At 67.1% G+C, this 230,686-nt stretch carries 172 protein-coding genes, 3 tRNA genes, 1 pseudogene and 2 riboswitches (2 of these 178 only partly in view); of the genes and pseudogenes, 110 read left to right on the forward strand and 66 right to left on the reverse strand.

Annotation, left to right across the window (positions count from 1 at the left end; translation table 11 throughout):
• The 3 genes and pseudogenes from AC1AYN_RS00835 to AC1AYN_RS00845 form a co-directional block, all read left to right on the forward strand.
• On the forward strand, window positions 1-1,260 hold the 3' portion of the coding sequence (locus tag AC1AYN_RS00835; RefSeq protein WP_476531499.1) for a nucleotidyltransferase family protein. 45 nt of this gene lie to the left of the window's left edge; the window shows 1,260 of its 1,305 coding nt (coding positions 46-1,305); its start codon lies beyond the left edge, outside the window; its stop codon occupies window positions 1,258-1,260.
• A gap of 216 nt (window positions 1,261-1,476) precedes the next feature.
• Window positions 1,477-1,767: pseudogene (locus tag AC1AYN_RS00840) on the forward strand (Wzz/FepE/Etk N-terminal domain-containing protein); the annotation flags it as partial.
• A gap of 339 nt (window positions 1,768-2,106) precedes the next feature.
• The gene (locus AC1AYN_RS00845; protein ID WP_476532290.1) at window positions 2,107-3,090 is read left to right on the forward strand and encodes a CpsD/CapB family tyrosine-protein kinase; all 984 of its coding nucleotides are present in this window, start codon (window positions 2,107-2,109) and stop codon (window positions 3,088-3,090) included.
• Window positions 3,091-3,208: 118 nt separating this feature from the next.
• Here AC1AYN_RS00845 and AC1AYN_RS00850 read toward each other — a convergent pair whose 3' ends face one another.
• Complete coding sequence (locus tag AC1AYN_RS00850; RefSeq protein ID WP_476531501.1) at window positions 3,209-3,757, reverse strand: arsenate reductase/protein-tyrosine-phosphatase family protein; 549 nt, start codon at window positions 3,755-3,757, stop codon at window positions 3,209-3,211.
• Window positions 3,758-3,844: 87 nt separating this feature from the next.
• Between AC1AYN_RS00850 and AC1AYN_RS00855 the strand changes: the two genes are divergently transcribed.
• Window positions 3,845-5,740 carry a DUF4012 domain-containing protein gene (locus tag AC1AYN_RS00855; RefSeq protein ID WP_476531503.1) on the forward strand — a complete coding sequence of 632 codons (1,896 nt, stop codon included), beginning with the start codon at window positions 3,845-3,847 and terminating at the stop codon, window positions 5,738-5,740.
• Window positions 5,741-5,764: 24 nt separating this feature from the next.
• Here the strand turns inward: AC1AYN_RS00855 and AC1AYN_RS00860 are convergent, their stop codons facing one another.
• Complete coding sequence (locus tag AC1AYN_RS00860) at window positions 5,765-6,055, reverse strand: hypothetical protein (protein ID WP_476531505.1); 291 nt, start codon at window positions 6,053-6,055, stop codon at window positions 5,765-5,767.
• A 292-nt stretch (window positions 6,056-6,347) separates the two neighbouring features.
• Between AC1AYN_RS00860 and AC1AYN_RS00865 the strand changes: the two genes are divergently transcribed.
• The 3 genes from AC1AYN_RS00865 to AC1AYN_RS00875 all read left to right on the forward strand — a co-directional run bounded on the left by AC1AYN_RS00865 (window position 6,348) and on the right by AC1AYN_RS00875 (window position 7,813).
• Window positions 6,348-6,929 (forward strand): hypothetical protein, encoded by a 582-nt coding sequence (locus AC1AYN_RS00865; RefSeq protein ID WP_476531507.1) that lies wholly within the window; start codon window positions 6,348-6,350, stop codon window positions 6,927-6,929.
• A gap of 129 nt (window positions 6,930-7,058) precedes the next feature.
• Window positions 7,059-7,325, forward strand: coding sequence for a PqqD family protein (locus tag AC1AYN_RS00870; RefSeq protein ID WP_476502450.1), 267 nt, complete (start codon window positions 7,059-7,061; stop codon window positions 7,323-7,325).
• 5 nt (window positions 7,326-7,330) lie between these two features.
• Entirely contained in the window at window positions 7,331-7,813 is a 483-nt protein-coding gene (locus AC1AYN_RS00875; RefSeq protein WP_476531509.1) for a S24/S26 family peptidase, read from the forward strand.
• A 44-nt stretch (window positions 7,814-7,857) separates the two neighbouring features.
• Here AC1AYN_RS00875 and AC1AYN_RS00880 read toward each other — a convergent pair whose 3' ends face one another.
• Window positions 7,858-8,865 (reverse strand): aggregation-promoting factor C-terminal-like domain-containing protein, encoded by a 1,008-nt coding sequence (locus tag AC1AYN_RS00880; protein ID WP_476531511.1) that lies wholly within the window; start codon window positions 8,863-8,865, stop codon window positions 7,858-7,860.
• Window positions 8,866-9,085: 220 nt separating this feature from the next.
• Between AC1AYN_RS00880 and AC1AYN_RS00885 the strand changes: the two genes are divergently transcribed.
• Window positions 9,086-9,856 carry an HdeD family acid-resistance protein gene (locus AC1AYN_RS00885; protein WP_476531513.1) on the forward strand — a complete coding sequence of 257 codons (771 nt, stop codon included), beginning with the start codon at window positions 9,086-9,088 and terminating at the stop codon, window positions 9,854-9,856.
• Between the two features lie 52 nt (window positions 9,857-9,908).
• Here the strand turns inward: AC1AYN_RS00885 and AC1AYN_RS00890 are convergent, their stop codons facing one another.
• From AC1AYN_RS00890 to AC1AYN_RS00900, 3 genes are read right to left on the reverse strand one after another with little or no spacing between them, the layout of a single operon-like run.
• Window positions 9,909-10,142 carry a hypothetical protein gene (locus tag AC1AYN_RS00890; RefSeq protein WP_476531515.1) on the reverse strand — a complete coding sequence of 78 codons (234 nt, stop codon included), beginning with the start codon at window positions 10,140-10,142 and terminating at the stop codon, window positions 9,909-9,911.
• Window positions 10,123-10,395, reverse strand: a complete 273-nt coding sequence (locus tag AC1AYN_RS00895) for a DUF4160 domain-containing protein (protein WP_476502445.1) — start codon at window positions 10,393-10,395, stop codon at window positions 10,123-10,125. Before AC1AYN_RS00895 ends, AC1AYN_RS00890 begins: the two co-directional genes overlap by 20 nt.
• Window positions 10,379-10,639: a hypothetical protein gene (locus AC1AYN_RS00900; RefSeq protein WP_476502444.1), complete on the reverse strand. Its 261-nt coding sequence runs from the start codon at window positions 10,637-10,639 to the stop codon at window positions 10,379-10,381. The genes AC1AYN_RS00895 and AC1AYN_RS00900 overlap by 17 nt, the downstream gene beginning before the upstream one ends.
• A 250-nt stretch (window positions 10,640-10,889) precedes the next feature.
• Here AC1AYN_RS00900 and map point away from each other — a divergent pair, with 250 nt between their 5' ends.
• Complete coding sequence (gene map, locus AC1AYN_RS00905) at window positions 10,890-11,666, forward strand: type I methionyl aminopeptidase (RefSeq protein WP_476531517.1); 777 nt, start codon at window positions 10,890-10,892, stop codon at window positions 11,664-11,666.
• Between the two features lie 263 nt (window positions 11,667-11,929).
• A complete protein-coding gene (locus tag AC1AYN_RS00910; protein ID WP_476531519.1) occupies window positions 11,930-13,222 on the forward strand; it encodes a citrate synthase in 1,293 nt (430 codons plus the stop codon).
• Between the two features lie 395 nt (window positions 13,223-13,617).
• On the opposite strand, the gene dapD is transcribed toward AC1AYN_RS00910, so the two are convergent.
• Window positions 13,618-14,637, reverse strand: a complete 1,020-nt coding sequence (gene dapD, locus AC1AYN_RS00915; RefSeq protein ID WP_476502441.1) for a 2,3,4,5-tetrahydropyridine-2,6-dicarboxylate N-succinyltransferase — start codon at window positions 14,635-14,637, stop codon at window positions 13,618-13,620.
• Between the two features lie 188 nt (window positions 14,638-14,825).
• On the opposite strand from dapD, the gene AC1AYN_RS00920 reads away from it, so the two are divergent.
• From AC1AYN_RS00920 to garR, 14 genes are all read left to right on the forward strand, one after another.
• Window positions 14,826-14,960: a hypothetical protein gene (locus tag AC1AYN_RS00920; RefSeq protein WP_476502440.1), complete on the forward strand. Its 135-nt coding sequence runs from the start codon at window positions 14,826-14,828 to the stop codon at window positions 14,958-14,960.
• A gap of 183 nt (window positions 14,961-15,143) precedes the next feature.
• A complete protein-coding gene (prfB, locus tag AC1AYN_RS00925) occupies window positions 15,144-16,274 on the forward strand; it encodes a peptide chain release factor 2 (RefSeq protein WP_476531521.1) in 1,131 nt (376 codons plus the stop codon).
• Between the two features lie 79 nt (window positions 16,275-16,353).
• Window positions 16,354-17,808: a cell division ATP-binding protein FtsE gene (ftsE, locus tag AC1AYN_RS00930; RefSeq protein ID WP_476531523.1), complete on the forward strand. Its 1,455-nt coding sequence runs from the start codon at window positions 16,354-16,356 to the stop codon at window positions 17,806-17,808.
• Entirely contained in the window at window positions 17,805-18,728 is a 924-nt protein-coding gene (ftsX, locus tag AC1AYN_RS00935; protein WP_476531525.1) for a permease-like cell division protein FtsX, read from the forward strand. Before ftsE ends, ftsX begins: the two co-directional genes overlap by 4 nt.
• Window positions 18,729-18,871: 143 nt before the next feature.
• A complete protein-coding gene (locus tag AC1AYN_RS00940) occupies window positions 18,872-20,254 on the forward strand; it encodes a CHAP domain-containing protein (protein ID WP_476532291.1) in 1,383 nt (460 codons plus the stop codon).
• Window positions 20,255-20,406: 152 nt separating this feature from the next.
• Window positions 20,407-20,886 (forward strand): SsrA-binding protein SmpB, encoded by a 480-nt coding sequence (smpB, locus tag AC1AYN_RS00945; protein ID WP_476531527.1) that lies wholly within the window; start codon window positions 20,407-20,409, stop codon window positions 20,884-20,886.
• Window positions 20,887-21,012: 126 nt separating this feature from the next.
• Entirely contained in the window at window positions 21,013-21,960 is a 948-nt protein-coding gene (locus tag AC1AYN_RS00950) for an ABC transporter substrate-binding protein (protein ID WP_476531529.1), read from the forward strand.
• 228 nt (window positions 21,961-22,188) lie between these two features.
• Complete coding sequence (locus tag AC1AYN_RS00955) at window positions 22,189-23,127, forward strand: ABC transporter substrate-binding protein (RefSeq protein ID WP_476502434.1); 939 nt, start codon at window positions 22,189-22,191, stop codon at window positions 23,125-23,127.
• A gap of 25 nt (window positions 23,128-23,152) precedes the next feature.
• Complete coding sequence (locus tag AC1AYN_RS00960) at window positions 23,153-24,136, forward strand: amino acid ABC transporter permease (RefSeq protein ID WP_476502433.1); 984 nt, start codon at window positions 23,153-23,155, stop codon at window positions 24,134-24,136.
• Between the two features lie 19 nt (window positions 24,137-24,155).
• Entirely contained in the window at window positions 24,156-24,974 is an 819-nt protein-coding gene (locus AC1AYN_RS00965) for an amino acid ABC transporter ATP-binding protein (protein ID WP_476502432.1), read from the forward strand.
• Between the two features lie 195 nt (window positions 24,975-25,169).
• Entirely contained in the window at window positions 25,170-27,062 is a 1,893-nt protein-coding gene (gene glmS, locus AC1AYN_RS00970) for a glutamine--fructose-6-phosphate transaminase (isomerizing) (RefSeq protein ID WP_476502431.1), read from the forward strand.
• Window positions 27,062-27,811, forward strand: coding sequence for a pseudouridine synthase (locus AC1AYN_RS00975; protein WP_476531531.1), 750 nt, complete (start codon window positions 27,062-27,064; stop codon window positions 27,809-27,811). Before glmS ends, AC1AYN_RS00975 begins: the two co-directional genes overlap by 1 nt.
• A 20-nt stretch (window positions 27,812-27,831) precedes the next feature.
• Window positions 27,832-28,974: a glycerate kinase gene (locus tag AC1AYN_RS00980; protein WP_476531533.1), complete on the forward strand. Its 1,143-nt coding sequence runs from the start codon at window positions 27,832-27,834 to the stop codon at window positions 28,972-28,974.
• Between the two features lie 66 nt (window positions 28,975-29,040).
• Window positions 29,041-29,934: a 2-hydroxy-3-oxopropionate reductase gene (gene garR / locus AC1AYN_RS00985; protein WP_476532292.1), complete on the forward strand. Its 894-nt coding sequence runs from the start codon at window positions 29,041-29,043 to the stop codon at window positions 29,932-29,934.
• Window positions 29,935-30,132: 198 nt separating this feature from the next.
• On the opposite strand, the gene AC1AYN_RS00990 is transcribed toward garR, so the two are convergent.
• Window positions 30,133-31,122: a LacI family DNA-binding transcriptional regulator gene (locus AC1AYN_RS00990; RefSeq protein WP_476502535.1), complete on the reverse strand. Its 990-nt coding sequence runs from the start codon at window positions 31,120-31,122 to the stop codon at window positions 30,133-30,135.
• A gap of 213 nt (window positions 31,123-31,335) precedes the next feature.
• On the opposite strand from AC1AYN_RS00990, the gene AC1AYN_RS00995 reads away from it, so the two are divergent.
• From AC1AYN_RS00995 to AC1AYN_RS01015, 5 genes are all read left to right on the forward strand, one after another.
• Window positions 31,336-32,268 (forward strand): carbohydrate ABC transporter permease, encoded by a 933-nt coding sequence (locus tag AC1AYN_RS00995; RefSeq protein ID WP_476531535.1) that lies wholly within the window; start codon window positions 31,336-31,338, stop codon window positions 32,266-32,268.
• The gene (locus AC1AYN_RS01000) at window positions 32,265-33,266 is read left to right on the forward strand and encodes a carbohydrate ABC transporter permease (RefSeq protein WP_476531537.1); all 1,002 of its coding nucleotides are present in this window, start codon (window positions 32,265-32,267) and stop codon (window positions 33,264-33,266) included. The genes AC1AYN_RS00995 and AC1AYN_RS01000 overlap by 4 nt, the downstream gene beginning before the upstream one ends.
• Before the next feature lie 472 nt (window positions 33,267-33,738).
• Window positions 33,739-35,817: a beta-galactosidase gene (locus AC1AYN_RS01005; RefSeq protein WP_476502541.1), complete on the forward strand. Its 2,079-nt coding sequence runs from the start codon at window positions 33,739-33,741 to the stop codon at window positions 35,815-35,817.
• Window positions 35,818-36,093: 276 nt separating this feature from the next.
• Window positions 36,094-37,434 carry an ABC transporter substrate-binding protein gene (locus tag AC1AYN_RS01010; RefSeq protein WP_476531539.1) on the forward strand — a complete coding sequence of 447 codons (1,341 nt, stop codon included), beginning with the start codon at window positions 36,094-36,096 and terminating at the stop codon, window positions 37,432-37,434.
• A gap of 133 nt (window positions 37,435-37,567) precedes the next feature.
• On the forward strand, window positions 37,568-38,995 hold the full coding sequence (locus tag AC1AYN_RS01015; RefSeq protein ID WP_476531540.1) for an ABC transporter substrate-binding protein: 1,428 nt from the start codon (window positions 37,568-37,570) through the stop codon (window positions 38,993-38,995).
• A gap of 55 nt (window positions 38,996-39,050) precedes the next feature.
• Here AC1AYN_RS01015 and AC1AYN_RS01020 read toward each other — a convergent pair whose 3' ends face one another.
• On the reverse strand, window positions 39,051-39,815 hold the full coding sequence (locus AC1AYN_RS01020) for a type III pantothenate kinase (protein ID WP_476502544.1): 765 nt from the start codon (window positions 39,813-39,815) through the stop codon (window positions 39,051-39,053).
• 68 nt (window positions 39,816-39,883) lie between these two features.
• On the reverse strand, window positions 39,884-41,242 hold the full coding sequence (locus tag AC1AYN_RS01025; RefSeq protein WP_476531542.1) for a bifunctional phosphopantothenoylcysteine decarboxylase/phosphopantothenate synthase: 1,359 nt from the start codon (window positions 41,240-41,242) through the stop codon (window positions 39,884-39,886).
• A 158-nt stretch (window positions 41,243-41,400) separates the two neighbouring features.
• Here AC1AYN_RS01025 and AC1AYN_RS01030 point away from each other — a divergent pair, with 158 nt between their 5' ends.
• The 8 genes from AC1AYN_RS01030 to AC1AYN_RS01065 all read left to right on the forward strand — a co-directional run bounded on the left by AC1AYN_RS01030 (window position 41,401) and on the right by AC1AYN_RS01065 (window position 55,304).
• Window positions 41,401-45,297, forward strand: coding sequence for an SNF2-related protein (locus AC1AYN_RS01030; RefSeq protein WP_476531543.1), 3,897 nt, complete (start codon window positions 41,401-41,403; stop codon window positions 45,295-45,297).
• A gap of 185 nt (window positions 45,298-45,482) precedes the next feature.
• Window positions 45,483-46,238 (forward strand): 4-hydroxy-tetrahydrodipicolinate reductase, encoded by a 756-nt coding sequence (gene dapB, locus AC1AYN_RS01035; RefSeq protein WP_476502547.1) that lies wholly within the window; start codon window positions 45,483-45,485, stop codon window positions 46,236-46,238.
• 58 nt (window positions 46,239-46,296) lie between these two features.
• Complete coding sequence (dapA, locus tag AC1AYN_RS01040; RefSeq protein WP_476531545.1) at window positions 46,297-47,202, forward strand: 4-hydroxy-tetrahydrodipicolinate synthase; 906 nt, start codon at window positions 46,297-46,299, stop codon at window positions 47,200-47,202.
• A 193-nt stretch (window positions 47,203-47,395) separates the two neighbouring features.
• Window positions 47,396-49,261, forward strand: a complete 1,866-nt coding sequence (locus tag AC1AYN_RS01045) for a ribonuclease J (protein ID WP_476502549.1) — start codon at window positions 47,396-47,398, stop codon at window positions 49,259-49,261.
• 103 nt (window positions 49,262-49,364) lie between these two features.
• Window positions 49,365-51,974: an aminopeptidase N gene (gene pepN / locus AC1AYN_RS01050; RefSeq protein ID WP_476531546.1), complete on the forward strand. Its 2,610-nt coding sequence runs from the start codon at window positions 49,365-49,367 to the stop codon at window positions 51,972-51,974.
• A gap of 109 nt (window positions 51,975-52,083) precedes the next feature.
• The gene (locus AC1AYN_RS01055; protein ID WP_476532293.1) at window positions 52,084-52,953 is read left to right on the forward strand and encodes a sulfite exporter TauE/SafE family protein; all 870 of its coding nucleotides are present in this window, start codon (window positions 52,084-52,086) and stop codon (window positions 52,951-52,953) included.
• Between the two features lie 265 nt (window positions 52,954-53,218).
• Window positions 53,219-54,607, forward strand: coding sequence for a phosphoglucosamine mutase (gene glmM, locus AC1AYN_RS01060; protein WP_476502551.1), 1,389 nt, complete (start codon window positions 53,219-53,221; stop codon window positions 54,605-54,607).
• A gap of 43 nt (window positions 54,608-54,650) precedes the next feature.
• Entirely contained in the window at window positions 54,651-55,304 is a 654-nt protein-coding gene (locus AC1AYN_RS01065) for a peptide deformylase (protein WP_476531548.1), read from the forward strand.
• 111 nt (window positions 55,305-55,415) lie between these two features.
• Here AC1AYN_RS01065 and AC1AYN_RS01070 read toward each other — a convergent pair whose 3' ends face one another.
• Complete coding sequence (locus tag AC1AYN_RS01070; protein ID WP_476531550.1) at window positions 55,416-56,951, reverse strand: hypothetical protein; 1,536 nt, start codon at window positions 56,949-56,951, stop codon at window positions 55,416-55,418.
• 135 nt (window positions 56,952-57,086) lie between these two features.
• Window positions 57,087-57,449, reverse strand: a complete 363-nt coding sequence (trxA, locus tag AC1AYN_RS01075) for a thioredoxin (RefSeq protein ID WP_476502554.1) — start codon at window positions 57,447-57,449, stop codon at window positions 57,087-57,089.
• A gap of 220 nt (window positions 57,450-57,669) precedes the next feature.
• On the opposite strand from trxA, the gene AC1AYN_RS01080 reads away from it, so the two are divergent.
• From AC1AYN_RS01080 to AC1AYN_RS01110, 7 genes are all read left to right on the forward strand, one after another.
• Window positions 57,670-58,296 (forward strand): NUDIX hydrolase family protein, encoded by a 627-nt coding sequence (locus tag AC1AYN_RS01080; RefSeq protein ID WP_476502555.1) that lies wholly within the window; start codon window positions 57,670-57,672, stop codon window positions 58,294-58,296.
• Window positions 58,297-58,313: 17 nt separating this feature from the next.
• Window positions 58,314-59,159: an alpha/beta fold hydrolase gene (locus tag AC1AYN_RS01085; protein ID WP_476531552.1), complete on the forward strand. Its 846-nt coding sequence runs from the start codon at window positions 58,314-58,316 to the stop codon at window positions 59,157-59,159.
• Window positions 59,156-60,286, forward strand: a complete 1,131-nt coding sequence (gene nudC / locus AC1AYN_RS01090; protein ID WP_476531554.1) for an NAD(+) diphosphatase — start codon at window positions 59,156-59,158, stop codon at window positions 60,284-60,286. Before AC1AYN_RS01085 ends, nudC begins: the two co-directional genes overlap by 4 nt.
• A 198-nt stretch (window positions 60,287-60,484) precedes the next feature.
• Window positions 60,485-62,122 carry a L,D-transpeptidase gene (locus AC1AYN_RS01095; protein ID WP_476531556.1) on the forward strand — a complete coding sequence of 546 codons (1,638 nt, stop codon included), beginning with the start codon at window positions 60,485-60,487 and terminating at the stop codon, window positions 62,120-62,122.
• Window positions 62,123-62,233: 111 nt separating this feature from the next.
• Entirely contained in the window at window positions 62,234-62,638 is a 405-nt protein-coding gene (gene gcvH / locus AC1AYN_RS01100) for a glycine cleavage system protein GcvH (protein WP_476502559.1), read from the forward strand.
• Between the two features lie 68 nt (window positions 62,639-62,706).
• Complete coding sequence (locus tag AC1AYN_RS01105; RefSeq protein ID WP_476532294.1) at window positions 62,707-63,957, forward strand: App1 family protein; 1,251 nt, start codon at window positions 62,707-62,709, stop codon at window positions 63,955-63,957.
• 108 nt (window positions 63,958-64,065) lie between these two features.
• A complete protein-coding gene (locus tag AC1AYN_RS01110; protein ID WP_476531557.1) occupies window positions 64,066-66,588 on the forward strand; it encodes a S9 family peptidase in 2,523 nt (840 codons plus the stop codon).
• Between the two features lie 102 nt (window positions 66,589-66,690).
• Here AC1AYN_RS01110 and AC1AYN_RS01115 read toward each other — a convergent pair whose 3' ends face one another.
• The 8 genes from AC1AYN_RS01115 to AC1AYN_RS01150 form a co-directional block, all read right to left on the reverse strand.
• Window positions 66,691-67,233 carry an FHA domain-containing protein gene (locus AC1AYN_RS01115; RefSeq protein ID WP_476531559.1) on the reverse strand — a complete coding sequence of 181 codons (543 nt, stop codon included), beginning with the start codon at window positions 67,231-67,233 and terminating at the stop codon, window positions 66,691-66,693.
• A 14-nt stretch (window positions 67,234-67,247) separates the two neighbouring features.
• Entirely contained in the window at window positions 67,248-67,826 is a 579-nt protein-coding gene (locus tag AC1AYN_RS01120; protein ID WP_476532295.1) for a variant leucine-rich repeat-containing protein, read from the reverse strand.
• Window positions 67,819-68,745 carry a PP2C family protein-serine/threonine phosphatase gene (locus AC1AYN_RS01125; protein WP_476532327.1) on the reverse strand — a complete coding sequence of 309 codons (927 nt, stop codon included), beginning with the start codon at window positions 68,743-68,745 and terminating at the stop codon, window positions 67,819-67,821. The genes AC1AYN_RS01120 and AC1AYN_RS01125 overlap by 8 nt, the downstream gene beginning before the upstream one ends.
• Window positions 68,742-71,180 (reverse strand): transglutaminase TgpA family protein, encoded by a 2,439-nt coding sequence (locus tag AC1AYN_RS01130; protein ID WP_476531561.1) that lies wholly within the window; start codon window positions 71,178-71,180, stop codon window positions 68,742-68,744. The genes AC1AYN_RS01125 and AC1AYN_RS01130 overlap by 4 nt, the downstream gene beginning before the upstream one ends.
• Entirely contained in the window at window positions 71,177-72,388 is a 1,212-nt protein-coding gene (locus AC1AYN_RS01135) for a DUF58 domain-containing protein (protein ID WP_476531562.1), read from the reverse strand. The genes AC1AYN_RS01130 and AC1AYN_RS01135 overlap by 4 nt, the downstream gene beginning before the upstream one ends.
• 91 nt (window positions 72,389-72,479) lie before the next feature.
• Entirely contained in the window at window positions 72,480-73,622 is a 1,143-nt protein-coding gene (locus tag AC1AYN_RS01140) for an AAA family ATPase (RefSeq protein WP_476531564.1), read from the reverse strand.
• Complete coding sequence (locus AC1AYN_RS01145) at window positions 73,619-79,552, reverse strand: Ig-like domain-containing protein (protein WP_476531566.1); 5,934 nt, start codon at window positions 79,550-79,552, stop codon at window positions 73,619-73,621. Before AC1AYN_RS01145 ends, AC1AYN_RS01140 begins: the two co-directional genes overlap by 4 nt.
• Before the next feature lie 119 nt (window positions 79,553-79,671).
• On the reverse strand, window positions 79,672-81,093 hold the full coding sequence (locus AC1AYN_RS01150) for a serine/threonine-protein kinase (protein WP_476531568.1): 1,422 nt from the start codon (window positions 81,091-81,093) through the stop codon (window positions 79,672-79,674).
• Between the two features lie 233 nt (window positions 81,094-81,326).
• Here AC1AYN_RS01150 and AC1AYN_RS01155 point away from each other — a divergent pair, with 233 nt between their 5' ends.
• The 6 genes from AC1AYN_RS01155 (at window position 81,327) to AC1AYN_RS01180 (ending at window position 94,305) form a co-directional block, all read left to right on the forward strand.
• Window positions 81,327-85,565, forward strand: coding sequence for a PD-(D/E)XK nuclease family protein (locus AC1AYN_RS01155; protein WP_476532296.1), 4,239 nt, complete (start codon window positions 81,327-81,329; stop codon window positions 85,563-85,565).
• The gene (locus tag AC1AYN_RS01160; RefSeq protein WP_476531570.1) at window positions 85,562-89,677 is read left to right on the forward strand and encodes an ATP-dependent DNA helicase; all 4,116 of its coding nucleotides are present in this window, start codon (window positions 85,562-85,564) and stop codon (window positions 89,675-89,677) included. The genes AC1AYN_RS01155 and AC1AYN_RS01160 overlap by 4 nt, the downstream gene beginning before the upstream one ends.
• 201 nt (window positions 89,678-89,878) lie before the next feature.
• Window positions 89,879-90,607: a GNAT family N-acetyltransferase gene (locus AC1AYN_RS01165; protein WP_476531572.1), complete on the forward strand. Its 729-nt coding sequence runs from the start codon at window positions 89,879-89,881 to the stop codon at window positions 90,605-90,607.
• 107 nt (window positions 90,608-90,714) lie between these two features.
• The gene (locus AC1AYN_RS01170; RefSeq protein ID WP_476532297.1) at window positions 90,715-91,950 is read left to right on the forward strand and encodes an MFS transporter; all 1,236 of its coding nucleotides are present in this window, start codon (window positions 90,715-90,717) and stop codon (window positions 91,948-91,950) included.
• 70 nt (window positions 91,951-92,020) lie between these two features.
• Window positions 92,021-93,250 (forward strand): aminotransferase class I/II-fold pyridoxal phosphate-dependent enzyme, encoded by a 1,230-nt coding sequence (locus AC1AYN_RS01175; protein WP_476531574.1) that lies wholly within the window; start codon window positions 92,021-92,023, stop codon window positions 93,248-93,250.
• Window positions 93,251-93,336: 86 nt separating this feature from the next.
• Window positions 93,337-94,305 carry a Ppx/GppA phosphatase family protein gene (locus AC1AYN_RS01180; RefSeq protein ID WP_476531576.1) on the forward strand — a complete coding sequence of 323 codons (969 nt, stop codon included), beginning with the start codon at window positions 93,337-93,339 and terminating at the stop codon, window positions 94,303-94,305.
• Between the two features lie 138 nt (window positions 94,306-94,443).
• Here the strand turns inward: AC1AYN_RS01180 and AC1AYN_RS01185 are convergent, their stop codons facing one another.
• Window positions 94,444-95,232 carry a DUF4391 domain-containing protein gene (locus AC1AYN_RS01185; RefSeq protein ID WP_476531577.1) on the reverse strand — a complete coding sequence of 263 codons (789 nt, stop codon included), beginning with the start codon at window positions 95,230-95,232 and terminating at the stop codon, window positions 94,444-94,446.
• A 221-nt stretch (window positions 95,233-95,453) separates the two neighbouring features.
• Here AC1AYN_RS01185 and AC1AYN_RS01190 point away from each other — a divergent pair, with 221 nt between their 5' ends.
• The gene (locus tag AC1AYN_RS01190) at window positions 95,454-95,624 is read left to right on the forward strand and encodes a hypothetical protein (RefSeq protein ID WP_476502572.1); all 171 of its coding nucleotides are present in this window, start codon (window positions 95,454-95,456) and stop codon (window positions 95,622-95,624) included.
• Between the two features lie 76 nt (window positions 95,625-95,700).
• Here AC1AYN_RS01190 and AC1AYN_RS01195 read toward each other — a convergent pair.
• A tRNA-Arg gene (locus AC1AYN_RS01195) sits at window positions 95,701-95,773 on the reverse strand.
• Window positions 95,774-96,220: 447 nt separating this feature from the next.
• Here AC1AYN_RS01195 and AC1AYN_RS01200 point away from each other — a divergent pair.
• From AC1AYN_RS01200 to AC1AYN_RS01235, 8 genes are all read left to right on the forward strand, one after another.
• Window positions 96,221-97,339, forward strand: coding sequence for an endonuclease/exonuclease/phosphatase family protein (locus AC1AYN_RS01200; protein WP_476532298.1), 1,119 nt, complete (start codon window positions 96,221-96,223; stop codon window positions 97,337-97,339).
• A gap of 49 nt (window positions 97,340-97,388) precedes the next feature.
• Window positions 97,389-98,747, forward strand: coding sequence for an exodeoxyribonuclease VII large subunit (gene xseA / locus AC1AYN_RS01205; RefSeq protein ID WP_476531579.1), 1,359 nt, complete (start codon window positions 97,389-97,391; stop codon window positions 98,745-98,747).
• Window positions 98,748-98,921: 174 nt separating this feature from the next.
• Window positions 98,922-99,230, forward strand: coding sequence for an exodeoxyribonuclease VII small subunit (locus AC1AYN_RS01210; protein WP_476532299.1), 309 nt, complete (start codon window positions 98,922-98,924; stop codon window positions 99,228-99,230).
• Between the two features lie 428 nt (window positions 99,231-99,658).
• On the forward strand, window positions 99,659-102,058 hold the full coding sequence (gene nrdD / locus AC1AYN_RS01215) for an anaerobic ribonucleoside-triphosphate reductase (protein WP_476502575.1): 2,400 nt from the start codon (window positions 99,659-99,661) through the stop codon (window positions 102,056-102,058).
• Window positions 102,058-102,789: an anaerobic ribonucleoside-triphosphate reductase activating protein gene (nrdG, locus tag AC1AYN_RS01220; RefSeq protein ID WP_476502576.1), complete on the forward strand. Its 732-nt coding sequence runs from the start codon at window positions 102,058-102,060 to the stop codon at window positions 102,787-102,789. The genes nrdD and nrdG overlap by 1 nt, the downstream gene beginning before the upstream one ends.
• A gap of 352 nt (window positions 102,790-103,141) precedes the next feature.
• Window positions 103,142-108,139: an acyl-CoA dehydratase activase-related protein gene (locus AC1AYN_RS01225; RefSeq protein WP_476531581.1), complete on the forward strand. Its 4,998-nt coding sequence runs from the start codon at window positions 103,142-103,144 to the stop codon at window positions 108,137-108,139.
• A 129-nt stretch (window positions 108,140-108,268) separates the two neighbouring features.
• Window positions 108,269-109,546: a glutamate-cysteine ligase family protein gene (locus AC1AYN_RS01230; protein ID WP_476502578.1), complete on the forward strand. Its 1,278-nt coding sequence runs from the start codon at window positions 108,269-108,271 to the stop codon at window positions 109,544-109,546.
• A gap of 103 nt (window positions 109,547-109,649) precedes the next feature.
• Entirely contained in the window at window positions 109,650-110,885 is a 1,236-nt protein-coding gene (locus AC1AYN_RS01235) for a glycoside hydrolase family 5 protein (RefSeq protein WP_476531583.1), read from the forward strand.
• A gap of 43 nt (window positions 110,886-110,928) precedes the next feature.
• On the opposite strand, the gene AC1AYN_RS01240 is transcribed toward AC1AYN_RS01235, so the two are convergent.
• Entirely contained in the window at window positions 110,929-111,519 is a 591-nt protein-coding gene (locus AC1AYN_RS01240) for a TetR/AcrR family transcriptional regulator (protein WP_476531585.1), read from the reverse strand.
• A 204-nt stretch (window positions 111,520-111,723) separates the two neighbouring features.
• Here AC1AYN_RS01240 and AC1AYN_RS01245 point away from each other — a divergent pair, with 204 nt between their 5' ends.
• The 4 genes from AC1AYN_RS01245 to AC1AYN_RS01260 all read left to right on the forward strand — a co-directional run bounded on the left by AC1AYN_RS01245 (window position 111,724) and on the right by AC1AYN_RS01260 (window position 118,850).
• The gene (locus AC1AYN_RS01245) at window positions 111,724-113,970 is read left to right on the forward strand and encodes an exo-alpha-(1->6)-L-arabinopyranosidase (RefSeq protein WP_476531587.1); all 2,247 of its coding nucleotides are present in this window, start codon (window positions 111,724-111,726) and stop codon (window positions 113,968-113,970) included.
• 358 nt (window positions 113,971-114,328) lie between these two features.
• A complete protein-coding gene (locus AC1AYN_RS01250; RefSeq protein ID WP_476531589.1) occupies window positions 114,329-114,913 on the forward strand; it encodes a MarR family winged helix-turn-helix transcriptional regulator in 585 nt (194 codons plus the stop codon).
• Window positions 114,914-114,972: 59 nt separating this feature from the next.
• Complete coding sequence (locus AC1AYN_RS01255) at window positions 114,973-116,838, forward strand: ABC transporter ATP-binding protein (protein WP_476532300.1); 1,866 nt, start codon at window positions 114,973-114,975, stop codon at window positions 116,836-116,838.
• Window positions 116,835-118,850, forward strand: coding sequence for an ABC transporter ATP-binding protein (locus AC1AYN_RS01260; RefSeq protein WP_476502583.1), 2,016 nt, complete (start codon window positions 116,835-116,837; stop codon window positions 118,848-118,850). The genes AC1AYN_RS01255 and AC1AYN_RS01260 overlap by 4 nt, the downstream gene beginning before the upstream one ends.
• A gap of 301 nt (window positions 118,851-119,151) precedes the next feature.
• On the opposite strand, the gene AC1AYN_RS01265 is transcribed toward AC1AYN_RS01260, so the two are convergent.
• Entirely contained in the window at window positions 119,152-119,880 is a 729-nt protein-coding gene (locus tag AC1AYN_RS01265) for a vitamin K epoxide reductase family protein (protein WP_476532301.1), read from the reverse strand.
• Window positions 119,881-120,010: 130 nt separating this feature from the next.
• Window positions 120,011-120,907, reverse strand: a complete 897-nt coding sequence (dapF, locus tag AC1AYN_RS01270; protein WP_476502584.1) for a diaminopimelate epimerase — start codon at window positions 120,905-120,907, stop codon at window positions 120,011-120,013.
• 165 nt (window positions 120,908-121,072) lie between these two features.
• Between dapF and murI the strand changes: the two genes are divergently transcribed.
• Both murI and AC1AYN_RS01280 read left to right on the forward strand, forming a co-directional pair.
• Complete coding sequence (gene murI / locus AC1AYN_RS01275; RefSeq protein WP_476531591.1) at window positions 121,073-121,867, forward strand: glutamate racemase; 795 nt, start codon at window positions 121,073-121,075, stop codon at window positions 121,865-121,867.
• A gap of 158 nt (window positions 121,868-122,025) precedes the next feature.
• Entirely contained in the window at window positions 122,026-122,877 is an 852-nt protein-coding gene (locus AC1AYN_RS01280; RefSeq protein ID WP_476531592.1) for a patatin-like phospholipase family protein, read from the forward strand.
• 108 nt (window positions 122,878-122,985) lie between these two features.
• On the opposite strand, the gene AC1AYN_RS01285 is transcribed toward AC1AYN_RS01280, so the two are convergent.
• Both AC1AYN_RS01285 and AC1AYN_RS01290 read right to left on the reverse strand, forming a co-directional pair.
• Entirely contained in the window at window positions 122,986-123,972 is a 987-nt protein-coding gene (locus AC1AYN_RS01285) for a D-2-hydroxyacid dehydrogenase (RefSeq protein ID WP_476531594.1), read from the reverse strand.
• A 35-nt stretch (window positions 123,973-124,007) separates the two neighbouring features.
• Entirely contained in the window at window positions 124,008-124,919 is a 912-nt protein-coding gene (locus tag AC1AYN_RS01290; protein ID WP_476502588.1) for an SPFH domain-containing protein, read from the reverse strand.
• A gap of 128 nt (window positions 124,920-125,047) precedes the next feature.
• Between AC1AYN_RS01290 and AC1AYN_RS01295 the strand changes: the two genes are divergently transcribed.
• A complete protein-coding gene (locus tag AC1AYN_RS01295; RefSeq protein WP_476502589.1) occupies window positions 125,048-125,932 on the forward strand; it encodes a PHP domain-containing protein in 885 nt (294 codons plus the stop codon).
• An 18-nt stretch (window positions 125,933-125,950) separates the two neighbouring features.
• Here the strand turns inward: AC1AYN_RS01295 and AC1AYN_RS01300 are convergent, their stop codons facing one another.
• Together AC1AYN_RS01300 and AC1AYN_RS01305 are read right to left on the reverse strand one after the other, a co-directional pair.
• Window positions 125,951-126,175: a DUF3107 domain-containing protein gene (locus AC1AYN_RS01300; protein ID WP_034530082.1), complete on the reverse strand. Its 225-nt coding sequence runs from the start codon at window positions 126,173-126,175 to the stop codon at window positions 125,951-125,953.
• A gap of 92 nt (window positions 126,176-126,267) precedes the next feature.
• Complete coding sequence (locus AC1AYN_RS01305) at window positions 126,268-128,277, reverse strand: phosphotransferase (protein ID WP_476532302.1); 2,010 nt, start codon at window positions 128,275-128,277, stop codon at window positions 126,268-126,270.
• Between the two features lie 87 nt (window positions 128,278-128,364).
• Between AC1AYN_RS01305 and AC1AYN_RS01310 the strand changes: the two genes are divergently transcribed.
• Complete coding sequence (locus tag AC1AYN_RS01310) at window positions 128,365-129,888, forward strand: ATP-dependent helicase (RefSeq protein WP_476531596.1); 1,524 nt, start codon at window positions 128,365-128,367, stop codon at window positions 129,886-129,888.
• Here AC1AYN_RS01310 and AC1AYN_RS01315 read toward each other — a convergent pair whose 3' ends face one another.
• On the reverse strand, window positions 129,889-131,559 hold the full coding sequence (locus tag AC1AYN_RS01315; RefSeq protein WP_476531598.1) for a zinc-dependent metalloprotease: 1,671 nt from the start codon (window positions 131,557-131,559) through the stop codon (window positions 129,889-129,891).
• A 110-nt stretch (window positions 131,560-131,669) separates the two neighbouring features.
• Here AC1AYN_RS01315 and AC1AYN_RS01320 point away from each other — a divergent pair, with 110 nt between their 5' ends.
• Together AC1AYN_RS01320 and AC1AYN_RS01325 are read left to right on the forward strand one after the other, a co-directional pair.
• A complete protein-coding gene (locus tag AC1AYN_RS01320; protein WP_476532303.1) occupies window positions 131,670-132,557 on the forward strand; it encodes a YlbL family protein in 888 nt (295 codons plus the stop codon).
• Between the two features lie 124 nt (window positions 132,558-132,681).
• Entirely contained in the window at window positions 132,682-133,098 is a 417-nt protein-coding gene (locus tag AC1AYN_RS01325; RefSeq protein ID WP_476502592.1) for a DUF3052 domain-containing protein, read from the forward strand.
• Window positions 133,099-133,158: 60 nt separating this feature from the next.
• On the opposite strand, the gene AC1AYN_RS01330 is transcribed toward AC1AYN_RS01325, so the two are convergent.
• Window positions 133,159-133,232, reverse strand: a tRNA-Val gene (locus AC1AYN_RS01330).
• A 139-nt stretch (window positions 133,233-133,371) separates the two neighbouring features.
• On the opposite strand from AC1AYN_RS01330, the gene AC1AYN_RS01335 reads away from it, so the two are divergent.
• From AC1AYN_RS01335 to AC1AYN_RS01360, 6 genes are all read left to right on the forward strand, one after another.
• Window positions 133,372-135,243 carry a DivIVA domain-containing protein gene (locus tag AC1AYN_RS01335; protein WP_476531600.1) on the forward strand — a complete coding sequence of 624 codons (1,872 nt, stop codon included), beginning with the start codon at window positions 133,372-133,374 and terminating at the stop codon, window positions 135,241-135,243.
• The gene (dxr, locus tag AC1AYN_RS01340) at window positions 135,243-136,424 is read left to right on the forward strand and encodes a 1-deoxy-D-xylulose-5-phosphate reductoisomerase (protein WP_476502628.1); all 1,182 of its coding nucleotides are present in this window, start codon (window positions 135,243-135,245) and stop codon (window positions 136,422-136,424) included. Before AC1AYN_RS01335 ends, dxr begins: the two co-directional genes overlap by 1 nt.
• Window positions 136,424-137,644 (forward strand): flavodoxin-dependent (E)-4-hydroxy-3-methylbut-2-enyl-diphosphate synthase, encoded by a 1,221-nt coding sequence (gene ispG, locus AC1AYN_RS01345; protein ID WP_476502594.1) that lies wholly within the window; start codon window positions 136,424-136,426, stop codon window positions 137,642-137,644. The genes dxr and ispG overlap by 1 nt, the downstream gene beginning before the upstream one ends.
• Window positions 137,645-137,712: 68 nt before the next feature.
• Window positions 137,713-139,473, forward strand: coding sequence for an alpha/beta hydrolase family protein (locus AC1AYN_RS01350; protein ID WP_476532304.1), 1,761 nt, complete (start codon window positions 137,713-137,715; stop codon window positions 139,471-139,473).
• A gap of 120 nt (window positions 139,474-139,593) precedes the next feature.
• Complete coding sequence (gene recO / locus AC1AYN_RS01355; protein WP_476531602.1) at window positions 139,594-140,409, forward strand: DNA repair protein RecO; 816 nt, start codon at window positions 139,594-139,596, stop codon at window positions 140,407-140,409.
• Between the two features lie 5 nt (window positions 140,410-140,414).
• Window positions 140,415-141,206, forward strand: coding sequence for an isoprenyl transferase (locus tag AC1AYN_RS01360; protein WP_476502596.1), 792 nt, complete (start codon window positions 140,415-140,417; stop codon window positions 141,204-141,206).
• A 12-nt stretch (window positions 141,207-141,218) separates the two neighbouring features.
• Here AC1AYN_RS01360 and AC1AYN_RS01365 read toward each other — a convergent pair whose 3' ends face one another.
• The 5 genes from AC1AYN_RS01365 to AC1AYN_RS01385 form a co-directional block, all read right to left on the reverse strand.
• Complete coding sequence (locus AC1AYN_RS01365) at window positions 141,219-142,415, reverse strand: nucleoside hydrolase (protein WP_476531604.1); 1,197 nt, start codon at window positions 142,413-142,415, stop codon at window positions 141,219-141,221.
• 187 nt (window positions 142,416-142,602) lie between these two features.
• Complete coding sequence (locus tag AC1AYN_RS01370; RefSeq protein WP_476531606.1) at window positions 142,603-143,661, reverse strand: ABC transporter substrate-binding protein; 1,059 nt, start codon at window positions 143,659-143,661, stop codon at window positions 142,603-142,605.
• 276 nt (window positions 143,662-143,937) lie between these two features.
• Complete coding sequence (locus AC1AYN_RS01375) at window positions 143,938-144,648, reverse strand: PaeR7I family type II restriction endonuclease (protein ID WP_476502599.1); 711 nt, start codon at window positions 144,646-144,648, stop codon at window positions 143,938-143,940.
• Window positions 144,645-146,246, reverse strand: coding sequence for an Eco57I restriction-modification methylase domain-containing protein (locus AC1AYN_RS01380; RefSeq protein WP_476531608.1), 1,602 nt, complete (start codon window positions 146,244-146,246; stop codon window positions 144,645-144,647). Before AC1AYN_RS01380 ends, AC1AYN_RS01375 begins: the two co-directional genes overlap by 4 nt.
• Before the next feature lie 84 nt (window positions 146,247-146,330).
• A complete protein-coding gene (locus AC1AYN_RS01385; RefSeq protein ID WP_476502601.1) occupies window positions 146,331-147,170 on the reverse strand; it encodes an ABC transporter permease in 840 nt (279 codons plus the stop codon).
• 377 nt (window positions 147,171-147,547) lie between these two features.
• Between AC1AYN_RS01385 and AC1AYN_RS01390 the strand changes: the two genes are divergently transcribed.
• Together AC1AYN_RS01390 and AC1AYN_RS01395 are read left to right on the forward strand one after the other, a co-directional pair.
• Window positions 147,548-151,642: a bacterial Ig-like domain-containing protein gene (locus AC1AYN_RS01390; protein WP_476531610.1), complete on the forward strand. Its 4,095-nt coding sequence runs from the start codon at window positions 147,548-147,550 to the stop codon at window positions 151,640-151,642.
• 118 nt (window positions 151,643-151,760) lie between these two features.
• Window positions 151,761-155,507: a glycoside hydrolase family protein gene (locus tag AC1AYN_RS01395; protein ID WP_476531612.1), complete on the forward strand. Its 3,747-nt coding sequence runs from the start codon at window positions 151,761-151,763 to the stop codon at window positions 155,505-155,507.
• A 95-nt stretch (window positions 155,508-155,602) separates the two neighbouring features.
• Here the strand turns inward: AC1AYN_RS01395 and AC1AYN_RS01400 are convergent, their stop codons facing one another.
• The 6 genes from AC1AYN_RS01400 to AC1AYN_RS01425 all read right to left on the reverse strand — a co-directional run bounded on the left by AC1AYN_RS01400 (window position 155,603) and on the right by AC1AYN_RS01425 (window position 162,722).
• Entirely contained in the window at window positions 155,603-157,225 is a 1,623-nt protein-coding gene (locus AC1AYN_RS01400) for a glycoside hydrolase family 32 protein (RefSeq protein ID WP_476531614.1), read from the reverse strand.
• Window positions 157,226-157,403: 178 nt separating this feature from the next.
• Entirely contained in the window at window positions 157,404-158,717 is a 1,314-nt protein-coding gene (locus tag AC1AYN_RS01405) for an oligosaccharide MFS transporter (protein ID WP_476502605.1), read from the reverse strand.
• A 646-nt stretch (window positions 158,718-159,363) separates the two neighbouring features.
• Window positions 159,364-160,410 carry a LacI family DNA-binding transcriptional regulator gene (locus AC1AYN_RS01410; protein WP_476531616.1) on the reverse strand — a complete coding sequence of 349 codons (1,047 nt, stop codon included), beginning with the start codon at window positions 160,408-160,410 and terminating at the stop codon, window positions 159,364-159,366.
• 36 nt (window positions 160,411-160,446) lie between these two features.
• On the reverse strand, window positions 160,447-162,018 hold the full coding sequence (locus AC1AYN_RS01415; protein WP_476531618.1) for a pentapeptide repeat-containing protein: 1,572 nt from the start codon (window positions 162,016-162,018) through the stop codon (window positions 160,447-160,449).
• Window positions 162,019-162,150: 132 nt separating this feature from the next.
• Window positions 162,151-162,405: a Txe/YoeB family addiction module toxin gene (locus AC1AYN_RS01420; protein ID WP_476532305.1), complete on the reverse strand. Its 255-nt coding sequence runs from the start codon at window positions 162,403-162,405 to the stop codon at window positions 162,151-162,153.
• Window positions 162,406-162,407: 2 nt separating this feature from the next.
• Window positions 162,408-162,722 (reverse strand): type II toxin-antitoxin system Phd/YefM family antitoxin, encoded by a 315-nt coding sequence (locus tag AC1AYN_RS01425; RefSeq protein WP_476531619.1) that lies wholly within the window; start codon window positions 162,720-162,722, stop codon window positions 162,408-162,410.
• A gap of 486 nt (window positions 162,723-163,208) precedes the next feature.
• On the opposite strand from AC1AYN_RS01425, the gene AC1AYN_RS01430 reads away from it, so the two are divergent.
• The 5 genes from AC1AYN_RS01430 (at window position 163,209) to AC1AYN_RS01450 (ending at window position 168,573) form a co-directional block, all read left to right on the forward strand.
• Window positions 163,209-163,574, forward strand: a complete 366-nt coding sequence (locus AC1AYN_RS01430; protein ID WP_476531621.1) for a phage holin family protein — start codon at window positions 163,209-163,211, stop codon at window positions 163,572-163,574.
• Between the two features lie 131 nt (window positions 163,575-163,705).
• Window positions 163,706-164,794, forward strand: a complete 1,089-nt coding sequence (locus tag AC1AYN_RS01435; protein WP_476531623.1) for a substrate-binding domain-containing protein — start codon at window positions 163,706-163,708, stop codon at window positions 164,792-164,794.
• A gap of 211 nt (window positions 164,795-165,005) precedes the next feature.
• Window positions 165,006-165,962 carry a nucleoside hydrolase gene (locus tag AC1AYN_RS01440; protein WP_476531625.1) on the forward strand — a complete coding sequence of 319 codons (957 nt, stop codon included), beginning with the start codon at window positions 165,006-165,008 and terminating at the stop codon, window positions 165,960-165,962.
• 114 nt (window positions 165,963-166,076) lie between these two features.
• Window positions 166,077-167,483, forward strand: coding sequence for an MFS transporter (locus AC1AYN_RS01445; protein ID WP_476531627.1), 1,407 nt, complete (start codon window positions 166,077-166,079; stop codon window positions 167,481-167,483).
• A gap of 94 nt (window positions 167,484-167,577) precedes the next feature.
• Entirely contained in the window at window positions 167,578-168,573 is a 996-nt protein-coding gene (locus tag AC1AYN_RS01450; protein ID WP_476531629.1) for a ribokinase, read from the forward strand.
• 56 nt (window positions 168,574-168,629) lie between these two features.
• On the opposite strand, the gene ribH is transcribed toward AC1AYN_RS01450, so the two are convergent.
• The 7 genes from ribH to AC1AYN_RS01485 all read right to left on the reverse strand — a co-directional run bounded on the left by ribH (window position 168,630) and on the right by AC1AYN_RS01485 (window position 175,271).
• Window positions 168,630-169,139 carry a 6,7-dimethyl-8-ribityllumazine synthase gene (gene ribH, locus AC1AYN_RS01455; RefSeq protein WP_476531631.1) on the reverse strand — a complete coding sequence of 170 codons (510 nt, stop codon included), beginning with the start codon at window positions 169,137-169,139 and terminating at the stop codon, window positions 168,630-168,632.
• 1 nt (window position 169,140) lies between these two features.
• Window positions 169,141-170,463: a bifunctional 3,4-dihydroxy-2-butanone-4-phosphate synthase/GTP cyclohydrolase II gene (locus tag AC1AYN_RS01460; protein ID WP_476531633.1), complete on the reverse strand. Its 1,323-nt coding sequence runs from the start codon at window positions 170,461-170,463 to the stop codon at window positions 169,141-169,143.
• A gap of 28 nt (window positions 170,464-170,491) precedes the next feature.
• A complete protein-coding gene (locus tag AC1AYN_RS01465) occupies window positions 170,492-171,178 on the reverse strand; it encodes a riboflavin synthase (RefSeq protein WP_476531634.1) in 687 nt (228 codons plus the stop codon).
• Window positions 171,159-172,274, reverse strand: coding sequence for a bifunctional diaminohydroxyphosphoribosylaminopyrimidine deaminase/5-amino-6-(5-phosphoribosylamino)uracil reductase RibD (ribD, locus tag AC1AYN_RS01470; protein WP_476531636.1), 1,116 nt, complete (start codon window positions 172,272-172,274; stop codon window positions 171,159-171,161). Before ribD ends, AC1AYN_RS01465 begins: the two co-directional genes overlap by 20 nt.
• Window positions 172,275-172,520: 246 nt before the next feature.
• A riboswitch (FMN riboswitch) is annotated at window positions 172,521-172,658 on the reverse strand.
• 97 nt (window positions 172,659-172,755) lie between these two features.
• Window positions 172,756-174,621, reverse strand: a complete 1,866-nt coding sequence (gene ilvD, locus AC1AYN_RS01475; protein ID WP_476531638.1) for a dihydroxy-acid dehydratase — start codon at window positions 174,619-174,621, stop codon at window positions 172,756-172,758.
• A 261-nt stretch (window positions 174,622-174,882) separates the two neighbouring features.
• Entirely contained in the window at window positions 174,883-175,011 is a 129-nt protein-coding gene (locus AC1AYN_RS01480; RefSeq protein ID WP_476502615.1) for a hypothetical protein, read from the reverse strand.
• A gap of 134 nt (window positions 175,012-175,145) precedes the next feature.
• Window positions 175,146-175,271 (reverse strand): hypothetical protein, encoded by a 126-nt coding sequence (locus AC1AYN_RS01485; protein ID WP_476502616.1) that lies wholly within the window; start codon window positions 175,269-175,271, stop codon window positions 175,146-175,148.
• A gap of 413 nt (window positions 175,272-175,684) precedes the next feature.
• On the opposite strand from AC1AYN_RS01485, the gene rpoZ reads away from it, so the two are divergent.
• From rpoZ to fmt, 5 genes are all read left to right on the forward strand, one after another.
• Window positions 175,685-176,014, forward strand: coding sequence for a DNA-directed RNA polymerase subunit omega (gene rpoZ / locus AC1AYN_RS01490; RefSeq protein ID WP_101622037.1), 330 nt, complete (start codon window positions 175,685-175,687; stop codon window positions 176,012-176,014).
• A gap of 181 nt (window positions 176,015-176,195) precedes the next feature.
• Window positions 176,196-176,265, forward strand: a riboswitch (SAM riboswitch).
• Window positions 176,261-177,487, forward strand: a complete 1,227-nt coding sequence (gene metK, locus AC1AYN_RS01495; RefSeq protein WP_476502617.1) for a methionine adenosyltransferase — start codon at window positions 176,261-176,263, stop codon at window positions 177,485-177,487. It overlaps the preceding riboswitch by 5 nt.
• Window positions 177,488-177,713: 226 nt before the next feature.
• Entirely contained in the window at window positions 177,714-180,116 is a 2,403-nt protein-coding gene (locus tag AC1AYN_RS01500; protein WP_476503199.1) for a primosomal protein N', read from the forward strand.
• A 120-nt stretch (window positions 180,117-180,236) separates the two neighbouring features.
• Window positions 180,237-180,941: an HAD family hydrolase gene (locus AC1AYN_RS01505; RefSeq protein WP_476531640.1), complete on the forward strand. Its 705-nt coding sequence runs from the start codon at window positions 180,237-180,239 to the stop codon at window positions 180,939-180,941.
• 134 nt (window positions 180,942-181,075) lie between these two features.
• Window positions 181,076-182,047 (forward strand): methionyl-tRNA formyltransferase, encoded by a 972-nt coding sequence (gene fmt, locus AC1AYN_RS01510; protein WP_476531642.1) that lies wholly within the window; start codon window positions 181,076-181,078, stop codon window positions 182,045-182,047.
• Window positions 182,048-182,199: 152 nt separating this feature from the next.
• Here fmt and serB read toward each other — a convergent pair whose 3' ends face one another.
• The gene (gene serB, locus AC1AYN_RS01515; protein ID WP_476531644.1) at window positions 182,200-182,943 is read right to left on the reverse strand and encodes a phosphoserine phosphatase SerB; all 744 of its coding nucleotides are present in this window, start codon (window positions 182,941-182,943) and stop codon (window positions 182,200-182,202) included.
• A gap of 71 nt (window positions 182,944-183,014) precedes the next feature.
• Here serB and AC1AYN_RS01520 point away from each other — a divergent pair, with 71 nt between their 5' ends.
• The 6 genes from AC1AYN_RS01520 (at window position 183,015) to pafA (ending at window position 189,984) form a co-directional block, all read left to right on the forward strand.
• Complete coding sequence (locus AC1AYN_RS01520; RefSeq protein WP_476532306.1) at window positions 183,015-183,725, forward strand: DedA family protein; 711 nt, start codon at window positions 183,015-183,017, stop codon at window positions 183,723-183,725.
• Window positions 183,726-183,992: 267 nt separating this feature from the next.
• Window positions 183,993-185,552 carry a proteasome ATPase gene (gene arc / locus AC1AYN_RS01525; protein WP_476531646.1) on the forward strand — a complete coding sequence of 520 codons (1,560 nt, stop codon included), beginning with the start codon at window positions 183,993-183,995 and terminating at the stop codon, window positions 185,550-185,552.
• A gap of 16 nt (window positions 185,553-185,568) precedes the next feature.
• Complete coding sequence (gene dop / locus AC1AYN_RS01530; RefSeq protein WP_476531648.1) at window positions 185,569-187,278, forward strand: depupylase/deamidase Dop; 1,710 nt, start codon at window positions 185,569-185,571, stop codon at window positions 187,276-187,278.
• Between the two features lie 97 nt (window positions 187,279-187,375).
• Complete coding sequence (locus AC1AYN_RS01535) at window positions 187,376-188,233, forward strand: inositol monophosphatase family protein (RefSeq protein WP_476503205.1); 858 nt, start codon at window positions 187,376-187,378, stop codon at window positions 188,231-188,233.
• 45 nt (window positions 188,234-188,278) lie between these two features.
• Window positions 188,279-188,482, forward strand: a complete 204-nt coding sequence (locus AC1AYN_RS01540; RefSeq protein WP_476531650.1) for a ubiquitin-like protein Pup — start codon at window positions 188,279-188,281, stop codon at window positions 188,480-188,482.
• Window positions 188,482-189,984 (forward strand): Pup--protein ligase, encoded by a 1,503-nt coding sequence (gene pafA, locus AC1AYN_RS01545; RefSeq protein WP_476531652.1) that lies wholly within the window; start codon window positions 188,482-188,484, stop codon window positions 189,982-189,984. Before AC1AYN_RS01540 ends, pafA begins: the two co-directional genes overlap by 1 nt.
• Window positions 189,985-190,216: 232 nt before the next feature.
• Here pafA and AC1AYN_RS01550 read toward each other — a convergent pair whose 3' ends face one another.
• The 3 genes from AC1AYN_RS01550 to purB all read right to left on the reverse strand — a co-directional run bounded on the left by AC1AYN_RS01550 (window position 190,217) and on the right by purB (window position 194,550).
• Entirely contained in the window at window positions 190,217-190,501 is a 285-nt protein-coding gene (locus tag AC1AYN_RS01550) for an HU family DNA-binding protein (RefSeq protein ID WP_055426949.1), read from the reverse strand.
• Between the two features lie 157 nt (window positions 190,502-190,658).
• On the reverse strand, window positions 190,659-193,073 hold the full coding sequence (locus AC1AYN_RS01555; protein WP_476531654.1) for a lysylphosphatidylglycerol synthase transmembrane domain-containing protein: 2,415 nt from the start codon (window positions 193,071-193,073) through the stop codon (window positions 190,659-190,661).
• A gap of 4 nt (window positions 193,074-193,077) precedes the next feature.
• Window positions 193,078-194,550 carry an adenylosuccinate lyase gene (gene purB, locus AC1AYN_RS01560; protein WP_476531655.1) on the reverse strand — a complete coding sequence of 491 codons (1,473 nt, stop codon included), beginning with the start codon at window positions 194,548-194,550 and terminating at the stop codon, window positions 193,078-193,080.
• A 267-nt stretch (window positions 194,551-194,817) separates the two neighbouring features.
• Here purB and AC1AYN_RS01565 point away from each other — a divergent pair, with 267 nt between their 5' ends.
• Window positions 194,818-195,489 (forward strand): ECF transporter S component, encoded by a 672-nt coding sequence (locus AC1AYN_RS01565; RefSeq protein ID WP_476531657.1) that lies wholly within the window; start codon window positions 194,818-194,820, stop codon window positions 195,487-195,489.
• A 218-nt stretch (window positions 195,490-195,707) separates the two neighbouring features.
• On the opposite strand, the gene AC1AYN_RS01570 is transcribed toward AC1AYN_RS01565, so the two are convergent.
• Entirely contained in the window at window positions 195,708-195,920 is a 213-nt protein-coding gene (locus tag AC1AYN_RS01570; RefSeq protein ID WP_034526930.1) for a Nif11-like leader peptide family natural product precursor, read from the reverse strand.
• Between the two features lie 353 nt (window positions 195,921-196,273).
• Here AC1AYN_RS01570 and AC1AYN_RS01575 point away from each other — a divergent pair, with 353 nt between their 5' ends.
• Window positions 196,274-196,675, forward strand: coding sequence for a DUF4186 domain-containing protein (locus AC1AYN_RS01575; protein ID WP_476531659.1), 402 nt, complete (start codon window positions 196,274-196,276; stop codon window positions 196,673-196,675).
• 102 nt (window positions 196,676-196,777) lie between these two features.
• On the opposite strand, the gene AC1AYN_RS01580 is transcribed toward AC1AYN_RS01575, so the two are convergent.
• Window positions 196,778-196,851 (reverse strand) — tRNA-Arg (locus AC1AYN_RS01580).
• A gap of 361 nt (window positions 196,852-197,212) precedes the next feature.
• Between AC1AYN_RS01580 and AC1AYN_RS01585 the strand changes: the two genes are divergently transcribed.
• The 3 genes from AC1AYN_RS01585 to AC1AYN_RS01595 are packed head-to-tail and all read left to right on the forward strand — an operon-like array spanning window position 197,213 to window position 200,618.
• Entirely contained in the window at window positions 197,213-197,929 is a 717-nt protein-coding gene (locus AC1AYN_RS01585; protein WP_476531661.1) for an ABC transporter ATP-binding protein, read from the forward strand.
• On the forward strand, window positions 197,926-199,089 hold the full coding sequence (locus AC1AYN_RS01590; RefSeq protein ID WP_476531663.1) for a COG1361 S-layer family protein: 1,164 nt from the start codon (window positions 197,926-197,928) through the stop codon (window positions 199,087-199,089). Before AC1AYN_RS01585 ends, AC1AYN_RS01590 begins: the two co-directional genes overlap by 4 nt.
• Window positions 199,086-200,618 (forward strand): ABC transporter permease, encoded by a 1,533-nt coding sequence (locus AC1AYN_RS01595; protein WP_476531665.1) that lies wholly within the window; start codon window positions 199,086-199,088, stop codon window positions 200,616-200,618. The genes AC1AYN_RS01590 and AC1AYN_RS01595 overlap by 4 nt, the downstream gene beginning before the upstream one ends.
• Window positions 200,619-200,673: 55 nt before the next feature.
• On the opposite strand, the gene AC1AYN_RS01600 is transcribed toward AC1AYN_RS01595, so the two are convergent.
• Window positions 200,674-202,830, reverse strand: coding sequence for a 1-deoxy-D-xylulose-5-phosphate synthase (locus AC1AYN_RS01600; protein ID WP_476531667.1), 2,157 nt, complete (start codon window positions 202,828-202,830; stop codon window positions 200,674-200,676).
• A 214-nt stretch (window positions 202,831-203,044) separates the two neighbouring features.
• On the opposite strand from AC1AYN_RS01600, the gene AC1AYN_RS01605 reads away from it, so the two are divergent.
• From AC1AYN_RS01605 to AC1AYN_RS01635, 7 genes are all read left to right on the forward strand, one after another.
• Complete coding sequence (locus AC1AYN_RS01605) at window positions 203,045-204,037, forward strand: zinc-binding dehydrogenase (protein WP_476532307.1); 993 nt, start codon at window positions 203,045-203,047, stop codon at window positions 204,035-204,037.
• Window positions 204,038-204,107: 70 nt separating this feature from the next.
• Window positions 204,108-204,605 (forward strand): 5-(carboxyamino)imidazole ribonucleotide mutase, encoded by a 498-nt coding sequence (gene purE / locus AC1AYN_RS01610; protein WP_034526948.1) that lies wholly within the window; start codon window positions 204,108-204,110, stop codon window positions 204,603-204,605.
• Window positions 204,589-205,818, forward strand: coding sequence for a 5-(carboxyamino)imidazole ribonucleotide synthase (gene purK / locus AC1AYN_RS01615; protein ID WP_476531669.1), 1,230 nt, complete (start codon window positions 204,589-204,591; stop codon window positions 205,816-205,818). Before purE ends, purK begins: the two co-directional genes overlap by 17 nt.
• Before the next feature lie 9 nt (window positions 205,819-205,827).
• Complete coding sequence (locus AC1AYN_RS01620) at window positions 205,828-206,238, forward strand: Fur family transcriptional regulator (RefSeq protein ID WP_476503215.1); 411 nt, start codon at window positions 205,828-205,830, stop codon at window positions 206,236-206,238.
• Between the two features lie 235 nt (window positions 206,239-206,473).
• Window positions 206,474-207,403: a metal ABC transporter solute-binding protein, Zn/Mn family gene (locus AC1AYN_RS01625; RefSeq protein ID WP_476531670.1), complete on the forward strand. Its 930-nt coding sequence runs from the start codon at window positions 206,474-206,476 to the stop codon at window positions 207,401-207,403.
• A 185-nt stretch (window positions 207,404-207,588) separates the two neighbouring features.
• Window positions 207,589-209,679, forward strand: coding sequence for a sulfatase-like hydrolase/transferase (locus AC1AYN_RS01630; protein WP_476531672.1), 2,091 nt, complete (start codon window positions 207,589-207,591; stop codon window positions 209,677-209,679).
• A gap of 10 nt (window positions 209,680-209,689) precedes the next feature.
• Window positions 209,690-211,231 (forward strand): aldehyde dehydrogenase family protein, encoded by a 1,542-nt coding sequence (locus tag AC1AYN_RS01635; RefSeq protein WP_476531673.1) that lies wholly within the window; start codon window positions 209,690-209,692, stop codon window positions 211,229-211,231.
• 173 nt (window positions 211,232-211,404) lie between these two features.
• Here the strand turns inward: AC1AYN_RS01635 and purD are convergent, their stop codons facing one another.
• The 6 genes from purD to AC1AYN_RS01665 form a co-directional block, all read right to left on the reverse strand.
• Window positions 211,405-212,676: a phosphoribosylamine--glycine ligase gene (purD, locus tag AC1AYN_RS01640; protein ID WP_476531675.1), complete on the reverse strand. Its 1,272-nt coding sequence runs from the start codon at window positions 212,674-212,676 to the stop codon at window positions 211,405-211,407.
• Between the two features lie 59 nt (window positions 212,677-212,735).
• On the reverse strand, window positions 212,736-213,773 hold the full coding sequence (gene purM / locus AC1AYN_RS01645; protein ID WP_476503220.1) for a phosphoribosylformylglycinamidine cyclo-ligase: 1,038 nt from the start codon (window positions 213,771-213,773) through the stop codon (window positions 212,736-212,738).
• Between the two features lie 59 nt (window positions 213,774-213,832).
• Complete coding sequence (gene purF / locus AC1AYN_RS01650; protein ID WP_101622061.1) at window positions 213,833-215,356, reverse strand: amidophosphoribosyltransferase; 1,524 nt, start codon at window positions 215,354-215,356, stop codon at window positions 213,833-213,835.
• A 204-nt stretch (window positions 215,357-215,560) separates the two neighbouring features.
• Window positions 215,561-216,094, reverse strand: coding sequence for a hypothetical protein (locus tag AC1AYN_RS01655; RefSeq protein ID WP_476531677.1), 534 nt, complete (start codon window positions 216,092-216,094; stop codon window positions 215,561-215,563).
• A gap of 55 nt (window positions 216,095-216,149) precedes the next feature.
• On the reverse strand, window positions 216,150-217,292 hold the full coding sequence (locus tag AC1AYN_RS01660) for a histidine kinase (RefSeq protein WP_476531678.1): 1,143 nt from the start codon (window positions 217,290-217,292) through the stop codon (window positions 216,150-216,152).
• Between the two features lie 148 nt (window positions 217,293-217,440).
• Entirely contained in the window at window positions 217,441-218,136 is a 696-nt protein-coding gene (locus AC1AYN_RS01665) for a response regulator transcription factor (RefSeq protein WP_165784850.1), read from the reverse strand.
• A 171-nt stretch (window positions 218,137-218,307) separates the two neighbouring features.
• On the opposite strand from AC1AYN_RS01665, the gene AC1AYN_RS01670 reads away from it, so the two are divergent.
• The 4 genes from AC1AYN_RS01670 (at window position 218,308) to AC1AYN_RS01685 (ending at window position 222,403) form a co-directional block, all read left to right on the forward strand.
• The gene (locus AC1AYN_RS01670) at window positions 218,308-219,927 is read left to right on the forward strand and encodes a Y-family DNA polymerase (protein ID WP_101622121.1); all 1,620 of its coding nucleotides are present in this window, start codon (window positions 218,308-218,310) and stop codon (window positions 219,925-219,927) included.
• A gap of 100 nt (window positions 219,928-220,027) precedes the next feature.
• On the forward strand, window positions 220,028-220,246 hold the full coding sequence (locus AC1AYN_RS01675) for a hypothetical protein (protein ID WP_101622064.1): 219 nt from the start codon (window positions 220,028-220,030) through the stop codon (window positions 220,244-220,246).
• 119 nt (window positions 220,247-220,365) lie between these two features.
• Window positions 220,366-221,772: a Na+/H+ antiporter NhaC family protein gene (locus AC1AYN_RS01680; protein ID WP_476531680.1), complete on the forward strand. Its 1,407-nt coding sequence runs from the start codon at window positions 220,366-220,368 to the stop codon at window positions 221,770-221,772.
• 40 nt (window positions 221,773-221,812) lie between these two features.
• Window positions 221,813-222,403 (forward strand): hypothetical protein, encoded by a 591-nt coding sequence (locus AC1AYN_RS01685; RefSeq protein ID WP_476531682.1) that lies wholly within the window; start codon window positions 221,813-221,815, stop codon window positions 222,401-222,403.
• 40 nt (window positions 222,404-222,443) lie between these two features.
• Here the strand turns inward: AC1AYN_RS01685 and AC1AYN_RS01690 are convergent, their stop codons facing one another.
• The 4 genes from AC1AYN_RS01690 to purT form a co-directional block, all read right to left on the reverse strand.
• Window positions 222,444-222,980, reverse strand: coding sequence for a DNA-deoxyinosine glycosylase (locus AC1AYN_RS01690; RefSeq protein WP_476531684.1), 537 nt, complete (start codon window positions 222,978-222,980; stop codon window positions 222,444-222,446).
• Between the two features lie 133 nt (window positions 222,981-223,113).
• The gene (locus tag AC1AYN_RS01695; protein ID WP_476531686.1) at window positions 223,114-226,866 is read right to left on the reverse strand and encodes a phosphoribosylformylglycinamidine synthase; all 3,753 of its coding nucleotides are present in this window, start codon (window positions 226,864-226,866) and stop codon (window positions 223,114-223,116) included.
• Between the two features lie 249 nt (window positions 226,867-227,115).
• Window positions 227,116-227,868, reverse strand: a complete 753-nt coding sequence (gene purC, locus AC1AYN_RS01700; RefSeq protein ID WP_476531687.1) for a phosphoribosylaminoimidazolesuccinocarboxamide synthase — start codon at window positions 227,866-227,868, stop codon at window positions 227,116-227,118.
• 108 nt (window positions 227,869-227,976) lie between these two features.
• Window positions 227,977-229,296: a formate-dependent phosphoribosylglycinamide formyltransferase gene (gene purT, locus AC1AYN_RS01705; protein ID WP_476531689.1), complete on the reverse strand. Its 1,320-nt coding sequence runs from the start codon at window positions 229,294-229,296 to the stop codon at window positions 227,977-227,979.
• Window positions 229,297-229,488: 192 nt separating this feature from the next.
• Here purT and AC1AYN_RS01710 point away from each other — a divergent pair, with 192 nt between their 5' ends.
• Window positions 229,489-230,686, forward strand: the 5' portion of a protein-coding gene (locus AC1AYN_RS01710) for a pyridoxal phosphate-dependent aminotransferase (protein ID WP_476531691.1). Its footprint extends 20 nt past the window's final position; 1,198 of the gene's 1,218 nt are visible here — the first part of the coding sequence; it begins with the start codon at window positions 229,489-229,491; the stop codon falls past the right edge of the window.

The raw sequence follows: 230,686 nt of genomic DNA on the forward strand, positions 1-230,686 counted from the left end.
AATCCACGGCTGAATCTTGTCGCAGATTACCTAATCGATCTTATGGCAGCGGCACTGCATGCGGAACAGGGGGATGCCAAGCCCGAAGATATTTCCTGGGAACAGGTATACAGGCTCGCTGCCAACCACTCAATCCAATCGATGATTTTTCCCGCGCTACCTGAAGGGGTATTGAAGGACATGCCTGCATCGTTATCTTCGCAATGGAAGCATGATGCAGATATGACGTTATTCCAGCAGGTGAGCTATGACATGGAGCGGGAGACGATTCTCGCCGATTTCCGTGAGGCGGGATTGTCTTGGATGCCATTGAAGGGAATTCTGGTCGCCGGATATTATCCCCGGCCGGGCATGCGATCGATGAGCGATCAGGATCTCGTTATCGGATTCGTCGATCGTGACGGCAAAGGCAAGTGGAATAATAGTGGCAGCGATGAAAGCGAGCGTCGGCAGCGAAGCAAGGAGGCCAATGCAAAGTCGCGTTCCATCATGGCCGCGCATGGTTACAAGGAATTGACCGTGGGCAGGCGGGAATTGTCTTTCGGCAAAGCGCCGCTGCATTTCGAGCTGCATCCGAAGCTGATGTCCGTGGCGGACGAGATTGAAGAGCGAGTATCGAGTCGGGAAACGGAGTATTACTCGAATCCATGGCGTCTTGCAGAACCAATGGAGAAACCTCCTTGCGAGTTCCGCATGACCAGCGAGGAGGAGTACATATTCCATGTCCATCATATGGCCAAGCATTATCGTGCAGGTGGCTTCGGACTCCGGTTCCTGGCCGATGAACATCTGTATCTGACGAAGTTTCCCGATATGATTCAATCAGAACGGGTTCTCGATAAACTGAAGCAGCTCGGACTAAGCCGTTTCGAGCAGGCTGTCCGCGGTCTGTCCGAGCTGTTGTTCACGTCGCCGCATGATTGGCGTTCCCGTGCCGATGAACGGATTACAGCCTTGTTCGAGGAGATTCTCGTCAGTGGCACCTATGGATCCGTGGAACGCTTCGTCGACCGGCGTATGGAGCATCATTCGTCCGATGCGGCGGAGGCGTTCTTCGAGAATCATCAGGCTGGGATGACGTCTTGGCGGTATATAAGGAATCGACTGTTTCCTCCGGCGGCGTGGATACGGGATCGCTATCCCGATTTGCCCGACAACCGGCTTGCACGGCTTGGCGTGAGATTCGCCCGTCTGTTCAGGTCGCTACGGAAACCGTCTGACCTGTGGCGTGAGCTGATGTTGGTATGGAGGCGGCGTTAGACGGGTGCGGTTGTGGCCTGTGGCTATACTGCCAAGCAAGGTCCATATGAATGTGATGCCAGTCCGCGTGATTCGCGGTCTGAGCAGTCCTCTGGAAGAGAAGTAGGAGAGACCGTGACATCGGATACCCTCGAACAGAATAAAGTGGCCGGGGCGGACCCTCGTATGGGGTCGGAAGATACTACCGGTCGTGGGAATGCGACTCAGAATTCCGGTATGACCGTCCTTGACTTGCTTTTGGTGATTCGTAAGCACTGGTTCACAGCGGTCGTCATGTTCGTCGTGGTGTTTGCAGCTATGGCTGGATACACCTTCACACAGACAAAAATGTATACCGCGACCGCACAGTTGTTTGCAAGCTATAACGCGATGAGCGACAGTGAGTCGGTCGAGGGGTCGACGGTCAGCAACTATACCCAGGTGGGTACGCAGAGCGTGGCCGGTACGTATATCGCGAACCAGCTCAAGAGCTATCCGAACTTGGTGAAAACCAGTGCGGTACTGGAACCAGTTGTAAAGGCGCAGCATGATGATTCGCTGACTACGGGGAGCCTGTCGGGCATGGTCTCGGCTGAGAATCCGGAGAATACCTACATGCTGAACGTGTCTGTCGTCAGTGCTGATCCTAAGCAGTCCGCTGACTTGGCTAATGGCGTGGCCAAGTCTTTGTCCGAGGTGGTCGCTTCCGAATTGTATTCCTCCGGTGACCGATCCATCGTCAAATTGTCGGTCGTTCAACGCGCCAGTGTACCGGGTACGCCGAGTTCCCCGAATACCAAACGAAATCTTGCGGCCGGTGCGGCATTGGGACTTATTTTTGCGTTTATCGGTGCCGTACTGCGTGATATGCTCTCCCGCCGCATCCAGGACATCGCCGATCTTCAGGCCGTCGCGCAGAACGCGACCATCGTCGGCGTCATCCCGAAGGATGATTCTCTCGACGATACCAAGCCGATCGTTGTGACCAAGCCTGACGGCGCAATCGCCGAGGAATTCCGTCGCATCCGCACCAACCTCTCGTTCACCACGTCCAAGGATGGCGACAAAGGCCGCCTCATCGTCGTCACCTCGTCGATGCCGGCCGAAGGCAAGACGACCGTCTCCTGCAACCTCGCCGCCACGCTCGCCGAGAACGGAGCCGCCGTGCTGCTCATCGACGCCGACCTGCGCCGTCCGACCGTCGCCAAGCGACTCGGCCTCGAAGGCAACGTGGGCCTTGCGCACGTGCTCTCCAACCAGGCGACCGTCAAGGACGTGGTGCAGCGCTACTGGAAGCCGAACCTGCACGTCCTGCCCGCCGGCCCGCGTATCCAGAACGCCTCCGTGCTGCTCAACTCCGTCATCATGCACAACCTCATCAAGCAGGCCGTGCAGCAGTACGATTACGTGATCATCGACACCTCGCCGATGAGCGTCGCCAACGACGCCGCCGTGTTCGGCCAGCAGGGCAACGGCGTCGTGCTCGTCTCCGGCAAGGGCGTCGCCGTCAAGCGCGCCCTGCGAGGCACCATCACCGAGCTCGGCGAGCTCGACGTGCCGATCCTCGGCTTCGTCTTCAACCTCGCCGACCGCAAGAAGAACGGCGGCTACGGCACGTACTACTACTACGGCTCCTACTACCGCTACGGCCAGTACGGCTACGGCTACGGCGACGACGGGAAGAAGGGCCGGAAGCACAGGAAGGGCAAGAAGGAATCGGCCGAATCCAAGCCGATTCTCGTGCAGCCGCTGTCCGAGCCGCTCGCCGACCAGCAGCCGGAAGCCAAGCCCGCCGCCTCGGCCGACAAGCAGGGCCACGACAGGCAGGCGCGCCAGCCGAAGCGCAAGTGAGCGGTTCGAGCCGATAAAGGCTGATAACGACTGAGGGGTTGGAATCCAAATCAGGATTCCAACCCCTCAGTCATATTGATATTTGAATCGCACGGCCGCGTGAGATGGCCGGATGATATCAGTCCAACGCGGCGGCGATACGCTTCAACAGGCGCACGATCATGTTGTGCGCCTCCACGAACGCCGCAAGGCCCTGCCCCTGCGGATCGGCGACATCGCCGGCCTTCGGCAGCTGCGGGCGCAGCAGGCCCGCGTTGGAGACCACTGAATCGACGCGCTCCTCGAACGTGTCGCCCTCGATCCAGCCCTCTTTCCGGGCCGCCTCGCACAGGTTCGCGAAATCGGTGATCAGGAACGTGCGGCGCGCCTTCACCGGCGCCTCCAGCGCGATGTCGCCGCGTTGGCGCTCCTCGAAGCACAGGATCAGGTCGGCAGCACCCGCGATCTGCGGCGAGATGCGGCGGGAACGGAACGCGGCGATTCGATCCTCGTCGATATGGTCGCGACGCATCAGGTCGGCCGCGTCACGCGACAACACGTGATCGTGCAGACCACGCGTGCCGGCCGATGCGAACTCGAGCGAAGGGTCGGTGAGGAAATGCGGCGCGAGCAGTTCGGCCATCGCCGAACGCGAGACATTGCCGGTGCAGACGAACAGAATACGCATGGAATCCATCGTAGGAGCGTAGTCGGGACAATGCCGTGGCAATGAGTACGTACCCGCCACGGGTGAGCCTCACGATACAGTGGCGTTGTGACTGAAATCGACGAACTGAGCATCGACCCGGAGCATGGGCGCGACGATGAGGCGCGCGACGCCGAACACCATAATCCCCGCTATCTGAAGCACCGCGAGAAGCGCATCCTGCGTGACACACTGCTCGTCGTCGTGGCGGTGGTGCTGTCCGCGATCATTCTCGTCGGCGCGTATTTCGCCGTCTCCGCGGCCATCGTCGCCAAGGAAGTGAAGTCGGCCGCCGCCAGCGTGTCCGACGTGCGCGGCCTGAACATCGCCGAGGACGGCGCTGCGTCGAAGCTCGACGGCGCCGTCGACGGACTGCAACGGCACGTGGACGCCGCCTACGCGCACACGTCGAACCCGATCTGGGCGATGATGGCACACCTGCCGCGGTACGGCGGCGACGTCCAGGCCATCCGCTCCACCGTGGACGCGCTGCACACCGTCGCCGACGACGCGCTGCCGCTCCTCGCCGATGCGGCGGACGACATGAACCCGGACACGATCAGCGTGGCCGACGGCAAGATCAGCGTGCCCGGACTCGGCACGGCCGCGCCGAAGCTCGCCAAGGCGAACGGCTACATGCTCAAAGCGAACAGCGAGCTCCAGTCCATCGACGGCGTGACGCTAGGCGCGCTGCAGCGCCAGCTGGACCCGGCGCGCGAGTCGTTCCTCTCGTTCGCGAAGATCAGTGATTCCCTGGCTCGCGGCGCGCAGGTCCTGTCCGGCATGCTGGGCTCCGGCTCCGGTTCCGGCGATGGCGGCTCGCACAACTATCTGATTCTCGCCCAGAACAACGCGGAGATCCGCGCCACCGGCGGCATCGCAGGCTCGTTGGGCCTCGTGACCGTGCATGACGGCACCATCACGATGCATGACTTCGTGCCCGCCTCCGAATTCGATTCGCGTGACGACCCGATCGCGAGCCTCACCGACGACGAGAAGAAGATCTACGGCGACCGTCTCGGCGAATTCATGCAGGACGTGAACTTCACCCCCGACTTCGCGCGCGTGGGCGAACTCTCGGCCGCCATGTGGACGGACAAGTACGGCGACCAGGTGGACGGCGTCATCGCCGTAGACCCGGTGCTCCTGCAGAAGCTGCTCTCCGTCACCGGCTCGGTGGAGGTCTCGCATGGCGACTACAAGGCCACGCTTGACGGGACGCACACCGTGTCCACCCTTCTGAATGACGTCTACCGTGACCTGCCCGACAACGCCGACCAGGACGTGTTCTTCTCCGACGCCGCCAAGGCCGCGTTCGACAAGGTGATGCACTCGTCCGGTACGAACGCCCTCGCCCTCGCCAAGCAGGCCGTCACGGCGGCGAGCGACGGGCATCTGTACGTGTGGAGCGCGGACAAGGACGAACAGAAGCTGCTCGCCGGGACCACGGTGGGCGGCACGCTCGTCACCAAGGACTCCGGTTCGTACCTCGGCATCGAGGGCGCGGCGCCGAAACAGGTGATCGGCGTGTACTACAACGACGCGATGGCCTCGAAGATGGACTGGTATCTCCGCCGCGACGTGAAGGACAAGCTCGTGAAGACCTACGAGGACGGCAGCGAGGAGCATGAGATCACAATCACGATGACCAACACGCTCGACGCCTCGCAGGTGGATTCGCTGCCCTCCTACGTGATCGGCTCGCTGGAGAATGGCGCCGAGAAGGGGCACATCCAGTTCATCACCTACCTGTACGCGCCGGCCGGCGGCGGCATCCCGTCCTATGCGGCCGGTTCCGACAAGGCCAAGGGCGACGTCTACGCGCTGCACGACGGGCTCACCGTGATCGGCAAGCAGGTGAGCCTCGCGCCGGGGGAGAGCACCACGATCACGGCGACCGTGGTCACCGCGCCGGGGTCGGTTCCGGGCCAGACCGTGGTGCGGCAGACGCCGCTGGTGAAGTAGCGGCGTCTGCCGGCGCGGGGCCGCTTACTGGAGCGCCTGCAGGGCGAGGAGCGTGCCCGCGCCGCCGAGGCAGACGATGATGAGCAGGATCATGTCCAGACGGAACAGGAACCGTTCGCGACGGTGACGGCGCTTGATCCGCTGGATATGCTCCTTGCTCATGCGCTTGCCGTGGTGGTGCTCCTTCGGGGCTTCGACGGCCGTCAGCGGCACGCTTTCGTCGATGGCCTCGAGGTCGATGATGCTGGATGTCTGGGGTGTCGTGGTGCCTGTAGGGCTTGTCGCATTCGCGGAGGATTTCGTTTCGTCGGACATCGATGCTCCTTGCCGAATTATCGGTGGTTCCGGTCTCCGTTTCGGCATCGGCTGAAACCGGTATCAAAAATCTCATTATTCGGAAACCCTGTGCAGACGTTGTGCTGACGCGCCTGCGGGGCTCGCTTCCATCATGTTACCCGGTTGTTAACCTGAACCCATACCGTTTTGTCAACCCGCGTGCTAGGGTGGCAACCAGTGGGAGAAGGAACGAGACGATCTCCCATCCGATAACAGAAGACTTGAAGATGTAATGCGCAAAGGGGATTTGCGCACTGGAAGGAAAACAGAGATGAAGAAGATTACCGCCATCGTCGCGGCGTTCGCCGCAATGCTGCTCTCCGTGTTCGCCCTCGCACCGACCGCCATGGCCGCCGACTACTCCGCGACCATCACCCCGGGCACCTCCGAAGGCGTCGCCACCATCACCGTGGCCATCGACGAGGCCACCGCCGAGGAGTACCCGTACGTCGCCATCGCCTACGACGATACGCAGATTTCCTCCGTGACCGCCGCCGCCTACGTGCACACGCCGTGGGAGCAGGTCACGTCCACGTTCTCCAAGGACGGCTCCAACTTCGTCAAGACCTACAAGGTCGCCACGCTGAACTGCAAGGACGCCAAGATTTCCGTGCTCGGCTTCAAGGATGCCCAGGACGGCGATGATGTGACGCTCCAGACCAAGACCGTGTCCTTCGCGAACACCTGCACCACCGGCTCCAACGAGAACGTCGCCGTCTCCGGTACCGCCGGCTCCTCCCGTCGCACCACCGCCCAGACCGGCACCGTCGTCATGCCGTACGTCATCGCCCTCGGCCTGATGGTCGCCGCCGGCGTCGCCCTGTTCGCCGTGCGCAAGGGCAACGCCCGCTGAATCGGGTAGATGGACGGGCTGCGGCCCGCCGCAATCATTGAGAATCCTCCGCTCCTCACGGGGCGGGGGATTTTTCGTATAATGAGGGCGTTGCACTACGGGTGTCAGGCGTCGAAAGGAACAAATCATATGCGCATCAAACAAGGATTCGTCATGCGTGACGTGGCCGGACAGACCGTCATCATCGCGACGGGGGAGGCCTCGAAGACGTTCCAGGGCATGATTCGCGTGAACGGGACCGGCAAGACCGTCTGGCAGGGGCTCGCGGACGGACTCGACGTCGCCGGCATCGTCGACAAGGTGACGGGCGAATACGCAATTGACCGCGAGACCGCCACCGCCGACGTGAATGCGTTCGTCGACCAGATGCGCGCCAACGGCTTCCTCGACGAGTGATGCGGATGACGGATATGGCGGGCGTGGCCGTCGATACGGACATCGAGGGTGTACTGCGGCGCGAGGGCGTGTTCGTGAGTACCACGGTGGGCGTGAGCATGCTGCCGATGCTGCGCAACCGGCGCGACACCATCGTCGTGCGGCCCTTGGCGGCCGGTGAGCGGCTGCGCGTCGGCGACGTGCCGCTCTACCGGGCGGGCGGACGGTACGTGCTGCACCGCGTGGTCGGCGTGCACGACGGCTGGTACGCGATTCGCGGCGACAACTGCATCACCACCGAACACGTGCGCGACGAGCAGGTGCTCGGGCGGCTGGAGGAGTTCTACAGGGGCGCATGGCACGTGGTGTGCGATGGAGCTCGCGAGTCGCGCTGGTATGGCGTGTATTGGCGCACGTGGCTGGCCCTGTGGCCGCTACGGCACTGCTGGAAGGCGCTGCGCTGGCGCGCAGGACGCGTGGCGCGTGCGCTCGGGTGGAAGAAGGCGTAACGTAATAGGCCCCCTCGTCAGAGGGGGCCAAGGCGCTTGCGCGATCAGTAGCTGTGGTGGGACTGCCAGTAGGTGTAGGCGCCGGTGATGCCGCCGTAGCGGCCGTTGCAGTAGCTCACGAACCACTTGAACTGGGTCTGGTAGTTGTCGGCCCAGTCGGAGCCGGCGGAGGCCATCTTCGAGCCGGGCAGGGCCTGCGGCAGGCCGTACGCGCCGGAGGAGGCGTTCGTGGCGTGCGGGTTCCAGCCGGACTCGTGGTTGATGATGTACACGGCGGCCGTGAAGTCGGCCTCGGTGTAGCCGTTCGACAGCAGCCAGTCATGCGCCCAAGTCTGCATCTCCGAAGCGGGCACGGTGGTGCCGAGCGAGTTGGAGGAGGAATCGCCGGAGCTCGACGAGGAGCCGGTGCTGGTGGAGCCGGTGCCGACGAGCACGATCTTGTCGGTCGGGGCCTCCTTCACATAGGAGGCGAACACGTTCGAGGAGACGATCTTGCCGCCCGCGCGGGTGACGAGGCTTGTGGTCTCCATCGTGCCGACCTTGCCTTCCTGCTGGACCTTCTCCTGGCCCTTCGGCAGCGCGTCGGTCTCCTTCTTCACCGTGTTGAACGCAATGTCGCTGTCGCTGGTCTCCAGCGTGGCGCCCGCGCGTTCGATGGTGATGACGGTGGATTCGGTGACCTTCGTGTTCAGCGAGGGGGAGACCGTGTCATCCGGGTCGAGCACGATGTCGCCAGCTTCGAGCACGGACTTCACGTCGGTGAAATCGTCGCCGAGGACGGTGCGCGACTTGCCGTTGATCTTGACGGTCACATAGGACGTGTTGCCGTTGAGGTCGCCACGTGCGCCTCCACGGGACACGCCGAGCGCGTTGTTGTCCGTGGCGGAGAATTCGGTGACGGCGGCGGGCTTGTTCGCCTGCTGGTAGAAGTTCCTGGACACGACGCCGGCACCCGCAAGCATGCCCACCGCCGCGACGATGGCCGCGATACGCGTCCACTGGCGCTTGCTCAGGGACTTCAGGGTGGGCGTCTTCTTGCGATGATTCGCCATATTGCTCCTTAAATATTCGAGGCGCCACGCGGTGGTCGGCACAGCGTGCGCGGCGCTCACTAATCCACCAGTCTAGCGTCCAATCCGAACATTGGACAGTGGTCGGGTGAACGGCCGGTGGCGTCGTGGCGTTTTATTGGACAACATGACCAATTGTGATGGTGGTGGGAATTAGACAGATTGTCTAGCATGAAGTCAGCGTCATCGCAAGGAGGTCATCATGACGAACGACAACCGGAATCCGGATCCGAACGCGAATGTGAACGCGGGCGACGGCCCCTACGGCGCGCCGCGCGCGGGACAGGGCGGCGACCCGTACGCCAATCCGTATGCGGACCAGTCGAACAATCCCTACGCGGGGCAGGGTGGGCCCGCCGGCGGCACAGGCTCGGCTGGCGGCTGGAACGGGCGGCCGGTCGATCCGTTCAAACTCATCGAAACCATGCTGCCGCAGCACGCGAAGAACTGGGTGCGCGGATTCTACGGCGTGATCGGCGTGGCCGCCATCGTGCTCGGCGCGGCCCTGCTGCTCTGGCCCGGCATCACGCTGAAAGTCGCGGCCGTCCTGCTCGGCGTCTACCTCGTGGTCTCCGGACTCGTGCGCGTCGTCGTCGCCATCGTCGAACTCGGACTGCCGAGCGGATGGCGCGTGCTCGACATCCTCGTCGGCGTGCTGCTCACCATCGGCGGCCTGCTCATGCTCAAGAACGCGGCCGTCTCCGGGCAGGCGCTCGCCCTGCTCGCCACGATGACCGTCGGCATCGGCTGGATGCTCGAAGGCTTCATGGCGCTCGTCGAATCGTGGAGGCTCCCCAGCTCCGGATGGGCCGTGCTCTACGCGATCGTCTCCATCATCGCCGGCTTCGTCGTGCTCATGTCCCCGGTGAGCTCCACCGTCTGGCTCGTCGTCTTCGCCGGCTGCGCCTTGGTGGTCATGGGCGTCTCCGCCCTGGTGCGTGCCTTCACCTTCGGCCGCCTCCCGAAGCGGTGAGGTGATAGTTCGATGACTCCCGTAGTCTTGGCCATGCTTTGTACGGCCAAGACTACGCGATCGCGAGTTGCTTGTGGGCGATTGTTTCCAGATGGTCCGTCAACGCCCGGACGTCATCGGCGGAGCACCCCCATTGATGGACCAAGGCAAATGGTTCGCAGTCGAACAACACTGTGGCGAGGTCCGTTTTCCTTTCGGCGATGATTCTGCGGTTGCATGGATTGAACAGCAGTGTATAGCCGCGATAGTCGCCGATATTTCGCAATTCAGTCATGGAATCGGACATATCCGAACATCTCCTGCCAAGCCACGATGATTTCCGGAGCGACCGATTCAAGGAACTCGATGATTCCCTGCTGCTCCTTCGTCGTCATATCAGGACTTTGCTTGGCGATTCGTACCGTGCCGTCCTGCAGAATCCAGAATTTCGCGGATGATGGCGACTGCTTGCCTCTGGCGACGTGGACGTGAATCGGCTCGTTGCTTTCATTCGCCCAGAAGTAGACAAGGAATCCTCGGATTCTATACAGCCCAGGCATGTTGGATACCGCCTTCGCGTGCATAGCGCATGATTGATTTCATGCCGCGGACGGTGCTGACGAGAAATCCGTTGGTCTCCCGCTGACTGAATCCCGTATTGGCTGGAATCGTGCCGTCCGGAATCTTGATTTCGGCGTGCTTGTCCCCGTTGTCGAAGAATACGAGCACGCTGCCGTCGGGCTGGACATCGGAATGTGTGACGCGCGTGCCATCGCCCGTCTCATAATAATCGTATATCCGCATGATGAGCTCCCGTCTTTCTTCATTGTAAATCGTGTGCTGGGTAATGGGGAGGCGCGTGAACCCCCTCAGTCGCGCTTTGCGCGACAGCTCCCCCTGAAGGGGGAGCAGAGGGAGAGGGGTGTGAACAGCTCCCCTGAAGGGGGCGCAAGGGGAAGGGTTGTGGATTGACGAGGCGGCGCACTATCGTGAGAGCCATTGACGACAGGGCGTTCCGCCCATCGGACATAGGTAGAAAGATTCTGGAAGTCTCATGATCGAACTGAAGACCCCTCGCGAAATCGAGGAGATGAAGCCCGCCGGCCGCTTCGTCGGCTCCATCCTGCGCGAACTCAAGGAATACACGAAGGTCGGCACCAACCTGCTCGACATCGACGAATTCGTGCACAAGAAGATCGTCGACCGCAAGGGCGCCGAATCCTGCTACGTGGACTACGCGCCCGACTTCGGCACCGGCCCGTTCGCCCACTACATCTGCACCTCCGTCAACGACGCGGTGCTCCACGGCGTGCCCTACGACTACAACCTCAAGGACGGCGACCTCGTCTCCCTCGACCTCGCGATCAGCGTCGACGGCTGGGTGGGCGACTCGGCCATCAGCTTCGTGGTCGGCAAGGACAAGGACCCGGAGGACCTGCGCCTCATCAAGTGCACCGAGGAGGCGCTCGCCGCCGGCATCGAAGCGGCCCAGCCGGGCAACCGACTCGGCGACGTGTCCAGCACGATCGGCGACATCGCGCGCGAATACGGCTACCCGATCAACCTCGAGTTCGGCGGCCACGGCGTCGGGCACATCATGCACGGCGATCCGCACGTGCCGAACGACGGCAAGGCGCGCCACGGCTACAAGCTGCGTCCGGGCCTCGTCATCGCCATCGAGCCGTGGTTCCTCAAGAGCACCGACGAGATCTACCAGGACCCGAAGGACGGCTGGACCCTGCGCTCCGAGGACGGCTCCCGCGGCGCCCACAGCGAGCACACCATCGCCATCACCGAGAACGGCCCGGTGATCCTCACCACGAGGGAGTAGGGCGATACGGGTCTTCCGCGGTACGCGCCCCCTTTAGGGGGAGCTGGTCCGCGGAGCGGGCCTGAGGGGGTGCTGCGTCTGGTTGTGGACGGGGTACCCCCCTCAGTCGGCTTTTGGCCGACAGCTCCCCCTGAGGGGGGGCAAAGAAAGTGGTATGCGCCGGCAGGTGCATTCCTTTTGTGTTCCGGGTATTGGGCAATGGGGCCTTGTGGAAACATGGGGCGGCTATGGTGGCCGGCAACATCGAACAGGAAGGGTCACCCATGGCAACAGCACAGCTGAACGTCGACGATAGCAAGTACACGCTGCCGGTCGTCGAGGCCACCGCCGGGCCGGACGGCATCGTCGTGTCCAAACTGCGCAACGACGGCTGGGTGACGCTCGACCCCGGCTTCCTCACCACCGCGCAATGCGAATCGAAGATCACGTACATCGACGGGCAGCACTCGATTCTGCGCTACCGCGGCTACCCGATCGAGCAACTGTGCGAGAACTCCGACTTCCTCGAGGTCGCGTGGCTGCTGCGCCACGGCGAGCTGCCCAACAAGGAGCAGTACGAGAAGTTCGTCTCCGCGATCAACCATCGCACGATGGTGGGGGAGGACTTCCGCACGTTCATGGGCTCGTTCCCGCGCACCGCGCATCCGATGAGCGTGCTCGCCTCCGCGATCAACGCGCTCGCCACGTTCTACCCGGACACGACCGACATCACCGACTCCGACCAGCTCGACGAGTCGGCGATCATCATCATGGCGAAGGTGCGCACCATCGTGTCGTACATCTTCCGCCGCCGCCGTGACGAGCCGATGCTGTACCCGGACTACGCGCGCGGCTACGTGGACGACTTCCTGCGCATGTGCTTCGCCGTGCCGTACGAGCCGTTCGAATCCGACCCGCTGTACGTGCACGCGCTCGGCCGCCTGCTCATCATCCACGCCGACCACGAGCAGAACTGCTCCACGTCGGTCGTGCGCATCGCCGGCAGCGCGCACGCCAACCTGTATTCGGCGGTCGCGGCCGGCGTCAACGCGCTGTCCGGACCGTTGCACGGCGGCGCGAACGAGGCCGTCCTGCGTCAGTTGAAGGCGATCCGCGATTCCGGTAAGTCGGTGCGCGAGTTCGTCGAGGACGCCAAGCGCGACGGCCACCGCATCTCCGGACTCGGCCACCGCGTCTACAAGTCGTACGATCCGCGTGCGGCCATCGCCAAGACGTATCTCGAGAAGATCATGGACCGCGAGGACACGTCGAAGCTGCCGGCCGACGAACGCGCCCTGTTCGACGTGGCCACCGAGCTCGAGGACATCGCGCTGCACGACGACTACTTCGTCTCGCGCCACCTCTACCCGAACGTCGACTTCTACACGGGACTGATCTACCGGGCGATCGGATTCGACCCGGCCATGTTCACCACGCTGTTCGCGCTGGGCCGCATCCCCGGATGGATCGCCCAGTACCGCGAGATGCTCGCCGACCCGGCCACCAAGATCGGCCGCCCGCGCCAGGTGTACACCGGCGCCGTCAAGCGTGATTACATTCCGCTGGAAGAGCGGTAGGCGACGCGGTTTGCCTCCCTCTGACGGGACATCGTCGTGAAGCAAACGCCGGAGGCGTTTGTAGGCGATGTACGAGCCGGCAGGCGAGCCGATGTGAGGTCGGCGGTATTGCCTCCCTCTGCGAGGGAGGTGTCATCGCGAAGCGATGACGGAGGGAGAGAAGAGGAGCGGCCGCAGGCCGCGGGAACATTGCATCGGCCGAAGGCCGATTCCTTTCCTCGCGGCCTGCGGCCGCTGTCTCTCCCCCAGTCCGCTGACGCGGACAGCCCGACCGCAATCAAGGACAGCCTTCGGCTGACCTCACATAAGCTCGCTGTCGCTCGCCTTCGCCTACGGAGAGCCCACCGGGCTCTCCGCTTCACGGCTCAGCCCGTCAGAGGGGGCCGAGCAAGGCGTCAGTTCTTGTGGAGTTTGGCGTTGAGTTCGATGCCGGTCTTGCGGTAGCGGGCTTCGATGCGGCCGTTCACCGAGTTGCGGATGAACAGGATGTTGTCCTTGCCGGACAGGTCCGCGCCCTTGACGACCTCAAGCGGTTCGCCGGCGGCGGCCTTCGCCTTGTCCCAGATGGTGACTTTGGTGCCGGCGGTCACGTACAGGCCCGCCTCGACGACGCAGTTGTCACCCAGGGAGATGCCGATGCCCGCGTTCGCGCCGAGCAGCGAGTGTTCGCCGATCGAATTGCGCAGCTTGCCGCCGCCGGACAGGGTGCCCATGATCGAGGCACCGCCGCCGATGTCGGAGCCGTTTCCGACGACCACGCCCTGCGAGACGCGTCCCTCGACCATCGAGACGCCGAGCGTGCCGGCGTTGAAGTTCACGAAGCCGGCGTGCATGACGGTGGTGCCCTCGGACAGGTGGGCGCCCAGGCGCACGCGGTCGGCGTCGCCGATGCGCACGCCGGACGGCACGACGTAGTCGATCATGCGCGGGAACTTGTCGACGCCCAGCACGTTGACCGAGGCGGCCGGGGCGGCGGCCGGCAGACCGGCGTTCGCGGCGAACGACTGGGCGGCCGCGGTGGCGGCGGCCTCGACGTCGGCCTTGCGGGCGTTGAAGTCCTCGACGGCGAACGGGCCGTAGTTGGTCCACACGACGTTGTTGAGCGCGCCGAAGATGCCGTCCAGGTTGAGCGTGTTCGGCTTGGCGAGGCGCATGCTCAGCAGGTGCAGCTTCAGGTAGGCGTCCTCGGCGTTGGCGATCGGGGCGTCCAGGTCGCTCACGGTGAACACCGGCACGCGGCGCACGCCGCGCGCGTCGGCCTCGTCGTGGGCGAGCACGCCGAAATCATGGTTCGGACGGTCCGCCTCGGCGGGGGCGGCGCCGAGCGCGAGGCTCGGATACCACACGTCCAGGGTGTTGCCGGCGGCGTCGATGCTCGCCAGGCCCCAGCCGTACGCGGTGCGTTCATCAGTCATCTGCAATGCTCCTTACATACATCGGGATACAGGTTGCTTCCATGTCCACCTTAGCCTGCGCGCTCGTCGGGCGCGTGCCGTGCCCACGTGATGTTCCACGGGGTGTTTCACGCGCGCGCCGCATCCCGTTACGCCCGCGGCCGAGAGCGCCGGGCCGTTGACCAAGCGATGGGGTACAATCGCGCACCGTGAATGACTATCGGCAGGATGAACGCGGCGATCGCGAGCGTCGCCGCCGCACCATGGTGCGCGCGGTGTGCATCGTCATAGCCGCCGCCATGCTGATCTCCTTGGTGGTTCCCGCCATCTACGCCGGTCTTTGACGTCCCGTCACGCGTGTTCCCCGCGTGACGTCCAGCCTCGCACACCCTCGGCAGGTTCGCGGCCGCGGGGCATGCGGCGAAAGGCGCGTCGCGCATCCGACGGACGGGGGAGGGGAGCACGAGGCCCGAGGACGGGCGGCACCCCAAGGTTTTTCAAAGGTACGAAACATAAGGTAGACAACGATGGCTGAATTTGACTATTCCCAGGCGATCGCCGACGTGCGCGCCAAGTACGACTCCATCGCCAAGGCGCTGGACGTGGACCGCATGAAGGCGGACATCGCTGAGCTCGAGCAGCAGGCGGCCGCCCCCGGTCTGTGGGACGATCCCGAGAACGCGCAGAAGGTGACGAGCAAGCTCTCCGCCGCCGAATCGCAGCTGAAGCGCCTCACCTCCGCGGCCTCGCGCATCGACGACGTCGAGACGCTCGTCGAGCTCGGCCGCGAGGAGGAGGACCAGGAGTCGCTCGACGAGGCGAAGACCGAGCTCGGCTCGATCGCCGACGACCTCGCCGCGATGGAGATCCAGACCCTGCTCGACGGCGAATACGACGAGCGTTCCGCCGTGGTGACGATCCGCTCCGGCGCGGGCGGCGTGGACGCGGCCGACTTCGCGCAGATGCTGCTGCGCATGTACCTGCGCTACTGCGAGCGCATGGGCTTCAAGGCGAAGGTGATGGACACCTCGTACGCCGAGGAGGCGGGCATCAAGTCCGCGACCTTCCAGGTGGACGCGCCGTACGCGTACGGCCGTCTGAGCGTCGAGGGCGGCACGCACCGCCTCGTGCGCATCTCTCCGTTCGACAACCAGGGCCGCCGTCAGACCAGCTTCGCCGCCGTCGAGGTGGTGCCGCTCGTCGAGGCGACCGACCACATCGACATCCCGGACACCGACATTCGCGTCGACACGTACTGCTCCTCCGGCCCCGGCGGCCAGGGCGTGAACACGACCTACTCGGCCGTGCGCATCACCCACCTTCCCACCGGTCTCGTCGTGACGATGCAGGACGAGCGCTCGCAGATCCAGAACCGCGCCGCCGCCATGGCCGTGCTCCAGTCCCGACTGCTCGTGCTGCGCCACGAGGAGGAGGCGAAGAAGAAGAAGGAGCTCGCCGGCGACATCAAGGCCAGCTGGGGCGACCAGATGCGCTCCTACGTGCTGCACCCGTACCAGATGGTCAAGGACCTGCGCACCGGCTACGAGACCAGCCAGACCCAGGCCGTCTTCGACGGCGACCTCGACGGCTTCATCCAGGCGGGCATCCGCTGGCGCCACGAGCAGCGCCGCGCCGCCAAGGAGGAGGCCGAGGCCTAACCCGGCCCCGGCCCCGCAGGGCCGCACCGGCCATACAGGCCGTACAAGGCTTACCAGGCTTCACAAGGAAAGCGAATCAATGGCACTCATCTCATTGGAGCATGTCAGCAAGATCTACCCGAAGGGCACCCGTCCCGCGCTCGACGACATCAACCTCGACATCGACCGCGGCGACTTCGTGTTCCTCGTGGGCGCGTCCGGCTCCGGCAAGACCACGCTGCTGAGCCTGCTGCTGCGCGAGGAGGAGGCCACGGACGGCGAGATCCGCGTGGCCGGAAACGACCTGCGCCGCATCTCCGACCGTCAGGTTCCGCAGTACCGTCGTTCGATCGGCTTCGTGTTCCAGGACTACAAGCTGCTCAACAACAAGACCGTGTGGCAGAACGTGGCGTTCGCGCTCGAGGTGATCGGCACGCGTCGGTCCGCCATCAAGTCGATGGTGCCGAAGGTGCTGGAGACGGTCGGCCTCACCGGCAAGGAGGACAGCTACCCGCACGAGCTGTCCGGCGGCGAGCAGCAGCGTGTGGCCATCGCCCGCGCCTACGTGAACCATCCGCAGATCCTGCTCGCCGACGAGCCGACCGGCAACCTCGATCCGACCACGTCGCTCGGCATCATGGAGGTGCTCGATGCGATCAACCGCACCGGCACCACCGTCGTCATGGCGACGCACAACGAGGAGATCGTCAATTCGATGCGCAAACGCGTCGTCGAACTGCATACCGGCCGCATCGTGCGCGACGAGGAACACGGATCATACGATTCGTCCACCTACTTCCCGGACGCGGAAGTCACGTCGAAGGCGCATCGCGCCATCGGCGCGGACGAACGGTTCCGTGCGGACAGCGCGGACGCGACCGAACGCATGGACGCGCACGCCGCCATCGAGGCGGGCGCGCTCGCGGCCGGCGCGATGGACGGCGACGAGGGCATCGCCCGTCTCGCCCAGTCCGTGCATTCCGGCCGCACCGGACGTTACGGCGAGGCGTTCGCCCCCGTCGAGACGACGCTCACGTGGGGCAAGGGACTGAATCTCGAGGAGGAGGCCGAGCGGGAACGCCGCGAGCGGGAGGCGGCGAAACCCGCCCCCGCCGCGCAGGCCGCCGCGGCCGCGCCGGCGGACGACGCGGCGACCGCGGTGGTCGCGCCCGTCGACGCGACCGACGACGTGACGGACGATCCGGACGCGAAGTTCAAACCCAAGGCGGCCGCGGCGCAGGCCGGCGGCAGCCTGCTGACGCCGCCCGCGCCGCCCGCCGCGAAGGCCGGGCACGGGCGGACAGAACAGGCGGAGGCGACGGACCGGACCGGACAGACCGGACAGACCGGACAGACCGAACCGCCGGCGCCGCCCGCCGGATCCGCGCCGCTGACGCCGCCCGCGCCGCCGGTCCCGCCGACGGCGCAGGCCGCGGCGGACGCAACGGCGGAGAACGGCGACGACGCGACCGGTGACGTGACCGACGACGCCGGAACCGCGGCCGACGGCCGAAACGATGACGACGAGAAGACGAACGAGGAGGAGACCCGATGAGGGCGCGATTCATCCTTTCCGAGACCTGGACGAGCCTCAAGCGCAACGTGCCGATGATCGTCTCGGTCATGCTCGTCACCTTCATCTCCTTCGTGTTCATCGGCGCGTCCGCGCTCATGCAGGCGCAGGTGACGCGCGCGAAGGGCGAATGGTACGACAAGGTCGAGGTGATCGTGTGGCTCTGCCCGGACGGGACCAGCCAGGCGGCCAGCTGCGCGACCGGCAAGGCCCCCACGCAGCAGGAGATCGTCGAACTGGAGGACTTCATCCACCAGGAGCTGCGCGACAACGTCTCGAAGATCTCCTACGTGAGCCGTGAGGACTTCTTCAAGAACACGTTCCTCAAGCAGTACCCGAACGGCGAATACCAGGGCCGCACGCTCACCGCCGCCGACATGCAGGACTCGCTGCAGCTGAAGCTCAAGGATCCGACCAAGTACAAGATGGTCGCCGAAGTGCTCAACGGCAAGACCGGCGTGGAGGAGGTCGTCGACCAGAAGCAGATCTTCGACCCCGTCTTCGCCGTGCTCAACCGCGCGACCGTCGTCACCGTGGTGCTTGCCGTCGTGATGGTCGTCGTCGCGATCCTCCTGACCGGCACGACGATCCGCATGTCCGCCGCGTCGCGCAAGAACGAGACGGAGATCATGCGACTGGTCGGCGCGTCCAACTGGACGATCCGGCTGCCGTTCATCCTCGAAGGCGTGGTTGCCTCGCTCGTCGGCTCGCTGCTCGCCGCCGGCGCGCTCGCCGCGATCGTGCAGGTGTTCATCACCGACGGCGTCGCCAAGTCCGTCAGCTGGATGCCGTTCGTCACGCAGGGCACCGTGTGGCTCGTCGCGCCCGCGCTCGTCGCCGGCGCCGTGCTGCTGTCCGTCGTGGCCTCGGCGATCTCGCTGAGCCGCTATCTCAAGGCGTAGCCGGGCATAGCTCAAGGCGTAGGCGGGTTGCCGTCTCAGCAACCTCCGTTACAATGTGCGGAAGCAATCCGGAAGGAAGGACCGAAGTGTCGAAGCGTTCCAAGACGTTGCAAGCAGGACTCGGACTCATCGTGTCGGCCGCGATGACCGCGGTGTGCGGCATCGCCATGACCGCGGCGTACGCGCCCGAGGCGAAGGCCGTTTCCGTCCAGGAGTACCAGCAGAAGGTCGCCAGCCACGCGGACATCAAGTCCAAGCTCGCCGGCGTGAACGCCGACCTCGCCAACCAGATCCTCGAACTGGACTCGCTCGCCAACGAGCAGATCCCGGCCGCCCAGGAGGCGGCCACGAAGGCGCAGCAGGCCGCGCAGCAGGCGCAGGACCTCGCCGACGCCACCACCGAGCGCCTCAACGCGGCCAAGAAGGACAAGGCCGACCTCGAGCAGAAGATCAAGGACACCGGCATCGAATACGACGACGCGAAAGACTCCGTCGCCGAATCGGCGCGCGACAGCTTCCACGGCTCGCAGGCCTCCACGGTGATGAGCGTCGTCACCAACGCGACCACCACCGACGATTTCGTCAACCAGATGCAGTCCGACGCTGCGGCCACGCGTTCCGCGGCCAACGCCGCCAACGACGCCGCCGTCTCGATGAACACGTCGATGAACCGCAAGGAGCGTCTGGCCGCCATCGAGGACCAGATCAGCCAGCTCAAGGACCAGGCCGACAAGCAGGCCGCCAGCGCCCAATCCGCCGCCAAGGACGCCGCCGCCAAGCAGGCGTCGCTCGAGGCGCTGCAGGAGAAGGGCACGGCCGCCCGCAAGTCGCTTGAGGAGCAGAAGAGCAGCCTGACCACGCAGGAATCCAAGGAGGCGGCCGAGATCGTCTCCATGCAGGCCGACCTGGCGGCGCAGGCCGCGGCCAACGCCGCAGCCAGCAACAACAACAGCAACGCCGGCTATACGCCGGGCACCGGCTCGCAGCAGCAGACCGGCGGCTCGACCGGTGGCACCACGACCGGCGGCACCACCAACAACGGCGGCGGCTCGAGCAACAGCGGCTCCAACTCAGGCGGCAGCACCGCCAACGGCATGGACTACGCCGTGCCCGGCAACTGCCCTGAAGGCTCCAGCTACTGCTACGGCCACAACACCGGCAACACAGTGGGCGGCTCCGCCTACCCGGCCCGCCAGTGCACGCTGTGGGCGTACATCCGCCGTTCGCAGCTGAGCCTGCCGGTCGGCTCGTACATGGGCAACGGCGGCCAGTGGGCGGCCACCGGCGCGAGCCTCGGCTACTACGTGAACAACACGCCGCACGTCGGCGCCGCGATGGTGTTCCTGCCCGGCCAGAGCGTCGGCGGCCACTGGACGGCCGACTGGCAGTACGGCCACGTCGCCGTCGTCGAACGCGTCAACTCCGACGGCTCCGTGCTCATCTCCGAAGGCGGCACCGGCTTTGCCACCTTCCCCGCATGGGAGACCATCTCCAATGCGGGCGCCTACCAGTACGTGCACTACTGATTGGTGGGGCCGTATCGCATCCGCGCGCATGCGGGGAGCGAACGGGCTACGCGCTGCGCGATAGGGGAGCGCCGCCAGGCTTCGGCCGGCGGCGCTTCGTGCTATCGTGTTGTGGTTCGCGGGGCAACGACGACAAGGAAGGGAGGTCCCCGATGGCCAAGGAGGAAGGGACGAAGCTCATCGTCCAGAACAAGAAGGCGCGTCACGACTACGTCATCGAGGACAAATACGAGGCCGGCGTCGTGCTCACCGGCACCGAGGTGAAGTCGCTGCGCGAGGGACGCGCCTCGCTCGCCGAGGCGTTCGTCAGTATCGACCGGCGCAACGAGATCTGGCTGGAAGGCGCGAACATCCCCGAATACCTGAACGGCACGTGGAACAACCACGCGCCCAAGCGCAAGCGCAAACTGCTGCTGCACGAACGCGAGATCCTGAAACTCGCCCGCCAGATCGAGGCGAAGGGCTACACGATCGTGCCGATCAGCCTGTACTTCAAGGACGGACGCGTCAAGGCGGAGATCGCGCTGGCGCGAGGCAAGCGCGAATTCGACAAGCGCCAGGCGCTGCGCGAGGCGCAGGACAAGCGCGAGGCCCTGCGCGCCATGCGCTACGCCAACAAGCGCTCGCACTGAGCCCGCATGTCCACGTTGTGGGACGTGGGGGTGAGATTTACGGGTTCGTAGCATGGGGGACCTACTCTCGCGAATCAGTCGGGAAACATACCCGCCCGACCGACATTCTCTGAGAGAGGAAATCCAATGTCATCCAGCATGGGAATCAAGACCTTCACGGCCGCCGCGTTGTGCGCGGCGATGCTGTTCGCCACCGCCGCCTGCGGCACCTCCGACGCGTCCGACTCGTCCGCGTCCGGCTCCGGCTCGTCCGATTCGTCGTCCAAGATCGAAAGCTTCGACGTCTCCGGCATCCAGAAGGACGAGGCGATCGCCAAGCTGCTGCCCGAATCCGTCACCAAGGACGGCGTGCTCACCGTCGGCACCGACACCTCCTACGCCCCGGCCGAGTTCCTCGCCGAGGATGGCAAGACCCCGGTCGGCTACGACGTCGACCTCACCAAGGCCCTGGGCAAGGTCTTCGGCCTCAAGACCGAGAACGTGACCAGCACGTTCGACTCGATCATCCCGTCCGTCGGCTCCAAGTACGACCTCGGCATCAGCTCGTTCACGATCACGCCGGAACGCGCCCAGGCCGTCGACTTCGTCAGCTACTACAAGGCCGGCTCCACGTGGGTCGTCAAGAAGGGCAACCCCGAGAAGTTCGACTCCTCGAACCTGTGCGGCCTCAAGATCGCCGTCCAGACCGGCACCACGCAGGAGGAGGAGGTCACCGCCGCCGACAAGAAGTGCCCGGCCGACAAGAAGATCGACATCCTCTCCAACAAGCTGCAGACCGACGTGACCACCAACGTCGTCACCGGCAAGGCCGTCGCCTTCTACGCCGACTCGCCCGTCGCCGGCTACGCGATCAGCCAGACCGGCGACCAGCTGGAATCCTACGGCGAGGACGTCGGCGTCGCCAAGCAGGGCGTCGCCATCAAGAAGGGCGACACCGCCACCGCCGAAGCCGTGCAGAAGGCCATCCAGAAGCTGATGGACGACGGCACGTATGAGAAGCTGCTCGACCACTGGGGCGTCAAGTCCGGCGCCATCGACAAGGCCGAGATCAACCCGACCGACGTCGAAGGCTGATTCCCGCCGTCGCATTCCCGCCGTTAACCGGTTCGTAGTAGCCGCCCGGTATCATCGCGACTCAGCGAGACGACATCATATTGCATATCTATACGTGATTATGTATACTTATGCATATGTGGCGGGGCGGAGAGTGGCCGCCGTGATGAACGCATCATCGCGGCGGCCGCCGTTTTTCCGTTCCGAGGACCGAAACGCCAGAAGAAGTACCAAGAGAAGAAGGACATCATGTCGTTCACCACCAGGATGAAGACCATCACGGCCGCCGCGCTCGGCGTCGCCATGCTGCTGCCGCTCGCCGCATGCGGCACCACCGACGAAGGCGACGGCTCGACCGGCGGCTCCAGCTCCGCCGCCATCGGCAGCTACGACGTCTCCGGCGTCAAGAAGGACGAGGCGATCGCCAAGCTGCTGCCCGAATCCGTCACCAAGGACGGCGTGCTCACCATCGGCACCAATCCGTCCTACGCCCCGGCCGAGTTCCTCGACGCCGACGGCAAGACGCAGATCGGCTACGACATGGACCTCGCCCGCGCGCTCGGCAACGTCTTCGGCCTCAAGACCGAGGTCGTCTCCTCCAACTTCGACACGATCATCCCCGCCATCGGCTCCAAGTACGATCTCGGCATGGCCGCGTTCACCATCACCCCCGAGCGCATGAAGTCCGTCGACTTCGTCTCCTACTTCACCTCCGGCATGGCCTACGCCGTCAAGACCGGCAACCCGAACAAGGTCGACGAGAAGGACCTGTGCGGCCTCAAGGTCGCCGTCGAGACCGGCACCGTCGAGGAGACCGCCATCAACGAGACCGCCAAGCAGTGCAAGGCCGACGGCAAGAAGGACATCGAGATCCAGTCCTCCAAGCAGCAGACCGACGCCACCACCGCCGTCGTCACCGGCAAGGCCGACGTGTTCTTCGCCGACTCCCCGGTCGTCGGCTATGCGATCGCCCAGACCGACGGCCAGCTTGAACAGCTCGGCAAGGACTTCGACTCCGTGCCGAACGCCATCGCCATCAAGAAGGGCGACACGGGCACCGTCGAAGCCGTGCAGAAGGCCATGCAGAAGCTGATGGACGACGGCACCTACGACAAGATCCTCAAGCACTGGGGCGTCGAATCCGGCGCACTGAAGACCGCCGAGGTCAACCCGGACGTCGAAGGCTGAGCGAAGCACCACTAAGGAGCCGAACATGGCAAAGAAACAAGTCGATGGCGAAGGACTGAACATCCCGAACCGCATCAAGGCGCTGCCCGTCAAGAGCCCGGGGCCCGTCGTGGCCGCCGTGATCGTCGTGCTGCTCGCCGCGATGCTCATCCAAGGACTCGTCACCAATCCGCGACTGGACTGGCCGACCGTCTGGAAGTACCTGTTCAACGAGAACGTGCTCGAAGGCATCGGCTACACGCTGATCCTCACCGTGCTCTCGATGGTCGTCGCGATCATCCTCTCGGTGATCCTCGCGATCATGCGCAAATCCATCAACCCGGTGCTGCGCGGCGTGAGCTGGTTCTTCATCTGGTTCTTCCGCGGCACCCCTGTGTACACGCAGCTCGTGTTCTGGGGCCTGTTCTCCGTGCTCATCCCGAAGATCAGCCTCGGCGTGCCCTTCACCGACATCTCGTTCTGGAGCATCGACTCCTCGGTGGTCATCACCGCGTTCAACGCCGCATGGATCGGCCTCGCCCTCAACGAGGCCGCCTACCTGTCCGAGATCGTGCGCGCCGGCCTCGAAGCCGTCGACCCCGGCCAGACCGAGGCGGCGCAGGCGCTCGGCATGAACCGCACGCTCATCATGCGCCGCATCATCCTGCCGCAGGCCATGCGCATCATCATCCCGCCCACCGGCAACGAGACCATCGGCATGCTCAAGACCACGTCCCTCGTGCTCGCCGTGCCGTTCACGCTGGAACTGCAGTTCGCGACCAACGCGATCGCCAACCGCATCTACAAGCCGATCCCGCTGCTCATCGTGGCCTGCATCTGGTACCTGCTCATCACGTCCATCCTGATGGTCATCCAGTCCCGTCTCGAAAAGCACTTCGGCAAGGGCTTCGACGCCCGCCCGGCCGGCGCGCGCGGCAAGCAGCCGCCGCTGCCCGGCAAGACCGAAGGCGAGCCGAAGGACAATGTCGACAAGCTCAATGACGCCACGTTCAGCGGGCTCACGGCGTGAGCGGGAAGGAAGAGACACGATGACACAGACCAGCATCCCCGCGAACATCCCCGCCACGCCGACCGCCGCCGTGCCGGCCGTCAAGGCCACGCAGGTGCACAAGGCGTTCGGCTCGCTGCACGTGCTCAAAGGCATCGACCTGACCGTCCAGCCCGGCACCGTGACCGTGATCCTCGGACCCTCCGGCTCCGGCAAGTCCACGTTCCTGCGTCTCATCAACCAGCTCGAGACGATCACCGGCGGCTCCATCGAAGTCGACGGCGAGCTCATCGGCTACAAGCACGTGACCAGGAACGGCCAGGACATGCTCCAGACCCTCAACGACAAGGAGATCGCCGCACAGCGCTCCAAGCTCGGCATGGTCTTCCAGCGCTTCAACCTGTTCCCGCACATGACCGCGCTGGAGAACGTGATGGAGGCGCCCGTCCACGTCAAGCACATGAACAAGGCGCAGGCCAAGCAGCTCGCCATCCAGGAGCTGGAGCGCGTCGGCCTCGGCGAACGCCTCAACTACTATCCGGCCGAACTCTCCGGCGGTCAGCAGCAGCGCGTCGCCATCGCGCGCGCCCTCGCCATGCAGCCGGAGATCATGCTGTTCGACGAGCCCACGTCCGCGCTCGACCCCGAGCTCGTCGGCGAGGTCCTCAACGTCATGCTTTCGCTCGCCAAGGCGGGCATGACGATGGTCGTCGTCACGCACGAAATCGGATTCGCGCGCGAGGTCGCCGACCAGGTCGTGTTCATGGACGGCGGCGTGGTCGTCGAGGCTGGCGGCCCCGAAATCATCGACCATCCGACCGAACCGAGGTTCAAGGACTTCCTGCAGCACGTGCTGTAGTTGTAAGCATTCCGTGCAGTTCAGGTGTCCGCGATGGGCGCCGATATCCGCTTAGTGACACGCTCCGGGCCGCTCTGGCCAAGTCTTTACGGTCATACAGCGGATATCGGCGCCCATCGCTCGTTTCGCGGCTGCCTTGCGTTATATGCGCGAAGTGGTCCGTCGCGTTGCCGTCTCTTGGTAAGGTAGAGAGCTATGTGTGGAATCGTTGGATATGCAGGACATGTCGAAACCGCGTGCGGCAAACCGCTGGAGGTCTGCCTCCAAGGTCTGAAGCGACTCGAATACCGTGGCTATGATTCGGCCGGCGTGGCCCTGACCGCGCCCGGCATGGACCACGTCGAGGTGCGCAAGAAGGCGGGCCGCCTCGCCAACCTCGTCGAAAGCATCGAGAAGAAGCCGATGCCGCTGGCGACCGTCGGCATCGGGCACACGCGCTGGGCCACGAACGGCGTGCCGAGCGACGTGAACGCCCACCCGCACACCAGCATGGACGGCAAGGTCGCCATCATCCACAACGGCATCATCGAGAACGCCTCCCAGCTGCGCCTCGACCTGCAGGCCGAAGGTTACCGCTTCGCCTCCGCCACCGACACCGAGGTCGCCGCCAAGCTGCTCGGCAAGATCGTCGACACCATCATCCGCGAGGAAGGCAAGCCGGACCTGTTCAAGGCGGTGCGGCGCATGGCGCGCATGCTCAAGGGCGCGTTCACGATCCTCGCCACCGACTGCCGCCAGCCGGACATCGTCGTCGGCGCACGCCACGACTCCCCGCTCGTCGTCGGCCTCGGCGACGGCGAGAACTTCCTCGGCTCCGACGTGGCCGCGTTCGTCGCGTACACGAAGCGCGCCATGGAGGTCGATCAGGACCAGGCCGTGTGCGTGAGCGCCGACAAGGTCATCGTCACCGACTTCATGGGCAACGTGGTCGAGAACCCGAAGACCTACACCATCGACTGGGACGCCTCCGCCGCCGAGAAGGGCGGATGGGACTCGTTCATGGACAAGGAGATCCACGAGGATCCCGCCGCCGTGCAGCGCACGCTCCTCGGCCGCTACGACAAGAACGGCGACGTCACGCTCGACGAGATCCACATCGACGAACACGACTTCAAGGCCATCGACAAGATCATCGTCATCGCATGCGGCACCGCCGCCTACGCGGGCATGGTCGCCAAGTACGCGATCGAGCATTGGGTGCGCATCCCCGTCGAGGTGGAGCTCGCGCACGAGTTCCGCTACCGCGACCCGATCCTCACCCCGCGCACGCTCGTCGTCGCCATCTCCCAGTCCGGCGAGACGATGGACACGCTCATGGCGCTGCGCCACGCGCGCGAACAGGGCTCCAAGGTGCTCGCCATCTGCAACACGCAGGGCGCGTCCATCCCGCGCGAATCCGACGCCGTGCTGTACACGCACGCCGGCCCGGAGGTCGCCGTCGCCTCCACCAAGGCGTTCGTCGCGCAGATCACCGCCGCCTACGTGCTCGGCCTGTACCTCGCGCAGGTGAAGGGCGCGATGTTCCGCGACGAGATCCAGCAGACCATCGACTCGCTCAAGGACATGCCGCGCAAGATCCAGTGGGTGCTCGACACGCAGACCGGCGCGATCGAGAAGGCCGCGAAGCAGATGCTCAACGCGCAGTCGTTCCTGTTCCTCGGCCGCCACGTCGGCTACCCGGTCGCCATGGAAGGCGCGTTGAAGCTCAAGGAGATCGCGTACACGTTCACCGAGGGCTTCGCCGCCGGCGAGCTCAAGCACGGCCCGATCGCGCTCGTCGACGAAGGCGAGCCGGTCGTGTTCATCGTGCCGCCGGAACGCGGCCGCAACGTGCTGCACGCCAAGGTGCTCTCCGGCATCGAAGAGGTGAAGGCGCGCGGCGCGTACATCATCGCCGTGGCCGAAGAGGGCGACAAGGACGTCGAGCATTATGCGGACGTCGTGTTCTGGCGTCCGAAGTGCCCGACGCTGATGAGCCCGCTCGTCGACGTGGTCCCGCTGCAGCTGTTCGCCATGGACATGGCCAAGCTCAAGGGCTACGACGTCGACAAGCCGCGCAACCTCGCCAAGTCCGTCACCGTGGAGTGATGACGAAGCGACATCGGTATGTGATCGAGGAGCCGCGGATTCCGTTCGAACTGGACGTGGTGTATGAGGATGCGGGGATCGTCGTCGTCGACAAGCCGCATTTCCTCGCCACCACGCCGCGCGGCATGTGGTACCGCGAGACCGCGCTGATGCGCCTGCGTGAGGCGTACGGCGACGACGCGATCGTGCCGGCGCACCGTCTTGACCGGATGACCGCCGGCATCGTCGTGTTCGTAAGGGACCCTGCGTTGCGCGGCGCATACCAGATGCTGTTCCAGGAGCGGCGCGCGGAGAAGACGTATGAATGTCTCGCGCCGTGCGCGCCGGTCGCGCGGCCGCAGTACGGGACGATCGAACGGTTGGAGCCGCCGCGCGTGTTCCCGCTGCGGCGGCGCTCCCGCATCGTCAAGGACCGCGGGGTGCTGCAGGCGTACGAGACGCCGGGCGCGGTGAACGCGGAGACCGTGGTGGAGCTGGGGGTACCGGAGGCGCGCTCACAGAGCACGTCGTCGGCGCGCCCTGCGTTGCGCACGTATACGCTGCATCCGCGGACCGGCAAGACGCATCAGTTGCGCGTGCATATGAATTCGATCGGATTGCCGATCGCCGGCGACGACTTCTACCCGCGCATCCGGCAACGCGCCTACGACGATTTCAGCGAGCCGCTCGCGCTCGTGGCGAAACGCCTCGCATTCACGGACCCGGTCACAGGGGAGCGGCGCGAATTCGTCTCCCGCGTGCCGCTCTAAGCGAGGGAGAGGAGGACATCATGCGTGTGCTGCTGGCATCCGACTCGTTCAAGGGTTCGGCGTCGAGCCTTGAGGTCGAGACGCTGCTCGAGGAGGGCGTGCTCCGCGTCATGCCGGACTGCGATGTCGTGAAGTACCCGATCGCCGACGGCGGCGAAGGCACGGTGGACGCCGTAATCGCCGGCCGTGGCGGCGAGATCCGCGAGGTGCGCGTCTCCGGGCCGCTCGGCGACCCGGTCACCGCCCGCTACGGGCTGTTCGACTCCGGTCGTTCCGCCATCATCGAAATGGCCGAATCGAGCGGCATCACCCTGATCGAACAGAACATGCCGAACGCGCTCGGCGCATGCACGGAAGGTGTCGGACAGCTCATGCTCGACGCGCTCGACGCCGGTGCGCGACGTCTCGTCATCGGCCTCGGCGGCTCCGCCACCAGCGACGGCGGCGCCGGCATGGCGCGTGCGCTCGGCGCGCGCCTGCTCGACGCCGACGGCGCGCCGGTGCCGTGCGGACTCGCCGGACTGCGCCGACTGAAGACCATCGACGTGACCGGCATGGACCCGCGTCTCGCGCACGTCGAGATCGTCGCGCTCACCGACGTGACGAACCCGCTTACCGGACCCGACGGCGCCGTGCGCGTCTACGGGCGGCAGAAGGGCATCGACGCGGCGCGCATGCCGGAACTCGACGGATGGATGCACGACTACGCGCGGCTGCTCGCCGACGCGACCGGGCGCGACCCGGAGCGCGTGCCCGGCGCGGGCGCGGCCGGCGGGCTCGGCGCGGCGCTCGTCGCCTTCTGCTCGGCGCGCATCGTCAGCGGCATCGACGCGGTGCTTGACATCATCGGCCTCGACGACGTGCTCGACGGCGTCGATCTCGTCATCACCGGCGAGGGGCGCATGGACTCCCAGTCCGCGAACGGCAAGGCGCCGATCGGCGTCGCGCGGCTCGCCAAACGGCACGGCAAACCCGTCGTCGCCGTGGTCGGCTCGCGTGCCGACGACCTGGGGCGCGTCTATGAGATGGGCGTCGACCTGGTCGTGCCCGCCGTGACCGCGCCCGCCACGCTCGGCGAGTGCATCGCACGCACCAGCATCTCCATCCCGATCGCCGGCGAAAGCGCGATGCGCGCCTTCCTGCTCGGCGCGGGACGGGCATAACATTTTCCATAGGAAGTTTTTCATACCGGATACGGCCGCGCATCGCGGCCAGAACGAAAGGAACACATCATGAAGGTCGGATTCGTCGGACTCGGAATCATGGGCAAGCCGATGGCGCTCAACGTCATCAAGGCGGGCTACGAGGTGACCGCCTACGACTTCAACAAGGCCCCGCTCGAGGCGATCGAGGCCGCCGGCGGCAAGGCCGCGGCCAACGGCAAGGAGGTCGCCGAAGCCTCCGACGTGGTCATCACCATGCTGCCGAACTCCCCGCACGTGCGCAGCGCGCTGTTCGACGAGAACGGCATCGCCGAAGGCCTGTCCGCCGGCAAGGCCGTGATCGACATGAGCTCGATCGCCCCGCTCGCCAGCCGCGACTTCGCCGAGCGTCTCGCCAAGCTCGACGTCGACTTCCTCGACGCGCCGGTCTCCGGCGGCGAGCCGAAGGCCATCGACGGCACCATCGCCGTGATGGTCGGCGGCGAGCAGAGCGTGTTCGACAAGTACGAGCCGCTGCTCAAGACCATGGCCTCCACCGTCACGCTCGTCGGCGGCGTCGGCGCGGGCAACATCACCAAGCTCGCCAACCAGATGATCGTCGCCGTGAACATCGCCGCCGTCTCCGAGGCGTACTCGCTCGCCAAGAAGGCCGGCGTCTCCCCGGAGAACGTGTACAAGGCGATCCGCTCCGGCCTGGCCGGCAGCGTGGTCATGGACCAGAAGTCGCAGAAGATCTTCGACGGCGACTTCACCCCGGGCTTCCGCATCGACCTGCACATCAAGGACCTGCAGAACGCGCTCGACACCTCGCACGGCGTCAACGTGTCCGCACCGTTCACCTCGCTGGCCATGGAGATCCTCCAGTCGCTCAAGGTGCACGGCCACGGTTCCGACGACCACAGCGGCATCGCCGAGTGGTACGAGATGGTGAACAACTTCAAGCTGCAGAGCGGGGAGTGAGGGGATGACGCGCTTCGCGTGACGTCTTGATGCTGTGAGGGGCCTGCGCCGGTTCGGATGGACGGTGCAGGCCCTTTGTCGTGCTCATGTGTGGGCTGTGGGGTCTACCCCTCAGTCATGCTGCGCATGACAGCTCCCCTGTCAAGGGGAGCCTGAGGGAGGAGAGGGGTGCCTTGACAGGGGAGCCTGAGGGAGGGGCTATTCGGTGAGGTCGCGGACGGAGCCGCGTTCGACGAGTTCGGTGGGGATGACGGTCTTCACGCCGGCGGGGACGCGACCGCCCTCGCACTGGCGCTTGAGCATCGAGAACGCCTCCAGGCCGATCTCGTCGAACTTCATGCGCATCGTGGTCAGGTCGAGGCGCGGCACCATGCCGTCCAGCGAATCGTCGACGCCGACGACGCTCACGTCCTCCGGGACGCGGCGGCCGCCCGCGCGCAGGCCGAGGATCGCGCCGTACGCCATCTGGTCGTTCGCCGCGTAGATGGCCGTGCACTCGGGGTCGTGGGAGAGGGCGAGTCCGGCCTGATAGCCGCTGTCCGCATCCCAGTCGCCCACATAGGTGGGCGGGATGCGCAGGCCCATCTGCTCGAGCGCGTCGCGCCACCCCTGCGCACGGCTCTGCGCCGCACGGGAGGCGGAGGGGCCGGCGATGTGGTAGACGGTCTTGTGTCCCTTGCTCAGCAGGTAGTCGACGATGGCGGTCGAGCAGCCATGCTGGTCGGCGTCGATCGTGGCGCAGGTGTCCGAGGGGTCCTCGCTGATGAGCACGACCGGCAGGTCTCGTGGCGGCGTGAACGAGTTGAAGTCGGGCAAGTTCTCCTCCATGACGATGATCACGCCGTCCACCGGCAGCTGCTTCATGCGCTCCACCGCCGCGGTGAGCGTGCGTTCCTTGTCCTTGCCCAGCATGTGGATGGTGACCGCGTAGCCGCTGGCGTCCGCAGCCATCGCGATGCCCTTGAGGATGCGGGAGTTGCCGAAGCTCGCGATGTTGAACATGACGACGCCGATATCCTGGAAACGCCCGTGCTTCAGGGCGCGGGCCGCGTAGTTCGGGCGGTAGCCGAGCTTGGTCATCGCGGCTTCGACGCGTCGGCGCGTCTCGGGCTTCACGGCGTCGCTGCCGTTGGCCACGCGGGATACGGTCTGCGGTGAGACGCCGGCTTCCTTGGCGACATCCTGCATCGACACCGTTGATGTGCGTTCCATTGCGCTTCTTCTCCATGACAGTTTTATGTTTTCGTTATCAATATAACATAGCGGCTGTGAGCTAAGGCGCGCCGGCGATTGGCGGAAGTTGGATGTGGTGATAACATGATTGCGTAAACATTTTACAGGGTGTTCGGTTCCTCCGATGGGACCGGTCACTCGGACGATCCTTCGAAGGAGAGGGTTGGCATGGCCTCTAGTGATGTGACCGCCGCCGCGACGGCGCGTCATTCTGCTGTTGCCCGGGAGAACCGGCATAAGGCGGATTGGCGTGGTTGGAAGTTCATGGGTCCGTTTGCGGTGGTGTTCGTGTTCGTGTTCATCATCCCGATTGTGTATGCGATCTACATTTCGTTCTTTAAGAAGCAGATGATCGGTGGGACGCAGTTCGTGGGGTTGCAGAACTATGCGCGTCTGTTGGGTGATCAGCAGTTCTGGAGTTCTGTGGGTCGTGTGGCGTTGTTCACGGTGGTGCAGGTGCCGATCATGTTGTTCCTGGCGGCTGCGATGGCGTTGGCGATCGACAGCATGAAGTTGCATGGGACGAAGTTCTTCCGTATCTCGACGTTCCTGCCGTATGCGGTGCCGGCGGTGGTGTCCACCCTGATTTGGGGTTTCGTGTATGGCGCGAAGTACGGTCTGGTGGGTTCGCTGAACGACGTGTTGGGCACGCATATCGACATGTTCGCGCCGAACGTGTTGTTGGCGTCGATCGGGAACATCAACACGTGGGAGTTCACGGGCTATAACATGCTGATCTTCTACAGCTCGCTGTCGACGATCCCGCATTCGCTGTATGAGGCGGCTTCCATTGATGGCGCGTCGGAGTGGCAGATCGTGAAGTCGATCAAGCTGCCGGAGCTGAGGGGTTCGTTGGCGATCACGGTGATCTTCTCGATCATCGGTTCGTTCCAGTTGTTCAACGAGCCGAGCATTTTGCAGAACATGGTGCCGGGCAATGCGATCACGACGTACTACACGCCGAACATGTACGCGTACAACCTGTCGTTCTCGGGTAACCAGTCGAATTATGCGGCCGCGTTGGCGATCGTGATGGCGGTGATCACGATGGCGATCGCGTATGCGGTGCAGTTGAACAGCATGAAGGAGCAGATGAAGTGAGTGCGACGACGGGTATCGAGACGTTGACTCCGGCCGAGCTCAAGGCGCAGGAGAAGGCCGCGAGGGCGGCGGAGAAGGCCAGGCAGAAGCGGGTCGCCAAAGACGAGGCCGCGGAGCGGCGCCGCGCGGAGAGGAGCGGGTTCGCGAACGTGAACAATCCGCGTCGCAGCACTCTGATGACGGTGTTGTGCGCGATCTTCGCGGTGTACTGCCTGTTCCCGTTCGTGTATCTGATGATCAACGCGACGAAGACGCAGGCCGACTTCACGAGTACGTTCGGCCTCGGGTTCGGCAAGTCGTTCGCCCTGTGGGACAACATCGTGACGGTGTTCACGTACCAGGATGGTATCTTCGGCCGTTGGCTGGTGAACACGCTCCTGTATGTGGTGGTGGGCGCGGGCGGCGCGACCCTGTTGGCGATCATGGGCGGCTACGCGTTGGCGAAGTTCCGGTTCCCGGGCAGGAAGGCCGTGTTCGCGGTGATCATCGGTTCGATCTCGGTGCCGGGCATCGCGTTGGCGGTCCCGCAGTTCCTCCTGTTCGCCAAGCTGGGCCTGACGAACACGCCGTGGGCCATGATCATCCCGTCGCTGATCAGCCCGTTCGGCTTGTATCTGATGTGGATCTTCTCGGAGCAGGCCGTGCCGACCGAGCTTCTTGAGGCGGCGCGCGTGGATGGTGCGAGCGAGTTCCGCACGTTCTGGCAGATCAGCCTGCCGTTGCTCGCGCCGGGTATCGTGACGACGGCGTTGTTCACGATCGTGGCGACGTGGAACAACTATTTCCTGCCGTTGATCATGTTGAAGGACGCGGACTGGTATCCGTTGACGATCGGCTTGAACCAGTGGAAGGACCAGGCTTCCACGGCGGGCGGCCAGGCGATCCAGAACCTGGTGATCACGGGTTCGCTGATCACGATCATCCCGTTGGTGGTCGCGTTCCTGTGCCTGCAGAAGTACTGGCAGTCCGGCCTGGCCGCCGGCGCCGTCAAGGAGTAAGGGGACCGGCCGCGACGGGACCGGCCTTGCGGCCGGTGCGGTGCCCTTGCCTCCCTCTGACGAGGGAGGTGCCGGCCGCGAGGCCGGCGGAGGGAGAGATGGCCGGCTCGTGACGTTGGCGGTATCTCTCCCCCACCCGGCTCCGCCGGGAGCCCCCTCGTCAGAGGGGGCCGGGAAACGGGATCGGCCTTCGGCCGATGCGGTCCGCCCGCGGCCCGGAGGCCGCTCTCCTTCTCTCCCTCAGTCCGCCTGCGGCGGACAGCTCCCTCGTCAGAGGGAGCCCACCCCCTCAGTCGGCTTCGCCGACAGCTCCCCCTCAAGGGGGGAGCAGGGAAACGGGTGTGTCTGCGCCCCCTTTCAGGGGGAGCTGTCGCGCGCAGCGCGACTGAGGGGGAGCCGAGAGCACCGCATCGCCCGCAGGGCGATTCCGAGATTCCGAGCGATTCCGAAGCTTGATACTAAGGATTTTGTTATGAGTGAACATAGGACGTTCCAGTGGCCGCAGCCGTTGGGCGGCGGCAAGCCGCGCATCTGGTATGGCGGCGACTACAACCCCGACCAGTGGCCCGAAGAGGTGTGGGACGAGGACATCACCCTGATGAAGGAGGCCGGCGTCAACCTCGTGTCCGTCGCCATCTTCAGTTGGGCGAAGCTCGAACCGCGTGAGGGCGAATACGATTTCGACTGGCTCGACCGCGTGATCGACAAACTCGGCAAGGCCGGCATCGCCGTCGACCTCGCCTCCGGCACCGCCTCGCCGCCGATGTGGATGACGCAGGCGCACCCGGAGATCCTCTGGGTCGACTACCGCGGCGACGTGTGCCAGCCCGGCGCCCGCCAGCATTGGCGCGCCACCAGCCCGGTCTTCCTCGACTACGCGCTGAAGCTGTGCCGCAAGATGGCCGAGCACTACAAGGACAACCCGTATGTGGTCGCCTGGCATGTGAGCAACGAGTACGGCTGCCACAACCGCTTCGACTACTCGGACGACGCCGCGCGCGCCTTCCGTGACTGGTGCGAGAAGCGCTACGGCACGATCGAGGCCGTCAACGAGGCGTGGGGCACCGCGTTCTGGGCGCAGCACATGAACGACTTCTCCGAGATCATCCCGCCGCGCTTCATCGGCGACGGCAACTTCATGAACCCGGGCAAGCTGCTCGACTGGAAGCGTTTCAGCTCCGACGCGCTGCTCGACTTCTACAAGGCCGAACGCGACACGCTGCTCGAGATCGCACCCAAGCCGCAGACCACGAACTTCATGGTCTCCGCCGGCGGCACCGGCCTCGACTACGACAAGTGGGGCTACGACGTCGACTTCGTGTCCAACGACCACTACTTCACGCCCGGCGAGGCGCATCTCGACGAGCTCGCCTACTCGGCGTCCCTCACCGACGGCATCGCGCGCAAGCATCCGTGGTTCCTCATGGAGCACTCCACGTCGTCCGTGAACTGGCGTCCGATCAACTACCGCAACGAGCCGGGTGAGCTCGTGCGCGACTCGCTCGCGCATCTCGCCATGGGCGCGGACGCGATCTGCTACTTCCAGTGGCGCCAGTCCAAGGCAGGCGCCGAGAAGTGGCACTCCGCGATGGTTCCCCACGCGGGCCCCGACTCGCAGGTGTTCCGCGACGTGTGCGAACTCGGCGACGACCTGAACCTGCTCGCCGACGAAGGCCTTCTCGGCACCACGCTCGTCAAGTCCAAGGTGGCCGTGGTCTTCGACTACGAGTCGCAGTGGGCCACCGAGCACACCGCGACGCCCACCCAGAACGTGCGCCACTGGACCGAGCCGCTCGACTGGTTCCGCGCCCTCGCCGACGTCGGCGTCACCGCCGACGTGGTGCCGGTGCGCGGCGACTGGGACGGCTACGACACCGTCGTGCTGCCCGCCGTCTACATCCTCTCCGAGGAGACGTCGCGCCGCGTGCGCGAGTACGTGGCGAACGGCGGCAAGGTCATCGTCACCTACTACACGGGACTGTCCGACGAACGCGACCACATCTGGCTCGGCGGCTACCCCGGCTCGATCCGCGACGTCGTCGGCGTGCGCGTCGAGGAGCACGCGCCGATGGGCGACGACTTCCCCGGCACGATGGACCATCTGGACCTCTCGAACGGCGCCGTCGCGCACGACATCGCCGACGTGATCGGCTCCGTGGCCGAGACGACCCGCGTGCTCGAGACCTTCAAGGCCGACAAGTGGACCGGCTTCGACGGCGCGCCCGCCATCACCGTCAACGATTTCGGCGACGGCAAGGCCGTGTACGTCGGCGCGAAGCTCGGGCGCGAGGGGCTGGCGACGAGCCTGCCGGAGATCCTCGACGTGCTCGGCGTCGAGATCCCGGCCGAGGACGACCGCGGCGAGGTGCTGCGCATCGAACGCGCGGACGTGACGGACGAGAACCACTTCGTGTTCCTGTTCAACCGCACGCACGACGTGGCCGTCGTGGACGTGGAGGGCAAGCCGCTCGTCGCCTCGCTCGCCCAGGTCAACGACAGCGAGCATACGGCCGCCATCCAGCCGAACGGCGTCCTCGTCGTCAAGCTGTGACGGAACGGGACCGCGCCCATCCCGGTCGCGGCCCCGTCCGGTCCGTCGTGGCCGCGACCGGTGTGGTTGCGATAACACGCCGGACCGGGTGGCGGAATATCGCGTTATATGTATAATTGATGTTATCGCAACCATCAATGACGAAGAAGGTAGGAACCACAACGGATTCCCACGGCCGGGAGTTCAGGATCGTACGAATCCCGGAGTCGTCGATGGAAGTGGTAGACAACAGGTCTTCGGCCGGACGGACGGTCGAAGGGAAGGAGCACAAGGACGATGAAGTTCACCAATGCGAAGAAGGCCATCGCGCTGACCGGCGCGATCGCGATGCTCGCCAGCGTCGCGGCCTGCGGTTCCGATACCAACTCGCAGCCGGCTCAGGAGAAGGACGCCAAGGAGATCACCGTGTGGGCCTGGGAGCCCACGCTGACCCAGGTGGCGAAGGACTTCACGAAGAAGACCGGCATCAAGGTCAACCTCAAGAACGTCGGTACCAACACCAAGGAGTACACGCAGCTCGACAACGCGATCGAGGCCGGCTCCGGCGCCCCGGACGTCGCCCAGATCGAGTACTACGCGATCCCGCAGTACGCCATCAAGGGCAACCTGCTCGACATCACCGACAAGACCTCCGGCTACAAGGACTTCTACACGCCCGGCCCGTGGGCCTCCGTGCAGTTCGCCGGCAAGGTCTACGGCCTGCCGATGGATTCCGGCCCGATGGCGTTCTTCTACAACAAGGACGTCTTCGACAAGGCCGGCGTCGACGCCACCCAGATCAAGACCTGGGACGACTACTACCAGGCCGCCAAGAAGATCCACGCCCTCGGCGACAACTACTACATCACCTCCGACACCGGTGACGCCGGCTTCTACGATTCGATGACCTGGCTGGCGGGCGCCACCCCGTTCAAGACCTCCTCCGACGGCTCCGAGGTGACCATCAACCTCACCGGCGACGAGAAGGTCAAGGAGTTCAACGACTTCTGGCAGAAGATGCTCGACGAGGGCCTGCTCGACACCAAGACCACCGGCTGGTCCGAGGACTGGTTCAAGGGCATGACCGACGGCACCATCGCCTCCCTGCTCACCGGCGCGTGGATGCCGGCCAACCTGGCCAACTCCGCGGCCGCGGGCGCCGGCAAGTGGCGCGTCGCCCCGATGCCGACCGCCGACGGCTCCGCCACCAACTCCGAGAACGGCGGCTCCTCGCTGGCCGTGCTGAAGTCCTCCACCAAGTCCGACGCCGCGTACAAGTTCATCGAGTACGCGAACCACGGAGACGGCGTGGCCACCCGTGTGGCCGGCGGCGCCTTCCCGGCCGACAAGAAGTCGATGGAGTCCGATTCCTTCAAGAACGCCACCACGGTGAAGAACTCCGAAGGCCAGGACGTCGACTACTTCGGCGGCCAGAAGTACAACGAGGTCCTCGCCCAGGCGGCCGAGGACGTCTCCTCCGACTACCAGTTCCTGCCCTTCGAGGTCAAGGCCCGCACCATCTTCGGTGACTACATGGGCAAGTCCTACACCGGCGACCAGAAGCTCTCCGACGGCATCGCCGCCTGGCAGAAGGCCCTGCAGGACTACGGCAAGGACCAGGGCTTCACCGTCAAGTGAGCCTCCGAGCCTTGATTCGGCGGCATCCCATGACGGGATGAGCCGATGGAATCCCAAGCCCCGTCGTTCCCCGCGACCGACGGGGCTTTCCCATGCCCGGAACAGCGCGGCCCCGGTGTGTAGACTGGTCGGCATGGCATCACGAATCGTCGCACGGATCAGACGCGCCGCCGCCGTGGCGTGCGCCTCGCTCGCCGTCGTCGCGGCCGCCGCATGCGGCGCCGCGACGGACACGCGCACGCACATCACCGTGTGGAGCTGGGAGCCGAGCATGGAGGAGGTCGTCGACCGCTTCGAACAGGACAATCCGGACGTCGTCGTCGAACTGCGGAACATCTCCGGCTACGAGGACCTCAACACCGCCATCCAGGACGGCTACGGCATGCCCGACGTGGCGCAGATCGAATACTTCGCGCTCCTGCAGTACGCCGTGTCCGGCCAGCTGCTCGACATCTCCGACTACGTGGGCGACGACTACGTGAACTTCTACACGCCCGGCACCTGGTCGAGCGTCCAGCTCGCCGGGCGCGTCTACGGCCTGCCGATGGATTCCGGCCCGATGGCGTTCTTCTACAACAAATCCGTGTTCGACCAGGTCGGTGTCGACGCCTCGCAGATCAGGACCTGGGACGACTACTACGAGGCGGCGAAGAAACTCAAGCAGATCGGCGTGTACATCGCCGCCGACGCGGGCGACGCCAGCTTCTACGACGCGATGATCTGGCTCGCCGGCGGACAGCCGTTCCACACCAGTCCGGACGGCAAGACCGTCACCGTGAACCTGACCGGCGACGACGGCACGAAACGGTTCACCGCGTTCTGGCAGAAGATGATCGACGAAGGACTCATCGACACGCACCGCACCACATGGTCGGACAGCTGGAAGCGCGCGCTCGGCACCGGCGACATCGCCTCCGTGTTCTCCGGCGCGTGGATGCCGTCGATGCTGCTGTCGAACGTGCTCGGCGCCGCCGGACTGTGGCGCGTCGCGCCGATGCCCACGCCCGACGGGCAGCCCACCAACGCGGAGAACGGCGGATCGGCGATGACCGTCCTCCAATCCACGCGCAAGCCGGAGGCCGCCTACCGCTTCGTCGACTTCGTCACGCACGACCGGCAGGGCATCGAGGCGCGCGTCGCCGGCGGCTCGTTCCCCGCCGACCTCGCCACGCTGTCCAGCCGCGAATTCCTTACCAAGACCACCGTGCGCGCCTCCAACGGCATCGACATCCCGTACTTCGGCGGACAGCAGTTCAACCGGGTGCTCGCCGACGCGGCCGAGAACGTGTCCGTCGGCTACCAGTACCTGCCGTTCGAGGTGTACGCGCGATCCGACTTCCGCGCCACCGTCGGCAAATCCTACCGGTGGTCGAGCGCCTGGCAGTCGTATGTCAAACGCCGCCATGAGATCCGCCTCGGCATGACCGACGAGGACGGCAACCCGCTGCAGCCGCGCGAGAACCCGGGCGAGAAGATCACCCTCAGGAAGGGCATCGCCGCCTGGCAGGCCGACGTGCGCGAATACGGCGTGAACCAGGGCTTCAACGTGCTCAGCCGCTGACGGGCCGAAGCCGGCCCCCACCCGGCTTCGGCTCCGGCCCCGGCTCCGGCCCCGCTCACGCGTTGCGCGAGTAGATGTACGCCATGCCCTTGAAGATCAGGTCCGGATCGTAGATGTCGATCATGTCCGTGTCGTCCTTGAAGATGCGGCTCAACCCGCCCGTCGCCACCACCTGGAACGGCTCGTCGATCTCCCTGCGGAACTGGTCGATCGTGCGTTCGATGCCGCCGAGGAACGTGTAGTAGAGACCCGCCTGCATGGCGGTGCGTGTGTTCGTCGCCAGAATCGACTTCGGACGCGTGATCTCCACCTCCGGCAGCTGCGCGGTCTGGCCCCACAGCGCCTCGGCGCCGGTGCGGATGCCCGTCGTGATGAATCCGGAGACGATCGTGCCGGTCCCGTCCACGTAGTTGAACGTCGTCGCCGTGCCGAAGTCGGCCACCAGGATCGGCCCGCCGTACGTGTGGTAGGCGCCCGCGCAGTCGGCGATGCAGTCCGAGCCGAGCGTCTTCGGATCGTCGAGACGGATGTTCATGCCGGTCTTGATGCCCGGTCCGACGATCATCGGCTCCATGCCGAGGAACTTGATGATCGACGAACGGAACGAGTACATGACCTTCGGCACCACCGAGCAGACGATCACGTCGTCCACGTCGCGGGCCGTGTAGTGGCTCAGCGCGAGGTACTGCGTGATCATGAGCCCGTACTCGTCCGACGTGTGCGTCGCCTTCGTGGTGATGCGGTAGGAGCCGACGATGCGGTCGCCCTCCAGAAAACCGATCACGATGTTCGTGTTGCCGATATCGACGGCCATCAGCATGATGCGTATCTCCTTTGATTCGTCAGAGGGAGGTGATGGATGGTATCGGCCCGGGGCCGATGCCGTGGTTACTTGCGCAGGGCGGCGAGACGGAGGAGCAGGCGCTTGGCGAGGGCGGTCTTGTCCATCAGGTCCCAGTGCTCGATGTGCGGGGTCTGCTCGTCCTTGCCGCCCGGCGTGAGTACGGTCACCACGTTCGTGTCCGTCGCGAATCCGGCGCCAGGCTCGCGCAGATCGTTCGCCACGAGCATGTCGCAATGCTTGCCGGCGAGCTTCCTGGCCGCGTTGCGCACCAGATGCTCGGTCTCCATCGCGAACCCGCACAGCACCTGCGAGCCGTCGTCGCGCTTGCGTCCGCCCGCCCACGCGAGGATGTCCGGATTCGCCACGAGCGTCAGCGTGATCGACTCGCGCCCCGCCTTCTTGATCTTCTCCGGGGCGACGTCGTCGACGCGGAAGTCGCCGACCGCCGCCGCCATCACCGTGATGTCCGCCGCGGCGAACGAATCCGACACCGCCTCGAACATGTCGCGCGCCGTGGTCACGTGCACGACGTCCACGCCCTCCGGCTCCGCCAGCGAGACCGGGCCGGAGACCAGCGTGACGTGCGCGCCCAGCTCGGCCGCCGACGCGGCCAGCGCGTAGCCCATCTTGCCGGTCGAATGGTTCGTCAGGTACCGCACCGGGTCGAGCGGCTCCTGCGTCGGTCCCGCCGTGACCAGCACGTTGAGGCCCCTGAGCGGCAGGGATGCGGTCGCGCCATGGGAATCCGCCCCGTCGATGCGCTCGGTCGGCGTATCGTCCGCGTCGGCGTGTCCGTCGTGATCGTCGCGCGCGTCCGCGGCGTCATGCCCGTCGCCGCCCGCCAGCAGCGCGGCGGCCGCCCGTTCGATTTCCTCCGGCTCGGGCATGCGGCCGCGGCCCGTGTCGCCGCAGGCGAGCGTGCCGGACGCCGGATCGAGCACCGTCCAGCCGAAATCACGGCAGACGCCGATGTTGCGTTGCGTGGCCGGATTGTCGTACATGTGTACGTTCATCGCCGGGCACAGGAGCTTCGGGCCCTCGTAGGCGAGGATCGTGGAGGTGAGTGTGTCGTCGGCCATCCCGGCGGCGATGCGCGCGATCACGTCGGCGCTCGCCGGCGCCACGACCAGCAGGTCCGCCCAGGCGGCGTCCTTCACATGGTTGATGGTCGCCGGGGCCGGATTCGCGGCCACATCGCCGGGGACGGCGGGGGAGTCGGGGAACATCGCGGTGCGCGTCGGTTCGCCGGTCAGCGAGGTGAAGGTGAGCGGCGTGACGAACCGTTCCGCCGCCGCCGTCTCGACCACGCGGACCGTGTGCCCCGCCTTCGTCCAGTCGGACGCGAGATGGCAGGCCTTGAACGCGGCGATGCTGCCGGTGACCCCCAGAAGAATACGTGCCATGGTTGTGAAAAGCCTCCCGGCCGGGAATCCCGGTCGAACCTATGCCGATGCCGCCGTGCACTGCGGTCGCCGCGGACCACCCGTCGACGCCGCACACCAGTATAGCGGCCGCGCGTGGGAATCCCCTTAGAATGGCAGGGAATGAAAGGAGCCGCGGCATGGGGTTCAGCGTGTTCGGTCATGTGGACGACGACTATGACGACGGCTACGCCGGTGCCGGTGCCGATGACGTCAGCGGTGCCGACGCCGGCGCGTTCGGCGGATTCGGTTACGGCGCGTGGGACGCGGACGGGGATCAGGGCGACGCGGGCTACGGCGTCCCCCTGAACGCCCTGCGCCGTTCGCTGTCGGACGACGCCTCGCCCGTGGTGCTCATGCGCGCCCATACGATCGCCGCGGCGCGCAGCCGCATGATTGACGGCTGCGCCTACGAACTGGACGCGCGCACCGGACTCGCGACGATCTCCGGGCGGATCCGCGGCAGCTCCAGCCCGTCCAGCCGCTACACGGTCAACGTGTACTTCCACACGGACACCGGCGACGTGACCGGCGGCGGATGCACCTGCCCCGCCTACGCGCGCGGCTACGACATCTGCAAGCACATGGCCGCGCTCGTGCTCGCGTTCGTCGCCGACCCGGAGGGGTTCGCCGGGTACGGCGCGAAGTCGGCGGTGCGTTCGTCGCGCGGCCTGCTCGCCGCGATGCAGCGCATCGACGAGCAGGAGGAGACGACGCGTCAGGCGAAACGCCGCGCCGCCATGATCGCCGCCGGCACATCGGACGGCATGGGCGGTCGCGCGTCCGGCGCCCGGCGCGGCGCGGGAGCCGACCCCCGCGCGCCGCGCCCCGGCGAGGTGGAGCTCACGCCGACCCTCACTTACCTGTCCGACCGGTGGAGCGTCCAGTTCCGCATCGGCGCGCGCAGCGGCGCCTCCTACGTGCTCAAATCGATCGACGACCTGCTCGACGACGTGCGGTTCCACCGGTACCGGGAGTACGGGAAGAAACTCGCGTTCACGCACACGCGCGGCATGTTCGACGACCGGTCGCGCGCGCTGCTCGGCTTCCTCGACCGCGTCGCGGACGTGCGCCGCGCCGTCGACGTGCAGGACGTGCGCTACGGCCGTTTCGGCGGCGTGGAACTCGGTCGGCATCTCACGCTCGCCACCTCGGAGGTCGCGCGTCTGCTCGACCTGGTCGCGGGGAGCGAGATCGGGCTCGTGCTCGATTCATGGTACGAGTCGTCGCCATCCACCGTGCGCGTAGAGGGGATGCCCGGCGGCTCCGGCGGAACGGACGGCGGGCCGGCCGAGTTCGCGCCGATCGTGACGATGACGCGCATCGGCGGCGACGGCGGCGTCGACGGGTACGCGCTCGCCGGCACGCCCCCGGTCGCGGCCGTGATCGCGGGGGAGCGGGGCATGTGGCTGATGCTGCCGCCCGCGGACGGGAACGGACGCGCGGTGCGCCCCGGCGGCACGGCGCTCTCCCGGCGCGGGCGCGAGACTCTGCACGTGAGCGCCGCCGGATACCGGTTCGTGCGCTGTCCGAAGGCGTTGGAGCCGGTCGCCGACCTGCTGCCCGTCGTGTGCGCCGCGCCGGACGCGCGGGATGCGCTGGCGGGTGTGGGGCACGCCGGCGGCGCGGGCGCTCCGGAGGGCGAGCGCATCGCCTTCGACGACGCGCCCCTGTTCGCGCGCACGCTGCTGCCGCGTCTGCTCGACAGCGGCCTCATGCCCGCGGGCAACGTGCCGAAGGAGATCTCGCTGATGCGGCCCGTCGAGTGCGAACCCGAGTTCTACCTCGACCGCGATGAGAAGGGCGTCACCTGCGAGGCGAAGGCCCGGTACGGTTCGCGCGTGATGACGGTCGTGCCGCAGCGCGGCGGCGATTTCGCGCCGGGACTCACGCCTGAGGTCGGCGCGGGACGTGACTTCGGCGCCGAGAGGGCCATGCTCGACCTCGTGCGCACGTATTTCTCGGTGGACGACCCCGCGCGGCCGGCGCGCATCGGCCGCGACGAGACGACGCGCATCGTCGCCCTGTTCGACGAGGGCCTCGACGCGTTGCGCGCGCAGGGCAAGGTGTTCACCACGCCCGCGTTCGACCGCATGCTCGCGCCGAAGCCGCCGAGCGTGAAGGTCGGCCTGTCCGTCACGTCGAACCTCGTGGAGATCTCGCCGATCGCCGACGAGGTGCCGCCCGACGAGGTCGGCTCGCTGCTCGCCGCCTACCGCCGCCGCCAACGCTTCCACCGGCTCAAGGACGGCACGTTCGTCGACCTGCGCGGCGCCGACCTGGACGCGCTCGACCGGTTCGCCGGCGACTTCGACCTGTCCGAGAACGAACTCGACGCGGGGCCGGTCACGCTGCCCGGTATGCAGGCGTTCCTGCTCGACGGCGAACTCGCCGGCGGTGACGTCGTCAAGGAGCCCTCGTTCATGGCGTACGTGGACGAGCTCAAGACCATCGACCCCGCGCGCTACCAGGTGCCGGCGTCGCTCGCCCGGGTGCTCAGGCCGTATCAGGTGGACGGCTACCGGTGGCTGCGCACGCTATGCGACAAGGGATTCGGCGGCATCCTCGCCGACGAGATGGGACTCGGCAAATCCGTGCAGCTCATCACCCTGCTCGTCGCGCTCGCCGAGGCGCGCCGGAACGCCGGAACGCCGCCGGAACGCGCCCTGCCGTCGCTCATCGTCTGCCCGGCGTCGCTCGTCTACAACTGGGCCGCCGAGTTCGCGAAATTCGCGCCCGGCGTGCGCGCCGTCACGGTCGCCGGGACGAAGGCGGAACGCCGCGCCGCCATCGCGCGGTGCGCGGGCGGCGCGGCGGACGGCGAGGACGGCGGCGGCGACGTGACGGATGCGGCGGGCGACGCCGCGGCCACCGTGCTCATCACCTCCTACGACCTGCTGCGCCGCGACGTGGACGACTACCGCGGCGTGCGGTTCGACGTGATGGCGCTCGACGAGGCGCAGGTCATCAAGAACCACACGACGAAGATCGCCAAAGCCGTCAAGACCGTGGACGCCGCGCACCGGTTCGCGCTGACCGGCACGCCGATCGAGAACCGGCTGAGCGAACTGTGGAGCATCTTCGACTTCCTCATGCCGGGGCTGCTCGGCTCGTACAAGCGGTTCCACGAGCGCTACGAACTGCCGATCTCCAACGCGCGCGCCGCCGACGCGTCGAGCCCCGAAGGGCGCGCCGCCGCGCAGGTCAACCCGGAAGGGCTACGCGTGGCACGGCGTCTCCAGGCGCTCGTCGGCGTGTTCATCAAACGACGGCTCAAGTCGCAGGTGCTCACCGACCTGCCCGACAAGATCGAGACCACCGTCACCGTGCAATTGGAGGGCGAACAGCGCAAGCTGTACGCGGCGCACGAGCAGCGCCTGCGCAAACAGCTCGAACACGAGGAGGACGACGACTTCAACACGTCGAAGATCCGCATCCTCGCCGAACTGACCGGACTGCGCCAGATCTGCTGCGACCCGCGGCTCCTCTACGCGAACGCGAAGGACCGGTCCGCGAAGCTCGCCGCCATCGCCGAACTCGTCTCCAGCTGCATGTCCGAAGGCAAGAAGGCGCTCGTCTTCTCGCAGTTCACCGGATTCCTCGACCTGATCGGCGAACGGCTCGACGCGCAGGGCGTCGCCTGGTACCGGATCGACGGCTCCACGCCGAAGAAACGCCGCCTCGAACTCGTCGACCGGTTCAACGCCGATGCGACCCCCGTGTTCCTCATCTCGCTCAAAGCGGGCAACACGGGTTTGAACCTCGTGGGCGCGAGCGTCGTCATCCACGCCGACCCGTGGTGGAACGCGGCCGCGCAGGACCAGGCCACCGACCGCGCGCACCGCATCGGCCAACGCCATGACGTGGACGTGTACCGGATCGTCGCCAAGGACACGATCGAGGAGCGCATCCTCGAACTGCAGCACGCGAAAAGCGCGCTCGCACGGCAATTCACCGACGCGTCCGCGCTCGCCGGGGCCGCGCCCGCGTCCATCGCCTCGCTCACCCGCGACGACCTGCTGGGTCTGCTGGAATAGCCGCCGGGACCGCCGGAAACGGCTGTCTGACAGGTGGTGTCTGACAGGTGGGCGAAACGGCGGCCGGCGCGACGGCGGTGATAGTCTCGTGACGGATACGACAGCATGGTTCCGCGGGGCCCGCATCCCGCGGTCCTGCAGGGAACGCACTGACGCAAGGAATACAGAAAGACAAGGAGCACAACATGATCAGGGTTTCGGTGGTCGGCGCCAAGGGACGCATGGGATCGCACGTCGTCGACGCGGTGAACGGCGCGGCCGACACGCAGCTCGCGCTCGCGCTCGACGCGGGCGACGACCTCACCGCCATCACGCCGGACAACACGGACGTCGTCGTCGAGTTCACCGTGCCCGCCGTGAGCCTGACGAACGTGCTCGCGCTCGTCGCGCAGGGCGTCGACGTGGTCGTCGGCACCACCGGCTGGACCGAGGAGAAGCTCGCCGAGGTGCGCGAGGCCATCGCCGCCGGTCCGCGCCCGGACACGCAGAAGGTGTTCATCGCGCCGAACTTCGCGATCTCCGCCGTGCTCGCCGACCACTTCTCCACGCAGGCCGCCAAGTACTTCGAATCGGTGGAGGTCATCGAACTGCACCACCCGGACAAGGTGGACGCCCCCTCCGGCACCGCCATCCACACCGCGGCCGGCATCGCCGCCGCGCGCAAGGCCGCCGGACTCGGCCCCGTGCCGGACAACACCCAGACCGACGGCGGCTCGCGCGGCCAGGTCGTCGACGGCGTCCACGTGCACGCCGTGCGCCTGCGCGGCCTCAACGCGCACGAGGAGGTGCTCTTCGGCAACGCCGGCGAGCAGCTCGTCATCCGCGCCGACAGCTTCGACCGCGGCTCGTTCATGCCCGGCGTCCTGCTCGCCGTGCGCAAGCTCGCCGGCGACGCCCCCGCGGGACTCACCGTCGGCCTCGACAAGTTCCTCGACCTGTGATCGCGCCCCGTGATCGCACGTTACAGAAGAGTCCACAACGCGAAGTACGGTGAACACTATGACTGAGAGCGCTATGCATCTGCTGAATCCTGCCCCGTTCGGGCGTATCCTGCCCGCGATGGTCACCCCGATGAAGTCCAACGGCGACGTCGATTACGCGGCGGCGCAGAAGCTCGCCAAGCAGCTCGTCGCCGACGGCGCCGACGGCCTCGTCGTCAACGGCACCACCGGCGAATCGCCCGTCACCCACATGGACGAGAAGGTCGACCTCGTCCGTGCGGTCAAGGAGGTCGTCGACGTGCCGGTCATCTCCGGCGCCGGCTCCAACGACACCGCGCACACCGTGCGCATGGTCGAACAGACCCAGGAGGCGGGCGCCGACGCGGTGCTCGTCGTCATGCCCTACTACTCCCGCCCGTCCCAGGACGGCGTCTTCGGCCACTACAAGGCCGTCGACGAAAGCACCGACAAGCCGATCATCGTCTACGACGTGCCCGGCCGCACCGGCCTCAAGGTGACGGTCGACACCTACGACCGTCTCGCCGAACTCGAGCACGTCGTGGCCGTCAAGGACGCCACCGGCGACCTCGCCGCCGCCGTCGAGAAGCAGCAGCGCACCGGCCTCGCCTGGTATTCGGGCGACGACGGCCTGTTCCTGCCGTTCCTCTCCATCGGCGCCGTCGGCATCATCTCCGTCATCGCGCATGCGGCCGCGAACCCCATGCGTCAGCTCGTCGAGGCCTTCGACCGCGGCGACATCCACGAGGCGCAGCGCCTCGCCAACCAGCTCGCACCGCTCGTCCACGCGCTCAACGGCGACGGCTACCAGGCCGTCATGGCCAAGGCCGCGCTGAAGGTCCGCGGCGTGCTCGACTCCACGTTCATGCGTCTGCCGAACGTCGGCCCGGACGCCACCCAGCTCGAGAAGGCCGAGATGGGCATGCGGGCCGCAGGCCTGCTGTAACGGGCGACGAGGCCCCGGCGCCCCCGGCGCGCGCGTCATGACGACGCCGACGCGCGGGGGAGCCGGGGCCGTTCGCGTTCACACGCATACGCGCATACGTGGGTTCCCGCGTGCATGGGCCGGCCGCGAGCCGACACATCTGTCGCCTTCGTGAGAGCACGAAGGCAAGAATTACAGGAAACACAAGAAAGCAATGGCACAAGACAAAGACAAGAACACCAAGAACTCCTCCAAGAACTCGGGCGCATCGCGCCGCCGCGGCTCCTCGACCCGCGGCAAGGGCACCGGCCGCGGCCGCGGCGGGGCCTCCCGCGCCCGCCACCAGAACGTCGGCACGCAGGCCACCGCGCCCCAGCAGGACGCCGTGCTCATCGCCCCGCCGAAGTACCGCAAGGGCTCGATGCGCATCACGCCGCTCGGCGGCCTCGGCGAGATCGGCCGCAACATGAACGTCATCGAATACAACGGCCACCTGCTGCTCATCGACTGCGGCGTGCTCTTCCCCGAGGAGGAGCAGCCGGGCGTCGACCTCATCCTGCCCGATTTCCACTACATCAAGGACCGTCTCGACAAGGTCGAGGCGCTCGTGCTCACCCACGGCCACGAGGACCACATCGGCGGCGTGCCCTACCTGCTCAAGCTGCGCGAGGACATCCCGCTGATCGGCTCCAAGCTCACCCTCGCCTTCGTCGACGCGAAGTGCAAGGAGCACCACATCAACCCCACCAAGGTGGAGGTCGAAGGCCGCGACAAGCTCAAGGTCGGCCCGTTCGACCTCGAGTTCATCACCGTGACCCACTCCATCCCGGACGCGCTCGCCGTGCACGTGAAGACCCCGGCCGGCTCCCTGATCGACACCGGCGACATCAAGCTCGACCAGCTGCCGCTCGACCACAAGATCACCGACCTCGTCGAGTTCGGCAAGATCGGCGAGAAGGGCGTGGACCTGCTCATGATGGACTCCACGAACGCCGAGGTGCCGGGCTTCGTCAAGCCGGAGACCTCCATCGGCCCGGCGCTCGACCAGGCGTTCGCGCAGGCCACCCGCAAGATCATCGTCGCGAGCTTCTCCTCGCACGTGCACCGCGTGCAGCAGGTCGTCGACACCGCCCACAAGTACGGCCGCAAGGTCGTGTTCGTCGGCCGTTCGATGGTGCGCAACATGTCCATCGCCGCCGACCTCGGCTACCTGCACATCCCCGAAGGCACCGTCGTGGACCTCAAGCAGGCCAACGACATCCAGGACGACAAGCTCGTCTACATGTGCACCGGCTCCCAGGGCGAGCCGATGGCCGCCCTCGGCCGCATCGCCGACGGCAACCACCGCGACATCCACATCAACGAGTTCGACACCGTGATCCTCGCCAGCTCGCTCATCCCGGGCAACGAGCACGGCGTGTACAAGGTCATCAACAAGCTCGTCCAGCTCGGCGCGAAGGTCGTCAACCGCGACAACGCGGCCGTGCACGTCTCCGGCCACTGCAACGAGGGCGAGCTGCTGTACATGTACAACATCGTCAAGCCGAAGTGCGCGATGCCGATCCACGGCGAGAACCGCCACCTCGTCGCCAACGGCCTGATCGCCGTGAAGACCGGCGTCGACCCGCAGAACGTCGTGCTCGCCGAGGACGGCGACGTCGTCGACCTGTACCACGGCAAGGCCGCGGTCGTCGGCTCCGTGCCGTGCGGCTACGTGTACGTCGACGGCGACTCGGTCGGCGAGCTCACCGACGAGGAGCTGGAGAAGCGCCGCATCCTCGGCACCGAAGGCTTCGTCTCCGCGTTCGTCGTGGTCGACTCCGAGGCCCGCGAGGTCGTCTCCGGCCCGAAGATCTACCTGAACGCCGTGGCCGAGGACGAGAGCGAGTTCGACAAGGTGCGCCACCAGATCGTCGAGCAGCTGAACGACGCGCTCATGGCCGGCACCACCGACACGTACAAGCTGCAGCAGATCATGCGCCGCACGCTCGGCGGCTGGATCGCCCGCCAGCTGCGCCGCAAGCCGATGATCGTGCCCGTCGTGGCCGACATCGCCACCGACGTCACCGAACAGCACTGACCGGAACCCCGGCACACCCCCCCCTCAGTCCGGCCCGACGGCCGGCCAGCTCCCCCTGGTTCCAGGGGGAGCATGTTCATAGGAAAGGAACAGTAGGAACACCATGCCCGGATCGAACCTGACCCGCATCGAGGCCGAGGAACGCAAGTCCATCGTCGAGGCGCCCATCCACTACCACGTGGACCTCGACCTGACCGTCGGCGCCAAGACCTTCGGCTCCCACACCCTGATCTGCTTCAACGCGAAGCCCGGCTCGTCCACCTTCCTCGACCTCATCGCCGACGAGGTGAGCGCGATCACGCTCAACGGCCGCGCGCTCGACCCGGCCGAGGCGTTCGCCGACGACCGCATCGAGCTCGCCGGCCTCGAGGAGAAGAACGAAGTCGTCGTCGAGGCCAAGTGCCGCTACTCCAACACCGGCGAGGGCCTGCACCGCTCCGTCGACCCGTCCGACGGCAACGTGTACCTGTACTCCCAGTTCGAGGTGCCGGACGCCCGCCGCGTGTACGCCGTGTTCGACCAGCCCGACCTCAAGGCCACCTTCGACTTCAAGGTGCTCGCCCCGAAGAGCTGGATCGTCACCTCCAACATGCCGGTCAGGACCGTCGAGGACTTCGCGCGCGAGACCGCCGACGGCACGCTCGAGGCGAAGCCGAACGAGACGACGAAGCTGTGGAGCTTCGAGCCGACCCCGGTGATGAGCTCCTACCTGACCGCCATCTGCGCCGGCCCGTACGCCGAATGGCACACCGAATACGCGAACGAGGACGGCCGCATCGTGCCGATGGCGCAGTACTGCCGCCAGTCGCTCGCCGAGGCGTTCGCCAAGGACGTCGACTACCTGTTCGACATCACCAAGAAGGGCTTCGCCTTCTACGCGAAGACCTGGGGCGTGCCCTACCCGTACGCCAAGTACGACCAGATCTACGTGCCGGAATACAACGCGGGCGCGATGGAGAACATCGGCATGGTCACCATCCGCGACTCCTACGTGTTCGAATCCAAGGTGACCGACGCGCTCGCCGAGCGCCGCGTCGTCACCGTGCTGCACGAGCTCGCCCACATGTGGTTCGGCGACTACGTGACGATGAAGTGGTGGAACGACCTGTGGCTCAACGAGTCCTTCGCCGAGTTCACCTCCACGCTCGCCACCGCCGAGGCCACCGAATGGCACGACGCCTGGGCCACGTTCTGCTCCGGCGAGAAGAGCTGGGCGCTGCGCCAGGACCAGCTGCCCACCACGCACCCGATCGTCGCGCCGATCAACGACCTCAACGACACGTACGTGAACTTCGACGGCATCACCTACGCGAAGGGCGCCTCCGTGCTGAAGCAGCTCGTGTTCTACGTGGGCCGCGCCAAGTTCTTCCAGGGCATCCACAACTACCTCGACAAGCACGCGTACTCGAACGCGACGCTCGCCGACCTGCTCGGCGAGCTGGAGGCGACCTCCGGCCGCGACCTCAAGGCGTGGAGCGCGAAGTGGCTGGAGGAATCCGGCATCAACACGATCCTCCCCACCATCGAGGAGGGCAAGGACGGCGCGATCGCGAAGCTCACGCTCACGCAGACCGCCCCGGCCGAGCACGCCGTGCTCCGCCCGCACCGTCTCGCCGTCGGCTTCTACGATCTCGACGAGGCCACCGGCAAGGTCGTGCGCACCGACCGCGTCGAACTCGACGTGGACGGCGAGACCACGATCGTCGAGGCGGCCGCCGGCAAGCGCCGCCCCGCGCTGCTGCTCGTCAACGACGAGGACCTCACCTACACGAAGATCCGCTTCGACGCCGCCTCGCTCGCCTTCGCCGAGGAGCACCTGCAGGACGTGGACGACGCGCTCGCCCGCGCCGTCATCTGGCTCGCCTTCTGGGACATGACCCGCGATGGCGAGTTCCCGGCCGAGCGCTTCGTCGACATGACGCTGCGCCTGCTCGCGCACGAGACCGAATCCACCACGTTCCGCTACGCGCTCGCCTGCATGAGCACCACCGCGCACCACTACGTGGCCGCCTCGCGCCGCGACGAGGTGCTGAAGCACGTGGCCGCCGAGCTGTTCGAGCTCGTGCGCGCCGCCGAGCCCGGCTCCGACGCGCAGTTCCAGCTCGCCACCGCCTACCTCGGCTACGGCGAGGAGGGCGACGCCGCGTTCGCCGCCAACGCCCGTGGCCTGCTTTCCGGCGATGTGCGGTTCGACGGCCTCGAGATCGACAACAACTTCACGTGGACGATCGTGAACGCGCTCGCCTCCGTGAACGAGTACTCCGACGACGACATCGACGCGCAGCTCAAGCGCAAGGAGACCACCGAGAACCGCGAGTTCGCCTACGGCGCGCACGCGGTCAAGGGCACCGCCGAGGCGAAGGCCTGGGCGTGGGACCAGGCGCTCCACAACGCGGAGCTCACCAACAGCCAGCTGGAGGCCGTGGCCCGCGGGTTCGCCGCCACGCCGCGCCCCGACCTGGCCGAGCCGTACGCCGCGAAGTACTTCGAGACGATCGACTGGATCTGGTCGAACAAGACCTACCACATGGCCGAGGCGCTGCTCAACGGCCTCTACCCGGGCTACGCCGATCCGGCCACGCTGGTCTCGCTCGGCGACGCCTGGCTCGCCGCCCACGCCGACGCCGACGACGCCCTGAAGCGTCTCGTCGTCGAGAACGTCGCCTCCTCGCGCCGCACCCTCGCCGTCCGCCGGTACAACGAGAGCCTGTGACGCAGTCCGCATAGCAAGAGAAAACCCGCGCCCGTCCCCCAACGGCGTATTCTCCCTACAAGGTCATGGGCCTTCGCCCATGGAGCCTTGCATGAGAGGAGCCGAAGGGATGGTCGCGGGTTTTTCCGTCGTCACGCTGCTGTTGATCCTGCTCGCCGGGGTGGGGGCGGGATTCGTCGGGTACGCGGTGGGCGCGTCGTCGCTCGTGTCGTATCCGGCGCTGCTCGCCTGCGGCATCCCGCCGGTGCTTGCGAACGCGTCGAACACGGTGGGCGTGGTCGGCACCGGCATCGGCGGCGTGATGGGCGCGCACCGCGAGCTCAAGGGGCAGGCGCTGCGTGTCGCCGTCTACGTGGCCATCGGCGCGGTGGGCGGCGTGGCCGGCGCGTACCTGCTGCTCGAACTCGACCCGAAGGTGTTCGAATTCGCCGCGCCCGCGCTGATTCTGTTCTCGTCGCTCATCATCGCCGTCAACCCGCGCGGGCGCATGCAGGCCAAGCAGGCGGCCGCCGACGCGCACGCGCAGCTCGCGCGCATGCAGGACGGTGCATCCGGTGCTACCGGCGTGGCCGGCGCATCCGGCGCGGATTCCCTCGAACGGCCCGTGCAGCCGCTCAAGCAGGATTCCTGGTGGGTGTGGATCGGCGTCGTCGCGGTCGCCGTCTATTCCGGGTACTTCGGCGCCGGCGCGGGCACGCTCGCGCTCGCCGTGCTCGACGCGGCGAAGATCGGCCCGTTCCACAAGATCAACGCGTTGAAGACGCTGATCGGCACGGGCGCGAACATCACCGCGTCCGTCGTGTTCATCGTGCGCGGCGCGGTCGACTGGCCGGCCGCGATCATGCTGTGCATCGGATGCTTCATCGGCGGCTACATCGCCCCGCCCATCACCCGCCGCATCCCCGCGAACGTCATGCGCGCCGCCGCCGTGATCGCCGGTGTCGTCCTCACCATCGACCTCGCGCTGAAGACCTACTGAACGCCGCCTACCGAACGCCGCCGCGGAAGTCGGCACGGACTCCCGCATCGTGCGTCACCGTGCGTGCGTCGCCGTGCGCGCGTCGCCGTGCGCGCGGCGCACGATTGTGGCCGATTTGGGCGGCAATCGGGCGAGCCGGGTGATTTGCCGGCCCACGCCGATTACCATGGGGCAAGGTAACGGGGACGCGCCGGCGTGCGCCATGCGGCGCGCGGCGCGCGGCTCCCCGACGATGTCCGGATATTCGAATGAAGGATGCAGAACAATGCCGAAGATGTTTGGAACCGATGGTGTCCGCGGATTGGCGAACCGTGATCTGACCGCGCGTCTCGCGCTCGACCTGGGCGACGCCGCCGTGCGCGTGCTGGGCAAGGCCGGACAGAAGGACGAGACGCAGCCCGAGGGCCGCCGTCGCGCGCTCGTCGGCCGCGACACGCGCGTGTCCGGCGACTTCCTCGCCTCCGCGCTGTCCGCGGGCATGGCCGCCGGCGGCTTCGACGTGATCGACGCCGGCATCATCCCGACGCCGGGCGTCGCGTTCCTCACCTCCGTGCTCAACGTGGAGATGGGCGCCGTGATCTCCGCCTCCCACAACCCGATGCCCGACAACGGCATCAAGTTCTTCGCGCGCGGCGGCTACAAGCTGCCCGACGCGAAGGAGGACGAGATCGAGGCGGTGCTCGGCCAGGACTGGGAGCGTCCGACCGGCGCCGGCGTGGGCCGCGTCAGCCACGACACGGTGACCGCCACCAACCTGTACATCGACCATCTCGTCTCGTCGATCGCCCCGCTCAACCCGGACAAGACGCAGCCGAAGCCGTTGCGCGGCCTCAAGATCGTCGCCGACTGCGCGAACGGTGCCACCTCCGTCGTCGCCCCCGAGGCGCTGCGCCGCGCCGGCGCCGACGTGATCGTCATCAACGCCTCCCCGGACGGCTACAACATCAACAAGCACGCCGGCTCCACCCACCCGGAGCAGCTGCAGGCCATGGTCAAGGCCACCGACGCGGTCATGGGCGTCGCGTTCGACGGCGACGCCGACCGCTGCCTCGCCGTGGACGAGGACGGCAACATGGTCAACGGCGATCAGATCATGGGCATCCTCGCGCGCGCCAAGAAGGAGGCGGGCAAGCTCGCCGACAACACGCTCGTCGTCACCGTGATGAGCAACCTGGGCCTGAAGCTCGCCCTGAAGGACATGGGCATCAAGACCGTGCAGACCGCCGTCGGCGACCGCTACGTGCTCGAGGAGATGCTGCGCGGCGGCTACACGCTGGGCGGCGAGCAGTCCGGCCACGTCATCAACCGCGAGTTCGCGACCACCGGCGACGGCACGCTGACCGCCCTCACCCTGTGCAACGAGGTCGTCCGCTCCGGCAAGAGCCTCAAGGAGCTGGCCGCCGACTTCCCGCAGCTGCCGCAGACGCTCGTCAACGTCCCGAACGTCGACAAGATGGCCGCCACGACCAACGCCAAGGTGCAGGCCGCCGTCGAACGCGAGGAGAAGCTGCTCGGCGAGACCGGCCGCGTGCTGCTGCGCCCCTCCGGCACCGAGCCGCTCGTGCGCGTCATGGCCGAGGCCGCCACGCAGGAGCAGGCCGACGAGGTGTGCGACCGCCTCGCCAAGGTCGTCGCCGAGGAACTCGCCCTGTAGGCCACGTCCCGGTCACCCCGCCCACCCCTATAAGGAGTCACGCATGTTCGGCAAGAACACGAAGGTCGACCTCGCGCTCAACCGCGACGTCGAGAAACTCATCAAATCCGGCGGCAAGGAGGGCATCCTGCCGATCGTCGAGGCCGGCGAGCCGGTGCTGCGCATCCAGTGCGCCGCCTACGACGGCCAGCTGTCCAAGCGCACGCTCGCCAAGCTCATCGACGTGATGCGCGCGACGATGCTCGACGCGCCCGGCGTGGGCCTCGCCGGCCCGCAGATCGGGCTCGGCCTCGCGCTCGCCGTCGTCGAGGACCATGTGCGCGACGACGAGGACGATCCGCGCGAGATCGCCGAATTCCCGTTTCATGTGATCATCAACCCGAAGTACACGCCGGTGGGGGAGAAGACCGCCAGCTTCTACGAGGGCTGCCTGAGCTTCGAAGGCTACCAGGCGGTGCGCCGCCGTTGGCTCGACATCGAGGCCGAATGGGACGACGAGGACGGTGCCCATCACAAGGAGCGGCTGCACGGCTGGCCGGCGCGCATCTTCCAGCATGAGACCGACCATCTGAGCGGCGAGCTGTACATCGACCAGGCGGAGATCCGGTCCCTGACGACCACGGAGAACCTCGAGGACTTCTGGTGCGAGGATCCGGTGCCCACCGCGGCCGCCGAGGAGCTCGGCTTCGAGCTGTGACGCGGCGCGGCGGCCCGGCCGCCGATATGGCGAACGCCCCTGCGGCCGATGTGGTCGCAGGGGCGTTCGCCGTCGTTTCCGGTTCTTTTATCTACGCCTGGTTATGCCTGGCTACTCCTCGGTGCTGCCGGTCCCGGTGCCCGTTCCCGTGCCCGATCCGGTTCCGCCGTTGGAACCCGAGCCGCTGGTGCTTCCGGAGCTGTTGCTGCCGGTCCCGGTCCCGGTCCCGGTGCCCGTTCCCGTACCGGTCCCGCCGTTCTGCGTGCCGCTCTGGCTCTGGTCCGTGCCGCCGGTGGTGCCGCTGTCGTACCCATTGCCGTAGTTGTAGCTGCCGTAGCCGTAGTTCGAGTAGCCGTACCCGTTGTTGCCGTTGTTGTAGCTGTTGTTGTCGTAGCCGCTGTTGCCGTAGTTGTAGCTGTTGCCCGTGCCGGTGGAGCCGCTCGTGGAGCCGCTGGTGGTGTACCGCGAGCTCATCGACTCGTTGACCGCGGCGGTGGCGTTCTGGATGTCGGTGAGCGCCTGCTGGAGGTCGGCGGCCTTCGGCTTCTTCTCCTTGAGAAGGCTGTTCGCCTTGTCGACGGCGGACTGGAGGGTCTGGCGGGTCGAATCGTCGGCGACCGCGCCCTCGCTGTCCGTCAGCAGGGTCTGCGCATCGGTCACCGCCTGCTGGAGGTTCTGCTTGATCGTCTCGGCCTCGGCCTCGGATTTCTTGTCCTGGCTGTCGGTCACGGCCTTCACCGCCGAATTCAGCGACTTCGTGGAGGCGGCGAGAGTGCTCGCGAGCTTCGTGTTCTGTTCGGCGTGCGCGTTCAGTTCGGCGGTGGTGAGCGTGGCCGAGCAGGCGTGCGTCGCGTCCGTGGACTGCACGTCGTCGATCGCGTTGGAGAGCTTCGTGAGCGTCTGCGCGTCGGCGAGCTTGTCAGCGGTGATGTTCTGCGCGTCCTTCGCCTTCTTCAGGGCGGCGGCCAGCGCGTCGTTCGCCTCCGTCGCGTCGTTCGCCGAGGTTTTGCACGCGGCGAGGGCGGTGTCGAACCGCGCCTGCTCGCCGGATTGCTGGACGTAGTGGAACGCGGCGACTCCGGCCGCGATGGCGACGACGGCGACCACGCCGATGCCGATGAACAGCTTCCTGCGCGACGGGGCGGACCTGCGCGCCGTCGCACCGCCTCCCGCCGCGCAGGAAGCGACGGGCGGGACGGCGGCGGCACCGGCGTCCGGTTCGCCGTGACCGTCGGTGCCTTCGATGATGCCGCGCAGGCCGGTGGCCTCCGGACGCGCCGGATCCGCCACGGCGTCGATACCGCCGGGCGTGAGCACGGTGGTCGCCTCGGATCCGACCGCGTCGTGGGCCGCGGGGGCCGTCGGACCGTCGCCCACCGGCGGCAGCACGGTGGTCTCGCTGGTCGACGTGGCCTGCGGCAGCGGGACGGCGGGCATGGCCGTATGGCCGGCCGCCACCGTCGTCTCGCCGTCGACCTGCGGGAACGACAGGGAGGGCTTCCCCGCCTTGTGGATTCCCGTCTCGTCCACGGACGGGAACGTGAGCGACGGGATGTCCCAATCGCCGTCGTCCTGCGCGTCGAGCAGCGCCTTCGGCGAGCCGAAGTCCGGCTCGTCCACGGTTCCGTCAGTATGCTTGTTCACCATATCCTCAACTCCTCAACCCCCATGCCTATCGCTGCCCAACATCATAGCGTGCCGGGCGACCCGCGACGAGGGGTCGCCCGGCACGCATGCACGCCGCCGAACGTGCGGAACCAGGTCCGCGACCGGCCACCGGAATCAGGCCTGGCCGGACTCCGCCTTCGCGGCGGCCACATCCAGCTTCTTCGCCTGGGCGATGAGGTCGTCGAGGTCCTCGGCGCGCAGCGCGCCGGCCTGCTGGAACACGACCGAGCCGTCCTTGACGATCATCAGCGTCGGCACCGCCTGGATGCCGGCGGCCGCCGCCAGATCCTGGTTCTGGTCGATGTCGACCTTCGCGAACACGATGTCCTTGTTCTCCGGCTTGTCGCTCGCCTCCTCGTAGATCGGGCCGAACGCGCGGCACGGTCCGCACCACGTCGCCCAGAAATCGACGAATACGATCTCGTTGCCGGTGATGGTCTTCTCGAACTCCGCCGAGGTGATCTGCGTGGTGGCCATGATGACTCCTTCTTATATGTGTCGCTACCGGTACCCAGTAAACCGTCACGGGGGAACAACGGGAAGGGGATTGGGCTGAAGGCTGAGGGGATAGGGCGGGGCGCGTGCGGGCACCCCCTCAGCCCGCCGCGCGGCCAGCTCCCCCTGAAGGGGGCGCAGAGCAAAGGCGAATGTGGGCATGCGGGGGCGCATGTCAGTTCGGCGCGTGATAATGGGGAGCATGCCAGTGATGAATGATGAGGTGCCGGACGAGGGCGACTTCGACGCCGACCGTCCGCGCGGTGAATTCGACCACGTCACCCCGGAGGACTTCATCCGCGGCTCCGGCCACGGCAATCCCCCCGGATGGCTCGACCCCGCGGACATCAACCGCGCCCGAGGCCAGATGCCCATCGCATACGTGGAGATCGTGCCGGTGCGCACCGACGAGTTCGGCCGCGTCGCGCAGGTCGGCTCGCTGCTGCGCGTCACCGACGACGGTTCGGTCGAACGCGCGCTGATCTCCGGCCGCGTGCTCTTCCACGAGACGTTGCGCGAGGCGATCGCCCGCAACGTGGCCAAGGACCTGGGCGACATCGCCCTGCCCATGCTGCCCGTCAACCTGCAGCCGTTCACCGTCGCCGAGTTCTTCCCGACGCCGGGCCTGAGCGAATACTACGATCCGCGCCAGCACGCGATCGCGCTGTGCTACGTGGTGCCGATCGCCGGCGACTGCCATCCGCAGGACGAGACGCTCGACGTGGAATGGGTGGACCCGCATTCGGACCTGCTCGACACGTTCCTCGACCAGATGCCCAACGGCCACGCCCGCATCGTGCGCAAGGCGCTGGAATACTGCGGCGCATAGAAAAAGGAAGTATTGCCATGACGTTTGAAATCCATAACCGGGTGCTGCGCGAGGGGGAGGGGACCCCGCTCGTGCTCGCCAACGCGTATCCGGTCGACGGACGCATGTGGGAGACATGCGCCGCCCGCATCGCCGAGCTCGCCGACGAGGCAGGCCTTCCCGCCTTCCCGATCTGGGCGCCCGACATGCCCGGCTCCGGCCAATCGCCCACGCCAGACGACAAGGCGTCGGGACGCCGCGCCGCGAACGGCTCCTACCCGGACGCGCTCGACCGCATGGCCGAATCCTACGTGGACCTGCTCTACCGGAACGGCTTCGAGAAGGCCGTGTGGGTGGGCCTGTCGATGGGCGGCTACCTCGTGACCGACCTGTACCGCCTCCACCCGGAGTCCGTGGCCGGCGTCGCCCTGTGCGACACGATGGCCTCGTCCGACGGCGTCGGCGGCGAGCCGCGTCTCGAGACCTCCGACGCGTGCGAGCGCACCGGCTCCGTCGAGCCGGTCATGCATTTCGCCCAGCCCGCGGACGGCGACTCCACGATCAAGAAGTCACCGGAATTCATCGCGACGATGACCGCGTGGATCCGCGACCAGAAGCCCGCCGGACTCGCCTGGCGCCAGCGCATGACCTACGGCAGGCCGGAACTCGCCGGCGTGCCCGAGACGATGGACGTGCCGGTCGCCGTCGTCTCCGGCGAACTCGACCCCACGTCGAATCCGGGCGTGATGCGCCCGCTCGCCGAACGCATCGGCGCGAACGCCACGTTCACCGCGATCCCCGATTGCGGTCATTTCAGCGCCGTCGAGCACCCCGACACGGTGGCCGCCGCGCTCGTCGACCTGATGAAGCGGGTGATCGCATGAGCGTGTCGTTCAGTCCGCTGGCGTTGACGCGGGCGCTGCCGTTCCTGCCGCTCGCGCAGGGCGACATCGACTATCAGACCGAGCGCCGCGCCGAACCGCATCTCATCTCGGACACGCTCGCCGAGCCGGCGACCAAGGTGATCCTCACGCGCGACGGCAAGATCGCCGTGCCGCGCGGCCAGGGCGAACTCGCCGACTACGAGAACGTGAAGATGCGCCTCGCCACCATCCCCGGCGCATACGTGTCGCGCGAACTCGAGACGCATCCGCAGGCCGTCGCCATGTTCCTCGGCAGCTACGGCGGCCGGCGCGACGAGCACGTCGTCGCCGTGGACGTCACGCGCGTGGCGCGCATCGCCGACGGCGGCGAACGCGGCGCCGACGACGCGTTCGACGAGCCGGAGGACGGCACGAACGGCGGCGTGGTCGCGGCGGGCGGTGCGTTCGGCTTCGGCGCCGGCGCCGGCCGCGGCGCGCACGCGAGTCTGCTCGAACAGGCCGTCGACCGCTTCGACTGGGTGGACCTGCGCGGTTTCGCGCCGCACGCCTCCGCACGCGAGGCGGGGCAGGCGACCAGCGCGATCACGCTGAGCATCTGGCACAACCGCCAGCGCCACTGCCCGACCTGCGGCGCTCCTGTCGAGGCCGCGAACGGCGGCTGGGCGCAGCGCTGCACGAACGACGCGGACGGCCGCCGTCTGCTGTTCCCGCGCGTCGAACCCGCCGTGATCACCATCATCGTGGATTCCGAGGGGCGTGCGCTCCTGCAGCACAACGCGGCGTGGCGCAACCCCACGCTGTATTCGGTGTCCGCCGGATTCGTGGAGGCCGGCGAGAACCTCGAGCATGCGGCCCGCCGCGAGGCGCTTGAGGAGGTCGGCATCCGGCTCGGCGAGGTCAAGTACCTCGGCTCCCAGCCGTGGCCGTTCCCCGCCTCCCTGATGATGGCGTTCAAGGCGCACGCCCTGACCACCGACGTCCATGTGGACGGCGTCGAGACCGTCGAGGCGAAATGGGTCACGCCGGACGAGTACACGGCGGCGCTGGTCTCCGGGCGCATGAGCGCGCCCGGCAAGGCGACGATCGCACGCTACATGATCGAGGAGTGGCTCGGCCGCGAGCTGTGACGTGGGTGGTGCCACGGAAGCCTGACGAAACGACATATCTCGAATAGTGATATATGCCACAAACCGTTGCGCCGACGGCCCAAACGGGGTGTCGCGCACGGTTCCGGGCCGTGCGCTGGGGTGGTGTTGATGTACAGTCGGACGCAGTCCGCGAGGCAATGCGGACATGAAAGCGTAGCAACAGACTAAGGATCGCGAATGACCGACCAACGCAATCAGCAGCCGGCGGAACGCCCGGAATACGGCGCTATGCGTGAGGATTTCGAGGCCACGCAGGCCATGCCGTCGCTGCCCGGCGCCGCGCCCGCCCCGCTCGCCGGCGTGATGGACTCCGCCGCGCGTCCGGAGGACTTGAACATCGGCACCGTCGCGGCCAAGCGCAGGTCGCGCAAGCCGCTCATCATCACCCTCGCCGTCGTGGCCGTCCTGCTGGTGGCGCTCGTCGCGGCGTTCTTCGGCGCCCGCGCGTACTACCAGGACAAGGTTGCGCCCGGCGTGCGGTTCGGCTCGGTCAGCCTCGCCGGCCAGACCCGCGACGAGGTGAAGGCCACCGTCGAGCAGGCGGTCAAGGACACCTCGATCACCGTGAAGGACACGGACGGCAACACCAGCGCCACCGCCTCCCTCACCGATCTGGGCGTGGACATCGACGTCGACCAGACCGTCGACGACATCATGGACGCGAAGTCCTCCTCCAACATCGGCGAGGACATCCTGCGCGTCAACCCGTTCGCCCATCAGGACGTGGCGCTCTCCGCCACCCCGGACAACGCGACGCTCGACGAATACCTGTCCGCCAAGCTCGTCACCGATGCCGAGCGCGCGGTGCCGTCCGCCGTGACCTACGACGGGAACGCGCACGCGTTCGTCGCCTCCGAAGGCCGCCCGGGCAAGGCCCCGAAGCTCGGCGCCGTCGTCAAGGCCGTCAAGCAGGCCATCGCCACGCCCGGCTCGGCCGCGACGGTGAGCGTCACCGACGAGACCATCGACGCCCCGATCGCGCTCGACGCCGCCCAGAAGGCCGCCGACGCCGCGAACCAGCGCCTCGCCAACCCGATCGTCATGACCAACGGCGACGCGAAGCAGTTCGAGCTGCCGGTCGACACCGTGGCCTCGTGGATCAAGACCGAGACCCACCTCGACCAGGGCGCCATCACCATCTCCTACGACGAGACCGCCGTCAAGAAGTTCATGTCCGAGCAGCTGCCCGGACAGCTCAACCAGGACATGGTCTCCCAGGAGGACATCGTCGACGCCAACGGCACGGTGCTCGTCGCCGCGCAGGTCAAGGGCGTGGACGGCGTCACCGTCAAGGACACCGACCAGGCCGCCGACCAGGTCCTCGACGCGCTCAAGGCCGGCAACGGCGGCACCGTGCAGGTCGCCTCCGACGTCAAGAAGTTCGACGTCAAGCAGAAGCAGAGCGAATGGCGCATCGTCATCGACAAGAGCTCGCAGACCGCCGTCGTCTACCACAACGGCCAGCAGGTCAAGAGCTTCCTCGTGTGCACCGGCGGCCCCGGCGGCAACGAGACCGACAGCGGCAACTGGTACATCTACCTCAAGTACCGCGTGCAGGACATGACCGGCCTGAACGACGACGGCAGCCGCTACCTGTCCAAGGGCGTGAAGTGGGTCAGCTACTTCAACGGCGGCGAGGGCTTCCACACCGCCACGTGGAACTACAACGGCATCGCCCGCGGCGACGCCGCCAACCACGGCTCCCACGGCTGCGTGAACATGTACGAGCAGGACGCCGAGTGGGTCTACGAGAACTGCCCGAACGGCACGCTCGTCCAGGTCGTCGGCACCCAGCCGACCGGCCCGGTGCGCTGAACCGTCGGCGCCGAACGGCATCCGACCACGAGGACCCCGTCTTGCGTCATCCGCAAGACGGGGTCCTCCCGTATCCGGGCGTGTTCGCAACAGGTTGGTAGGCTGGTGGCTATGAGCGAAGAACCTGACGACCAGCCGCTGAACCTCGACGTGCCCGAGCACCTCGAATACTCCGACGACCACGTGTGGGTGGACACCACCCTCGACCCGGCCGTGGTCGGCATCACCGAGTACGCCGCCGGCAAGCTCGGCGAACTCGTCTACGTGGACCTGCCCGAAGTCGGCGTGCGCGTCGAGGCGGGCGACGAAGTCCTCGAACTCGAATCGGCGAAGGCGGTCGAACCGCTGATCGCCCCCGTCTCCGGCACGATCCGCTACGTGAACCAGGCCGTCGCCGACGATCCCAGCGTCATCGACTCGGATCCCTACGGCGAAGGCTGGATCCTCAAGATCGAGCTGGAAGACGACGAACCGGACCTGCTGACCGCCGAACAGTACCTGAAGGTCATACGATGACACGCATCGTGCGACCGGTGGAATGCGACGGACGCGGCACGGCGCGCGCGCTCGGCGACATGCGCCGCATGCGCGACGGCGACGGCGGCGACGCGCGCACCGCGCGCGGGACCGCCGCGTCCGCCGCGAGCGGCGACGACATGCCCACCGTGCCGATTCCCGCGCGACGCGCCGTCACCACGTTCGACGCCGCGTCGCGGCGCGAACGCTTCGAGGCGCAGCCGCTGCCGGAACGCATCCTCCGCCGCGCCGTCACGCACGGGTTCAACGCGTGGGTGACGGCGGCGACGCGCACGGCGAAACGGCTCGACTGGTTCCCGCGCGTCGACCCGTACGTCGGGTACGGCACCGGCGACTACTCACGACTCATCTGCCGCACCGTGTACGCGGGGGAGGGCAGCGAGTACGGGCGCGCCACACGCGGCATCCGCGGCATGCTCGCCATCCCCTCGCCGCACACGCAGGTGAAGATCCGCATCGACGACGTCCCGCTCGAAACGGTGCAGATCGGCGATTCCGAACGTTACGACGCGTTGGACGCGCGGCCGGAGCTCGACAGCGAATACGCGATCTCCGACACGTCCGGCTACCTCGACCTCGTCGCCGAACAGCGGCTCGAACCGGGCGTGCACGACGTCTCCTACCGGGTCAACGGGCGCAAACCCGTGCACGCGAAGCTGTTCACGATTCCGAAGGGCGCGAAGGTCGGCATCATCTCCGACGTGGACGACACCGTCATGATCACACAGGCGCCCATATTGTGGAAGGCCGCGTGGAACCTGCTGTTCCTCAACCCGGACAAGAAGGCCTCCGTGCCCGGCATGAGCGTGCTGTTCACCAAGCTCGCCGACCTGTTCCCGGACGCGCCGTTCTTCTACCTGTCCACCTCGCCGTGGAACGTGGAGGGCGCGATCCGCCACTTCCTCGAGAACCACGGGTTCCCGGAAGGCCCGCTGCTGCTGCGCGACCTCGACCCGCGGCCTAAGACGTTCATCCCCTCCGGGCCGCAGCACAAGCTCGAATTCGCCGAACAGCTCATGGCCGACTTCCCCGACATGAAGTTCATCCTCGTCGGCGACGACGGCCAGAAGGACCCCACCACCTACGCGACCATCGTCAGGCGGTACCCCGGCCGCGTGCTCGCCATCGCGATCCGCCAGCTGAGCCCGCGCGAGCTCATGCCGTTCGGCCTCAGGAACCCGGCCGGCATGACCGCCACGCAGCCGATGCCCGACACCGACGTGCCCGTGTTCACCGGCACGACCGGCGCGAACATCATGAAGACGATGCTGCCGTACCTGAAGGCGCATCTGGGGTAGGGGCTTCGCGGGATTCGGTTCCGCGGGGCGACGGTTCCGCGGAGCGACGGTTCCGCGGGTGGGATATGCGCGTACGAAACCGGTTCGAGCGTGCGTATAATCACCCGTATGACCGAAGAGAAGCAACTGGCCGGCAGCGACGACGGCACCTGTATCTGTCCCGAAGTCCCCGTCGCGCACCGTGAGCCGACCCGACGCGAACACCATGGCGACGTGTTCGTCGACCCGTACGAATGGATGCGCGACAAGGACTCGCCGCGCACGCGCGACTACGTGGCCGCGCAGAACCGCCTGTGCGAGGCGCGCAACGCGCATCTCGACGGACTGCGGCATACCCTGTTCGACGAACTCAAGTCGCATGTGCAGGAGACCGACATGTCCGTGCCCGTGCGCATCAACGACTACTGGTACTACGCGCGCACGCAGGAGGGCCGCCAATACGCGGTGCAGTGCCGCATGCGCGTGCGCGGCGCCGACGACTGGAACCCGCCCGAGATCGACCCGTTCGGCGCGCCCGGTTCACTGCCCGGCGAATCGATCGTGTTCGACGCGAACGCGGAGGCGGAAGGACACGACTTCTTCCGGCTCGGCGGCATGGACCTGAGCCGCGACGGCCGATGGATGCTCTACGGCGTCGATACGGCCGGCGACGAACGTTACGACTACCGGATCCGCGATCTTCAGACCGGCGAGGAGCTGCCCGAACTGTTCCACGGCGTCGGCGGCGCCTGCTTCACGCCCGACGCGCGCTACGTGTTCTGGGTGGAACTCGACGACGCGTGGCGCCCGTGCGCGGTCTGGCGGCACAAGGTCGGCACCCCGGTCGAGACGGACGTATGCGTGTACCGCGAGGAGGACGAACGCTTCTGGGTGGGCATCGGCCTGAGCTTCGACGAGCGCAACCTCGTGCTCGGCACCGGCTCCAAGACCACCACCGAAGTGCTCATGCTGCCCGTGACCGACCCGGAAGGCGAATTCCGGGCGTTCATCCCGCGCAAGACCGACGTCGAATACGACGTGAGCTTCGCCTGCTTCGAGAACGCGGGGGAGGACGGCGCCGACATCCCGCTCGCCGTCGTCTACCACAACGCGAAGAACCCGAACTTCGAGATCGACGTGATCGACATGCGTCGGCACGAGCCGCCGTACACGCTCGGCGAAGGCGTGTGCGTCGCCGAAGGCTCGCCGTACGGCTGCGAGCATGCCGCATCGGCCGAGGACCGCGCGAAGGCGATCACCGCGCCGTACTTCAACGCGCACAACCCGGCCATCCTGCAGGGACTGCACGGCCTCGGCATCGAAGGCATCGCCATCCACCGCCACTTCGTCACGCTCGCCTACCGCGCCGACGGCCTGCCGCACGTCGCGATGATGCCGAAGCGCGCCGCCGTCGAGGACTTCCTCGCCGGGCGGCCGTGGCGGTTCGTCGAACTGCTGCCGCCCGCGCTCGAGGACGATTGGGACACGGTGGCCGACGACCGCGACGAGACCGGCGACCACGGCGAGACGCTGTGGGCGGAGGACTGGGACGCGGGGCACGCGGGTGCTGGTGCTGGTGCTGGTGCTGGAGCTGGACGCGTCGGCGTGACCGACCGCACGTCGTCGTCGGACGGCGCGAGCGACGACCACCTGCCCGGCGAGACGCGACGCCTCTACTCGATCGGCACCGGTGGCAACCCGTCCTACGACGCGCCGCGCATGCGCTACTCGTTCACCAGCTACACGCGCCCCGGCGAACTCCACGAGATCGACCCGGTGACCGGCGAGGACCGGCTGCTCAAACGCGCCACCGTGCTCGGCGGCTTCGACCCGCGCGACTACATGGAACGCCGTGTGTGGATCCGCGCCCGCGACGGTGAGCGCATCCCCGTCTCGCTCGTCTGGCGGCGCGACTTCCCCGCGCAGGATTCGCCGATGTTCATCACCGGCTACGGCGCATACGAGATCTCCTCCGACCCGAACTTCTCCGTCGCGAGGCTCAGCATGCTCGACCGCGGCGTGCTGTACGCGGTGCCGCACATCCGCGGCGGCGGCGAGCTTGGACGCGCCTGGTACGAGCAGGGACGCCGGCTGAACAAGAAGCATTCGTTCGAGGACTTCGTCGACGCGACGGCCGCGCTCCAGCGTGCGCATCTGGCCGACCCGCGCCGCACCGTCGCCAACGGCGGCTCGGCGGGCGGCCTGCTGATGGGCGCGGTCGCGAACCTCGCGCCGGAACTGTACGCGGGCGTCGAGGCGGATGTGCCGTTCGTCGACGCGTTGACCTCGATCCTCGACCCGTCGCTGCCGCTCACCGTCACCGAGTGGGACGAGTGGGGCGACCCGCTGCACGACGAGGACGTGTACCGGTACATGAAGTCGTACACGCCGTACGAGAACCTGCCCGCCGCGGATTCGGACGCCGGCCGTGCGTTTCCGCGCGTGTTCGTCACCACGTCGATGAACGACACGCGCGTGCTGTACGTCGAGCCGCTCAAATGGGTGGCCGCCATGCAGTCGCGCGGATTCGACGCAATCGCCAAGATCGAGGTGGAGGCCGGCCACGGCGGCACCTCCGGGCGCTATAAGCAGTGGGAGGAGGTCTCCTACGAGAACGCCTGGTGCCTGGACGTGATGAACCTCAAGTACTGAAACGGATTGAGCCCCTTGGCCGTGAAGGCCAAGGGGCTCAATCATAGGGTTGCCTCCCTCTGACGAGGGAGGTGGCCGCCGCAGGCGGACGGAGGGAGAGACCTACCGCTGCTCCTCGAGGGTGAGGAACTGGTCGCCGACGCGCAGGGTGGCCGGGGCCTCCAGCGGCACGGGCGTGCCTTCGACGACCTGTCGCTCCTCGCCGTCGCGGATGATGAACGTGCCGTTCAACGAGCCGTAGTCCTCGATCCACAGCCGACCGTCCTGGTCGATGCTGATCGCCGCATGGTTGCGGGAGATGGTGCGTGTGGGGTCCTCGATCCGCACGGCCTTCGAACCTTCCGGAATCGCCTCGGACGGGCGACGGCCGAGCAGGACGCTCCTGTCGAGGACGATCGTCTGACCGGTCGCCTCGTTGTGCAGCGTGTAGGTCTTGCGGCCGGGGGCCTGGCCGGCGGCGTTCGCGTCGGAGAGGACCGTGTCGTCCAGACTGCCGTCGTTCGGTTGTGCGGCGGGCTGGACGGTGGGTTGTGTTGGCTGTGCCGCGGGCCGGGCCGCGGGCCGGGCCGCGGCCCGGGCGTCCACTGGATCGTCGGCGTACCAGCCGGGTTCCGGTGCCGGTGGGAATGGAATCGCGTTGCTCATCCGTCTCGCCCCTTTCAGCGGCGACCGGCGAGCGCCGCGTCGACGGCCGGGTCTCCCAGTCGGGACAGCCAGTCGGCGAGCGCCGGGTACAGGTTCGGGTTCTGCGCGAGGGCGGCGTACAGTTCCGGCGCCTTCTGCGCGATTTCGGCCATCTGCATCTGGTCGGTGGTGGTGCGCGCGATCTGTGCGGTGAAGCCGTGCGGGTTCACCGGGGCCTGCGGTTCGGACGCGGCGGTCCGGGGCTCCTGCGTCGTCGTCTGCGATGCCTGTGCCTGCGCGGTCCGCCTGGGCTGCAAGGTCGCGGCCGTGGGGGTGCCGGCCGCGGCGGAGGTGTGCTGCCGCACGGCCACGGTCTCGTCGGACTGTCCGGCGCCGGCCGCATCGTCGGAGACGGCATAGCCCATCTGGCGCACGGTCTCGCGGGCGCGATCGTCGCCGAATTCGGCGAGCCAGCGCAGCAGACCGGGGTAGGCGCGCGGATTCACCGCCACGTTCGCGCCGAACTCCGGATTCTCATAGGCGATCTTCGCGAGAAGGATCGGATCCGCGTTCCGATCCTGAACCGCCGCGACCGCGGCATCGTAATCAACCATCATGCCTCCTAGGTGCTATGGTCCGCAAAGTCTGCAAAGTCACATCGGCGATGTTGCCGATATCCTCCTCATCGCCCAGCTTAGTCACCGACCATGCGTGCCGGGGCGGCGCGAGCACGGGCATGTCCGCGACGATGACGGTGACGTTGTCGCCGCCGCCGGCGTCGAGCGCGGCGCGCAGCAGGGCGTCCGCCGCCTCCTGCGGATCGTCGTGGCGCGCGGCGATCGCGGCGATCTCGTCGTCGCCCGACACCTCGGCGTACAGGCCGTCCGAGCAGATGATGAAGCGGCCGGTCGCATCGGTGAGGAACAGGTCCGGTCTGATGCCGTCCGGATCGCCGACGCACTGGGTGATGATGTTGCGCGGGATGAGCGATTCGGCCATGTCGGGCAGCAGCTCGCCCGTGTCGATCGCCTCCTGGCGCTGGGAATGGTCGCGTGTGATGCGCACGAGCGTCGAGGGATCCCAGCCCGCGCCGTCCCGCGCGGCATCCATATGATAGGTGCGCGAGTCGCCGACGTTGACCACGTAGGCTAGGTTCTCCGTGCTGAACGGCGTCGCGGACGTCCGTTCGCCGGTCTGGGAGCCGTCGTCGATGTCGGGGGCGTCGCCGTGCACGAGGATGAGGCCGGTCACCGTGGTGCCGGCCACGCCGCCGAGCTCGTGGCCGAGCGCGAGCACGTCGGCCTGCGCGTCGGCGAGCACCGTCTCGATGTCCGCGCGGTTGCGCACGGGCAATGCGGCGAGCGCGCGCAGATGATCGGCCGCACGGGCGCTCGCATGCTCGCCGCCCATGCCGCCGCCCATGCCGTCGCACACCACGTACACGCCGTGGCCGGCGTAGCCCGCATCCTGGTTGTTCCTGCGCTTGAGCCCCACATCGGTGGCGAATCCCGCCGCGAGATGTCCGATGGTCATGAACGCTTCCCCTCTGTCCGTGCGCCCGGTTCCCCGGCGGCGGTCGTCTCGCCCATGCCGCGTTCGGCGGCCCAGGCACACATACTCGCCACTATACCTGCTGCACGGTGGGCGCGCCGGGGTCTTCCTCGGCGTGTGAACACTCCGGCGAGGCTGAGCCGTGCACGCCAGCGGCGCGGACGGGGCAACGACGCGAGCATGGCCGCACGCATGGCGTCCACGTCCTCCCAGTACCGGCGGGCCCGATCATCGTCGATGCGTTCGCCGGAGAACGCGGCGTAGTCGGCTTCGCGCGCCAACGTCGCGAGCGTCGAAGCGTCGACGTCCATCCGTCCGCCCATCGCCCGCCCTTCCTCGCGTCGGGTGCCGTGCACGTCGACGCCGCTCTGCCGGGCGAGCGCCGTGACGGCCCGCCATCCGGCGGCGATCCGCATGCGGGGACTGCCGGACCGTCGCGCATGACGCAGCAGAAGCGCCTTCATGAGCAGGATGATTCCGCAGACGGCCGTCATCGCCCATACCGGGCTGCCGTAGACCGCGACGTTCCGAACGGCGCGGCCGAGCGCCGTCCTCAACGGGTCCGCGCCGGTCGCGTCCGCCTCCTCGCCGCCGAGCGTGGAACGACCCCGCATCTGCCGTTCGTCGCGCAGCGGGTCCTGCAGCGGCACCGGAGGCTGGCGCACCAGCTTCCGCGGGTTCGGCGGAGTGGGCTCCTCCTCTGGGTCCGGGACCTTCGTCTCCTCCGGGGTCGGATGGAACGCGGTCCAGCCGTAGCCGTCGAGCTTGATCTCCACCCAGGCCTCGACGTCATCGCCCGTGAACCTGGTGACGGTGTAGGCGCCACGCCGTTCGGAGCGCGCCGTGCCGATCGAGCCGTCGTCGTTCTTCGGGACGAGACCGAGCACCACGCGGCTGGGCAGGCCGAGTTCGCGGGCCATGAGCGCCATCGCGGAGGCGTACTGCTCCGAATCGCCCACCATCCGCGTGCCGTCGAGCAGTCTCCCGATGCGGTAGTTGCCATGGCCGGGCGGCGACGGATAGTCGCCCGCCAAGCCATGTGAGAACCAGCCGGAATCCTTCAGCCCCTCGGCGATCCTGCGCGCCGCGGCGCCACCCGTGGCCTCGCCTCCCGCCATGGCGGTGGCGAGCCGGCCGGCGGCGTCGGGGGAGTCCACCGTTGCGGGCTGGAGGGTCTTCGCCGCCTCGGCGTCGTCGATCTGGCTATCGGAGGGCGTGCGGGGGATGACGCCGCTCTCCGTGTAGGTCAGCCCTTCCGCCATGCCGTCCGGGTAGATCGCCGAATCGGTGTCCGAGTTGTAGTAGAGGTCGCCCCGCCCGTCGGCTGAATCCTCGACGGTGATTTCGGTGGCCGAACCGGCCAACGGCAGCCATCGGTCCGTGAGTCCCTCGCCCACGGTGAACGTGGCCGTGAAACGGGTCCCCTCGGCGTCGTCGGCGATCGTCGTACCCACACGCCGGTAGTTCGACGAGCCGGAGACCGTTGCTGAATCGGACAGGTTCCACACGTTGCCATCGAAACGGTCCATCACCGCGAGACGCACCGATGTGCCCGCGGGAAGACCACGCACGGTGAGCACCGTATCGTCCTTATGGTCCTTGATGTACGCGCGCATGCCGGACAGCGGGCTCGTATAGTCGTACGGGGTCAGCGGCGGCTCGTAGCGGTCGCGCAGGATCAGACGGTGCTGGGGCGTGACGAGGCACACACCCGCGGCGAGACCGGCGGCGATGGCGATGACGGCGAGGGCGCCCGGCAGGCGTCCGGTCTCCAACAGGCCCCATCGGACGGACAGCCAGACTACGAACGTGAGCATGGCGGCGAGGCCGGCGGCGGTCCGCCACCAGCCGGCGGACGTGCCGAGCAGCGCGGCGGTGAACGCGGCGGCCGCGGGCAGGCCGGACGCCGCGGCCAGGCGCGCGTCGTCGGCGAGCGCCGGCAGGCCGGCGAGGAACGCCGTCCACAGCGTCAGCGTCCAGACGGCCATCAGCGAACCCGACGCCGTGCCCACGGGCGGCGTGATGGAGATCAGGTATTTGAACGAGCCGAACATGTCCCACCATCCCTGCGACAGGGTGGCGGCCGTCGGGATTACATGGCCGATCGTCGTGCCGTTCAGGGCGATGACCGGTCCGACGACGGACTGGGCGAACACGAGGGACACGAGCTGCCACCACAGGCGCAGCCGGCGCGTCACTCCGACCAGGGCGATGAGACAGCCGAGCAGCGCGGCAGGCGCGGCGGCCGAGGCCCATGCGGCCGCGTCTCCGTAGACATCGATGAGATTCGACGCGGCGAGCAGCGTGAGCGCCGCGGCCACGGCGAGACCGCCCAAGCGCCGCCCCCATGGGCCGCGGGTGGAGAGGGAAGCTGAAATGGTGTCGTTCCGCCAGTCGGCGTGCCGTCGGCTGGTCATGCGAGCACCCCCATGATGATCGGCAGGTCGTCGAGTCCGCCGACCGTGGCGAGCGTGAAGCCGGGGAACCGGCGGATCGCCCGGGGCATGCCCTCCGCGACCTGCAGCACGAGCGTGGACGCGGACTCCGGCAGCGCGGACGCCATGCGTCCGATGTCGTCCGCGTCGCGCAGCGAACCGACGGTGAGGACGTAGAAGGAGGCGTCCGGGGCGTGCGCGAGCGTGCCGCGCGCGAGGTTCGGATCGTCGGAGCGGTCCGGGACGATCCTGCTGCACGAGTCGAGGAAGTCCGTCGCGCGGCGCGGCGCGGCGTGCGCGGCGCCCGCATGCGTGGACAGCGGCCGACGCCGTGCGAGGCATCGTGCGCCGACCGAGGCGTGGACGGACACGGCGAGCTCGAACTCGCCGGGGCCTGCGTACTCGTCCGGGTCGACGGACATGGTGAGCGCCGTGTCCGTGCGTCGCGTCGCCTCGTATCGGCGGATCATCAACGCGCCCGTCTTCGCGGTGCTCGGCCAGTGCACGTTGCGCACGTCGTCGCCCGGCGCGTATTCGCGCAGACCGTGGAAGTCGAGGTCGTCGTCGACGGTGTCGCCGCTCGGACTCCCCTCGAGATCGCGGACCGATCCCGCGTCGAGCGTCTCCAACGGCACGATGGCGGGGTGGACGAACAGGTCGATTCCGTCGGTGAGCCGCCGCTCGCGGCGGATCAGACCGAACGGGTCGCCCTTGCGGATGCGCAGCGGGCCGACGGCGATCACGGTCCGTCGCGGCGCGCGGAACTCGATGTCGGTCCGCCGGGATTCTCCCGGGGCGAGCGGGGGAACGGCGAACCGCTCGCGCCTGGAGCCGATCGGCAGGTCGCCGCGCGCGGCCGTGGTGGGCTTCCGCCCTGGATTCCGGACATCGATGCGGACGCTCGCCGTATCCCCCACGGTGACGCGGCGTCGCCGCAGGTCGATCGCCGCCCGGAACGAGGTGTTGCCGAGCGACATGACGACGGAGACAAGCATCATCGACAGGGCCGCCACGCCGTATGCCAGCAGCTCGTGCCATCCGAGGGGGACGAAGGCGACGAGCGCCGCCGCGCCCGAGCCGGTCACGGCCCACCCCAGCGGGGAGACGAAGGACGCGAGCGGGGAGACGAAGGGCGCGAGCGGCCGGCGTATCCGGCGCGGCGTCCGTGCGGCGCGTATGGGACGGGGCATGATGTCGGTCTTTCGGTTCGTGGGTTTGGTCCGTGGGTTTGGTTCGGGGCGGTTCGTGGGGGGCGTGGGGAGAGGCTTGGCGATGGGCGCGTCAGCCGCCGAGTGCCGGCGCGGGCACGTCCTCGAGGATGCGCGTGACGACGGCCTGCGGCGTCTCTCCGGCGAACGCGGCTTCGGCGGTGAGATTCAGCCGGTGGGCGAGCACCGGTGTGGCGAGGTCCTTCACATCATCGGGGACGACGTAGCCGCGTCCGTCCGCCGCGGCCCAGATGCGTGCGCAGCGCGCCAGGGCGAGGGCGCCTCGCGTCGAGGAGCCGACCCGGACGCCGTCGTCATGGCGTGTGCGTTCGACGAGTCTGACGATGTATTCGAGGATCGACTCGTCGACGTGGACCGTGTGCGCGACACGCCCCATCGCGATGACGTCGCCGCCGGCCAGCACGGGGGCGACGTCGCCGGCGCGGTCGGCGACGTCGAGCTGGCGCAGCAGTTCCACGGACACGTCGTGGCCCGGGTATCCGAGGGACGTCCTGATGAGGAACCGGTCCATCTGCGCCTCGGGCAGCCGGTACGTGCCGAGCTGCTCCACCGGGTTCTGCGTGGCGATCACGATGAACGGCCGCGGCACGTCATGCGTGACGCCGTCCACGGTGACCTTCCGCTCCTCCATAACCTCGAGCAGCGCGGACTGGGTCTTCGGCGAAGCGCGGTTGATCTCGTCGGCGAGCACGATGGACGCGAAGACCGGTCCCTCACGGAACGTGAAATCGCCGGTCTTCCGGTCGTAGAAGGTGAGTCCCACCACGTCCGAGGGCAGCAGGTCGGGGGTGAACTGGATGCGTTTGAAGCCGGCGTCGACCGAGTTGGCGAGGGCGCGCGCCAACTGCGTCTTGCCGGTGCCCGGATTGTCCTCGAGCAGCACATGGCCGCCGACCATGAGCGCGGTGAGCACCTCGCGGACCGGGCGGGTCTTGCCCACCACCGCCTGGGAGACGTTCTTCACGAGCAGGTCGAACATGTCCCGGAACCGCTCGATTTCGGGCGTGGCGGCACCGGGGATGGTGCCGGTGACGGGGACTGTGCCGGTGTCGGGGATGGGGGTGCCCGTCGTGGCGGGAGCGGTGGCGGTGGCGCGGTGCGCGGGCGTCCGCCGCCGCGTGCCGGCCCTGCGGGCTCCCGCGTCCCTGGACAGCAGGGTCCGGTCGTCGACGGACCCGTTGGCGTTCTCGTTCATGATCGCTCCTTGATCGTGTCGTCCCGTTGCCGGGAGATCCTTCCCGGCAACGCCACCGATGCGCCGTCGGCCGTCGGGCGTGGGCCCCGTACCGTCCCGGTCCGCTCCACGCCTTCGACGAGCTCGTCCGGCCCGTCGGCCAACGTGATGCGCCACGTCACGTCGCCGTCGAGCCCGGAACCCCTCATATCGAGGGTCCGCGGCTGTCCGCCGACCGCCCATTCGCGCCGCCATGCGGTGCCATCCCCGTCGGTGAGGGTCAGGATGACCGTGGCGCCCTGACCGTAGGTCTCCACATCGCCAGCGATGCGGAGCGTGTCGCGGCCGCTCCACTCCAGTGCGTAGTCGCCGATGCCGGCCTTCGGCCTGTCCGGCATGTCCTGGCTGGAGGCGGTGACGTCGGCGCTGGCGGCGCCGCGGAACGTCTTGCGCACGCTCACCGAGCCGCAGACGCGCCAGCCGCCGGGCTCATAGGAGAACGAGGTACGCGTGGTGGATCCGGACGAGCCGTTCCCGGCCGTGTACTCGAACCGGCCCTCCTTGCCGTCGCCGTCCGTCCACGAGACCACGCAGCGGCCGTCCTCCGCCCGGATGGAGAGACCGGACGGCGCGGCCGGACGGTGGACCGGGACGACGGGGATGCCTTCGCCTCGCACCTCGTCGCCATGCACCGTGACGATGGCGTACCCGGGCGTGAGGGCGTCGCCGAAATCGGAATCCGCGATGTCGAAGGTGTGCGACGTCTGCCCGCACGCGACGTTCCCGGTGTGATCGCCGAGCGTGACGACAACGGAGGCGCACGCGTTGTTGCGCATGTCGCCGATCTCGGCGGACACCGTCACCTCGTCGCCATCGTCCGACTGCGACGTGGAGACGATCGGAGCGTCCGGCACGCCGTACGGCCTAGCGGACTCCGCCGATGCGGCCGCCGCGCCGTCGCCCGCCCGGTTGTGCGGCACGACGGTGGCGGTCACGGCGAACCCGTCCGTGATGTCCGACGATCTGAAGCCGAAGTCGACGGACGAGGCCCCCTCGACGACGGCTCGCATGCCGTTGCTCAGGGTCACGGTGTAGTAGTCGGCCGGCGACCCCGCGTAGACGGGCATCGACCACGAGACGGTCACGACCTGCCTGCCGCCCTCCACCGAGACCCTCGACGGAGCCGGCGGCACTGTGTCGGGCATGCCGGTCACCGTGCCGGAGTCCTCCGACCATCCGATTTCGTTCCTCGCGCGCACACGGAACGAGTACGGTCTGCCGTTCTCCAACCCCGCGATCCGGCAGACCGTCGCGGCGCCGCACGACTTCGAGGAGACACGGTCCCCGTCGCTCCAGCGCACCTCATAGTCGGTGATCGGGCTGCCGTTCGCCGAGCCGGGCGTCCATGTCAGATCCACCGCGCCGTCCTGCGGTTTCGCGTCGACGGGGGAGAGCAGCGGGGCTTCGGGCCTGTCGACCACGGCGACGGTGATCGTGCCCGTGACCCTGCGCTCGGCCATTCCCGTGCCGTCCTCGACGGTGACGAGCACACGGTTCGTGCCGCCTCCGGCGCCCGGGGCGGCGGCGACGTCGACGGACCCCGAGACATCGCATCGGACGGCGACCCCGGATGGGTCGTCCGCCGCGCACCGGATCAGGGTGAGAGGGGATGACGGGAACGGATTGTAGGCGTCGGCGAGCGCGTCCACCGTCCCGTCTCCTCCCGCTTCGAGCTTGAGCGTCCTATCGGGCACGCGCGCCAGCGGACGTGTCGAGGGGACGACGCGGACGGTCATGCCGGCGTCCACCGTGCCACCGTCGTATCCGATCCGCACGGGGACGCCGATCGTCGTCCCCGGCACGGCCGTCTTGTCCGCCTTCACCTCCAGACGGCCGGAACCCGAGACGGAGGCGGTCACCTTGCCGGTGTCCGAGCCGCCGGAATACGTGTATCGCCCTTCATCCCCACCGGGGCCTTCCGGCGCGTGCGTGAGCGCCTTCAGATCGATGGTCGTCGTCCCGTCGCCCGCCGCCACGTCGATCGTGGACGAGGAGAACGTGGGCGGCCTCACGCCGCGTCCGACCACCGTGATCGGCAAGGTGATCACCGCCGAGTTGATGATCCTCGTCCTGCCGGATTCTCTTCTGCCGTCCACCGCGGTGAACGTGATCGAAGCCGGTCCGGCGTAGTCGCCGGGGGCGGTGAACCTGAGCGTCCTGTCGTTCACATACAGCCGTCCGTCGGCGGCCTTCGTGGCGCTCACCGAATCCTCGCCGCCCACATACGCCTCCTTGCCGGCGCCCACGCGCACGTGGTCGGCGACGTCGATCCTGATGGTCTCATTCGTGTTCACCCTGAGCGCGGGCGCCTTCGGCCGCACGGTCGGCGGGAAGACGCCGTATGCGGGCACCTGGATGAACGCCGTGGAGGTCACGCCGTATCTCGTGTTGGTCACCGTGTAGGGGACGGCCCGGGCGTTCCGCGTCAGATCCACGCTGATGACGGTCGAGCCGTCATCGCCTTTGACGCGTGCATGGGCGTGTGCCGATCCGTGCACGTCGACCCTGAGATCCGAATCCGGGCCGGAGGGGTTCGCGATCCATCGGCCCACGTCCACGTCGACGCTCTTCCTGTCGATGGTGGCCGACGCGGGCACGCGGTAGTCGTAGGCGTCCGGCGGTTCGATCGGCGCGTCCGGGTCGACGTTCACGGTCAATACGGCCGTATCCGACAGTCCCGCCTGGTCCCTCACCGTGTAGACGACGTAGCTCGTCCCCGCCTGACGGGGCGTGGTGAAGCCGATCGCGCCGGCGCTCGCCTTCGCATCGGGTATGCCGGGGGCGTCGAGTCTTCCGTCAAGCGTCAGGTCGGCGTCGTCGCCGGAGACGTCGTTCCGGGTGACCGGCACGGTGGCGGGGGTGCCCGGACGGAGCGTGACCTCGTCGTCGCGCGCGTATACGCCGGAATCGGAGGCTCCCCGGAACACGCCCACGCGGATCCGCGCCTGAGCCCGCTGGCCGGTCCAGTCCTCCACCGCGTAGGAGAAGACGTCGGTGCCGGAGGAGTCGGCGTAGGCCTCGTAGACGAGGTGGTTCGCGCCCACCTCGGTGACGCGGCCCAGCTGCGGCGTCGTGTTGCCCAGGCCGAGCAGCTGGTCGTCGTCGCCGTCCACGTCGATGCCGGTGAGCGCGATCGGGATGCGCACCTTCCGGCCCGCGGCCACCTGCGCCTCCGTGTCGTGCGGCGTGGGCGCGGGCTTGTCCCCCGCGTCGCTCCGATGCACGGTGACGGTGATCGTCCCCGACACCGAGGCGCCGAGACCGTTCTCCACGGTGTAGACGATGGGGAACGTGCCGGTCTCGTCCGACGCCTGATACCGTACGGTGTCGCCGGAGACGAACGCGACCCCCTTGAACGTGGATGCATCGGTCCTCAGCTCGTTCCGCAGTCTGACCGTCGTGCCGTCCGGTTGGCCGGCACGGTCGAGCACATCGATGGATACGATGCCGCCGGTGCGTACCTGGGCGGCCATGTCCGGCGCCTTCGGAGCCGAGTCGGCGTTCGACGACGTCGGCGGATGCAGCACGATCGTGCCCGTCGACGTGCCGGCCGCGTTCGCCACCGTGTAGGTGACGTCGACCGGTTCGGTCGGTATCCGCCGCGCCGTCAGATAGACCCGCCTGTGGCCTACGAGACCGGTCTTGATGCCGGAGGCCGGATCGGCCGTGACCGAAGTGACGGACAGCACGCCGCCCATCGGGTCGACGTCGTTGGACAGCGGTTCCACGATGGCCGTGTTCCCCGCGCCGAGCAACGCCACGTCGTTCGCGGCCACCGGTCTGGCGGCTTGGCCCGATACGGGCTGCACCTCCACCCGGACCAGCCCGGTCGCGGGCACGGTCCCCTGCGTGATCGTGTACGACACGTAGTAGGTGCCCGGGGTGTCCGCCCTGAACCGGAGGGTCAGATCGGCGGCGTTCATCGTCACGGAGGCTCCATCGGGCGCGTCCGCCGCGGACAGACGCGCCGGGCTCGCGCCGGTGGCGTGGACGTACGGCTTCAGGTCGATGGACGCGTCCGTGGCCGGCGAGACGGATTCGGCCACGGGATCGATGTCGGCGGGCAGGGTGCCTGAGGGCTTGACGGAGAAATACACCATGCCGGTGCCGGTCTGCTTGCCGTCGGAGACCGCGAGCTCGACGCCGACTCGTCCGGAGGCCATCGAACCGGCGTCGAACGTGAGCAGACCGTCCGCGCGCGTGGAGGCCGTCACCTGATCGGAGCCCTGCGGCGACGCGGAGACGAGCGTCATCGGATCGCCGTCCGGGTCGGTGAAACCACCCAGCGCGTTGAACTCGTAGGAAGCGCCCTGCTCGACCTCCAGCTCCTGCGGCGTATCGGTCTGGGCGGGGGCGGCGTTCCCGGAACCGGTGAGCGTCAGCCTCACCGTGGCGGAGGACGTCTGGCCGTGCCCATCGGATATCTCGTAGGAGAAGCCCACCGCGCCGGGGCCCGCCTTCGTGGCGTCGAGTTGGAGGTAGCGGCCGTCGTAGACCGGGAAGACCTCGATCACGGCCCCGTCAGGGGCGTTCGCGCGCGTGATCCTCAGCACCGAGCAGTCGGTCTGCCGGTCGTTGCGCAGCACGTCGAGGATCCGTTCACCGCCGGCCCGCGCCCCGAACTCGTCGTTCTCCGCTTGGATCCCGTCCGAGCCGTGCGAACAGGTCTTGTCGAACTCACGCCGGTTGTCCGCCGTCTCGTCCCCCTCGCGCCGGTTCTCCTCGGAACGTTCGGTCCGGATCGTGTTCCATTGGAGTCTGATGACGTCGGTCGATGCACGCGGGTCCCACACGTTGCCATCGACCACGTCGTTGAGCACCACCTGCCGGTGGTTCGCGCGAAACACCAGTTCGGAGGTGACATCCACCGAACCGAGGGAGCGGAACATCGCTCCTCCGTCCTTCGCGGAGCATACGGAAACGTAGTTGTCGGCCCGCTGGCTCCACGCGGCGAACACGCATCCGCCCGAGGAGACCGGGCGCGCCGGCTCCCCGTGCCCGCCGGAACGCAGCGGCACAGGTTCCGGATCCGGCGATGAGAGGGATATGAGGTCCAAGCCGTCCCGGCCGGCCACGACGACCCAGCCGGATTGGAGCCCATCCACCGGCGGCGACTGCAGGCTCAGCCTTCCATCCATGCCGGAAGCGGCGCCTCCTCCTCTGAAGAGCACCCGGTTCCCGGCCGTGATGACCGGGACCCCGTCGACCACCGTGAACGAGGAGGCGTCCGTCCTCACCCCGTCGGTGATCGATCCGACCGACAAAGGCGAACGGCTCCGCGGCGAGTCGAGTCTGAACACCATGCCGTCGGAAGGACGGTATCCCCATACCGCGCCGTCGGCGTCGACCACGATCCTGCCTCCCGCACCGAGTCTCAGCCGGGGATCCTCGTGCATGGGGGACGCCGAGCCGACATCGTCGGCGTATCCCGTCCAGACGTCGCCGGTCCCCTCATCGAGGAACGCGATGGTGCCGCCGCCTGCCGCCGATATAGTCTCGTCCCCCGTCTCGGCGCTGGAATCCACTTCTACCGTCGACGCCTTGATCGACGACGCCCGGCCGCCTTCGTCGAGCACGGTGTCGGCGTCATGCTGGAGGACGTCGAAGCGCGGCGCGGACGACGCGACGGCCGCATCCGCCTGCCCGACGCGCACGTTGAACCGGGCCGCCTTACGGTCCTTCAACGAGGTGACCCATACGGATCCGTCGTCGAACCGCACATGACGCTGCGTGACGGAGCTGATGACGATCGCGCCGGCGACCACGCCGAGCAGCAGAATCAGGGCGACGGCCGGGACGGCCCATCCGCGCCTGTCCGACGGCGCCGGACGGCGCGTCGGCGCGTCGGTTCCGCGTATCCGCCCGTATGCCGGGGAAGATCTCTTCGCCATGCCGGCTCCCGTCGTAGTTCCGAGCCCGGCCGGTCGGCCGGTACGCCAAATGTAGACCCCGTCGCTGGGTACCGCCTCGGATGCACCGGAGATCGGGGAGACGGCGTGTCGCGTGCGGATCAGCGCCGCGTCGCGCAGACGACCGCGGGCCGGGGCGACATGCGTCGGTCCGCCCTCACGACCGACACCGCGATGCATGTCCGGGCCGTGTCCTTGGAGACGTCGAACGTCACCCGTTCACCCCTCACGATCGACGTGTTCCCCTCGTCCTGCGGGTCCTGGCCGTCGATCGGCCTCCACGCATACGCGTCACCACTCTTCGGATCGGGGTTGCTCCACGTGAACGTCACCGTGCCGTCGTCGCCGTATTCCCCATGCAGGTCCGTCGGCGAGGGGACATCGTCGCCGACGACGCCGTCCGGTGTGACATCCGCATCCCGCCCGGCCTCCGTCCCGCGGCGCGTCGTCGCGTCTCCGACGGATGCGCGGTCGGTGACGGCACCGGAATCGAGATTCGGCATGACGGCGATCGCGAATACGAGCGCCACGGTGATGACAAAGACGACGACGGCCAGGCCGGCGACGGCTTGACCGGCGACTGCCGGCGTCGCCGCCCTGGCCGGGGCTCCGGTCTGCGGCGTGCCGAAGCGGCGGCGCGCCGCGCGACGATCCGGCGGATACGGATCCCGGCCTTCGGCGACCACGGCGGTCATATGGCCGAAATGCTCCTGCTGGACATGCTGCAGGTCCCGTGCGAACCGCAATGCGGAATGCTGACGGTCCTCCGGGTCCTTCGACATCGCTCTGCGCAGCACCCGTTCCACGTCCTCCGGCACGTCCGGGCGGTCGATCGGAGGCAGCGGCTTGGTGAGGATGAGCTCCCTCAGCCGCGCGGCCGTGTCCGGCCGGTAGCCGCATTCGAACGGCGAACCGCCCGCCAACGTCGCATACAGCGTCGCCGCCAGCGAATAGATGTCGGCCTCCTCGGCACCGGAACGGCCGTTCAGCACTTCGGGAGGCGCCCACGGCAGCGAATAGCCGGTGAACGTCCTGTCATAGATGTTCGTCGAGATGCCGAAGTCGGCGAGGACCGGCAGCCCCTGGGCGTTGACGAGCACGTTGCTCGTCTTGATGTCGTGGTGGATGACGCCGGCCCGGTGCGCGGCGGACAGGGCGCCGGCCAGCCTGATTCCGAGATCGAGCATCTGGTCGCAGGTGAGCGGCCGGCGCCGTGCGATCTCCTTATAGGTGCCGTTCGGCGCGTATTCGAACACGATGTAGGCCGATCCGTCCGGCGTCACGCCCGCGCCGTGGACCTGCATGATGTACGGGTGGCTCGACAGACGGGCCATCGTATCGGCCTCCCGTGCGAACCTCGCCGCGGCCCGCGGGTCGAGCGGCGTCCTGGACACCTTCACCGCCACATCCCGGCCCGGGACACGTTGCCGGTACAGGTACACGTCGGCCGTGGAACCCGAGCCGAGCGTCCGGACGAACGAATACCCGGGCAGCTCCGGCGGCGCTGTGATCGTGGTGCGCATGATGCCCCCTTCCCCCGAAGGCGTCCCCCTGGGGACTCGCGCCGTCCCCTCGGCACAATGGTACCGCCACGGACGGCGGCGCCTCACCCGCCCATCCGATATGGGCGCGTGAACGGCGGCGTGCCGCCCGTGGCGGGTGCCGGAACCATTGGAACACGCGAGAAAAGGGGAAGTTCCGGTAGATATGCACCGGCGTGGTCGTCACGGTTTAGGCTGGAGCCATGACTGGATACATGGATGCCCACGAGGCGTTGGACGAACTGATCCGCGGCGGCGGAGACGGCGGGAGCGCGCTGCTAGTCGCCGGCGCGCCGCAGACCGGCAAGACGCGATTCGCCTATGACGCGCTCCTGCGCGGCCTGGACGCGTACGGCGACACCCGCGCGGTGATGGCCGTGGCGAACCGCGTCGTCGCCGACGGTCTCGGCGACGAAGTCATCCGCCGCATCGGCGCGTCCGCGCAGGTGCGTCCGGTCACCACGCTCGCCGCATTGGCGTTCCGCGTCATCGCCGACGAGCGGTTCGCCTCCGGCGCTCCCGCACCGAGGCTGCTCAACGGCGCCGAGCAGGACGCGTTGCTGCGCGGGGTGCTCGCCGGGCATGTCGGGCACTCCGAAGCCGGTGATGTGTGCGGCGTATGCATGATGCTCCGCGACTATTTCGCGACCGAGGAGTGGTCGTCGTCCATGGGGGTGTTCCCCGACGACGGTTCGGAGGACGGGCGGGACGGTCGTGCCGCCACGGCCGCATTGCTCGAACGTGGCGTGTCGGCGGAATTCGTCGCCCAGCTACGCGACATGCTGGCGCGCATGGACGAACTGGGAGTTTCCCCCGACGGTGAGGAGAAGCTGCTCGGCGTGTTGGAGGAATCCGCCCGCGACGGACGGGACGTGCGCGTGGAACGGCTGCGCGTGCAGTGGCGGCTGGCGTTCGCGCTGCGTCGTGAGTATGCCGCGGCCGTCGAGGCGGCGTATCGGGGCGAATACCGTCTCGATTCCTCACGTCTGCTGGTGGAGGCGGCCACCGTGCTGCGGGGCGGCGGAGGAACGGTCCCCGCGCTGCTGGTCGTCGATGATTTCCAGGATTCCACTCTCGCCGCCATGAGGTTCCTGGAGGAGATCGTACGGCGGGGCACGCGGCTCGTACTCGTGGGGGACCCGGACGAGGCGGTGCAGACCTTCCGTGGGTCCTACCCCGAATATCTGTTCGCCAGGGCCGCGGACGGGCCCATCGCCGCCCGTCGCTGCGTCCTGGACGCACGGCCGCGGGGCGGCCGGGAGTCCGAGACGGCCCCCACGTATCGCGACGTCGTGGCGGCGAGGATCTCCCTGTCGATTCCCTCGCCGCTGGAGGATTCCACGCCGCTGCCCAATCGCCCGTGGAAGCTGCCCCGGCATGAGGGCGCGTGGCCGATCCGCCGGCTCGACGGCGCGTCCCCGTTGCCTGCGGACGGTTCCCTTCGCTGCGCGCTCTACCGCAGTCCCCGTGAGGAGCTTGACGATGTGGTGTGGCGCATCAAGCACGAGCGGCTCGACGGGCACGCCCAGTGGAACGACATGGCGGTCATCGCGCACGATAACGGCACCGTGCGCCTGTTCGGCGAACGGCTGCGCCGGGACGGCGTGCCCGTGCGCTATTCGTCCGTCACCCGTCCCCTCGGGGAGGAGCCGTTCGTGCGCGGTCTGTTCGCCCTGATCGAACTGGCGCGTCTGCGTGGGCGCGGCATCGCGGGAGCGGAGTCGGATCCGCGTGCGCTGGCGGCCTATGTGCGTTCCCGCGTCGTCACGCTGATGGCCGGCCCGCTGATCACCGTCGGCTCCACGCCGGGCGAAGGCGCGCTGGGACGCGTGGAACCGGTCGAGGCCGCGATGCGTTCGCTGGAATCCCTCGCGGGGATCGTCGGACAGGCGGTCGCTGCGGATGACGTGGACGATGCGGGTGATGCGGACGACGTGGATGGCGCGTTGGGCGGATTGATGAGGGCGTGGCGTACGTTGGGCGAGGCCTGGCCCGCGGGCGGCGACGTCCGGATCGATGATTCCCTGCTGCGCGGGCGAGATGATGCGACGTCGGAGACCGGGCGGCCCGTCCCGTCCGACGGCGGGGACCGGATCCCGCCGTTCGGAACGGACGCCCAGTACGTGATGCTCGCGCTGGACGATCCCCGGGCTCCCGCATCGCACGTGCTCGCCGTGATCAACCAGGTACTGGGAGGAGACCCGCAGGCCCGGGCCTTCATCCGTCTCTGGACGCTCGTCGGCAAGGTCGCCGCCGCCTTGGGCCGTCTGGAATCCGACGAGCCGCAGTTCGCGCTCGCCGCCGCATGGGACGCCGCGGGCGTGGCGTCGGCATGGCAGCGGCGCGCGCTCGACAACACGTCCGAGGGCAGGGCGGCCAACGACCGGCTGGATGCCGCCATGCGGCTGTTCCAATATGCGGAGGGCGGTGCCGCCGGGCATGACATCGTCACGTTCATCGCCCAGGTGCGCTCCATGCGGATCGAAGCCGATTCACTCGCCCGTGTGAAGCCGATGGAGCAGGCCGTCACCCTCACCACCCCGGCGGGCGCGGCCGGCCGCCACTGGCGTCATGTGTGGCTGCCCGCCGTGCAGCAGGACGTATGGCCCAACCTCGCCGAGCGCAACACCATGTTCGGCGGCGAGGACCTAGCGGACATCATCCTGCGTGGCCCGGAGGCGCATGCCGTCTGGGCCGCCGCCCCCTCCTACGGCGCACGACTGGGCGAGGTGCTCTCCGGAGAGAAGAAGAGCTTCCTGTATGCGCTCACCCGCGCCGAATCGGATGCGCGGGGAACGGGCACGGTGACGATCAGCGCCGTGAGCGACGACGACCTGACCCCGTCCGATTTCCTCTACGGGTATCTGCCAGAATGCTTCGGCCGCGGAGACGAGGCGAGGTTCGTCGAGGTGGGGGAGCCGTACGGGAACGGTCAGACGGCGGAACGCGCCTCGTCGGACGTGGAGGAGATCTCGCTCGCCGGCCTGGACTGCGATCCCCGCGGACTCGTGGCCGCAGCGCGCCTCATCCTGGCACGGCACCCGTCCGACGACCCGCAGACGCGGGATGCGGCCGCCGCGCTCGCCCTGCTTGCCGGGAACGGCGTCGCCGCCGCCGATCCGGACGAATGGGCGTACCTGCATACGGCGGAACGTGGCGGCCATGGGACGGCGGACGCATCGGATACGCCGAGCGCGACGGATACGTCGAGCGCGCGGGCGCAGGACGCCGAACCGTGCGTGGTGACGTTGTCCCCATCGGCGGTGGACCGCCTGTGGGAATGCCCGGTGTGCTGGATGCTGGAGAACCGATTCGCCGGGCCACGCCCCGGCAGTGCGGCGACGGGCTTCGGCACGCTGATCCATGCGGTCGCCCAGCAGGGCAGCGGGGAAGGCCTGGACCTGCCCGGCTTCATGCCCGGAGCCGGCGACGAGGAACGTCTGACGGCCGTGACGCGTCGGCTCGTCGAACTCTACGACGGGATGAAGCCCGACCCCGCCGACATCGACGATCCGTCGGCGCGCTATGCGGCGATTCGCAAGGACGAGCAGGCGGGCGCCACGCTCGCCAATCTCGCCTCGTACTTCGTGGCCTCCAACACGTCCGGCTATCTTAGGGAGAACACGGGCAAATTCGACGTGGGCGTGCTCGAACACGCCTCATGCGAGGAGGAGTTCGCCGCGCGGTTCGGGCTCGACGACATCCTCGCCGCATATGACGCCGTGCCCGGTGCCGGTCCGGTCGGACGGCGCGATTTCATGGCGATGATGGGCACGCTCGTCGGAGGCTGGCCGGAGGGCATGGACGAGAACCTGACCATCAGGCTCTCCGGCCGCATCGACCGTAAGGAGACCCGTATCATGGCCGATGGGAGCCGCGCCATACGGCTCATCGACTACAAGACCGGCCAGGTGCCCACCACCCCGCAGCGGTTCAACGACCTGCAGCTCGTGTGCTACCAGCTGGGGCTCGCCTTCCCCGAGACGGTCGATGGAAGCGCCACGCGCGGCGGCCGGCGCCCCGTCGACGCGTCGCCCATCGTGCAGAGCGCGTTGTTCCATGTCGAAGCCCACGAGGCGCCGGCGCAGAGCTACGCCCCCGAAGGCCTGTTCCAGCCGCCCCTGTTCACCGGAGGTTCGCTGAACGCGGAACCGTTCACGCCACGATCCCACTACCGTGACCCGGCGAAGCTCATGGATATCCCCGGCGTTCCCGCCGAACCGCCGCAGGACGTCGACCCGCGCGCATGGGAGCGGTTCGCCGCGCTGCAGGGCACGCAGGCGATGTGGGCGCTCGCTATGATCGCGAGGGTGTTCTATGCGGCGGCGGCGAGCCGTTCGGAGCGTCTGATCGCCCATCCCGCCGCGCAGCATCTCGCATACTGTCGCATGCGCACCGTATGCCCGGCCTGCGCCGGCCGGGTCGACACCGTATTCGAAACGAGGCAGGCATGAGCAGCACACCGAAACCCACCGACAGCCCGGAACAGGCCGCCGTCATCAACGCGCCCGTGGCGGACGACGTGCTCGTCGTCGCCGGCGCCGGCTCGGGCAAGACCTACACGATGACGCGCCGCATCATCGAACTCATCCGCCGGGGCGTCGCCCCCGAACGGATCCTCGGCCTCACGTTCACGCGCAAGGCCGCCGGCGAGCTGCTGTCACGCGTGTCCCAGGCCGTGGCCGAGGACGGGACGCGCGGGACGGGACGGGACGACATGCCGGCATCCCCGGAAGGGGCTGTCGGGAACGCCGAGGCGATTCGCGCCGCAGGGGACCGCATGTTCCTCAAGCCCGTCGTCTACACGTACGACGCGTTCTTCCAGTCCATCGTGCGCCAGTACGGTCTGCTCGTCGGATTCGACCAGAACACGCAGCCGTTGAGCGAGGCGGGCGCGCTCCAGCTCGCCGCGAACGTCATCGACCGGAACATGGACCGGCTGCGCGGGCGCGACCTCGGCGCGTTCCGCACGCTCGCCTCGAAGGTCCTCGCGCTCTCCGGCGCGATCGGCAGCGCGATGATCGGCCACGGCGTGACCGACATGGAGACCGCCATAGCCCGCGTGCGCGCATGGGACGACGCCTTCGCCGCACAGGTACGCGACGCCATCGGCTCCGAGCCGATTCCCGACGATGAGCCCAAGCTCACCAAGCCGCGACGGTTCAAGAAGGACAGCGACGCCGCATGGACGGCGAAACTCGACGAGTACCATGAACGTCTGCACACGGCCTGCGTGTTCCACTGCGCCAGACTCGTCGACACCGCCGGGCAACGTGACGCGCTGCTCGACCTGGTCGAGGCGTACGCCCAGGAGAAACGACGGCTCAACCTGGCTGAATTCGGCGATTTCACCATCGCCGCCTATCAGCTGGTCACCCGGTTCCCCTCCATCGGCGAACGCTACCGGCAACGGTTCAGCCACGTGCTGCTCGACGAGTACCAGGACACATCCACCACGCAGGCGGCGCTGCTCGCCACCCTGTTCCACGGAGGAGACACGGCCGTCAACGCCGTCGGCGACCCGTTCCAGTCGATCTACGCATGGCGAGGCGCCAGCCCGGGCGCGTTCCGCCTGTTCCAGCAGGACTTCGGCATGCGGGAGAACGATCGTCCCTACGAGCTGAGCGTCACCCGCCGCAACTCACGGCTCGTGCTGGAAGCCGCCAACGACCTGACCCTTCCGCTGCGCGGGACTCCCCGCCGCGCAGGCAGCTCGACGATGCGGGAGGTCGACGTCGCGCCGCTCGACGCCCTGTCCGAAGCCGCCGCGGGCACGGTCGGCGTGCTCGGGTACGACACGCTCGGCCAGGAGATCGACGGCGTCGTACGATTCTGCCGGCATGCCCTCGCCGTCAACGACCACGGCAATCCGAAGCATCCCCCCACCACAGCGGTGCTGTTCCGGTCGAAGAAGCACATGGCCGAATACCAGCAGGCGTTGGAGCAGGCCGGATTGAGCACGCTCGTCGTCGGCTATTCGGCGATGCTCGACCGCCCCGAGATCCGCGACATACTCGCCCTGCTGCACGTCGCCTCCGACCACACCGACTCCGGTTCGCTCATGCGGCTGCTCGCCACGCCACGGTTCGGACTCGACGCGTCGACGCTCGCCGCGCTCGCCGCGCTCGCCGACGCGGCCAACACCGAGGTGCGGTACCAGGCGCTCGTCGCCGCCGGTCTGGTGCCGGCCGACGCACCGCGCCGGGACCGCGCCGGCATCGTCCGGGAGCACCGTGACGGCGTCGCCAACGCCGTGTTCCTGCCCGACCTGCTGGAGGATTCCGATCTGCCCGGCCTGCTCGAACGCGATGACCGGTTCGACGAGGCCTCTACGAGAGAGATCCTGCATGCCTCCCGCATGCTGCGCATGGTGCGCGGCACGGTCGGCAGACCCCTGCCCGATGTGGTGCGTGCGGCCGTGCAGGCGCTCGACCTCGACATCGACACCATCGTGGCGCAGGCCATGCGTGCTCGCGGGAACGCGCCCGACCCGACGGTGGCCCGCATCCCCATGGAGACGGTCATCGATCTGGTCGACACGTACGCCAGCGAGATCGCGGCCGATGCCACGCCCACATTGCGCGGATTCATGGCATGGGTGGACGCGTTGCGCAGCATCGAGGACGAGACCGCCGCATCGGACCCCGAACGGCACGTCGACGTGGAGCTGATGACCGTCCACCAGTCCAAGGGACTCGAATGGGATGCGGTCGCCGTGGTGGGCCTCGCCGAAGGCGCGTTCCCCAGCAGCCAGGGCGATCACCTCTCCGTCACACTCGACGACGCCCACCCGGGCGGCGTCGAGAACGGCGTCTGGACGGCACCCGAATACCGCGAGCGCGCCTCCACATGGCTGGACGATCCGACCGCCGTGCCGGTGCCGGTGCGCGCCGACGCGGGCATCCTGCCGCGTTTCCCGCATGACGCGCCAGTCGGTGCGGACCCGCTGGACGCGTTGCGGGCGTTGGACGACGTGGAACTCATCGACGACGAGGTCTACGGGTCGCTGCGCGCCGTCGGCGACGGCGTGAACGACGTCGATCCGGACGGCTGGTACCTCACCCAGGAGGAGGAATACGGCAGGCGACTGCACGCCGACGAACGCCGGCTCATGTACGTGGCCCTGACCCGCGCCCGGTGCGACGTGCTGCTCACCTACAGCCGCAACGGCGAAACGGGCCGCGACCCGTCGGTGCTCGGCGCGAAGCCCCGCATGGCGAAACCCTCCAACTTCTGGTCGGAGGTCCACGACGCCCTGCACTCGCACGACGGGACCGTCATGGCCGGGTCGTCCGGCTCCACCGGGGTGTCCGGTTCCACAGGGTCGTCCGATACGGCGGCCGATGCCGGGGAACAGCCCCGCACGCCGGCGACGACGGGCGCGCCCCGACCCGACGGGTTCTTCACCGGCGATCACGCCGCCGGATACGCGCACGCCGTCATCGACGAGGCATGGGACACGCCTCTTGAGGAACGGGCGGAAGACACCCTGCCTTGGCCGTCCGCGTTGGGAGCAACGACGGCATCCTCGCTCGTCGGGGCGGCGCGGGCCGTCCGAGCCGCGATGCGCGCCCGAACCGAGGCGAATGGTGCGAATGAGGTGGATGGGGCGGATGATTCCACGGTGCCAAGTGAGTCCTCGCCGGGCGCCCCGGTACGCGGCACGCTGCTCGACAAGGCCCGGCTGCTCATCGCCGACGACGACCTCATGTCGGGAACGCTCGACGGGGCGGCCCTCGACGAGCGGACCAAGGAGCAGGCGCAGCGCATCCTCGCCGGATCGCGTCAGAGCGTCACCCGTCTGCAGGCCCGCGCGACGGACATGGGGGAGCGCGAGGAACGACGCTACTGGCGCGGCATCGTGCGCCCCATCCCGTCCATCGCCTCGCCCGCGGCCTCCGCCGGCACCAGGTTCCACGCGTGGGCGGAGCGTTTCATCGACGCGGGACTCGACGCGGGAGACGGCACGAGTGCCGAATCGGACGCCGTCACGGTCATGGACCGCCACGCGATACTCGCCGATCTGGAACACCGGGAGAAGGCCATCGCCGACGGCACCGCCGGTATGGATGGTGCTTCCGGTGCGGACGGCGGCGGTCGACGCGCCGCACGCCGGAACACCCGTGTCGAAGCGGAGCTCGTCGCCTGGCAGCGGCGTCTCGCCGAATCGCCATGGGCACGGCGCACGCCGGTCTGGGCGGAGCGGCAGCTCGTCGTCGCCCTGCCCGAACTCGACGGCATCATCGCCAACGGCAAACTCGACGCCGTGTTCCTCGGCGGCCTCGACCCGGACGACGCGACGAAACGGTACACCGTCATCGACTGGAAGACCGGCCATCGTCCCCGCAAGCCGAAGGACGTGGCCGACAAGCTCGTGCAGCTCGACCTGTACCGGCTTCTGCTTTCGGCGATGGAAGGCGTGCCGTTGGACAGCATCGACGCCGCTCTCTACTATGTGAGTGAACCCGACGCGAAGCTCCGCGAGCTGCGCGCCGAAGAGAAAACCGAACAAGAGATCATTGCCGAGTTGAGCTCCGGAATCCCCGAGCACACCGACGACGATTAGACCCATCGCCGATCCGCGGCGCGACCGCGGACGGTGCCGTGCGGCGCGCAGACGCCACGCACGGCACCCGGCGACAGCGGGTCCCGCGGCTGGAACGCGCCGTGAATGTCTCGCCGGCGGGAGACCGCTACCCTCGTGCAGGCATGTGTGGGCGGGCGCACGTGCTCCACGACACCACCGACATGAAGGAGTGAACCACCCATGGCTGCGACCAGCAACGCAACCACCAGCACCGCAACACACGGCACCACGGGCGCAGACACCGCACGCCGCGCCGCCGTCGCCCCCGGCACCGCCATCACCTACCGCGCCGTCACCTGGGACGACCTCGACGCCATCGTCGACGCGTTCTATGACACGTGGGGCGTGGACGAGCCCGGCGACCCCCACATCGCCCGGCTCACCTCACGCCACTTCGTCCTCCACTACCTCGAACCCGCAACGCGCGGCGAACTCGCCGAAACCGCGGACGGCACGTTCCTCGGCGTCACCCTGTCGCGCGTGGCCGGCAGATCCGTGCTCTTCCCCCAGGTGACCGGCGAACTCGCCCGCGTCAACGCGGAACTCGACGCCACTCCCGCCGGAGCGGACGCGCTCGCCCGCACCGAGGCCTGGCATGCGCTCGAGGAACGCATGGAAGCCGACATCGCCATCAACGACCGCGCCCCCGCCGAACTCGAGCTGTTCGTCGTCGCCCCCGCCGCACGCGGCCACGGCGTCGGCGGCACCCTGTGGCGCAACCTGCTCGTCTCGTTCGCCGAAGCCGGCGCCTCCCGCTACTACCTGCACACCGACTCCAGCTGCGACGTCGGCTTCTACGAGCACAAGGGCCTCGCCCGCGTCGCCGAACGCTACGCCAAAGACCACCCCGACGAACACGTGGGAGACGGGGAGGACATCTATATCTACGAGGGCGAGGTGACCGCGTGAGCGGGGTCGCGGCCGCGAAGCCGCGTTCCCCGTACGCGCGCCTCTTCTCCATCCCCGGCACGAAGGCGTTCTGCGTCTCCGGCGCGGTGGCGCGACTGCCGATCTCCATGATGAGCCTCGGCATCGTGCTCGCCCTGAACCACCTGTACGACAATTGGACGGTCGCCGGCACGATGAGCGCCACCTACGTGTTCGCGCTCTCCTGCGTCACCCCGTTCTACGCGCGCCTGTTCGACCGGTTTGGGCAGCGTCGCGTCGGCCGCGTCGCGCTCGCCGTGCAGGTCGCGGCGATGCTCGCGTTCGCGTTCGCCGCCCTGTTCCGCGTGCCGATCCCGCTGCTGTTCGCGCTCGCCGTCGTGATGGGTCTCACCCAGTTCTCGTTCGGCGCGCTCGTACGCACCCGTTGGGCGTACGCGCTGCGCGGGCGCGACGACGGCGAGACGCTGCTCAACACCGCGTACGCGATGGAGGCGGCCATCGACGAGGTCGTGTTCATCCTGGGCCCGATTCTCGCCGCATGGCTCGCCACCAGCGTGCATCCGGTCAGCCAGCTGTTCGTGCCCACCATCGCCTGCGGCGTGGGCGGCGCGGTCTTCTTCTCGTTGAAATCCACGCAGCCGCCCGCCATCGTCGAGATCATCGAGGTCACGGCGTCTGATGCGGTCCCGCACGTCGCGGGCGGCGCTCCCGACACATCCGAGGCCGCCTCCGGTGCTTCCGCCCCTCCTGCCGACGGCCTGTCCCTCGACCGGCTGCGCCGTCAGGGCGCCAAGCCGAAGAGCGCGCTCCTCTACGGCGGCGTGCTGCCGCTGCTCGTCGTGTTCCTCGTGTTCAACATGAGCTTCACCTCGTTCGACGTGTCGGTCACCGCCACCATGAAGGGCATGGGGCTCGAACGGTTCCTCGGCCTCCAGCTCGCCATGTTCGCCGTCGGCTCGTGCATCGGCGCGATCGTGTTCGGATCACGCACGTTCCGCGGCTCGCATTGGGCGCACATGGTCGTCTTCCTGAGCCTGCTCGTCGTCGGTTACGTGGGTTTCCGCCTCGCGATGGACAACCTCATCCTCCTCGGCGTCATCGAGATCGTGTCCGGACTCGTCGTCTCGCCGCTGTTCACCACCGGCAACCTCATCGTCAAGGATCTGGTGCCGGCGGAAAGCCTCACCGAGGGGCTGAGCTGGGTGACCACCGCCGGCACGGTCGGAACGTCGTTCGGATCGTCGGTCGCCGGTGTCGTGCTCGACGCGTCCAGCCCGCACGTCGGCATGCTTCTGCCCGCGCTGTTCACCGCGTGCGCCGTGCCGCTCGCCCTGCTCGGCTGGGCTCTGGCGCGCCGCCGCTGACCGACGCCCCGCGTCCCACCAATCGGGACGCGGGGCGCGCGTGTCGCGTCTTGCCGATACAACGGGCGGTATGACTGGAGAAGCAAAGCAGCCCGAACAGACGACCCCCGCATCCCCCGTGATGTCCCGCCGAGCCCGCGAGGCGCAGCCGTTCCGCGCCATGGTGTTCGGCGAGAAGGCCGACCGCATGATCGCCAACGGCGTGAGCGTGATCAAACTCTCCCTCGGCGAGCCCGACTTCGGTGCGCCGCCCGCCGTGCGCGACGCGATGCGCGAACAGTACGACGGCCGCGCCCTGCCGTACACGGCCGCCATGGGCCTGCCCGAACTGCGCGAGGCCATCGCCCGCTTCTACCGGGAACGCCACGACCTCGACATCGACCCGAGGCGCATCATCATCACCTCCGGCGGCTCGGCGGCGCTCCTGCTCGCCACCGCGCTCACCGTCGACCCGGGCGACGACGTGATCGTCGCCGACCCCTCCTACCCGTGCAACCGCGAACTCATCAACAGCTTCGAAGGCAACGTCATCGACGTGCCCACCTCCGCGGCCACGCGCTTCCACCTCAACCGCGACCTCGTCGCCGCCCACTGGACCGACCGCACGAAGGCCGTGATGATCACCTCGCCGTCCAACCCGACCGGCACGACCATCGACTTCGACGTGCTGAGGGACGTATGCGACTATGCGCGCGACCACGGCGCGTGGCGCATTGTCGACGAGACGTACATCGACCTCGCCGACCGCGAACCCGACGGCACCGAGATCCGCTCCGTGCTCGCCTGCGACGACGACGCGATCGTGTGCAACAGCTTCTCCAAGTTCTTCGGCATGACCGGCTGGCGACTCGGCTGGGCCGTCATCCCCGACGACGACGCCATCCTCAAGGCCGTCGACGACCTCGCCACGAACTATTACCTGTGCGCGCACACGCCCACCCAGCACGCGGCGCTCGCCTGCTTCACCGAAAGCAGCCTCGCCGAATGCGAACGCCGCCGCCAGGAGCTGCTCGCACGCCGCCGCATCGTCATCGACGGGCTCAAGCGCATCGGCCTGCCCGTCGAAGTCGAACCGAACGGCGCGTTCTACGCGTACTTCAACATCACGTCCACCGGGCTCGACGCGTGGACGTTCTGCGAACGCGCCCTCGACGAGGCGCACGTCGCGCTCACGCCGGGACGCGACTTCGGTGCCGCCACGGCGGACACGCATGTGCGCCTCAGCTACGCGGCATCGCGCGAGGCGCTCGCCGAAGGACTCGACCGGCTCGGCCGCTGGCTGCCCACGCTACACGCGTGACGGCACACACGTGACGACGACACGGCAGAACACGATACGAAACGACACATCGACAACCATCGATATATAAAGGAACGACACCGCACATGGTCAACCTGCGCTCGCACACCACCCGACTCGGCGTGCTCGACATCGGCTCGAACACGATCCACATGCTCATCGTCGACGCCGCACCCGGCGCCCGCCCCGATCCGGAGGCCAGCACGAAGACCACCGTGCGCCTCATGCAATACCTGAAGGACGACGGTTCGATCAAAAAGGCCGGCATCGAGGCGATCCTCGAAGCGGTCGACGAGGGCATGAAGCTCGCCGAGGAATATGAGATCACGCAGTTGCTCGCCATGGCCACCAGCGCCATCCGCGAGGCGCCGAACGGCAACAAGGTGCTGCGCAAGATCGAGGAACGCATCGGCCAGGGTGTGACGGTCCTGTCCGGCACCGACGAGGCGCGACTCACGTTCCTCGCCGCCCGCCGCTGGTACGGCTGGGACGCGGGCCGACTGCTCATGCTCGACATCGGCGGCGGTTCGTTGGAGGTCGCGATGGGCTCCGACGAGGAGCCGACGGTCGCGCTGTCCGTGCCGGCGGGCGCCGGCCGCGTCACCAAGGAGTTCCTGCCCGCAGGCGTCGCCACGCCCGACGAGCTGGATGAGGCGCGCAAGCAGGTACGTCGAATCCTCGAACCGATGATCGAGGCGTTCCCCAAGTCGAAGCATCCGAATCACGCGGTCGGCACGTCGAAGACGTTCCGCTCGCTCGCCCGCCTCGCCGGCGCGGTATTGCGCCAGCCGGGCCGCGAGGACACGATGATCATGACGCGCGAGCAGCTGGAGGATTGGATCCCGCGCCTCGCCGCCATCGAACCGGACCAGCGCGTCGCCCTGCCGGGCATCACGCCGGAGCGCACGCTGCAGATCGTGGGCGGCGGCATCGTGGCCGACGAGATCATGAAGGCGCTCGACATCGAGGAGATCGAGATCTGCCCGTGGGCGCTGCGCGAGGGCGCGATCCTGCGCTGGCTCGACCAGTTCGGCCGCACCCGCCTCGGCTTCTGAGCTGATTTCGCCGTCTTGTCGTGGTTCGCTCCGCGTTCGTCGTGGTTCGCTCCGCGTTCGTCGTGGTTCGCTCCGTGATTTGCTACGGAAAAACGTCGAGAAACGTGGAGCGAACCGTGACGGGTGAGGAGCGAACCGTCACCCCTCCAACTGCTTGAGCTCCGCGCGCACCTTGGCGAGCTTCGCGAACGCCTCGTTGCGTTGCGCGGGGTTCTTCGCGCGGCCGTGGTCGCGCACGAGCTTCGCCTCCTGCGCCCGCAGCGCGACGACGCGGTCGCGGCGCAACAGGCGTGCGTCCAGATCCGTGTGGTCGGCGGTGCCGAGGATCGCCTGCGAACACAGCGACTCCCACGCCTCGTCCATCGTGCCGCCCGTGATCTCCAGCAGCAGGTCGCGCGGATCCGCCCAGTCGGAGACGTGCACGGCGTATTGCGCCGTATGACCGGGGCGTCCCGGCACCTTGCGCCGCACCGCGAGCGCGCACTGTTCGACGGTCGCGTTCGTATCCGTGTCCGTGCCGGCCGTGCCGCCGGCCGCGGCCGCATGTCCGTCGCGCACGCAGACGAACAGCACGCCGCTGCCCGGCCGCTGAGCCGCGATATGCTCGACGACGTCGGCGGGAATCGCGGCATCCACGCCGTTGAGCCGCAGGCCGAGCACGAGGATCTCCTTCACGCGTGCGCCTTCGGCGACTCCCGCGTTGGCGGGCCGCAGCAGCGCGAGCATGTGAATCGAGGCGACCGTGTGCACGAGATGCTGCTTCAACGTGTTGGAGATCGGTCCCTTCCCGGCGAACAATGCTTTGGGCAGCGTCCCCTTCGCCGCCGGTATCGCCGACCTGTCCGGCAATCCCAGTTCCAGCGCGGTCACCGTGCCGCAGCTCGCCACGCCGCGCGTCGCCTTGCCGGCACTCGTCCCATCGGCCATCGTCGGCCTCCCTTCCTTCGCGCCGCGCATATACGCCGCGACGCCCGCGGATATTGCTACGACACTACACCAGATGCCGGCGCGATGGCGGAGCATGACCGCGCGGGGCCATGCATGGCTGGGGAGATGCTGGTATCCTGAAGATAGGTTGCGAACGGACGGGGCGCGCGTCACAACGAGGTGTCGTGGTCTTGGTCCCTCCCCCGAAGGAGGAGATGGCCATGAGGGCGATTCTCAAACGGTTGCTGTTGGCGGTCGTGGCGCTGTCGTTGCTGCTGGTTTTCTGCAACGTCGTCTATCAAATGGTGACGGGGAATCCGCCGCCGGGGGAGACGTGGCCGTTCGTATCCAATGCGATCCTCTGCCTGGTGCTCTACAAGTTCGTGCTGTGATCGGTCCTGCGCCCGGCATTGCGGCTGGGCGAAAACGAAACCCCTTGGAATCACTGCGATTCCAAGGGGTGACTTGTGCCCCGGATCAGATTCGAACTGACGACACCCGCTTTAGGAGAGCGGTGCTCTATCCCCTGAGCTACCGAGGCGACGGCAATTCATTGTACACGGTTCCCGGCCGGCGGCGCGCATGACGTGTTGCGGCCCGGCTCCACGTCTTTTCTCCGGCTGGCCGCGCATGCCGCGCGCACGGTACAGTGTTGTGGGACGAAGGGAGGTCTGAAGTGGCGAAACGGACGCGGGACGGCTATCTCACCCCCGAGGAAGCGAAGGCCGACGCCCGGCGCGAACTGCTGAGGCGCGCGGCGACGCCGCAGGACGGCGGACGCAAACGCGCGGCGGGGAAGTCCAGCGCGTCATCATCGTCGAAGTCGTCGAAGTCGTCACAATCGTCGAAATCCGCGAAGTCGTCGTCGAAATCCCCGCATCCACGCACATCATCGACAACGAAATCCCCGTCGAAATCCTCCACACCATCGTCTCGCGCGGGTACGGCCGGAACCCGTGGCGGGAAGCGCGGCGGCCGTCGTCCCGGCGTGTCCGCGCGCACGCGGCCGGCGGCACGTTCCGGCGTGTCCCGCGGCCGTGCGCCGTCACGCGGAGGCGCGTCCGGCGGCGGGCGTGGTCGCGCCGGCGTCGCCGCGGCGCTCCCGCCCCACCGTCGCGTATTCGGCGCGCTCGCGGTCGTATGCGCGGCGCTCGCGGCGTGCGCCGTCGCCGCCCGCGCGCTGCCGGCCGGGCTCCAGGCGCTCCCGTTCGTGCCGATCGTCGTCTCCGCCACGCCGTGGTTCGCGATCCTGTCCGTCGTCGCGCTGATGTTCGCGCTCGCGTCGCGCCGGTTCGTCGTCGCGCTCGTCGCGGTCGCCACGTTCGCCGTGAACGTGTGGTGGCAGTATCCGTTCCTCCACACGACCGAGCCGTTGACGCGTGCCGCCGACGCCGCGACCGGACAGGCGCACGCGGTCGTCGGCGACGCCTATGCGCGCGTGATGACCTGCAACGTGTACAAGGGGCGCGCCGACGCGCGGCAGATCGTCGATACGGTGCGCGACGAGCGGGTCGAGGTGCTGGCGTTGCAGGAGACGACGGACGCGTTCGTCGCCGCGCTCGAGGAGGCGGGGATCGGCGACTATCTGCCGTACAGCAAGGTCGCGAGCTCCGACGGCGTGTACGGCAACGGACTGTGGTCGGCCTCGCCGCTCATCAGTCCGGCGAACGACGACGTGAACTCGAGCGCCTCGTTCATGCCCGGCGGCACGGTCGCGTTCGCCGGCGGCGTCAAGGTACGGTTCGTGTCCGTGCACACGACCGCCCCCGTGCCCGGCTATTGGGGGCAGTGGAGGCGGGCGCTCGACGAGCTGGGCGCGATGAAGGCGCATACGGACACGCGATACGTGTTCATGGGGGATTTCAACGCGACCTACGATCATGCGCCGTTCCGTGACTTCCTGGGCGACCGGTTCCGCGACGGAGCGCGGATGGCGGGACGCGGGTTCACGTTCACGTGGCCGGCGGACCGGGGGCTGCTGCCGCCGCGGTTCGCCGGCATCGACCATGTGGTCGTCGACCGGGGGATCGTGGCCGGGCGGATGAAGGTGGTGCCGGTCGACGGTTCGGACCATGCCGCGCTGCTCGCCACGCTGGCGGTCGGATGAACGACGGTGCATATGCACCGGCCGTGGAACCCGGCGTTATAGTGAGGGCATGAGTTACGACATGAACGCCAACATGCGGGGAACGGCCCCCGGAACCGGGTACGGCGCCGGTGCGGGCTTCGGCGCGCGCGCGGGTGCCGCCGCGGGCACCGGCGCGTCGGCGGCGCCGGACCTGAGCCGGCCGCGCCCGCTCGACCAGCTGCCGCGGATGGCCGCCGACACCACCGCCGAGAACCCCTGGCCGGTGAGCGTGTTGAGCCAGAAGTTCCACAACGCCGTGGCGAAATGGCCGGCCGCGTGGATCTGCGGGCAAATCACCGAGATCAACACGCGGCGCGCCGGATCCGCCTATCTCACGGTGCGCGACGATTTCGAGGACATCGCGATCTCCGTCTCCGGCTGGCGCGCATTCGCGGCCGCCGCCGCGCAGTTCCGCCAGGGCGACCGGGTCGTCATCCACGGCCGGGCCGACATCTGGGTCAAGCAGACCCGATTGAGCTTCATCGGCGACGAGATCCGCAAGATCGGCGCCGGCGGCCTCAAGGAGCAGATCGACGAGCTGCGCAAGAAGCTCAAAGGCGAAGGCCTGTTCGACGCGGAGAACAAGGTGCTGCTGCCCGAGTTCCCCAAGTGCATCGGCCTGATCTGCGCTCCGCAGGCGCGTGCCGAAGGCGACGTGGTCACCAATGTGAACCTGAGGTGGCCGGTCGTGCGGTTCAGGATCGTGCACGCGCACGTGCAGGGCGCGCAGTGCCCGCCCGACATCATCGAGGCGATCCGGCGGCTCGACGCCGATCCGGAGGTGGACGTGATCATCGTGGCGCGCGGCGGCGGCGCGTTCGAGGATCTCATCGGATTCTCCGACGAGGGCGTGGTGCGCGCGACCGCCGCGTGCAGGACGCCGATCGTCTCCGCCATCGGCCATGAGGACGACTGGACGCTCATCGACCTGGCCGCCGACCTGCGCGCCTCCACGCCCACCGACGCGGCGAAGAAGGTCGTGCCGGACGTGCGCGAGCAATGGCAGTTGATCGACAACGCGGTGGGACGGATGCGCATGCGCATCTCCTCGCGCGTGGACAACGAGATCCGGCTCGTCGAAGGCTATGCGAACCGGCCGAGCCTCACCCGGCCGCTCACGATGCTCGAACCGCACCAGCGGTTCCTCGACGACGCGCGCGGCCGGCTCGACATCGGTCTGCGGCGTCTCGTCGACGACGCCTCGCTCACCATCGAGAAGGCGCACGCCTCGCTCACCGCGCTGAGCCCCCAATCCACGCTGAACCGCGGGTACGCCGTCGTGCAGACCGCCGACGGGCATGTGCTCGACGACGCCGCGAAGGTCTCCTCCGGCGACGAGCTCACCCTGACGCTGCGCAGGGGCGTCGTCACCGCCAAGGCGGACTGATCGGCGCGTGGACGCCGCGATGCCGACACGGACGATATCGGCGCGGACGATGCCGACGAACGAACGATACCGACGAACCAACGAAAAGGAACGAACATGACCGACAAGAACACGAACACGACGGAACAGACCACGGACGAGACCGTGCAGGCTGGTGCCGTGCAGACGGGCGCTGTGCAGACAGAGGCTGCGAAGGCCGGCGCGGAGTCCGCCGCCCCCGCCTCGACGCTCACCGACAAGGAACGCGCCGCCATCGCGCGGATGCCCTACGAGGAGGCGCGCGACAAGCTCATCCAGGCCGTGCAGGCGCTGGAGGCCGGCGGGCTCGACCTCGACCAGTCGATGCGCCAGTGGGAGATCGGCGAGGCGCTCGCCCAGCGGGCGCAGAGCCTGCTGAACGACGTGCGCGCCCGTCTCGACGCCGCGCAGAACGCCCAGGCCGCCACGGCCGATACCGCCGGCACGCAATCCAATCTGGACTAAGCCACCCCGCGGCGCATTCCGGCCCCGGACGAGGGGCCGTCCGCCTCGGCGGACCGGGGGCGCGAAGCCCGATCCGATCCGATCCGATCGCGCCGCCGGGGTGGAAACGCCCTCCGTGCCATTGTCCGGGCGGGTTGGCAACATGCTTTCCGGCCCGCCCTCGGACATGGCCCGCGCGTGCCTGCCGTGGCCGGCGCACGACACGCGGAGCCGGGGGATTGTTACGTTAATCACACAGATGTGATTCCGCGAGATTCCGCCGAAAACCACTACCGCTAGTGTTTTGGCGGCGTGCCGCAACTAGATATAGGGGTGGGGATGCCGTACAGTATCTGAGGCTCCGGAAAACGCAGGGCGCTGGACCGCCCGCGGAACCCCGGAAAGAAGATGTACGACTAGGCCCGGAAGGGCCGGGATGGAGATGTGAGATGGAGACAGCAGTCATCAGTCCGACGACCACCACCGTCAGGGCCGCCGGCCGTCCGGTGCAGGTCGAGAAGCGTGACGGCCGCGTCGTCGACTTCGATCCGATCAACATCATCTCCGCCGTCAAGGCCGCGTTCGGCGACCTCGACAAGCAGGTCGGCCCGGAGGAGGAGAAGCTCATCCGCGGTTTCGCCGACCAGGTCGAGGGCGAGATCAAGGAACGCTACGCCGGTCCCGCCAAGATCGAGGACATCCAGAACCTCGTCGAGCACGCGCTCATCGATGCGCACCTGTACGACGTGGCCCGCGCCTACACCACCTACCGCCTCGACAAGGACATCGAGCGCGCGAAGGCCACCGATGTGAACGAGGCCGTGTCCCGCTTCATCAACCAGGACCCGACCCTCATCCACGAGAACGCCAACAAGGACGCCAACGTCTACGCCACCCAGCGCGACCTGCTGGCCGGCGCCGTCTCCAAGGCCGCCGCGTTCAACATGCTGCCGCCGGCCGTGTCCAACGCACACATGAAGGGCGACATCCACTTCCACGACGCCGACTACTCGCCGTTCACCGCGCAGTCCAACTGCTCGCTGCCCAACTTCTGGGACATGCTCGCCAACGGCTTTACCCTCGGCAACGCGCCGATGGCCTCCCCGAAGTCCATCGCCATCGCCGCCACGCAGATCACCCAGATCATGAAGGACGTGGCCTCCAGCCAGTACGGCGGCCAGACCGCCAACCGCGCCGACGAGCATCTCGCCCGCTACGCGAAGCTCGACTACGACAAGTTCCTCGAAGAGGCGCGCGAGATGATCCCGGACGACATGCCGATCGAGTTCGCGCGACGCCAGGTCGCCAACGCGAAGGCCAACGAGCCGGCCAAGCTCCACTTCGAGAAGGGCCGCGAGCCGCTGCCGATGGACACCCCGTTCCACACGGACGTCGACGAGCTCGAGCAGGAGCGCGAGATCCTCGCGAAGATCCGCACCCGCAAGGCCATCTACGACGCCATGCAGACCATGGAGTACCAGATCAACTCCAACCGCGTGTCCAACGGCCAGACCCCGTTCGTCACCGTCGGCTTCGGTCTCGGCGTCGACTGGTTCGCCCGCGAGATCCAGCGCGCCATCCTGCTCAACCGCATCCGTGGCCTCGGCCGCGAGCACCACACCGCGATCTTCCCGAAGCTCGTGTTCACCGTCAAGCACGGCGTGAACGCCGACCCGGGCGACCCGAACTACGACCTCAAGCAGCTGGCCCTCGAATCCGCCACCAAGCGCATGTACCCGGACGTCGTCTTCTACGACAACATCGTCAAGATCACCGGCTCCTTCAAGGCGCCGATGGGCTGCCGCTCCTTCCTGCAGGGCTGGATCAACCCCGCCACCGGCAAGGACGAGGAGGACGGCCGCATGAACCTCGGCGTCGTCTCCGTGAACGTGCCGCGCATCGCCCTCGAATCCCACGGCGACAAGGAACGCTTCTGGAAGCTGTTCGAGGAGCGCATGGAGATCGCCCACCAGGCCCTGCAGTTCCGCATCATGCGCTGCAAGCAGGCCACCCCGGTGAACGCGCCCACCCTGTTCCGCTTCGGCGCCTTCGGCCGCCTCGGCGCGAACGACAGCGTCGACGCCCTGTTCAAGAACGAGCGCGCCACCGTGTCGCTCGGCTACATCGGTCTCGCGGAGACCACCGCCGTGTTCTACGGCAAGAACTGGATCCGCGACCACGGCTGGGATCCGGAAGGCAAGGAGTTCGCGCTGTCCATCGTCAAGCGCATGAGCGAGCTGTGCAAGCAGTGGAGCAAGGCGGAGGGCTACCACTATTCCGTGTACTCCACGCCGGCCGAATCCCTCACCGACCGCTTCAACCGCATGGACCGCGAGAAGTTCGGCCGCGTCGACGGCGTGACCGACCACGACTTCTACACCAACTCCTTCCACTACCCGGTGTGGCTCCAGCCCACCCCGATGGAGAAGCTCAACTACGAGAAGGACTTCCCGTACTACGCGTCCGGCGGCTTCATCAACTACTGCGAGTACCCGTGCCTGCAGGACAACCCGAAGGCGCTCGAGGCCGTGTGGGACTACGCGTACAACGTGGGCATCGGCTACCTCGGCACCAACACGCCGATCGACCACTGCTTCGTGTGCGGCTTCCAGGGCGACTTCGAGCCCACCGACGAGGGCTTCAAGTGCCCCGAGTGCGGCAACTCTGACCCTGACAAGTGCAACGTGACCAAGCGCACCTGCGGCTACCTCGGCAACCCGGTGCAGCGCCCGATGGTGCACGGCCGCCACGAGGAGATCTCCCACCGCGTCAAGCACATGAGCGGCGAGACCGGCCACGTCACCCTCGGCGACGGCTCCACCCGCGAATGGTTCGAAGAGGCCAAGTAGTGAGCGGATTCCAGCAGGCCGCGCTCCGGGAGCCCAAGCGCCGCGACTTCGCGGCGGGGGAGACCGGGCGCGGCCCTTCCGTACCATCCGGCGGACTCGCCAACGATCCGCGGGCCGGGCAATGGGACGGCCGGCGCATGTCCCATCGCATGATCGCCGACTACAAGACCTTCGTCGTCACCGACGGCGAGGGCGTGCGCAACTCCCTGTACGTCTCCGGCTGCCCGTTCCACTGCGTCGACTGCTTCAACTCGTCCATCTGGGATTTCCAGGCCGGCCACGAGTACACGCAGCGGCTCGAAGACAAAATCATCGAGGACCTGAACGCCCCGTGGGTGCAGGGCATCACGTTCCTCGGCGGCGAACCGCTGCTTAATACCCCCGTCCTGTTGCCGCTCGCGCACCGCATCCGCGCCGAATTCGGCGATTCCAAGGACATCTGGTGTTGGACCGGCTACACGTGGGAGGAGCTCGCACGCCCCGGCGAGACCCCGGACAAGCGCGAACTCCTCGGACTCATCGACGTGCTCGTCGATGGGCGGTACTTGAAGACCCAGAAGGACTCGCTCCTGCAGTTCCGCGGCTCCAAGAACCAGCGCATCCTCGACGTGCCCGCCTCCCTCGCGCAAGGCCGCCCCGTCATCTGGGGCAAGCTCCACGACCAGGAACGCGACATCCCCGAGATCTATCTCAAGGACCGCGTCGCCGGCGAAGCCCAGCAGGCCTCGTGACACGCTCTTCCCCCCCCCTCCTTTCCCCCTCCTTTCCCTCCCATGGTGCGGTGAATCTTCCATGGTGCGGTCGGCCAAAACGGCTTGATTCCGGGGTTGTGGAGGAAGTGTGTTGCCGCACCATGGGAGTTGGCGGGGTGGTAGGGAGGGGATTCCCGCGGTATTCCGACAGGACACGCGAAGGCGTTGCGTTTACGGCTTTTCCTGTTAGATGAATCACGCCCGCGCCCCGCGTGACCCGCCTTCCTTGGGCAGGGCTTCGGACTAGAGTATAGGATTTGAGTGGCCGGGCCATACGCGATTTGCTTGCGACTCGCAAGACGCGTCCCGGAAATCGGTTGAAGAGGTTTACATGGTGAACGAAGCACATACCGTGGCGTCGAACCACGATACGAAGCCGTTGCGCGTGGGTTTGGACATCGGCTCCACCACCGTCAAGGCGGTGGTGCTCGACCAGTCCGACTCCCTGAAAGACACGCTGTTCTCCGACTACCGCCGCCATCACGCCAACGTGCGCGCCACCGTCGCCGGACTCCTCGTCGACATCCACGCGGAGCTCGAGAAGCTCGGCCGCGGCGACGAGCCGATCCGGCTCGCCATCACCGGTTCCGGCGGCCTCGCGCTCGCCGACAACCTGCACGTGCCGTTCGTCCAGGAGGTCATCGCCGAGACCGAGGCGATCGACAAGGAATACCCGCAGGCGGACGTCATCATCGAGCTCGGCGGCGAGGACGCCAAGATCACGTACCTGAAGCCCACGCCGGAACAGCGCATGAACGGCTCGTGCGCGGGCGGCACCGGCGCGTTCATCGACCAGATGGCCACCCTGCTCGACACCGACGCGGCCGGCCTCAACGAGATGGCGAAAAGCTACGAGAACCTGTACCCGATCGCGTCCCGTTGCGGCGTGTTCGCCAAGACCGATCTCCAGCCGCTCATCAACGACGGCGCCGCCAAGCCGGACCTCGCCGCCTCCATCTTCACCGCCGTGGCCACGCAGACCATCGCCGGACTCGCCTCCGGTCGCCCGATCCACGGCACCGTCATCTTCCTCGGCGGCCCGCTGTTCTTCATGAGTGAGCTTCGCGCCGCGTTCCAGCGCGCGCTCGACGGCAAGGTCGACGAGTTCATCGTCCCCACCGACGCCCACCTGTACGTCGCCTACGGTTCCGCGCTCCAAGCGGACATGGACGTCGACGACGAAGGCCACCATTTCGAGGCGCACACCTGCGACGAGATTCTCAAGCGTCTCGACGAGCTCAAGAACCTGCCCAGCAACACGCCCACCATGCCGCCGCTGTTCCCCACCGAGGCGGACCGCGAGGCGTTCAACAAGCGCCACCACCGCGAGCACGTGCACATCGGCACGCTGGAAGGCGCGCACGGCCCGCACTTCCTCGGCATCGACGCGGGCTCCACCACCATCAAGGCGACGCTCGTCAACGACGACCGCGAGATCGTGTGGTCGAGCTACGCGAACAACGAGGGCAGCCCGCTGACCGCCGCCATCAACATCGTCAAGAAGATCCAGTCCGAACTGCCGCCCGAAGCGTGGATCGCCCGCTCCTGCGCCACCGGCTACGGCGAGGGCCTCATCACCACCGGCCTGCACCTCGACGAGGGCGTCGTCGAGACGATGGCCCACTACCGCGGCGCCGAGATGGTCAGCCCCGGCGTCACCGCCGTCATCGACATCGGCGGCCAGGACATGAAGTACCTGGCCATCACCGACGGCGTCATCGACTCGATCGCCGTCAACGAGGCCTGCTCGTCCGGCTGCGGCTCGTTCCTCCAGACCTTCGCCATGTCGATGGGACTGACGATCCAGGAGTTCACGCAGAAGGCGCTCGCCTCCACGCACCCGGTGGACCTCGGCTCGCGCTGCACCGTGTTCATGAACTCGTCCGTCAAGCAGGCGCAGAAGGAGGGCGCGTCCATCGAGGACATCGCCGCCGGCCTGTGCTATTCGGTCGTGCGCAACGCCCTGTACAAGGTCATCAAGCTGCGCGACTCCGGCGAACTCGGCGACACCGTCGTCGTGCAGGGCGGCACGTTCCTCAACGACGCCGTGCTGCGCGCGTTCGAACTGCTCACCGAGCGCGAGGTGACGCGCCCGAACATCGCCGGCCTCATGGGCGCGTTCGGCGCCGCCCTCACCGCCCGCATGCACTACGAGGACGCCGCGGACGGCGACGACACCGGCACGGTCGAGCACACGCGCTCGACGATCCTCACCGGCGACGCGCTCGACGACATGTCGATGACCACCGAACGCGACGTGTGCAAGCTGTGCCAGAACCACTGCAAGCTCACCATCACCACGTTCTCCGACGGCTCCCGCTTCGTGACTGGCAACCGCTGCGAGCGCGGCGGCGATGCGAAGAAGAAGCGCTCCGATCGTCCGAACCTGTACGACTACAAGTACAAGCGCTGCTTCGCCTACCGCCGCCTGACCGACAAGAAGGCCACGCGCGGCGAGATCGGCATCCCGCGCGCGCTCAACATGTACGAGAACTACCCGTTCTGGTTCACGTTGCTCACCTCGCTCGGCTTCAAGGTGATGATCTCCGGCCGCAGCTCCCACGAACTGTTCGAGACCGGCATCGAATCGATCGCCTCCGAGAACATCTGCTACCCGGCCAAGCTCGTGCACGGCCACATCAAGTGGCTGCTCAACAAGGGCGTCAAGACGATCTTCTACCCGTGCGTGAGCTACGAGGACAATCTCGTGCCCAACACGGACAACCACTACAACTGTCCGGTCGTCGCCAACTACCCGCTCGTCGTCGGCGCGAACATGCCCGAACTGCGTGGGCCCGGCATCCGCTACATGCACCCGTACTTCAACCTCGCCAACCACGAGCTCATGGTCGACCGCATCGTCGAGGAGTTCGCGTGGGCGAACGTGACGCGCGAGGAGGCCGAGACCGCCGTCAAGGCCGCCTACGCGGAGGACAAGGTCTTCAAGCACGACGTGCAGCAGGAGGGTCTCAAGGCGCTCGCCTATATGAAGGAGCACGGTTGCCGTGGCATCGTGCTCGCCGGCCGCCCCTACCACATCGATCCGGAGATCAACCACGGTATCCCCGAGACGATCTGCTCGCTCGGCATGGTCGTGCTCTCCGAGGATTCGATCTGCGAACTGCAGCCGGGGGAGAAGCTCAACCTCACCGAATTCCTCGCCAAGGGCGAGGAGGACCCGCGCAAGAAGAACGCGAACGGCTTCCGCCACGTCGGCGACCGCAAGCTCACCGTCAAGCGCATGCCGCTGCGCGTCACCAACCAGTGGGCCTACCATTCCCGCCTGTACGCGGCCGCCCACTTCGTCGCCTCCTATCCGGGCCTTGAACTCGTCCAGCTCAACTCGTTCGGCTGCGGCCTCGACGCCATCACCACCGACCAGGTCGCCGAGATCCTCGCCGACAAGGCCGACGTCTACACGCTGCTCAAGATCGACGAGGTCTCCAACCTGGGCGCGGCGAAGATCCGTCTGCGCTCGCTCAAGGCCGCCGTCGAGGAGCGTGAGGCGAACAAGGCACGCCTCGCCGCGGCCGCGTCGACCGCCGCCGGCGCGTCGGTCGCGTCCGGCGCCGTCAACAAGCACGACCAGGTCGTGGACGTCACCGACGAGGCCTCCCGCAAGGCGCAGGAACAGGCGGAAGCCGATCTCGCGGCCGCGAAGGCGGCGCTCGCCGCGGCGCAGGCCGCCGTCGACGCCGCCGAGGCGAAGGTGAAGGCGACCGGCGCGGGCGGCGACGTCCCGGCGGACGCGCCGAAGTCCACCGGATTCCGCAGGACCGGCACGAAGGCGCCGACCGCGGGCCGCCAGATCCTGCTCGACACGACGATGGCCGCCAATCCGAAACTCACCGAGGCGATGCGCAAGGCGTCGAAGCGCGCCGCGAAGCGCGACGTCGAGAACGCGCGTCTCGCCGCGCTCGGCGACGGCACCACGGCGAACGCGACCGGCGCGAACGCCAAGGCCGCGAAGAAGTCCGGACACAACAACGCGACGATGTCCCGCTACGCGAAGCGCGAGAAGTTCGTCAAGGACATGAAGAAGGACTACACGATCGTCGCCCCGCAGATGAGCCCGATCCACATGTCCCTCGTCGAGGCGGTCATCCGCTCCGGCGGCTACAAGTTCGACATCCTGAAGCACGCCTCCCGCGGCGACGTGGAGACCGGCCTCAAATACGTGAACAACGACGCCTGCTATCCGGCGATCATGGTCATCGGCCAGCTCATCGACGCGATCATCGAAGGCAAGTACGATCCGGACCACGTGGCGCTCGCGATTACGCAGACCGGCGGCATGTGCCGCGCGACCAACTACTTCGGCCTGATCCGCAAGGCGCTGGTCGACGCCGGCTACCCGCAGATCCCGGTCATCGCGATCTCGACGCAGGGTCTGGAGGACAATCCGGGCTTCAAGGCGACGCCGGCGCTGCTGCACCGCGCCGTCAAGGCCCTGATCCTCGGCGACCTGCTCATGAAGTGCCTGTACCGCGTGCGCCCGTACGAGGTCGAGAAGGGCTCGGCGAACCGCCTCTACGAGCAGTGGGACACGATCGTGCGCGAGACGATCGAACACCACGGCTACTCGAAGACGGCCGCGAAGACCCCGTGGCTGAAGAAGGGCTACCTGCCGTACGGCCGCCTCGCCAAGGAGATCGTCAAGTCGTTCGACGCGCTGCCGTTGAAGGACGAGCCGCGCAAGGTGCGCGTCGGCGTGGTCGGCGAGATTCTCGTCAAGTACCAGCCGGACGCGAACAACCACGTGGTCGACGTCATCGAATCGCAGGACTGCGAGGCCGTGGTGCCCGGCATCATGGAGTTCATGACGACCCGTCCGTACATCACCGACTGGAACGAGAAGCATCTCGGCACCGGCGGCAACAAGACCCTGTACGCGCTCATGCGCTGGGGCCTCGACCGCTACAACGCGCCGATCAAGGCGGCGATCGCCTCCTCGCACGGCAAGTTCAAACAGGACGACCCGATGCCCGAACTCGTCGAGAAGGCCGCCGAGGTCACGTCGATCGGCGTGCAGGCCGGCGAAGGCTGGCTGCTCACCGCGGAGATCCTGGAGCTCATCGAACAGGGATGTCCGAACGTGATCTGCGCGCAGCCGTTCGCCTGCCTGCCGAACCACGTGACCGGACGCGGCATGTTCGGCAAGATCCGCCGTCTGCACCCGGAGGCCAACATCGTCTCCATCGACTACGATCCGGGCGCCTCCGAGGCGAACCAGCTCAACCGCATCAAGCTGATGATCGCCGCCGCCAAGAAGGCGCACAAGGCGAAGTTCGGCGACGACGAGCCGCAGGGCTTCGTCACCGCCGACTGACGGCGGTCGGGGCCGACGGTCGGTTCGGCCGCCGTCCGCCCACGCAGCGCGCCCGCTATCGGTTTTTCATATAGCCGAATCACGGGCGCGCGGCGGGGCGTGTAGGGCGGCTCGCCTACGATACCCCTTATGGTTACTCCCAGAATCAGCTATGCGCATCTGCTCGCCAAGCCCAATCCGAAGCATGTCGAGAGCCTCCTGAAGTTCTTCGAGGCCGGATGCTCCAAGCGAGGCACCGGTGGTTTCGGCGTCGAGATCGAGCACCTGCCGGTGCATAATTCCGACGACACCGCCGTGACCTACTACGAGGAGAACGGCATCGAGGCGCTGCTCAAACGTCTCGCCCCGTACTACGACGAAAGCAAGGAGTACTGGGAGAACGGGCATCTGGTGGGGCTCGGCCGCAAGGGCGTCTCCGTCTCGCTCGAACCGGGCGGCCAGGTCGAGACCTCGATCGGCATCCTCAAGGAGCCCGCCGATCTCAACCAGCTGTACGGCCAGTTCCGCCGCGAGGCCGATCCGATCCTCGACGAGCTGGGCTTCCGCCTCGTCAACTACGGCTACCAGCCGAAGTCGAGCTATGCGGACGTCCCCGTCAACCCGAAGGACCGCTACGACGCGATGACCGACTATCTCGGCCGCGTCGGCCAGTTCGGCCCGTGCATGATGCGCTGCTCCGCCTCCACGCAGGTGAGCATCGACTTCGTCGACGAGCAGGACGCCATCGACAAGATGCGCGTCGGCACCGCCATCGGCCCGATCCTCGCCTGGTTCTTCCGCAACACCCCGTACTTCGAGGGCCGCGTCAACCCGTACCCGCTGCTGCGCCAGCGCATGTGGGACTACCTCGACTTCCAGCGCACCAACGTGATCCCCGGCCTGTACGACCGCCGGTTCACGTGGGAGGACTACGCGGTGGACGTGCTGTCCACGCCGCTCATGTTCGCCGACCTGACGCACACGCCCGAGGCGGTCGAATCCGGTCTGAGCCGCAAGGAGCTGCACCGCGCCGCCTTCCGCGAGAACGCGGGCGACGTGTACCCGGACCGCGAGCTCAACGCGTACGAGATCAACCACATCATCTCCACGCACTTCAACGACGTGCGCCTCAAGAACTTCATCGAGTTCCGCCATTGGGATTCGCTGCCGATCGAGCGCGCCGAACGCCTCACGGAGATCATCGCCTCCCTGTACTATGTGCCGGCCAACCGCATCCGCATCGAAAGCTACTTCGACGGGCTCACCGAGGAGGACGTGTTCGAGGCCAAGGCCAACATCCAGGCGCACGGCCGCGAATCCGCACCGTACGGCCAGCCGCTCGACTTCTGGCGCGAGTTCCTCGGCCTCGAAGGCCTGCTCGAGGACATCCCCGGCGACCCGAAGCATCCGGATGTCTTCCAGCGCTGATCCATTCGCCGTTTTCCGCCCGTTCCGGCCCATGCCGGGGCGGGCGGCGGCGTTTTCGGCGGATTCGGCGGGACGGGATGGGAGAACGCGCAACGGTGACGGGATGACACGCATCGGGCGCATCGACGGCGTGAACCTCGGCGGCTGGCTGGTGCTGGAGCGGTGGATGACGCCCGGCCTGTTCCGCGCGAGCGGCGAGGAGGACGAGATCTGGCTGCATCGGACGGCTGATCCGGCCGAACTGGAACGTCTGCTGCGCCGTCATCGCGACACGTACATCACCGAAAAGGATTTCCGTGCCATCGCCGCGCATGGACTGAACCTCGTGCGCATCCCCGTGCCGTATTTCATCTTCGGCGACGTGCCCGGCCATCCCGGATGCGTCGACCATCTCGACCGCGCGTTCGACTGGGCGGAGCGAGCCGGGCTCAAGGTGCTCATCGACCTGCACACCGTACCCGGCTCGCAGAACGGCTTCGACAACGGCGGCCTGACCGGCGTCGTCCGTTGGCACAGGAGCCCGCTGCAGGTCGCGTTCGCGCTGGACGTGCTCGCACGCCTCGCGCGCCGCTACCGTGACCGGTCCGCGCTGTACGGCATCGAAGTGCTCAACGAGCCGGTCGATTGGCTCACCTACCTCACGTCGCCGTCGAGCTCGCGCGCGAAGGACCCGCGTGAGGCGTGGGGAAGCGGGCATATCCCGATGCGGTTCCTCAAACGGTTCTACCGTGCGGCGTACCGGCGTCTGCGCCCGATACTCGGCGACGGCCCCGTCATCGTGTTCCACGACGGGTTCCGGCTCGGCCGGTGGCGCGGCTGGTTCGCGCGTGAGGGCATGCGGAACGTCCGTCTCGACACGCACGCCTATCTCGTCATGTCGGAACGGCCCGAGGCGCTGTTCCGCAGGCTGCCGGACGCGTGGCTGATGCGCTGGTACCGGCTGTTCACGGCGTGGCACGCGCGCCGCATCCGCCGCGCCGCGCGGTTCACGCCGGTCATGGTCGGCGAATGGTGCGTCGCCAACCGGCTCGCGGCGCGAATGGGGGAGCGGGGGAGGTGCGGCGCGTCCGGTGGCGGCGTTTCGCGCGCGGACGACGGCGTTTCGTCGCCCGCCGCGCGGCGCCGCGACGTCTACCGCGCGGTCGCCGCGATGCAGCGTGACGCATGGGACGTGTCCGCCGGTCAGGTCTACTGGAGTTACCGTCTGCGCGGCGGCCGCGACGCGACCGGCCGGCTTGATCGTCTCGCGCCGGTCGGCGGCGACGGCACGGTGACGGACGACTCGCGTCTCGACCCGTGGGACCTGACGCACGTGTGGCACGCGGGATGGATGGAGTGACGCGCGATGATGCTGTGGTGATGGCGGGTGATGGCGGGTCGGCTCAGCGGTAGCCGTCCCAGAGGGGTGAGGGGAGCAGGGCATCCTCGCAGTCGGCCCACATCGCGTTGAGGTCACGGCCGGGGGAGCGCAGCCAACGCAGCTGGACGCCGTCCATCATCGCGAAACCGGCTTCGAGCACATGCGCCACGTCCACGCCGTCCGGCACCGACCAGCGGATGTTGAGCGCGTTCGCCACGGTACGGCGCTCGCGGTCGGCGAAATAATCGTGCGCCGGATGCTTCGGGTCGAGGGCCTCGGCGCTCAGCGTGGAGAACATGTGCACCTGATCGGGGCGGGTGCTGTTGAGCGCGACGATACGCCGCCACATCTCGGCGATGAGCGGGCGGTCCATGGCGATCATGTCGGCCATGATCAGGTCTCCCGCACGGTCGTACTCGTCGGTGAGCGCGAGATGGAGCAGTCCCTCCTTGCTGCCCACGTAGTGCAGCACGCCGGCCTTGGTGAGTCCGACGGCGGTGGCGATGCGCTGGATCGACGTGCCGTAGTAGCCGAAGCGCCCGAAGGACAGCGTGGTCGCTTCGAGGATGGAATGACGGCGGTCGGTGTCGTCGGTGAGGTCGTTGGTGGTCATGGTATGTACCATACGGTCGGTTGGTTGGTATTTCAAATGATTCCGGCGTGTTGTGGGCGGTGTTTTGATAATCTACCTACCAACCGGTTGGTTGTGAGTGGTTCGCCTGGGGTTCATGGATGAGGGCCGGGGACCGCACTGGAACAGGCCGGCCGCATGACTCAACGGAACACGCAAAGGAACTCAAGGAAAGAGGCACACGTCATGAGCGAGCACACCCACCCGTCCGTCAAGGATCTGACGCTGGAGGAGAAGGCCTCCCTCACCTCCGGCGGCGACGCCTGGCATCTGCAGGGCGTCGAGGCCAAGGGCATCCCCGGCTACATGATCACCGACGGTCCGCACGGATTGCGCAAATCCCTCGCCACCAGCACCGGCGAGACCGATCTCGACGACTCCGTGCCCGCCACCTGCTTCCCGCCGGCCGCCGGCCTGTCCAGCTCGTGGAACCCCTCGCTCGTCCGCAAGGTCGGCGAGGCCATGGGCGAGGAGTGCATCCAGGAGAAAGTCGCCGTCATCCTCGGACCCGGCGTCAACATCAAGCGCAACCCGCTCGGAGGTCGCTGCTTCGAATACTGGAGCGAAGACCCGTACCTCGCCGGCCATGAGGCCGTCGGCATCGTCGAAGGCGTGCAGTCCAAGGGCGTGGGCACGTCGCTCAAGCACTTCGCCGTCAACAACCAGGAGACCGACCGCCTGCGCGTCGACGCGCGCGTCTCCCAGCGCGCCCTGCGCGAGATCTACCTGCCGGCCTTCGAACACATCGTCAAGACCGCCCAGCCGTGGACCATCATGTGCTCCTACAACCGCGTCAACGGCGTCCACTCCGCCCAGAACCATTGGCTGCTCACCGACGTGCTGCGCGACGAATGGGGATTCAAGGGCATCGTCATGTCCGACTGGGGCGCCGATCACGACCGCGTCGCCTCCCTCAACGCCGGCCTCAACCTCGAAATGCCGCCGAGCGGCACCGACGACGAGATCGTCTACGCGGCCCGCGACGGCCGCATCGACCCCGCCCAGCTCGACCGCATGGCCCAGGGCATGATCGACCTGACCGACAAGGCCCGCGCCGCCATGAGCGCCGACGGCTACCGTTTCAACGTCGACGCCCACGACGAGGTGGCCCACCAGGCCGCCGTCGAATCGATGGTCCTGCTCAGGAACGAGGATGCGATCCTGCCGCTGAAGAAGGATTCGAGGATCGCCGTCATCGGCGAATTCGCCCGCATCCCGCGCTACCAGGGCGGCGGCTCCTCCCACATCACCCCCACGAAGATGACCTCGTTCCTCGACACGCTCGCCGCACGCGGCATCGAAGCCGACTTCGCCCCCGGCTTCACGCTCGACCTCGAACCCGCCGATTCCGTCCTCGAACTCGAAGCCGTCGAAACCGCCCGGGGCGCCGACGTGGCGCTCCTGTTCCTGGGTCTGCCCGAGGCCGCCGAGTCCGAAGGCTTCGACCGCGAGACCCTCGACCTGCCCGCCAAGCAGACCGAACTGCTCGCCAAAATCGCCGCCGTCAACCCGAACGTGGCCGTCGTGTTGTCCAACGGATCCGTCGTCTCCGTCGCCCCGTGGGCCGGCCATGCCAAGGGCATTCTCGAATCCTGGCTGCTCGGCCAGGCCGGCGGTCCCGCGCTCGCCGACGTGATCTTCGGCGAGACGAGCCCCTCCGGCAAGCTCGCCCAATCCATTCCGCTGGATATCAACGACGACCCGAGCATGGTCAACTGGCCGGGCGAGGAAGGCCACGTCGACTACGGCGAGGGCGTGTTCGTCGGCTACCGCTACTACGACACCTACGATGTCGCCGTCGACTACCCGTTCGGCTACGGCCTGAGCTACGCCAAGTTCGAGATCTCCGACGTCCACGCGGAGAAGACCGGCGCCAACACCGCGTCCGTCACCGCCACCGTCGCCAACGTCTCCGACGTGGACGGCGCCGAGACCGTGCAGGTGTACGTCGCCCCCGGCAAGGCCGACGTGGCCCGCCCGGCCCACGAGCTCAGGGGCTTCGTCAAGGTGTTCCTCAAGGCGGGCGAGTCGAAGACCGTGACGTTCGACCTCGACGAGCGCGCCTTCGCCTACTGGTCCGAGAAATACGGCGACTGGCACATCGAGGCCGGCGCATACGGCATCGAGGTCGGTACGTCCAGCCGCGACATCGCCGCCACCGTCGCGGTCGACCTGGAGGGCGACGGCAAGTCGCTGCCGCTCGACGAATGGTCCACCTACGGCGAATGGGAGGCGGACCCGGTCGGCGCGAAGGTCGTCGCGGCGGTCGAGGCCGCCGGTGAATCGGGTACGCTGCCGAAGCTGCCCGACAATGCCATGATGCGCATCTTCCTCAAGTCCATGCCCATCAACTCGATGCCGATGCTGATGAGCGACGGTGGTAGGCGCATCACCGCCTTCATGCTCGCCGAATACGCCAAGCTCACGAAGTAGCCGTCGGCCTCTCCGTGGCCTCTCCGTGGCCCCTCCGGCACGGAGTCGCCGGCCTGTTCATGGCCCCCTCTGACGAGGGGGCTGTCGGCGAAGCCGACTGGGGGAGAGACCAGTGAAGCGCGGTCATCCCGACTGGGGAGATATGTGAAGCCCACCCTTCCGTGCTCACCTCGAGTCGACTGCCGTCCGAAAGCCCCCTCGACTGAGGGGGCTTTCGCCATCATGTGACATACGACACGCCGATTGTTGCATCTGCAACTGTTGTATGCGGGACGTATTACTATCGCACCATGCAAGATGGTTGCATATGCAACAAAACGCATGTCCGACCATGTCCGGAAACGAAGGTGGATGAGTTATGGACAGTCACATCCTCAGCTTCGAGCTGAGGGCGCTGGTCAAGGCGATCAACCGCCATCTCGGCGAGACGATGCCCGAATCGGCGCGCATCGCCACGGGCGGCAACGCCCGCATCATCATGTTCCTCGCCCGCAACCGCGACAAGGACATCTACCAGCACACCATCGAACGCAAGTTCTGCATCACGCGGTCCACCGCCTCGCGCGTGCTCGCGCTGATGGAGAAGAAGGGCCTCATCGCCCGCGAGTCGGTGGCGCATGACGCACGACTCAAGAAGATCGTGCTCACCGCCAAGGCCGACTCCATCGTCGCCTGCCTCTCGGCGAACGGCGAAAGGATGGAACACCGACTGGTGGAGGGATTCACCGACGAGGAGCGGGCCGCCCTCATGGACTACGTGCTGCGCATGCGCGCGAACGTGGACGCGGCACAACGCGAGTTCGAGGAGCGGTCGGCCGCCGGCACCCCGGTCGGTGAGCCATGCGGGGACCTCGCCGGCGACCCCGGCGATCCCGATGACGTCCCGGTCGCGGGGACCGGTGACGCGAACGACACGGACGATACGAAGGAGGAGAACGCATGAGCGACAACACGACCGCGACACGCGACGCGGACGGCCTGACCGCCACCGAGACGGCCATCATGAAATCACGCGGGAAGAACGAACCCGACCGGCCGAAACACATCATCCGCACGCTGGCCGGATCGATGCGCGAATACACGAAGGAAAGCTGGCTGGCACCGCTGTTCGTGTTCATCGAAGCCATCCTGGAGATCGTCATCCCCACCGTCATGGCCTCCCTGATCGACCAGGGCATCACCGGCGGGAACATGAACGCCATCGTCAAGTTCGGCCTCATCCTGCTGCTGTGCTCGCTGGTGTCGCTCGCCTGCGGCTTCCTCGCCGGCAAGTACGCGGCCATCGCCGCCGCCGGATTCGCGAAGAACCTGCGCCGCGACCAGTTCGAGAAGGTGCAGGCGTTCAGCTTCACCAACATCGACCGGTTCTCCACCGGCTCGATCATCACGCGCCTGACCACCGACGTGACCAACCTGCAGATGGCCTACGGCATGATGGTCCGCATGGGCGTGCGCGCCCCGATCATGGTCGTCGTCGCGTGGATCTTCTCGTTCCGCATCTCACCGTCCATCTCGCTCGTGTTCCTCGCCTGCGTGCCGATCCTCGCGATCGGCCTGTGCGGCCTCGCGGTGCTCGTCCACCCGGTGTTCGAGCGCGTGTTCCACACGTACGACGCGCTCAACAACGTCGTCGACGAGAACCTGCAGGGCATCCGCGTCGTCAAGTCGTACGACCGCGAATCCTACGAGATCGGCAAGTTCGGCCGCATCTCCCAGCGCATCTTCAAGGACTTCACCAAGGCCGAGCGCATCATGAGCTTCAACAGCCCGATTATGATGTTCTGCATCTACGCCTCGATGATCATGATCTCCTGGATGGGCGCGCAGCAGATCGTCGCCTCCGGCAACAACGCGGCGCTGGGACTCACCACCGGCGACCTCACCGCCCTCGTCACCTACGCGATGCAGATCCTCATGGCCATGATGATGCTCTCCATGATCTTCGTCATGTGCATCATCTCCCAGGCCTCCGCCGAACGCATCTGCCAGGTGCTGCAGGAGGAGAGCACCGTCACCGACCCGGAGCATCCGGTCATGGACGTCAAGGACGGCTCCATCGAATTCGACCACGTCACCTTCCGCTACTCCGCGTCTTCCGAGAAGCCCGTGCTCGACGACATCGACCTGAAGATCGCCTCCGGCATGACCGTCGGCATCGTCGGCGGCACCGGCTCCGCCAAGTCGAGCCTCGTGCAGCTCGTGCCCCGCCTCTACGACGTGAGCCAGGGCTCGCTCAAGGTCGGCGGCCGCGACGTGCGCGACTACGACCTCGTCACCCTGCGCGACCAGGTCGCCATGGTGCTCCAGAAGAACGTGCTGTTCTCCGGCACCATCGCCGAGAACCTGCGCTGGGGCGACCCCGACGCCACCGACGACCAGATCCGCCACGCCTGCAAGCTCGCGCAGGCCGACGGCTTCATCCAGGAATTCCCCGACAAATACGACACGCACATCGAACAGGGCGGCACCAACGTGTCCGGCGGCCAGAGGCAGCGCCTGTGCATCGCCCGCGCGTTGCTCAAGAAGCCGAAGATCCTCATCCTCGACGACTCCACCAGCGCCGTCGACACGAAGACCGACAAGCTGATCCGCGAGGCGTTCCACCACGAGATCCCCGACACCACGAAGATCATCATCGCCCAGCGCATCGCCTCCGTGCAGGAATCCGACGTGATCCTCGTCATGGACAACGGCCGCATCATGGCCAAGGGCACGCACGACGAACTGCTCGAAACCTGCGACGAATACCGGTCCATCTACGAATCGCAGACCCGCAACACCGCCGCCGGCCAGGCCGAGCTCGAACGCGAGGCGGCCCAACGCGCCGAGCACATGCAGCAGGCCGAACAGGAAGGAGAGAACCGATGAGCGACAAGCAGACCGCGCAGAACCGCAAGCCCGCGATGCGCAAGCCCGCCCCCGGCACCACCAAGCGCATCTTCGGCTACATCATGGCCTACCGGTGGCGCGTCATCGCCATCGTCGCCTGCATCCTCGTCGGCGCCGCCGCCCAGGCCGGCTCCGCCCTCTTCCTCCAGTCCCTCATCGACACGTACATCCTGCCGATGGTCGGCGCGACCGACCCCGACTGGGGACCGCTGATCCGCGCCATCACCCTCATGGGATGCCTGTACGTGGCCGGCATCGTCGCCAGCTGGCTGTGGCAGTGGCTCATCGTCACCGTCGAACAGGGCGTGCTCAAGAAGATCCGCGACGATATGTTCGCCCACCAGCAGTGGCTGCCGATCCGCTACTTCGACACCAACGAGCACGGCGACATCATGAGCCACTACACGAACGATACCGACACGCTGCGCCAGGCCATCAGCCAGTCGTTCCCGCAGATGTTCGCCGCCGGCATCTCCGCGCTCGCCGCGATCGTCTCCATGCTGTGGCTGAGCGTGCCGATCACCGCGTTCGTGCTGCTGTTCACCGTCGGACTCTACTTCGTCGTGCGCAAGATCGTCGGCCGCGCAGGCCGCTACTTCGTCAAGCAGCAGTACTGGATCGGCGACGTCAACGCGTTCGTCGAGGAATCCGTCAACGGCCAGAAGGTCATCAAGGTCTTCAACCACGAGCCCGACACCCAGAAGACCTTCGACGAGAAGAACGAGGAGCTGTTCGAAGCGTCCGCCGAGGCGAACACGTGGGGCAACGTCACCATGCCCGTCGTCGGCAACATGGGCTACATGCTCTACATCCTCCTCGCCATCGTCGGCGGCGCCATGGCGCTCGCCGGAGTCGGCAACTTCGGCCTCGCCGGTGCCGGTCCGCTCACGCTCGGCACGCTCATCTCCCTGCTCACCCTGTCCCGCTCGTTCATCAACCCGCTCGGCCAGGTGTCCATGCAACTCAACATGGTGATGATGGCGCTCGCCGGTGCCTCCCGCATCTTCCAGCTGATGGACGAGCCGGTCGAGGCCGACTCCGGCACCGTCACGCTCGTCAACGTCGAACTCGGCGAGGACGGCCGCACGATGCGCGAAGTCGACCACGAGACCGGCCACTGGGCGTGGAAGCGCGAGGAGGGCGACGACGGCACCCGTTCGCTCAAGGCCGCGGAGAAGCTGCACGGCGCCGCCCGCGAGGTCGCGCTCAAGGCCAAGGAGCAGGCCGTCACCTCGCCCGACGGGCGCTACACGCTGCTCAGGGGCGACGTGCGCTTCACCAACGTGACCTTCGGCTACGATCCGGCCAAGCCGGTCCTGCACGACATCACCTGGTTCGCCAAGCCGGGCCAGAAGATGGCGCTCGTCGGCGCGACCGGCGCCGGCAAGACCACGGTGACCAACCTCATCAACCGCTTCTACGACATCCAGGAAGGCCAGATCCTCTACGACGGCATCGATGTGAAGAACATCAGGAAGCCGGACCTGCGCCGTTCCCTCGGCATCGTGCTGCAGGACGTCAACCTGTTCACCGGCACCGTGATGGACAACATCCGCTACGGCCGTCTCGACGCCACCGACGAGGAGTGCATTGAGGCCGCGAAGCTCGTGAACGCGGACGGCTTCATCCGCATGCTGCCGCAGGGCTACCAGACCGTGCTCGAAGGTGACGGCTCCGGCCTGTCACAGGGCCAGCGCCAGCTCATCTCCATCGCGCGCGCCGCCGTGGCCGACTCCCCGGCGCTGATCCTCGACGAGGCCACATCGTCGATCGACACGCGCACCGAGGAGGTCGTGCAGGCCGGCATGGACGCGCTGATGAAGGGACGCACGGTCTTCGTGATCGCCCACCGCCTCTCCACCGTGCGCAACTCCGACGTGATCATGGTGCTCGACCATGGCAACATCATCGAGCGCGGCTCCCACGACGAGCTCATCGCCCAAAAGGGCGAGTACTACCAGCTCTACACCGGAGCCGTGGAACTCGAGTAAGTTATATATGCCGATGCCCGGGTGCTGGGATGAGACCGCATGCTCATCCCAGCACCCGGGCATCGGCATATTCATCTCCGTTTGACCGGGGTTCGGCGGGATTTCTCGCTTGGAAGGGGTACTTCCACGTCGTTGACCAGCTGTAACCAGCTTCCGAGGGGTATTCAATCCGCGTTACGCCGGGTACGGACGGCATCATATCGGCGACGATATCCGGGATGACACTCGTCAGGCACCCCTTGCAATGCAGATGGATGTCCGGGCTTTGAAAGGTGTACCCCTCCCAAGGGAGAAAGCTCCGTCACATGAACAGGGCGGCGCCGTCCTTGACGACGATCAGGACGACGATCGCGAGAATCCACACGAAATCGACCATGAGATCGTAGTTGAGCCGGTAGTACGTGTCGAGGCCGCGCGGCTTCGACATCGCGGCGACCGCGGCAGCATCGGCGGCCACACCGTCACCACCGCCGGCGCCACCAGCCACCCCGATGCCACCACCGGGCAGCCTCTGCACGACGACAGTCGCGTGGCTCAGCGCCATGAACTGGATCGTCGTGGAGAACATGAGCGCCAGGCACCACGGGCACAGCGCGTTGATCACGAACAGCGACTGCGAAGTCAGCCAGTACGAGTACAGCAACGCCGCCAGCCCGCCGAGCCACGTGCATGCGGCGAACCAGCGCGGCACGCGAACCCTCGCCAGTCCGATTACGGCGATCGTCACGAACACGGATTCCGCGGCGATGCCGAAGAACGCGTTCGGGAAGCTCAGTCCGGCGAACTTCACGATCTCCGACTGCCAGGATTGTGCGACCGTCGAGCAGGAGAGCACCGCGTTCACGTCGCAGCCGAGCTGCTCCTTGGGGTGCCTCGCCAGCTGGAGCGTCTCCGCGCTCAGCACGAACGAGACGATCAGCGCCGCCGCCGAGGCGAGCAGCACGACCAGATACGTCCAGGTCGCGCCATGCCGCCATCCGTGCGGCCTCAGGTCGCGGGTGCCAAGCGCCCGCACCTCCTCGGTCGTCATATCGTCCTCCACGCTCTCGTTCGTCGTCGTGTCATCGGCCATCCGTCATCGTCCCCTTCCGTCGTCGACTATCAAATGCCTTATCGAACGTATCGTATCGTCGCGCGTATCGCGTCGTGCGTGGCGCGACTCACCGCGCCAACGTCACGTCGCCGACGATCGTCGCGTCGCCGGTGAGCGTCACGTCCGTGTCGCTCACGTCGACGCGCAACGTGCCGCCGCGTACGGTGATGAGCCAGTGGTCGACGCCGGTCTTCGCGCGCAGCGTGATCGCCGTCGCGCACAGTCCGGTGCCGCACGACAGCGTCTCGCCGCAGCCACGCTCGTTGACGCGCATCGTCGCCTCGCCGAGGTCGTCCGCGTCGTCGTCGATGTCGTCGATACGCACGAATTCGACGTTCTGGTCGGATTCGATCACGGGCGCGACGACCGGCTTCGTGACGAGGTCGAGCGCCTCGACGGTCGGCAGCGTGGAGAACGCGTCTTCGATGACGGCGACGACGTGCGGATTGCCCATGTCGACGAACGTGCCGCGGGCCGCGCCCGGCGTGCCGGGAATCGTGACCTCGTACGCGTCGGTCTCGCCGCGCCGCCACGCGCCCATGTCGACGCGGAACACGTGTTCGCCGAGGCCTTCGACCTTCCCGAGCGAGGTGAGGGTCTTGACGCCGGCGCGCGTGCCGAGACGGAACACGTCGCCGTCGAACAGGCCCTCGCGCTGCGCGAACAGGGTGATGGCGCGCGTGCCGTTGCCGCACATCTCCGCCAGCGAGCCGTCGGCGTTGCGGTAGTCCATGAACCATTCGGCGCCGTGCGCCTCGCAGTCGGCGATCTGCTCGCCGCTCAGATCGGACACGTCGCGCGGATGGGCGAGACGGATGAGACCGTCGCCGCCGATGCCGAAATGACGGTCCGTGAGGAAGCGCACCTCCTCCTCGGTGGGTTCGAACCGCCCCTCGCGGTCGAGGTAGACGACGAAATCGTTGCCGGTGGCGTGCGCTTTGGTGACATGCTGCGGAATGCTCATGCACGCCAGCATACCCGTCGCGCCGGCCCCGGGCCCCGCGCTGTTCGCCATGCGCGAGTACGCTGGGACGGCAGTGGACGCGTCGCGGACGCCGACGGGAAACGACCGGCGGGAACGACCGCGGAACGCCTTACGGGAACCATGGGAACGGCAAGGAGGATGGCGATGAGTTCGACGGCGCCGATTGGCGTGTTCGATTCCGGATTGGGCGGCATCTCGGTGGTGCGCCAGCTCGTGCGCGACATGCCGCGCGAGCGGGTCCTCTACTTCGGCGACTCCGCGAACGCGCCGTACGGCGTGAAATCGCCGGAACAGGTGAAGGCGTTGAGCTTCGCGATCGTGGAACGCTTCGTGAAACAAGGCGTCAAGGCGGTGGTGATCGCGTGCAACACGGCCACGTCCGCGGCGGTGAACGATCTGCGTGAGGCGTACGACATCCCGATCATCGGCATGGAGCCGGCGTTGAAGATCGCCTGCGACCGCGGCGACGTGCCCTCCGACCCGCATCACATCCCGCAGCGCGTGATCGTGGCGGCCACGCCGCTGACGCTGCGCGAGCGCAAGTTCGCGAAGCTGATGGAGCGTTTCGACTCGGACAACGAGATCTATAAGGAGCCGTGCCCCGATCTGGTGGAGATCGTCGAATCGGGGCGGCTCGGCGACCATGATCTGGTGATGCGCACGCTGCACGGCTACTTCGACCAGTACGACCTCGACCGCATCGACTCGGTGGTGCTCGGCTGCACGCATTTCGTGTTCTACCGCGACTACTTCCGCGAACTTCTGCCCGAGCGCGCGGCCGTCATCGACGGCAACGAGGGCACGGTGCGGCACTTGGGCGTCGTGCTCGAATCGCTCGGCCATCTCGCGCCGGAATCGGCGGAGGGCGGCGTGGAGCTCGCGAACTCCGACCCGTCGGAGCGCATCGCCGCGCTGTCGCGCGAGCTGCTGCACGCGTGAATCGCGTGAATCACGTGAGACGGAGCGGAACCATCCCGCGTTGCGACGGTTCCGCTCCGCCTGTCCAATAACCACGGGGATGTCCCGGCTTGTGGCGTAGTGTCGGCTTGACGGACCGCGGAACCGCGGCCGACGGACAGGGACGTAAGGGGAGTGACATGGCGAACAGGACGGCGATGATCGACGTGGGCGGAGGCTTCCGCGCGATCTTCGGATGCGGCGTGATGGACTACATGCTCGAGGAGGGCATCGACGTGGACATGTGTTACGGCGTCTCCGCGGGCGCCGCGAACATGACCTCGTTCATCGCGCGCCAGCACGGCCGCAACCACACGTTCTACACGAAGTTCGCGTTCCGCAAGGAGTACGCGAGCGCGGAGAGCTTCTTCAAGAACCACAATTTCGCGAACCTCGACTACATCTACGGCACGCTGAGCAACCATGACGGCGAGTATCCGGTGGATTTCGACGCGTTCGAGGCGAATCCGACCGGCTTCACCGTGGTCGCCTGCAACGCCGAGGACGGTTCGACCAAGTACTTCGACAAGTCGCGCATCCGCTTCGACGATTTCGACGCGGTGAAGGCGTCGTCCGCGGTGCCGGTGGCGTGCGAGCCGTACGTGGTGGACGGCGTGCCGTACTATGACGGCGGCATCGCCGATCCGGTGCCGGTGCAGAAGGCGCTGGACGACGGCTACGACAAGGTGATCCTCATCCTGTCGCGTCTGCGCGACGAGGTGCGCCAGCAGCGCAAGGACCTCGCGCCGGCGAGGATTCTGGAGCGCACGTATCCGGCGGCGGCTGAGCGTCTGCGCATGCGCTACAAGACGTACAACGACGAGATCGAACTGGCGAAGCGCTACGAGGCGGAGGGCCGCGTGCTCATCCTCGCGCCGGAGGACCTGTATGGCCTCAACACCTTGAGGAAGAGTTTCGAGGGCCTGGAGATGATGTACCGCAAGGGGTATGCGGCGGCGGAGTCGTCGGTGAAGGCGTTCCTCGCGAGCTGAACGCGGTCGCGAGGAACGCCTTCACGCCTACCGTGGCCTACCGCTCCTCCGTCGCCTACCGTCGCCTACCGTCGCCTACCGTCGCCTGCCGCCGCCTGCCGTCGCTGCCTACCGCCGCACGTTGGCGAGCGGTTCGCCGGCCGCGTAGCGTCGCACGTTCTCCAATGCGATGGCAATGATGCGTCGTTCGGTGACCTCCAGATGGTTGCCGCCGGCCACGTGCGGGGTGATGAGGCAGTGCGGCTCGTCCCACAGCGGACTCGAGGCCGGCAGCGGTTCGGGCTCGGTCACGTCGAGTCCGGCGCCGTGCAACTGGTCCTCGGCGAGCGCGGCGGCGAGCGCGCGCGGGTCGACGGCGTTGCCGCGTCCCGCGTTGAGCAGCACGCATGTGGATTTGAGCAGGTGGAGCCGGCGTGCGTCGATGAGATGGTCCGTGTCGGGCGAGGCGGGCACGGCGAGCGCGACCACGTCCGCGTCGGGCAGGAGTGCGTCGAGTTCGTCGAAGCCGTGCATCTCGTCGATGCCGTCGGCCGGTTTCGTGCGGTCGCGGCGCACGCCGACCGTGTGCGCGCCGACCGCCTTGGCGAGCGTTGCGAAATACGAGCCGATGTCGCCGGTGCCGACGACGAGCACGGTCGCGCCTTCCGGGGTGAGCGCGCGGCCGAGGTCGTGCCAGCGGTGCTCGTCCTGCTGGCGTGCGTAGGCGGGGATGTTGCGCATGAGCGCCCACATCATCGCGAACAGGTGTTCGCCGACGGTCTGCCCGTAGGCGCCGGTCGCGTTGGTGACGGTGACGCCGTCGGCGAGGACGCCGGGCGCGACGTATTTGTCGACGCCGGCGCTCCACGTCTGGAGCCAGTCGAGCCGCGGATAGTCGCGGGCGTCGGCGGGCGGGATGTTGCCGATGACGGCGGTGGCGGCGTGGCGCAGTTCGGCCGGGACACGCGCCTTCCACGTCATCGTGCCGCGTTCGATCGGATTGCCGACGAACTCCTGGCGCACGCCGGGCGCGGCGGATACGAAAGCCTGCCGCTCGGCGTCGCTGAGCGGCAGGCAGTTGATGATGGTCTTCGCGGATTCGGTGCTTTCGCTCATACCGTCATTGTAGGCGTCGCGAATCCGCGGGCTCCCTACTTGCCTTGCGTTTCGGAGGCGGTGAGCATGGCCTTGGTGACCTGCTCGTAGAGGTCCTGGTAGCCGCCCGGCGTGGAGGCGGGCAGCACCACGGTCTTCGCGTTGCTGGATTCGGAGAGCGAACGCATCACGTCGAGATACTGGTTGAACAGCACCACGTTGTTCACGTCGTTGATGTTCATGCCCACGGCCTGCAGGCTCTTGATCTGGTCGACGATGCCGTTGGCGATCTCGCGGCGGTAGTTCGCCTGGCCTTCGCCCTGCAGGCGCGTCTTCTCGGCTTCGGCGGCGGCCTGCGTCTCGATTTGGATGCGCTGCGCCTCGGCGCGCTGGCGCGTCGCCTCCTTCTCGCGCTGGGCGGCGTTGATCGAATCCATCGCGTTCTTCACCTGCGGCGAGGGGTCGATGGCGGTGATGAGCGTCTTGACGACGGTGAAGCCGAAGCGGCTCATCTCGTTGCCGACGGTCTTCTGCACGTCGAACGCGACGTCGTCCTTGCGAGCGAACGCGTCGTCGAGGGTCAACGCGGGGATGGCGGAACGCAGCGCGTCCTCCATGTAGGAGCGCAGCTGGCCGGCCGGGTCGCGCAGCTCGTAGTAGGCGGTGGCCACGTTCTGCGCGTTGACGCGGAACTGCGTGGAGGCGACGACGGTGACGAACACGTTGTCGAGCGTCTTGGTCTCCAGCTGCACGTTGAGCTGGTTGACGCGCATGTTCGTCTTCATCGCGATGCGGTCGACGAACGGGATGCGGATGTGGATGCCGGCGAACTGCACCGACTGGAATTTGCCGAACCGTTCGATGATGTACGCCTGCTGCTGCGGAACGATGAAGATGGACGAGAACACGAGGACGAGTACGACCACCACGATGGGGATGATCACGCCTCCCAATACCGCGCCTATCATTTTCTGTTTTCCCTTCCGTTGTGCCGTGACCTTCGTTAGTCACATGGCCCAGTACCGTCGATTCTACCAGCGCGGCGCGGGCACGTCGATGTGCGGGAGGCCTCCGGGCCCGGGTTACGATAGAACGTATGACTGGATACGTTGCGCCCACCGAACCACCGAAGCAGGGATGGGATCTTCACTGCCACACCGTGTTCTCCGACGGCACGCGCACGCCCGCCGAGATGCTCGCCGAGGCGGGGGAGCGGGGGCTTGTCGGCGTCGCCATCACCGATCACGACACGACGGCGGGCTGGGAGAGCGCCCAGAAGGCGGCGAAGGCGCAGGGGCTGCCGCTGCTGCGCGGCAGCGAGATCACCGCGTGCGATGAGGACGTGTCGGTGCACATGCTCGCCTACCAGTACGACCCGCGCAACCTGCACATCACGCGCCTGTTCGCGGCGACGCGCGAGGCCAGGCTCAAGCGCACCGAACGCATGGTCGCGCGTCTCGCCGAGGACTATCCGATCAGCTGGGAGTCGGTGATGGCGCAGGTCAAGGAGGGCGGCAGGACGACGGTGGGACGCCCGCACATCGCCGACGCGCTGGTGGCGGCCGGCGTGTACGCGAACCGTTCGGAGGCGTTCGCCGACGCGGTGAGCGCCGATTCGAAGTACTACATACCCACGCCCTCGCCGACCACGCACGAGGTGGTGCGTGCGGTGAACGAGGCGGGCGGCGTGGTCGTCATCGCGCATGCGGGCGATCTGAGCCGCAATCGCCGGTTGCTCTCCGACGAGCAGATCGAACGGCTCATCGGAGAGGGACTCGACGGGCTCGAGGTGTGGCATCGCGGCAACCCGCCCGAACAGCGCGCACGCCTGCTCGCCATCGCGAACGCGCACGGGCTGCTCGTCACGGGCGGTTCGGACTGGCACGGCGCCGGCAAGCCGAACCTGCTGGGGGAGAACCTCACCGACGAGGCGACGGTGCGCCGCATCGTCGAACGCGGCGCGATCCCCCTGTGGCGGTAAGGACCGCGCCGCGTCCGGTCACAGCGCGCCGAAACCGACGGCGTGCTTGGTCTCCGAGCCGACGATCGCGTAGCCGAGCGCGTCGGCCGGCACGATGATGCGGCGGCCCTTGTCGTCGGTGAGGACGACCGGCTGATGCGCGTCCAGCGCCTTGGCGATGGTCTCGTTCACCTGGTCGGCGGAATCCTCGGTGCTGAAGGTGACGGTGCGCGCCACGTTGCGGATGCCCAGTTCGATGTCCATGTTGCTCCTTTGTGTGTGATTCGTGTGCGATTGTGGTCGTCGATGTTCCATTGTGCCCGTCCGCCGCGTCATGCCGCGGCGGACGGGCGTGATTACGCCGTCGGCGTGGCGTCCCGCGCCTCGTCGGGCACGGTGACGGCCTCGCCGGTGTCATCGTCCGGTTCGTCGTCCGGTTCGCCGGCGGCTTCGGATGATTCGGCTTCGGGCGTCTCGGCTTCGTCCGTTTCGCCGTTGCCTGGTTCGGCTTCATCCGTTTCGCCCGTCGGCTCGGCGTCCCGCGCCTCGCCGGCGGCCACCATGCCGGTGGAGGCGACCATCGCGACCGACGGTGCGGCCACGACCATCGGCGTCACCGACGGCGTGTCGTCAATCGCCTCGTCGGCGTCCGCGCCGTCGCCGGTGCCGGAACCGAGGCCGGCGTCGTCCGTCTCCTCCGGCTCCGCCACGATCCGCGGCGTCCCGTCGGCCGCGGGCGGGACGTATTCGCCGTCCGCCTGCGGCGCGTCGTCGGAGGTCGCATCCTCGAGCTCGAGTCCCGCGCGCGCGTCGCGCAGCGCACGCTCCTCACGTTCGAGCAGCGGGATCACGACGGTCGCGGACGTGTCCGCCGGCGGCTCATACGCCCCGTCAGCGTGAGCCTCGTCGTGGGGCCCGTCCACGTGCACGGCGGCCGCCCCCGGCGTCGCCGTGCGGGAGAGCGGATTGATCGGCGCGATCGTGGGGGGCATCTGCATGCCGCCCACGGTGCGGCGTCCGTCGTTCGAGGTCTCGGTCGCCGTGGAGTCCGCATCCGTCACATTCGCGCTCGCGTCCGCGTTTCCGCTCACGGGACCCTGAGACCCCTGCCGTAGCGCAATCGTGGCCGACGAGTCGGAGCCGTCCGCGCCGGCCGGCGCATACGCCCCCGCCGACCTGATCGGCGTGCGCGACGTGTCGTCCGCGTCCGCGCCGCCCGGCGCGTATTCGCCGGCGGCGACGATATCGGCCGAACCGGTGCTGTCCGTCTCGCCCGCCGTGGCGCGCGTCGCGGCCGCGGCCGTCTCGGCGGCGGCTCGGCGGCGCTCGCCGGCCTCGAGCAGCGTGCCCACGGTGATCGTCGACGGCGGCTTCTCCCGTCCCTCGTCCACCGCCGGCGCGCCGGCGCGGCGGGCGCCCGGACGGTACGACGCCGGCTTCGGCTCGGCGGCGCGCGCGGCGAGCGACAGCTGGTGCGCGAGACGGTCCACCTGCGCCTTGAACCGGATGATCTGCTGCGAGTCGGCGCGCTTGACCGCCTGGATGAAGTCGCCGACCTGCTCCATCTGCACCCACAGGTTCGCGCGCAGCATGATGAGCCCGTCGAGACGGTTGCCCATCATGCGGCCGTACGCGGTGAGCACCGCGTTGCGGTGGGCCTCGTCGAGCTTGGAGAAGATCCACGCCAGGTCGCGCGCCGGATCGTTCACCTGCATGTTCTGCCAGTTGTTGATCGCGGTGATCGTCGACCCGCTGAAGCGCACGTCGCCGTCCTCGAAGCCGCCGTGCACCATGCACGTGTTGAACGACCACAGGCCCTCGGTCTCCATGATCTTCGACCAGCTGGAGGTGATCTCCGGCGGCACATGGCCCGCGTTCTTCAGGCGTGCGATCCACGCGGTCAGCTGCGCGCGGATCTGCCCGGTGGCATACGCCGGGTACCCGGCGGGGCCGAGGAACGACGGGTTGAGCCGGTGGATCGCGCCGATCGCCGTGCCCATCGCGGCGCAGTCGTCCAAGGTGAGGAAGTTGAGGTCGCGTTCGACGCCGTCCTGATGCATCGCCACCATGACGGCCGTGTCGCCGGTGGCGCCCTGCGGGTCCGTGCCGGGCGCGAAGCCGAGCACGCGGTCGAGCGCGAAGCCCAGCCCGCCCGGATCGCGGGCCTCGGCCAGCGTCCTCGCCGCCTTGACCCTCGCCGCGAGCTTCCGCCGCCCCTCCTCGGTGTTGGAGGCGTAGACGTCGTACGTCTTGCCGGTCACGTCACGCACCTGCGCCTGGTCGACGCCGTCCGCATGCGTCATCCCCGGGAAGACGCCGGCCACGACGACGGACGGCAGGGCGGCGGAGGTGAGGGCCGCCAGCATCAGTTCATTACGTTCTGTCACACTCCCACATTAGTACACGCCGACCGCGTCGCGCCCGCCCGCCGCGCGGTGTGCCACAATGAGGGCATGGACAGGCTGCTCGACGGGTTGGATGAGGCGCAGACGGCGGCGGCGACCGCGCTGGACGGTCCGGTGCGGATCGTCGCGGGCGCCGGCGCGGGCAAGACGCGCACGGTGACGCGCCGCATCGCGCACGCGTGCGCGACCGGCGCGTGGGACCCGTCGCGCACGCTCGCCGTCACGTTCTCGGTCAAGGCGGCCGCCGAGATGCGCGTGCGTCTCGCGTCGCTCGGCGTGGGCGAGCAGGTCACGGCGTCCACGTTCCACGCGACGGCGCTGCGCCAGCTGCGTCGCGTGTGGACCGACGTGTGCGACGCGCCGTTCCCGCGGCTCGTCGAGGACGCCCGCGACATCACGGCGCGCGCCCTGCGCCGCGTCGACGCGGGCGTGGACGAGGACGACGCGACGGTGCGCGCGGTGCGCGACGAGATCAACTGGGCGAAGATCTCGCTCGTCGCGCCGGACCAGGCGACGCGCGTCGCCGCCGTCACCGGCCGCTGCCGCCCCGCCGGCCTCGAACCGGACCGGTTCGCCGACGTGTACGACGCGTATGAGCGGGAGAAGACGTCGCGCGGCGAGATGGATTTCGACGACATCCTGCTGATGGCGTGCCACGTGATCGAGGATTTCGACGAGGCGGCCGCCGCGATTCGACGCTCGGTCGGATGGCTCACCGTCGACGAGTACCAGGACGTCTCGCCGCTGCAGCACCGTCTGATGCGATTGTGGCTGGGCGACAACCGCAACGTGTGCGTGGTGGGCGATCCGGCGCAGACGATCTACTCGTTCGCCGGCGCGTCCAGCTACGACCTGCTCGCCTTCGCCGACGAGTTCAAACCGCTTTCGGCCGACATCTCCCTCAACACGGACTACCGTTCCACGCCGCAGATCGTCTCCTACGCGAACCGGGTGCTCGCCGCCTCGCCGGTGAGGCACGAGTATCTGAAATTGGTCTCGGCGCGCGAAGGCGGCCGGCGCATCGAACGCACCGTGTACGAGACGGACGACGAGGAGGCGCGCGGCGTGGCCATGCGCCTCCGCCGGCTCATCGACCAGGGGGAGGACCCGGCCGACTGCGCGATCCTCACGCGCATCAACGCGCAGCAGGCCGTATGTTGCGCGGCGCTGCGGCATGCGGGGATCGGCTACCGGGTGAAGCGCGACAACGGCTGGGCGTCCGCCTCGCCGGTGGCGGACATGGACATGGCCGCGCGGCTCGCGATGGCGGAGACGCTGCGCGAGCACGACGAGGCCCAGGACGCCCGCCGGCTCGCGGCGAAGCTGGGGCGCGTGACCGTGTCCACCGTGCACGCCTCGAAGGGCCTCGAGTTCAAACACGTGTTCGTGATCGGCTGTTCGGAGGGCCTCATGCCCTACGGCTCGCCCCAGCCGGGGGATGAACTGGAGGAGGAGCGCCGCCTCATGTACGTGGCGATCACGCGCGCCGAGGACACGCTCCACGTCTCCTACGCCCGGTCCAAGGACGGCATGGGCTCCCAGTACCGTCGCTTGAGCCGTTTCCTCAGCTGATCATTCGGCCGAGGAAACGTCCGAGGGGCCGTCGCCTTCCTCGCCGAGCAGCTTCGAGAGCTCCGCATCCCAGTCGGTGCCGGTGGAGCCGGATTCGCCCTTGCCGTCGGGACCACCCTTGCCATCGCCGTCCTTGCCGGAATCCGCGTCGCCCGTGGTCCCCGTGGCCCCCGGCTGCGCGGCCGTGCCGTCGTCGCCGGCGAGCACGGGCAGCAGGTCCGGGTGCGACCATTTCGCGTCACGTGCCTCGACGCCCTCCGCGGAGGTGATCATCTCCCACATGCCGGCCGCCTCGCGCATGCGCTTCGGGCGCAGCTCCAGGCCCAGCAGGCTTTCGAACGTACGCTCGGCCGGGCCGCCGGTCGCGCGTTCGCGGCGCATCATCTCACGCAACTGCTCGATATGCGGGATGTGCGCCATGCCGGCACGCCACACCACGCAGTCCACCCAGCCCTCGACCATCGCGAGCAGGGATTCGAGCGCGGCCAGCGCCTCCCGCTGCTCCGGCGTGTCCGGGATGCCGACCTTGGTGAGGTTCACCGCGCCGGAGATCGAATCCGGGTCGAGCGCGCCCGCGTCGCGCAGCTGCTCCTCCATCGCGTCCAGGTCGATGGAGATGCCGCGCGCGTACTTGCCGATCAGGGCCTCGAAGCGCGGCATCAGCCACGGCACCGCCGAATAGAGGCGCGCGTGCGCCACCTCGCGCAGGGCGAGGAACGCCATGACCTCCTCGGCGGGAATCGGGTCGGGGCGCACGATGTCGTCGAACAGGGCCTCGGTCTCGGGGTCGGAGGCCGGATGGTCGGCGGGCTTCGCCGACGTGAAGCCGATCGGGTTGGACGCGGCGCCCTCGCCCGCGCCTGCGCCGTCCGCGGTTCCGGCATCGGCGGAGCCGCCCTCGCCGTTGAGCTGCTTCGTGTACTCCTCGACGTTCTGCGCGACCAGCGCGCCCGCCGGGTTCGACAGCAGCGCAATGCCCTGGTCGAAGCCGCCGTGCACCTCGCGGCTCAGCGAGCCGGCCGCATGACCCAGCTGCATCGCGAACGACGTGTTGCCGAGCAGCTTGACCAGCTGCTTCGGGTCCTTCATGCCGTCCGGGATCGGAATCGGCACCGGGCCGGCGAACATGCCGGCGATCTCGCCGTCGAACGCGCCGCCGAGACGTTCGGAGATCACCGAGGCGAGCGCCTCGCCCATCGAGGAGGCGACCGGCGCGGCGAACTTCGCCCACGCGTCGAGCGTGTCCTCCACCCAGCCGGCGCGGGTGAGCGCCTGCGGCTCGCCGGGGGCCGGATCGAACTCGCACGCCGTGTCCAGCCACAGGTTCGCCTCGCTCATCGCACGGCGCACCGCCGCGCCCTCGGCGGCGGTGACGCTCGTGCGCGAGCCGTCCGCGTTCGCCTGCTGGAGGGCGAGCGATCGGGCGAGCTTCACGTTGATCGGCCCCTCCTCGACCACCTGGTTCATGTCGCCCATCGTGTTGAGGCCGCCCGCGGTGAACGCGGCCATCATCTGCTGCACCTCCGCCGGGTTCGGCAGGGTGCTCGGATCCTGGCTCATCAGCTGTTCGCGGATCGAATCGGGCAGCTGGGAGATCTGCTGCCACGCCATCTCGCCCTGCACCGGGCCGAAGCATTTGATCAGCCACTCGTGGATTGCGTTCTCGTCCATATCGGATCCTCTTGTCTGTCGCCGTCGGGTTGCGTTTCCTGCCGTCCATATTAGGGTGTCCCGGGCATGTTTCGCGCAAAGCGTGCGCTGGTATGATGCGCGGTATGCCCATGCCTTTCCCCGATTCCCCGAACGCCGGTTCCCCGCGTGCCGGTGCTCTGCGCGCCGCGCCCGCGCGCCTCGTCCGCTACGTCCGCTCCCGCTCGCCCCGATGGTTCGCCGGCGCGGCGGCCGTCATCCTGTGCGCGGTGACGCTGTGCCTGCCGAGCGCGTATGCGACCGAATGGCCCGGACCCACCCGCGACGTGCTCGGCGCCGTCCCGTCCGGGAAGGGCGACGCCTCCCAGGTGATCGGCGTGACCGGCATCGCCACGCACAAGGATTCCGGCCGCCTCCTGCTCGTCACGATCTCCGCGAACGGCGTGCCCGGCTATCCGCTGACCAACGCCGAAGTGATCTGGTCGTGGCTCGACCCGCAGCGCGTCGTCACGCCGCGCGAGGCGGTCGTGCCGGCCGGCCAGACCACCGACGAGTACCGCAAGGAGACGAGCAAGGAGATGACCTCCTCGCAGGATGACGCCGTGAAGGCGGCGAAGCGCTTCCTGAAGAAGAAGGGCGTCGACGTGTCCGGCATGAAGGTCGCGATGCACGTCGACGACATCGGCGGCCCGTCCGCCGGCATGATGTACACGCTCGGCCTCATCGACAAGGTCACCCCGGAAAACGAGACCGGCGGCAGGACGATCGCCGGCACCGGCACCATCGACGCGAAGGGGAAGGTCGGGCGCATCGGCGGCATCCGGCTCAAGATGATCGGCGCGAAACGCGACGGCGCCACCTGGTTCCTCGCGCCGAAGTCCAACTGCAACGAGGTCGTCGGCCACGTGCCGGACGGGCTGCGCGACGTGAGCGTGTCCACGCTCGACGAGGCGTACGCGGCGCTTGTCGCCATCGGCGAGGGCAAGGGGGAGTCCCTGCCGCACTGCGTGGCGAAGTGAGGCGGCGGGGCGGGCGCGCGCGGCGTCGCGCCGACCGCCGCCATGCGCGTCTCGCCGCGCGTCCGTCTCATTTTTCCCCGTTTGTTAACGCTCCTGTTCGCCGTGTGTTGGTATTGTGGTCTGCGTGAATCAAACCGCATCACAGAACGCTGAGGAATTTGGGTTTAAACCCGGCGACATCGTGCAGGAATGGCTGTGGGATGACGACGTGGACGATACGATCCGTGAGAAGATCGAGAATCTGACCGGGCAGGATCTCGTCGACGAGGACTACGACTCCGCCGTGGACGGCGTGATTCTGTGGTGGCGGGACGGCGACGACGAGGACGAGCTGTCCGACACGATCGTCGACGCGTACGCCGTGCTCGGCGACGACGGTCCGCTGTGGGTGCTCACCCCGAAGCCCGGACGCGACGGCGCCGCGAGCTCCAGCACCGTGCAGTCCGCCGCGAAGACCGCGGGCATGAACGCGGCCACGCCGATCACCGTGAGCCCCGACTGGAACGGCATCCATCTGCGCGCCTACGGCAAGGGCCGCTGACGGCCTGATACGACGAAGAGGCTTGGAATCCGCATGATTCCAAGCCTCTTCGGTCGATTGTGGGCGATGAGGGGCTCGAACCCCCGACATCCACCGTGTAAAGGTGGCGCTCTAGCCGACTGAGCTAATCGCCCGCACCGCAACACCATAGCGTAACCCCCGGCGAAACACGCGAAGACGGCCGCACGCGGGGGTCCGGGCGCCCGGCCGCGTCCCAACAATCACGTAAGGTGACTGACAGTACCGTTCGTTCCTCTAGGAGGTTGATAGCCCATGGCGCAGCAATCCGAAGCCGGAATCCCCAGGGCAGGCAAGCGCAAGTGGGGCTACGACCCCGCCCAGGTGGACGCGTTTCTGGAGCGGGCGCACGCGTTGTACGACAGCGACGGCGCCCAGCTGACGCAGCGGGACATCCAGAACGTGTCCTTCGATCTGACCCGCGGCGGCTATGAGGTCGCCCAGGTGGACGCGGCGCTCGCCCGCCTCGAACGCGCCGTGGTCGACAAGCAGACCACGTGGGAGATCTCCCAGCACGGGCGCATCGCGTGGAAGGCGAAGACGGAGGAGCTGTACCGCGAGATCGTCAAGCATCTCGACCGCGCCGAAGGCGAACGCTTCGGCTCCGGCAAGCCGCGCACCCCCTCCTACGACCGCAAGCAGGTCGACAGGCTCTCCGACCAGATCGCCGACAAGGCGGCCTCCGAGCTCGGGCTCGACGGCGTATCCAAGAAGGACGTGGGCGACCTCGACAAGATCACCGCGGACTTCGTCTCCAACTCCGTGTTCACGCAGCGCAAGGGCAAGAAGGGCTACGACGAGCGCCAGGTCGACTACTTCCTCAACACGTGCGCGCAGCTGCTGAGCCGTCTCGAATCCTTCGCCCGCATCGCCGACTACATCACCACCGGCGACGATGACGCCTCCGCTTCCGTGTCCGCGCAGTCGGCGTCGTCCGACGCCGCGCCGGTCGACGGCGTCGCCCCGCTGTTCTCCCCGGACGCCCAGTACCAGCGTCCGGCCGCGCCGCAGGCCGACGTCTCCGATGCGCCGCAGAGCTACGCGCCGCCGGCCGTCGCGCCCGCCCCGCCCGTCGCCGCGGCCCCGGCACAGGCCGCGTCCGCGCCCGTCGTGCCGGCTCGAGACGCCGCGGCCCGCGCCGAGAGCTTCGACGCGTTGAGCCAGGCCGAGCAGAGCCTGTTCACCCCGTCGCCCGAGCCGCCGGTCGCCTCGCCGTCCGTCGTGCTCGCCGGCAACGCCGCCGCGGCGTCCGTCGCGTCCACGCCGGTCGCCCCGGCCGCGTCTACGCCGGCGGTCGCCCCCGCGGTCACGCCGGTCGTGACGCCTGCTCCGGCCACGGCTCCCGTACAGACGGTTCCGGTGCAGCCGGTGGCCGCCGCGCAGGCCACGGTCCCGGTCCAGACGGTTCCCGTACAGACGATGCCGGTGCAGACGGCTCCGGTCGAGCCGGCGGCCCCCGTCGCCCAGCCTGTCTCCTTCACGCCGTCCGTGCAGTCGGTGCATGCGGCGCAACCGGTGACTCCGGCTCCGGTCGTGACGCCCGCTCCGGTGCAGACTGTTCCGGTGCAGGCCGCACCGTCCTTCGCGCCCGCCCAGACCGCCGCGGCTCCCGCAGCCGCGCCCATCGAGGTCTCCGCGCAGCCGGTGCAGCCGGCGCCGTCGACGTACCCGACCCAGCCGATCAGCGTCGCGGCTACCGCGCAGCCGGTCGCGCAGCCCGCTCCCGTGGCCGCGGCTCCCGCGACCCACGAGACGACCGTCCCTGCCCCCGCCGCGGCCTCCGAACCTGAGCCCACCACCGGCTCTTTGGCCGCCCTGGCCCATATGGCCGCGGTCTCGCAGGAGTTCCCGGCCATCGACGCGCCGTCGTTCACGCCGCAGATGCCGCGCCTCGACATCCCGTCCGTGACGTCCTCGCAGGCTCCGGTCGCGGCCCCCGCGCCGGCGCCCACCCGCGCGTCGCACGCGGCGCATGCGGCCCACGCCGCGCCGGCCCAGGCCAATCCGGCCCCGGCCCCCGCGGTCCAGGCCAATCCGTTCTCGTTGCTGTCCACCGATGACGGCAACCTCGAAATCCCCAACCTGTCGTTCCCGGGTCTCGGCAACGACGAAAAGAAGCAGCAGTGATCCACAGCAACACCGTCGTCATCCTGGGCTCCACCGGCTCCATCGGCACCCAGGGACTGGACGTCATCTCCCGCCACCCCGAACGTTTCACCGTCGTCGGCCTCGCCGCCGGCGGCGCGCACATCGACCTGCTCGCGCGGCAGGCCGCCGAGTTCCACGTGCCGCAGGTCGCCGTCTTCGACGAGACGAAGGCGGCCGCGCTGCGCGAGGCACTCGAGCAGGCCGGCGCGAAGCACACGCAGGTGCAGGCCGGACCGGACGCGGTCATCGCGATGGCCGGCTCCGGCGCGAACGTCGTGCTCAACGGCATCACCGGCTCGATCGGCCTCGAACCGTCGATCGCCGCGCTGAGGGCCGGCTCGCAGCTCGCCCTCGCCAACAAGGAGTCCGTCGTCGCCGGCGGCCACCTGTTGTTCGGCGCGCAGACGCGCGAGGACCAGATCAACCCGGTCGATTCCGAACATTCCGCGATCTGGCAGTCGCTGCGCTCCGGCACGCACGCCGAAGTGGCGCGCCTCGTCGTCACCGCCTCCGGCGGCCCGTTCCGCGGCATGAAACGCGACCAGATGACCGATATCACGCCCGAGCAGGCGCTCAACCACCCGACGTGGAACATGGGCCCGGTCGTCACCATCAACTCGTCCACGCTGATGAACAAGGGCCTCGAGGTCATCGAGGCGTCCCGACTGTTCGACATCCCGCCCGAACGCGTCGCCGTGACCGTGCACCCGCAGTCCATCGTCCATTCGATGGTCGAATTCGTCGACGGCGCGACCATCTGCCAGGCCTCCCCGCCGGACATGCGCCTGCCGATCGCGCTCGGCCTGTCCGCGCCGGCGCGCATGCCGAACGTGGCCGCCGCGTGCGACTGGACGAAGGCCGCCTCGTGGACGTTCGAGCCGCTCGACGACGAGGCGTTCCCCGCCGTCTCCCTCGCGCGCCACTGCCTCAACGCCTCCGAGAAGCACACGGCGGTCCTCAACGCCGCCAACGAGCAGGCCGTGCACGCGTTCCTCGAGCATCGCCTGCCCTACCTCGGCATCGTCGACACGGTCAGGGCCGTGCTCGACCTGATGGACGCCGAGCTGCGCGGCGACCCGCTGTTCCGTGACGTGGAGGAAATGGAACAGCTCGAACGCGAGGCCCGCGCCAAGGCCGACGAGCTGATAGACAAGCAGTGATGAATACGTTGAATACCGTGAACCCCGTCAACAAACCGTTCCGCAAGACCGGCGACCCGGTCGAGCTGACCAGCGAGTCGCCGCTCCACCCGCGCCGCAAATCCCGCCGCATCATGGTCGGCCCGGTGCCGGTCGGCGGCGGCGCGCCCATCTCCGTGCAATCGATGACCAACACGCTCACCGCGGACGTGCCCGCCACACTCCAGCAGATCGCCGAGCTCACGGCCGCCGGCTGCGACATCGTGCGCGTCGCCGTCCCGAGCCAGGACGACGCTGACGCGCTGCCCGAGATCTGCCGCAAGTCGCCGATTCCGGTCATCGCCGACATCCACTTCCAGTCGAAGTACGTGTTCCAGGCGATCGACGCCGGCTGTGCGGCCGTGCGCGTCAACCCGGGCAACATCCGCAAGTTCGACCAGGTCGGCCCCGACATCTGCAAGGCCGCGACCGACGCGGGCATCTCCCTGCGCATCGGCGTGAACGCCGGCTCGCTCGACAAGGAGCTGTACGCCAAGTACGGCGGGCCGACCCCCGAAGCGCTCGTCGCCTCCGCGTTGAAGGAGGCCCACATGTTCGAGGACGTCGGCTTCCACGACTTCAAGATCTCCGTCAAGCACCACGACGTGATCACGATGGTCCAGACCTACCGCCTGCTCGCCTCCAAGGGCGACTGGCCGCTGCACCTCGGCGTCACCGAGGCCGGTCCGCAATGGCAGGGCACCATCAAGTCGTGCCTCGCGTTCGGCGCCCTGCTCGCCGAAGGCATCGGCGACACGATCCGCGTCTCCCTCTCCGCCCCGCCCGTCGAAGAGGTGAAGGTCGGCTGCAAGCTGCTCGAATACATGGGCCTGCGCCCGCGCAAGTTCGACATCATCTCCTGCCCGAGCTGCGGCCGCGCCCAAGTGGACGTCATCCAGCTCGCCTCCGCCGTGACCGACGGCCTCAAGAACGTGACCGCGCCGATCCGCGTGGCCGTTATGGGCTGCATCGTCAACGGCCCGGGCGAGGCGCGCGAGGCCGACCTCGGCGTCGCCTCCGGCAACGGCAAGGGCCAGATCTTCATCAAGGGCAAGGTCATCAAGACCGTGCCCGAGGACCAGATCGTCGAGACGCTGCTCGAGATCGCCAACGACATGGCCGCGAAGATGGAGGCCGCGGGCCAGGTGCCCGACGGCTCCACCGGTCCGGTCGTCGTGCCGATTCAGCATCCCGGCCACTGAGCCGGACGCGGGGGAGCGGCGTGACGCGCGACGAGCATGCATCGGACAGCACTGACGTGACACGGGACATGCCGTGGTCGCGATGGCGCAGGCTGTCCGTCAGCCTGCCGATCTTCATCATCCTGATCGGCCTGCTCGTCTCCGTGTCGAACCTCACCACCGTGCCGTGGGACAACGAACCGACCGGACGCACCGTCGCGACGCTCACCGACGACACGTCCGTCACGTTCGACGGCGCGTCGGGCGGCACCGCGACAGGCGCCGCGACGGCCGCCGGCGAAGGCGCGTACGACGTGAAGGAATCCGCGGTCTCCATCACCGTGCGCCGCGACGGCACGCAGGTCGGCGACGCGCGCCGGGTGAAGGTCGACGCCGCCGCGGACTCGACGTGGCGCGTGCACGGCGACGGCGACAGCGAGACGCAGGACGTGACCGTGCTCATCCGCCGACCGGCCGGGGCGGCCGGCAAACGCCCCGGCATCGTGTTCATGCACGGCGCCGGCTTCGGCACCGCCTACAACTCGTTCGGCGACATGGCCACGGCGCTCGCCTCGGCCGGTTTCGTCACCGCCGTCATCGACAAGCCCGTCTGGTCCACCACCGACATCACGCGCGACTATCCGGCCTCCGCGCGCGTCTACGACGCCGCGATCGGCCTGCTGCGCGCGCGGAGCGACGTGGACGCGGCCAAGGTCGGCATCTACGCGACCAGCGAATCCACGTGGATCTCGCAATACCTGCTCGCCGACGATCCGGACGTCGCGTTCCAGATTCTCCTGTCGCCGATGGTGTTCACGCCGCGCCGCTCGCTCGGCTTCTTCGTCTCCCAGGACTTCGCGCTTGTCGGCGCGAACGACGGCTACCAGTCGATCGTGCGCCGCGTGTTCAACGCGGACACGGCGCTGTTCGGCCTGCACAACTTCGACCTCGACCTGCCCGAGACGTCCGCCTATGCGATACCCACGCTCATCGCCTACGGGTCGAAGGACGTGATGACCGCGCAGGTCGACGGCGTCACGCACATGCTCGCCCTCGCCCACGCGGCCGGCAACAAGGACGTGACCGTACGCAGCTACCCGGTCGCCAACCACGTGCTGAGGCTCGGCGACGAGGCGGAGACCGGCACCAAATTCGCCGACGCCTACGTGGACGACGTGATCGCCTGGGCGTCCGGCACCGCCGCGGGACTGACCCAGACCTCGGAACGCGTCGCCGGCGACACGATCTACCAGTCGATCGCCGTGCCCGACGACCTCACGCCGCGACGCTCGCTCACCATCTACGGCACGGTGCTGCACGCGGGCATGCTCGTGCTGCTGCTGGCGACGCTCGTCGCCTGGCTTATCGCGCTGGGCCGGCGCATCGCGTTCCGGCTGCGGCGGCGCAACCGGGGCGTGCGCTACCCGGGGCTCGGATTCCGGCACGGATTCGGCAACGCGCTCGTCACGCTCACCGTCACCACGATGGCGACGCTCCTCCTGTTCGCCGCCGGCCTCGGCCAGGTGGTCATGGCCGTGGTCAGACTCGCCTGGGGCGCCGCGCCCGACGAGGAGCCGGGCATGATCTGGTGGAGCTGGCCGGTCATCGAGATCGTGTGCACGCTCGTCGTCTGGGCGTGGTCGCGCGTGTTCGCCCGGCTCATCGAAGTCGCCTCCCGGCGCGGCGTGCTGCGCTGGCCGCCCCGGCGCGACGCCATCCACGGCATCGTGACCGGACGCGAACCGGTGCTCGCCGACACGCGCTTCGGACGCGTCCTGTTCTGGCTCACCGCCGCTGCCATGCTCCACGTCCTCTTCTTCTTCGCCTTCTGGGGCCTCTTCGTCTACTGATTCGTTTCTTGCTCTGGTTTCTCTCTGGCGCCCCCTTGAGGGGGAGCTGTCGGTGAAGCCGACTGAGGGGGTGTCCCGGCCGCACGTCGCCGGTCACACGTCGCACCATAATGGGGAACCATGCCGCTGTATCGAGACGAAGGGGTGGTGCTGCGCACCGCGAAACTCGGCGAGGCCGACCGGATCATCACCCTGCTCACCCGCAACCACGGGAAGATCCGCGCCGTCGCCAAAGGCGTGCGCCGCGTCAAATCACGCTTCGGCGCACGTCTCGAACCGTTCATGCGCGCCGACCTGCTCATCGCGCAGGGGCGTTCGCTCGACGTCGTCTCCCAGGCCGAATCCGTCGCCGCCTACGCCGAACCGATCTGCGCCGACTACGACGCGTACACGGCCGCCAACGTGATCGTCGAGACCGCCGACAAGATCGTCGGCGCGGAGGAGGAGCGCGTGGCCGGCCAATACCGGCTGCTCATCGGCGCGCTGAACGCGCTCGCCAAGCACGCGCACGCCTCCGATCAGATCTCCGCCTCCTACGTGATGCGCGCGCTCGCGCTCGCCGGCTGGTCGCCGCGCCTGCACGCGTGCGTCGTATGCGGGCAACGGCGTTTCACGGATGGTTTCACAGGCGGTTCCACGGAAGGCGGCACGGCGGAAACCCAGCAGCCGCAACGTTTCACGGACGGTTTCACGGGCGGCCTTTCCGCCGGCGTGTACCTGTCCATCCCCGCCGGCGGCCTCATGTGCGCGAAGGACCACACGCCCGAGGCGAAGCGCATCACGCCGCTCGCACTCGCCCAGCTCGAGGCGCTGACCGACGGCGACTGGACGGAGCTCGACGGCCGCGGGCTCCTGCCCGAGACCGCGCGTCTCGTGGAGGATTGGGCCGAGTACTATCTGGAACGCCCGCTACGTTCCATGCGACTGCTAGATTGACAGACATGGCTTTCGAAAACGTGGACTACACGTCGCTGAACATCCCGGCGGCCCCCTTCTCCGACCCCTCCCGCATCCCCGACTTCCCCAAGGGCAAGGTGCCCCGCCACGTGGGCGTCATCATGGACGGCAACGGGCGTTGGGCCAAGGAGCGCGGCATGATCCGCACCAACGGCCACCAGGCCGCCGAACCGGTCGTGTTCGACACGATCGCCGGCGCGATCGAGGCGGGCGTGCGCTACCTGTCGCTGTACACGTTCTCCACCGAGAACTGGAAGCGCAGCCCGCAGGAGGTGCGCTTCCTCATGGGCTTCTCGCGTGAGATCATCCACCGCCGCGTCGCGCAGATGGACGAGTGGGGCGTGCGTGTGCGCTGGTCCGGCCGCCGTCCGAAGCTGTGGAAGTCCGTCATCGACGAGCTCGAGGTCGCGCAGGAGCGCACGAAGCACAACAAGGTCATCGACGTGGTGTTCTGCATCAACTACGGCGGCCGCGCCGAGATCGCCGACGCCTGCGCCGCCATCGCGAAGGACGTGCGCGATGGGAAGATCAGCGGCGACCGCGTCACCGAGAAGATGATCGCCGACCACCTCTACCTGCCCGACGTGCCCGACTGCGATCTGGTGATCCGCACCTCCGGCGAGCAGCGCACCTCGAACTTCCTGCCCTGGCAGGCCGCCTATGCCGAGCTCGACTTCGTGCCCGAACTCTTCCCCGACTGCGGCCGCGAGGTCCTGTGGCGCTCCATCGACCACTACATCCACCGCGATCGCAGGTTCGGCGGCGTGAAGAAGTGAGTCGGGGAGGCGTCAGAGATACCTCAGCAGCGGCCGGGCGTCGCACATCATGGCGAGACGGTCGGTGAACTCGCCGACGAAACGGTCCGCGTCCACGCCGAGGGCGACGTGGACGCGCGGCACGTCCGGCGTGACGAGCCCCACGGGGTCGCCGGTGGTGCGTCCGCGCACGCCGGTGAAGTCGCCGGTCGCCGTCTCGGCGCGCAGGGCGACGTCGAACGTGGAGACCAGCGTCGGGTCGAGGGCGACCGCCGCGGCCAGCGGGTCGTGCAACGGCATGCCGGCCGCGAAGAGCTTCGGATCGGCGTTGCGGTTCGCGGCGATGGAGAATCCGACGATCCGCGCGAGGAACCGGCCGCGGTCGGTGCCGGCGTCGAGCCATCGGGCGACCGCGCGCCGCGGCAGCAGGCACTGGTGCGTCACGTCGAGGCCGACCATCGTCACGTCCGCACCGGAATGGAACACGCGGTCCGCGGCCTCCGGGTCCTGGATGATGTTCGTTTCGGCCACCGCGTCCCAGCAGTTGCCCGGCTGGGTGAGCGTGCCGCCCATCATCACGAGTCTGAGCCTCGGGGCGATGTCCGGCGCGCGTCGGATCGCCGCGTCCACGTCGGTGAGCGGTCCGGTGGAGAGCACCGTCACGCGGCGGCCGAACATGCGCACCGCGTCGATGAGGAAGTCGATGCCGTCCCCGTCCGTGTCCAGACCGGCGTAGGCCGTGGACGTGGGCCGGTGGGGGCGGCCGTACGATAATCCGGCGACGGGACGGGAGGCTGCCGGCGAGGCCGGAGCCGCCGGATTCGCATGCGGGTCGTCCGTCCGGTAGCCGCCCACGGACACGATTGCGCCTTTCGGTACCGACGGTTCGGACGGTTCGGACGGTTCGGCCGCCGCCGCGCCGACGGTCCCGCCCAGCCCATCGGCCCCATGGAACTGCGCGCATCCCGCGTCGGGGATGAACGCGTCCGCCCATGAGGGATGCGTCGAGGAACGGAACACGGGGACGTCGCGCCCGCCGAACAGGTCGAGCACGATCCGCGTGTTCCGTTCGGCCGTGGCCGCGTCCACGTTCCCGTAGCCGGCGAGCACGCCGAGCAGTTCGCATTCGCCCGCCGAGGCGAGCAGATACGCGAGCGCCATCGCGTCGTCGACGCCCGTGTCCACGCACGCGACGACGCGGGTCCTGCAGGCCGTATGGTCGATGTCCATATGATCGTCCCCTCCCATGATGGCTATGCCGACCAGTCTACCGAACGACAAAGCCCCCTCGTCAGAGGGGGCTGTAAGGGGAGCCGACTGGGGGAGAGCACGCCGTCGTATATCCGCGGTCGACTACCCCTCAGTCCCGCTTCGCGGGCCGGCTCCCCTGACAAGGGGAGCCGTTACAGAGTCGGCGTTACTTGCCGAGGAACTCGTTGGTGGCGAAGTCCTTCGTGTTCGGGGCCTGGTGGATCACCTTGTCGTGGGAATCCGTGTAGGCGTCCTCCTGGGCGAGGAAGTCGAAGTACTTCTGCGGTTCGACGAAGTCGTTGGTGCCGAGCACGAACGAGCCGTCCTTGATCTTGGCCGGGTCGCCCCAATACTGGCCGTCGACGATGGTCTGCATGCTCTTGCGCACGAACTTCGTCTCGAGGTTCGCGTCCGGCGCCTCCTTGACGAGGATGTCGGCCGCGTCGTCCGGGTGGGAGTATGCGTACTCGTAGCCCTTCTGGGTGGCCTGCGTGAACTTCTTCACGAGGTCCGGGTTCTCCTTGATGGTCTTGTCGCTGGTGATCACGCCGATCGCGTCCGCGTTGCCGGGCACGCCGTAGTCGGGCTCGGTGAAGCAGTTGAGCTTCGGGCCGTACATGTCGGCCTGCACGCCCTCCCAGGTGGCGTAGAAGCCACCGAAGTCGGCCTTGCCGGATTCGAGCGTCTTGAACGTGGAGGTGCCGACGGTCACCTTGTCGAACTCGCCCTTGCCGCCGTCGGTCTGGATCATGCGGCGCACCACCGCGTCGGACTCGTTGGAGCCGAACGTGGCGAACGTCTTGCCGTCCAGGTCCTTCGGGGACTTGATGGCGGTGTTCGAGGCGAGCGCGCACCAGATGGCGCTCGGCTTCTGCTGGACCTGCAGCACCTGCTTGAGGTGCGCGCCCTTGAGGTTGTACATGCCCACGTTGGTGAGGTTGGACAGCGCGAAGTCGGCGTTGCCGTTGTTCACGGCCTGCTCGGCGCCGGCCTGCGCGACGGCCACGATGTCCACGTCGAGGCCTTGGTCCTTGAACCAACCCTTGTTCTTGGCCACGTAGACGCCGATGTGGTTCGTGTCCGGCGCCCAGGACAGCATGAACGTGACCTTCTTGAGGCCGTCGGTGGAGGAGGAGTCGTTGCTCTGGCCGCACGCGGCGACGCCGATCGTCATGGCGATCGCGCCCACGAGGGCGATGGCCTTGGTCACAAGGCTGTGCTTCATGATGAATCCCTAGTTCGTTGTCTCTCAACCGTTCTCTGGGTGTCGCTCCGGGCGGACAATCGGCAGAGAACGGCATGGAGGGCCTGACAGTCCGCCCGACCGGCGCCCCGGCCCCCTCCCATGCGAAGCGAAAAAAGGGGAGAGGGGGCCGTTTGCCACACGCCGGACAAGCGCTTGCCATTATAGAGGGGAGGGTAGAGGAGGCTTATCTCATTTCTCTTTTTTTCGTATCCATCGATATCTACAATCGACTCTGTGGGTGGAAGGCTGAATCGTTTACGCTCGATGAATCGAAAGGGTCGCGGTAATGGTAGCTATGAACTTCTCATAGGTCAACGTCGGACTGGGCTCCGTAACCATTCCTGTGTCTGGATCGGCATATACCAGCCATACTGCCTGATACAGGTTTGATGCTCTCAGTCTTTCGCACAAAATTCGGAATCTGTCCAAGTACGAGGCATTCTCGAATACGGAATCCGTGTCGAAAAGCGTTTGCTGTGTGGTTCGCCCGGCATCTCGGCTTTGTTTACAATTCTTGACAATCATGACATAGCCGAGCGCCGGAGGCATGGCGTCGGCGCCATAAAGGTGTTCGGAGAACGCTGCGTGAGCGTCGGCTGCACTTCCCAGGGCCTCCTCGGCTCTGTTGTTCGCGTTGTTCCCGAACGAACTGGTGATGGATTTCAGTTCAATCGCCGCCACCAAATCGTCATCGCCGTTAAGAGCGACTATGTCCCAGTTCTTCGAGCGCCGATACCAGCCGGGAAGACGGAGTTGATACGCCGTGCCGTCAAAAATGTCGTCGGGGGAGAATCCTCCGGCAATGAGGTCCTCGCGAATCAAATCGGCGAGTGGGTCGAGATGCCGTCCTGACGTGGCTTCGGCTCTGCGTCCACGATCGATGTCGCCGGCGGTACGTTGCCGTTGGGCGGCTTCCTCAAGCATGCGGTACATTTGCAGAATCGCCGCTTTGACGTCGTTTCTCATGACAAGGCCTCCTTATACGCCTGTCGTGTCGAAATGGTGGCTAGTTCCCTGTCTCCGTTGTGAAACGCCTGAGCCAGAGCCTCGCGCGTCGGGCGAGCGATATCACTGTATTGGGGAACGTGGAGTAGCCGCAGATACTGGGCTTGAAAACGGAGTGTCCTCCCGCGCATTTTCACTCCGAGACAATCGATGAACGTCTTGGTCTGATCGCTCATCAGCAATCCGCCGAGTACTGGTAGATCCCACACATCGCTGGCAATCCAGTAGCAATTGTGGTGCGGGTATTTTCCTCGACTGAGAATGGGGTCCGGTGTCGCGGCCATATCGGGCATAAGCAACAGGTCGCGGTGCATGAGGGATGGGTTGAGTTTGTCGATTGTTCGGTACCACGCCGAAGTGTGTTTCTTGGCTACATGTCGCTTGACGAGTTTGGTGCGATTGTCGTTGAAATAGGCCTCCATAATCGGATAATCATTGAGATTCACCAAAGAACCATCCGGATTCCATGGATTGACCAGCCAGCGTTGCTTGTTGATATGACGTCGATGATCGCGCATATAGAACAATGGCAGCATCCGATCCTTTTCTACGAGATCGGGATTATCCGTCACGAAGACCGCATCACAGCCCGTAGCTACTCCGATACCAAGGTTCACGCCCGTTGACTCCAATTTGGGTAGCCGCTCCTGAGCCCGCAGCACGAATCGCATATCGTCGGGGGTTCCCAGCGGAAACATATCTGATGGGCATTGCGGTTTTCGGGCGATTGCTGCGGAAAATCGCAATCCGGATACCTCGGATGGGGTGCTTATCCATGCGAGCACCGAGGATGCGTCCGAATCGGTAAAATTCGACGCGCAGTCTATGTATTTCAATGATTCAGATGAACGGGATTTTGTAATGAGGGTGATTGCCGGATAAGCATCTACCTCTTCTGCAAACGCATCTACGCCGTGCATGCGGACCAATGTGTCGAGATTCGCCTCGGTAGCGATCTTTTCGCGTAGGCGAGTGCCGTATTGATTCTGCAGCCATCGATCGGAGCAGATGAAGCAAAGTTTGCCGCCTGGCTTAAGCGAGTCGATGCCGTGGTCAAAGAATCCGACGTAAATGTCGGTTCCTGCTGTCATCGAATTGCTGACCGCCATGTACCGTTCGCGTGTGGCGGTATCCATATCTGTGGCACGGATGTAGGGAGGATTGCCGATGACCCAATCTGCTTCGGGAATTCCGGATAGGAGGAAATCGTCTTTGGTGATCCATCGGACGGTCAAAGCCTTCGCGATGCTTTCGGGGCAACCATATTGGTGCAGAATCCCCGCGGCGGATTCCCGGCAACGATTCACCGCCTGCTCATCGATATCGTACGCGCGTACTGCATCACCCAGCTGTTTCCATTCTTCATCGGAGGTGGGGGTGGAATCGGCAAGGAGCCGATGTACGATTTCTCCGAGAAAAGCGCCGTCGCCGCAACTGGGTTCGACCACGAGACGCTCCGATAGCGCCTTTCCGCGATTTGCGACGTATCCAGCCATGTCGAGCATGAGCTGCACCACCCAAGGTTTGGTATATACGACTCCCGCTGTTTCCTGATTCATCCTCCCCAGTGTATTACCTTGGTCGTCATGAGGGGTGGCGGATGAACCTGCGTGGTGTCACGAATGATATTCATGACACCACGCTCACTGGTCGGCGTCGGGATCGGCGTCGTCGCCGACCGGGCCGAGCAGCAGGCGCTCGCTCAGGTTCACGGCGATGAGCAGCAGGCAGGTCATCGCGATGATCGTGAACGTGGCGGAGAAGATGAGCGGCGTGCGGAACGAGTTGTACGCGGCCTGCAGCCAGATGCCGAGGCCCTTGCGCGCGCCCAGGTATTCGGCGGTGGAGGCGGTGGCGAAGATGTACGCGGCGGTCACGCGGATGCCGCCGTAGATCTGGCGGGCCGCGACGCGGAGCTTCACGTGCCACAGGGTCCACCAGCGGGTCGCCCCGCAGGTCAGGGCCACGTCCGAATAGAATTCGGGCACCGCCTCGAGCCCGCGCACGGTCTGCACGGCCACCGGGAACAGGCCGAACACGGCGGTGATGACGATCTTGCCGGACGTCTCGAAGCCGAACCAGATGAGGAACAGCGGCGCGATGGAGATGAGCGGCATGGTCTGCGCGGCGGCGAGCAGCGGGTAGAACGCGGCGTTGAACACGCGCGAGCAGTACAGTCCGATGCCGACGAGCACGCCCAGCAGCACGGCGAACAGGAATCCGACGACGCCCTCGTACGTGGTCACGGCAGCCGCCGGTCCGAGCGTCGGCCATACCTCGATCGTCGCCTGGAGGATCTCGCTCGGCGCGGGAATCATCGTGGAGGGCACGTGGCCGATGCGCACCCACGCCTCCCAGACGCCGAACAGCGCGACCACGGCGATGATGGTGGGGATGCGGCGCGAGACCGCCGCGATGACGCGCGTCCACGCGGACGGTTCCGTCGGTCCCGCGTGCGGGGTCGTGTGCGTCGTTCCTGTCATGAGGGTCACCTTGCTTCCTTCTCGCGGCCGGGACGTGGGACAGTAAGGTGAGGAGCCTGCGCGTCGTCCGGTCGCATCGTGTCGTTCGCGCGCCGCCGTTCCCGGCCGGCGCGCGTCTGCCGCACACAGTATAGGCCGTGACGGGGCCGTCCGCGGGCCGTCGCGGCCGCGCCGCCGCGCGCGGGACGGCGACGGCCTTGACGGCGCCTCGGCGACGCTCTTGTGGTATGATGGGACGCAATCGGGATGTTTGCGCAAACATTCCGGGCGTCGGGTGAAGGAGCCGACGCGGACGCCGGAACCGGTGGAACGGCCCACATGCGAAGACGCGGTGCCGCATCGATGGCGACGGCGGAACGACAAGGCAAGGAGAATCAATGAAATCACTGGGAAGGTCGCTCGCGGCGCTGGTAGCCGCGGCGACGCTCACGACGGGCGGCGCGTTCGCGGCCGTCGGCACGGCGAACGCCGCCGACGTCGGCGCCACGGCCGTCACCGTGACGCCGAACCCGTGGTACGCCAACGAATTCGACGGCTGGGGGACCTCGCTCGCATGGTTCGCGAACGCGACCGGCAGCCTCGGCGAGGAATCGTCCATCACCACCAACCTCGGCGACGAGGCGTCCAAGCAGAAGGCCGTCGCATACGGCAAGCAGCTGCGCGAGCAGTTCTACCAGTCCATCTTCGGCTCGGACGGCCTCGACCTCAACATGGCCCGCTACAACGTGGGCGGCGGCAACGCCTCCGACGTGGCGTACGGCTACCCGTTCATGCGCCAGGGCGCCGCCGTGCCCGGCACGTGGAAGGACGACGCCGACGGCTCCAAGAACGTCTACGGCGGCGTCACCACCAAGCAGACCGACAAGGACAAGCTCGCCGCCGCGTTCGACCCGACCGACGACAGCCAGTACGACTTCAGCAAGTCCGCCGCCCAGGACTGGTGGATCAAGCGCGGCGCCGAAGGCACGAACGGCAAGGCCGACATCACCGACATCGAGGCGTTCGCCAACTCCGCCCCGTGGTTCCTCACCAACAGCGGCTACGCGACCGGCGGATACAACTCCGGCTCGAACAACCTCAAGGACCCGGAGAAGTTCGCCCAGTACATGGCCAAGAACGTCGAGCATCTGGAAAGCCTCGGCGCGAACGTGAACGTCGACACCGTCGAGCCGTTCAACGAGTCCGAGACCAGCTACTGGGGCACCCCGTCCCAGAAGGCCTCCGACTACGACGGCAAGGGCGACCCCAACGAGAACCTCATCAACAACTACTGGAGCAAGTACTACTCCGACAAGGACAAGACCGTCACGCCGTACTCCAACGCGCTGAAGAAGCCGCAGGAGGGCATGCACGTCAACAACGCCGAGCAGCAGGCCACCATCAAGGCCCTGTCCGAAGCGCTCAAGGGCAACGCGGACACGATCATCTCCGCCACCGACGCCACCAACTCCGCCGACTTCGTCAAGTCCTACAACGACTACCCGCAGGAGGTCCGCGACCTCGTCGGCCAGTACAACGTGCACGCCTACTCCACCGGCAGCCAGATGCTCGCCCGCGACATCGCGCAGGCCGATGGCAAGAAGCTCTCGATGAGCGAGGTGGACGGCTCCTGGCAGTCCGGCTCGTACAACCCGTACGGCTTCGACAACGCGCTCGGCATGATGAGCTACATCAGCTCCAACGTGCCCCGCCTGCAGTCCAAGGACTTCACGTTCTGGCAGGTCGTCGAGGACCTCTACAACATGCAGATGGGCTCGAACGTCAACCCGGCCGGCGAGAACACCAACTGGGGCACCGTGCTCATCGACTTCGACTGCACCGTGGCCGGCAAGGACGGCAAGCTGTACTCGGAGCGCCGCGTCAACAACAACGGCGGCACGACCGACGGCCTCGCCCCGTGCACCGTCATCGCGAACGCGAAGTACAACGGCGTCAAGGCCATCACCCGCTTCATCCACGCCGGCGACAAGGTCATCGCCAACAACGACACCGACAACACGATGACCGCCACCTCCGCCGACGGCGCGACCCAGACGATCGTGCACCGCAACTCCGGCACCAACGCCCAGACGTTCGTCATCGACCTGTCCAAGTACGGCCAGATCGCCGACGACGCGTCCGGCGACCTCTACCTGACGACCGAGACCGCCCAATCCGACAAGGACAAGGGCGTCGACTCCGCCACCCCCGAGGTGTTCGCCAAGACCAGCAACGTCAAGCAGGACGCCGGCTCCGTCGTGATCGACAAGGCCGCCAAGACCGCCACCGTGACGGTCCCCGCCCGCTCGATCGCCTCCATCCAGCTGAAGGGCGTCACCGGCCACTCCGACTCCGCCGTCGCCGCCGCGACCGGCCGCACGTACCAGCTCGTCGGCAAGCAGTCCGGCAAGGCCGTCGCCGAGGTCGCCAAGGACGACTCCGCGCTCTCCCTCGCCGACGTGGCCTCCACCGCCGCCGACGCGAAGAAGCAGACCTGGACGTTCACCCAGATCGACCAGTCCGGCACCGAGCGCCCCGACCTCAAGGCGTACGTGATCACCGACGCCGACGGCAAGGTGCTCGTCTCCAAGGACGGCACCAACGCCCTGTCCGACGAATCCGTCGAACAGGCGAAGACCGACCCGGCCGCCAAGTGGATCCTCAACACCGGCGACGGGTCCGGCTACCAGCTGCTCAACGCCGCCGCCAAGCAGAACCTCGACGTGAACGGCGCGGGCACCGCCGCCGGCACGAAGGTCGGCCTGTGGACCTCCTCCACCGCGAACACGCCCGCGAACAACCAGACGTGGACGCTGCGCGACGTCACCCCGACCGGCGCCAAGGCCGTGAACGTGCAGACCGCCGTGAACGCGGCCGCCGCGCTGCCGAAGACCGTCACCCTCTACTACACGTGGGGCGAGGGCAAGGCCGACGTCACCGCCGCCGGCTGGGACGTCTCCAAGGTGGACGTCACCAAGGAAGGCACCTATGAGGCGACCGCCGTCGCCAAGGACGTCTACGGCAACGAGTTCCCGGTCACCGCGACCGTGACCGTCGGCGCGTTCACCGCGACCGACCCGGCGTCCGTCACCGTCGCCGCCGGCTCCACCGCCGACGACGTCAAGGCCGCCGCGCCCGCCACCGTCGACGCACATGTGCGCGCCTCCGGGGCGTTCGCGCGCGACGTGACGTGGGATTGGTCCGCTCTTTCCGATGACAAGCTCGCCTTGACCGGCACCGTGACCGTCAAGGGCACCGTCGACGACGGCAGCGGCACCGGCGCGACCATCCCCGCCACGCTCACCGTGTACGTGACCAAGGGCGAGACCGTCAACGGCGAGAACCTCGCCAAGACGTTCTGCGCCAACGCGCAGGCCTCCTCCACCGAAGGCTCGAACGTCATCGGCAACACCTGCGACGGCGCGACCGACGGCAAGGCGTGGTCGAACTGGAAGAGCGAATCCTCCGCCGACGACAAGGACCCGTGGGTGAGCTACACGTTCGACAAGGCGCGCACGCTCCACTCGCTCGACTTCGTCTCGTTCGGCGAAGCCACGCCGAAGTCGTTCGCCGTGCAGGTCCTCGACGCGGACGGCACGACCTGGAAGGATTCCGGCGTCACCGCCGAAACCGGCCCGCGCATCAACCAGGGCGACGTGACCACCGTCTCGCTCGACAAGCTGCCCGCCACCAAGGGCGTGCGCCTGAAGCTCACCTACGCGGACAACGCGAACTACTACGCGAAGATCTCCGAAGTGCGCATCTACGAGGCGAAGCAGGTCGCGGCCCCCGCCGCCGACGCGACGCTCGGCGACCTGCGTCTCGACGGCGCGACCATCAGCGGCTTCGACCCGGCCACGACCGACTACACGGTCGCGCTGCCGATCGACGCCGAAGCCAACCCGGTCCTGCAGGCCTACGCCAAGGACAACGCGGCCACCGTCAAGGTGACCGGCGACGCGGTCAAGACCGGCGCGCTCGGCGGCAAGGCCGAGATCGCCGTGACCTCCGCCGACGGCTCGAAGACGACCACCTACACGGTCACGTTCGACGCGGCCACGCTCGTCTCGCTCGACGTGACCGCCCCGACGAAGACCGAGTACACGGTCGGCGACAAGCTCGACCTCGCCGGACTCAAGGTCGCCGCCGTCTACCAGCGCGACGGCAAGACGGAGCGCAAGGCGCTCGCCGACGGCGAGTACACCGTCTCCGGCTTCGACTCCGCCAGCGCCGGCGAGAAGACCGTCACCGTCTCCTACCGCGGCGTGTCCGCCACGTTCACGGTGACCGTGAAGGCCGCGTCCGTCACGCCCGGCCCGGAGCAGCAGCCCGCGCCCGGCAACGGCGCGGCCGGCGGCAACGGCCAGGCGACGGCCAAGCCGAACAAGGGACTGTCCGCGACCGGCTCCTCGGTGGCCGGCGTGGTCGGCGTCGTCGCGCTGCTCGTCGCGGCGGCCGGCGTGCTGGTCATCACGCGCAGGCGCCGGCAGTAGCCGGTAGCCCGGCCGCCGGTCCGCCGGCGGCATGATGATCGAGGCCGCCGCTCCGATTGCGTTCGGGGCGGCGGCCTTCACCAAAGAAGGAAACAGAAGGAAATTCAAGGAGGAATACATGCAACGAGGAACACGGTTCATCGGTGCGATAGCGGCGGCGACGCTGCTGTGCACGTCGATGACGATTCCCGCCAACGCCGAGGAGGGCACGGACGCATCCACGCCGTCCACCGGCGACCTGTCGAGTCTGATTGGCAACGATGCGAAGAAGTCCGCGGAATCCGCGCAATCCACGACGGACGCCGACGGCGCGCAGGACGGCACGCAACAGGCGAAGAAGGCGCTCGACGCGTCGGCCGACACCGCCGACAAACTGGCGACGGACGGAAGCGCCAAGAGCGACGCGACCGACGCGACGGACGGCGGCGACGCGGCCGCGCCCACGGCGCAGGCCGACGCGCCGACGACGGACAAGACCGCGCTGAAGACGCTGCTCGGCAAGACCACCGAAAAGGATCTGAAGCCGCTCGCCTCCGGCTACCGTTCGGACGACTCCGGAACCGCCCCCTACGACACGTGGAAGGCGAACCCGGACGACCTCAAGGCGCTGAACGAGGCGCGCGACGCCGCGCAGAAGGTCGTCGACGACGCGAACGCCACCGCCGACGACGTGACCAAGGCCGTCGACACGCTGCAGACGGCGTTCAAGGCCGTCCGCTTCATCTACCACTACACGGGCATCACCGGCACCAACGGCGCCCGCATGTTCGACGATAAGGGCGACCTGATCCAGGCGCACGGCGCCGGCATCGTCAAGGCGAAGACCTCGACGCTCGCCAAGGAGGACCAGAAGCTCGACGCCAACGGCGACGGCTACGTGTACATCTGGTGCGGCGAGGACAAGACCGACCGTCTCGTCGCCCACGGCGTGCGCATCTACTACTCCGACGACCTGCTCAACTGGACGGACAAGGGGCTCGGCTTCCAGACCTACCTCGGCGACGCCGACCTCAAGAACAAGCTCGCCGGCGGCGACAAGGTGTACCAGAAGTACTACAACGTCGAGAACATCGCCAAGGACCCGGACTACACGAACATCTACGGCAAGGACTTCAGCACCTTCGCGAACGACGCCTCCAACTACAACATCTCCAGCCCGCAGGAGGCCCTCGACAAGCTGCTGTGGGATCTGAAGGCGCTCTACGGCGACGGCTCCAACCCGACGAAGACCAGCTGCGTGTTCGAACGCCCGAAGATGGCGTACAACGCCTCCACCAAGCGCTGGGTGATCTGGTTCCACGCCGACGGCCCCAAGTACGGCAACGAGGACACCGCCACCTACTCGAAGGCCAAGGCGGGCGTCGCCGTGAGCACCACGTCGAACCCGGCCGGCCCGTACAAGTACCTCGGCTCGTTCCGCATGAGCCCCGGCAACAACACGTCGAACCCCGGCATGGCCCGCGACATGAACCTGTACATCGACCAGGGCAAGGACGAGAACAACGACGGCGTCGACGACGCGTACCTGATCTACGCGAGCAACGAGAACCGCGACCTGACGATCTCCCTGCTCGACTCCACGTACACCAAGCTCGCCAAGCCCGTCGCCGAGCAGAAGCAGGGCACCTCCGTCAAGGACGGCGACACGTATGCGATCATCGCCACCAACTCGAAGGAGTCGCCGGCACCCGTCAAGTGGAAGGGCCACTACTACTTCATCTACTCGCACACCACCGGCTGGGCGCCGAACGAGAACGAGTACACGAAGAGCGAGGGCGACAACATCATGGGCCCGTACCATGAGATCGGCACCCCGTTCGTGGACGGCGACGGCTACGAGCAGAGCCACACCAACTCGTTCTACACGCAGTCCAGCTCCATCATCCCCGTGGACGAGAAGAAGGGCCTGTTCATCTACTGGGGCGACCGCTGGTTCAACCCGGACACCGGCAACGACATCAGCCAGTCGCGCTACGTGATGACGCCGATGCAGATGGTCAACGGCACGATGCGCGTCCTGCCGTACGCCGACTGGACGCTCGACCAGTTGAACAAGTACGAGGCCGTCGACGTGGTCACCAAGCTGCCCGCCACCGCCACCTCGGTCAGCGGACTGCTCAAGTCGCTGCCCACCAAGCTGGAGATCCAGCGCGGCGGCGAGAACGGCACCATCACCACGCCCGTCACGTGGGACACGTACTTCGGCGAGGACCAGCCTTCCGGCGATGTCACCATCACCGGCAAACTGCCCGAGCTCAACGACGTCGAAGTGTCGTTCACCGCGACGATCTACCCGAAGAACACGTACCTGTACATCGACGCCGGATCGAACCCGGACAACGAGTCCGACTACTTCAAGGCGTTGAAGGCCGCGTCCGAGGGCATCGCCTCCCGTCAGAAGCACAGCGACCAGGCCTACACGGCCGCCTCCGGCTGGGGTCGCGTGAGCACGCTCGGCACCGACGGCGACGCGCAGGTCTACGGCACCGACTCCAACGACGCCTACGAGACCGGCCTCTACGCGAACAAGGGCAAGTCGATTGTCTACCAGGCCGATCTCAAGCCCGGCGTGTACACCGTGCAGGCCGGCATGAAGGACTGGTGGGCGCAGTGGAACGACCGCACCGTCAAGTTCTCCGTCACCGACGGCGACACCGAGCTCGGCTCCGCGTCGGTGAACCTGAAGAACGGCCAGAAGGCCACGGACGCGATCACGTTCACGCTCGACAAGGCCGCGTCGATCCGCTTCACCGCGTCCAACGCGGGCACGGACCTCGATCCGGTGCTCAGCTGGATCAGCGTGTCCAAGGCCGATGCCGACGACATCCAGTCCGTCAAGCCGGTCGACGGCACCGTCGCCTTCCTCGACGGCGCGACGCCGAAGCTGCCCACGAAGGTGACGGTCGTCACCGTGGGCGGCAAGGAGGAGTCGCGTGACGTCACGTGGCTGACCGACTCCGCCGCCAAGGCGAAGTACTACGCGCCGACCACGGTGCGCGGCGCGGTCGACGGCACGACGCTGCCCGCCACCGCCACCGTGCAGCGCGTCGAGAAGAACCTCGAATACTTCGTCGACGTGAACGGCGGCGACTCCTCCGCCACGTACGAGTCGGCGAAGAAGCTCACCGAAGGCGGACTGGCCAATGCGAAGGCCGATCAGGCGTTCGACGAGGCCACGGGCTGGGGCAACGCGTCCGCCAACTACGGCGCGCAGAGCGCCGGCGACGCCGACCCGTACGCCTCCGGCATCTACGCGGGCGCGAACGGCACGGCGGACACGCTGAGCTACAAGCTCACGCTCGCCCCCGGCGCGCACACCGTGTCCTTCGGCATGCACGACTGGTGGAACCAGACGCGCCCGACGACCGTCACCTACACCTATGACGGTCTCGACGGCGCGCAGGAGCTCGCTTCCGCGTCCGTCAACAGCGGGAACGTCATCGCCTCCGGCGAGGTGACGATTCCCGAGGGCGAGGCCAAGGTCGTCACGTTCACGCTGTCGTCCGCGACCGGCACCGGCCCGGTGCTCAGCTGGGTCTCCGCCGCCAAGGTCGTCAAGAACGACGGCGGTTCCGGCGACAACGGCGGGAACGGCGGCGACAACAACGGTTCCGGTGATAACAACGGTGGTTCCGACAACAACGGCGGTAACGCCGGTGACAACGGCAATGGTTCCGGCAATGCCGGTGGCAACGGTTCCGCCGACGGGAACAAGCCCGGCACCGGCAAGCCCTCCGCGAAGCCGAACGGCGGCAACGCAGGCAGGCTGACCGCGACCGGCGCCTCCGTGGCCGCCGTGGCGGGCATCGCCGCGCTGCTGGCGCTCGCCGCCGCCGCGATGACCGTCATCAAGCGCCGCGACTGATAGCGCATCATCGCAAATAAACGGAAGGCCGTCGCCCGATACGATTCGGGCGACGGCCTTCCGTTTATTTCTGGCCCCCTCTGATGAGGGGGCTGTCAGCGAAGCTGACTGGGGGAGAGAACCCCAAGACCAAAGGTGACCTCATCCAGTCCGATGGACTTCATGTGATGGACCTTCAGGGACGTGACCTTGAGCGAGCCGGATTCCGCGGAGAGACGGATCGCGCGCGGGCCCTCGGAGGCGTAGGAGTAGGAGCTGAGCACCTGGTGGCCGCCGTTGACGTACACCTCGACGGAGCCGCGGTCCACGAACACGCGCAGGTCCAGCGTGCCGGCGGCGAGCTCGGCCTCGGTGAGCGGGGCGGCGCGGTAGCCGCGGTCACCGTGCTTCATGGCCTGACGGTCCACGACCACGCGGCCGATCTGGTCGTCGTAGGCGACGTACGTGTAGCCGCCGTCCTCGGTGGCGTGGACCTTGAGGCCGGCGCGCTCGGCGGTGGAGTGCGCGAGGTCGATGGTCATCTCGATCTCGACCGCTTCGGCGTCGTCGCAGATCGTCTTCTCGCCGTCGATGTCGAGCGTGATCTCGCCGTGGTCGAAGGTGTCGGCGCGCAGGCCCTCCATCTCCTTGACCGGGGCGGTGACGACGTCGCCGTCATCGCCGAGCGTGATCTCGCGCGGCAGGGTGAGGTGGCCGCACCAGCCGTCCTCCTGCATCGGGACCGGGTCGACGAACGGGCTCAGCCAGCCGTAGACGATCTGGCGGCCGTCGCCGTCGTGCTCCGGGCCGTCCACGTGGAACGACTGCGGCGCGTAGTAGTTGTGGCCGCAATCCCACAGGCGGAACTCGGTCTCCGGCTTGAACTCGCCGCCCGGCTCCCAGGTGCCGATCATGTAGCCGGCGTTGTTGACGTTGCGGTTCATGAAGCCCTTCGGCTTCGAGCCCATGGCGGAGAAGCCGATGACCCACTTCTCGTTGCCGTCCTTGTCCTTGATGGGGAAGAAGTCGGGGCATTCGAGCATGAACACGTCCGGGTCCGGGTGCTGGAAGAGCACACGCTCGTAGGTCCAGCGCACCATGTCGTCGGAGGAGAACAGCCACATCTGGCCGCGCTTCTCCTTGGAGGAGACACCGAAGGTCATGTACCACGTGTCGCCGGTCTTCCACACCTTCGGATCGCGGTAGTGGTGGTCGACTTGGTCGGTCGGGCAGTCGATGATCATGCCCTGCTTGGTGGCGGAGGTGAGCTCGTCGTTGTCCGGGGTGGCGAGCATCTGGACCTGCCAGTCGCCGCCGGTGTTGTCGTGGCCGTTGGCCCAGCGGTGGCCGGTGTAGTAGAAGCGCAGTGCGCCGTCGTCGCCGATGACGGCGGAACCGGAGAACACGCCGTCCTTCTCCTGCTCGAGCGAGGGGGCGAACATGATCGGCTCTCGCTTCCAGGTGAGCATGTCGGCGGAGGAGACGTGGCCCCAGTGCATCGGGCCCCACTGGGTTCCGTACGGGTGCAGCTGGTAGAAGACGTGCCAGCGGCCCTTGTAGTAGCACAGTCCGTTCGGGTCGTTGATCCAGCCGCCGTTGGAGGCGATGTGGAACTTCGGGTACCAGCGGTCGTTGCGCTTGGCGGCGAGGGCGGCGACGCCGGCCTCGGCCTTGGCGAGCTCCTCGGCGTGGTCGCGGATGGGGGTGAGGACCGGGTTGGCGGGGGTGAAATCGGTCATGGCACTTCCTTGTGTGATGTGTGGGTGGGTTGGGTGGATTGGGTGGGTTTGATGGGGGCCGGTTGGGGTGGGGCGGTTTCAAGTGTAAGGTGCGGCGGTCGCAACGGGGAAAAAGGGGAAAGCCGTTGCGACCGCCACAGGTGTTGGTTGGAGGGTTGGTCGGGGGAGAGGCGTCGGATCAGGCCTTGGCGGCTTCCATCTGACGCAGCTGCTTGTCGGTGTAGAACGGGTCGCCGCCGACGTCCTGGTCGTCCTTCTTGATGACGAAGATGCCGTAGATCAGGGCCGCGAGCACGATCGCCGAGATGGTGAAGAAGGTCGGACGGTCGCCCATCTGGTCATGCAGCATGCCGAGCGGCGTGGAGAAGATGACCTGGCCGACCTGCGAGGCGATCTGGAAGCCGACCATGTACAGCGTGGCGGACAGCTTCGTGTCGAAGTGCAGGGTGAAGTAGCGGAACGCCGGCAGGCAGAACAGCGGGACCTCGATGGAGTGGAACAGCTTGACGATGGAGACGGAGATCGGATCGTGGAACACGCCGCACAGGCCGATGCGCAGGAACATGACGGTGGCTCCGAGCAGCAGGGCGTTGCGCACGCCGATCTTCTTCATGATGATCGGGACGACGCCCATCATCGCGGACTCGAGGAAGACCTGGAAGCCGTTGAGCGTGCCGTAGGTGGCGTTGCCGATCTCCATGGTCGGGAACAGGGAGGCGTAGTAGGTCGGGAACATCTGCTGGTCGAACACGGTGTAGAAGGTGTTGGTGAGCAGCATGAAGACGATGAGCACCCACAGGGTCGGCATCTTGAGGACAGAGACCATCTCCTTGAAGGAGGGGTTGGTCGGGGCCGCGTTCGGATCGGCCTCCTTCTTGAGCTCGTCCTTCTGCTCGGCCGGGATCCAGAAGGCGTAGACGAGCAGCATGCCGAGGCCGAAGGCGGAGCCGACCCAGAAGTTGATCAGCGGGTTGATGTTGAACAGGAAGCCGGCGCACAGGGCGACGATGGCGTAGCCGAAGGAGCCCCAAGCGCGGGACTGGCCGTACTCGAAGCCGAAGTGGCGGGAGTAGCGCTCGGTGATGGCCTCGAACAGGGAGCAGCCGGACATGAAGCCCGCGGAGAGCACGACGGAGCCGATGAGGGCGCCGATGAAGCGGGTGGTGCCGCCGGCGTTGAGCATCGGGGCGTAGACGAATTGGACGAACGGTCCGACGAGCATGGCGATGAAGGACACGAAGATGACGAGCTTGCGCTTGATGCCGAGCTGGTCCTGGATGACGCCGTAGACGAACATGATGATCAGCGTGGCCAGCGAGTTGATCGAGTAGATCTGGCCCTGCTCGGCAGCGGTCATGCCGACGCCGTCGATGAGGTACCTGGAGAAGAAGGACCACCAGATGCCCCAGGAGCAGAAGAACATGAAGATGCCGAAGGAGCTCTGCAGGTAGGAGGGGTTCCTCCACGGAGACTTCTTTGCCGTGTTTGCCATTTGTTGTATTCCCTTGTCTCTCGCGTCCGCTGCGACGCGGGCGCTTCCTTCCATATGGCTTTGTGGTTGTGGGCCGGGGCCTTCGTGGTCTCGGCGGGGTTCCTCCCGCGGCTGCCGCGCCGCGGTGGGGAATCGTGTTCGTTGTGGTATTCACTATAAACCGTCAAACGATTTACGTCAAACGTTAAACGGAACCCCGGCGTGTCTCACTATTTCCAACGCGTCAAACGTTTGATACAACACCTTGCCAAACCGGTTCGAATTGCCATGCGGCCCCCTCTGACGGGACATCGCCGTAAGGCAAACACCGGAGGTGTTTGTAGGCGATGTGTGAGCCGACAGGCGAGCTGATGCAAGGTCAGCCGTAGGCTGTCCGTGATTGCGGTCGGGCCGTCAGCCGCAGGCTGACTGGGGGAGAGAAGAAGAGCGGCCGCAGGTCGCGGGGAAATCGAATCGGCCTACGGCCGATGCCGTTTTTCGCGGCTGACGCCGCATGTCTCTCCCTCCGTCCGCCTTCGGCGGCCACCTCCCTCGTCAGAGGGAGGCAAGAAAACGGACATGCGCCATAAGCGCATGACGATTTCCTTGCGCCCCCTTCAGGGGGAGCTGTCGGCCTACGGCCGACTGAGGGGGCTGAGAGAAGGTCTCACCCCTTCCTTACCGACTCCTTCTCGATCAGCGTGCAGTGGATCTTCGCCGGGATCTCCGCGTCGAGCGGCGGCATCGGTGCCGTCGTCTCCGGCCATTCGAGATCGTCGAGAGCGCGCTGCTCGATCATCGAGATCACCTTCGCGGCCGCCCAGTATCCCATTTCAAAATGCGGCAGCGCGACCGTCGTGAGCTGCGGCGAGAACGTCTCCGCGAACACGCGGTGGTTGTCGACGCCGACGACCGACACGTCGCGTCCGACGGTGAGACCGCGTCGGGCCGCGCACTCGTACACGTACCAGGCGCGCGCGTCGTTGAAGCAGAAGAACCCGTCCGGCCGCTCCCAGTCGAACAGGTCGGAGACGGCCTCCAACGCGGGGCCGTTGTTGAGCACGCTGATGATGAGACGGTCGTCGATCTTGCGCCCCGCCTCCTCCAACGCGGCGCGGTAGCCGGCGAGACGCCCCTCCTGCGCGATCATCGGCTCGGAGCATCCGACGTAGGCGATGCGTTCGCATCCCGCGTCGATGAGCCGTTTGGTCGCGTCGTAGCCGATCCGGTATTCGTCCGGTTCGACGCTGGGAATCATGCCGGCCGTATCAGTCGCGTCGACGAGCACGACCGGACTGTGCTTGAGGCGGTCCGGCAGGCCGGTCACGCGGTTCGACATCTTCGCGTAGAGGAAGCCGTCCGCACCGTAGCGTTGGAGGGCGTCGATCTCCTCGCCCTCGTCCATGCCGCCGTCCGTGCTGACGGTGATGAGCAGATAGCCGAGCTGGCTGGCCGCCGACTGCGCGCCGAGGATCATGCCGCCGGCGTACGGGGTGGTGGCGACCTCCTCGCTGATGAAGCCGATCGTGCGCGTGCGGTTCGTGCGCAGGGAGCTCGCCATCGGATTGACCTGATAGCCGAGCTCGTCGGCGACCTCGCGCACGTGCGCCGCGATCGCCGGTTTGACGCGCCCTGCGTCGCGGTGGTTCATCACCAACGACACCGTCGAGATGGATACCCCCGTACGCTTCGCGATCTCCTTCATCGTCACCATACGTCAAACGATACACCCATTGGCGCGGGGCGGGGGCTATTCGTCGGCTTTGTTGGCTTCGTCGGTCTTGCCGTCATCCTCCTCATCAATCCACCGTGCGCCCTCGGGCAAACCGTTCTCGCCGAGTGGTATTGAATCCGGGAATTGATAATTGACATTATGGTTAAATCGGCTCATTTTAAACGAGGGGGTGTTTATTGGGCTAAATGACCGGAAGGTTGCCTCCGCCATAAAGGTTGTTCGGAAGAACGATGTTTCCGTTGTGAAGTCGGGGAACCACGTGTTGCCGATAAAAATCGAACCGTTGAAGAATGCATATTGGGAAAAAGTAGAAAATGCGAAATCTGCGTTTCTAGCGAAAACTGCATCCTCAAACCATGCATCTTGATTGCAGTTTATGTCGAAACAAGCACTTCGGGCGAAGTTTGCGCCAACGAACCAAACGTTATTTCTGAAGGTAGCTCCAATAATCTGTACGTTGGCATTGAAGATGGACCCTATGAAACTTGTATTTGCATCGAAAGTAACACCATCGAGATTTATTTCTTCTGTAAAGGTTGATCCGTGGAAGTCGAAGTCGCAGTCGCACCAGAGCTGGTCGTCGGGGAGTTGTTGCTTGACGATGACTGTGCCATCTTCATTGCGACGTTCCTTGAGGAGATGGGTGCGTATGACGGAGAAGATCGTGGATTCGACGGGACGGTCATCGAAGGTCGGCTTCGGAATATCCGGTGCAGTCGCCGTTTCGTCGTTGTCGGAGGCGGTATCGGTTTCTTTGGATTCCACTACAGAATCTGTGTTACTGTCGGCGGTGGTTGGTGTGCCGCGGTCGGTGGAACGGAGGTAACCGCAAAGAATGTCGACGACGCGCTGGCGGTAATCGCCGCGCTCGCGGTCAGCGATTTCAGTCAGCGCATACACTCCGGCGATGCGCACCGACGATTTCTCATTGCCCAACTGTTCGATGGCGGCTTGCATGCGGGCGTGAATTTCATCACGATCCTTGCGCTGTTCCTCGCGTTCTTTGCGTCGTTCTTCGTTTCTGTCGCGTTGGCCATCTTGATACTTCATGACAAGAAAGGCAACACCGCCGATACCACCTACCGTTGTCAGTGCAATCTTAAGCACATCATACGGATTTTGCGTATTGACGTTATTATTTCCAGAGTTGTTGGTTGATGGTATATGTGCGAAGAGGAATTGGCCGTTCCATAACCATAACAATAATGTCAATAACATTACCGCCAGACTTACCCAAACCGCGATGCTTGTGAACAAAGACCAAGTTTGAAACCAGTTATATATGCGCCTGTGTTGTGTCTGTGCTCTCGTTTTGTGCTGCCACCATGTATATTTCAGTGTTCCAAATCCGACGCCGGAGAGTAGGGCTACAGATATTGCTAGAGGTGGTTGATATTGCTTTAGGGATGATAATATGGTGGATGAAATCACCTTAGTGTTAGGGCCGTAATGGGTTTCGTAAAGGATGAATAGTACACCAAGTGCCGCTAGCAACGATACGATTCCGACAAAGATTCCGGTAATCATGCTGATGATATGCCGTTTGCCTCTGACCATTGCCTTCGTATCCTTCGATGTTGCTGCCATGCCGTCATCCTTCCGGCCGTGTGCCGACTTCGTCATGCCATTCATTGTGCTGGCCGCTTTCTGGCCATTGGTTCCATGATAGGCGCACGCGGATGGATACGGCTGGCTGGCCCGCGCTCGCCGCGGCGTCGGTCAGTAGTGGTCACGCACGGAGAGGATGCAGAGCTTGTCGTCTTCGACGGCGTAGACGATGCGGTTCGCCGAGTCGATGCGGCGCGACCATGCGCCGGCCAATCCCCATTTCAACGGCTCCGGTTTGCCGATGCCTTCGAACGGCGAACGCAGGGTGTCGCGAATCAGCGTGTTGATGCGTTTGAGCGTGCGTTTGTCCTGCGTCTGCCAATACAGATAGTCGTTCCACGCGTCTTCGGTCCAGCACAGCAGCATGGTCATTCGCCGGCTTCCGCGTCTGTGGTGTCAGGGGCGTCGGCGTCGTGTTTGTCATCCGGGTCGACGAGCTCGTGCGCCGTCGTCTGCCCTTGCCTCACCTGTTCCAACCCGCGCATGATTTTGTCGTGCAGATAGGGGTTCTGGTAGACGCGCAGCGTCTCCATCAGCGAATCGTAGTCGGCGGCGCTCATGACGACCACGTTGTCTTCCGGATTGGTGTTGGTGACGAGCAACATGTCGGCGTCCTCGTTGACCTTGCGCATGTACGACTTGAGATTATTACGGAATGTGCTGTATGTGACTGCCTGCACCATGTCTGCCTCCATAAGGTCTTGTACAAGATATTGTACAAGACCTTATGGAAGGGAAACGTGCCTATTGAGCTTTTGCTCTGGGTGGTGTGCGGTTCGGAGACGAACGTGTATGGTTTCGGGTCGAACGTGTATGGCTTGGATGCGAACGTGTAGTCGGTGGAGACGAATGTGTGCGGTGGGGGCCTGAAGAACCGGCGGATTCCGTTGCCCGCCGAATCGAAGTGCCCCGGAATTCCGGGCTTTTCATCCCTGATATATTCCGCCGTGAGCCTTGTCTTCGGCACCCCACCATGCAGGTTCACGTTGAAAACCTACAGGCTCTTTTCCGAATCATGCGCGTTCGGCCGGGAACCATGCATGTCCGCCTCCAAACCATGCAGGTATATCATCAGACCGTGCATGTTCGCCTCGCCGTGGGTGAAGATGCCGTTGATGTGCCGCCGCCTCCGCGCCGCGGCCGACAAACACGACGTTACGATGGGCGCTATGAGAAGCTTTCTGATCGAATGGCTGGTGCTGACGATCGCGGCGGCGGTGATGGTGCTGCTGCTGCCCGGCATGACGACGGTGGGGGAGCCGCCGATCCTCGGCGTGGCCGCGTTCTCCCTGTTCCTGGCGCTGATCAATGCGTCCGTCAAGCCAGTGGTGCAGGCGATCGCCCTGCCGTTCACGATCCTCTCGTTCGGCATCCTGTACTTGGTCATCAACTGGCTGTTCATGCGCCTCGCCTCGTGGCTCGCACTGGGCCTGTTCGGCGTCGGCGTCTATGTACACGGCTTCTGGTGGGCGACGATCGGCTCGATCATCATGGCCGTCGTCTCCGGCCTGGTCGGCTCCGTCATCGGGGAATGACGCGAAGCGGGCGCGTGTTCGACCGCGTCCCGCCTGCGCATGTTTTATGCTTTATCGTTGTATCACAGTGGATCCGCCGATGCCGCGACGACGCGTCGGACGGATGCGGGCGAAACGGCGAACGGAGGGCCATGGCATACGTGACGATACGCGACGTGGCGGCGAAGGCGGGCGTCTCCGCGGCCGCCGTCTCGCAGATCCTGCGCGGCAAGGGCCGGTTCTCCGCCGAGACCCGTGATCTGGTGAAACGCACCGTGGATGAGCTCGGCTATGTGCCCGACCGCCGCGCCAGCGCGATGCGCTCCTCCTCGTCGAAGACGGTCGGACTGCTCGTGCCCGACCTGCGCAACCCCTATTTCGCCGATTTGGTCTCGTCCATGGAGGACGAGCTGTACCGGCGTGGCTACACCACGCTCATCGGCACGTCCGCCGAACGGGTCGACCGGCAGGACGCCTTCATCGACACGCTGCTCGGGCAGCGCATCGACGGCGCGCTGGTCGTGCCGCAGGGCGCCTGCTCGCCGGGGATCCGTTCCCTCGTCGCGCGCGGGTTGCCCGTGGTGTTCGTCGACCGCCGCGTCGAAGGGGTCGGCGAGGTGCCGTTCGTGGTCTCCGACCCCTACCCGGGCATGCGCGAGGCGTTGCGCGAGCTCGTGGGGCTGGGGCACCGGCGCATCGGCTATGTGGCGCATTCGTCGCTTGGGTCCGCGGGCGTCGACGAGCGCGGGAAGGCGTTCCGTCTGGTCGCCGGCGAACTGCCGGGCATCGGGGCGTGCGTGGTCGTCGACTGCGACGCCACCTACGAGTCGAGCGTCGCGGCGCTCGCCCGGCTGCGCGAGGCGGGGGTGACGGCGATCGTGTGCGGCTATTCGCCCGACGCGATCGTCCTCATCGGGATGTGCCGCGCCGAAGGCATGGAGATTGGGCGGGACATGTCGGTGGTGTCGTTCGACGACATCGCCACCTTCCGCCTGATGACGCCGCCCGTGTCCGTCATCTCCCAACAGGCCGAGGAGATGGGGCGCCGCGGCGTGCGGATCCTGCTGTCGGCGATCGGCGACGCCGGTGCCGCCGGAACCGGCGCGGACGCCGCGGACGGCACGGACGTCGGAGAATCCGATGCGACGGCCGGGACGGCCGGCATCACGTCCGTCGACGGCGTCGCGCATTACGTGCCCACGACGTTCATCCCGCGCGGGTCCGTCGGGCCGGCCATGTGACGATATGTCTGTTGACGACGGGCGGCGTGTCGTCACGTTGACAATGGTGATTTAACGTTTTATCTTTGAATCATCACCGATGATAAAACGTTAAATCACGGTTCCCGCGGACCGGACGAGACGACAAGTCATCGACCGTCAGTGATGACACCGAACAGCAATCAGCGCCATCGATGAAGAACACGGCGACAGCCGCGGAAGGCAGGAAACCATGAAGAAGCTCATCCTCGATCTCGACACCGGCGTGGACGACGCGCTCGCCATCTCCTACGCGCTCGGCAGCCCGGAGGTCGAACTCATCGGCATCACCGGCACCTACGGCAACGTGCTGCTCGATCAGGGCGTGCGCAACGCGCTCGCCGTCACCGACCTGCTCGGCCACCCGGAGGTCAGGGTCTACAAGGGCCTGCCGCACTCCAGCACCACCGACTCCTTCACCGTCGGCGAGATCTCCGCGTTCATCCACGGTGCCAACGGCATCGGCGACGTCGACATCCCCGACTCCGGCCGCGCGCCCGAAGCCGAACCGGCCGTCGACTTCATCATCGACGCCGTCAAGACCTACGGCAAGGACCTCGTCTACGTGCCCACCGGCCCGATGACCAACATCGCCGCCGCGCTCGCCAAGGCCCCCGAGATCAAGGACGAGATCGGCCGCATCGTGCTCATGGGCGGCGCCCTGACCGTGCCCGGCAACTGCAACGCCTGCATGGAGGCGAACATCTCGCAGGACCCGGAGGCCGCGAACGCGCTGTTCCACTCCGACGCCCCCGTCACCATGATCGGCCTCGACGTGACCCTGCGCACCCTGCTCACCTACAAGGAGACGCAGCGGTGGCGCGACCTGAACACCAAGGCCGGCGACTTCCTCGCCGACATGACCGACTTCTACATCAAGGCCTACGAGACCACCTCGCCGCACCTGGGCGGCTGCGGCCTGCACGATCCGCTCGCCGTCGCCGTGGCCGTCGACCCGACGCTCGTCGACACGCTCGACATCAACATGAAGGTCGACCTCGAAGGCCCCACCCGCGGACGCACCATCGGCGACGAGAAGCGCCTGAACGAGCCCGCCCTCACCACGAAGGTGGCCGTCGGCGTCGACGTGCCGCGCTTCCTCGACGAATTCATGACCCGCATCACCGCGCTGGCGAAGCACGCCGGCTGAGACGCCGGTTCCCGCGGCGGGGGCGACGGGAGGGTGCCATACCCGACGCCCTCCCGTCCCCGCCGCGTCACGACCCGAACGAAACACACCGAACCAACGACACAAGGAACCAACATGTCACGCAACGAAGCGACCGTCCCCGCCGACCCGTGGGCGGACCCCAAGACCAGCAACGACATGGCCGTCAAGGCCCTCATCCCGCTGCTCATCACCTTCATCCTCGGCACCCTGTGCCTGCAGGGCTTCAATCTGGTGTTCACCCAGGTGGGCCAGGACGTGGGCGCGCCCGCACAGGCCTCGCTCATCACCGCCATCCCGGGCATCGTGCTCGGCATCGTGTGCTTCATCTACGGCTCACTCGGCGACTTCGTCTCCCTGAAGAAGCTCGTCGTCGTCGGCCTGATCACCCTGTTCGTCGGCTCCGTCTTCGGCTTCGTGGCGAACTTCCTCTTCACCGCGAACCTGTGGACCGTGATCGTCGCCCGCGTGCTGCAGACGGCGGGCGAGCAGGTCGCCGGCTCGGTGTTCCTCGTCGTGGCCAGCAAATACCTCAAGCCGTCGCTCAAGGTGATCTTCTTCGGCCTGTTCACCGCCGGCTACCAGATCTCCGCCTCCATCGGCGTGTTCGCCGCCGGCATGCTCAGCGCCATCGCCTGGCAGTACCTGTTCCTCATCCCGTCGGTCACCATCCTGTTCCTGCCGCTGCTGCTCAGGAACCTGCCGGACAAGCAGGGCAACGGCGAGAAGGTCGACTGGCTCGGCTTCACGCTCGTCGGCTTCGCCGTGGCGTTCCTCACCCTGTACTTCTCCTACAACGCGATCTGGATGCTCGTCGTCGCCGCCGTGCTGTTCGTCGCCTTCGCCGTGTACATCAACAAGGCCGAGCACCCGTTCGTCACCCCCGCGTTCTTCCGCAACACGCGCTGGATCGGCGCCATCGCGCTCATCCTCGTGTTCTACTTCGTCAACTACTTCGCCTCCCCGGTGTTCAACGCCATCGGCGCGAACGTGTACGGCATGAGCACCTCGCAGGTCTCCATGCACATCGTGTTCGCGTTCCTCGTGGCCGCCGCCTTCGGCATCTGCTCCGGCGCCATCGTCGGCAGAATCGGCGTGCAGCCGTCCCTCGCCATCGCCGGCACGCTCATGGCCGTCGGCTTCATCGGCGCGGGCCTCGCCGTCAACGACGGCTTCGTGGTCCTCACCCTGTTCGCCTGCGTGTTCTACGCCGGCTGCGGCCTCATGTACTCGCCGGTCGTCTCCACCGTGCTCGGCACACTGCCCCAGGACGAGTCCGGCCGAGGCGTGGGCATGAACGACCTGGTCATGAACGTCACCGGCTCCATCGGCATCGCCGTCTTCGGCGGCCTGCTCGGCGGCCAGGCGTTCTCCGGTTCGAGCGTCATCGGGGCCACCGGCGCGGCCGCCAGCTACTCCAACCTGCTCATCATCGCCGGCTGCGTGCCGCTGGTCGGTGTGATCTACTACCTCATCGTCCGCAAGCACATCTACGCGAAGTGACGTGCGCCCCGTCCCCGGGCCGGTCGCGGCCGGCCCGGGGACATGGGCGGTCCCGGACCCCGATGAACCAGGGCGCCCCTCCCGACGATTCCGAATGAAAGGCAATCCCGTGTCGCAGCACAACATCACCACCATGCTCGAGAACATCCACGGCACCGTGTCCGTCATCGGCTCGATGAACGCCGACTACACGGTCGCCACCAAGCGCCTGCCCGGCCCGGGGGAGACCGTCACCGGCGGCCCGCTCACCGTGCTGCCCGGCGGCAAGTCCGGCAACCAGGCAGCCTCCGCCGCGCGCATCGGCGCCGACGTGCGCATGTTCGGCGCGGTCGGCTCCGACGCCAACGCCGATTTCCTGCTCGGCGAGCTCGGCAAGGCCGGCGTGGACACCACGCACGTGCGCCGCGTGCCCGGCCCCAGCGGCACGACGGTCATCGCCGTCGACGAAGGCGGCGAGAACATGATCGTCTACTCGCCCGGCTCCAACGCGCAGGTCAACGCCGGGTACGTCGAGTCCGTGCGTGTGGCGCTGACCGGCGCCGACGTGCTCGGCCTGTGCCTGGAAAGCCCGATGGAGGCCGTCATCGAGGCGGCCCGACTGGCGCACGAGGCCGGCAGGACCGTGCTGCTCAACAACTCGCCGTTCCGGCCCGAGCTGCCCGCCGAGCTCGTGGGGCTCACCGACATCCTGCTCGTCAACGAGCACGAGATGGCGCAGATGCTCGGCCTCGCCGAGCCCGCCGACGGCGACTGGTCCGGCTTCGACTGGGCCGCCGCCGCGGAACGCATGCGCGGATTCGGCTTCGACCGGGCCATCGTCACGCTCGGCGGCGACGGGTCCGTGGTGCTCGACGCCGCGGCGGAGGGCGGGTTCTCCCGCATCGCGCCGACGCGCGTCGAGGCGGTCGACACCACCGGCTGCGGCGACGCCTTCATGGGCACCGTGCTCGCCGGCCTCGCCTCCGGCTATACGCTTGCGGACAGCGCGGCGCTCGCCTCCGTGGTCTCCGCCTACGCCGCCACCGGGCGCGGCGCGCAGGCGTCCTACGGCGACGCGTCGACGATCCGCGACTGGTACGCCGGGCGGTGACACATCGGGTGGTGGCGCTCGCCGTCCGGCGTACCACCACCCGAGCGTCGGTGAGCCTACTCCCCGGCGCTGATGGCGCGCAGCACATTGACCATCTCGATGGCACCGAGCGCGCAGTCGAAGCCCTTGTTGCCGGCCTTCGTGCCGGCGCGTTCGATGGCCTGCTCGATGTTCTCGGTGGTGATCACGCCGAACAGCACGGGCACGTCCGAGTTCAGCGACACCTGCGTGATGCCCTTCGCGGTCTCGTTGCACACGAGGTCGTAGTGGGAGGTGCTGCCGCGGATGATCGCGCCGAGGCAGATCACCGCGTCGTAGCGTCCGGTGGACACCATGCGCTTGGCCGCGATCGGGATCTCGAACGATCCGGGCACCCACGCCACATCCACGTCCTCGTCGGCCACGCCGTGGCGGCGCAGGCCGTCCTGCGCGCCGGACAGCAGCTTCGAGGTGATGAACTCGTTGAACCTCGCCGCCACGATGCCGATGCGGATCGGCTTGGCGGCGGAATCGTCACCGGCGGCGGAAGCAGCGCCGGCTACCAGTTGTCCTTCGAATACGGTCATTTCAGTTCTCCTTTGTCATGGTGGACAGGTTTGTCGTGGTCGCCATGTTCGTCATAGTGGACAGGTTCGTCATGTCCGACAGGGCTCCCAGCAGGTGCCCCATCCGGTGTTCCTTGGTGGACAGGTAGTTCGCGTCGTACGCGTTCGCGGGGATGACGATCGGCACGCGCGAGGCGATGACGATCCCCGCCTGCTCCAGCTGGCCGATCTTGTCCGGGTTGTTGGTCATCAGGTCGACCGACGCGACGCCGAGGTCGCGCAGCATGGCCGCCGCGGTCTCGTATTCGCGCGCGTCGGCGGGGAATCCGAGTTCCAGGTTCGCGTCGAGCGTGTCGAATCCGCGCTCCTGCAGTTCGTAGGCGCGCAGCTTGTTGAGTAGTCCGATGCCCCGTCCCTCCTGGCTCAGGTACAGGATGACGCCACGTCCCGCCTCGGCGACGCGCCGCATCGCCTCGTGCAGCTGCGGTCCGCAGTCGCAGCGTTGCGAGCCGAACACGTCGCCGGTCAGGCACTGCGAGTGGATGCGGCACAGGACGGGCTCGCCGGAGACGATGTCGTCGCCCATCACCAGCGCCACGTGCTCGCCGCCGTCGTCCGACTCGTAGCCGACCATCGTGAACCGCCCGTATTCGGTGGGCAGGTTCACCCGCGCCACGCGGCGCACCGTGTGCGGGAACGCGTGCGTGCGGCGGTAGTCCTGCAGCTGCGCGATGGTGATGTAGGCCAGGTCGTGCTCGGTGGCGAACCGTTGCAGGTCGTCGCGACGCATCATCGTGCCGTCGGCCTTCATCATCTCGCAGCACAGTCCGCACGGCTCGAGTCCGGCCAGTCGCGCCAGGTCGACGGTCGCCTCCGTGTGCCCGTTGCGTTCCAATACGCCGCCGGGGCGTGCGACGAGCGGGAACATGTGGCCGGGTCGGCGGAAGTCCTGCGGCCGCGTGTCCGGGTCGACGCACGCCAGCGCGGTGAGCGAGCGGTCGCGCGCGCTGATGCCGGTGGAGGTGGTCACGTGGTCGATTGACACGGTGAACGCCGTGTGGTGGTTGTCCGTGTTCGCCGTGCACATCGGCGGCAGGTCGAGCCGCGTCGCCAGCTCCGGGCTCATCGGCGTGCAGATCAGGCCCCTGCCGTGCGTGGCCATGAACGCGATGTTGCTCGGCGTCGCGTGGCGGGCCGCGCAGATGAGGTCACCTTCGTTCTCGCGGCTTTCGTCGTCCGCCACGACGACGATGCGCCCGGCCGCGATGTCCCGGATGGCGCGCGCCACCGGGTCGTTCGGGTTCGTGTGTTGCGTGCGTTCCGTCATGTCCGTCATATCTGTCATGTCCGTTCTCGATGATGTCTTGTCGTTGTCAGAATCCGTGCGCGGCGAGGAAGTCCGCCGTGATTGCGCCCGTTCCGGCGTCTCCGGCCGTCCCGGCCGTCACGCCGTCCGTGCCGCCGTCCGCCGGCATCTCCAGCAGTCGCGCCGTGTATTTCGCGATTGGGTCGGTTTCGAGGTTGACCACGTCGCCGATGCGCCGTTCGTCCAGCACCGTGTGCGCGGCGGTGTGCGGGATGATCGACACGCCGAACGTGTCGCGTCCGGCGTGCGTCACCGTCAGGCTGATCCCCTCGACGGCGATCGATCCCTTCTCGGCGATGAACCGCATGAGCGCATACGGCGCGCGGATCGTATAGACGACGGCGATGCCGTCGCGCGTGATCGACGTGACCACGCCGGTGCCGTCGATGTGCCCGGAGACGATGTGCCCGGAGAACCGTCCGTCGGCGGGCATCGCGCGTTCCACGTCCACATGGTCGCCGCGGCGGAGCGAGCCGAGGGAGGAGCGTCGCAGCGTCTCGTGCATCACGTCGGCGGTGAACGTCGTGCCGCGCACGGACGTGACGGTCAGGCACACGCCGTTGACGGCGATGCTTTCGCCGATCGCCGTGCGATCGGTCACCACCGTCGGCGAGTCAACGGACAGTCGCGCGAAGTCGGCGCCGTTCTCCAATCCGACGACCGTGCCGAGGTCCTCAACGATTCCGGTGAACATAGTCGACGCCTCCTTCGATGACGATGTCGTCGCCCACCGCGGCGACGGTGCGGTGCGTGAGGAGGAAGGCGTCATCCGGCGCGCCGACGCCCGCGCCGCCCACCGGGCCGGGCGCGGCGCGGCCGCCGAACAGTTTCGGCGCGACGTAGGCACTCACCTTGGTCACGACCTGGTCGCGCAGCGCGGACCAGGCGAGTTCGCCGCCGCCTTCGATCATCACGCTGTCGACGCCGCGCCCGCCGAGCGTCTCGACGGTGGCGGCGACGGAGGCGTGCCCGTCGGCGTCGGCCGGCACGTGGAGGATCTCGCAGCCCGCGTCGCGGTAGGCCTGTGCGTGGGCCTCGTCGGTCGAACAGGTGGCGATGATCGTGGGCGTCTCGCGCGCGGTGGCGACGACCGCCGCGTCGCGAGGCGTGCGCAAATCGGTGTCGCATATCACGCGGATCGGGTCGTGACCGCCGTCGATGCGGCAGGTGAGTTGCGGGTCGTCGGCGATGACCGTGCCCACGCCCACCATGATCGCGGCGAACCGGCCGCGGTCCTCGTGCACGCGGCGGCGCGCGGCCTCGCCGGTGATCCAGCGCGACAGGCCCGATGCGGTGGCGATGCGGCCGTCGAGCGTCATCGCGTATTTGAGCATGACGAACGGCGTGCGCGTGGTGATGTAGTGCAGGAAGATTTCGTTGAGCGCGTCGCATTCCTCGCGCAGCACACCCTGCGTGACCTCGATACCCGCGTCCGTGAGCCGGCGCACGCCTTTGCCGGCGACCAGCGGGTTCGGGTCGGGGGAGCCGACCACCACGCGGGCGATTCCAGCGTCGATGAGCGCCTGCGTGCACGGCGGCTGCTTGCCCGTGTGGCAGCAGGGTTCCAGCGTGACGTAGATCGTGGCACCGCGCACGTCGACGCCGTCGCGTTTCGCCGCTTCGAGCGCGGCGCGTTCGGCGTGCCATCCGCCGAAATGGTCGTGATGTCCGGTGGCGATGATCGCGCCGTCGCGCGCAATGACCGCTCCCACCATCGGATTCGGGTTGACCTTGCCCGCTCCGAGTCGTGCGTGGCACAATGCCACGGACATGAGGTCCCTATCGTCCATGAAATCCCCTTTCCTCGCGATAGGGCATGTCCAGGGTGCTTCATGATGGCGGTGGGGCCGTGTGCCGGTTTTGATTCCGGCTGCCCGGGCATCGGGCGAGAACGTCATGCTTCGCGGCCCCGAAACGCGAACACCCCGGATTCCGTTCGAAATCCAGGGTGCTCGAGATGGGCCGCATGATGCGCATCGCCCGATGCGCGCACGCGACGGTATGCGGTCGCGCGCGCGGGCCGATGGTCCACGCCGCCGCAGCTTCTTTCATCCAGACTATGACTGTCGGTACCGGAATCTCACCGGTTCGGCATCACGACTGCTGATCGCAATCAATCGATGCTCGCGGACTGAACCGCCGATCGGGAATTTCACCCTGCCCTGAAGATGCGTATTGAATTGTCGGTTCGACAGTATAGGGACGGGGCGTAGACGGCAAAGGCCGACGTCCCATGTAGTGGACGTCGGCCTTTGCCGCGACGGGTCCCGATCAGGCGAGGCCGGAGAGCTTGTTGATGAGCTCCGGGTCGCGCGTCGCGCCCTTGTCGGCGGAGCGGGCGAAGGCGGCGTAGGCCTTGAGCGCCTGCGAGACCTTGCGGTCGCGGTGCGCCACGTAGCCGTCGCCGGCCTCGAGCTCGCGGCGGCGCTCCGCCAGCTGCTCGTCGGTCAGTTCGACGTTCACGGAACGGGCTTCGATGTCGATGTCGATGATGTCGCCGTTCTTGATGAGCGCCACCGGGCCCTTGTTCGCGGCCTCCGGGGCCATATGGCCGATGGCCAGGCCCGAGGAGCCGCCGGAATAGCGGCCGTCGGTGAGCATGGCGACCTGCTTGCCGATGCCCTTGCCCTTGACGAAGGAGGTCGGGTACAGCATCTCCTGCATGCCCGGGCCGCCCTTCGGGCCCTCGTAGCGGATGACCAGCGCCATGCCGGGCTTCAACGTGTCGTCGAGGATGACCTTGATGGCCTCCTCCTGGGACTCGACGACGAGCGCCGGTCCGCGGAACTTCCAGATCTCCTGCGGCACGCCGGCGGTCTTGACGACGCAGCCGTCGGGGGCGAGGTTGCCGCGCAGCACGGCGAGGCCGCCCTCGTGGATCTCCGGGTGGTCGATGTCGTGGATCGCGCCGTGCTCGCGGTCGGTGTCGAGCGAGTCGAACAGCGTCTCGTGCGTCCACGGTTCGGGGGAGATGATGTGGCCCGGCGCCGCGTGGTAGAGGGTCTTGGCCTCCTCCGTGCAGGTGTCGCGCATGATGTCCCAGTCGTCGAGCTTGGCCTCGAGTGACGGGTAGTCGATCGAATGGACGTCCTTGTGCAGCTTGCCGGCACGGTCGAGCTCGCCGAGGATGCCGCAGATGCCGCCGGCGCGGTGCACGTCGGAGATCTCCCACTTGCCGGACGGGGCGGCCTTGCAGATGCACGGCACGGTGTGGGAGATGCGCTCGATGTCGTCGAGCGTGAAGTCCACGTCCGCGGACTGGGCCATCGCGAGGATGTGCAGCACGGTGTTGGTGGAGCCGCCCATCGCGACGTCCATCGTCATCGCGTTCTCGAACGCGTGCTTGGTGGCGATGGAGCGCGGCAGCACGGAGTCGTCGGAATCCTTGTAGTACTGGTTCGCGATCTTGACGACCTGGCGCGCTGCCTTGCGGAACAGCTCCTTGCGGAAGCCGTGGGAGGCGAGGATCGTGCCGTTGCCGGGCAGGGCGAGGCCGATGGCCTCGGTCAGGCAGTTCATCGAGTTGGCGGTGAACATGCCGGCGCAGGAGCCGCAGGTCGGGCAGACGGTCTTCTCGTAGTTGAGCAGGTCCTCCTCGGAGACGTTGTCGTCGGCGGAGGCGTACATCACGGAGATGAGGTCGGTGTTCTTCTTCACGGTGCCGTCGGCGAGGACGGTGGTGCCGGCCTCCATCGGGCCGCCGGAGACGAACACGGTCGGGATGTTGAGGCGCAGGGCGGCCATCAGCATGCCGGGGACGACCTTGTCGCAGTTCGGGATGCAGATCAGGGCGTCGGCGCAGTGCGCGTTGCACTGGTATTCGACGGTGTCCGCGATGATGTCGCGGGAGGGCAGGGAATAGAGCATGCCGGTGTGGCCCATCGCGATGCCGTCGTCGACGGCCATCGTGTTGAACTCGCGCGGGATGCCGCCCGCCTCCTTGATGGCCTCGGAGACGATGCGGCCGACCTTGTTGAGGTGGACGTGGCCGGGGAGGAACTCGTCGAAGGAGTTGGCGATGGCGATGATGGGCTTCTTGCCCATATCGTCGCCGCTGACGCCTGCGGCACGGTAGAGGGCGCGCGCGCCTGCGAAGACGCGGCCGGACATGAGTTTTGCGGATCGCATTTCGGTCATGATTCCATTCAAGTCCTTAATCGGGACACGCGTTTTGTCAAGAGTCAATATGTGGAATTCACGAGGATGTTACGTCGGTAACGCTCACGCCGCGTGCGTCGTCACCGCACCGTGAGCGGTTTTCGCAGTGCCGCGCTGATCCGTCGCCATGTGCGTCGGTGCCCACGCATATGAAAGACGGGGTTCCGGATGATTCCGGAACCCCGTCTTCTCTTCTCTCTCACGCAGCGGTCGGCTCAGGCACGAGCCGACAAGTCAGTTTCAGCGGGCGATCTTCTGCGCGTCGTTGACGATGTCGGAGAGGACCTTGGTGTTGCCCATGGTGTTCTGGGCCATCGTGCTGGCACCGTACATGGCGAGACCGCGAATCATGGAATCCTTGAACGACATAATGTTTTCCTTTCAGGTTCGGTCATGGCGTTGGGCCGATGACCACGTTTGCAATTTTCGGTGTGCGACGCCCGTTTCCTGTTGTCTTGCTTGCGATGACGTGCGCCGCGAAGTCTTATGCGTTATGCGCTTGTTCAGCGGCCGAGCTTGTTGGACTCGACGAGGTCGGAGAGGACCTTGGTGTTGCCCATGGAGTGCTGGGCCATCGCGTTGGCACCGTACATGGCGAGACCGCGAATCATGGAATCCTTGAACGACATGATAATTCCTTTCGTTGGTCAAAGCCCCTTGGTGGCTTTGCTTGTTTTTTCTCGGCTTCGTTTGAAACCGGTTTCAGAATAGCGCGCCATCGTGACCTGCGCAAGGGGGAGTTTCGGATTCCGGCGTGTTGGACGATGATTCGCGAGCGCAATCGCCGCAGGTATCGAACCGGTTCGATGCAAACGTTGGCAATCACGGTGTCCGTGAATCGTTGGCATCATTGGGATTTGACATGCCGTCCATTCCGACGGCGTCGGCGTCGTCCGCCCGTCGCCGGCCGTCGGAACGGATTTCCGGATTCTCCGGCCCATCGGCGTGTCGCGCGGCCGATCGTCGCGATGCCGGGGGAGTCCCCGCACCTGTCTATACTTGTTGCGGTTGAGATAGATTTTCCATGGTTTGGAGCATGAATATGGCAGAAGAAACCGAGACCGAGACCACCGAGGTCAAGGGCAACGAGGAGTTCGGCACCAGCCCCACCCCCGACGGTCTGGCCAGCCCGACGATCGACGATCTCATGGAGCACGCGGACTCCAAGTACGCGCTGGCGATCTTCGCCGCCAAGCGCGCCCGTCAGATCAACTCCTACTTCACCCAGCTCAACGAGGGCCTGCTGCAGAACGTCGGCCCGCTCGTCGAGTACCAGAACAACGAGAAGCCGCTGTCCATCGCCTTCCGCGAGATCAACGAGGGCCTGCTCGAGGAGACCCTCGGCGAGGACGACCTGACCGAAGGCAACTGATCTTCCGACACACGCTTGCCCAGAAACGGCGTGTCGTGTAGAACTGGACGACAGGAGCGAACGACCTGAGGCTCGCGCCGACCATCATCCGATGGTTTGGTGCGGGCCTTTTTCGTAGCTGCGAAGCTGCGTCATGGCGCCAGGCGCCAATCCCGTGCGGTCCCGACAACAACAACCACAACGTATCATTGTGCCCTTGCCCCGCGTGCCGCGGAGCCGGGGCGATAAGTCCGAAAGAGGGATGATATGACCAACCAGGAGCGCAAGCTCATCTCCGCCGAATCCGTCACTGAAGGCCACCCGGACAAGGTGTGCGACCAGATCTCCGACGAGATTCTCGACGAACTGCTCCGCCAGGACCCGCAGTCCCACGTCGCCGTCGAAACCTCCGCCGCCACCGGCGTGTTCCTCGTGTTCGGCGAGGTGACCTCCGAAGGCTACGTCGACGTCCAGTCCAAGGTGCGCGAGACGCTGCGCCGCATCGGCTACACGTCCTCCGAAGTCGGCCTCGACGCCGACTCCTGCGGCGTGATCGTCGCCATCACCGGCCAGAGCGCCGAGATCAACCAGGGCGTCGCCCGTCTGAGCGGCGAGAAGGAGTCCGCCGCCAGCCGCGAGGAACGCTACGAGGCGCAGGGCGCCGGCGACCAGGGCGTGATGTTCGGCTACGCCACCGACGAGACCGACGTGCTCATGCCGCTGCCCATCTACCTCGCGCATCGTCTCGCCTACCGCCTGACCGAGGTGCGCAAGAGCGGCGAGGTGCCGCACCTGCGCCCGGACGGCAAGACGCAGGTCACCATCGAATACGACGAGAACGACCATCCGCTGCGCGTCGACACCGTGCTCATCTCCACACAGCATGATCCGGAGGTCACGCAGGAATGGCTGCGCGACCAGCTGAAGGCGCATGTCATCGACCCGATCCTCGACGAGGTGCTCGGCTCCGACGTGGCGCATGACGACTACCGTCAGCTCGTCAACCCGACCGGCTCGTTCGTGCTCGGCGGTCCGGCCGCCGACGCGGGTCTCACCGGCCGCAAGATCATCGTCGACACGTACGGCGGCGCCGCCCACCACGGCGGTGGCGCGTTCAGCGGCAAGGACCCGTCCAAGGTGGACCGTTCCGCCGCCTACGCGACCCGCTGGGTGGCGAAGAACATCGTCGCCGCCGGCCTCGCGCACCGCGTCGAGGTCCAGGTCGCCTACGCGATCGGCGTGGCCGACCCGGTCTCCGTGAACGTCGAGACCTACGGTACCGAGGAGGGCGTGACCCGCGCCCAGATCGCCGCCGCCGTGCGCAAGGTGTTCGACCTGCGCCCCGCCGCGATTATCGACGAGCTCGACCTGAAGCGCCCGATCTACGCGAAGACCGCCGCCTACGGCCACTTCGGCCGCGTCGACGTCGACTTCCCGTGGGAGCGCACCGACAAGGTCGACGAGCTCAAGGCCGCCGTCGCCTCCCTCGCCTGACCTCCCGCCACCCCGTCGCCCACCCACACCCCCCGCTCACTCCCCGCTCACACTCCCATGGTGCGGTAAAACCCCCATGGTGCGGTAGGTGAAAACGGCTTGTTTCCGCGGTTTTATAAAACCTTCAAACCGCACCATGGGGATGAGGGGAGTGCGCGACACGCTTGGGCGATGAAGGGCCGGTACGTATGTACCGGCCCTTTCGCGTACCGCTACGATGGTGGGCATGACCGGAATGGAAGCGGAACAGCTGGCGCTTGAAGGGCTCGCCCCCCGCAAGCGGCGCCGTCGTGCGCCCGCGGCGCGAACGCCCGCCGCGCACGACCCGATCGCGCGCGTCGTGCTCGACATCCAGGCCACGCATCTGGGCCGCACCTTCGACTATCTCATCGACGAGAAGGATTCCGAAACCGCCCGTCCCGGCGCGCTCGTGCGCGTCCGGTTCGGCGGACGCCGCGTCAACGGCGTGATCTGGGAGCGTGCCGCCGCATCGGACACGCCGCGTTCCGCCCTGCGTTATCTCGAGCGCGTGCTCGGCGGCGACATTCTCGTCCCCGCCGCCATGCGCCGCGACATCACGCTCATCGCCGACGCGTACGGCGGCACGCGCGCCAACATCCTCCGCCTCGCCGTGCCGCCGCGCGTCGCCAAAGTCGAACAGGAACAGCGGCTCGTCGCCGGCTTCGCGCGTCACTCGGATGCCAGGCCCCCTTTGGCGAGGGGGCTGTCGGCGCAGCCGACTGGGGGAGAGACCGCTGCCGCGCCCGTCGACGTGTGTTATGACCGCATGTCGGCCCACTACGACGCGGGCGTGCGCGACCTGCGCGACGCGCTGCACGCCCGCGCCTTCCGCTCGTTCGTCTTCGACCCGCTGCCCGGCGTCGGCCAGGCCGCCAGCGCCCTCGCATGGATGGCCGCCGAATCGTTGTCCGCCGGACACGCGGCCGTCGTCGTCCTGCCCGGCATGAAGGAGACCCACGACGTGCTCGACGCGTTGCAGGCGCTCGGATTCGCGCCGTTCGGACCGGGGCGCGCCAGTGCCGGGACCGGCGGCTGGACCGGCGACGTCGCCATCCTCAGCGCCGAGATGCCGCCCGTCGACCGCTACCGCGCCTACCTCGCCGTCGCCACCGGGCAGGTGAAGTGCGTGATCGGGCCACGCGCCGCCATGTACGCGCCCGTCGACGGACCGGGACTGTTCGCCATCATGGACGACGTCGCCTACCAGCAGGCCGACGGGATGATGCCGTACGCGCATGCGCGCGGCGTACTCAGATTGCGCGCGCAGGCGCATGGCGGCGTGTTCGTCGCGCTCGCCAATGCGCGCAGCCCGTTGAGCCAGATGGAGGCCGTGGGGATTCCCGGCGTGCCGCGGCGCGCCGTCACGACCGCGGTGAGCGGGCCGTCCACACCCGTCCGCCCGCTGCCCACCGTGCTCCGTGACGCCATGCCATGGGTGCGATGGCTCAATCGCGAGGAGCTCGCGCGTCTCGCCGACCCGTCCATCGGCGCGCGTGTGCCGCACGTCGCCGTCGGCAACATCCGGGAAGCGCTGCGCTCCGGTCCCGTCCTGTTCTCCATCCCCTCCGACGGCGTGTCGGAGGCGTTGAGCTGCGCGAACCCGAAATGCCTGCGGCAGGCGCGATGCCGCCGCTGCACCGGGCCATTGCAACGTGTGAACGGCAATCCGGTGCCGCGCTGCCGCTGGTGCGGCGCGGCCGCCTCGAACTGGACATGCCCGCACTGCCACGGCGAGCGGCTGCGCGTCGTGCGCGTCGGCGCGGCCGGCACCGCCGACGAACTGCGTGGCCTGTTCCGCGGCGTGCCCGTCCTGTTGTCGTCGCCCAGCCAACCGGGCGGCATGATCGGCGAGATCGACTACCGTCCGGTGATCGTCATCGCGACGCCCGGCGCCGAACCTCGCGTGCGCGCGCCGCAGGGCGACGGACCCCGTTACTCCCCCTATGCGGCCGTCGCGATCCTCGACGCATGGACGAGCCTGTACGCGCCGGGACTGGACGCGCGCGTGGACACCCTGTCCGCGTGGATGCGCGCCGTATCACTGTGCGCGCCGCGCGAACAGGGCGGTCAGGCGCTGCTGCTGGGGGAGACCGACCCGGCCATCGCGCAGTCGCTGATGCTCTGGGACTCGTCGCTGCTCGCCGCACGCGAACTCGCCGAACGCTACGAGACCGGCATGCCGCCGGTCGTCTCCGTCGCCTGCGTGTGGGGGCGGCGTGACGCCGTCGACTACGCGCTGCGCGCCGTCGGCGCGGCGATCGGCGGCGATATGGCCGTCTGCCCGCTGCCGCAGGGCGTCGACGTCGCGCCGGGCGGCGGCATATCGGGTGATAGCACATCGGGTGACGGCACATCGACGCCGGTCGACGTGACGCCGCCGGTCCCGGAGCTGCCGGGCGTGCTCGGACCGGTGCCGATCCCGCAGCCGCGCACCGTGGACGCGCGCGAACTCGAAGTGACCGCCGACCGCGTGCGCGCCGTCATCCGCGTGCCCCACGCGCGGCGCGAGGAACTCGCCGAACGGTTGCGCACCGCGGTCGCACGCCACGTGGCGGCCCGCGAACCCGGCGAACTGCGCTTCCAACTCGACAGAAAGGACCTGATCTAGCGTATGGCCTCCACCGTCCCGGCGTATGGCCTCCACCGTCCCGCACGCATGGGAACATGATGGCGGCGACGGGCGCACCCCGCCTGCGGAAACATACGGACACGAACGTAAGGAGACGCGATGAAGGGTTGGCCGGGAGAACCGGAAATGGACTACGACGTGTTGGTGGCCGACGGCGAGGCCGCGGCGAACGCGGGCAAGCCGATCACCGACGTCATCTTCGACTTCGGCAACGTGCTCATCTACTGGGATCCGGCGGCCGTGCTCATCCCGCGCTACAGCCAGAAGACCATCGACGAGTTCCTCGACAACGACATATCCGGCTTCTACGACGCGAACGACCGCATGGACGGCGGCGCCACCCCCGAGGAGGGTGTTGCGTGGATGCGCGAGACCCACGGCGACAAGTGGGCCGACATCCTCCGGTACTATCTCGACAACTTCGAGGACTCGCTCGTCGGCGTCGTCCCCGGCGCGCGCGTGCTCATCAACGACCTCAAGGCCGCGGGGATCGGCGTGTGGGGCCTGTCCAACTGGGAGAAGGAGCTGTTCCCGATCGCCGAGAAGGCCACGCCGATCCTCGGACAGCTCGACGGCAAGGTCGTCTCCGGCTACGTGAGGCTGCGCAAGCCGCACAAGGACATCTACGAGCGCGCGTTGCAGGAGTTCGGCATCACCGCCGAGGGCGCCGTGTTCATCGACGACAAGGCGATGAACATCGTCGGCGCGAACGCCGCCGGCATCCGCGGCGTCCGCTTCAAGGACCCGGTCAAGCTGCGCCGCCTCCTCGTCGACGCCGGCGTGAACATCCCCGACCTCCAGTAGCGTGTCTCCGCCTCTGATGGCGGAGACCATCGTATTTCCTTGGCTCCCCCTTGAGGGGGAGCTGTCGGCGCAGCCGACTGAGGGGGCGTATCCCACCCCCACCACCAACCCAACGAAAGGAATCCCGTCACTCCATGCTCAAACTGCTGTTCGCCGGCACCCCCGACGTGGCCGTGCCGTCCCTCAAGGCGTTCGCCGCCGACCCGCGCTTCGAGGTCACGGCCGTGCTCACCCGCCCCGACGCGCCCACCGGCCGCGGCCGCAAGCTGAAGCCCAGTCCGGTCAAGGCGGCCGCGCTCGAGCTCGGCATCCCCGTCATTGACGCGAAGCCGCGCGACCCCGGCTTCCTCGACACGCTGAAGTCGCTGGACGTGGACATCGCCGCCGTCATCGCCTACGGCAACATCCTGCCTGCCGACGTGTTGGACGCCGTGCCGCTCGGCTGGTACAACCTCCACTTCTCCAACCTGCCCGCATGGCGCGGCGCCGCCCCGGTGCAGCGCGCCATCTGGGCCGGCGACGCGACCACCGGCGCCGACGTGTTCAAAGTGGGCGTCGGCTTGGACGACGGCCCCGTCATCGCGACGATGAGCGTGACGCTCACCGGCCGCGAAACCTCCGGCGAACTGCTCGACCGACTCGCCGAGGAAGGCGCGCCCATGTACGTGGACGCGCTCGCACGCGTGGGGGAGGGGACCGCAGTCTACACGCCGCAGCCCGCCGAGGGCTTCACGTACGCGCACAAGATCACCGTCGAGGACGCACGCATCGATTTCACGAAGCCGCTTGACGAGATCGACCGCCAGATCCGCGCCTGCACGCCGCATCCCGGCGCATGGTGCGAACTGCACGCGGGCGGCGACGCGGACGATGCGAAGCCGCTCACCCTGCACATCCTGCGCGCCCAGCCGGCCGATCCCGCGAACCCGAACACGCCCGCGTCGCTCGCGCCGGGCGAACTCAAGACCGGCAAGCGCAACGTGTGGGTCGGCACCGGCGGCGCGCCGCTCGAACTCACCGAAGTCAAGGCGCAGGGCAAGAAGGCCATGCGCGCCGCCGACTGGGCGCGCGGGGCGCGGCTCGGCGAAGGGGCGCGGCTCGCGTAGGGGGTTGCGCCGGCGGGGTCGGCGGGGTCTCTCCCTCCGTCATCGCTTCGCGATGCCACCTCCCTCGTCAGAGGGAGGCAAGGGAAAGCGACCGCGTGGTGAGCCGATGCCTATGAGCCTCCCTCGCCAGAGGGAGGCATAAAAGGGCGAGTCTAGCGGCGCAGGAGGTCGAGGACCTTGGTGAGGTCGCGCTCGTCGATGGCGGCGGGCGCGGCGGCACGGGTCTTCGGCTTCGCGCAGAACGCGACGCCGAGACCGGCGGCCTGGATCATCGGGATGTCGTTCGCGCCGTCGCCCACGGCCACGGTCTGCGCCATGGCGACGCCGTCGCTCGCCGCCCACTCGCGCAGCGCCTTCAATTTCACCGTCTTGGTCACGATTTCGCCGTCCACTTTGCCGGTGAGCCGGCCGTCGCGCGCCTCGAGGCGGTTCGCCAGACGGTGGTCGATATGCGCCTCTTCGACGAGACGGTCCACCACCTCGTGGAAGCCGCCGGAGACGACGCCCACCTTCCAGCCGTGCGCGTGCAATTCGTCGATGAGCGCCAGCGCGCCGCGGGTGAAATGCACCCGGTCGTGCACCGTGTCGAACACGGAGACCGGCAGCCCCTCCAACAGGGCCACGCGGGCGCGCAACGCCTCGCGGAAGTCCAGTTCGCCGCGCATCGCGCGCGCGGTCACCTCGGCGATGCGCGCGCCGCATCCGGCCGCCTCGCCCAGTTCGTCGATGACCTCCTCGTCGATGAGCGTCGAATCGACGTCCATCACCAGCAGTCCCGGCTCGGCGAGCGTCGGCGGCTTCGCGACCGCGGACGCGGCCTTCCGGTCACCGTCGCCGTCATCGTGGGGCACGCCGGCGCCCTGCTCGTCAAGGAATTGCGTGGTTTCAAGCGTCATGCCCCCGATTGTCGAAAAACCTTGGGACAATCCCTCATATGATTTTCGACGCCATTCATGACGCCACGACCATGACCATCACCGCCGCGACCGTCCACGGCGTCGCCCCCGCCGCGGCCTCGCCCGTCTGCCCGACCGGCGACGGCGGCCTCATCCAGATCATCACCGACTGGCTCGTCTCCCTCATGGAGACGGTCGGCGGCATCGGCGTGGCCCTCGCCATCGCCCTCGAATCGATCTTCCCGCCGATTCCCTCCGAAGTGATCCTGCCGCTCGCCGGATTCACCGCCTCCCGCGGCACCCTGCACCTCGCCGAGGCGATCATCTGGGCGACCGTCGGTTCCCTCATCGGCGCGTGGGCGCTGTACGGCATCTCCCGATGGGTGGGGCTGCGCCGCATCCACAAGGCCGCCGACAAGATCCCCGGCGTGAGCCGCAACGACGTGGACAAGGCGAACCACTGGTTCACCCGCTACGGCACGTGGAGTGTACTCATCGGCCGCGTCATCCCCGTCGTGCGCTCGCTGATCTCGATCCCCGCCGGCTTCAACCGCATGAACTTCCTGCATTTCACCGGATGGACGCTGCTCGGCTCCGCCGTGTGGAACACGATCCTCGTCTCCGCCGGGTATTTCCTCGGCGCCGGATGGTGCTCGATTCTGGGATACCTCAACGTGTTCGAGGATGTGGTCATCGTCGCCTTCATCGTGGTCATCGCCGTGTGGGCCGTGCGGAAGGTGCGTACAGTGATGCAGAACAGGAACGGACGACGGGACGGGTGAGACCACCTTGGGCCGCCGGCCACCCCCTCAGTCGCGCATCCGCGCGACAGCTCCCCCTGAAGGGGGGGCGCAAGGCTACCCCTCAGTCGGCGTTGCCGACAGCTCCCCTGACAAGGGGAGCCGAGGGGAGGGGCGACCGGTGGCCGGCTCCGTTGACGAGCGCAGGGCTACCCCTCAGTCGGCGTTGCTGACAGCTCCCCTGACAAGGGGAGCCGAGGGAATGGGGGCGGCCGGTGGCCGGCTCCGTTGGAGATGAAAGGAGAGGCGATGAGCGAGGAGACCGCCCGGGAATTGGCAGAGGCGAACGACCGGCTCATGGCGCGCAACCATGCGCTCGCCGAGGCGTTGAACCGCGCCGGCAAGGAGCTCACCAAGGCGCGCTCGCAATTGGCACAGCTCGCCCAGCCGCCGCTCACCTTCGCCACGATGGTGAAGGTCGACTCGTCGCGCGTCGACGACATGGGCGTGCAGCACGCCAGCGCCGAGGTCATCGCCGGCATGCGCCGCATGGTCGTGCCCGTCGCCGCGAACCTCAACGCGTCCCGTCTCGCCGCCGGCGCCACCGTCGTGCTCAACGAGAAGATGGTGCTCGTCGAACAACGCGACCACGACGTGCTCGGCCCGGTCCGCACCGTCACGGAGACGCTCGCCGACGGCCGTCTCGTCGTCGCCGACGCTGGCGGCAATCCGAGCGTCGTCCGTCGCGCCAGCGCGCTCGCCTCCATCACGTTCGACAAGGGCGACCGCGTCGTCGTCGAGGCGTCCGGCCGCATCGCCGTCGCCGCCCTGCCGAAGCAGGACGACGCCGACCTCGTGCTCGAGGAGACGCCCGACGTCACGTTCGACGACATCGGCGGCCTCGACCGGCAGATCGACCGCATCCGCGACGCCGTCCAGCTGCCGTTCCAGCATCGCGATCTGTTCGCCCGCTACGATCTCGCCGCCCCCAAGGGCGTGCTCCTGTACGGTCCCCCCGGCAATGGCAAGACACTCATCGCGAAGGCCGTCGCCCATGCGCTCGCCGAAGGCGTGGACGCGGGCACGGGCGGGACAGGTGCCAGACCCGGCGTGTTCCTCTCCGTGAAGGGCCCCGAACTGCTCAACAAGTTCGTCGGCGAGTCGGAGCGTCTCGTCCGCCTCATCTTCCAGCGTGCGCGCGAACGCGCCGCCGACGGCCGCCCCGTCATCGTGTTCATCGACGAGATGGACTCGTTGCTGCGCACGCGCGGCTCCGGCGTCTCCTCCGACGTGGAGACGACGATCGTGCCGCAGTTCCTCGCCGAATTGGATGGCGTCGAATCGCTCGGCAACGTGATGGTGATCGGCGCCTCCAACCGCGTCGATATGATCGACCCGGCCGTGTTGCGCCCGGGCCGTCTCGACGTGAAGATCCGCATCGACCGGCCGGACGGCGAGGCGGCCGTCGCCATCGTGCGTCACTATCTGACCGACGACCTGCCGCTCGAACACGGTCTCGACGCGGACGCGCTCGCCCGCGTGCTCGTTCGCGACATCTACACGCGCTCCTCCCGCCGCCATCTCGCCGACGTGCGCGACGAGCACGGCACCTGGAACGCGCTGTTCCTCGCCGACGTGACGAGCGGCGCGAGCCTCAAGAACATCGTCGACCGGGCGAAGACGCTCGCCGTGAAGGCGTCGATCGAACGCGGCGGCGACGTGGCGATCGGCGTGGACCTGCTCGCGAAGGCCGTCGAGGACGAGTTCGCGGAAACCCGCGATTCGCTGCTCGATGCCGACCCCGTCCAGTGGAGCCGCGTCAACGGCTTCGACGCCGGCACCGTCACCGCCATCCGCGGTGTCGAATAGTAGCAAGGAGTGGAACATGACCGTCAGACGAGTGATGGGGACGGAGACCGAGTACGCGGTGTCGCAGCCGGGCGTCGCCTACTACCAGCCGGTCAAACTGAGCTTCGACGTGGTTGGCGCGGCCGCCGACGACGCGACCCGGCACATCCGCTGGGACTACCGTCAGGAGGACCCGGTCAACGACGCGCGCGGCACCCGGCTCGACCGCGCCGCCGCCCGCCCCGACATGCTCACCGACGCGCCCCAGCTCAACATCACCAACGTGATCGCCCCCAACGGCGGACGTATCTACGTGGACCACGCGCACCCCGAATACTCGGCACCCGAAACCACCGACCCGTTCCAGGCGCTGCTCTACGACCACGCCGGCGACCGGCTCATGCTCGCCGCCGCCCGGGCCGCCAGCGCCACCGATCCCGAGCTCAAGGCGTCCGGGCATCCGGTCGTGCTCCACCGCAACAACGTGGACGGCAAAGGCGCCAGCTGGGGCACGCACGAGAACTACATGATGCGCCGCGACGTGCCGTTCAGCGACGTGGCCGCGCTGATGACCGCGCACTTCGTCTCCCGCCAGATCTGGGCCGGCTCCGGCCGCGTCGGCATCGGCGAGGCGAGCGAGGAACCCGGATTCCAGCTGAGCCAGCGCGCCGACACGATCCACGCGAAGATCGGCCTGCAGACCACGTTCGACCGGCCCATCATCAACACGCGCGACGAATCCCACGCCACCGACGCATTCCGCCGCCTCCACGTGATCGTCGGCGACGCGAACCGCATGGACGTGCCGCAGGTGCTCAAACTCGGCGTCACCTCCATCCTCCTGTGGACGCTCGAACACGCGCGCGAAGCCGACTACGACCTCGACACGCTGCTCGGCTCCCTCCAACTCGCCGACCCGGTCGAGGCGATGCACACCGTCTCCCACGACCTGACGCTCGCCGCCCCGCTGCCGCTCGAAACCGGCGGCACCACCACCGCATGGCTCATGCAGGTGGCCCTGCGCCGCGCCGTCTACGAGGTCGCCGCCGCCACGCTCGGCACCGACACGAAGGGCGAACCCGCGTGGGAGGACCGCGAGACCCGCAACGTCATGGCCATGTGGGGGCAGGCGCTCGCCGACACCGCCGCCATCCGCCACGCGGACGACGACAAGCGCCTCACGATGAAGGCGGAGGCCGGGCGCGTCGAATGGCTGCTCAAATGGCAGCTGCTCGAAAAGCTGCGCCGCAAGATCGCCAGCAAGACAGGCGTCGCCGCCGGCACCGACGCCTCCTCCTGGGCCGATCCGCGCCTCGCCGCCGTCGACCTGTCCTGGGCGGCGCTCGACCCGGCGAAATCCGTGTTCGCGAAACTCGCCGCCGCGGGAAGCGCCGAGCGCCTCGTCGACGACGACGCGCTCGCACGCGCCGCGCAGAACCCGCCCGAGACGACGCGCGCCTGGCTGCGCGCCGCGCTCGTGCGCACGTTCCCCGCCGACGTCGTCGCCGCCAGCTGGTCGCACCTGACCGTGCGCAAGCCGGTCTCCGGCACCGGTGAGGCGGGCGAAGCGATGCCGGAGACGTACGGCAACGCGTCGGCGGCCGAGGCGACGAGCGTGCGTCCCGGCGACCACGTCAGCCTCGACATGTCCGACCCGCTCGCCTTCCGTAAGGAGAACGTCGAGACCGCGCTCGCCGAGGCGGGCGACGCGGCCTCGCTGATCGAACGGCTCGCGCTGCGCCGATAGCCGTCGACGCCGTCGTGCGGCCGGCGGCCGTCTCGCCGCCGCCGTCTCGTCGCCGGCCGCACGACACCACCACAAAACACCGATAAGATGGTGAACCATGGCACAACAGGAGAATCTGCGCGACCTCGCGATGAAGGTCGCCGCCATCGCCCAGGCCGCCGGCAAACACGCCCTGCAGGATCAGATGGCACCGCATGACATGCTCATCTCACGCGACAAGCCGGAGGAACAGTCCAACGCGGAAGTCGACGGACGACTGCTGCGCTACATGTCCGGCCGTCTCGCGGACATGGAGCACTTCGACGGCTTCTGGCAGACGCGTCCGTCGAAATCCCGCCCCGGGCAGCGCTACTGGTGCGTCGGCAAGATCGACGGCACCATCAACTACATCCGCAACATGAGCGAATGGGCCGTCACCGTATCCCTGTTCGAATTCAACGAGGAGGGCTCCGCGCAGCCGATCCTCGGCGTCGTGCACGCGCCGGCGCTCGGCGAGACGTATCTCGCCGCGAAGGGCGCGGGCGCGCTGCGCATCCGCAACACGCCCGTCGGCGAGAAGCGCGAGAAGGTCGTCCCGTCCATGACCTCCTCGCTGGACGGCGCGGTCGTGAGCTTCGGCATGTCCTACGTGCCCGGCGAGGCCGACCGCGCGCTGCACACCGTCGCCGCGCTCGCCGAAGGCCATCCCGCCGACATCAAGCGCGTCGGCCCCGCCTCGCTCGACCTGTGCAAGGTGGCCGACGGCACGTACGACGCGTATTTCGAACCGATGCTGCACGAGTGGGACGTGCCCGCCATCTCCGCGGCCGCCGTGGTCGTCTGGGAGGCGCAGGGCACGCTGCGGCGCTGGAACGGCAACGGCATCCACTGGCGTCAGGACAACGACGTGCTCTGCACGAACGGCCTGATCGACCGCGAGATCAAGCCGTACCTCATCCAGGGCGAAGGCGAGTGACGTCCGGTCGACCGGACGGACGGAAAGAACGGAAGGGGAACCATCATGCCTCAGGAATTCACGCAGGCGAACCAGTCCGCGCAGTCGGACCAGCAGGACGCGGGCGAGGAGCTCGCGGCCGCGCAGGCCGCGCAGCAGTCGGACGTCGAATTCGACGCGCTCGACGCGGTGCTCGACGACATCGAATCCACGTTGGAGACCAACGCCGAGGAGTACGTGAACAGCTTCGTGCAGAAGGGCGGCGAGTGATGCCGCAGCTGCGCGACAGCGGCACGCGCGCCGCCCACGAGGCGGGCGCGACGCCGGCTGCCGAACTCGACGGCTTCATGCGCATCTTCGGCGTCGAGACCGAATACGGCGTGTCCGTCACCGGCACCGACCGTCCGGTGGACGCCGGACAGGTCGCGATGACCATGTTCCAGCCGGTCGTCTCCCGCGCCCGCTCGACGAACACGTATCTCGACAACGGTTCGCGCCTCTACCTCGACGTCGGCTCCCACCCGGAGTACGCGACCGCGGAGGCGCGCGACCCGCTCGACGCGCTCGCGCAGGACGCGGCCGGCGAACGCGTGATGGCGTCGCTCGCGCAGGACGCGCAGACGCGGCTCCGCGCGAGCCACGGCGCGGGCGCGACGATCCACGTGTTCAAGAACAACGTGGACTCCGCCGGCCACGCGTTCGGCTGCCACGAGAACTATCTCGTCCGCCGGTTCGTGCCGTTGGAGACGATCGAGCGGCAGCTGCTGCCGTTCCTCATCACCCGTCAGCTGTACACGGGCGCCGGCCGGTTCACGCCGGACGGCTTCCAGATCACGCAGCGCGCCGACTTCCTCGACGAGGCGGTCTCGTCCGCGACCACGCGTTCGCGCCCGATGGTGAACACGCGCGACGAGCCGCACGCCGACCCCGAATCGTTCCGCCGTCTGCACGTCATCATCGGCGACTCCAACCGCTCCCAGTGGGCCACGTGGATGAAACTCGCCGTCACGCACCTCGTGCTGTGCGTGATCGAGGACGCGGTGCGCCGCGGGGTGCCGAGCGGGTTCGAGGATCTCACGTTCACCGATCCGGCCGCCGCGAACCGCGCGGTCAGCCGTTGGCTGGACGCGGGTACGGACGGGCGGGAGCCGGGCGATGCGTCCGGCGCGGGCGATGTGTCCGGCGCGGGCGATGCCGCGGCCGGCATGCCCGATCCGCTCGTCATGCAGCGTCGCTATCTCGGCATCGTCGAGACGTTCGTGCGCGATCGCCGCGACGCGGTCGCCGCCTCCCTGCCGAGAACGGACGTCGATACCGTGCTCGCCGACTGGCGGTGGGCGTTGGACGCGCTGGAACGACGGGATTTCGCCGCGTTGTCGCTGCGCGTCGACTGGGCGGCGAAGCACCTGCTCGCCGCCGCGATGCGCCGTCGCCGGCCGGACCTGGACTTCGCGCAGCTGGAACGATTGGAACTCGACTACCATGACGTGGCCAACGGGCGGCTCTACGGTTCGCTCGTCGCGCACGGCCGGTTGCGCGAGCTGCTGGACGGCGCGCGCGTGGCGGCCGCGAAGCACGAGCCTCCCGCCGACACGCGCGCTGCATTGCGCGGCGCGTTCGTGCGGCGCGCGCTCGATGCGGGCGTCCAGTTCTCCTGCGACTGGACGACGCTCGTCGTCACCGCGCCGACCCGCCGCGAGGCGACTCTCCTCGACCCGTTCGGCGCCAAGCCGACCGACGCCTACCGCAAGCTGATGGCCGCGATGGGGTAGGCGTCGGAAGGCTTGACGCATGCCCCCTCAGTCGGCCTTTGGCCGACAGCTCCCCCTGAAGGGGGCGCAAGGCACCCGCATTCGGCCATCTTCTGCTCCCCCTTGCAGGGGGAGCTGTCCGGCTATGCCGGACTGAGGGGGTACAAGGGGTTGACATACGCGAGGGACCTCCGCACCGATCGGTGCGGAGGTCCCTCGAAGATCTATGCTGCTACGCCGCTGGGCGGAAGACTCACTTGTTGGTGACGGCCTTCTTCAGCAGGGAGCCGGCGGAGATGCGCACGCCGTAGGTGGCGGGGATCTCGATGGTCTCGCCGGTGCGCGGGTTGCGGCCCGTGCGGGCGGCGCGCTTGACGCGCTCGGCGGAGAACAGGCCGGTCAGCTTCAGGCCTTCGCCGGACTGCATGGCCTCGACGAACACATCCTGGAAGGCGTTGACGGCGGCCTCGGCCTGGGCCTTGGTCAGGTTGGACTTCTGGGCGATCTTCGAAACGAGATCAGACTTGTTGTATGCCATGAACAGCATCCTTCTTTGTCCGGGGACCGGCAACTTGGCCGCCGGTCCGTTTATTTCATAGATGATGATAGCGCATGATGAGGCCAAACAGCGCATTTTTCAACGATTTCACGTGTTCCACAAGTGATTTTCACGGATTTCGCATCTCGTCCACGCATCACACGAGGTTGCGCTTGTCCAGCCACTTCATCGCCAGCGCGCCCAAGGGGATGCGCAGCCAGTAGAAGACGACGCGGTGCAGCAGCGTGGCGGACAGGGCGACGCCCTGCGGCACTCCCACCGCGGCGAACGAGACGGTGAGCGCCGCCTCCACGCCGCCCAAGCCGCCCGGGGTCGGCACCGCCGAGCCGAGCGCGTAGGCGAGCATGAACACGAACGTCGTCTCGATCGGATTCGTGTTCACGCCGAACGCGAGCAGCGCCGCCCAGAACGCGAGTCCCGTCGTGATGTTCTGCAGGAGCGCGCCGGCCACGCTCGCCGACAGCTGCACCGGCTGGCCGAGCACGTCGAGCAGCTGGTTGAGATAGCGTTTCGCGACCGGCACGAGCCGCTGCATGACGGTATGGCGCACCGGCGGAACCATCATCGCGACGGAGAACACGGCGACGGCGATGCCGAACACGATCGCCAGCGTGTTCGTCGGAATCATGCCGGAGAACGTGTTACGCCCCGTGAACAGGCCGATGACCACGATAATCACCGCGTACGTCGCATAGTAGACGACGAGCGCCGCGCTCATGATCGCGGTCGCCGCCGTATTGCGGTAGCCGGATCGGCGCAGGAACTGGAGGTTCACGAACGAGGGGCCGACGCCCGCGGGCATCGACACGGTCGCGAAGCCGCCCGCCACCTGGCTCATGAACACGCCCGCCGGGTTGCGCCGGTCGCGGTCCATCAGCGCGCCGAGCGAGACCGACGACCCGATCCAACCGCACAATCCGAACGCGAGGCAGACGAGCGCCATGACCGGATTCGCGTTGCGCACCGCGGCGATGATCTCGTCGGGGCGCATCTGCGTGAACACGACGACCGCGGCGACGATGAGCAGCAGCATCGTGATCATCGAACGCAGCGAGAACCGCGCCAACGTGACCGTCTCCACGGGGGCGTCCGCGGCGTCGGTTTCGGCGTCGTCGCGTCGCGGCGCGACCGCCTCACGCAACGATGTGAGCGTGGACTTGTCCCACGAGTCGAGCGCGCGCGTGGGGGCGGGCACCGCGATCTTCTGGATGAACGGGGCGATCGCGGCGAGCGTCGCCTCGTCCCACGCGTCGCGGGCCGCCGCCACCGCCTCGTCCACGCCGATCAGCGCGGCGAACAGGGCGAGCAGCTGGACCTTGTCCAACGCGACGTTGGCGGGGGAGGACGCGGCGTCGCCGTTCTGCCATCCGGCGATCACCGGCGTGCCGTCCTCGAAGCGTGACAGCACGCCCGGCGTGATGCGCCGGTGCGTGTAGCCGCGACGGTTCGCGACGGCCAGATAGCGCATGTAGTCGACGGCGTCGGCGCGCGTCAGCGTGTTCGGGTTCGCGGCGAGCTCCGTCGTATGCGCGTTGAGGATGAGGATCGCGGACTCCTCGGTGTCGGCGATCGCGTAGGGTGCGGGCGCGGGCAGCTTCACGTTGTGCAGGCCGAGCAGCATCGACAGGTGATGCTGGACGGCGTCGCGCGCCGACCGGTCGCGGCGCATCGCCACGCCGGAGAAGCGCAGCCAGTCCCACAGCTGTTTGAGATAGCCGGCCGTATGCGTCTGCGCGTCCAGCACGGACACCGTGTACCGGCCGCCGTCGCGGGTCTCGAGATCGTAGATGCGCGAGCCCTCGACCAGATCGTCGTCGAGGGAGGCGCTGAGCGAACGCACGCCCGGCGACGGGTCCTCGCGGCGCACCAGCGACGACGGGTCGAGGCCGACACCGCGCAACGCGGCCGCCAGATCCTCGCCCCACACGCCCTTGTTCTGCGTGCCGACCGCGAACCGGATGAGCATGCCGACCGTGCGCCCGCAGGCGAACGAGACGAGCATGCCGGTCACCGAATGCCAGGAGAGCACCACCATGACCGCGGCGGCGGCGTACAGGATGTTCCAGCCCCATTTGACGCTGGAACGCGTGCGGCGCGGGCCGGCGACGGTGAGGAACGAGGCCATGCCCGCGTACATGTTCGGCAGCAGTCCGGAGCCGAACGCGGTCGCGGCGGAGGCGAGTGACAGGGCGAGCGTCTTGTCCGCGAGCCCGCTGATGCCGGCGGACGCCAGCCACACCGCGCCGTACCCGGCGAACATGGAAAGCGCGGAGACCGCGGACTGCAGCCATTCGCGGCTGAGCAGCAGCTGGCACAGGACCATGACCACGATGACGAGCGTGGCGAACTGCTGCAGGACGGTGGACGGGATCCCGGCCAGCCAGTCGATGGCCCGGGCGGCGGTGTGCGCGTCGGATTCGACGCCGCGCGTCATGCCGCCCAGATATACGGCGAACACCATGACGACGGCCGCCAGTCCGAGGGACATGGCGGCGCGTGTCAGATCACCGAAGTCGTGTGTGCGCCGGGGCGCCACATCGTCGATGTGCATGGGCTTATGCGGCTCCTTGCAGGGTGCGGGGTGGGACGGGGCAGCGATCGAAGGCGACGAGCTTCGAGGCGACGCCCGTGTACGTGGCCGGGGTGAGCGCCTTGAGACGGGCGGCGGTCTCCGGATCGAAGGACTGCTGGTCGATGAACGCCTCGACCTGCGCCTGGTCGATCGTGTGGCCGCGCATGAGCTCCTTGACCTTCTCGTACGGCTTCTCCATGCCCGGCAGGCCGCGCAGCTCGCAGGCGCGCATCGCCGTCTGGATGGGCTCGCCGAGCACCTCCCAGTTCTCGTCGAGCTCGCGCGTGATGACGTGCTCGTTCGGGTGGATGGACTTGAGGCCGCCCATCAGGTTGTACAGGGCGAGCTGCGAGTAGCCGAGCGCCGAGCCGATGTTGCGCTGCGTGGTCGAATCGGTCAGGTCGCGCTGCCAGCGGGACTCCACCAGCGTGGCGGACAGCGTGTCGAGCAGCGAGCAGGACAGCTCGAAGTTGGCCTCCGCGTTCTCGAAGCGGATCGGGTTGACCTTGTGCGGCATCGTGGAGGAGCCGGTCGCGCCCTTGACGGGCACCTGGGCGAACACGCCGCGCGAGATGTACATCCACACGTCCACGCACAGGTTGTGCATGATGCGGTTCGCGTGGGCGATGGTCGAGTAGAGCTCCGCCTGCCAGTCGTGGGATTCGATCTGCGTCGTCAGCGGGTTCCAGGTCAGGCCCATGCGGTTCTCGACGAACTCGCGGGAGACGGCGATCCAGTCGACGTCCGGGCAGGCGGCCAAGTGAGCGCCGAACGTGCCGGTCGCGCCGTTGATCTTGCCCAGGTACTCCTGGTTCTCGATGTGCTTGAGCTGGCGGTTCAGACGGTAGACGTAGACGGCGAGCTCCTTGCCGAGCGTGGTCGGCGTGGCCGGCTGGCCGTGCGTGAGGGAGAGGAGCGCGAGGTCCTTGTGCTCCTCGGCCTTGGCGGCGAGATGGTCGATGATCTCCTTGAACGCCGGGGTCCAGACGTTCTCGACGGCGTTCTTCACGCAGCGGGCGATCGACAGGTTGTTGATGTCCTCGGAGGTGCACGCGAAGTGGACGAGCGTCTTGAGACGGTCGTTGATGTGCGTGGAGCCGGCCGGGGCCTTGGCGAACTGGTCGTCGATGTAGTATTCGACGGCCTTCACGTCGTGGTGGGTGACGGCCTCGTGCGCGGCGTGCTGCTTGATGCCCTCGGCGCCGAAGTCCTCCGGGATGGAGCGGAGGAACGCCTTCTCCTCCTCGGTGAACGGCTCGACGCCGTCGATGATCGGCCGATTGCCGTTGCCCTCGAAGCCGTTGGCCAGGAGGATCATCCACTCGACCTCGACGCGCATGCGCTCGCGGTTGAGGGCCGGCTCGCTCAGGTATTCCACGAGCGGGGCGGTGGCGTTGTGGTAGCGGCCGTCGAGCGGCGTCAGTGCGATTGCGGGGGAAATATCGGTAAGCTTCATAGTTGTTAGGGTACTTCCAGCCGTGAACCGGGGGAATGGCTGCGATTTGTGCCGTTCTGTGCGGTTTCGCTGTGCGATATTGTGCGGTTTTGCGGCTGTTCGCCCCCGTTTACATGGCCGTTTCCCGCGACCGTATACTGGCATGCGGCGTTCCCGCCCGGACCGCGCAGGTCAAGGAGCGCCGACGCGGGGCGTCGTCACGACGCCGGCGCCATCGTATCGTACCGTGCGCGGTTTTGGAATCATCGAAGGGATCGTGGGAACAGCATGTCCGCCATCACCGATCGTCAATCATCGCAATCATCGAACTCCGTCGCGCCGGAAGCCGCGCACGACGGGACGCGCCTCAAGTGGCGGCCGCTCGACATCGCCGTCGGCGCGACGCTCGGCGTCGCCTGCGGCGTCATCTTCTGGGGCTTCAACTTCGCGTACATGCCGATCTCGTCGTTCCTCGGCGCCGTGCTGCCGGGACTTGCCAGCGTGACGCACGCCATGTGGTACTTCTCCGGCACGCTCGCCGTGCTCGTCCTGCGCAAGCCGGGCGCCGCGCTCTACGTGAACGTGGTCGGCACGCTCGTCGAGACCGTGATCGGCAGCCAGTACGGCATCGGATTCGTGATCGTCTCCGCGCTGCTGCAGGGCGTATTCGCCGAGATCCCGTTCTTCGTGACCCGCTATCGCGTGTTCAACCTGCCGATCTCGATCGCCTCCGGCGCGATGGTCGCGCTCGAATACGGCTTCTACCTGCTGTTCTTCCGCTACCAGGGCGTGGCGCTCACGAGCCCGCGCGGCATCGTGCACATGATCTCCGAGGTGACGGGCGGCGTGGTGCTGAGCGGCGTCATGCCGTGGTTCCTCATGCTCGCCCTCGCCTCGACCGGCGTGCTCGACCGCCTCGCCTCCGGCCGCGCCCTGCTCCGCGCCCGCCCCCAGGCCTGACGCGTTGATTCGGCTCCCTCTGACGAGCCGAGCCGTGACGGAAACGCCGGAGGCTCGTTCGGGCCTTTGGTTTGGCCCCCTCTGACGAGGGGGCTGTCAGCGAAGCTGACTGGGGGAGAGAAAGCGGGCTTTTAGCCCGCATGGACATAGCGACGCGGCGGACCTTCTTTCCGGAAGATCCGCCGCGTCGCTATGGGGAAAGAAAACGCCGACCCGGCTCAGATGCCGAACTCCGCCTCCGCCACGGACTGCACCGAATCGCCGACCAGCTCGGCCGTATCCGACTTGGCCTGCTCGATGCGGCCGAAGAACGCGTCCGCCTCCTCGTAGGTCAGCGGATGACCCGCCTCCTTGGCGATGGCCATGACCTCGTCGATGGTCTGCGCCGCCGCAAGCTTCTCGTCCAGTTCCTTCTCGCTGATGCCAGTCATAGTCGACTCCTTGCGTCTCGTGCCGCGGCCGTCGCACGCTCGCCATCGGTGGCGTCGCGTGCCGTCTGTGCCGCGGGCTTCAGGAACCCCGCCCTCGGGATTCCCCGGCTGATTCCCGTTTTAGTCGTTTCCGCGGCCGATGGGTAGCGTTCCGCCCGGCGTTTCTCCGCATCCGTCACGGTTCGCTCCGTGCCCGTCACGGTCCGCTCCTTGGTTTGCCATGGGAATGTGCGTCGAATCATGGAGCGAGCCATGACGGCCGTGGAGGGAGCCGTTGGATTCACGGAGCGAACCGTGCTAATCCGGGAGTGAACGGATACGGCGGCGCACACGGACGACGAGGAGGACCCGATATGGACGATGACGAACGGCAGTGGATCGGCGGGACATTGGAACGGCTTTCGCATTCGGCGTTCCGCGCGAAATTCGAGTTGACCGCCAAGGACCGCGCCTATGCGCGCGCCAAAGGCAAGGCGACCATCGACCGGCATGCGCGCGAGATGCTGCGCGCCCGCGTCGGCGACGCCGAGCCGAGGAACGACGGGCGGCAGACCCCGTGGCGCGGGCATCCGGTGTTCACCGCGCAGCACGCCACCGCCACCTGCTGCCGCGGATGCATCGAGAAATGGCATCACATCCCCAAAGGCCGCGCACTGACCGACGCGGAGGTGGACCGTCTCGCCGACCTCGTCATGGCATGGATCGAACGCGACCTCGTGAACCATCCCGTGAATCAACCCGCCGGTCCGAGATGACGTGTCCGGCGGCGCGCGCCGAAACGGTACGCCGGGGACCATCAGGGACGCAACGGGGATGACGGAAAAATCAAACCCCTTGGAATTCCAAGGGGTTTCCAGTGACCCCGGCCGGGCTCGAACCGGCGACCTACAGATTAGAAGTCAGTTGCTCTATCCAGCTGAGCTACGGGGCCAAACCCGTCACACTATAGCGGCTGGGGTGGAACGGCGCATGGAAGTGGCGCATGGGACGGCACACGCGCCTGCACGCCCATCGGGGAACACCCCTAGGGGATGCGGCGACGGACCGGCAGCTATACACTGGCCCTGGAAACGGCCCGACGGCCGGACCAAGGAAGGAAGTCCGTCAAGGACGACGAACGAAAACGGGATACAGACGCATGCGACCGATGCGCGCACGTCCCGCAGGAGTGGAAGAGGGCCGCGACCATGCCGAAGCCAGAGGAGCCGCACGGATCGCCGATATCACGCGGACCGCAACGATTACATGGACCGCAGCAATCACGCGAACCGCGGGAATCCCACGCGCCTCCGATGATTGAAGTGCGCGACCTGCGCAAGGAGTATCCCGCCGACGACGAGACCGTGGTCGCGCTCGCCGGCATCGACCTGGTCATCCCGCGCGGCCAGATCTGCTGCATCTACGGCGAATCCGGATCCGGCAAATCCACGCTGCTCAACCAGCTCGCCGGCATGGAGAAGCCGACCCGCGGCGGCGTGCGCATCGGCGGCACCGTCATCTCTCGTCTCGACGAGCGCGAGCTCGCCGCGTTTCGCCAGCGTCATCTCGGATTCGTGTTCCAGTCGTACAACCTGCTGCCGAATCTCACCGCCGTGGAGAACGTCGCGATGCCGCTCATGTTCCGCGGCGTGCCGAAACAGGAGCGCGAACGGGCGGCGCGTGCCATGCTGAGGCGCGTCGGCCTCGGCAGGAGGCTGAACCACTATCCGACGCAGATGTCCGGCGGACAGCAGCAGCGCGTCGGCATCGCCCGCGCGTTCGTCGCCAGGCCTCAGGTCGTGTTCGCCGACGAGCCGACCGGCAATCTCGATTCCAGAACCAAGATCGACGTGATGGAGATGATCGTCTCCTTCGCGCGCGCCCTCGACCAGACGATCGTGCTCGTCACGCACGACGACAACATGGCCGCCTACGCGGACCGCGTCGTCACGCTGCTCGACGGACGTATCATCGACGATCGCGTCATCGACCATACGACCGACATCCCGAGCCAAGGAGACCCACGATGACCCCATCCATCCACCGCGCCCTCACCGCGTTCACGGTGCTGCTCGCCACGCTGGCGCTCGCCTGCACCGTCGCCGTCGCGGCCACGCCGCCGGCCGCCTTCGCCGACGACGCCGCGACCACGGCCGACCAGGGCTCGTCCACGGCGGCCCCCGCGCCGATCTCCGGTCCGGTGCCGAACATCATCATCACGAACTTCACGTACGGCGACGGGTCGGTGGCGGTCGGCAGCGACTTCACCCTCACGTTCACGTTCCAGAACATGGGCCGCGTGGCGGTCGGCAACATGGTCGTCACCGTGGACGGCGGCGAGAACTTCGCCATCTCCGGCGGCACGAACACGTTCTACTTCGACACGCTGTACGCCGGCTGGTCGCTCACGCAGAGCGTGCCGATGCAGGCGCTGCAGAGCGCGAAGAGCGGCGCCCAACCGGTGAATGTGAGCTTCCGGTACGAGTACGTCGACAACGACGCGCGCTCGTCGAACACGTCCGACATCCGCATCTCCGTGCCGGTCTCGCAGCCGGACCGCTTCCAGCTCAACGATCCGGTCGTGCCCGAGGGCGTGACCGTCGGCGCGGAGACGACGATCACGATGGACTATGTGAACAAAGGCAAGGGCGACATCGCCAACGTGGAGGCGTCGATCGAGGGCGACGGACTCGAGACGACCGTCAAGACGCAGTACGTGGGCAACGTCGCGTCCGGCGCGAACGGTTCGATCGGTTTCGCGTTCACACCGACGCAGTCCGGTGCGATCGAGGCGAAGCTGCATGTTGCCTACGAGGATTCCGACGGTCATGCGCAGTCGAAGGAGTTCCCGGTCACGATCGAGGCGGCCGAGCCGGCGCCGACGTCCGACGACATGGGCGCGACGGTGGAGGAGCCGCAGCCCGCCGTACCGTGGTGGGCGGTGGCGCTCGTTGCGGTCGGCATCGTGCTGGTGGTCGTCGTGGTCGTCGCGCTCGTCGTGCGTCGCCGTCGTAGGAAGCGCAAGGCGAAGGCCGATGCCGCGGACGACGAGGATTGGGACGATTGGGGAAGGCCGGTGTCCGCGTCGTCGGTTCCGGCGCAGCCCGCCGACGCGGTCGCCACGCAGGTGATCGCCGGCGCCGGTACGATCGGCGGCGCCTCGGCCTCCGATGTGAAGGGGCGTGCATGAGATTCGCGGACATCCTGCGATTGTGCGGGCAGAACCTGCTGCGTCGCAAGTCGCGTACGATCCTCACCGTGCTGGGCGTGGTCGTCGGATGCTGTTCGATCGTCATCATGGTCTCGCTCGGTGCGGGACTGACCGAGCAGAACCGTGCGATGCTCAAGCAGATGGGCGACCTCACCATCATCAACGTGTACGCGCAGGGCTCGGCCTCCGGCGCGATGACGATGGGCGGCGCGTCCTCCTCCGGTTCGGGTTCGGGCACGTCCGCGAAACTCGACGACGCGACCATCGACGACATGAAGCGGATTCCCGGCGTCGTCGGCGCGAGCGCGCAGATGACGCTCGACACGCCGGTGCGGCTCACCGCCGACAACGGGCGGTACATCGCCGACAACGGGCGGTACATCGCCGACTACGGCACCATCGAGGCCGTGGATCTGAGCCAGCTCGACGTCCTCGGATTCGCGATCGCGGACGGCGCGAAGCCGGTGAAGGGCGACGAGGTGCTCGCCGGCCAGTACTTCGCCTACCAGTTCATGGACAAGTACCGTCCCGAGGGGCAGAACTACCGGCAGCAGCCGTACGACATGGGCGACGGCACCGTCATGGAATGCGACGACATGGGCAATTGCGCCGCCGTGCCCGCGGACCAGATGAAGGGCGCGTTCTTCGACCCGATGACCACGCGGATCACGCTCACCATCGGCGGCGACGGTGCGTCGGGCGGCGTCGCGGGTTCGTCCGGCGACGCGACCGGTGCGTCGGTGGGTTCGTCCGGCGGCTCGGACTCGGGCAATTCCGCCGCCGCATCGAACACGTTCAAGCTCAAGGTGACCGGCACACTCAAGGAGGACTACAACAAGGGACAGTCCACCTCCAACGGCCTGCTCATGGACCTGGACCAGCTCAAGGCGATGATCGCGAAGGCCGACAGGACCGCGGCGAAGACCACGACCTACGGTTCGGCGCTCGTCAAGGTCTCCGACATCTCGCAGGTCTCCGACGTGGAGCAGCGGATCCGCGACATGGGCTTCGGCACGAACTCCAGCGAACAGACGCGCAAGAGCCTCGAAGAGCAGTCGCGCGCCATCCAGCTGGTGCTCGGCGGCATCGGCGCCGTGTCGCTGCTCGTCGCCGCCATCGGCATCACCAACACGATGATCATGTCCGTCACCGAACGCACGCGCGAGATCGGCATCATGAAGGCGCTCGGCTGCTACGTGCGCGACATCCGCATCATGTTCCTGGGGGAGGCGGGATTCATCGGTCTGCTCGGCGGCCTGATCGGCTGCGTGGTGAGCGCCCTCGTCTCGCTCGTCATCAACCTGATCGCGTTGGGCGGCGTGAACGGCACGACCATATGGAACGCGATCGTCGGCGGCGAGGATGTGAGCCGCGTCTCCGTGATCCCGTGGTGGCTGTACCTGTTCGCGTTGGCGTTCTCCTGCGCGATTGGCGTCGTTTCGGGCTTCCAGCCCGCCAACCGCGCGGTGAGGATTCCCGCGCTCGACGCCATCAGGAACGACGGCTAGCGCGGGGCCGGCTGGCCGTCGTGGCGAGGCCGCCGGCCGACCGGGAGGCCGCCGGTCAGCGGCCGAGCGTCTCGCGGATGCGGCGCGTGATCGTCTCCACGGTGAGCCCGTAGCGCTCGTTGAGTTCCGTCAGCGGCACGCGGTCGGTGAACTCCTTCGCCGCGCCGAAGTTGAGCACGCGCATGCCGGCACCGGTTCCAGCACCGGTGCCCGCGCCGGCGGCTCCGTGGTTCGCGTAGTACGCGGTCACCTTCTCGCCCCAGCCGCCTTCCAGCTGTCCGTCCTCCAGCGTGACGACGAGACGATGCCCGTCGCGCAGCGCCTCGAGCGCGGCGACGTCGAGCGTCGTGCACTGCCGCGGGTCGATGAGGGTCGCGTCGATGGGGGAGCGGCCGGTATCCGCGCCCGTCGCGCCGGTCTCGCCGGTCGCGTCATCGGTGTCCGTCGTCGGCGCGGACAGCGCCTCGACGACCCGCTCGCCCAGCGGATGCGTGTTGCCGAGCGCGATCACCGCCACATCGGCACCCGCATGATCCACGCGGTACGCGAGCATGTCCGCCGCCTTCGCGTCCCCGCGCCCCCTGGAGGGGGAGCTGCCGTCCGCAGGACGGCTGAGGGGGTGTCCGCCGTAATCGAACTCCCCGCGCAGCACCGCCTCGGGCGACGACTCGCGTCCCAGCGCGCGTTCGCGGTCGAGGATCGCCTGACCGGGCACGCGGATCACCACCGGACCGTCCGGCGCATCGGCCGCGCCCGCCGGCGACGTCGCCCACGCGAGATCGTCGAGATAGTCGCGCGTCGAGGTGGGGACAAGCATCGTGACTCCCGGGATGTTCGCGAACATCGCGACGTCGTACGCGCCGGAATGTGTGTTGTCCGAACCGGACAGGCCGCCGAGGAAGTCGAGGACCGTCACTCGCGAACGGTTGAGGCTCATCTCCTGGAAGAACTGGTCGTAGGCGCGCTGGAAGAACGACGCGGTCGTCGCCACCACCGGCGTGCCGCCCGCCTTCGCGATGCCGGCCGCGAACGTGACCGCATGCGCCTCGGTGATGCCCGTGTCCACGTAATGCGCGCCCGCGCGCTCGCGGAACTCGTGCGTGATGCCGTTCGAGCCGGGCGTCGCCGGCGAGATCACGACGAGTCCCGGCTCGTCGGGGAAGCGGCGTTCCAGCGCGGCCATCGCGAGTTTGCCGTAATGCTTGCGTGGGTCGTCGGGGCGTCCCAGCGCCTTGTCCGGCGTCTGCCAGTGCGACGCCTCGCATTGGCCCTCGTGCGGTGCGGCGTCCGGCAGGTCGCAGTGGTCGGAGCGCCACGGCTCGGCGTGCGCGACGTTGCCGGTCGCGTTGACGCCGGTGTCGTTCGCGTCGACGGCGTCGGCCGTGGTCGTACCCGGGCCGTCCGCGCCCACGGCCGCGACGTCGCCGCCCGTGAAACCGGCGCCCTTCAGCGTATGGATGTGCACGACGACCGGACGGTCGGTGCCCTTGACCGCCTCGAACGCCTCGATGAGCGCGTCGACGTCGTTGCCGCGCGCCACATACCGATAGCCGAGGCCGAACGCCTCGAACAGGTTCGGCTGCGCGGCGCCGTTCGACTCGCGCAGCCGCGCCAGAGGGCCGTACATGCCGCCGAAGTCGCCGGCGATCGACATCTCGTTGTCGTTCAGCACGATGATGAGGTTGCCGCCCTGCTCGGCCGCGTTGTTCAATCCCTCGAACGCGATGCCCGAGCTCAGGGAGCCGTCGCCGATCACCGCGACCACGGCGCCGATGCCCGCGTCGTCGGCGCCATCGGAGGCGGCGAGCGCCATGTCGCGCGTCTTCGCGAGACCGCAGGCGAGCGAGATCGACGTGCCCGTGTGGCCGAGCGTGAACTGGTCGTGCTCGCTCTCCGCGGGGTTCGTGAAGCCGGTCACCTCGTCGAAGCGCGCCGGATCGAGATATGCGGCGGCGCGGCCGGTGAGCATCTTGTGCACGTAGCTCTGGTGCGACACGTCGAACACGATGCGGTCGTGCGGCGAGTCGAACACGCGGTGCAGCGCGACCGTCGCCTCCACCATGCCGAGGTTCGATCCGATGTGGCCGCCGTGCGCGTGGCCGTAGGCGAGCAGCGTGGACCGGATCTCGCGGCACAGTCCGTGCAGTTCGGCGCGGGAGAGCGTTTTGACGTCGGCGGGGCCCGAAATCCGTTCCAGAATGCCGTTCGTCATATGCGTCTCGCTCCTCCCGATGGTATCCTCTGCCGACCGCAAGCCTAGACGCTCCCGCCGCCAGCGGTCATACGCCACGCGGCGATACTCCCAACATCTCCGTAAATCGCCCGGTGTCATCCGCGAATCGGCGCGTGTCCGTGCGACAATGATGGCGGAACGACGCCGCTCCGCGCGCGGCGTCGCGGAACGCCGCATGACGAAAGGAACGCCGATGAAGGCCGTATACGCTTCCCGCGTCGACAATGCCGATCCACTCGCCGCGCTCGCCGTGGGCGAGCTTCCCGGACCGGAGCCGAAACCGTTCTGGTCCACCGTGTCCGTGAAGGCCGTGACCGTCAACCACCATGACGTGTGGAGTCTTCGCGGCGTGGGACTGCGCGCCGAACAGACGCCGATGATCCTCGGCACCGACGCGGCCGGGATCCTCGACGACGACGTGCCGGGCCGCGGCGGGCTCAAGGCGGGAAGCGAGGTCGTGCTCTACACGTTCGTCGGCACCGACGGCGCCGGCGTCGCGCCGGGGGAGCGCCGCACGATCCTGTCCGAGAAGTACCCGGGCACGATGGCCGAGAAGACGCAGGTGCCGGCCGCGAACGTGTTCGCGAAGCCGGCGAACCTGAGCCTCGCCGAGGCGGCGGCGCTCGGCACCAGCTGGCTCACCGCCTACTCGCTCGTGTTCACGTCCGCGAACGTCAAGCCCGGCGACGCGATCCTCGTGCAGGGCGCGGGCGGCGGCGTGTCCACCGCGGCGATCCAGCTCGCCCACGCGGCCGGGCTGGAGGTGTTCGTCACGTCGCGTTCCGAGGCCAAGCGCGAACGCGCGCTGGCGTTCGGCGCGGACGCCGCGTTCGAGGCGGGCGCGCGCCTGCCGCGCAAGGTCGACGCCGTCATCGAATCGGTGGGCGCGGCCACATGGTCCCATTCCGTCAAGTCCGTGCGCCCCGGCGGCACGATCGCCGTGTGCGGCGCGACCACCGGCGACCAGCCGGGCGCGGAGCTCACGCGCGTCTTCTTCCAGGACATCCGCGTGCAGGGCAACACGATGGGCTCGCGCGACGACTTCGCGCGCCTGCTGCGCTTCGTCGAGCACGCCGGCATCCATCCCGTGATCGACTCGACGTTCGCCGGACTCGACGCTGCGCCGGACGCGTTCCGCCGTCTGATCGGCGGCGATGTGTTCGGCAAGGTCGCCATCACCGTGTGAGCCTCCATGTTTCCGGGGTGGCGGGGGAGTACAGTGAAACCACATTCTCAATAACGTGGAGGTAATGATAATGACGGACAGCAAGCCCGAAGTGGCGGTCGTCATGGGATCGTCCAGCGACTGGGAGACCATGAAGCGCGCCTGCGACATCCTCGACCAGTTCGGCGTGGCCTATCACAAGCAGGTGATCTCGGCCCACCGCACCCCGGAGCTCATGGCCGACTTCGCGCACAACGCGCGCGCCAACGGACTCAAGGTCATCATCGCCGGCGCCGGCGGCGCCGCCCACCTGCCCGGCATGATCGCCGCGCAGACCACGCTGCCCGTCATCGGCGTGCCCGTGCGCTCCCACGCCCTGTCCGGCTGGGATTCGCTGCTCTCCATCGTGCAGATGCCCGGCGGCATCCCCGTCGCCACCACCGCCGTCGGCAACTCCGGCGCCACCAACGCCGGCCTGCTCGCCGTGCAGATGCTCTCCGCGTTCGAGCCCGACCTGGCCGACAAGCTCCAGGCCTACCGTGAGTCGTTGAAGGAGAAGGTGGCGGAATCCAATGCCCAGCTTGTTTGAGGAAACCCACGGCGCCACGCAGATGCTGCAGCCGGGCGCGACCATCGGCATCATCGGCGGCGGCCAGCTCGGCCGCATGATGGCCCTGAGCGCCAAGTACATGGGCTTCCGCATCGGCGTGCTCGACCCGACCCCCGACTGCCCGACCGCGCAGGTCGCCGACTTCCAGGTCGTCGGCGAGTACGACGACAAGACCGCCATCCATGATCTGGCGGAGAAGTCCGACGTGCTCACCTACGAGTTCGAGAACGTGGACGCCGATTCGATCGACGAGGTGCGCCACCTGGTCGCCGCCCCGCAGGGCACCGACCTGCTGCGCGTCACCCAGGACCGCATCAACGAGAAGACGTTCATCAACAAGCACGGCATCGAGACCGCCCCGTGGCGCGAGGTCAACGACTTCGACGAGCTCGAGGCCGCCATCGACGACCTGCATTACCCGTGCGTGTTGAAGACCCGTTCCGGCGGCTATGACGGCCACGGCCAGCATGTGCTGAGGAACGACATGGACCTGGAGAAGATCCGCGCCCGCGGCGACCGCGGCGGCGGCTTCCCCCCGTCCATCCTCGAAGGTTTCGTCGACTTCGCGTTCGAGGCGTCCATCCTCGTGTCCGGCAACGGCAAGGACTACGTGACGTTCCCGATCGTGCGCAACGACCACCGCAACAACATCCTCCACATGACGATCGCCCCCGCCGAGGTCGACCCCTCGATCGCGCGGACCGCGCACGAGATGGCGATCGCGCTCGCCAAGGGCTTCGAGCTGGCCGGCACGCTCGCCATCGAGCTGTTCGTCACCAAGGACGACCGCGTGATCGTCAACGAGCTCGCGCCGCGCCCGCACAACTCCGGCCACTACACGATCGAGGCGTGCTCCATCGACCAGTTCGACGCGCACATCCGCGGCATCGCCGGCTGGCCGCTCGTCCAGCCGAAGCTGCTGAGCCCCGCCGTCATGGTCAACGTGCTCGGCCAGCACGTGCTGCCCACGCGCGCGCAGATCGCCACGCACCCTGAATGGAACGTGCACGACTACGGCAAGGCGCAGCTGCGCCACAACCGCAAGATGGGCCACATCACCGTGCTCACCGACGACACCGCGCGCACCGTGGACGAGCTCGAGGCGACCGGTTGCTGGGACGACCTCAAGCCGTACGCGCGGCCGTTCGTGCGCCCCGTGCCGCCCGCCGGTTCCGCCGAAGCGAAGGCGTGAGCCGCGTCCATGGTCGAACACATTGAACGACAGACCAAGCAGAAGGATGCGATCCACGCGGCGCTCGCCGGCTGTGACGAGTTCATCTCTGCGCAGGACCTGCATCGGCGCATGCAGGACGAGGGCTCGCGCATCGGACTGGCCACCGTGTACCGGCAGCTGAACGCGCTCGCCGACTCGGGCGCGGCCGACACGATCCGCCTGGACGGCCAGCAGTTGTTCCGCCTGTGCGGCGACGACGCGCACCACCATCATCTGGTGTGCAAGCGCTGCGGCCGCACGGTCGAGATCGAGCCGCCGGACGAGGCGTGGTTGCGCGGCGTGGCCGCCAGACACGGGTTCACCGTCGAAAGCCACACGCTCGAGGTCTTCGGGCTGTGCCCGGAATGCCGGGAGAAGCGGGAGAAGACGGCCGTCTGAGCGTTACGGAAGGGCGCGTCGCCGTCCTGTGGAGGGAAGGGCCGTTCCCGTCAGCATCGAATCATGATGCCGACGGGAACGGCCCTTTTCGTATGCTCGCGTGTCGTCTCGCAATCCGTTCCCGCATGCGACACGCCGCTGTAATGCTAATGATAATAGTTCTCAATATGTGTTATGGTGTGATGCGTCATATGGAGCGGCCGGACGTCGGCCGCGTAGAGAGGAAGCATCCATCATGTCCATTCCGACCACCATCAGGAACGCCGCCATGCGCGGACTGGCCGCCGTCACCGCGATCGTGGCGCTCGGCTCGCTCGCCGCCTGCGGTTCGTCGTCCAACGGCGACTCCGCTTCCGGGGCCTCGTCGTCCAATGGCAAGATCGAGGTCGTCGCGTCCATCAACCAGTGGGGCTCCGTCGCCCGCGACCTCGGCGGCGACCACGTCGACGTCACCGCGATCATGACGAAGACCAACGTGGAGGCGCACGACTACGAGCCCACCGCGCAAGACGTCGCGAAGATCGGTTCGGCGAAGGTCGCCGTCGTCAACGGCGCCGACTACGACGCGTGGGCGACCAAGGCCGTCGCATCCACCAAGGCCACGCTCGTCGACGCCGCCGAAGCGAGTGGCGTCAAGCAGGGCGGCAACCCGCACGTGTGGTTCTCCGCCAAGGTGCGCTCCGCCGCCGCCGATGCGATCACCAAGGCCTACCAGCAGGCCGACCCGGCCCATAAGGACGACTACGCCAAGCTCAACAAGGACTGGCATGCCAAGGAGGACCGGCTCGAATCGAAGATCGAGGAGACCTCCGCCAAGACCAAGGGGCTGCCGTACGCCGCCACCGAATCCGTCGCCTGGTACCTCGCCGACGACCTCGGCATGACCGACGCCACGCCGAAGGGCTACAAGCAGGCCTCCGCCAACGAGAGCGAGCCGACCCCCGGCGACATCACCGAGTTCCGCAAGGCCCTGACGAGCGGCGGCATCGACCTGCTCGTCCTCAACACGCAGGAGGAGAACTCCACCACCAAGCAGATCGTCTCCGCCGCCAAGGAGGGTAACGTGCCGACCGTCGAGCTCACCGAACAGATGCCGTCGCAGTACGACGACCTGCTCGACTGGATGGGCGCGCTCGTCGGCGATTTCGCCTCCGCCGCGAAGTAACGGCGCAATCCACGCAGGAGGGGAACGAAGGGTGCCGCGGATCAAATCCGAGGCACCCTTTGCGATAAGGTGAATGGTTGGAAAACGTGAGGAAACCGTCGCGGCTCTGGTCTTTCCAAGGTTCGACGGCGACAATGAACGGTTGTATGTCACACGGAACCGAGCGTATGGGTGAGTCAAGCAGTATGAATCAGGAATCGCATGCCAAGACCGGACACGACGCCGCGCGGGACGCGACCAGCGGGACGGGCCGACGGCCGCGTCGCGGGCTGCCCGAGCCTCGGCCGTTCCCCGGCTGGCTGTACGCCGTGCTGTTCCTCGTCTTCGACATCGCCGCCGTCGCGATCCTCGAGGTCGGCGTCAGCCTCGGCGCCTCCTCGCGCGTGACCCTGTCCAGCCCGGAGGTCGGCTGGGACTTCGTCGGCAAGATGTTCAACGCCCGGGAGCCCAACTTCGTGTTCCTGCTCAACATCCTGCTCGTCGGCGTGCTCTACCTCGCGCTGCTCATGATTTTCAACCGGTTCTGGATCGCCACGCCGGTGCTGGTGGCCGCAGCGATTGTCGTCGCCGTCATCGAGCATTTCAAAATCTCGATCCGTTACGAGGCCGTGCTGCCCTCCGACCTGAACTTCCTCAAGGCGGACGCCGGCAATCTCATGGGCTTCATGCCCGCCGGCGCGCACTGGGTGATCCTCGCCGCCATCGCCGTGTTCGCCGTGTTCGCCGCCGTGTTCGTCGCGCTCAACCACATCGACGCGCGCCACGGCAGGCTGTTCCGCGGCTCCGGACGTCAGGCCAGGTCGGCGGACGCCGTCGCGCGTCTGCTGCTCGTGCTCGTGCCCGGCCTGTTCTTCGGCCTGTACGCGATGCAGGTGAGCACCGTCGGCAGCTGGGCGAAGAACCTCGCCACCGTGATGGGCGACAAGCCGTCCATGTGGGATTCCGTGTACGACGCGCAGCGCAACGGCCCGCTCGTCGCGTTCATGCGCCAGGTCAACCCCAAGGTGATGGACAAGCCGTCCGAATACTCCGAGGAGACGATGCAGCAGGTCGCCCAACGCTACCGGAAGGCCGCCGCGAAGATCAACGCCACGCGTGGCAACAACCTCACCGACTCGACCGTCATCTACGTGCTGTCCGAATCCTTCTCCGACACGTCGCGCGTGCCCGGACTCAAGGTCAACAAGGATTCGATGCCGAACATCCGCTCGATCAAGGAGAACACCACCTCCGGCCTCATGCTCTCCTCCGGCTACGGCGGCGGCACCGCGAACCTCGAATACATGGGGCTCACCGGCCTGTCGATGGCGAACTTCGACTCGTCGCTGACGAGCCCCTACCAGCAGCTCGTCCCCGGCGAGCACTGGACGCCCACGATCAACCAGATGTGGGGCGCGCCGAAGAACTCGATCGGCCTGCATCCGTACGAATCCTCCATGTACTCGCGCGCCACCAACTACAAGAAGTTCGGCTTCTCCCACTTCTACACGCTCACCGGCCCGGACGTCATCTCCCACCAGGACCGGATCGACGACAGTCCCTACGTCTCCGACGCCGCCACGTACCAGAGCACGCTGGAGGAGGTGAGGAAGACCAAGTCCAACCAGTTCCTGCAGGTCATCACCATGCAGAACCACATGCCCTACCACGAGTGGTACAAGGACAACGACTTCACCGCCGAATCCAACACCGGCACGCCGCTCGGCAAGGACGAGCAGGAATCCATCGAGACCTACCAGAAGGGCCAGGCGATCACCGACGAGGCGACCGCCGACTTCCTCGACCAGCTCGACGCGATCGACAAGCCGGTCACCGTGGTCTTCTACGGCGACCATCTGCCCGGCATCTACTCGTCCGCCAGCGAGGACGACGACAACTCGCTCGCCCTCCACCTGACCGACTACTTCATCTGGTCGAACAAGGCCTCCAGCACGCAGGGCGTGAAGATCGACAACGCCGACTACTCGTCGCCGAACTTCTTCGTCGCGCAGGCCGCCGAACACATGGACGCCAAGGTGTCGCCGTACCTCGCGTTCCTCACGCTCATGCACCAGCACGTCTCCGCCATGGAGCCGCCGGTCGTCAACAAGATCCAAGGCTGGGACCGTATCCCCGAAGGCCAGGCGATCTACCTCGACAACGCAGGCAAGCCGATGGCCGCAAGCGACTTCGACGAGGAGACGAAACAGTTGCTGGAGGACTACAAGCTCATCCAGTACGACATCACCGACGGCCACAACTATCTCAAGGACACGGATTTCCTCACGCTGCCGTAAGGAGGCCTCCATGACCGATGACATCGACAACGCCATCGACGCGACGTTCGCACGGCTCACAGCCTCCTACGATTCCGGCCGCACACGCCCGCACGCATGGCGGCGCGCGCAGCTCGACGCGCTGCGCCGCATGCTGCGCGAGCATCGCGACGATTTCGCCGAAGCGGTCCGCGCCGACCTCGGCAAGCCGGCGGCCGAGACGATGCTCACCGAACTCGATCTCGTCGCCGCCGAAGCCCGGTTCGTACGCGACCGGATCGGCGTATGGACGCGCCGCAGACCGGTCGTGATGCCGTTGGCGTTGCAGCCCGCGGCCGGCTGGACCGTCGCCGAACCGAAAGGCGTCGTGCTCGTCATCGCGCCATGGAACTATCCGGTGCTGCTCACGCTCGGACCGTTGGCCGACGCGCTCGCCGCCGGCAATGCGGTCTGCGTCAAACCGTCCGAACTCGCGCCGCGCGCGTCGGCGCTGCTCGCGCGCCTGATCCCACGCTACCTCGACCCGGACGCGGTCGCCGTGGTCGAAGGCGGGGCGGGGGAGACCGGCGCATTGCTCGCGCATCCGTTCGACCACGTGTTCTACACGGGCGGCGAACGCGTCGGCCGGATCGTCATGCGGGCCGCGGCTGAGCACCTGACGCCGGTCACGTTGGAACTCGGCGGCAAATCGCCGGTCTTCGTCGACGGCACGGCCGATCTCGCCGTGACGGCGCGGCGCATCGCGTGGGGGCGGTTCACGAACGCCGGACAGACCTGTGTGGCCCCCGACTATGTGCTCGCCACGCCGGACGTGGCGGAGGCGCTGGCGGAGCGGATAGCCGTCGCCATCCGCGAGTTCTACGGGGACGACCCGCGCCGTTCGCCCGACTATGGGCGCATCGTCAACGTGCGTCACGTCGAGCGGCTGCGCGGGCTGTTGCCCGCGGCCGCCGCGTCGGCCGCCGCTCCGGCAGGTCCGGCGCGTCCGACGTCGCCGCTGGTCAAGGTGGCGTCCGTGTTCGGCGCCGTTTCGGATATGGTGGGCCGCCGTCTCGGCTCGTCCGGCGGCGGACCCGCGCCGGACGCGGCCGGACGCGTGGTGTGCGGCGGCGTGGTCGACCGTGAGGCGCGGTACGTCGCGCCCACCGTGCTGTTCGGCACGTCGCCGGACGCGCCGGTGATGCGCGAGGAGATCTTCGGTCCGATTCTGCCGGTCCTGGTCGTGCGTGACGCGGATGCGGCGATCCGGTTCGTGAACGCCCGTCCGCGTCCGCTCGCCGCGTACGTGTTCTCACGGGATCGTGCGACGCGGCTCGCCTTCGAGCGGCGTACTTCGTCCGGCGCGTTGGGGTTCGGCCTGCCGTTGGGGCATCTTCTGTCCGCGCGCCTGCCGTTCGGCGGCGTGGGCGCGTCCGGCATGGGCGCCTACCATGGCAAGGCCGGGTTCGACACGTTCAGCCACGTCAAGACGGTGACGGTGAAGCCGCAGCATCCGGACACGCTGCGTCTGGTCTATCCGCCGTTCGACGCGATGACGCGAGGTGTCATTGACGCGCTGCGCCGATTGAGCTGATTGATTGGCTGTTTTCCGTAAAAAACGCCGCTGAGCGCTACTCAGCGGCGTTTTTTACGAAGATACGTCTATCCGGGCTGAACGTGGGACGATGCGTGTGGTAGCAAGGCGCGGAACATGAAGGCGTACGAAGGTACGTCGAATGTTCCGCAACGCCGCTAACACACGCATCGTCACGCGTTCAGGGCTTTGAAGCCGATGTCGTGACGATAGAACATGCCCTCGGTGGGCAGCGCGTCGATGACCGCGTACACCTTGTCCTGCGCGTCCTTGATGGTGGGCGCGGAGGTTTCGACGAAGAGGACGCGGCCGGAGGAGGCGACGAGCTCGCCGTTCTCGTCCTTGGCGACGCCGGCGTAGTAGACGTGGGAGTCCTCGTCGACGGGGATGGTGGGGATCTTCGCGCCCTTGACGACGTTGGTCGGGTAGCCGTCGGAGGCGAGGACGACGCCGAGGGTGACGCGGTCGTCGTCCCAGGTGAACTCGGGGGTCTCGCCGTCGAGGATCGCGCTGATGCCGGCGGCCAGGTCGGAGGTGAGCTTCGGGAGGACGACTTCGGTTTCGGGGTCGCCGAAGCGGGCGTTGAATTCGATGACCTTGGGGCCGTCGGCGGTGGCGATGAGGCCAGCGTAGAGGATGCCGGTGAACGGCGTGCCCTCGTCGGCCATGGCCTGCACGGTGGGGCGCACGATCGTCTCGATGGCTTCGTCGACGACGGTCTGCGGAATCTGCGGCACGGGGCTGTAGGCGCCCATGCCGCCCGTGTTCGGGCCCTTGTCGCCGTCGTAGGCGCGCTTGTGGTCCTGGGAGATTGGCATCGGCCAGAACTCGGTGCCGTTGACGAAGCTCATCAGGGAGAACTCCTGGCCTTCGAGGAAGTCCTCGATGACGACCTTGGCGCCCGCGTTGCCGAAACGATGATCGATGAAGATGTCGTCGAGCGCGGCGATGGCGGTCTCGACGTCCATGGCGACGGTGACGCCCTTGCCGGCGGCCAGTCCGTCGGCCTTGACGACGATCGGCGCGCCGTGCTCGCGCACGTAGGCGACGGCCGGTTCGAGCGTGTCGAAGGTCGCGTACTTGGCGGTGGGGATGCCGTGGCGTTCCATGAGCTGCTTGGCGAAGTCCTTGGAGCCTTCGATCTGGGCGGCGGCCTTGTTCGGGCCGAACGCCTTGAGGCCGGCGGCGGCGAAGTCGTCGACGAGACCGTCGATGAGCGGCACTTCGGGGCCGACGAACGCCCAGTCGTAGTCGTTGTCCTTCATGAAGTCGATGAGCGCCGCGTGGTTCGACTCGTCGATGTGGGAGGTGCGGATGCCGTCGAGCTCCATGCCGGGGTTGCCGGGGGCGACGGTCACCTCCTCGACGCTGCCGCCGCGCTGGAGCGCGTGGGCGATGGCGTGCTCGCGCGCGCCGGAACCGATGACCAGAACCTTCTGACCCATTGCGTGTTGTCCTTTCAATCCAAAGCCCCCGCTGGCGGGAGCTTCATGAAGCGTGAATGTTACTTGAGCGCGATCTGCGTGCCGTCGGCGTCCTCGACGATCTCGCCGATGCGGTAGCCGGCCTCGCCGTTGGCCTCGAGCAGCTTGATGGTCTCGTCGGCGCGCTCGGCGGGGACGGCGAGCACCATGCCGATGCCCATGTTGAAGATGTTGTACATCTCCATGTGGTCGATTTCGCCGGCCTTCTCCAGCACGTCGAAGATCGGCAGCACGGGCCAGGAGCCGAGCTTGATCTCGGCGGCGAGGCCGTCGGGGATCATGCGCGGCACGTTCTCGATGAAGCCGCCGCCGGTGATGTGCGCGACGCCCTTGACGACGCCCGCCTCGAACAGGGGCTTGAGGGCCTTCACGTAGATCTTGGTGGGGGTGAGGAGCACGTCGCCGAGCTTCGCGCCGCCGAGCTCGTCCAGCTCGGTGTCGACGGTGTAGCCGGCCTGCTCGAACAGGGCCTTGCGCACGAGGGAGAAGCCGTTGGAGTGGATGCCGGTGGACGGCAGGCCGATGAGCACGTCGCCCTTGGCGATGCCGGAGCCGTCGACGATCTTCGACTTCTCGGCCACGCCGACCGCGAAGCCGGCGAGATCGTACTCGTCCTCGTCGTACATGCCGGGCATCTCGGCGGTCTCGCCGCCGATCAGGCCGCTCCCGGCCTGCACGCAGCCGTCGGCCACACCGGCGACGACCTGCTCGAGCAGGGCCGGATCGTTCTTGCCGCAGGCGATGTAGTCGAGGAAGAACAGCGGTTCGGCGCCCTGGGCGGCGATGTCGTTGACGCACATGGCGACGCAGTCGACGCCGATGGTGTCGTGCTTGCCGACCATCTTGGCGACGACGAGCTTGGTGCCCACGCCGTCGGTGCCGGAGATGAGCACCGGCTCCTTGTAGCCGAGGGAGGCGAGGTCGAACAGGCCGCCGAAGCCGCCGATGCCGCCGACCACGCCGGGGCGGTTCGTGCGGGCGACGTGCGACTTGATGCGCTTGACGACTTCGTAGCCGGCTTCGACGCTCACGCCGGCGTTCTCATATGCTTTGGGCATTGGGGTTGGGCCTTTCTTGGGGCTGATGGGGTTGGGGCTTGTTTACTGTCGGACGTTTGTCAGGCGTTGTCCTGCGGACGGTCCTCGGGCTGCACGGTGTACTCGTTGCCGATGTATTTGCTCTTGTATAGCGCGAATTCGGGCAGGCGCACGCGGTCCTCGGGGGTGAGGGACTTGAGGAAGTCCTCCTCGTAGTCGTCGAGCGCGGTCGGGTAGTCGCCGTTGAAGTAGGCGACGCACAGGCCGCCGTACGGGGCGTCCGCGCCGAGGCCGATCGATTCGACCAGGCCGTCGAGCGACAGGAAGGCGAGCGAGTCGGCGCCGATGTACTCGCGGATCTCCTCGACCGACTTGTGGCCGGCGATCAGCTCGCGCGTGGTGGAGATGTCGATGCCGTAGAAGCACGGGTACTTGAGCGGCGGCGAGCTGATGCGCATGTGCACTTCGGCCGCGCCGGCCTCCTTGAGCAGCTGCACGATGCGCTTCGACGTGGTGCCGCGCACGATCGAATCGTCGATGACGACGACGCGCTTGCCCTTGACGACGCTGCGCACGGCGGAGAGCTTCATGCGCACGCCCTGTTCGCGCAGCTCCTGCGTCGGCTGGATGAACGTGCGGGCCACGTACTGGTTCTTGATCAGGCCCATCTCGTTGGGCAGGCCCGCGGCCTCGGCGTAACCGGACGCGGCGGACAGCGAGGAGTTCGGCACGCCGATGACCATGTCGGCGTCCACGCCGGATTCGGCGGCGAGACGCGCGCCCATGCGCTTGCGGGCGGAGTGGACGTTCACGCCGTAGATGTCGGAGTCGGGGCGGGCGAAGTAGATGAACTCCATCGAGCAGATCGCGAGCTGCGTGTTGTTCGTGTACTGGACGATGCGGTAGCCGTGCTCGTTGACGACGACGATCTCGCCCGGGCGGATGTTGCGCACGAGTTCGGCGCCGACCACGTCGAGCGCGCAGGTCTCGGAGGCGAGCACGTAGGCGCCGTTCTTCATCTTGCCGAGGGAGAGCGGGCGGAAGCCGTTCGGGTCGAGCGCGCCGATCATCGCGTCCTCGGTCATGAGCAGGTAGGCGAAGCCGCCGTGGACGGTGTTGAGCGCCTCCTTGAGCTTGTCCATGAAGGTGCGCTGCATGGAGCGGCGGATGAGGTGCATGAGCACCTCGGTGTCCGAGTTGGAGTGGAAGATCGCGCCTTCGTCCTCCAGCTTGCGGCGCAGGGACGGGCAGTTGGTGAGGTTGCCGTTGTGGCACAGCGCCACGTCGCCGTCGTGGAAGCGGAAGATGAACGGCTGGATGTTGTCCGTCGTGCCGGAGCCGGCGGTCGCGTAGCGGACGTGGCCGATCGCGCGGTCGCCCTTGAGGCGTTCGATCTCGCGTTCGTCGCCGAAGACCTGGGTCAGGAGGCCCAGGCCGCGGTGTCCGGTGAGATGGCCGTTGTCGTTCGCGACGATGCCGGCGCCCTCTTGGCCGCGATGCTGCAGCGCGTGCAGTCCGAAATAGGTGAGTCGTGCGGCGTCGGGATGGCCCCACACGCCGAAGATGCCACATTCCTCATGAATGTCTTCGAGTTCAGCCGACAAGCCAAAGCTCCTTTTCAAACGTGGTCAGACATGGAGTTCACTACCCGTTCACCCTACCAATCGCCGGCTACATCATGGCGGCGCGTCGTGGCCGTGTCCGTGAGATGCGGATGACTGCGGATGACGATGACTTGCGCTGAGAGCATTACCGTTAAGAAGAAGCCCCGGTATCCCGCAGAATACCGGGGCGAGTTTAGGAAACCGTCAATCCCATATCTGGACACGTACCACGTCGACGGTCCCGGACAACTTATTCCATGTCCAAGGGCCTCTTTTTGCCGTGGTCACGTAATGACCGTTCTGGGAATATCGAATCTGGCCTCCGCCAATCGTCAGAGTGCGCCATTGTCCTACATTGCCCCATCGACCGGCTCGGATGCCGGCGTTTTTGAAGCCCGCGACATCGGCTCCGCTTGGAGTCATCAGACACAGCGTGAATGTGTCGCAGTAGCTTTGATAATCAATGTAGGGGGTGCCGGTGTCTTGATGCAAAGCCACCTTGGTAATGGTTCCCGTATCGACATCCTCCCATACGTCCTTTGGTGTGCTTGACAGGAGAAAGTCCGTCAGTTCCTGTTCAGTGTGGATGTTCAGCGAGGATTCAACCAGAGTGGGGCCGACCTGGATGAACTCTGGTTCGTTCGGCTGTGTGGGTTCATCGGCCATGGCTGCGGGTGCCATCAGCAAGGCGATTACACCGATGATGGCCATGATAATGTGTCTGATGTGCTGGTGCATGATTATTCCTTTCATCCGTTGGATGGGTCGTCAGTCCGGATAATCCCGATTCAATTCAATCCTGTTTTCGGTGCGTAGAACAGCGTGTGTAATGAATTCCACTACAGAGGGTGCGTGCAGTGAAAGTGGCGTCCCCATAGGGTATGGATGCGACGAGATGCCAGATTGAAGAATCCTTCTCCTCGATTCGGCAGTGCCCTCCAGCCTTATAGAGAGCATCGCAATAATATTGCATCCCAAGGTGTGTAGACATATACTTTGATTTTATGTCCTTTCTGTGATTTGTTAGAGATATTTGAATACCATTGTCATCGGTTGCTATGATGATTGCATAGCCGAATTCCGGATTTGCATATTTGGCGATGTTGATGAATATTTCGTTCAAAAAATCAGTTAACAGTAGTTCGTTGTGCGGGCTTATCTCATGATTCGATGAGTCGGGGAGTATGGTAATGCCCCGTATATGCAATTGTTCAAGATGGGACTGTTTCGTATTGACTAACGCCTTGAGATGTCGAATCCACGGTACTTCGATACCGTCATCGTATTTCACTTTTTGCTGGGATTCTATATCGTTGAATCTTTTCGGAGGTTGATTGTCGAAAGTGCGGATATTGCCGTTGGAGGGTGAGTGCATGGATTCGATGAGCTCACGTGTGTTGGCTATGGCTCGTAAAAGGATGGTTTTCAGTTCTTTCGTTTCTGACATATAGTCCACGTCATCGGAATCCGAAGCAAGGATGGCGTCGATATGCATCATGGCGTATGAAAGATCATTGGCAACCGAATCGTGGAGTTTATGGGCCGTGGCTGATCGGTGTTGAGCGCTTTGTAGGCGACATTCGGTGCGTAAGGCTCGTTCCCGCCAACGTAGGGAATAGCCCAGCAAGCATACCAGTATATAAACCGTGATGAGCGTTATGATGTTGGAGGTGGAGAGGAAATATATTTTCCCACAGGCGTATGCTGCGGATATGTCAATCGAGATGGCGATGGGGGTCGCGATAATGCCTTGAATGATATCCGTATAGGACAGAACGCCAACCGAGATATATAGGGGAATCGAGAATGTGCTGGCGAATATCACCGGGGTCGGCATGAGAAGGTATGCAATGGCGCTGGATGCTATAACGGCCCATGCTCCCAGTGCGGGTTGGACGCACATTCCCACCAGTGAGGCAATCGCCAGAATCGTCATTATCAGTTGGGGTGTCGCCGAATTTGAGTCAAATGATAGTAGACGACTTTCGTCGTTGATGAGAAGACAGGATGTGATTGTCGCAAGAAGGGTGATCCAACGATGTCTGATACAACGCGTCTTTGCGATTGCATGATTTGCAAGGTCGTTAATCCAGCGAGTGATATTTCGCACAAATTCGCAGTGCCTCATAACGGTTCTTGGCTCCCAATTTTCGTATTGCCCGGGTTACATGGGTGGAAACGGTGTGGGGGTTCATCCCAATGATTTCCGATATTTCCCGTAATGAATAGTGTGCGTTGCATAGACGGAGTATCTGTATTTCCGTTTCCGACAGTTGGCCGATTGTCGGGTTGGGGTTTGAGCAAACCAAATCATGCGCGGTTTTTGCGTCCATGAAGGGGCCGTTGCGGTCGATCGGTAGGCCGTGAGCGGCAATGGGAATCGCCGACAATAGTTTTGCGATGATGCTATTGCTTTTGTCGAGTATGCCTTGGGCTCCGGCGTGCGCCAATTCGGTTTCGTAATGTTCGATTGGATATGCGGTGATGCCAATGATTCCAATGGCTGGAGTTCTTCTTCGGATGGCTTCGCACAGTTGTACGCCCGACATGAGGTTAAGGACGATGTCCGTTATCAGTACATGGGGGACATTCTTTTCGAATAATGTTTTTTGAAGGGCCACGTCCGAGTCCTTCTCCGCCCAGATGACATCGATGCCCATATGTGTGGCCAGCGCCGCTCTCATCCACTGAAGCACGCATGCGTCATTGTCTACCAGCGCGACGCGGATCGGCGTAGCGTCGGAACGTTGGAATGTGCGGTTTGGGTTTGGCTGAGCCATGGCTCCTATGATAACTGCCGGGTAAGCACAGGGGCGTCGACGTGTAGTTATCTGACTTACATGGACCTCGCAACACGAATCGAACAGATGTTTGATTTTATGGTATCGTGGCAGTGTTGAGTTGTGGATATTCGAACGTTTGTTTGATGATGGGAGGTGGCGGTGATGCCGATGGCCGATGATTCCGGGCGGGGCCGCGTCTACCTCGCCATCGACCTCAAATCCTTCTATGCGTCCGTCGAATGTCATGCTCGTGGCCTCGACCCGTTGACGACGAATCTCGTCGTGGCCGACGAGACACGCACCGACAAGACGATCTGCCTCGCCGTGTCGCCGTCGCTCAAGGCGTACGGGCTGCCCGGCCGTCCGCGCCTGTTCGAGGCGAAGGAGCGGCTGCGTCGCGTGAACGCCGACCGCGCGCTCGCGGCCCCCGGCCGCCGGCTGATGGGGGAGTCGTGCGACGCGCGCGATCTGGAACGATCGCCGCGGCTCAAGGCGTCGATGATCATCGCCCCGCCGCGGATGGCGAGATACCTCGCCGTCAGCGGGAGCATCTACGGCATCTACCTCAGATACGCCGCCCCCGAGCACATCCACGTGTATTCGATCGACGAGGTCTTCATCGACGCCACGCCGTATCTCGCCGCGCTCGGCATGACCCCGCACGAGATGGCCATGACCATCGTGCGCGACATCCTGGGCGAGACCGGCATCACCGCGACGGCCGGCATCGGCACGAACCTGTACCTCGCGAAGGTCGCGATGGACATCGTCGCCAAGCATATGCCGGCGGATGCGGACGGCGTGCGCGTCGCCGAACTCGACGAGGCGTCGTACCGCCGCCTGCTGTGGGACCATCGCCCGCTCACCGACTTCTGGCGGGTCGGGCGCGGGTACGCGCGCAAACTCGAGAAGGCGGGGCTCATGACGATGGGCGACGTCGCGCGGTGCTCGGTGGGGCGCGCCTCCGACTACTACAACGAGGATCTGCTCTACCGCATGTTCGGCGTGAACGCGGAACTGCTCATCGACCACGCGTGGGGGTGGGAGCCGTGCACGATCGCCGACATCAAGTCGTATGAGCCGGACGCGCACAGCACCAGCATCGGCCAGGTGCTCACCGGACCGGCCGACTGGAGCACCGCGCGGCTCATCGCCAAGGAGATGGCCGATGCGCTCGCGTTGGACCTCGTCGGCAAAGGCGTGCGCACGAACCGGCTCACGCTCGTCGTCGGATACGACGTCGGCAGCCTCGACGCGGGCCTGCTGGACGATTGCGAGGCGCCGGAGACAAAACGTCTGGCGAGACGCGCCGCCGAGTCCTATCACGGCCCGGTGGCGGTCGACCATTACGGTCGCAAGGTACCCAAACCGTCGGCCGGTTCGATCGGATTGGGGGAGTTCACGTCCTCGTCGGCGCGCATCCGCGAGGCGATGACGCTGCTGTTCGAACGCATCGTGGACCCGAGGCTGCTGGTGCGCCGGCTCACCGTCGTCGCCGACGATCTCGCCACGGACGGGGAGCTCGCCGCCGGCAAACGCTATGAGCAGCCCGACCTGTTCGATGCGGATGCCGCGGCAGGCGGGGATGCCGGGGAATCCGATGCCGTCCGGCCCTGTGGCGATGCCGGCGGGGAATCCGACGCCGGGACCGACCGCGACGCGGTGGACCGCGCGCTGCTGGCGATCAAACGCCGATTCGGGAAGAACGCGGTCGTCAAGGCCATGAACATGGAACCCGGCGCCACCGGCATCGAACGCAACAACCAGATCGGAGGACATCACCGTTAAGCGGACAACCCGGTGGGTTGTCCGTAGGTGATGTGCGAGCCGACAGGCGAGCCTGCGTATGCGGGTGCAGCCCGTCCTTACCGACAGGAGACCGAGCGACATGGCATTGCATGAGACACACCGATACGACGACATCATCGATCTGCCACACCACGTGTCGCGACGGCATCCGCCGATGTCGCGGCACAAACGCGCGGCCCAGTTCATGCCGTTCGCCGCGTTGACCGGCTACGAGCAGGTCATCGAGGAGACCGCGCGCCGCGTCGAGGAGACCGTCGCCGCCCGCGACTCCCAGTTCGACCGCGACTTCGGCGCGTGACCATGGAACGGGTGCGGCTCATGCGGTCGCGGTCAAGCATCCGACCGTGGCTCGGCTGCGAACGGTGACGCGGTGTACTCTGTGTCGGCATCGGATCGGACGGGAAAGGAGGCGCGGGAATGACCGAGGCGGTCGTGATGCTCGCGTTCTGCGCAACGCTGTTCGTAAGCGTCGCGCAAGGCTGGTCGATCATCCCCGCGCTGCTGATCGGCGTGGTGCTGTTCGTCGGATACGGGTTGGCGCGTGGCCGGAAGCTGTCCGCGATGACGCGCCGTGCCGCCGGCAGCATCCGCGCCGCCGGAATGATTCTCGTGACGTTCGCGCTGATCGGCATGCTGACCTCCCTGTGGCGGGCCAGCGGCACCATCGCGTTCATCGTTGCCCACGCCTCGTCCCTGATCCACGGCGTGACCGTACTGCCGCTGACGTTCCTTCTTTGCTCGGCGATGTCGATGCTGATTGGCTCGTCGTTCGCCAGCGCCGCGACCATGGGTACGATCTGCATGTCATTGGGCTTGTCGATGGGCACCCATCCGGCGATGCTCGGCGGCGCGGTGCTCGCCGGCGTATACGTGGGGGATCGGTTCTCCCCGGTCTCCACCAGTGCGTTGCTCGTCGCGCAACTCACGCACACAAATCTGTTCTCCAACCTCGGGCGCATGCTGCGTACCGGAGCGGTGCCGTTCGCGTCGAGCTGCATCGTCTATGCGGTGGCCGCCGTGACCGGCATCATGTCCGGGGACGGAACGTCGTCGGCCGTCTCCGGAGGCGTCCCGATCGCCGGATTGTTCGCGAAGGCGTTCGACCTGCATTGGCTCACCGTGACGCCGGCGATCCTCGTGGTCGTCATGGCGTTGCTGCGTGTCGGCGTGCGGCTGACGATGCTGGCAAGCATCGCCGTATCCGCGGTGGTATGCGTCGGCGTGCAGCGCATGACCTGGCCGGAACTGCTGCGACTCCTCGTTTCCGGATACCATGCCGTCGATCCACATGTCGGCGCGTTGCTCGACGGTGGGGGCATGATCTCCATGGTGAACGTGGCGGCGATCGTATGCATCTCCTCCGCCTACGCGGGCATCTTCGCCGAAACCCGCATGCTCGCCCGATTGCGGCATGCCATCGACGCGTTGGGCTTCCGCATCGGCGCGACCGGCGCGACCACGGCCGTCGCGGCAGGTGCCGCGGCGCTCTCCTGCAACCAGACCCTGACGATCATGCTCACCCACCAGCTCTGCACGGGACTGTATGGTGACGACGAGGCGGCGCGCGGCGCGTTTGCCGTCGACCTGGAGGACTCCGCCGTCGTCATCGCGCCGCTGGTACCCTGGTCGATCGCCGGCGCGGTGCCGTTGGCCACGATAGGCGCGCCCACCGTGAGCATCGCCGCCGCGACGTTCCTCTATCTCCTGCCGCTCACCCGGCTTCTGGCGTCGGCCATACGCAGGCATCGGCGTGCGACGGTTCCCACGGAATGCGGCGAGTCCGGAGAGCTGCGGGATGATGACGCTATCATGGCATCCGTATGACGTGATGAGGATTTCCACGAAAGGACGATCGACGATGGGCATGAGAACGGGAACGATGTTGGCCACCATGATGCTGTGCGGTGCGCTCGCCATCGGACTGGGCGCATGCGGGTCGTCGAACGCCTCCGCCGCGAACGGATCGGCGAACGGCTCCGCGAGCAGCTCGCAGACCGACGGGGGCTCCTCCAAGAAGTCCGAACAGTCCGAACAGTCCAAACAGTCCGACAAGACGGATTCCTCCGATTCCTCCGATGCCTCGACGTCGGCATCCGCCACTCCGGTCGACATCACCGGCACCTACGAGTTCTCTGATTTCGGCAAGGACTGCACGAAGGACTGCAAGATCACCGTCACCGTCAAGGACGGTATGATCTCCGCCGTCATGTCCGACGACTTCGGCAAGTACCCGTACTGGTACGGCACCATCGATTCGGAGTCCATCGCGAAGACCGGCAAGTGGACGAGCAAGGCCGATTCGAAGTCCGCGCAAGGCAAGAAGGTCGCCAAGTCGGAATTCGGCTCCGAGGACTCCACCAAGGTGTTCACCTACGACGCGAAGGCCAAAAGCATCAACTTCGATCTCAAGTTCTACGTGCGCGTCAACCACGTGAAGGCCAAGCTCATCGGCTGAGCCGCCGGCGTCGTGGTCGGCGAGCCGCGTCGATGACGAATCACCCGCCGATGAGCCCCGCCGCGGCGAACGCCTCGCGATAGACGGCGACGAGGTCGTCCAGCCGCATCGACGCGTTCGCCGGACTCGTCGACGGCAGCGGCGTCATCGGCACGTCGAGGCCGGCCGCGTCCAGTAGCGGCGCGATGAGACGCCGATACAGCTGCGCCGCCTTGCCGCCCGTCGTGAAGACATGCGCGATCGGCGCGTCGCGTAGGATCGGAACGATGTCGTTCGGCACCGCATTGCGGATGGTGGAATCGCTCGCCCCCGTGATGTCGCATGAGGCGATCACATCCCACAACGCCACGTGATGCCGCAACGCGAACGCGCGGCGCGAAGCGGGGGAGTCGCCCACACGGTCGGAGGGGTCGAAGGGATCCGCGAACAGCGCCTGAAGCACCGGCCAGAACCGGTTGCGCGGATGCATGTAGTAGAACGCCGCCTCCCGCGACTTCGGACTCGGCATCGACCCCAACACCAACATCCGCGACAAATCATCCCACACCGGCCCGAACCCATGCTCCACACGCACCATGCCTCCCATCATAGAAACCGCTTCACGATCCGCACAGCCGGCAAATCGTGAACCGGAACATACGGAAAGGGGCTGGGTTCCGGAGTCCTGACGACTCCGGAACCCAGCCCCTCGCTCTTACCGGTCTACCGGATCAGGCGGCGAAGTAGTCGACGCCGGCCTCGAAGATCGGCTGGTACTTGTCGCCGGGCACGTTCACGTACAGGCCGTTGCCGGAACGCTCCGAGTGGCCCATCTTGCCGAAAACGCGGCCGTCCGGGCTGGTGATGCCCTCGATGGCGAGCATCGAGCCGTTCGGGTTGACGTCCAGGTCCATGCCGGGCACGCCCGCCTCGCTCACGTACTGCGTGGCGATCTGGCCGTTGGTCTTGAGGCGCGCCAGCGTCTCGTCGGAGGCGACGAAACGGCCTTCGCCGTGGGAGATGGCGACCGTATGCACGTCGCCGACCTGCGTCCGGGCGAGCCACGGGGACAGGTCGGAGGCGACGCGCGTGCGCACGAGACGGCTCTGGTGGCGGCCGATCGTGTTGAACGTCAGCGTCGGGCAGGTGGCGTCCATGTCGACGATGTCGCCGAACGGCACCAGACCCAGCTTGATGAGCGCCTGGAAGCCGTTGCAGATGCCGAGCATCAGGCCGTCGCGGTTCTTCAGCAGGTCGCGCACCGCCTCGGTGACGGCGGGGGCGCGGAAGAACGCGGTGATGAACTTGGCGGAGCCGTCCGGCTCGTCGCCGCCCGAGAAGCCGCCCGGGATCATCACGATCTGGCTCTTGCCGATCTCCTCGACCAGCTTGGCGGTGGACTCGGCCACCGCGGCCGGCGTGAGGTTGTTGACGATCAGCGTGTGCGCCTCGGCGCCCGCGCGTTCGAACGCGGCGGCCGAATCGTACTCGCAGTTGTTGCCCGGGAACACGGGGATGATGACGCGCGGGCGCGCCACGCCGGAACCCACGTACACGGTCTTCTTCACGCCGGCCTCGGCCGCGTGGAAGTCGATTGTCTCGACGGTCTCCGTCTTCTCCGCGCCGCGGGAACGGTACGGGAACACGGATTCGATGCCGCCCTCCCACGCGTCCTGCGTGCCCGCGAGGTCGAGCGTCTCGCCGGCGGCCGTGAACTCGTAGGCCTCGGTGGTCACGCCGATCTCGCCGACCTCGACCAGGTTGGAGACGGCCGGGATTTTCTCGTTGTCCTTGAGCTCGACGATGAACGAGCCGTACGCCGGCTTGAACAGGTCGTCGAGCGCGATGCCGTCGTTCAGAGCCACGCCGATGCCGTTGCCCACGGTCATCTTGAACAGCGCCTCGGCGGTGCCGCCGTAGCCCGGCGTGGACACGGCCAGCGCGGTGCCGAAGTCGGTGAGCTCCTCAACCAGGCCGAACGCGTCGAGCAGCGCGTCCTTGTCCGGCGTGAGGCCGTCGGCCAGGTAGCGCGGCGCGATGCGCACGATGCGGTGGCCGGCGCCCTTGAACTCGGGGGAGGTGGCGCGCTTCATGTTGCCCACGGCCACGGCGAAGGAGATCAGGGTCGGCGGCACGTCGAGGTCCTCGAACGAGCCGGACATGGAGTCCTTGCCGCCGATCGCGCCGGCGCCGAGGTCGATCTGCGCCATCAGGGCGCCGAGCACGGCGGCCATCGGCTTGCCCCAGCGTTCCGGCTCGTCGCGCAGCTTCTCGAAGTACTCCTGGAAGCTCAGGTACGCCTTCTCATGCTCGAAGCCGGCGGCGACCAGCTTGGCGAGCGATTCGACGACGGACAGGTACGCGCCGGTGAACTGGTTCTTCTCCATGATGTACGGGTTGAAGCCCCAGGCCATCGCGGAGGCGGTGGTGGTCTCGCCGAACACGGGGAGCTTGGCGACCATCGCCTCGTTCGGGGTGAGCTGCCTGACGCCGCCGAACGGCATGAGCACGGTGCCCGCGCCGATCGTCGAGTCGAAGCGCTCTGACAGGCCCTTGTTGGAGGCCACGTTGAGGTCGGTGACGAGGGCGTGCATGCGCTCGGCCAGCGTGCCGGTCGTCCACGCGGACGGCACCTCGTACGCCTGCTGCGCCTCGATGTGCACGGCCTGATGCTTCGGCGCGCCGTTGGAGGCGAGGAACTCGCGGGTGAGGTTCACGATCTCGTCGCCGTTCCAGGTCATCACCATGCGCGGGTCCTCGGTCACGGTGGCGATCACCGTCGCCTCGAGGTTCTCCTCGCGCGCGTAGCCGAGGAACTCGTCGACGTCCTCCGCGGCCACGTCGACGGCCATGCGCTCCTGCGATTCGGAGATCGCCAGCTCGGTGCCGTCGAGGCCCTCGTACTTCTTCGGGACGGTGTTGAGGTCCACGTACAGGCCGTCGGCCAGCTCGCCGACCGCCACGGACACGCCGCCCGCGCCGAAGTCGTTGCAGCGCTTGATGAGACGGCACGCGTCGCCGCGGCGGAACAGGCGCTGCAGCTTGCGCTCGACCGGCGCGTTGCCCTTCTGCACCTCGGCGCCGTCGAGTTCCAGCGATTCGACGTTGTGGGCCTTGGAGGCGCCCGTCGCGCCGCCGATGCCGTCGCGTCCGGTGCGTCCGCCCAGCAGGATGATCTTGTCGCCGGGGGCCGGGGTCTCGCGGCGCACGTGGTCGGCCGGGGTGGCGGCCACGACCGCGCCCACCTCCATGCGCTTGGCCACGTAGCCCGGGTGGTAGATTTCGTCGACCTGACCGGTGGCGAGGCCGATCTGGTTGCCGTAGGACGAGTAGCCGGCGGCCGCGGTGGTCACGAGCTTGCGCTGGGGGAGCTTGCCCTCGAGCGTCTCGGAGACCGGCACGGTCGGGTCGGCGGCGCCGGTCACGCGCATCGCCTGGTACACGTAGGAGCGGCCCGACAGGGGGTCGCGGATGCAGCCGCCGATGCAGGTGGCGGCGCCGCCGAACGGCTCGATCTCGGTCGGGTGGTTGTGGGTCTCGTTCTTGAACAGGAACAGCCAGTCCTGCTGTTCGCCGTCGACGTCCACCTTCACCTTGACGGTGCAGGCGTTGATCTCCTCGCTCTCGTCGAGGCCGGTGAGGATGCCGTTCTTCTTGAGCCACTTCGCGCCGATCGTGCCCATGTCCATCAGGCACAGGGGCTTGGAGTCGCGGCCGAGCTCGTGGCGCAGTTCGAGGTAGCGCTCGAACGCGGCCTTGACGACCTCGTCGTCGATGGCGACGTCGGTGAGAATCGTGCCGAACGTCGTGTGGCGGCAGTGGTCGGACCAGTAGGTGTCGATGACCTTGATCTCGGTGATCGTGGGCTCGCGGCCCGCCTCGGCGAAGTACTTCTGGCAGAACTCGAGATCCGCGAGGTCCATGGCGAGGCCGCGCTCGTCGATGAACCTCTGGCCGGCCTCGGCGTCCATCTCGTTGAATCCGGCGATGACCTCGACCTTGCCGGGCGTCGGCACGGCGGTCTTCAGCGTCTCCTTGACGTCGAGGGACGCCTCGCGCGCCTCGACCGGGTTGATGACGTAGCGCTTGATCGCTTCGACGTCGGCCTCGGTCAGGTCGCCTTCGAGGGCGTACAGCTTGGCGGAGCGCACGGTGGGGCGCTCGCCCTGCGAGATGAGCTGGATGCATTCGCTGGCGGAGTCGGCGCGCTGGTCGAACTGGCCGGGCAGGAACTCGGTGGCGACCACCTTCGCCGCGCCGAAGTCGGGCAGATCGTTGGTGACGTCGTCGACCTGCGGCTCGCTGAACACGGTGGGCGTGGCCTGGGCGAACAGCTCGGCGCTGATGCCCTCCACGTCGTAGCGGTTCACGATGCGCACGGATTTCAGACCGGCGATGCCGAGGATGGTCTTCAGCTCGCCTGCAAGCTGCTGAGCCTCGACGTCGAAGCCGGGCTTCTTCTCCACGTACACGCGGAAAACCATGAGGGTCCTTTCGTTATTGGGCTTCTTCGAAGTACTGGACGGGGCCTTGGGCGCGGGGTGCAGGCCGTGGCCCGGGGAGATGCGCCGATGGAGGTGCCGCGAAGGCTCCGGCGAAATGAATGCGGCCCCCGCTGGCGGGGGCTGTCCGCGAAGCGGACTGGGGGTGGTTCCGGTCCGCGAAGCGGTTTCCCGTTCGACCACCCTCAGCCAGCCTCAGGCTGACAGCTCCCTTCGGCGGGAGCCGGAACGTCACTCGGCGCGCTCGATGCCTTCGGCCTCGGCCAGCTTGACGAGACGGCCGTAGATCTCCTCGTACGCGGGGATGATGTTGCCCAGGTCGCGGCGGAAGAGGTCCTTGTCGAGGTGCTCGATCTTGCCGGACTTGTCCTTGAGGTCCCACAGGCGGCAGGTGTCCGGGGTGATCTCGTCGGCGAGCAGGATGGTGCCGTCGGAGGTCTTGCCCTCTTCGATCTTGAAGTCGACGAGCTGCACGTCGATCTTGGAGAAGATGTCCTTGAGGCCGTCGTTCACGGCGCGGGCGATGCGGGAGATCTCGGCCAGCTCCTCCTCGGAGGCGAGGCCCAGGGCCACGATGCCGTCGTCGTTGATGAACGGGTCGCCCAGCTCATCGGACTTGAGGCAGAACTCGAGGATCGGCTTCTTGAGCGGAGTGCCCTCCTCGACGCCGTAGCGCTTGGCGAAGGAGCCGGCCGCGGTGTTGCGCATGATGATCTCGAGCGGGTACATGTCCATCTTCTTCACCAGCTGCTCGGTGTCGGACAGACGCTTGATGAAGTGGCTTTCCACGCCGCGCGCCTTGAGCAGGTCGAAGATGACGGAGGTGATGTGGTTGTTCAGGTTGGCCTTGCCTTCGATCTGGGCCTTCTTCGCGCCGTTGCCGGCGGTCGCCTGATTCATGTATTCGACCCACAGCACGTCGGGGTCGTCGGTTGCGTACATCTTCTTGGCCTTGCCCTTGTAGAGCATTTCCAGTTTCTCCATTACTCGCCTTTCAGGAGTGGAATATCTGGGTGAACTAACGGTAAAAGGGTACCAATCGCCGGCTACATGCAACACACGACCGCGGCGGATGGCCGGCGACCTCGATGGTCAGCGCACTTCGATGGTCAGCGCGTCGGCGACGCGGCCCGCCTTGGCGCGCGCGTCGGCCTCGGAACCGCCGATCGCCAGCGCGACGGCCATGCGGCGATGGCCGTGCACCTCCGGCTTGGCGAAGACGCGCAGGTCGGTGCCCGGCTCGGCGAGCGCGCGGTCGAGCCCGGAGAACTCCGCCTCGCCGTCGCCGGCGACCACGATCGCATGGCTGGCGGCCACCGCGCCCTCCGGCATCGCGAGCGCCACGTGGCCCTCCGTGACCGGCAGGCCGAGGATCGCGCGCGCGTGCAGCGCGAACTCGCTGAGCCGCTGCGAAGCCATCGTCACCATGCCCGTGTCGTGCGGACGCGGCGAGACCTCGTTGAACAGGACGGAGCCGTCGGTCAGCACGAACAATTCCACGCCGAACACGCCCCAGCCGGTCTCGCCGCTCGCCTTCGCCTTCGCGACGAGGCCCTCGACGGCGGCGCGCGCGATGCGGCCCGCCTCGACGAGCACATCATCCGTCGCCGCGGCCGGCTGCCACGATTCGCGGTAGTCGCCGGACTCCTGACGCTGCCCGATCGGCGCGCACGTCACGATGCCCGCGCTCGACGAGACCGTCAGCACGGTCAGCTCGTAGTCGAGCGGCGCCAGCGCCTCGACGATCACGCGCGACACGTCGCCCTCGCCGGCGGCGCGACGGCCCTCCTGCGCCTCCGTCCACGCGGCGTCGATCGCGTCCGCCTCGCGCACGACCGACTGGCCGTGACCGGACGAGCTCATCACCGGCTTGACGACGCACGGATAGCCGACCTCGTCGGCGCCCGCGCGCAGCTCCTCCAGCGAGCCCGCGAACCGGTAGGGCGTGGTCGGCAGTCCCAGCTCCTCGTGCGCGATGACGCGCAGACGCTCACGGTCCATGCAGATCGCGGCGATCTCGGCGCTCGGCACCACCTGCACGCCGCGGGCGGCCGCATCCGCCAGCTCGGACGTGGCGATCGCCTCCACCTCGGGCACGACGATGTCCGGCTTCACCTCGTCGAACAGGGCGCGCAGCTGGGAGGCGTCCGCCATGTCGAGCACGCGGGCCTCATGCGCCACCTGCTGGGCGGGTGCGCCCGCATACGAGTCGGCGGCGCACACCCATGCGCCGAGGCGCATGAGCTCGATCGTCACCTCCTTGCCGAGCTCGCCCGAGCCGAGGAACAGCACGCGCGTCGGCCGCGCGCCCAGCGGCGTGCCCAGCACGCGGCCGGAGACGGGGGAGTGGGACGAGGAAGGGGAACCATTGACGGTGTTGACGGTGTTGACGGTGTTCACGCTATCGGTCATGCGTCACATTCTCCCATCGCCACCCGATGAGGCGCGCCGGCATGCCGGCACGCGTTGATAACCGTCCATAAATACCGCGTATAGACACGCCGTTGTCGCGTGCCGATCCGCGGCGTACCTTGAGTATCACCGATCGGTTGGGAATAAACGATCGGGCCAACGTTTCCTGAAGGGGAAGAAAGGGAGTTGGAGATGGGGGAAGGGAATCCGTCGCCCGCAGCCAGTCAGTCCGTCGATCCGATCGCGGATCTGATTTCACGCAGGGCGGCGGCGCTCCCGCCGAACCCGTTCGCCCAGGCCGACGCGCGCACCGCCGCCGCAATCCGTGCCGGGCATGACGTCATCGACCTGTCCAAAGGCAATCCGGACGGCGCGCCGCCCGCGTTCATGCAGGACGCGCTCGCCCACGCCGCGCACGACCCGTCCCTGTTCCGCTATCCCGCGTTCGACGGCGTCCCCGCCTATCTCGACGCAATCGCGCACTGGTATCACGGACGCTACGGCGTGGCGCTCGACCCGCGCGCGCACCTGCTCGCCACCGCCGGCGCGTCGGTGGGCATCTCCACCGTCATCGAGGCGCTCATCGACGAAGGCGACACGGTCGTGGCCGTCGACCCGTACTATCCGCAGTACGAGGGCTCCACCGCCGTCGCCAAGGGCCGGTTCGTCACGATTCCCGCGGACCCGGCGCACGGCTACCTGCCGGACCTCGACGCCGTCGACCCGAAGCTGTGGGACGAGGCGACGCTGCTGATCCTCAACTATCCGAACAATCCCACCGGCGCCGTCGCGACGCCGGAATTCTACGGGCGCGTCGTCGCGCTCGCGCACGAGCACCGGTTCGCGGTGATGAACGATTTCGCCTACGCGGGCATCGAGTTCGGCGACGCGCCGTCGCCCAGCATCCTCGCCACGCCGGGCGCGCTTGACGTGGCCGTCGAACTCGGATCGCTGTCCAAGATGTTCATGGTCGCCGGGTGGCGCGGCGGCTGGATCGCCGGCAACGCCGCGATTCTCGCCGCATCGAAGGCCGTCCACCAGCAGACCGCCGTGCTCGCACCCAGCGTCGTGCAGCAGGCCGGTGCGGTCGCGCTGAGCGGCGACCTGCGTTCCGTGGCGGCGCTCGGCACAAGCTACGGGCATCGCGCGCAGGTGCTCGCCGACGGATTGCGCGAGGCGGGGCTCGACGTGGCGCCGCCGCGCGGAGGACTGTTCCTGTGGGCGCGTGTGCCGGATGACTACGGCACGTCGGACGCGTTCACCGCATGGCTCATCGAACATGCGGGCGTGGCCGTCATGCCCGGATCGTGCTTCGGTCCCGCGTCGGACGGATTCGTACGGTTCAGCCTGCTGAAGCCGGAACGCGACCTCTATCAGGCGGTGTCGCGCA

The organism is Bifidobacterium sp. LH_413, assembly GCF_056357015.1.

Bases quoted from the DNA above. Each gene is read 5' to 3' on its own strand.
- AC1AYN_RS00845 (WP_476532290.1), top strand. From the start codon at position 2,107: ATGCTCTCCCGCCGCATCCAGGACATCGCCGATCTTCAGGCCGTCGCG.
- AC1AYN_RS00850 (WP_476531501.1), bottom strand. From the start codon at position 3,757: ATGCGTATTCTGTTCGTCTGCACCGGCAATGTCTCGCGTTCGGCGATG.
- AC1AYN_RS00860 (WP_476531505.1), bottom strand. From the start codon at position 6,055: ATGTCCGACGAAACGAAATCCTCCGCGAATGCGACAAGCCCTACAGGC.
- AC1AYN_RS00865 (WP_476531507.1), top strand. From the start codon at position 6,348: ATGAAGAAGATTACCGCCATCGTCGCGGCGTTCGCCGCAATGCTGCTC.
- AC1AYN_RS00870 (WP_476502450.1), top strand. From the start codon at position 7,059: ATGCGCATCAAACAAGGATTCGTCATGCGTGACGTGGCCGGACAGACC.
- AC1AYN_RS00875 (WP_476531509.1), top strand. From the start codon at position 7,331: ATGACGGATATGGCGGGCGTGGCCGTCGATACGGACATCGAGGGTGTA.
- AC1AYN_RS00880 (WP_476531511.1), bottom strand. From the start codon at position 8,865: ATGGCGAATCATCGCAAGAAGACGCCCACCCTGAAGTCCCTGAGCAAG.
- AC1AYN_RS00885 (WP_476531513.1), top strand. From the start codon at position 9,086: ATGACGAACGACAACCGGAATCCGGATCCGAACGCGAATGTGAACGCG.
- AC1AYN_RS00890 (WP_476531515.1), bottom strand. From the start codon at position 10,142: ATGTCCGATTCCATGACTGAATTGCGAAATATCGGCGACTATCGCGGC.
- AC1AYN_RS00895 (WP_476502445.1), bottom strand. From the start codon at position 10,395: ATGCCTGGGCTGTATAGAATCCGAGGATTCCTTGTCTACTTCTGGGCG.
- AC1AYN_RS00900 (WP_476502444.1), bottom strand. From the start codon at position 10,639: ATGCGGATATACGATTATTATGAGACGGGCGATGGCACGCGCGTCACA.
- map (WP_476531517.1), top strand. From the start codon at position 10,890: ATGATCGAACTGAAGACCCCTCGCGAAATCGAGGAGATGAAGCCCGCC.
- AC1AYN_RS00910 (WP_476531519.1), top strand. From the start codon at position 11,930: ATGGCAACAGCACAGCTGAACGTCGACGATAGCAAGTACACGCTGCCG.
- dapD (WP_476502441.1), bottom strand. From the start codon at position 14,637: ATGACTGATGAACGCACCGCGTACGGCTGGGGCCTGGCGAGCATCGAC.
- prfB (WP_476531521.1), top strand. From the start codon at position 15,144: ATGGCTGAATTTGACTATTCCCAGGCGATCGCCGACGTGCGCGCCAAG.
- ftsE (WP_476531523.1), top strand. From the start codon at position 16,354: ATGGCACTCATCTCATTGGAGCATGTCAGCAAGATCTACCCGAAGGGC.
- ftsX (WP_476531525.1), top strand. From the start codon at position 17,805: ATGAGGGCGCGATTCATCCTTTCCGAGACCTGGACGAGCCTCAAGCGC.
- AC1AYN_RS00940 (WP_476532291.1), top strand. From the start codon at position 18,872: ATGACCGCGGTGTGCGGCATCGCCATGACCGCGGCGTACGCGCCCGAG.
- smpB (WP_476531527.1), top strand. From the start codon at position 20,407: ATGGCCAAGGAGGAAGGGACGAAGCTCATCGTCCAGAACAAGAAGGCG.
- AC1AYN_RS00950 (WP_476531529.1), top strand. From the start codon at position 21,013: ATGTCATCCAGCATGGGAATCAAGACCTTCACGGCCGCCGCGTTGTGC.
- AC1AYN_RS00955 (WP_476502434.1), top strand. From the start codon at position 22,189: ATGTCGTTCACCACCAGGATGAAGACCATCACGGCCGCCGCGCTCGGC.
- AC1AYN_RS00960 (WP_476502433.1), top strand. From the start codon at position 23,153: ATGGCAAAGAAACAAGTCGATGGCGAAGGACTGAACATCCCGAACCGC.
- AC1AYN_RS00965 (WP_476502432.1), top strand. From the start codon at position 24,156: ATGACACAGACCAGCATCCCCGCGAACATCCCCGCCACGCCGACCGCC.
- glmS (WP_476502431.1), top strand. From the start codon at position 25,170: ATGTGTGGAATCGTTGGATATGCAGGACATGTCGAAACCGCGTGCGGC.
- AC1AYN_RS00975 (WP_476531531.1), top strand. From the start codon at position 27,062: ATGACGAAGCGACATCGGTATGTGATCGAGGAGCCGCGGATTCCGTTC.
- AC1AYN_RS00980 (WP_476531533.1), top strand. From the start codon at position 27,832: ATGCGTGTGCTGCTGGCATCCGACTCGTTCAAGGGTTCGGCGTCGAGC.
- AC1AYN_RS00990 (WP_476502535.1), bottom strand. From the start codon at position 31,122: ATGCAGGATGTCGCCAAGGAAGCCGGCGTCTCACCGCAGACCGTATCC.
- AC1AYN_RS00995 (WP_476531535.1), top strand. From the start codon at position 31,336: ATGGCCTCTAGTGATGTGACCGCCGCCGCGACGGCGCGTCATTCTGCT.
- AC1AYN_RS01005 (WP_476502541.1), top strand. From the start codon at position 33,739: ATGAGTGAACATAGGACGTTCCAGTGGCCGCAGCCGTTGGGCGGCGGC.
- AC1AYN_RS01010 (WP_476531539.1), top strand. From the start codon at position 36,094: ATGAAGTTCACCAATGCGAAGAAGGCCATCGCGCTGACCGGCGCGATC.
- AC1AYN_RS01015 (WP_476531540.1), top strand. From the start codon at position 37,568: ATGGCATCACGAATCGTCGCACGGATCAGACGCGCCGCCGCCGTGGCG.
- AC1AYN_RS01020 (WP_476502544.1), bottom strand. From the start codon at position 39,815: ATGCTGATGGCCGTCGATATCGGCAACACGAACATCGTGATCGGTTTT.
- AC1AYN_RS01025 (WP_476531542.1), bottom strand. From the start codon at position 41,242: ATGGCACGTATTCTTCTGGGGGTCACCGGCAGCATCGCCGCGTTCAAG.
- AC1AYN_RS01030 (WP_476531543.1), top strand. From the start codon at position 41,401: ATGGGGTTCAGCGTGTTCGGTCATGTGGACGACGACTATGACGACGGC.
- dapB (WP_476502547.1), top strand. From the start codon at position 45,483: ATGATCAGGGTTTCGGTGGTCGGCGCCAAGGGACGCATGGGATCGCAC.
- dapA (WP_476531545.1), top strand. From the start codon at position 46,297: ATGACTGAGAGCGCTATGCATCTGCTGAATCCTGCCCCGTTCGGGCGT.
- AC1AYN_RS01045 (WP_476502549.1), top strand. From the start codon at position 47,396: ATGGCACAAGACAAAGACAAGAACACCAAGAACTCCTCCAAGAACTCG.
- pepN (WP_476531546.1), top strand. From the start codon at position 49,365: ATGCCCGGATCGAACCTGACCCGCATCGAGGCCGAGGAACGCAAGTCC.
- AC1AYN_RS01055 (WP_476532293.1), top strand. From the start codon at position 52,084: ATGGTCGCGGGTTTTTCCGTCGTCACGCTGCTGTTGATCCTGCTCGCC.
- glmM (WP_476502551.1), top strand. From the start codon at position 53,219: ATGCCGAAGATGTTTGGAACCGATGGTGTCCGCGGATTGGCGAACCGT.
- AC1AYN_RS01065 (WP_476531548.1), top strand. From the start codon at position 54,651: ATGTTCGGCAAGAACACGAAGGTCGACCTCGCGCTCAACCGCGACGTC.
- AC1AYN_RS01070 (WP_476531550.1), bottom strand. From the start codon at position 56,951: ATGGTGAACAAGCATACTGACGGAACCGTGGACGAGCCGGACTTCGGC.
- trxA (WP_476502554.1), bottom strand. From the start codon at position 57,449: ATGGCCACCACGCAGATCACCTCGGCGGAGTTCGAGAAGACCATCACC.
- AC1AYN_RS01080 (WP_476502555.1), top strand. From the start codon at position 57,670: ATGCCAGTGATGAATGATGAGGTGCCGGACGAGGGCGACTTCGACGCC.
- AC1AYN_RS01085 (WP_476531552.1), top strand. From the start codon at position 58,314: ATGACGTTTGAAATCCATAACCGGGTGCTGCGCGAGGGGGAGGGGACC.
- nudC (WP_476531554.1), top strand. From the start codon at position 59,156: ATGAGCGTGTCGTTCAGTCCGCTGGCGTTGACGCGGGCGCTGCCGTTC.
- AC1AYN_RS01095 (WP_476531556.1), top strand. From the start codon at position 60,485: ATGACCGACCAACGCAATCAGCAGCCGGCGGAACGCCCGGAATACGGC.
- gcvH (WP_476502559.1), top strand. From the start codon at position 62,234: ATGAGCGAAGAACCTGACGACCAGCCGCTGAACCTCGACGTGCCCGAG.
- AC1AYN_RS01105 (WP_476532294.1), top strand. From the start codon at position 62,707: ATGCGCGACGGCGACGGCGGCGACGCGCGCACCGCGCGCGGGACCGCC.
- AC1AYN_RS01110 (WP_476531557.1), top strand. From the start codon at position 64,066: ATGACCGAAGAGAAGCAACTGGCCGGCAGCGACGACGGCACCTGTATC.
- AC1AYN_RS01115 (WP_476531559.1), bottom strand. From the start codon at position 67,233: ATGAGCAACGCGATTCCATTCCCACCGGCACCGGAACCCGGCTGGTAC.
- AC1AYN_RS01120 (WP_476532295.1), bottom strand. From the start codon at position 67,826: ATGGTTGATTACGATGCCGCGGTCGCGGCGGTTCAGGATCGGAACGCG.
- AC1AYN_RS01125 (WP_476532327.1), bottom strand. From the start codon at position 68,745: ATGACCATCGGACATCTCGCGGCGGGATTCGCCACCGATGTGGGGCTC.
- AC1AYN_RS01130 (WP_476531561.1), bottom strand. From the start codon at position 71,180: ATGACCAGCCGACGGCACGCCGACTGGCGGAACGACACCATTTCAGCT.
- AC1AYN_RS01135 (WP_476531562.1), bottom strand. From the start codon at position 72,388: ATGCCCCGTCCCATACGCGCCGCACGGACGCCGCGCCGGATACGCCGG.
- AC1AYN_RS01140 (WP_476531564.1), bottom strand. From the start codon at position 73,622: ATGAACGAGAACGCCAACGGGTCCGTCGACGACCGGACCCTGCTGTCC.
- AC1AYN_RS01145 (WP_476531566.1), bottom strand. From the start codon at position 79,552: ATGGCGAAGAGATCTTCCCCGGCATACGGGCGGATACGCGGAACCGAC.
- AC1AYN_RS01150 (WP_476531568.1), bottom strand. From the start codon at position 81,093: ATGCGCACCACGATCACAGCGCCGCCGGAGCTGCCCGGGTATTCGTTC.
- AC1AYN_RS01155 (WP_476532296.1), top strand. From the start codon at position 81,327: ATGGATGCCCACGAGGCGTTGGACGAACTGATCCGCGGCGGCGGAGAC.
- AC1AYN_RS01160 (WP_476531570.1), top strand. From the start codon at position 85,562: ATGAGCAGCACACCGAAACCCACCGACAGCCCGGAACAGGCCGCCGTC.
- AC1AYN_RS01165 (WP_476531572.1), top strand. From the start codon at position 89,879: ATGGCTGCGACCAGCAACGCAACCACCAGCACCGCAACACACGGCACC.
- AC1AYN_RS01170 (WP_476532297.1), top strand. From the start codon at position 90,715: ATGATGAGCCTCGGCATCGTGCTCGCCCTGAACCACCTGTACGACAAT.
- AC1AYN_RS01175 (WP_476531574.1), top strand. From the start codon at position 92,021: ATGACTGGAGAAGCAAAGCAGCCCGAACAGACGACCCCCGCATCCCCC.
- AC1AYN_RS01180 (WP_476531576.1), top strand. From the start codon at position 93,337: ATGGTCAACCTGCGCTCGCACACCACCCGACTCGGCGTGCTCGACATC.
- AC1AYN_RS01185 (WP_476531577.1), bottom strand. From the start codon at position 95,232: ATGGCCGATGGGACGAGTGCCGGCAAGGCGACGCGCGGCGTGGCGAGC.
- AC1AYN_RS01190 (WP_476502572.1), top strand. From the start codon at position 95,454: ATGAGGGCGATTCTCAAACGGTTGCTGTTGGCGGTCGTGGCGCTGTCG.
- xseA (WP_476531579.1), top strand. From the start codon at position 97,389: ATGAGTTACGACATGAACGCCAACATGCGGGGAACGGCCCCCGGAACC.
- nrdD (WP_476502575.1), top strand. From the start codon at position 99,659: ATGGAGACAGCAGTCATCAGTCCGACGACCACCACCGTCAGGGCCGCC.
- AC1AYN_RS01225 (WP_476531581.1), top strand. From the start codon at position 103,142: ATGGTGAACGAAGCACATACCGTGGCGTCGAACCACGATACGAAGCCG.
- AC1AYN_RS01230 (WP_476502578.1), top strand. From the start codon at position 108,269: ATGGTTACTCCCAGAATCAGCTATGCGCATCTGCTCGCCAAGCCCAAT.
- AC1AYN_RS01235 (WP_476531583.1), top strand. From the start codon at position 109,650: ATGACACGCATCGGGCGCATCGACGGCGTGAACCTCGGCGGCTGGCTG.
- AC1AYN_RS01240 (WP_476531585.1), bottom strand. From the start codon at position 111,519: ATGACCACCAACGACCTCACCGACGACACCGACCGCCGTCATTCCATC.
- AC1AYN_RS01245 (WP_476531587.1), top strand. From the start codon at position 111,724: ATGAGCGAGCACACCCACCCGTCCGTCAAGGATCTGACGCTGGAGGAG.
- AC1AYN_RS01250 (WP_476531589.1), top strand. From the start codon at position 114,329: ATGGACAGTCACATCCTCAGCTTCGAGCTGAGGGCGCTGGTCAAGGCG.
- AC1AYN_RS01255 (WP_476532300.1), top strand. From the start codon at position 114,973: ATGAAATCACGCGGGAAGAACGAACCCGACCGGCCGAAACACATCATC.
- AC1AYN_RS01260 (WP_476502583.1), top strand. From the start codon at position 116,835: ATGAGCGACAAGCAGACCGCGCAGAACCGCAAGCCCGCGATGCGCAAG.
- AC1AYN_RS01265 (WP_476532301.1), bottom strand. From the start codon at position 119,880: ATGACGACCGAGGAGGTGCGGGCGCTTGGCACCCGCGACCTGAGGCCG.
- dapF (WP_476502584.1), bottom strand. From the start codon at position 120,907: ATGAGCATTCCGCAGCATGTCACCAAAGCGCACGCCACCGGCAACGAT.
- murI (WP_476531591.1), top strand. From the start codon at position 121,073: ATGAGTTCGACGGCGCCGATTGGCGTGTTCGATTCCGGATTGGGCGGC.
- AC1AYN_RS01280 (WP_476531592.1), top strand. From the start codon at position 122,026: ATGGCGAACAGGACGGCGATGATCGACGTGGGCGGAGGCTTCCGCGCG.
- AC1AYN_RS01285 (WP_476531594.1), bottom strand. From the start codon at position 123,972: ATGAGCGAAAGCACCGAATCCGCGAAGACCATCATCAACTGCCTGCCG.
- AC1AYN_RS01290 (WP_476502588.1), bottom strand. From the start codon at position 124,919: ATGATAGGCGCGGTATTGGGAGGCGTGATCATCCCCATCGTGGTGGTC.
- AC1AYN_RS01295 (WP_476502589.1), top strand. From the start codon at position 125,048: ATGACTGGATACGTTGCGCCCACCGAACCACCGAAGCAGGGATGGGAT.
- AC1AYN_RS01300 (WP_034530082.1), bottom strand. From the start codon at position 126,175: ATGGACATCGAACTGGGCATCCGCAACGTGGCGCGCACCGTCACCTTC.
- AC1AYN_RS01305 (WP_476532302.1), bottom strand. From the start codon at position 128,277: ATGCTGGCGGCCCTCACCTCCGCCGCCCTGCCGTCCGTCGTCGTGGCC.
- AC1AYN_RS01310 (WP_476531596.1), top strand. From the start codon at position 128,365: ATGGACAGGCTGCTCGACGGGTTGGATGAGGCGCAGACGGCGGCGGCG.
- AC1AYN_RS01315 (WP_476531598.1), bottom strand. From the start codon at position 131,559: ATGGACGAGAACGCAATCCACGAGTGGCTGATCAAATGCTTCGGCCCG.
- AC1AYN_RS01320 (WP_476532303.1), top strand. From the start codon at position 131,670: ATGCCTTTCCCCGATTCCCCGAACGCCGGTTCCCCGCGTGCCGGTGCT.
- AC1AYN_RS01335 (WP_476531600.1), top strand. From the start codon at position 133,372: ATGGCGCAGCAATCCGAAGCCGGAATCCCCAGGGCAGGCAAGCGCAAG.
- ispG (WP_476502594.1), top strand. From the start codon at position 136,424: ATGAATACGTTGAATACCGTGAACCCCGTCAACAAACCGTTCCGCAAG.
- AC1AYN_RS01350 (WP_476532304.1), top strand. From the start codon at position 137,713: ATGCCGTGGTCGCGATGGCGCAGGCTGTCCGTCAGCCTGCCGATCTTC.
- recO (WP_476531602.1), top strand. From the start codon at position 139,594: ATGCCGCTGTATCGAGACGAAGGGGTGGTGCTGCGCACCGCGAAACTC.
- AC1AYN_RS01360 (WP_476502596.1), top strand. From the start codon at position 140,415: ATGGCTTTCGAAAACGTGGACTACACGTCGCTGAACATCCCGGCGGCC.
- AC1AYN_RS01365 (WP_476531604.1), bottom strand. From the start codon at position 142,415: ATGGACATCGACCATACGGCCTGCAGGACCCGCGTCGTCGCGTGCGTG.
- AC1AYN_RS01370 (WP_476531606.1), bottom strand. From the start codon at position 143,661: ATGAAGCACAGCCTTGTGACCAAGGCCATCGCCCTCGTGGGCGCGATC.
- AC1AYN_RS01375 (WP_476502599.1), bottom strand. From the start codon at position 144,648: ATGAGAAACGACGTCAAAGCGGCGATTCTGCAAATGTACCGCATGCTT.
- AC1AYN_RS01380 (WP_476531608.1), bottom strand. From the start codon at position 146,246: ATGAATCAGGAAACAGCGGGAGTCGTATATACCAAACCTTGGGTGGTG.
- AC1AYN_RS01385 (WP_476502601.1), bottom strand. From the start codon at position 147,170: ATGACAGGAACGACGCACACGACCCCGCACGCGGGACCGACGGAACCG.
- AC1AYN_RS01390 (WP_476531610.1), top strand. From the start codon at position 147,548: ATGAAATCACTGGGAAGGTCGCTCGCGGCGCTGGTAGCCGCGGCGACG.
- AC1AYN_RS01395 (WP_476531612.1), top strand. From the start codon at position 151,761: ATGCAACGAGGAACACGGTTCATCGGTGCGATAGCGGCGGCGACGCTG.
- AC1AYN_RS01400 (WP_476531614.1), bottom strand. From the start codon at position 157,225: ATGACCGATTTCACCCCCGCCAACCCGGTCCTCACCCCCATCCGCGAC.
- AC1AYN_RS01405 (WP_476502605.1), bottom strand. From the start codon at position 158,717: ATGGCAAACACGGCAAAGAAGTCTCCGTGGAGGAACCCCTCCTACCTG.
- AC1AYN_RS01410 (WP_476531616.1), bottom strand. From the start codon at position 160,410: ATGGTGACGATGAAGGAGATCGCGAAGCGTACGGGGGTATCCATCTCG.
- AC1AYN_RS01415 (WP_476531618.1), bottom strand. From the start codon at position 162,018: ATGGCAGCAACATCGAAGGATACGAAGGCAATGGTCAGAGGCAAACGG.
- AC1AYN_RS01420 (WP_476532305.1), bottom strand. From the start codon at position 162,405: ATGCTGCTGTGCTGGACCGAAGACGCGTGGAACGACTATCTGTATTGG.
- AC1AYN_RS01425 (WP_476531619.1), bottom strand. From the start codon at position 162,722: ATGGTGCAGGCAGTCACATACAGCACATTCCGTAATAATCTCAAGTCG.
- AC1AYN_RS01430 (WP_476531621.1), top strand. From the start codon at position 163,209: ATGAGAAGCTTTCTGATCGAATGGCTGGTGCTGACGATCGCGGCGGCG.
- AC1AYN_RS01435 (WP_476531623.1), top strand. From the start codon at position 163,706: ATGGCATACGTGACGATACGCGACGTGGCGGCGAAGGCGGGCGTCTCC.
- AC1AYN_RS01440 (WP_476531625.1), top strand. From the start codon at position 165,006: ATGAAGAAGCTCATCCTCGATCTCGACACCGGCGTGGACGACGCGCTC.
- AC1AYN_RS01445 (WP_476531627.1), top strand. From the start codon at position 166,077: ATGTCACGCAACGAAGCGACCGTCCCCGCCGACCCGTGGGCGGACCCC.
- AC1AYN_RS01450 (WP_476531629.1), top strand. From the start codon at position 167,578: ATGAAAGGCAATCCCGTGTCGCAGCACAACATCACCACCATGCTCGAG.
- ribH (WP_476531631.1), bottom strand. From the start codon at position 169,139: ATGACCGTATTCGAAGGACAACTGGTAGCCGGCGCTGCTTCCGCCGCC.
- AC1AYN_RS01460 (WP_476531633.1), bottom strand. From the start codon at position 170,463: ATGACAGATATGACGGACATGACGGAACGCACGCAACACACGAACCCG.
- AC1AYN_RS01465 (WP_476531634.1), bottom strand. From the start codon at position 171,178: ATGTTCACCGGAATCGTTGAGGACCTCGGCACGGTCGTCGGATTGGAG.
- ribD (WP_476531636.1), bottom strand. From the start codon at position 172,274: ATGGACGATAGGGACCTCATGTCCGTGGCATTGTGCCACGCACGACTC.
- ilvD (WP_476531638.1), bottom strand. From the start codon at position 174,621: ATGACCGAAATGCGATCCGCAAAACTCATGTCCGGCCGCGTCTTCGCA.
- AC1AYN_RS01480 (WP_476502615.1), bottom strand. From the start codon at position 175,011: ATGTCGTTCAAGGATTCCATGATTCGCGGTCTCGCCATGTACGGTGCC.
- AC1AYN_RS01485 (WP_476502616.1), bottom strand. From the start codon at position 175,271: ATGTCGTTCAAGGATTCCATGATTCGCGGTCTCGCCATGTACGGTGCC.
- rpoZ (WP_101622037.1), top strand. From the start codon at position 175,685: ATGGCAGAAGAAACCGAGACCGAGACCACCGAGGTCAAGGGCAACGAG.
- metK (WP_476502617.1), top strand. From the start codon at position 176,261: ATGACCAACCAGGAGCGCAAGCTCATCTCCGCCGAATCCGTCACTGAA.
- AC1AYN_RS01500 (WP_476503199.1), top strand. From the start codon at position 177,714: ATGACCGGAATGGAAGCGGAACAGCTGGCGCTTGAAGGGCTCGCCCCC.
- AC1AYN_RS01505 (WP_476531640.1), top strand. From the start codon at position 180,237: ATGAAGGGTTGGCCGGGAGAACCGGAAATGGACTACGACGTGTTGGTG.
- fmt (WP_476531642.1), top strand. From the start codon at position 181,076: ATGCTCAAACTGCTGTTCGCCGGCACCCCCGACGTGGCCGTGCCGTCC.
- serB (WP_476531644.1), bottom strand. From the start codon at position 182,943: ATGACGCTTGAAACCACGCAATTCCTTGACGAGCAGGGCGCCGGCGTG.
- AC1AYN_RS01520 (WP_476532306.1), top strand. From the start codon at position 183,015: ATGACCATCACCGCCGCGACCGTCCACGGCGTCGCCCCCGCCGCGGCC.
- arc (WP_476531646.1), top strand. From the start codon at position 183,993: ATGAGCGAGGAGACCGCCCGGGAATTGGCAGAGGCGAACGACCGGCTC.
- dop (WP_476531648.1), top strand. From the start codon at position 185,569: ATGACCGTCAGACGAGTGATGGGGACGGAGACCGAGTACGCGGTGTCG.
- AC1AYN_RS01535 (WP_476503205.1), top strand. From the start codon at position 187,376: ATGGCACAACAGGAGAATCTGCGCGACCTCGCGATGAAGGTCGCCGCC.
- AC1AYN_RS01540 (WP_476531650.1), top strand. From the start codon at position 188,279: ATGCCTCAGGAATTCACGCAGGCGAACCAGTCCGCGCAGTCGGACCAG.
- pafA (WP_476531652.1), top strand. From the start codon at position 188,482: ATGCCGCAGCTGCGCGACAGCGGCACGCGCGCCGCCCACGAGGCGGGC.
- AC1AYN_RS01550 (WP_055426949.1), bottom strand. From the start codon at position 190,501: ATGGCATACAACAAGTCTGATCTCGTTTCGAAGATCGCCCAGAAGTCC.
- AC1AYN_RS01555 (WP_476531654.1), bottom strand. From the start codon at position 193,073: ATGCACATCGACGATGTGGCGCCCCGGCGCACACACGACTTCGGTGAT.
- purB (WP_476531655.1), bottom strand. From the start codon at position 194,550: ATGAAGCTTACCGATATTTCCCCCGCAATCGCACTGACGCCGCTCGAC.
- AC1AYN_RS01565 (WP_476531657.1), top strand. From the start codon at position 194,818: ATGTCCGCCATCACCGATCGTCAATCATCGCAATCATCGAACTCCGTC.
- AC1AYN_RS01570 (WP_034526930.1), bottom strand. From the start codon at position 195,920: ATGACTGGCATCAGCGAGAAGGAACTGGACGAGAAGCTTGCGGCGGCG.
- AC1AYN_RS01575 (WP_476531659.1), top strand. From the start codon at position 196,274: ATGGACGATGACGAACGGCAGTGGATCGGCGGGACATTGGAACGGCTT.
- AC1AYN_RS01585 (WP_476531661.1), top strand. From the start codon at position 197,213: ATGATTGAAGTGCGCGACCTGCGCAAGGAGTATCCCGCCGACGACGAG.
- AC1AYN_RS01590 (WP_476531663.1), top strand. From the start codon at position 197,926: ATGACCCCATCCATCCACCGCGCCCTCACCGCGTTCACGGTGCTGCTC.
- AC1AYN_RS01595 (WP_476531665.1), top strand. From the start codon at position 199,086: ATGAGATTCGCGGACATCCTGCGATTGTGCGGGCAGAACCTGCTGCGT.
- AC1AYN_RS01600 (WP_476531667.1), bottom strand. From the start codon at position 202,830: ATGACGAACGGCATTCTGGAACGGATTTCGGGCCCCGCCGACGTCAAA.
- AC1AYN_RS01605 (WP_476532307.1), top strand. From the start codon at position 203,045: ATGAAGGCCGTATACGCTTCCCGCGTCGACAATGCCGATCCACTCGCC.
- purE (WP_034526948.1), top strand. From the start codon at position 204,108: ATGACGGACAGCAAGCCCGAAGTGGCGGTCGTCATGGGATCGTCCAGC.
- purK (WP_476531669.1), top strand. From the start codon at position 204,589: ATGCCCAGCTTGTTTGAGGAAACCCACGGCGCCACGCAGATGCTGCAG.
- AC1AYN_RS01620 (WP_476503215.1), top strand. From the start codon at position 205,828: ATGGTCGAACACATTGAACGACAGACCAAGCAGAAGGATGCGATCCAC.
- AC1AYN_RS01625 (WP_476531670.1), top strand. From the start codon at position 206,474: ATGTCCATTCCGACCACCATCAGGAACGCCGCCATGCGCGGACTGGCC.
- AC1AYN_RS01630 (WP_476531672.1), top strand. From the start codon at position 207,589: ATGAATCAGGAATCGCATGCCAAGACCGGACACGACGCCGCGCGGGAC.
- AC1AYN_RS01635 (WP_476531673.1), top strand. From the start codon at position 209,690: ATGACCGATGACATCGACAACGCCATCGACGCGACGTTCGCACGGCTC.
- purD (WP_476531675.1), bottom strand. From the start codon at position 212,676: ATGGGTCAGAAGGTTCTGGTCATCGGTTCCGGCGCGCGCGAGCACGCC.
- purM (WP_476503220.1), bottom strand. From the start codon at position 213,773: ATGCCCAAAGCATATGAGAACGCCGGCGTGAGCGTCGAAGCCGGCTAC.
- AC1AYN_RS01655 (WP_476531677.1), bottom strand. From the start codon at position 216,094: ATGCACCAGCACATCAGACACATTATCATGGCCATCATCGGTGTAATC.
- AC1AYN_RS01660 (WP_476531678.1), bottom strand. From the start codon at position 217,292: ATGACGATTCTGGCGATTGCCTCACTGGTGGGAATGTGCGTCCAACCC.
- AC1AYN_RS01665 (WP_165784850.1), bottom strand. From the start codon at position 218,136: ATGGCTCAGCCAAACCCAAACCGCACATTCCAACGTTCCGACGCTACG.
- AC1AYN_RS01670 (WP_101622121.1), top strand. From the start codon at position 218,308: ATGGCCGATGATTCCGGGCGGGGCCGCGTCTACCTCGCCATCGACCTC.
- AC1AYN_RS01675 (WP_101622064.1), top strand. From the start codon at position 220,028: ATGGCATTGCATGAGACACACCGATACGACGACATCATCGATCTGCCA.
- AC1AYN_RS01680 (WP_476531680.1), top strand. From the start codon at position 220,366: ATGACCGAGGCGGTCGTGATGCTCGCGTTCTGCGCAACGCTGTTCGTA.
- AC1AYN_RS01685 (WP_476531682.1), top strand. From the start codon at position 221,813: ATGAGAACGGGAACGATGTTGGCCACCATGATGCTGTGCGGTGCGCTC.
- AC1AYN_RS01690 (WP_476531684.1), bottom strand. From the start codon at position 222,980: ATGGTGCGTGTGGAGCATGGGTTCGGGCCGGTGTGGGATGATTTGTCG.
- AC1AYN_RS01695 (WP_476531686.1), bottom strand. From the start codon at position 226,866: ATGGTTTTCCGCGTGTACGTGGAGAAGAAGCCCGGCTTCGACGTCGAG.
- purC (WP_476531687.1), bottom strand. From the start codon at position 227,868: ATGGAGAAACTGGAAATGCTCTACAAGGGCAAGGCCAAGAAGATGTAC.
- purT (WP_476531689.1), bottom strand. From the start codon at position 229,296: ATGACCGATAGCGTGAACACCGTCAACACCGTCAACACCGTCAATGGT.